Genomic DNA, 229521 nt, shown 5'->3' with positions numbered 1-229521 from the left:
GCCTACTTGTCGCTTTAGCGGGCGCGCACAGTAACGTCGGGTTGTGGCCAAACCTGCGACGCAGCGTCCCAAGCTGCCCAGCGTAGGCCGGCTCGGGCTGGTCGAATCCTCCGCGACCGCGGACCTGGACCGGCTGGGCTGGAACAGCGACGCACACGTCGAGCTGTTGTGGTCGCTGTCACGCGCACCCGATGCCGATAACGCGCTGCGCGCGATGGTCCGGCTCGCCGATGCCGTAGGAGCAGACTGGGCCGAACTCAACCAGGCGCTTGTCAAGGACAAGGCGCTGCGGGGCCGGCTGTTCGGTGTGCTCGGTTCGTCGCTGGCGCTCGGCGATCACCTGATCGCCCATCCCGACTCGTGGCGGCTGTTGGCGGGCGCCGTCACGCTGCCGTCCGCCGCCCAACTGCGGACCATGTTCGCCGCGGAGGCCGAAAAGGCAAGCGACACAACGGCTGCACTGCAGCCATTGCGGGCGCTACACCGCGACCGGCTGCTGGTGTTGGCCGGGCTGGACCTCGCGCCAACGGTCGAGAACGAACCGGTGCTGCCGTTCACCACCGTCGGTGAGCACCTCTCCGATATCGCTGATGCCGCCCTTGGCGCCGCGCTGATCGTCGCGACCCGATCGGTGGCGGGCGGCGACGAGTCGCCGCGGCTCGCGGTGATCGCGATGGGCAAGTGCGGCGCGCGCGAGCTGAACTACGTCAGCGACGTCGACGTCATCTTCGTCGGCCAGACCGCAGATGCCCTCGAAACCAGGGTGGCCGGCGAGATGATGCGGTTCGCCGGCGACGCCTTCTTCGAGGTGGACGCGGCGCTGCGTCCGGAGGGCAAGCACGGCCAGCTGGTGCGCACGCTGGACAGCCATATCGCCTATTACCAGCGGTGGGCCAAGACGTGGGAGTTTCAGGCGCTGCTGAAGGCTCGGCCATCGGCGGGCGATGCCGACTTGGGCAGGCAATACATCGAGGCGCTGATGCCGATGGTGTGGACCGCCAGCGAGCGCGAGGACTTCGTGGCCGAAGTGCAGGCGATGCGTCGGCGGGTCGAGGAACTGGTGCCCGCCGGGGTGCGGGCCCGCGAGATCAAACTCGGCACCGGCGGGCTGCGTGACGTGGAATTCGCCGTCCAACTGCTGCAGATGGTGCACGGCCGCAATGACGAGGCGCTGCATGTCGCGTCGACGGTCGATGCGCTGGCCGCCCTGGGCTCCGGCGGCTACATCGGCCGCGATGACGCTGCGAATCTGACCGCGTCCTACGAATTCCTGCGGCTGCTCGAACATCGGCTGCAGCTGCAGAGGCTGAAGCGCACGCACATGCTGCCGGACGAGGACGACGACGAGGCGCTGCGCTGGCTGGCGCGGGCAGCGCACGTTCGCCCCGACGGGCGGCACGACGCGCAGGGAGTGCTGCGCGAGGAACTCAAGCGGCAGAACATGCGGGTGTCGCGGCTACACGCCAAGCTGTTCTATCAGCCGTTGCTGGAATCTGTTGGCACAGTTGGCATTTCTGGAATTTCCGGGGGCATGAGCCCCCAGGCCGCCGAACGTCAGCTCGCTGCGCTCGGGTATGAGGGCCCACAGAGCGCGCTGACCCACCTCGGCGCCCTCACTGGCCACTCCGGCAGGCGTGGCCGCGTGCAGCAGATCCTGCTGCCAACGCTGCTGGATTGGCTCTCCGACACGCCGGACCCGGATGCCGGCCTGCTCGCGTACCGGCGGATCAGCGAAGGGCTGGCCGACCACCGGTGGTACCTATCGACGCTGCGCGACGAAGGTGCGGTGGCCAAGCGGTTGATGCAGGTGCTCGGCACGTCTGCCTACGTCCCCGATCTCCTGATGCGGGCACCCGAGGTAATCCAGCAGTATGCCGACGGGCCCACCGGCCCGAAGCTGCTCGAAGTCGACCCTGACGGCGTCGCACGCGCGCTGATCGCCTCTGCGGACAGGCATCCCGAACCGGTGCGGGCGATCGCTGCGGCACGCACGCTGCGGCGCCGAGAGCTCGCCCGCATCGCCTCTGCCGACCTGCTCGGCATGCTCGAGGTGACCGATGTGTGCAACGCGCTGACATCGGTGTGGGTGGCCGTGCTGCAGGCGGCATTGGAAGCCGTCATCCGCGCCAACACCCCGAAGGACGGCGTGCCCGCGCGCATCGCGGTGATCGGAATGGGCCGACTCGGCGGCGGCGAACTCGGCTACGGGTCGGACGCGGACGTGATGTTCGTCTGCGACCCGTCTCCGGGTGTCGACGACTCCGTCGCGGTGCGTTGGTCGGTGACGATCGCCGAGCAGGTGCGCACGCTGCTGGGCACACCGAGCGCCGACCCGCCGCTCGAGGTCGACGCCAACCTGCGGCCGGAGGGTCGCAATGGACCGCTGGTGCGCACGCTTGCGTCGTATGAGGCGTATTACGCGAAGTACGCGCAGGCGTGGGAGGTTCAGGCGCTGCTGCGGGCGCACCGCGTCGCCGGCGATCTGGATCTGGGGGAGCGCTTCCTGTTGATGATCGACAAGACCCGCTATCCGCCGGGCGGCGTATCGGCAGAAGCCGTGCAGGAGATCAGACGCATCAAGGCGCGCGTCGACGCCGAACGGCTGCCGCGCGGCGCAGATCCCAACACGCACACGAAGCTGGGCCGCGGAGGGCTGGCCGACATCGAGTGGACGGTCCAGCTGCTTCAACTACGCCATGCGCACAAAGTGCCTGCGCTGCATAACACTTCGACGCTGGCCACTCTCGACGCCATCGGGGGGGCCGAGCTGATCGCCGAGGGGGACGTCGACCTGTTGCGGCAGGCGTGGCTCACCGCGACGCGGGCGCGCAACGCGCTGGTGTTGGTGCGCGGCAAGCCGACAGATCAGCTTCCGGGTCCCGGACGACAGCTCAATGCCGTTGCCCTTGCTGCGGGTTGGGGCAGCGACGACGGCGGCGAGTTCCTCGACAACTATCTGCGGGTGACGCGGCGGGCGAAGGCGGTTGTACGAAAGGTGTTCGGCGAATGAGGCGCAGCGCATGAGTATGGACTTCGGGTTCGATGTGATCAGTGCGGAGGAGTACGACCGTCAACGCGTGCTCTACGAGCCGCTGACCGCGGCGATCCGCCGGCTCATCGATGCGGGCATCCACACCGATGTCGACGAAGCAACCGCTCGCGAGGCGCAGGCCGCGATCGAGACGGTCACGGCGACACTCGAACACAAGAAGCGCACCGCGGCGAACACGCTGCGCCATGAGGACACCGGGCGTCCATTGGCGTGGGCCAATCCCGCTGTCGGAGTGCGCAATGCGATCGCCCCGCCGATGATCATTCACCACGAGGCAGACGGCGGGGCCTGGAGCGAGTTCACGCTCAGCGGAGCCTACGAGGGTCCGCCCGGATGGGTGCACGGCGGCATCTGCGCGCTGGTGCTCGACCACATCCTGGGCGAGGCGGCCAGCGAGGGGCTGACCCAGCCTAAATTCACCGGCACCATCACACTGCGCTACCTGCGCGGCACGCCGCTGGGTCCACTGCGCGCCGAGGCGTACATCGACCGGACCGAAGGCGTGAAAACCTTCGCGCGTGGCTATCTCAGCGACGCTGAAGGCATCACCGTCGAGGCCGATGGCGTGTTCATCAGGCCGGCGTGGGCCAGGGACGCCGGATGAAGTTTTACGTCAGCACGGCGTTTCTGGACACCAGCGAGGTCATCGAAATCGCCAAGGCCGCCGACGATCTCGGCTACGACGGGATGGGCATCCCCGACCACGTCATCAACCTCGAGACGCTGAAAACCCCATACCCCTACACGAAGGACGGTAAGCGTCGCTGGGAGGCGTTCACCGACTGGCCCGATCCCTGGGTGATGATCGGCGCGATCGCACTCGTCACTTCGCGGCTGCACTTCGTGACGACGGTGTACCTGCCCGCTATGCGCGATCCGTACTCGGCAGCGAAATCGATTGGTACGGCGGCCTGTCTGGCCGGTGGCCGACTGGAGCTCGGCATCGGTGTCGGCTGGTGTGAGGAAGAGTTCACCTTGATGGGTCAGCGCTTCGACCGCCGCGGCAAGCGTACCGACGAGATGCTCGAGTTGATGAAGGCGTTGTGGCAGCCGGGCTGGACCGAATTCGACGGCGAGTTCTATTCGGCACCACGACTCGAAATGGAGCCGACGCCGCCGCACATCCCGATCTACGTCGGCGGCCTGAGTGACATTGCGTTAAAGCGTGCAGCGCGCCACGACGGATGGATCGGCGACCTGATCACCACCGACCGGGCCATCGAACGGGTCAACCGGCTGCGCGAACTGCGCGCCGAAAATGGTTTGACTATGCACGATTTCGCGATCTTGACGCCACTGACGGACGCTTTCACGCCGGAGCACTACGAGCGTGCGGAGGCGAACGGTATCACTGGGATCATCACGATGCCGTGGATGTTCTACAGCGGTCCAACGGCATCGCTCGCGGAGAAGATCGATGGCATGCGCAAGTTCCGCAAGGACCTCGGCCTAGGAGGCTAGGGCGACGGTTTTGGTGACCACTCCGCCATGACCGTCGTCGGCGGTGATGGCGAAGCGGTCAACGAATCCACCAACCGCCAGGGCGTTGGGCGTGTACTGGAACAGCCCGTTGCCGATTTCGATCACCTTCCCACAGAACGGTTGTGTCGCTGTGAAGGTGACGGTGTCATCGTCGGGATCGACCGCGCTCACCTGAATCAGGTGATAACCCGCATGGGTGACGGTCACCTGCGGCGGACTATTGGCCGCATCGGTGTCGATCACAGAGGTGTCGCGCGCGCTGATCTGCACCAACGACGAATGCCAGGTATCCGTGACATAGATGCGATCGCCGCTGACAGCCAACGCATTTGGCATCCCATGGATCGGTACGGCGGTGATTCGGCCGGTGGGCAGATCGACGATCGACAGCTTGCTGGTGAAAGTGGCGTCGAAGCCCGGGCTCGCCAGGTACACCTGGTCGCCGTTGTCACTGACCGCGACTGCGCAGCCGCCAACGGGCAGGGTGTCATTGACCTCGCCGGTGGTGGCGTCGATGACGGTCGTGCTGCCCGGGTGCGAGCTGTCGTAGGCCCCTTCGTTGTTGGCCACGTAAATTGGCCTGTCATCCGGCGACACCGCGACAGCGGTGGGGTAGTAGCCGGCGGGAGCGACGGTGATCAGATTGCCGCGCGCGGCGATCACCGACACGCTGTGCGTCGACTCGCCGCCGTAGAAGCCGTAATCGGTCACAAAGGCTTGGCCTAGGGTCCCGGCCACGGCGTAGGGATGACCGCCGACCTCGATGGTGCGGACCACGACGCCTTCGATGGTGTCGATCACGCTCACGGTGCCGTCCTGGTTGTTGGCCACGTAGAGGTCGGCGCCGACGACGGCCATGTGGAACGGGCGATCACCCACCGCGATGTACTCGGTCGTCTTCTCGATCGGATCTATCACCGCAACACTGCGTCCGGCCGGATCCGCCACGTAGAGCCGCTGACCGTTGGGCCCGATGACCACGCCCTCGGGCCGGAAGGTCAGAGGAATCCGTGACAGAGAGTTGTCCGCAGTACGGACCACTGTGATCGCCGCTTCGTCGACGAAGCTCGTCACGTAGACCTGGTCGCCGCGAGAACTGACGGCTAGATCCGCGGGCACTACGCCCAGTGGGATCTCCGCCGTCACCGCGTAGGACGACACCGTCTTCATCGACACCAGCGGAACCGAAACGGGCACAGTGAGTTTGTCCCGCTTGCCCTTCGAACGTGTGATAGTGAAGTTGTCGCGCCGCTCGTTCATCGAGGCGCCGTCCGCGACCGCCCGGTGCCGTGCCGCGGCGGCCGGCCGATAGGCCCACAGGCCCGTTGTCGCGTTGATCATCACTGTGCCCTTGGCGGGAGCGCTGGCGCCGTACGTGTAGCCCTCGACGGCGCCGCCACAGTTGCCGGTGATCACGCCGGTCTGCGGATCCGGCCTTTGCATCGCCGAGTCGGCATCCTGTGGAATATCGGTGTGGCGCGGGCAGATTGGCACCGTCACCGTGATGTACGCGCTCGCACCGCGCGGGTCGACGGCGCGGAAGCCAAACGTTTCCTCGCTTGCCGCGGTGTCGTCGCGCTCCGACGGGTACGGAACGTAAGTGAAGGTGCCGTCCCAGTCGATAGTCACCGAGCCGCGCCGCGGGAAAGGGGCGTCGAGTGTATATGTCAGCCAATCACCGTCCGGGTCAACGATATTCGGCGACACGGTGACCGCGCCCGTGGTCGGATCGGGCGGCCATAACCGCGGCGGAGCGACCGCGACAGGAACCTGATTGTCGTTGATCCAAGTCACGAGGGAGTCGAGCGACCCGCCCAGGCCGTCGGTGGCGCTCACTATGAAGCTGTCGGAGTCGGCGTTCACCCGGGCGTGCGGTGTATAGCGGAACATGCCGTATCCGAGGTCGGCGACCTCCCCGTCCCGCGGCCGGGTGAATGACAACGCGAAGGGAGCGTCGTCCGCACCGACGGTCGCCTGGTAGGTGACCGCACCGGTGACGCGATCGCATTGCCCAACCTGATGCACCATCAGCACCGGACCCGCGTCGGCCATCGACCCAGTGGACATTGATCAATCATCGACCACTGGTTGCTGAAGGGGAATAGGGTGTTTCCCTAGATTTAGCTGCTACATGATCTGATCAGCTAATTAACGCTGCTGTTGGTTAGCTATGCGTATCTATACACGTTCGCTATTCATTGACGCCGGCGACGGGTTCGCATCGAATCGAGCGCGTAGGCGCCGGGCCCGGTGAACACCAGCAGGAAGAAGGCGAAGCAGAACAGAATCGCCGCCAGCCCGCCGTTTCCGCCCATCTGCGGCGGCACTATCGGCCACAAGCCCTTCGGCTGGTGTTGCCAGAAATAGGTGACGGCCATGTGACCCGAGGCGATGAACGCGGCGATCCGGGTGAACAGCCCGACCAGAATCAGCAGCCCGGTGACCAGTTCGATGACACCGGCGTACCAGACCGGCCAGCTGCCCGTCGGGATTCTGAACGCGATCGGCCAATCGAAGACATGCGATGTGCCGAACAGGGTGAACATCAATGCGAACACGATGCGGAACAGACTCAAGACAGCGGGAGAGTACGAATTGAGGCGTGCATCCACTTTCGTCGTCATGCAGATGACCCTACGGTCCTGAGGTTGCGCAGGGAATCACACGCCGGACGTCGCGCGGCCGGTGGGCATGGGAGCACCGACCGCACGACGCGGCTCCCCCCATATACAGACGCTAGGGCCGGACCGGTCGAGAGGAATCGGGCGTTTCCCTAGCCTTGCCCGAAAGCGTGAAGGAAATGTTTTGGCTGTTGCAAGTAATTGGGCTGCGTCCGGATGGGCACCGTGAGTCCGTCGCGGTTCACAGCAAGTTGACAGGCCATTCGAGCGCCGCCGAGCTTGTTTTCGGGCCCAGAATTACTCCCTACGGCTGTTCAGGATTCGTCGCTGCGGATCCGGTCGATACAGGGGGAAGCAATGTCTGAGTTTATGTTCATGATTCCGATCGTGCCCGGCAAGGAAGAACTCGATCGCCAGGCGCTCGACGAAATGGTCGGCGCTCGACGCGATGAGTTTGAAGCAGCCTTACGCGAAGCCGGGCTGACGCGGCAGATGGTCTGGCATCAGCAGACCCCTGATGGCGCAGTCGCGGTCGTCTATCTGGAAGGCGACGATGCGTTAGCAGGGATGCAGAAGTTCTCATCATCTGATGCGCCGTTCAACACATGGTTCCGCGATCAAATGAAAGAGGTCCACGGCGTCGACATCTCGGCTGGCGGTCCGCAGGTGGACAAGGTTCAAGACTTCAGCGTGTAGCGGCACCCCGGCCGCAACGCAGACGCGGGGCGGAGGAAATCCTCCGCCCCGCGTCTGTCAGACGATTTAGACGTCGCGTCGGCGAGCCGACTTAAACGTCGTAGTAGAGCGCGATCTCGTACGGGTGAGGCCGGATCTGCACCGGAAGGATCTCGTTCTCGCGCTTGTAGGAGATCCAGGTCTCGATCAGGTCCTCGGTGAACACGCCGCCCTCGGTGAGGTAGTCGTGATCCTCCTCGAGGCGATCGATCACGGCCGACAGTGAAGTCGGCGCCTGCGGGATGCTGGCGGCCTCGTCCGGCGGCAACTCGTAGAGATCCTTGTCGACCGGGGACTGCGGCTCCATCTTCTTCTTGATGCCGTCCAGGCCGGCCATCATCATGGCCGCGAACGCCAGGTACGGGTTGCCCGAGCTGTCCGGGCAACGGAACTCGAGGCGCTTGGCCTTCGGGTTGTTGCCCGTGATCGGGATACGCACGCAGGCCGACCGGTTGCGCTGGCTGTACACCAGGTTGATCGGGGCCTCGTAGCCCGGCACCAGGCGCTTGTAGGAGTTCACGGTCGGGTTGGTGAACGCCAGCAGCGACGGCGCGTGGTGCAGGATGCCGCCGATGTAGTGGCGTGCCGTGTCCGACAGGCCGGCGTAACCCGACTCGTCGTGGAACAGCGGGCTGCCGTCCTTCCACAGCGACTGGTGGCAATGCATGCCGGAACCGTTGTCGCCGAACAGCGGCTTGGGCATGAAGGTGACGGTCTTGCCGGCCTGCCACGCGGTGTTCTTGATGATGTACTTGAACAGCACCAAGTCGTCGGCCGCGTGCAAAAGGGTGTTGAACTTGTAGTTGATTTCGGCCTGCCCTGCGGTGCCCACCTCGTGGTGGCCGCGCTCGAGAACGAAGCCGGAATTCTGCAGGTTCGTGCACATCTCGTCGCGCAGGTCGACGAAGTGGTCGTAGGGGGCGACGGGGAAGTAGCCACCCTTCGGACGGACCTTGTAGCCACGGTTGGCGCTGCCGTCGGACTCGACCGCCTCACCGGTGTTCCACCAGCCGGCCTCGGAGTCGATTTCGTAGAACGTGCCGTTCATCTGCGAGTCGAACGCGACCGAGTCGAAGATGTAGAACTCCGCCTCAGCACCGAAGTACGCGGTGTCGGCGATGCCGGTGCTGGCCAGGTAGTTCTCGGCCTTGCGGGCCACGTTGCGCGGGTCGCGGGAGTACGCCTCACGGGTAAACGGATCGTGCACGAAGAAGTTGAGGTTCAGCGTCTTGGCGGCGCGGAACGGATCGATCCGAGCGGTGTCGGGGTCCGGCAGCAGCATCATGTCGGACTCGTGGATCGACTGGAAGCCGCGCACCGACGAACCGTCGAATGCCAGCCCGTCCTCAAACACGCTCTCGTCGAATACCGAAGCCGGGACCGAGAAGTGCTGGACAACACCGGGGAGATCGCAGAACCGGATGTCGACGTAGGCAACGTCTTCGTCCTTGATCTGCTTGATGATGTCGTCGGCGGTCTTTTCTGCCACTGAGTTGTCTCCTTATTTCTGGTAAACCCGCGGGTTGACGCTATGGACACGATGTTGCATGGTCGTCAACCGCATGTTGCGCTGAAGTTACGCAATTTGCCTGCAGCGGCGGCCGATGGGCCTTCAGAAGGCCCCGCTTATCCTGACAGTATGGCCCGCGAGATTGGGTCCTGGCTGTCGGGTCCGTCTTCGGAGTCAGGCGGACAGGGCCAAGAACCCAACGAGTACCCGGGCCAGCGGCTGGGTTTGCCGCAATCCGGACCCAGATCGCTTGCCCGGATGGGCAGGCGCATCGCGGCGCTGTTCCTTGACTGGTTGATCGCCTACGGGCTGGCTGCCCTGGCGATGTCGTTGGGTTTGGTGTCGATGCCGTGGATGCAATGGGCGATCCTGGGCATCTGGCTGGTGCTGGGTGCAGTATCGGTTCGGCTGTTCGGCTTCACGCCGGGCCAGTACGCGTTGGGCCTGATCGTCGTCCCGGTCGATGGCCGCCAGCACGTCGGTTTCGGCCGAGCCGTGGTGCGCGGAGTGCTGATCGCGGTGGTGATTCCGCCGCTGATCACCGACGCCGACATGCGGGGCCTGCAGGACAAGGTGACGAATACCGCCGTCGTAAAGAGATGATGAAAGTCAGCTCTGCTTGATGCTCTTCGCGCAAGCGCTCATCGACGGCGGACGGTGCGCTGCACGTTGCGCATCTTGGCCTGCCCCGGCAGCGGGCCCTTCGGCATCGCGGCCGGTCCGGCCTTGGTGCCAAGCGCCGCCAGCCGCGATTCGAGCGAGTCCATCTGCTTGACCGTGATGTTCGCGGGCAGTTTGTTCAGGTGGCGTTCCAGCTTGGACAGCGGTACCTCGCCCTCGCCGTTGCCGACCATGATGTCGTAGATCGGGGTGTCGCCGATCAGTCGTGCCGTGCGCTTCTTCTCCTGGGCCAGTAGGGGTTTGACACGGGTCGCCGAGCCTTCGCCGACGAAGATCACGCCGGGGCGGCCGATCACGCGGTGCACCGCGTCGAAATGGCCGGTGGCCGCAACTCCTGGGGTGACACGCCACTTGCCGCGCAGATTGTCCAGCGCCCACGCCGCGGCGCCGGTCTGCCCGTCGGCCTTGCGGTATACGGATTTCTGCGCGCGACGGCCGAAGATGATGAAGGCCACCAGCGCACCGAGCACGACGCCCAGCGGAATCATCATGTAGCCGGTGAACCCGCCGGAGAGAATCCCGAACGCCACGGAGGCGCCAACGATCAGCACGAACGCACCGATCATGTAGGGCAGCAGGCGCTTGTCCTCTTTGCGCTGAATCTGGAACGCCTGCCACAATTGGCTGCGCCGTTCCTTGGAGGCCGCCTTGCGGGTCGCCTTGGCCTCGGCCTTGGCAGCCTTCGCCGCAGCGGGGTCACGGGGTTTTGCCATTAGTTCAGGATACGGAGTCGGATGTCGCCGCCGCTGCGGCTCCCGAAGGCCGAGCCGCCACGGCTTGCCCGTACAGCCTGCCGGCCCGATACGACGATCGGACCAGGGGACCGGCCAGCACTCCGGCGAAGCCGAGGCCGTTGGCGAACTGCTCGTGCTCGACGAACTCGTCGGGGTGGACCCAGCGCTCCACCGGGTGGTGGCGCACCGACGGGCGTAGGTACTGCGTGATCGTGACGATGTCGCAGCCGGCGTCGTAAAGATCAACAAGCGCGGTGCGCACCTCCTCGGGAGTCTCGCCCATGCCGAGGATCAAATTCGACTTGGTGACAAGGCCGAATTCGCGGGCCGCGGTGAGCACGCTCAGGCTGCGCTCGTAGCGAAACGCCGGGCGGATCCGCTTGAAGATCCGCGGCACCGTTTCGACGTTGTGCGCCAACACTTCTGGACGGGCCTCGAAGACCTCCTCCAACAGCGCGGGCTCGCCGTTGAAGTCCGGGATCAGCAACTCGACGCCGGTGTTGGGGTTGAGCTTCTTGATCGTGCGCACGGTTTCGGCGTACAGCCAGGCGCCGCCGTCGGGCAGATCGTCGCGGGCCACCCCGGTGACGGTGGAGTAGCGCAGCCCCATCGCAGCCACGCTCTCGGCAACCCGGCGCGGCTCGTCGCGGTCGAGGTCGGCGGGCTTTCCGGTGTCGATCTGGCAGAAGTCGCAGCGCCGCGTGCACTGCTCGCCACCGATCAGGAACGTGGCCTCACGGTCTTCCCAGCATTCGAAGATGTTCGGACAGCCGGCTTCCTCGCACACCGTGTGCAGACCCTCGCGCTTTACCAGCGCCTTGAGCTCCTTGTACTCCGGGCCCATCTTCGCCCGGGTCTTGATCCATGGCGGCTTGCGCTCGATCGGCGTCTCGGCATTGCGGACCTCGAGGCGCAGTAGTTTTCTGCCTTCCGGAGCCGGAGGGCCGGCGACATTGGATTCAGGAGCGACTGTCACTACGTCAACGCTACTACCAGGCGGCCATCGAGCGCGTCACACACGGCGTCGGCCATCAGGGAGAGGACGTCGTCGACGGTGACCTGGCGGCCCAGCTCAGCGGTCAGCGAGGTGACACCGGCGTCGGAGATGCCGCACGGCACGATCGCGCCGAACGCGTCGAGGTCGCAGTCACAGTTGAGGGCGAAGCCGTGCAGGGTGGTCGCACGCGACACCCGGATACCGATGGCGCCGATCTTGCGTGCCGGTCGCTTGCCGTCCGACGGCACCCACACCCCCGAGCGGCCCTCGACCCGGCCGGTTTCCAATCCCAGCTGCGCGCACACCTTGATCATCGATTCCTCAAGGCGCCGAACGAAATTCACCACATCGAGCGGTTCGGCGAGCCCGATGATCGGATAGCCGACCAGCTGGCCGGGGCCGTGCCAGGTGATCTTGCCGCCGCGGTCGGTGTCGACGACGGGAGTGTCGTCAACTGGGCGTTCCTCGGGCAGCGTGCGGCGTCCAGCGGTGTACACCGGCGGGTGCTGCAGCAGCAGCAGGGTGTCTGGGCCGCCTGCGACCCTGGCGTCGGCGAGTTCTCGCTGCAGCTGCCAGGCGGCCTGATAGTCGAGGGTGCCGAGCCGCCGCACGTCGACCGGCGTTGTCGCCGATCGAATGGATGCCGCCATGGCATAGACGCTACTCGTCACGTGTTGTTCGGAGCCGTCGCGAACGCCAGCGCTTCGCCGATCGTGTTGTGGTGGAAGTGAAAGCCCGCGCGTTCCAGCGCCGCCGGGATTGCCCGCTGCCCCCCGAGCAGACCCTCGTCGGCGAATTCGCCGATCAGCGTGCGCAGTGCGAACCCGGGGGCGATCAATGGGGTCGGCCGGTTCACGGTGCGACCGAGTGCGGCGGTGAACTCGGCGTTGGTCACGGGGGCAGGCCCGGTCAAGTTGACGGGACCCGATACCTCGTCGTGCTTGATCGCGAACAACAGCGCCCGGACCTCATCCTCGAGGCTGATCCACGGCATGTACTGGCGCCCGTTACCCAGTCGGGCGCCGAGCCCTAATGAGAACAGCGGCTTGACCCGGCTCAGCAGTCCGCCCGCCGGCGCCAGCACCAGGCCGGAGCGTGCCAGCACCACCCTGGTGCCGTCATGCTCGGCGAACGACGTCGCGGCTTCCCAGTCCGCACAGAGCTGGGCCATGAAACCCTCACCGGCAGGGGCGGTTTCGTCGACGGTGCGACCGCCGGTGTCGCCGTAGTAGCCGACCGCACTGGCGTTGATGAGCGTTGGAACCCCTGCCTCGACCGCAGCGGACGAGAGCACTTCGGTCGGGCCGATGCGGCTGTCGCGCAGGCTCTGTTTGAACGCACCCGACCATCGCTTCTCGCCGATGTTGATGCCGCACAGGTTGACGATCGCATCAACACCGTCCAGTGCGCTCGAGTCGAACTCGCCGGTGTCGGGGTTCCAGAACACCTCGTCGGCATTCGACGGAGCCCGCCGCACGATCCGCAGCACCCGGCGGTCGGTGGCGCGCAGCGCGTAAACCAGCGCCGAGCCGATCAGGCCAGAAGACCCCGCAATCGCGATGACGGCGTTGGTCACGACGCCCTATAGCCCGAGATCGGCCTCGAAGGCACCCTCTTCGAGGCGGCGCTTGATGGTCGTCAGGAAGCGTCCGGCATCGGCGCCGTCGATCAGCCGGTGGTCGTAGGTCAGCGGCAGGTAGCACACCGACCGCACGCCGATCGACTCGTTGCCGTACGCGTCGGAGATCACCCGCGGCCGCTTGACGATCGCGCCGGTGCCCAGCATCGCCGCCTGCGGCGGGACCAGGATCGGGGTGTCGAACAGCGCGCCCTGGCTGCCGATGTTGGTGATCGTGAACGTCCCGCCGGACAGCTCATCGGGCTTGAGGTTTCCCGACCGCGCACGCTCGGCGATGTCGGCGATCGCCCGTGCCAGGCCGCCCAGTGAGAGATCGCCGGCGTTGTGGATCACCGGAGACAGCAGGCCTTGCTCGGTGTCGACCGCGAAGCCGAGATGCTCGGCGTCGTAGTAGGTGATCTCCTTGGATTCCTCGTTGTAGCTGGCGTTGACGTTCGGGTGGATCTTGAGCGCGTCGATCACCGCGCGGGCGATGAACGGCAGATACGTCAGTTTGACGCCTTCGCGTTCGGCGAAGGCATTCTTCGCCTTGGCTCGCAGCGCCACGATCTTGGTCATGTCGACCTCGTGGGTCTGCGTCAATTGCGCTGTGGTCTGCAGGGATTCGCGGGTCTTCTTCGCGGTGATCTGACGAATCCGGTTGGCCTTCTGCGTGGTTCCGCGCAGGTGGGCCAGCGCAGGTGCCGGCGTCGCTGCGGCGGCGGCCGGTTTGGCAGGGGCCGCAGCAGGGGCGGCTTCGGGTGCCGGGGCGGCAGGAGCCTTCGTGGCTTCGGCCGCGGCGAGCACGTCCTGCTTGCGGATCCGTCCGCCGACGCCGGTGCCCTTGACCGACGCCAGGTCAATGTTGTTCTCGGCAGCCAGCTTTCGCACCAGCGGGGTGACGTACGGGCCGCCGTCGACCGACGGCGCCTCCGCCGCGGGTGCGGCCTTGGGCTCGGGTTTGGGTTCGGGCTTGGGCTCGGGTTTGGGTTCCGGCTTGGCTTCGGCGGCCGGCTCCGGCTTGGGCTCGGGCTTCGGTTCGGGCTTTGGTTCGGGTTTGGGTTCCGGTTTCGGCTCGGGGGCCTCGGCCGCCGCGGCGCTGGCGTCGCCGATCTTGGCCAACTCGCCGCCGACCGAGACCGTGTCGTCCTCTTCGGCGGTGATCGACAGCAGCGTGCCCGCCACCGGTGACGGGATCTCGGTGTCGACCTTGTCGGTGGACACCTCGACCAGCGGCTCGTCGACCTCGACGGAGTCGCCGACCTTCTTCAGCCAGCGCGTCACCGTGCCCTCTGTGACAGACTCGCCAAGTTCGGGCATCTTCACCGACGTGGCCTCACCGCCGCCGGACGAGGCCGCCGCGGGTTTGGCCGGTTCGGGCTCCGGCTCTTCCTCGGCTGCAGGCTCCTCCTGCTCCTCGGCCGCCGGTTCGGGCTGCGCCGCAGGCTCCTCCGCAGGCTTCTCCTCTTCGGCGGCCGGGGCCTTGGCTTCGCCGTCGGATTCACTTGCATCGCCGATCACCGCGAGCTCACCGCCGACCTCCACGGTGTCGTCTTCCTGAGCGACGATCTTCGTCAGCACACCGGCGGCCGGTGACGGGATCTCCGTGTCGACCTTGTCGGTGGACACCTCGAGTAACGGCTCATCCTGTTCGACCGTGTCGCCCTCTTGCTTGAGCCAGCGGGTGACAGTGCCCTCGGTCACGCTCTCACCGAGCGCGGGCATCTGAACGGAGATGGCCATATGTATCGACTCCCTCGCTCTCTCGAACGGTTCAGTTGGTACGGGTCGAATGTCGGCTCCCATCCTGTCACGTCTGCCGACGCAGTTCGCCGCAGACCTGGGGTCTGAAAGCTCTGGCACTATCGATAGAGGGTGAAAGAGAAGGAGCCGAGCCCAGGTGGGACTGTTCGACAGGTTTCGGGGTGGTCGCCAAGCGCGGGGCGCAGCCGGCACGGACCCCGCGGCCGACCTGCTGTACATGCAGAAGTGGGTGGCCGACCACGTCGGCGTTGAGGCCTTCGTCGAACCAAGAACCACCGTCACCGATGTCACGGTCGTCCTGGTGGCCGCCGACGGGGAGTGGACCCGCCGCAGGGCCGGAGGGGACGCGGGTGCGCGGCGGCTGAGCGAACGGCTCCGGATTCCTGTCTACGACGTCCAGAAGATGGGCTATCCACAGCGGATGCGGGATTACGACGCGCGCAGGCGGATCGAGCGCGACCGCGCCCTTCGTGAGGAGCTCGAGGGCTGATACGGTACCAGCGGTCCCACTAACTGTGCGGAGGTGCCATGGCCGAGATCACCGAGAGGTTCGTCGACAGCACTGACGGGGTGCAAATCGCGGTCTACGAGGAAGGCAATCCCGATGGGCCGACACTGGTGCTGGTGCACGGCTGGCCGGATTCGCACTTCCTGTGGAACGGCGTCGTGCCGCTGCTGGCCGACCGCTTCCGTATCGTGCGCTACGACAACCGGGGCGTGGGGAAATCTTCTGTGCCCAAGGCTGTTTCGTCGTACACGACGTCAAGTTACGCCGACGATTTCGCCGCTGTGATCGATAGGGTGGCACCGGGACAGCCGGTGCATGTGCTGGCGCACGACTGGGGTTCGGCTGGCATGTGGGAGTACCTATCCCGTTCCGGTGCAAGCGATCACGTCGCCTCGTTCACATCGATATCCGGCCCGAGCGCCGATCATTTGAACCGATTCATCATCAGCAGCCTGCTGCGTCCGTACCGTCCACGCCGTTTTCTGCAGGCGCTCAGCCAGCTGCTGCGGCTGTCCTACATGGGCTTTTTCTCGGTACCCGTGATGGCGCCACTGGTGGTGCGGCTGTTTCTGGCCGACGGTCTGCGGCGCGCATTGACACTGCGCGACGGCATTCCTGCCGAGCAATTGCACCATTCGCCGACATACAAGTCCGACGCTGTCAACAGCATGAAGGTGTACGGCGCCAACTACTTTCGCGCGATACGATCGGCGCGCAACGACCACTACGTCAATGTGCCGGTCCAGGTCATCGTCAACACCAAAGACCCGTTCGTGCGACCGCACAGCTATGACGCGCTGAAGAAGTGGGTGCCGCGACTGTGGCGGCGCGACATCAAATCCGGCCACTGGGCGCCGATGTCGCATGCGCCGATGATCGCGAGGTCGGTGCACGAGCTCGTCGACCATCTCGAGGGAAAGCCGTCGTCGCGCGCTCTGTTGCGCGCACAGGTCGGCTGTCCACGCGAATACTTCGGCCACACACTGGTTTCCGTGACCGGCGCGGGCAGCGGTATCGGCCGCGCGACGGCGCTGGCGTTCGCCCGCGAGGGCGCCGAATTGGTGATCAGCGATATCGACGAAGCCTCCGTCAAGGAGACGGCCGCACAGATCACCGCGCGCGGCGGCGTGGCGCACGCCTACACCCTTGATGTCTCCGACGCCGACGCTGTCGAAGAGTTCGCCCAGGAGGTGAGCACCGAACACGGTGTGCCTGATGTCGTGGTCAACAACGCAGGGGTTGGCCACGCGGGACTGTTCCTCGACACGCCCGCCGAGGAATTCGATAGGGTGCTCGACATCAACTTCGGCGGAGTCGTCAACTGCTGCAGGTCCTTTGGCCGCCGACTCGTCGACAGGGGCACCGGCGGGCACATCGTCAACATCTCGTCGATGGCCGCGTATTCGCCGCAACAGTCGATGAATGCCTACTCCACCAGCAAGGCCGCGGTGTTCATGTTCGGCGACTGCTTGCGCGCCGAACTGGATCAGGCCGGGGTCGGGCTGACGACGGTCTGCCCGGGTGTGATCAACACGAACATCGTGCACACCACGAGATTCGACGTGCCCGCTGGGAAGCAGGCAAAGGTGGAGGCGCGTCGCGCGCAGCTCGAGAAGGCCTTCGCCGCACGCAGATACGGTCCCGACAAGGTCGCCAAGGCGATCGTGTCGGCGGTCAAGAAGAACAAGCCGATCCGGCCCGTGGCGCCGGAAGCGTACTTCGTCTACGGCGTTGCACACCTACTGCCGCAGGCGATGCGGAGTTCCGCCCGCGCAAACGTGATGTAGCGAGCCGTCGGCCGGCTGCCGCCGGGTCAGCCGTTTTCGGCGATGTCTTCGAGCACCGCGAACATCGTGCGCGTCGGCACACCGGTGCCGCCCTTGCCGGTGTAGCCCCACGGTCCACCGGTGTTATAGGCCGGGGCCGCAACGTCGATGTGTGCCCATTGCACCCCGTCGGCGACGAACTCGCGCAGATATGTGCCAGCGACGAGCATGCCCGCATAGCGAGACCCGCTGACGTTCGCCAGGTCGGCCACCGTCGACTTCAGGTCATCCTTCAACTCTTCCGGCAGCGGCATCGGCCAGCCGTTCTCGCCCACCTCCTGCGATCGCTGGGCAACCCGGTCGCGGAACTCGTCGCTGCCCATCACACCCGGCGTGCGGGCGCCGAGCGCCACGGTCTGCGCGCCGGTCAGCGTCGACGTCTCGATCAGGTAATCGGGGTTGTCCTCGCAGGCCCGCACAATCGCGTCGGCCAGGATCAACCTGCCCTCGGCGTCGGTGTTGAGCACCTCGACGGTGATGCCGCCGTATTGGGTGAGCACGTCGCCGGGCCGCTGAGCGGTCGCCGATGGCATGTTCTCGGCCATCGGCACGGTGGCGATCACGTCAATGGGCAGTTGCTGCTTGGCGGCCAGCACCACGGTGGCGATGACCGCGGCGGCGCCGCCCATGTCGGAGGTCATGTGGTGCATGTTGGCGGCGGGCTTGATCGAGATGCCACCGGTGTCGAATGTGATGCCCTTGCCGACGAGCGCGACGGTCTTGCCGCCACGCTTCGTGCCGCGGTGCGCAAGCCGGACCAGCCGGGGTGGTCGCGACGAGCCCTTGCCGACGCCGATCACCCCGCCGTAGCCCTCCTTGGCAAGGGCCTTGTCGTCGAGCACCTCGACCTCCAGGCCCGCCGCTTGACCCAAAGCCTTTGCGCGCTCGGCGAATTCAGCGGGAAACAGGTGACTTGGCGGGGTGTTGACGAAATCTCGGGCGGTGGCCACCGCCGTCGCTATCGCAGTCGCGCGTTCGGCGGCGGCCTTCGTTTTGGCCTTGGTATCGGCTGTCAGCGCCGTGATCTCACGCAGGCCTGCGTCCTTGGGCGCGGTCTTGGCGCTTCGAAAGTCCGTGAACCGGTAGGCGCCGAGGATCAGGCCCTCGATGGTCGCGCCAAGGTCGATGTCCGACAGCGTGGTGATCACCGTCTCGGTGCCGTTGAGCGAGCGCGCTGCCGCTCCCGCGGCGCGGCGGATCACGTCGGGCGGCCACTGGTCGCGGTCCTTGCCCAGTCCGACAGCGAGGACGCTGCCCACCGGCAGCGAGGGTACGACCACGCGGGTGACCTGGTCGGAGCCGCCCTTCGCGCCGAGCGCCCGCAGCGCGACGGCTATCTCGCCGACGGCCTCGGCGTCGAGGAACGGATTGCCGACGACGGTTGCGGTTGCGTTATCATCCTGGCCGCTCACCACCGCCACGATCAGCACCGCCGAGTCGTCCTTGCGTTTGGGCAGTGTCGAGGCGACGGCGACTGCGGGGGCCTGATAACCGGAATTTGCAGAGCTCACGAGTGCTAACCCTAGCTGTCAGCGGGCAAGGTGCAGGTCGTAGGCCATCACGGGCTCCTCGAAACCCTTGAGTGTCAAGGGATCCAACGGGATGGCAGGCCAGTCTGGTAGCTCGTCGCGGACGTCAGCCGATGCCAGGATCTCGCCCGGCGCCGCTGCCGCGACCAGGCGGGCCGCCAGATTGACCGGGGTGCCGAAGTAGTCGCCGCCTAGCGCCAGCACCGAGCCGTAGCCCAGTCCGGCGCGGACCTGCAGTCCGGCCTCACGCGCACGCGGGTACTCGACAAGGTCGATCGCTACCTTCGCGAGCAGCTCGGGAGTCGACGTCACCCACATCACCTCGTCGCCGATGAACTTCACTACCCGTCCGCCGTCGGCGTGTACGAGGTCGCTGACGGCGCCACCGAACTCGAGAAGCAGATCAGACAACTCGTTAGGTGAAAGTCGCTGCGTCAAAGCGGTGAACCCGGACAGATCTGCGAACCCGACGCCGCATGTCACGCTTGCCGACGCGTCGCTGATGATCCGCTCGAAATACGTTCGGGCACTGGTGATCTGATGGCGCCACACGGAATCGATCAGCGCGGAGAGACCAGGAACCAGCTCCGCAACGGCACGGTACGCGCGCGCCGTGGTGAGCTCGTCCTGACTGTGTGTCATGAGCAGGTCGGGTTCTGCGATCCGAACCATGGTCCCGCTGGCCTCGGCAAGCCGGGCCATCGATGCACCGACCACCCGCAGAAAGTTGAGCGCCGCGTCGTCGCCGGCGATCTTCCTGAGGTTGACCCACGTTGCCAGCCCGTCGACGTCTGCCTGGCTCATCAGCGGGGTCTGCGGATCGGTGACTGACAGTCCCAGTACGTCCCATGCCTGCGCGACATCCTCGACCGGGACTCCGAGGGCTTGCGCGGCCGCGTCCAGGCTGTACACCGGGGGACCCGACCACTGCAGAACGTCGCCGGCCAGGCCGAACAAGCGGCCGCGGCGCTCGGCGGCGATCATCTCCTCGGCCGTGAACCCGAGACGGTCGAGGTAGTCGATGAGTCCTGCGCGGTCACGTGCGTTGGCGATCCCCGCGGCTTCCAGCGCGTCGAAGTCGACCACCTGCAAAGTGTGTCAGGGGACCTCCACCTTAGGGTGGTTTCCCGTGAGCGAACTCCTACACGGCCCCCTCGAGGAACGCCATCGTCAACTCGGCGCGAGTTTCGCGGAATTCTCCGGCTGGTTGATGCCCGTTTCGTATGCAGGCACGGTCAGCGAACACACTGCGACGCGCACCACGGTCGGCCTGTTCGACGTGAGCCATCTGGGCAAGGCGCTGGTGCGGGGGCCCGGGGCCGCCGAGTACATCAACTCCGCGCTCACCAACGACCTTCGCCGCATCGGCCCCGGTAAGGCGCAATACACGTTGTGTTGCAGCGACTCCGGTGGCGTGATCGACGACCTGATCGCCTATTACGTCAGCGATTACGAGATCTTCCTGGTACCCAACGCCGCCAACACTCCCGCCGTCGTTGCGGCACTGCAGGAACGCGCGCCCGCGGGCCTGACCATCACGGACGAACACCGCTCTTATGCGGTGCTCGCGGTGCAGGGCCCCGAATCGACCAAAGTAGTGGGCGGGTTGGGCTTACCCACTGACATGGACTACATGGGTTATGCCGACGCCGAATTCGCCGGGGCCCCAGTTCGCGTGTGCCGCACCGGCTACACCGGCGAACACGGTTACGAATTGCTGCCGACGTGGGATCAGGCCGGCGTGGTCTTCGACGCACTCGTCGATGCCGTCGGTAGTGCAGGTGGCGAGCTGGCAGGGCTCGGCGCCCGCGACACGCTGCGCACCGAAATGGGTTATCCGCTGCACGGCCACGAACTGTCGTTGGAGATCTCGCCACTGCAGGCGGGGTGCGGCTGGGCGATCGGATGGCAAAAGGATGCGTTCTGGGGACGCGACGCGCTGCTCGCCGAAAAGGAGGCCGGCCCGAAGCGGGTGCTGCGCGGACTGCGCGCCGTTGGCCGCGGAGTGCTGCGCCCAGACCTCGCGGTCCTCGACGGCGACACTCAGATTGGCGTGACGACCTCGGGAACCTTCTCCCCGGGACTGAAAATCGGCATCGCGCTTGCGCTGATCGACACCGACAAAGAGATCGCCGACGGGCAACACGTCTCGGTGGACGTGCGTGGCCGGGCCGTCGAATGTGAAGTCGTCAAGCCGCCGTTCGTCGAGGCAAAAACCCGCTAGCTAGCGGATATACAATCGCTGCATGACTGACGGCCCCCTCGAATTCACCGTTGAGCGCAATGCGACGCCGGTGAGCGACGAGGTACGGGCCTCGATTCTGAATGATCCGCCGTTCGGTCAGTTCCACACCGATCACATGGTCTCGATCGACTACGTCGACGGCAAGGGCTGGCACAACGCGCGGGTGATCCCGTACGGGCCGATCGAACTGGATCCCTCTGCGATCGTGCTGCACTACGCGCAGGAGATCTTCGAAGGGCTCAAAGCCTACCGCTGGGCCGACGGCTCGATTGTGTCGTTCCGACCGGAGGCCAATGCCCGGCGGCTGCGCTCGTCGGCGCGCCGGCTGGCGATCCCCGAGCTGCCCGAAGAGGTCTTCATCGAGTCGTTGCGACAGCTGATTGCGGTCGACGAGCCGTGGGTGCCGCGTGCAGGCGGCGAGGAGTCGCTGTATCTGCGGCCCTTCACCTTCGCCACCGAGCCAGGCCTTGGGGTGCGGCCGGCCAACGAATACCGCTACATGGTCATCGCCTCGCCCGCTGGCGCGTATTTCAAGGGCGGCATCAAGCCGGTCAGCGTGTGGCTGTCGACGGAGTATGTGCGCGCCTGCCCCGGCGGCACCGGTGCGGCGAAATTCGGTGGCAATTACGCTGCGTCGCTGCTGGCGCAGGCCCAAGCCATCGAAAACGATTGCGATCAGGTGGTGTGGCTGGACGCCGCCGAACGCCGCTTCGTCGAAGAGATGGGCGGGATGAACCTGTTCTTCGTGTTCGGCAGCGGTGGCACGGCCAGGCTGGTGACGCCAGAGCTGAGCGGTTCGATCCTGCCAGGCGTCACGCGAGATGCCTTGCTGCAGTTGGCAACTGACGCCGGGTTCGCGGTCGAGGAACGCAAGATCGATGTCGACGAGTGGCAGAAGAAGGTCGCGGCAGGTGAGATCACCGAGGTGTTCGCGTGCGGCACCGCCGCGGTGATCACCCCTGTCGCCAGGGTCAAGTACGGCGACGGCGAATTCACCATCGCCGACGGCGGGCCCGGCGAGATCACCATGGCCCTGCGTGACACGTTGACCGGCATACAGCGCGGCACGTTCGCCGACACGCACGGCTGGATGGCGCGCCTCTCCTAGCCGATCTTGCGGCCCGCTGGCGGGTGCCACCGGCCGTCGACGACTTCACGCTTGGGCGCGTAGAGCCGCGTCGTCACGCCCAATGGTCCCAACGGCGCGGGCAGCCAGTTCGATTCACGGTCGGGACCGGGGCTGCCGTGTTGCAGGTACAAATCCAGCGACCCGTCAGCGTTGTAGGTCAACGCGTTTCGATCGCCGATGGCGAACCGGTTCAGCTCGTTGGCCACCTGGTAGCCCTCTGCGTCGTACATCGTCACCGACCAGAACGCGTGGGCGGGTGGCAGTTCGTCAGCCTCGAAGTGGATGACGTAGTTGTGCTCTCCGGCCAACGGTTGGCCGTCGGCGTCCGCGGTCAGAAGCGGGTAAACCGCGTCCTCGGGTTGGTTGGCGCCGAGGCCGACCAGAGCCACGACCGCGCGCCGCAGGTACGCATTCCCGTACACCCCGACGGTGTCCGTCAACGTCATCCAGCCGTTGACACTGGGCGCGAGGGTAGGAGCTGCGGCCAGCAGCGCGGCGAGGGCGTCATCCTTGCCTGCCTGGATCTCCGTCCGCTGCGCTGCGTCGAAACGGTTGGCGTCAAAAGGTTTACCCGCGTCGATCCCGAGGTGGCGCAGGCGCGCCAGCATGGAGAAGTCGGTCGAGTGCGGCGGGTTGACCGTCATCAGGTCTGCCGCACGAGCCAGGTAGTCGCGCGTGCATGCCGTTGACCACCCGCAATGGCTCGGTGGTGACGTCAACGCTGGAATCGATGGACTGCGCCGGGCTTTCGCGAAGCGGGGTGATCGAAAATCCGTCCTGCACCTTGTTCACGGCGGCGTAGTCGTCGGGACCGTTGGTCTGCGTGCGGCCGATGATCCACACGTATGGGGTGGGCGCGTTGAGCACCGGTATCCCTGCGGGCAGTTCGCCGGGCTCGCCGGGTCCGACGACGACGAACTGCTGCTCACCGGTGCCCGTGGTGCGTTTACCCGGGCTGGCGAAGACGTCGGTCCACATGTCGAGCATCGGCAGCAGGTAGTACCGATCGTCGGTGTCGGGTGCGCTCAGCACCACCGGCCCCGAGGTCAGGTCCAGGAACGCCGACGAGTACAACGTGTCGAAATTCGGCCCGCACCACGGCGCGAAAATCGGCGTCCGGATATTCACGGATGTGGTGGAACGTGTTGGCAGGCCCGAAGCCCGGCTTTGTGCCCTCCGGGGTGTTGACGAATTGCTTCCGGGTGACGTCCATGGTCACCAACGGATAGAAGTAGATGAATGCTTCGTAACTCAGCGTGCGCAGATCTACCGACAACGTGCTCACAGTAGTCCCTTCGTGGCCCGATGCCACGAATTCGGTGGCACCGCAACACTACCCGAGCTATCCGGCGCTGACGGCCAGTCCGACAGCGGCCACCGTCGTCGTCACCTCGATCGCAGCGCCCAACACGTCGCCCGTGATGCCCCCGAATCGGTGCACGCAGTGCGCGACCAGCGCCACACCGCAGGCGACCGCGACGAGTACCGCCACCGGCCCCTGCCAGCGGCGCGGATCGGCAAGCGCCGCCAGCGCTGCGGTCGCGATGACCCAGAGCAGTGCCACCGCGACCGGTTGCGTGCCCGCTGCGTACGCGCCAAGCGAACTGCCCTGCGCCGCAGGCACCGAGCGCCTGCAGGCCGTGACGGCGGCAACCCGGCCCGCGGTGACAGCGACGACCACCGCGAGCACACCCAGATGCGTAAATGCCAGCGTCTGCAGCAGGATCGCGATCACCACGGCGGCCACGCCGAACGGCCCGGCCGAACCGTCGCGCATCACCTGCAGTGCGCGTTCCGGCGGTCCATAACAACCCAGTGCGTCGACGGTGTCGGACAGCCCGTCGATGTGCAGGCCGCGCGTGGCGAGCAGCAGGACGGCGACCGCGAGCGCCCCGCCAAGCGCGTTGCCGGCGCCGAATCCCAACGCCGATACCCAGACGACACCGCCTGCCAGCGCCCCGAGCGCGACGCCGACGACCGGCAACGCAGTGATGACGCCGCGGCTGACGCCGGCCGAGCTGCGTATCGGCAGGACGGTCGCAAACGCGAATGCGCCTGTGACCGAACGGATCACGTGCTGACGCCCGCCTCGTCGAAGGTGGCCATCGACGCCAGCGCGGCGACGGCTGCGCGCAAGATCGGCAGCGCGACCGCGGCTCCCGTGCCTTCGCCCAGCCGCATCCCCATGTCGATGATTGGCTCGAGGTCGAGGTGCTGCAGCGCGAGCGTGTGCGCCGGTTCGGTGGACCGGTGCCCGGCCTGCCACCACCGCCGCGCACCGGGCGCCAACCGGTCGGCCACCAACGCGGCAGCGGTCACCACCACGCCGTCGAGCAACACCGGTGTGCGGCGCACCGCGGCCTGAGCGCAGAACCCTGCCATCGCGGCGAAGTCTGCGCCACCGCAAACCCGCAGCAGCCCAACAGGATCCGACGCAAGTCCGCGGGCCCGGTACAGCGCGTCGCGGATTGCGGCGGTCTTACGTGCCCAGCCCGCATCGTCGATACCGGTGCCTCTTCCGACGACGGCGACGGGCTCGGAGCTTGTCAGTGCAGCGATCAAAGTGGTTGCTGCCGTGGTGTTTCCGATTCCCATATCGCCCGCGATCAACAGGTCGGCCCCGGAATCGACTTCCTCATCGGCGATGGTCCGGCCGGCCTCGATAGCGGCTGCCGCTTCCTCGGCGGACAGCGCATCCTCGACCGCGATGTTGCCGCTGCCACGGCGCACCTTGTGCGCACCGATCGAGGGCGACAGCGGCTCGGCCGCATCCACCGAGATGTCGACCACCCGCACGCTCGCCCCGGCCGTCTCGGCGAGCACGTTGATCGCGGCGCCGCCCGCGTCGAAGTTGGCCACCATTTGCGCGGTGACTTCTGCCGGATAGGCGGAAACGCCCGAGGAGGTGACGCCGTGGTCGCCGGCGAACACGACGACCCGCGGGCGTTGGAACTGCCGCGGGGGACACACTCCCTGACACGACGCCACCCACACCGACAGGTCCTCGAGCCTGCCGAGCGAACCGGGCGGCTTGGTCAGCCGGTCCTGGCGGGTGCGCGCCGCGGCGGCCACCTCAGCATCGGGCGGGGTGATGGTGAACTCGGTCACGAGGCAGCCTTCACGGTCAGGGGTTGCCCGGCGACGACGAGCACCACCTGGTCGCACAGGGTTGCCAACTGTTGATTGAGGCTGCCCAGCTCGTCGGCGAACCGACGGCCCGACGCCGTGGGCGGGACAACCGTCAGCCCGACTTCGGGGCTGACAAGTGCCAGTGGTGCGCCGAATGCGTCGACCGCGTCGATCAGGTCAGCCACGTCGGCCGTCACCGAGCCCACAGTCCATGCGTCGCGGCGGTCCATCGCCGCTGTCAGCCAACCACCCATGTCATCGACGAGCGTCGGCGTCGCGGCCTGCGCACGCAATTGCCTTGCCACGTCGGGTGTTTCGACCGTCGACCAATGCGATGGGCGGCGGGCCCGATGGGCCGCGATGCGCGCCGACCAGTCGGCGTCATCATCGGGCGCGGCGCCGGTGGCCAGGTAACACACCTGCTGCCCGGCGCCGGCCGAATCGGCGATAGCCGTTTCCGCCCACCGCGATTTACCCGACCTGATACCCCCGAGCACCAGTGTGCGCACGGGGCGGTCAGGCGGCATCAAGAGACACTGTCGCCGCGATTGACCTGCGGCCGCGGCGCGCGCATCCGGCGCAATTGCGAGGCCCGGCTGGCGGCGTAAAAGCCGAGCTTCCAACCACTTTCGGTGTTATCGGGGAACTTTGTGTCGACGAGCTTGTTCACCTTGCGGCCAAGGAACAAGGCGTCGATCAGCATGATGACGATGAGTACCGGCATGGCGAACGAGAGCGGTAGCTGCACCGCGGGCGACGGGACCGACAGCATGATGAAGATCAAGCCCAGTGCCGCGGGCATGAACAGCCCGAGCAGATTTCGGCGCGAGTCCACCACGTCACGAACGAAGCGGCGCACCGGGCCCTTGTCGCGCGGCAGCAGGTAGGCGTCCTCGCCCGCCATCATTTTTTCGCGGCGTTCGGCCATGTCGGCACGGCGTGCGGTGCTGGCTGCCTTTTTCTCCTCGCGAGTGAGCTTCGCGCCCGTCTCCTTGCGGCGCTTGCGCGCTTCCGCGGCGGTCATCGGGGCGGGCGCGATCGGGCCACGCTTACCTTGGTCGCGTTTCGGGGTCGGCCTGCCCTTGGGAGCCGTACCGGCGCGCTGCGGGGTCGCGTCGACCGCGGAGTCGGCCTCGTCGGCGGCCTTGTCCAAGTCCGAGTTGTCTTTCTTGCGGCCCAGCAGCTTCACGGGTGCCAGATTAGTCTGCCGTGGTGCATGTGTTGATCGCGCCCGACTGCTACGGCGACAGCCTCACAGCGGTCGAGGCCGCCGAGGCGATTGCACACGGTTGGCGGCGCGGCCGCCCCGACGATGCGCTGACGCTGGCCCCCCAGTCCGACGGCGGCCCTGGCTTCGTCGGCGTGCTGGCGGGCCGGGTCGGCGAGGTGCACACCCTGCGCGTCAGAGGACCACTGACCGACGAGGTGTCCGCGGAGTGGGTGCTCGACCCGGACCCGCCGCGGACGGCCTACATCGAATGCGCACAGACCTGCGGGCTGGGCCTGCTGGGCGGCCCGCCGACCGTGCAGACCGCGCTGGCCGCGCACAGTCGCGGCGTCGGTCAGCTGATCGCGGCGGCAGTGGCAGCCGGCGCAGGGCGCATCGTCGTCGGGCTGGGCGGCAGCAGCTGCACCGACGGCGGGCGGGGCCTGATCGAGGAGCTTGGCGGGCTCGCGAAGGGTCGCGAGCTGCTGGCGGACGTCGAACTCATTGCCGCCACCGACGTCGAGCACCCGCTGCTCGGGCCGATGGGCGCCGCGGCGGTATTCGGACCGCAGAAGGGCGCCGACCCCGACACCGTGCGCGTCCTCGAGCAGCGACTCAGTGACTGGGCGGTGCAACTCAACGCGGCGGCGGGTCGCCCCGTCAGCGAGGAACGGGGTGCGGGGGCAGCGGGAGGCATCGGCGCCGGGTTGCTCGCGCTGGGCGGCCGACGCGAATCCGGCGCCGCGATCATCGCCGAACACACCCGGCTGGCCGACGACATCGCCGCCGCCGAGCTGGTGATCACGGGCGAAGGCCGATTCGACGACCAATCGTTGCACGGCAAGGTGGTCAGCGCGCTGGCCGCGGGCGCGCGGTCGCATCAGATCCCGGTGCTGGTGCTCGCAGGCCAGGTCACCCTCGACGAGGCGGCGCTGGCCGACGCCGGCATCGCGGCCGCCTACTCCATCACCGACCACGCGGGGTCTGTGAAACTGGCCATCTCCGATGCGGCTAACCAACTCGAAGAGTTGGCCCAGGTGACCGCGACGACCTGGGGATAAATCGGGAATAGGGCCGAAACAAGGTACCGTTGAAGGAGTGGACCCAACGGTCTACCCACGAACATGCACAGGGGAGATGTAATGACTGTTCAGGACGAGACGGCCACCAGCACCCACGGCGCAATCCTCACCGACGCCGCCGCCGCCAAGGCCAAGGCGCTGCTGGATCAGGAAGGTCGTGACGACCTGGCGCTGCGCATTGCCGTCCAACCGGGCGGGTGCGCCGGCCTGCGCTACAACCTCTTCTTCGATGACCGCTCCCTAGACGGTGACCTGATTTCGGAGTTCGGCGGCGTCAAGCTCACTGTTGACCGGATGAGCGCCCCTTACATCCAGGGCGCCACGATCGACTTCGTCGACACCATCGAGAAGCAGGGCTTCACCATCGACAACCCGAACGCCACCGGCTCCTGCGCCTGCGGCGACTCGTTCAACTGATTCAGTACTGACCGGCCGTCCGCGGCAGGTACGAACACACCAGGGTCTCGTTGTCCTGAGCCAGCACCTGAGCGACGGCCTGTTGTTCCTCGTCTTTTGGCGCTTGGGTGCGGGTCGACCCGCTCGCGGGAGCCACTTTCATGGTGAACAGCACCTGCGCCTGATTGGGCGACAACAGCACCATCTTGTCGATCGACGTCACCTCGGCTTGGCTGTACTGCTTCCGGAACGCGTCGCTGCTGAGGCTGGCCAGCGCGAGATCTGAGCGGTGCTCCTTGACCGCGTCGTACAGCCCGCACAACGTGTGGCGCGCGACGGTTTGATCGTCGCCCTTCGACAGCGCATTCAGATACTCCTGGATCGCGGCCTTGACCGACGCGTCGGTCAACGCCGTGTGGCCGGAGGCGTTGTCATTGCGCGACGCGAAAACAATTGCGCCGATTAATGCTGCGACCACAACAACCGCCGCCACCACCGCGACGATCGGCCACCAGCGCCGTTTCGGATATCGCAACGGCGGTGGCAGCATCGCAGGATAGGGCGACGGCACATTTTCGGGATAAGGCTGCGGGGGATACCTTTGCGGGCCGACCGGTCCAGCGCCGTATTCGGGCGGGTACTGGCCAGTCATATATTTGCTCCCCCGAGATGTGTTGAGGAATTTGCCTGTCTACAGTGACCGGGCGGGCACTTGTAGGCAGGTTAGCGCACTGCCTGCGAGCATCCCCTGGGTAAGATTATCTAGACGGTTTAATAAATGAAGGGTGACGTTTCGTGACCATTGCGGTGACCGGATCGATTGCGACCGACCATCTCATGCGTTTTCCGGGCCGGTTCAGCGAGCAGCTCCTGCCCGATCACCTGCAGAAGGTGTCGTTGAGCTTCCTCGTCGATGATCTGGTCATCCACCGCGGCGGCGTGGCGGGCAACATGGCGTTCGCGATCGGCGTGCTCGGCGGAGACGTCGCACTGGTCGGCGCCGCTGGCAAGGACTTCGAGGACTACCGGCAGTGGCTGACGGCGCACGGCGTGGACTGCGACAGCGTGCTGATCTCCGACTCGGCGTACACCGCGCGATTCGTCTGCACCACCGATGAGGTGATGGCGCAGCTGGCCTCCTTTTACCCGGGGGCGATGTCGGAGGCCCGCAACATCAAGCTGGCAGACGTCGTATCACGAACGGGCGCAACCGATCTGGTGATCATCGGCGCCAACGACCCTGACGCCATGTTCCTGCACACCGAGGAGTGCCGCAAGCTGGGTCTTGCGTTCGCCGCCGATCCCAGCCAGCAACTCGCCCGGCTGTCTGCCGAGCAGATCCGCCAGCTGATCGACGGGGCGACCTACCTGTTCACCAACGACTACGAATGGGACCTGCTGCTGCAGAAGTCCGAGTGGTCGGAGGCAGAGGTGATGCGCCAGATCGAAATGCGCATCACGACGTTGGGGGAGAAGGGTGTCGACATCGTCGGCCGCGACGGCACCTTCGTCCACGTCGACGTTGTGCCCGAGACCCACAAGGACGATCCGACCGGTATCGGCGACGCGTTCCGTGCCGGCTTCCTCACCGGCCGCAGCGCCGGGCTGAGCCTCGAGCGGTCCGCGCAGCTCGCATCGATGGTCGCCACGCTGGTGCTGGAGGCACCAGGTCCGCAGGAGTGGACGTGGGACAAGGAAGCTGCCGTGAAGCGGTTGTCCGACGCCTACGGTCCCGAGGCAGGCGCGGAGATCGGCGCAGCCCTTTAGAGCTGGACGGGGTAGGTCGGCTCGCTGATCTGTGGCGTCACACTGTGCTCGACGAAGATGGCGTGCCACAACATGAAGATCAGCACCGTCCACAGCCTTCGGCTGTGATCGCTTGCGCCGGTCCGGTGTTCATCAAGCATGGCCCGCACCGCCGCAAGGTCGACATGCTCGCCTGCCTGTGACGCGGCGATGATGGCATACGCCCAGTCCATCAATTCGCCGGCGCGCAGCCAGTGTCGGATCGGGACGGGGAAGCCCAGCTTGGGCCGGTTCAGCACATGGGCGGGAACTATGGGCTCCAGCGCCTTGCGCAGTGCGAATTTCGTTGTGGCCCTTGTGATTTTCTGATCAGCCGGCAGCCGGGATGCGACCGCGAACACCTCGGGATCCAGGAAGGGCACCCGCAGTTCGAGTGAATTGGCCATCGTCATCTTGTCGGCCTTGACCAGGATGTCGCCGCGCAGCCAGGTGAACAGGTCGATGTGCTGCATGCGCGCCACCGGGTCCCACCCGTCGGAGGTGGCGTAGACCGGCGCGGTGATGTCGGTGTGCGTCCATTCTTCGCGGAAGCCCGGCAGCACCGCGCGCAATTGGGCGTCGGAGAAGCTGCGCGCGTTGCCGTAGTAGCGCTCTTCGAGGGTCAGCGAGCCGCGGTGCAGCAGGCTCTTGCCGCGCATGCCCTCCGGCAATGGCTTGGACGCCTTGCCAAGCGACCGGCGAACCGGCCGCGGCAGGAGGTCGAAAGGCTTCAGCGACAACGGTTCCCGGTAAATGGTGTAGCCGCCGAACAGCTCGTCGGCGCCTTCACCGGACAGCACCACCTTGACGTGTTTGCGCGCCTCGCGGGCAATGAAATACAGCGGTACCAGAGCCGGGTCGGCGACGGGTTCGTCCAGATACCAGACGATTTTGGGCAGGGCGGCGACGAACTCGGCCTGGTTGACCACCTTCGTCACATGTCGTGCGCCGATTGCCTCGGCCGAGGCCACCGCGACGTCGACCTCGGAGAAGCCCTCCCGCTCGAAACCGGTGGTGAAGGTGATCAGCCTCGGGTTGTGCCGCATCGCCAGCGCCGCGATCGCGGTGGAGTCGATGCCACCCGATAAGAACGCGCCGACCGTCACGTCGGCCCGCATGTGCTTGGCGACCGAATCCTCCAGCACCGAGGTGATCTCGTCGTAGCGGCCCTGCTGACTTCCGTTCACGAACGGCACAGCAGCGAACCGCGGGGTGAAGTAACGGGTCACTTCCGGTGGCTTGCCCTGCCGCACACGGGCATAGCTCCCGGATTCCAGCCGCCTGATGCCGCGGTGCAGCGTCTCGGGTTCGGGCACGTACTGCAGCACCGTGTAGTGCTGCACGGCCCTGGGATCGAGGGCGTCGTCGATTCCTATCGCCGCCGCCAGGTCCAGTAGGCACTTCTTCTCGCTGCCCACCACCGTGCCGCCGGAACCCGTCGCCATGAACAGCGGCTTGATCCCGAAAGGATCACGCGCGCAGAGCATTTCCTGCTCGAAGGTGTCCCACAGTGCGAACGCGAACATACCGCGAAGCCGGGTCAGCGCGTCGGTGCCCCAGTAGTGGTAGGCCGCGACGATGGCCTCGCCGTCACCGTCGGTGTGAAACACGGCGCCGAAATCGGAGCGCAATACTTCGCGTAATTCCAGGTAGTTGTAGATCTCGCCGTTGAAGACGAGCACATAGCGGTCCGGAGACTCCTCGGGGCCCCAGCGCAACGGTTGATGACTGTGCGCGATGTCGATGATCGACAGCCGGTTGAAGCCCAACACGACGTGGTCATCGGACCAGGTGCCCGGTTCGTCCGGACCGCGGTGGCGCATGAGGTGCGAGGCGCCGGAGACGGCGTCGACCAGCGCGTCCGTGACGTCAGCGGACGGGTCGGTCAGCAGGGCCAGCAGTCCGCACACCGGGCCAGTATGCCGAATGCTGAGGTGTAGTGAGACCGGCACCTGGCGGTGGTCTACGCTGCGTAGTATTCGCCTGGTCCACCGACTTCGTAGGAGGCTCCGACGTGGCACCTCGCCGCCTGAAGGTGTTGGCGTTGTCAGTCGTCCTGGGTGGCACGGCTGTGCTGCTCAGCGGGTGCAGCTGGTCTGAGGTGGCCGGCCTGGGGTGGCCCGAAGGCATCACGCCCGAAGCGCATGTGAACCGGGAGCTCTGGATCGGCTCACTGATCGCGGCGCTCGTCGTCGGTGTGATCGTCTGGGGCCTGATCTTCTGGAGTTCGGCGTTTCACCGCCACAAGAAGGGCGACACGGAGCTGCCGCGCCAGTTCGGCTACAACATGCCGCTGGAGCTGGTGCTCACCGTCACGCCGTTCCTGATCATCTCTGTGCTCTTCTACTTCACCGTGGTGGTGCAGGAGAAGATGTTGCACAAGGACCCCAATCCCGAGGTCGTGATCGACGTCACCGCATTCCAGTGGAACTGGAAGTTCGGCTACCAGAAGATCAACTTCGGCGACGGCACCTTCACCTACGACGGCGCCGACCCCGAGCGTAAGAAGGCGATGCTGTCGAAGCCCGAGGGTGTCGACAAGCACGGCGAGGAAATCGTCGGCGCCGTGCGCGGGCTCAACCCCGAGGACCGTCAGTACCTGAACTTCGACAAGGTCGAGACACTGGGCAGCTCCACCGAGATTCCAATCCTGGTGCTGCCCACCGGCAAGCGCATCGAGTTCCAGATCGCCTCGGCCGACGTGATTCACGCGTTCTGGGTGCCGGAGTTCCTGTTCAAGCGCGACGTGATGCCCGATCCGAAGGCGAATCACTCCGACAACGTCTTCCAGGTCAGCGAGATCAACAAGACCGGTGCGTTCGTCGGCCGGTGCGCGGAGATGTGCGGCACCTACCACTCGATGATGAATTTCGAGGTGCGCGTGGTGGAGCCCAACGACTTCAAGGCCTATCTGCAGCAGCGCATGGCCGGCAAGACCAACGCCGAGGCGCTGCAGGCCATCAATCAGTCGCCGACCGCGATCACCACGCATCCGTTCGATACTCGCCGGGGTGAACAGGCCGGCGTGCCAGCGCAAGCCAGCAAGTAGGGACATCAGATGCACATCGAAGCCAGATTGTTCGAGTTCCTGACAGCGTTCTTCATCCTCGCGGCGGTGGTGTATGCGGTGCTGACCGCGATGTTCCAGTACGGCGGCGTGGAGTGGGCGGGCACCACCGCGCTGGTGTTGACGTCCGGCCTGACCTTGATCACCGGGACGTTCTTCCGGTTCGTGGCCCGCAGGCTCGACACCCGGCCCGAGGACTACGAGGACGCGGAGATCAGTGACGGCGCCGGCGAGCTGGGCTTCTACAGCCCGCACAGCTGGTGGCCGGTGGCCATTGCGCTGTCCGCGTCGGTCACCGCCGTCGGCGTCGCACTGTGGCTGCCCTGGCTGATCGCGGCGGGCGTCTGCTTCGTGCTTTCGACGGCCGCGGGCCTGGTCTTCGAGTACTACACCGGCCCTGAAAAGCACTGACCCCAAAAGGTCACAATCGGGACAACAGTTCGCCCGCTAACCGCGCTGTGAGATTCGTTCACGCGGTCGCTTTGGGTAGTGTTGCCGGGGCACGGTCAACCGCGCCGCAGATGTAGTCGAGAAGGATAGGCGTAATGAGCGGGCCCCCAGGATCGGACGAAGGGGCGGAATTCGCCCCAGGTCAGGAGCCGGGCGACAAGTCCATCCCGGACCAGTCGGCGGCACCCGAGACCGGTGAAACGGAGTTCTACTCGCAGGCCTATTCCGCGCCGGAGTCCGAACAGTTCACCAGCGGCCCCTACGTGCCCGCGGACTCGTCGCTCTACGACTACGACAGCTATAACCCAGCCCCCGAACTGGTCGACCCGGAGCGCCCCCCGCGCTGGCCGTGGGTGGTCGGCGTGGCAGCCATTGTCGCCGCAATCGCGCTCGTCGCCTCCGTGTCGGTGCTGGTGACCCGGACCGACACCAACAACCTCGCGACCCCCGCGACGACCACGAGCCCACCGCCGCCAGTGCAGGACGAGATCACCACGACGACCCCGCCGCCTCCACCGCCGCCACCGCCGACGACGCAGGCGCCACCGCCGCCCCCGCCGGAGACCGTCACGGTGACGCAGGAGCCGTCGCCGCCGCCCCCTCCGCCGGCGGCCGAGGCGCCGCCTCCGCCTCCACCTGCGACCACGGCTGCGCCACCACCCCCGCCGACGTCGACCACCCCGGCGGGGCCGCGACAGGTCACCTATTCGGTCACTGGCACGAAGGCGCCCGGTGACATCATCACCGTCACCTACATCGACGCCTCGGGCCGCAGTCGCACCCAGCGCAATGTGTACATTCCGTGGTCGCTGACGGTGACGCCGATCTCGCAGTCCGAAGTCGGCTCGGTGCAGGCGTCGAGCCTGTTCCTGGTGAGCCGGCTCAATTGCTCGATCACGACGAGTGACGGCACGGTGCTCTCGTCGAATACCAACAATGCCGCGCAGACAAGCTGCTGATGCCTGAAGACCCCACCACCGCGGGCCGTTCGCGGTTGCGTACCGGCCTGGATACCGCCGAATTCGACCGCACCGACCGCATTTTGCTTGGTGCCTGCGCCGCCGTCTGGCTGATCGCCCTTGGCGCGGGAGTCGCGGCGACGGTGGCGCTCGTCGACCTGGGAAACGGGCATGCGCAGTCCACGGGGGAGTCCGACACCCCTTGGCTGCTGTATGTCGTGATCGCGATCTCCGCCGTGGTGATCATCGGCGCGGTGCCGCTGCTGCTGCGGGCGCGCCGCGCTGCGCTCGAAGAGCCGCCGCCGCGTGCGCGAGCCCCGATGCGGGCCGCCCCGGCCGCTCCGGCGCGTGGTGCTGAGGCCCCGACGGAGAAGATCCGAATCGGCGCGACGACTTCCGCCGGCCTCAGCTATCCCACGCGTGAGGCCATTCGTCCGCAGCCAAATCCGCTGGCGGCTGCGGTGGACCAGCTTTGGCTGCGGTGCGCCGTGGTCATTGCGATCGCGATGGGTGTCGCGATGGTCGCCATCGGCATCGCGACTTATCTGATGGCCGTTGACCACAACGCGGTCGCGTGGGCGCTCTACATCCTCGCCGGCATCGTCACGTTGGGGATGCCCGCGATCCCGTGGTTCTATTTGCGCGAGCTGCGCGCGTTGTTGGCGCAATAACCCACGAACACCAACCTAGGCCTCTAGTGGTGGCCGTTCGTCTGGCCGTTACCGGAGCCGTTGCGCTCCTGGTGCTCACGCAATGCGGTGAGCGCCTTGCGTTCTGACGCATGCGCGGCTTCCGTCAACGCCTCGTTCTCGGAGAGCGGGTCGGCGGTCAGGAAGCTGCCGCTACCCGGCGCGCCGGCCGAGCCCAGCTTGTTCATCCGCTTGGGCACCGCTGCGCCCTGGTACTCCAACGGAATCGGATGGCCATGCTCATCGACCGGTCCGAGCGGCTGGTGCAGCTCGATGTAGGCGCCATGCGGTAGGCGCTTGATGATGCCGGTCTCGATGCCGTGCTCGAGCACCGCACGGTCGCTGCGTTGCAGGCCGACACACCACCGGTAGGCGATGTAGTAGACGATCGCCGGCAGCACCACCATGCCGATGCGTGCGATCCACGTCGTCGCATTGAGGGAGATGTGGAACTTCCACGCGATGACATCGTTCATCGCCGCCAGAGTCAGCACCATATAGAACGCGATCGCCATCGCACCGATCGCGGTGCGCACCGGCACATCTCGCGGTCGTTGCAACAGATTGTGGTGAGCCCTGTCGCCGGTCACCTTCTGCTCGATGAACGGGTAGGCGATCAGCAGGGTGAACACCAGGCCCATGCCCACCGCCACGCCGACGACGGCGGGGATGGTGTGGCCGAACGGATAGAACTCCCACGGCGGCCAGATACGGGCCAGGCCCTCGGTCCACATCATGTAGAAGTCGGGCTGGCTTCCTGCCGACACCTGGGATGGCTTGTAGGGGCCTAACTGCCAGATCGGGTTGATCTGCAGCAGGCCGCCCATCAGGCCGAGGATGCCGGTGGTCATCGCGAAGAACGCGCCGGACTTGACGGCGAAGACCGGCATCACCCGGACGCCGACGACGTTGCGCTCGGTGCGGCCGGGGCCGGGGAACTGGGTGTGCTTCTGGAACCACACCAGAGCAAGGTGAACACCGATGAGCGCCAGGATGATTCCGGGGATCAACAGGATGTGCAGCGCGTACATCCGGGGCAACAGCACACCGTCCGCGGAGCACTGGTATCCCACCCCGCCGCACGGGAAGTCGCCACCGAACAGCGCCCAGTGCATCCAGGTGCCGACCACCGGAATGCCCATCGTGATCGAGGACAGCGCGGCGCGCAGGCCGATGCCGGACAGCAGGTCGTCGGGCAGCGAGTAGCCGAAGTACCCCTCGAACATCGACAGGATCAACAGCAACGAGCCGATCACCCAGTTGGCTTCACGCGGCCGCCGGAAGGCGCCGGTGAAGAAGATGCGGGCAAGGTGCACCATGATCGCCGCGGAGAACATCAGCGCCGCCCAGTGGTGAACCTGCCGGACGAACAGACCGCCGCGCACCTCGAAACTGATGTCGAGGGTGGAGGCGAAGGCCTTGGACATCTCGACACCGCGCAGCGGCTGATACACGCCGTTGTAGGTGACCTCGGCCATCGACGCGTCGAAAAACAGCGTCAGGTACACGCCGGTGATCAACAGCACGATGAACGAATACAGTGCGATCTCACCCAGCAGGAAGGACCAATGGGTGGGAAATACCTTGTTCAGCTGGCGACGCACCGCCGCCGAGGGGTGATACCGCGAATCGATCGCATCGCCTTGTGCGGCAGCGATTTCAGCCAGATTCGGCTTCGGCAATGTCGGACTCATGACTTGCGCTCCCAGAATGCCGGTCCGACGGGTTCGATGAAGTCACCGTTGGCAACCAGGTACCCGTCTTGATCAATGGTGATGGGCAGCTGCGCCAAAGCGCGCGCAGCCGGACCGAATATGGGCCTCGCGAAGTGCAACGCGTCGAACTGCGACTGGTGGCACGGGCAGAGGATTCGATAGGTCTGTTGCTCGTAAAGCGAAGAGGGGCAACCCAAGTGCGAGCACACCTTGGTGAACGCGAACAGCTCGCCGAAGTTGAAGCTTTCCTGGCCCTTGCGCTTGACCACTCTGGGCATGTCGACCGGCTTGATGCGGATCAGCATCACCGGGTTGCGCACACCCATCGCGATCTCCGAAAGCCGTTCGTGTGACTCGACAGTGGTGCCGTCGCCGTCGGACTCGCGCCACGGGAACACCGTCTCCATGCCACCGGCGTCGATGTCTTCAGGGCGCATCTTCACGAATGGCGATTCGCCGGGCCTGCCGGTCGCGCGGGCCATGTAGATGGTTTCGCCCTTGAATCGCGGGGTCCAACCCGACGTCCACAGCACGGCCTTCTTGCCGTCCGCCGTCTGCACCACCGGCTTCCACGGGTTCTTGATCAGCCCACCCATGAATGCGACTAGCGTGCCGAGGCCGAAGGCACCAAGGCCGACGCCAAGCGAAAGGCCAATCAGCTTGCGCCGCTTGATGGTTGACAACTCCAACGCATCAGTCAGGTTGGCCGCGACGGTTTTGCGGTGGATCTCGGGAGATGCGCCGTCGTGGCGTTCCTGGATCGAGATCTCCTCGGGGATGAACTTCTTCTGGAACAACACCGCACCGATGCCGATCGCCAGAATCGACAGCCCGAAGGTCAAGCCGTAAAGCGGGGTGGCCAGGTCGTACCACCAGTGTCCCGGATCGCCGCCGCCCTTGTACTCCCACGGCCAGAACAAGAAGATCAGCAACAGTGCCAGACCCGAAAGTCCGCCCAGCAGAAGCCAATACGCAACCGAACGCTCGGCGCGCTTCTCGGCCTTGGTACCGGCGACCGGCCAGCGGTCTTCCTTGAAGACGGTGTCGACGCCGTCGAGCTTGCCGCCCAGGTCGACGAGCTGCTCACGGGACATCGAAGCAAGTTCAGCGTCGGTCGGCTGCCCGGGCGCGCCCTGCTGGCCCGCGGTGTCGGTGCCCTTGATGTCTGACGTTTCGCTCATGCCCGCGCTCCGATCCACAGCGCCGCGCCGATGACGGCCACGATGCCGATAATCCACATCGCCATGCCCTCCGACGACGGTCCGAAGCCGCCAAGGCCGTAGCCGCCCGGGTCAGGCGCCTCGGTCGCCATCCGGACATAGGCCACGATGTCCTTCTTCTGTTCAGGGGAGAGCTGCCGGTCGGAGAACTTCGGCATGTTCTGCGGACCGGTCAACATCGCGGTGTAGATCTGCGCGGGCTCGGCCTCCGAGAGGTCGGGTGCGTACTTGCCCGATGACAGCGCGCCGCCCTTGCCGGTGAAGTTGTGGCACGACGCGCAGTTGAGCCGGAACAGGTCGCCGCCGCGGGCCACATCGGAGCCGAGCAGGGAATGCTGGGCGATGGCCCCGTTGTTATCGCGGGGAACCGTTGGGCCACCGCCGTTGGCCTGCACGTAGGCGCCAAGCGCGTCGATCTGCGACTCGTCGAAGATCGGTGGCTTGCGGGCCGCCTGAGCCTCACCGCGCATCGCGGGCATCCGGCCGGTCGACACCTGGAAGTAGACGGCCGCCTCACCGACGCCGATCAAGCTGGGCCCGCGGTCCGGCACGCCTTGCAGGTTGACGCCGTGGCAGCTGACACACGAGGTGTCGAACAGCTGCTTGCCGGTGCGCAGCAACGCCGACGACGACTCGTCGGCGACCGCGACCTGGGGTGTGGGGGTGAGGGTGGCCGCCAGGCCACCGGCGACTGCCAGTCCGACCAGCAGCAGCAGTGCTGCCGATAGACGCCGGCGCAGCCGACGGCGGTTCAATGTCGCCGGCCGTCCGGCTCCGCGGGACTTGTCGGTCATCGAACTCCTTCTAAACGGACGCATCGGCGAGACCCGATTAGCGGACACATCAGCGAGCTGATCATCGGACACATCAGCGAGCTGATCATCGGACGAAGTAGATGGTGGCGAACAGCGCAATCCACACGATGTCGACGAAATGCCAGTAGTACGAGACGACGATCGCCGCGGTGGCCTGCGCCGGGGTGAACTTACTCATCGTGGTGCGCGCGAGCAGGAAGATGAACGCGATCAGACCGCCGATGACGTGCAGGCCGTGGAACCCGGTCGCCAGGTAGAACACCGAGCCGTAGGCGCTGCCCGGAATGGTCGTTCCGTGGGAGACCAGGTGGTAGTACTCGTAGGCCTGGCCGCCGACGAAGAACGCGCCCATCAAGAACGTGATGAAGTACCAGCGCCGCAGCCCGAACACGTCGCCGCGCTCGGCGGCGAACACACCCATCTGGCACGTGAACGACGAGGCGATCAGCACCAGCGTCACCGGCACGGCCTGATACAGGTTCAGCTCGGTGGGGTGCGGAGGCCAGTCACCTGCGGCCTGGGCACGTGCCGTGAAATACATCGCGAACAGCCCAGCAAAGAACATCAGCTCGCTGGACAGCCAGACAATGGTGCCGACACTGACCATATTGGGCCGGTTCAGCGAATGTACTCGCGACGTGATGGCGGTTCCCGAGGTCCCTACAGCGCTCGTCACAGGAGCAAGTATGACGCTTTGTAGTTGTTGAACTCCACCCGGGTCAGGCAATTAGTGATAATCGGCGGGTGACTTCTTCCGACGCTCCGACGTGGCCCCAGGTTCTCGGCCGCTTGACCACAGGTCAGGCGCTGCTCGGTGGACAGGCCGCCTGGGCGATGGACCAGATCATGACCGGCGCGGCGACTCCCGCGCAGATCGCGGGCTTCGGCGTGGCGATGAAAATGAAGCGGCCGACGTCGGGTGAGGTGACCGAGCTGGCCGACACGATGCTCAAGCACGCACGGCGAGTGCCGACCGATCTACCGGGGGCGATGATCGGCAACGACACCGTTGACGTGGTCGGCACCGGCGGCGACGGGGCAAACACCGTCAACCTCTCGACGATGGCGGCGATCGTGGTGGCCGCGGCCGGAGTTCCGGTGATCAAACACGGCAACCGGGCGGCATCGTCGCTGTCCGGCGGCGCCGACACGCTCGAGGCGCTCGGCGTGCGCATCGACCTGGGGCCCGACGATGTCGCCCGCAGCGTGGCCGAAGTCGGCATCGGCTTCGCGTTCGCCCCGCAGTTCCATCCGTCGTACCGGCACGCGGGGGTGGTGCGCCGCGAGATCGGGGTGCCGACGGTCTTCAATCTGCTTGGGCCGCTGACCAATCCGGCCTCACCACGAGCAGGCCTGATCGGCTGCGCATGGGGCGAACTTGCCGAGGTGATGGCCGGGGTGTTCGCCACCCGCCGGTCCAGCGTGCTGGTGGTGCACGGAGACGACGGGTTGGACGAACTCACCACCACGACGACGAGCACCATCTGGCGGGTGCAGGCCGGCACCGTCGAGCGGCTGACTTTCGATCCGGCGGCCTTCGGGTTCGCGCGTGCCCACATCTCCGAGTTGGTCGGCGGCGACGCGGAATCCAATGCCGCGGAAGTCCGTTCGGTGTTCAGCGGGGCGAAGGGTCCGGTCCGCGATGCGGTCGTACTCAACGCGGCTGGCGCGATGGTGGCTCACGCGGGTCTAGCCAGCGACGCCAAATGGGTGCCCGCCTGGGAGTCGGGACTGGCCCGCGCCGCCGAGGCGATCGACTCCGGGGCGGCCGAAAAGCTGCTCGCGCGTTGGGTGGGGTTCACTCAAAAGGTCTGAACCCAGCTTCTGTTCGGCCGCCGCGCGGGCGGATCTGGCCGTTGCCGCCCACTGCGCCAAGCGTCCCGCCGCCGCGACCGGTGATGCCCATCCTGGTTCGGCGCGCACGATGCGCACGCCGGGCTGGGCAAGCCAGCGCGTAATCAGCGCGGTCTCCTCGACAAGCGCACCGCCAAGCGGGGCCGTCGTCGGCAGAACCGCTTGTGCGCCAACGCAAATGGCGTTGATAACCGGCATGGGTGGCACACCGCGACTGGCGTTGCCGGCCGCGGCCAGCTGGCCGTACCGGATCACGGCGAGGTGCCAGCCGCCGTCGCCGTCCGGGCGGGCGGCGACCAATTCGTCGACTGCGGCCAGCGCCCGCAGCCGTTGGCCGCGCCACAGCACGTCGATGGCCGCGGCGGCGTGGTCGCGCATGCGGGCGGCAGTTTCATAGCGGTTGCGCTCGGCCAGGTCGGCGATGTGCGCGAGTACCGCATCCAGCGCACGGCTGTCGCCGCCTTCGATCAGCTCGACGGCACGGGCGGGCGCGGCGGCGTATTCGGTTCCGGTGATGCCCTGCGGCGCGGGGCATGGCGAGAGCTCACGCTCGGGACACGCATGCAGCGAAAAGCGGCCAAGGCGGGTGGTGCAGGTGCGTACGCCGGTGAACCGGGCCAGCAGCGCGGCGGTCTCAACGGCGTCGGCGCGTGCCCGAAATGGCCCAATTGCGGTGTTGCGCTTCGGTGTTCGCACTGTGGAAAACCGCGGGAACGCCTCGTCTGTCAGTGCCACCCACCACCAGCGGCGGGGAAACTTCGAGCGGCGGTTGTACGGCGGTGCATGCGCGGCGAGCAGTCGCAGTTCGCGCACTCCGGCCTCGAGGTCGTGTGCGCACTCGACGTGATCGACGGCCGTCGCCAGAGACGCCATCTCCTTGATGCGGGTGCGCGGATCGGCGCCGTTGAAATACTGGCCGACCCGCCTTCGCAGATCCACGGCCGTCCCGACATACAGTACCTCGGCCGACGGTCCGCGGAACAGATAGACGCCTGGGCAATGCGGCAGCGCCTTCGCCAGATGCCGCTTGCTGCGCTGGGCCGGTGTCACATCGGGCAGGTAGGACCGCAGGTCGGTGTAGGTGTGCACACCCTGGTTGCCGACCCGCTCGATCAGGCCGTGCAGCACGTCGACGGTCGCGCGGGCGTCGTCGAGCGCGCGGTGTGTCGGGGTGGTGGTCGCATTGAACAGCCGGGCCAGGGCGGACAGCCGCACGCTTGGGGCCTCGTCGCGGGTGAGCACCCGGCGCGCCAGCTTCACCGTGCACAACACAGCGGGCTTGGGCCAGGTGATGTGGAGGCGTTCGGCGGCCGCGCGCAGGAAGCCGATGTCGAAGCCGGCGTTGTGCGCGACGAGAACCGCGCCGCGGGAGAACTCCAGGAACGATGGCAACACCGAATCGATGGTCGGGGCGTTGCAGACCATGGCCGTGGTGATGCCCGTGAGGGCAACGATCTGTGGGGGGATGCTGCGGCCAGGGTCGACGAGCGTGGCCAGCTCGCCGAGCACCTCACCGCCCCGCACTTTCACCGCCCCGATCTCGGTGATCGCGTCGTGGCCCTCGCCCGACGGCCTGCCGCCGGTGGTTTCCAGATCCACGACGACGAAGGTGGTCTCCCGCAGCGAGACATCAGCAAGCGGATCGACATCCGCGAAGCTCAGCTGCCCCATGCGCTGAAGGTAGGCACTGACTCCGACAGCCACGGGTTGCCACGCGGAGGGTCAATTACTCGGCGTTGCCTGTCGGTGCCTGGCGATACCGTGCGGACAACACCGATCGAGAGGACAGCCAAATGGGCACGGTGAAGATCGACTGCGACGACTGCGCGGTGCGCGGTCCCGGATGCCAGGACTGTGTCGTCAGCGTGTTGCTCGGCGTGCCCGAGACGTTGCTCGACGACGAGCGCAAGGCGCTCGAAGTGCTCGCCGACGTCGGCCTTGCGCCGCGGCTGAGGCTGGTGCCGATTCGCCGGGTCAGCGATTCTGGCGTGGCGTAACCACATTCGTTTACGGGGTCGTTGATAACGATCTCTGAGGCAGCTGTTAAATTTGCGTCTTCTGTTGGACAAGGCCGATGCCGTTTCGTAACCTGTCTGAGACCTAAGAGCAGTTCGACGCGGTTTCGTCACGGCATCTGAAGGACGCAAATCTTGAGGCTCGCCCGCACGCACCGGTTCACCCGTCGTTTTAAGCGACCCCTAATTGGTGCGATAGCAGGGTTAACGGTGTTCGGCGGCATTGTCGCTGGCAATGTGCAGGCCGACCCCGCTGATGACGCGTTGGCAAAACTCAATGAGTTGTCTCGGCAAGCCGAACAAACAACGGAAGCGATGCATTCGGCACAGCTGGATTTGAATAACAAGCTGGCAGCGCAGCAGGCCGCCGAAGCAAAACACGCGGCCGACGTAGCAGCGGTCGACTCCGCGAAATCGCAATTGGCAACGTTCCAGATGTCGGTCGACAAGTTAGCTGCCGCGCAATACATGGGCGGCAGGACCGACGGCCTCGACGCGATGCTCACCGCCAGCTCGCCGCAGGGTCTGATCGATCAGCTCGCGGTCCAGCGTGTGATGGCGTCCGAAATGTCGGCGCAGATGAAGAGCTACCGCGACATCGGCCAGCAGGCCGCGCTCGCCGAGCAGGCATCCGCCAAGTCCGCCGCCGACGCCAAGACCGCCGCCGAGCAGGCTGCCGCGGTGCGGGCCGACCTGCAATCCAAGCAAAGCAAGCTGCAGGTGCAGATCGCGATCGTCAAATCCCAGTACGAGGTACTGACCCCCGCCCAGCGTGACGCGCTCGCGGCCCTGCCGCCCATTCCGGCGCCACCGCCACCGGACGCGGCGCCGCCGGCTGATCCCAACATCTTGGCTGCCCCGCCAGAGGGCATTCCGCCTGGTGACGTGGCACCGCCGGGTGCCGAACCCGGGGGCGGATCGCCCGAGGCGGCCACCGTCATCCAGGCCGCGCTGAGCCGGATCGGCTCTCCTTACGTCTGGGGCGGCTCGGGCCCGGGCCAATTCGACTGCTCCGGACTGGTGATGTGGTCCTTCCAGCAGGCAGGCATCTCGTTGCCGCACTCCAGCCAGGCGCTCGCTCAGGGCGGGCAGCCGGTGTCGATGGATCAGATGCAGCCGGGCGACCTGGTGACGTACTACTCCGACGCGTCGCACGTAGGCATCTATATCGGCGACGGCATGATGGTGCACGCCTCGACCTTCGGCGTGCCGGTGCGGGTCGCCCCCGTCGACAATGCGCCGATCCACAACGTCCGCCGCTACTGACCGTCGCCGGCTCGCGGCGATTCTGATCACCGAGCTGGTCTGTGGGCTGTTGCTGGTTGGCAGGCCGCCGTCGGAACCGGCGCACCCTGTTATCGCCGCACCGGCGTCGCTCACCACACCCACTTCTGCGTCGAGCGCCGAGACCCTCGACGATGGGCGCACTGTTCACCTGGTGGGCCTTGGAGCGCGCACGGCGCCACTGCTGGCCCGTATCGCACCGGAGATGAACGGCGCCGCGCGGGCTGTCACGGAGTTCTGGGGTGCCGACTGGCCGCGTGACGTCGTCATCGTCGCGGCCGGCACGGACGCCGAGTTCGGCACGCTGGCAGGCGGTGGCCCCGACGTCGCGGCCACCACCACTGCCGAACGCATCATGTTCGCCCCTGGCGCGACGGCCATGAGCGATGCGTCATTGCGAATAGTGTTGCGCCACGAGCTTTTTCACTTCGCATCGCGCGCGGTGACTGCTGCCGACGCGCCGCGCTGGCTAACGGAAGGCGTCGCCGATTTCGTCGGCCGCCCGGCAATGCCACGACCGCAGAATGCCGCGCAGTTGGCGCAATTGCCCACCGACGCCGAATTGAGCGACCCGGGCCCCGCAGGGTCGCAGGCCTACGACCGGGCGTGGTGGTTCACTCGGTTCGTCGCCGACGCGTACGGCACCGAGGCGCTGCGGGCGCTGTACGTGCGGGCCTGCGCGCCGGGACATCCGGACCCCGCCACCGCCGTGCGTGACACCCTCGGCGCCGACCTGCCGACGGTGCTCGCGCAGTGGCGGCACTGGATGTCCGGTTAGCCTGTCTGGCAATGAGCCGGGTTCTGCTGGTTACCAATGACTTTCCGCCACGCCGCGGCGGCATCCAGTCGTACCTACAAGAACTGGTCGACCACGTGGTTGCGGCGGGGACGCACACGCTGACGGTCTATGCGCCCAAGTGGAAGGGTGCCGACGAGTTCGATCGTGACGCCGCCTACGAGATCACCCGCCACCCCGGCACGCTGATGCTGCCCGCGCCATCGGTGGCCGGCCGGATGCGCGAGCTGATCAAGCGGCACGACGCCGAGACCGTGTGGTTCGGTGCCGCCGCGCCGCTGGCGCTGATGGCGCCGTTGGCCCGCGACGCGGGTGCAGGCCGCGTCATCGCCAGCACCCACGGCCACGAGGTCGGCTGGTCGATGCTGCCGGTGGCCCGAACTGCGTTGCGGCGCATCGGAACTGGAACCGACGTGGTCACCTACGTCAGCCAGTACACCCGCGGCCGGTTTGCGTCGGCATTCGGTGCGAAGGCCGCGCTCGAGCACCTTCCGCCGGGCGTGGACACCGACCGGTTCGCGCCTGACGAGGTAGCTCGAGCGGAGCTGCGCGCCCGCTATCGACTGGGGGAGCGGCCGGTGGTGGTGTGTCTGTCACGACTGGTGCCTCGCAAGGGCCAGGACATGTTGATCCGGGCGATGCCCGCGATCCGCCAGCGCGTGCCGGGCGCCGCGCTCGTGATCGTCGGCGGCGGCCCGTACCTGACCTCGCTGCGGCGGCTGGCACACAGCTTCGGCGTGGCCGAGCACGTCGTGTTCACCGAGGGGGTGCCCGGCGACGAACTGCCTGCGCACCACGCGCTTGCCGACGTCTTTGCGATGCCATGCCGCACCCGCGGTGCTGGCCTGGACGTCGAGGGCCTCGGCATCGTCTTTCTGGAAGCATCGTCGACGGGTGTGCCGGTTGTCGCAGGCCGATCCGGCGGTGCACCCGAGACAGTCGTCGACGGCGAAACGGGAGTGGTGGTCGACGGCTGGGACGTCGGAGCGATCGCAGCGTCGGTCAGCGATCTGCTCGCCGACCCCGACCGCGCCGCGCGGATGGGCGAAGCGGGCCGGCGCTGGGTCGTCGACAACTGGCAGTGGAGTGGCAAGGCGCAGCGCCTTGCCGAGTTGCTTTAGCTGTACAACGCGTCGATGTCGCTGGCGAACTTCTCGGCGACCACATTGCGCTTGACCTTCAGCGTCGGCGTCAGCTCACCGGTGTCCTCGGTGAAATCGACTGGCAGGATGCGGAACTTGCGGATCGCCTCCGCCTTGGACACCGCCTGGTTGGCCTCCTTGATGGCCAGCTCGATTTCGGCCATCAGATCGGGATCGGTAGCCAGATCGCCGACTGTGGCTCCTGCGTCCTTGCCGTGGCGCTGCTTCCAGCCGGGGAAGGCCTCGGGGTCGATGGTGATCAGCGCGGCGATGAACGGTTGCGCATCGCCGACGCACATCGCCTGACTGATCAGCGGGTGCGCGCGCAGCCTATCCTCCAACAGCGCGGGCGCGACGTTCTTGCCACCCGCGGTGACGATGATCTCCTTCTTGCGACCGACGATGGTCAGGAAGCCGTCGTCGTCGATCGCGCCGAGATCGCCGGTGTGGAACCAGCCGTCGGAGAAGACGGCCTCGGTCTCTTCCTCGTTGTGCCAGTAGCCGCTGAACACCACGCCGCCCTTGACGAGTAGTTCATCGTCGTCGGCTAGCCGCATGCTGTTGCCGGGCACCAGCTTTCCGACCGAGCCGACCTTCACGTCGTCGATCCGGTTCACGGTGATCGCCGCGCTGGTCTCGGTGAGCCCGTAGCCCTCGTAGATGGTCAGGCCGACGCCGCGGTAGAAGTGGCCGAGCCGTGCGCCCAGCGGAGCCCCGCCCGAGATCGCGCCGCGGCAGTTGCCGCCGAGCGCGGCACGCAGCTTGCCGTACACCAACCGGTCGAACAGCGCATGTTTGGCGCGCAACAGCAGACCGGCACCGCCCGAGTCCTGAGCCTGGCTGTACTCGATGGCGGTGTTGACCGCGCGCTCGAAGATCGCACCCTTGCCGTCGTTGCGCGCGTTCTGCTCGGCGGTGTTGTAGACCTTCTCGAACACCCGCGGCACCGAAACCACCAGCGTCGGTTTGAACACCCCGAACGTCGGCACCAAATTCTTGATGTCACTGGTGAACCCGAGCGTCACCTTATTGGCGAAGCACGCCAACGTGATCGCACGCGCCAGCACGTGCGCCAGCGGCAGGAACACCAGCATCCGCTCGCCCTTGTCCAGCAGGGCGGGGAAGCAGTCCTTGGCGCCGCGGATTTCGTACATCAGATTGGAATGGGTGAGCTGGCAGCCCTTGGGCCTGCCGGTGGTGCCCGAGGTGTAGATCAGCGTCGCAGGCGCGGCCGACGAGATGCCCGCCAGCCGGTCGTCCAGTTCTTTCGGGTCGACGGACTTGCCGGCCTCGGTCAGCGCCTCCAGCGCAGGCGTGCCCGAACCGTCGATCCGGTACACCTTGCGCAGGCTGGGCAGCTCTTTCTCGAGGTGCTCGATCTTGTCGGCGTGCGCATCGGTCTCGGCGAAGATCAGCACAGCGGCGGAATCCTGGAGTACGAATCGCACCTGTTCGGCCGAGCTGGTCTCGTAGATCGGCACCGTGAGAGCGCCAACGGCCAAAATCGCGAGGTCCAGGATCGGCCACTCGTAGCGGGTCGCGGAAAATACCGCCACCCGGTCGCCGGCCCTTACGCCCTCAGCGATCAAACCCAGTGCGGCCGAACGGATCTGGTTGGCCGCCTCCTTGCACGTGACGTCGGTCCATGCACCATCGACCAGGCGCTGGAAGATCACGTGGTCCGGATCGTCGCGTTCGTGGCTGAACACGGAGCTGACGATGCTGTCGTGCTCACCGACGGTGAACGTGGCGGGCACACTGAATTCGCGCACGATCTAGACCTCTCGGGGGATTACTAGCGACTTTGCCGTCCACAGCCTAGTCGGCCACCCTCGGCGGTGGTCGATGCGTATGTGAAGCTTGTATGCCATGAACAGCATCCAGATCGCGGACGAGACGTTCGTTGCGGCCGATCCCGCCGAGGTGGGCCGGGCCATCGGCGACCCCGCGAGCTGGCGCCGGTGGTGGCCCGACCTGCTGCTGACAGTCGTCGAGGACCGCGGAGCGGCGGGGCACCGCTGGACGGTGGCCGGCGCGCTGACCGGGACCATGGAGATCTGGCTGGAGCCCGTTCTGGACGGGGTGGTGCTGCACTATTTCCTGCACGCTGAACCCGCGGGGGTGGCGGCGTGGCAGCTGGCCAAGATGAACCTGGCGAGGATGAATCATCGCCGCCGGGTGGCGGGTAAGAACATGGCGTTCGAGGTGAAGCGGACACTCGAGGCGACACGCCCGGTGGGCGTCTCGCGCCTGGCCTGATACTTCGGCCGAACCACGCAGGGGGAGGTAAGTTTTTATCGTGGCGGACAAGACGGCGCAGACCATCTACATCGATGCCGATCCTTCAACGGTGATGGACGTCATCGCCGACATCGGCTCCTACCCGGACTGGGTCGCCGAGTACAAGGAGACCGAGGTACTCGAGGCCGACGCCGAGGGTTATCCCAAGACCGCTCGCCTGGTGTTGGACGCCACCGTCCTCAAGGACACCATGGTGCTGGCCTACGACTGGCCCGCCGACCGCGGATCAGTGAAGTGGAGCCTGGTGTCCAGCTCGTTGCTGAAGTCGTTGGACGGCGCATATCGGCTGTCGCCCAAGGGTTCTGGCACCGATGTCACCTACGAACTCTCGGTCGATCTGATCATCCCGATGATCGGGCTACTCAAGCGCAAGGCCGAGCGCAGGCTGACGGATACCGCATTGAAGGACCTCAAGAAACGAGTAGAGGCTGAGTGATCTCCCACCACCCCGACCCGATGTGAGTTCGCGTGCCCCGACTAACGCCCGGATCAGTCTCTTCGTCGGCAAGGGCGGGGTAGGTAAGTCAACATTGGCCACCGCCACCGCGGTGCGCGACGCGCGCGCCGGGCAGCGGGTGCTGATCGTTTCGACCGATCAGGCGCATTCGATCGGCGACGTGCTCGGCACCACCGTCACTCCGACCGGTCTTCGTGAGCCCACCCGGGTGCTGGCCGACGACGCCGACGTCGGTGGCGGCTTCCTCGATGCGCTTGCCCTGGACACGCTCGCGCTGCTGGAGACGCGGTGGCGCCAGATCGCAGGCCTGCTGTCCGGCCGTTTTCCCGAGTCGGATGTGGGAGACATTGCCCCAGAAGAACTTTCGGCGTTGCCGGGCATCCAGGAGGTGCTCGGCCTTCACGAGGTCGGCGAACTCGCCGCGTCGGGAGACTGGGACCACGTGGTGGTCGACTGTGCGTCCACCGCTGATGCGCTACGGATGCTGACGTTGCCCGCGACCTTCGGGCTGTACCTGGAGCGCGCCTGGCCGCGGCACAGACGACTGTCCACCGGTGCCGACGATGCCCGCGCCGCGGCGATCATCGAACTCGTCGAGCGCATCCATGCCGGCACCGAGCAGCTTGGGTCATTGCTCACCGACGGCGAACGCGTCAGCGCATACCTGGTGATGACGGCTGAGCGGGTGGTCGCGGCGGAAGCAGTCCGCACGCTGGGCTCGCTTGCCCTGATGGGCGTGCGGGTCGACGAGCTGATCGTCAATCAGATTCTGATTCAAGATGATTCGTTCGAGTACCGGAATTTGCCCGAGCATCCTGCCTTCGATTGGTACTCGGAGCGCATCTCCGAGCAACGGGTGGTGCTCGACGAGCTGGACACCACCATCGGTGATGTGAAGCTCGTGCTCGTTCCCCACCTCGCGGGGGAGCCGATCGGCCCCAAGGCGCTCGGCGAATTGCTCGACAGCGCGCGGCGGCGCGACGGATCGCCACCGCCGGGTCCGCTGCGGCCGATCGTCGACCGGGAATCCGGAACTGGACTCGAATCGGTGTACCGGTTGCGGCTAGAGTTGCCGCAGGTCGATTCCGCCGCATTGACGTTGGGACGGGTCGACGACGACTTGATCATCGGCGCAGGCGGTATGCGGCGCCGGGTTCGGCTGGCATCTGTCCTGCGGCGGTGCGTGGTGATGGATGCGCAGCTAAAGGGCAGTGAACTGACCGTGCGATTTCGACCGAATCCGGAGGTGTGGCCAGCATGACCGATGGCCACGCCGACGCCGCAGGCGCGGGGCGGCGACATTCTGATCTGGCTCCCGAACTACGGCAGCTGGCCCAGGCCATCCTCGACAAGCTCGACCCTGCGGTGCGACTGGCGGCCGCGCGCGCGGCAGGCACCGGCGATGGTCCCGGCAAGTGCCAGCAGGTGTGGTGCCCGGTGTGTGCGCTCGCGGCTCTGGTGGCCGGTGAGCAGCATCCGCTGCTGGACGTCATCGCCGAGCACAGCGTCGCGCTGCTGACGGTCGTCCGCGCACTCCTGGAAAACGGAGCGACCGGGGCGCCGGGCGCGACCGGGCCTGGTGAACCACCGCCGGACAGCCCGCCCCCACCGGGCGGTCCGAGTGGTGGTGAACCCTCGCCGAGCGGCCCGGGACGCTATCAGCACATCCCTGTCACGGTGGAAGAGTAAGCGCTCCGCGTGTGGTCGCATCCACACCGCGTAGGTAAAGTTGTCGCAAAGCACCGTCCGGTGCTCCGTTATGGGGAGGGCCCATGTGGTACTGGCTTTTCAAGTACATCTTCATGGGCCCTTTGCTGTCGCTGCTCGGACGTCCGAAAGTCGAAGGGCTGGAGCATGTTCCGCACTCCGGTCCGATGATCTTGGCCAGTAATCACCTGGCCGTCGCCGACAGCTTTTATCTGCCTCTCGTGGTGACCCGGCGAATCACCTTCCTTGCCAAGGCCGAATACTTCACGGGCACCGGCGTCAAGGGCTGGTTCCAGCGGTGGTTCTACACCGTCGCCGGGCAGGTGCCGATCGACCGCACCGACGCCGACAGCGCGCAGAGCGCACTGGACACTGCCCAGCGGATCCTGAGCGAAGGCAAGTTGCTTGGCATGTACCCCGAGGGCACCCGTTCGCCCGACGGGCGGCTGTACAAGGGCAAGACCGGCCTCGCGCGGCTGGCGCTGGAGTCCGGTGTTCCGGTGATTCCCGTCGCGATGATCGGAACCAACGTCGTCAACCCGCCGGGCAGCAAGATGTGGCGCTTCGGTCGCGTGGAGGTCAAGTTCGGCAAGCCGATGGACTTCAGCCGCTTCGAGGGGCTGGCAGGCAATCGGTTCATCGAGCGCGCGGTGATCGACGAGGTGATGTACGAGCTGATGCGGCTGTCGGGCCAGGAGTACGTCGACCTCTACGCCGCCGACGTCAAAGAGGGAAAAGGTGAGGCGGCTATCAAGCCGCCGGCGCGGATGCCGGAAGCAGCTGCGGGCTGACGGACCGATCGGCTGAGCGCGCGGACACCGTGCCTGCCACCGCGATCACCGCGATCGCCCACCACAAGTAGGAACCACCGGCCAGCTGGCGCAACAGCGACGCCGAGGTTTCGTGGTGCTTGGGCATCAGCGGAATCGGCGTCCACACCATCAGCGCGACGCCCGCCAGTGTGATCAGTCCCAGCGCCAGGTGCCGACGCCGATAGGCGACGACCGTCGAGACAACCACCGTCGGCAGCACCCACACCCAGTGGTGCGACCACGACACCGGCGACACCACCAGCCCGAACATCGCGACACAGACGAGGGCCAGCACGGGTTCGCCTGCGCGCAGCACCCGTCGCGCAGCCCACACCGTCAGGCCCAGCACCGCAAAGCAGGCCAGCGTCCACACGACGAATCGCTCGCCCTCTCCGAGGCCCATTCGGGCCAGCGCGCCTGCGATGTTCTGGTTGGTGTTCAGCGTCACCGTGCCGATGCGATCGGTGTTGCGCACGGTTTCGGTCCAGTACTGCCAGGAGTCGCGCCATGCCAGCGTGAACCCGGCGAGGGTGGCCACCACCGCTGACGCCGCGGTCACCAGCAGCGCGCGGGTGTCGCGGCGCAGCAGGAAGTAGAGCAGGAACACCGCGGGGGTGAGCTTGAGCGCGATCGCGATGCCCAGCAGCATTCCGCGCGGCCACGGTGTCTTGCGCGGCACGCAGTCGGCGATGACGAGGGTCATCAGCACGACGTTGATCTGGCCGAAGTCGAAGTTCGACCGGATGGGTTCCAGGTAGATCATCGCGGGCGCCACGATCGCGCCCGCCAGCCAACAGCGCCGCAGCCAGGCAGGCTCCGAGGTGATCGAGGTCTGCGGCCAAACCTGCAGCCCGGTCAGCACGATCACCATCGATGCGATCAGCAGCACCAGCGTGGTCACAGTGATCGCGACGCTGGCGACGTTGAGCGACAGCCACGCGAACGGTGCGAACGCGACGGCGGCCAGCGGCGGGTAGGTGAAGGGCAGGTCAAGGCCGATGAGGGTGTGAAACATCGCACCGTCGGCATACAGCGGCCGGTGGTCGAGCCAGGCCCGTCCGCCCATCCGGTAGACCTCGATGTCGATGCGGTACGGGATGTGGCCAAGCACCCGCCAGCCCGCCCACACCAACGCCGCCACGGTAAGCAGCTGGAACAGCCGCCAGGCGAGTGTTGGCCACAAACCAGCCCCGCCGGGCGACCGCCAAGTACTCATGTCGCAGACCAGCGTATCGGTGCCCACCGGCGAGTCGGGCGGTATCCCGACCCTGACACGCGCACGTCGGCGTAAGTTTTCTGCGTGCACGCGACGTTCGACCTCAATCTCTCGATCCCGCACGGGCGGCTGCCGCTGGTGTTCTGCCTCGTCGCGTTCATCCTCACGTTCTTCGTGACCCGCACGATCGTGCGGTACATCCGAAGCCACGCGGGCAGCGATGCGCCCCGTAAATGGTGGCAGCCGCGCAACATTTCCGCGGGCGGCGGCATACACATCCACCACGTGGTGATCGGCGTGGTCTTGGTCATGGTCTCCGGCATCTCGATGGTGACATTGGCGGTCGACGGGGGAGTACCCGAATTCACGGTCGCCGCAACCTTTTTCGGCATCGGGGCAGCTCTGGTGCTCGATGAGTTCGCGTTGATCTTGCATCTGCAGGACGTCTACTGGGCTGAGGACGGCCGCACGTCGGTGGACGCGGTGTTCGCCGCGGTCGCAGTGGCCGGCCTGCTGATACTGGGGTTCAATCCACTGTCGTTCTTCGACGTCACGATTTGGCGCGAGGACCAGTCTCTGCAGGCCAGGGCGTTGGTGATCGCGGTGGCTGTGCTGACGCTGCTGTTCGCGGTGGTGGTGCTGCTCAAGGGAAAGGTGTGGACCGGTCTGGTCGGGATGTTCATCACGCCGCTGTTGTTTCTCGGGGCCGTTCGGCTCTCGCGGCCACACGCGCCGTGGGCGCGCTGGCGCTACGGCGACAAGCCCCGCAAGATGCACAGGGCGTTGGAGCGAGAGCGCCGGTTACGCCGGCCGGTCGTGCAGGCCAAGCTGTGGCTGCAGCACGTGATCGCCGGCGAACCGCACTTTCCTGACGACCGTGAGGTCGATCAGCAGCTCGACCGCGAAATCCACGCCGCCGCAGCGCCACGGCCGACGACCAACCGCGAAACGGCTCAGGTGTTGTAGGCGTGAGGTATTTCTACGACACGGAGTTCATCGACAACGGCCGCACCATCGAGTTGATCTCGATCGGCGTGGCCGCCGAGGACGGCCGCGAATATTACGCCATCTCAACGGAATTCGATCCGGAGCCCGCAGGCAGCTGGGTGCGCAAGCACGTGCTGCCCAAGCTGCCGTCGCCGGCGTCGCCGCTGTGGCGCTCACGCAGGCAGATTCGGACCGAACTCGAGGACTTCTTCGGCGTCGACGGCGACGAGCCGATCGAGCTGTGGGCGTGGGTGGGTGCCTACGACCATGTGGTGCTGTGTCAGTTGTGGGGGCCCATGACCGACCTGCCGCCTGCGATCCCACGCTTCACGCGGGAGCTGCGGCAGTTCTGGGAGGACCGAGGATCACCGCGGATGCCGCCGAGGCCGCGTGACGCGCACGACGCATTGGTGGACGCCAAGCACAATCTGGTCCGATTTCGCTTGATGACCGGTGGCGAAGTGCCAGCCCAGCGGTAATAAGCAGGTATCGGCGCCCGTTACCATGAATGGGTGAACTGGACCGTCGACGTACCCATCGATCAGCTGCCGCCGCTGCCGCCGCTGCCGGATGAACTGCGGCATCGGCTGGACGCCGCGCTGGCCAAGCCCGCGGCACAGCAGCCCAGCTGGGACGGCGAATCGGCAAAGGTGATGCGGACAGTTCTGGAGAGCGTTCCGCCCGTGACGGTGGCCGCGGAGATCGAGCGGCTGAAGGCTCTGCTGGCCGATGTGGCCCGCGGTGAGGCGTTCCTGCTGCAGGGCGGCGACTGCGCAGAGACGTTCGTCGACAACACCGAACCGCATATCCGGGCCAACATCCGCACTCTGCTGCAGATGGCCGTGGTGCTTACCTACGGCGCGAGCATGCCGGTGGTCAAGGTGGCGCGCATCGCGGGCCAGTACGCCAAACCGCGGTCCTCAGACATCGATGCGCTCGGCCTGAAGTCCTACCGCGGCGACATGATCAACGGTTTCGCTCCCGATCCAGCCGCACGCGATCACGACGCATCACGTCTGGTGCGGGCCTACGCGAACGCCAGCGCGGCGATGAACCTGGTGCGCGCGCTGACCGCGTCGGGCCTCGCGTCGCTGCATCAGGTGCACGACTGGAACCGAGAGTTCGTCCGGACCTCGCCCGCCGGTGCGCGCTACGAGGCACTCGCCAGCGAGATTGACCGCGGGCTGACGTTCATGAGCGCCTGCGGCGTTGCCGACCACAATCTGCAGACCGCCGAAATCTACGCCAGCCATGAGGCTTTGGTGCTCGACTACGAGCGCGCGATGCTGCGGCTGTCCACCGACTTCCCCGTCGAGGAGCCCGAGCCGCGGCTGTACGACCTGTCCGCGCACTACGTGTGGATAGGGGAGCGCACCCGTCAGCTGGACGGCGCGCACGTGGCCTTCGCAGAGGTGATCGCCAATCCGATCGGCGTGAAGCTCGGCCCGACTATGTCGCCGGAGCTGGCAGTCGAATACGTGGAACGGCTCGACCCGCACAACATCCCGGGACGGCTGACCCTGGTGACGCGGATGGGCAACAACAAGGTGCGCGACGTGCTGCCGCCGATCATCGAGAAGGTGCAGGCCACCGGTCATCAGGTGATCTGGCAGTGCGACCCGATGCACGGCAACACCCACGAAAGCTCGACGGGCTACAAGACCCGCCATTTCGACCGCATCGTCGACGAGGTGCAGGGCTTCTTCGAGGTGCACCGGGCGCTGGGCACGCATCCCGGCGGCATCCACGTCGAGATCACCGGCGAGAACGTCACCGAATGCCTCGGCGGAGCGCAGGACATTTCCGACTCCGACCTGGCGGGTCGCTACGAGACGGCGTGCGACCCGCGGCTCAACACTCAGCAATCATTGGAGCTGGCGTTTCTGGTCGCGGAGATGCTCCGGGACTAGTAAGGCGCCGAGCCAAGTCAGCGCTGAGCCGGTCGATGTCGACGGGGCGGCCGCGGTAGCCGATGTAGGAGTCGGGGCGCACGACGAATGCGCTCGGTGCTGTGATCCCGTACTGACGGTGTGCCGTTCGTGTCGGATCACCAAGTGCCGCAGGATGATCCGCGAATCGTTCGGCGCTGATCACGCGGGCTTTCACCAACCCCGGATACGCCTGCTCGAGTTGTTCGGCGATCCGGCACAGCTCGACGGCCGGCCGCGCATCGTCGTCGAGTCCGGTGAACAACAGCACGGTGTGATGCGTGCCGCGGAACACCTGGTAAAGACGGCCCTGTTTGCCGTCGATGGTCACGTCGGCTTCGCGGGCCCGGTCGCCGGGCGCAGGCGCGTTACGCCATCCGGAACCGTCCTCCGCATTGAGTGCGCTGTCCGGATAATGGAGGCGCAATTGGGCGAGCAGGCCGATGAACCGCCTGCGTACCCAGGATCGGGTCAGCAAGTGGCTGGCCAATATGGGGGCAACCCGGCCGCGGGCCAGGCGGGCCAATGGATTCTGCCCGCCGAAGACGGAGAAGAGTCGATCGGTGGTGTTGAGCAACTGAACGCCGATCGGGTGGCGCTCCGCCTCGTAGCTGTCCAGCAGAGACTCGTCGGCAACTCCGCGCTCGACGTGTGCGAGCTTCCAGCCGAGGTTGTATGCGTCTTGAATACCGGTGTTCATGCCCTGTGCACCGGCGGGGCTGTGCACGTGCGCGGCGTCGCCGACAAGAAACACCCGCCCCTCGCGGTAGCGCGGCACAGTGCGACTGTGCACCCGGTACCGGGTCACCCAGTGCTCCTTGACGACGGTTGCCGGGAAGGGGACCCGTTCGTCGACCATCGCTTGGAATTCTTCGTGACTCGGTTCGCTGTACTCGGCGCTCGGGCCCTCTGGTCCGGGAGGGAAGTTGCCGAAGATCCGGTAACGGTTCTCGCCAGGCATTGAGAATGCCGCAAAAATTCCTGCGGGACTAGGGAATCCGTATAGCCCGCCGTGTGGCAGCTTCCAGTCGAGTTCGGCGTCGGCCATGATGAACTCGTCGCGGTACGTTGACCCTGAGAACGGGATGCCCGCCGCCTTGCGGACTGCGCTGTGCGCGCCGTCGCATCCGATCACCCACCGGCATCGCAGGGTTTCGATCGAGCCTTCCTCGCTGCGCAGCGATACGGTCACGGTGTCGCCATCCTGTGTCAGGTCGGTCAGCGCGTGTCCGCGGTCGATTTCGACGCCTTGCCGGCTCAGTCGTTCGGTGAGGATGCGCTCGGTGTCCTGCTGGGACAGCGTCCGCGGTTCGGGATAGGCGGTGTAGTTCTGTGGCCCGGTCAACTGGTCTGCGAAGTCCAGCTCAACGGTCTTCTCGGCGAACGTGATAGTCAGGCTCGACGCCGAGGTGCCTGCCGCGAATGCCTGGTCGACCACGCCCATGTCGTCGAGGATCTCCAATGTCCTGGGCTGCACAACCAGCGCACGGGAGGTCGTCGCAGGCGCGGGCCCGCGATCGATGATCCGCGGCAGCACGCGATGGCGCGCGAGCTCGTTCGCCATCGTCAAGCCGGTCGGCCCCGCGCCCACGACCAGCACTGGAACCACAGATTCTGTCATCACCATTCACCTCGTTGAGATCTCATCGGTCGTTGAATTCGTATCACTACGACTGTAGTACTAGCGGCGACGCGAATCAACCCGTCGAAGCAGTTCTGGGTTATCCGAACGAGTCAGGGATGGCGACGCTGACCGGCGTGCCTTTCGTAACTGCGCGCTAGATCAACGTCGCGATGTTGCTGCCGAGCGTCCAGGCTGCGGCCGCGATCAGTCCGGTGAGTGTCAGCACGGCGACCACCCAAAACACCAACGCCCTCTTGGAGCGTTGGCGGGCCCAGTAGAACTCGTCGAGGTCGATCCCGGCGAATTGGCCTGAGACGGCCTGATATTCGGGCTCTAGCGGTTGCCAATCGTCACGGGTGAGTTCGCGTGTGTGTTGTCGGGGCGCGGGCACCTGCGGCGCCTGCGGCCGTGCCGTTTTGGTGGTCGTGGCTTCCTGCTGGGTCTGTATATGACTGTGCTGCAACGCGGCCGACAGGTGCTGCGCCGAATTACGCGGGGCGGGTACCCGAAACGGCGGCAACCCCAATTGGTCGACGATCGAGTCGAGTTCGGCGGCCATGTCCTGGGCGTCGGCGTACCGGTCGGCGGGCTCCCGTGCGGTGGCGTGGGCGACCAGGTCATCGAATTGCGCTGGCACACCGGCGATCACCCGGCTCGGGGGCGAGACGTCGTTGTCCATCCGTTGGTACGCGATCGCGAGTGCCGAGTCGCCGGTGAACGGCGTGACTCCGGTCAGCAGCTCGTAAGCCAGGATCCCCACGGAGTACACATCGCTGCGGGGGTCGGCATCGCCGGTGCTGACCTGCTCGGGGGACAAGTATGCGGCGGTGCCCAAAATCACGCTGGCGGAGGTGATCTTGGCCTCGGCGACTGCTCGCACCAAACCGAAGTCGGCGATCTTGACATCGCCGTCGTCGGAGATGAGCACGTTCTCGGGCTTGATGTCGCGGTGCACCAGCCCAGCGCGATGCGCCACCGCGAGCCCGCCCAGCACCGGACGCAGCACCGCGGCGACAGCGTGTGGTGGCATCGGGCCGCGCTCCCGCAGCAGCTCCCGCAGTGTGCCGCCCTCGATCAGCTCCATCACCAGAAACGGATGCTGACCATCGATGCCCTGGTCGTAAACCGCCACAAGGCCCGGATCCTTCAACCGCGCCACGGCCCGCGCCTCACGCTGAAACCGCGTCAGGAACTGGTGATCGCCGGCGTATCGGGACTCCATGATCTTCAGCGCGACCGGCCGGTCCAGCCGCAGATCGAGCCCGCGGTAGACGGCGGACATGCCGCCCGTCGCGATCATCGCCTCGACGCGGTACCGGCCATCCAGCACGGCCCCCACAAGCGGGTCGAATTGCTGGTAGGCCTCCACCGAACACATGTTACGAGTCGCCCCTTACGTCCTAGACTCAGTGCGGTGAGCAGCATTCCGGCCGCCGACGATGTTCTAGACCCCGGCGAGGACGTGTACGACTTGCCAGCCGTTGCCGATCTGCTCGGGGTACCCGTGACGAAAGTGCACCAGCAGCTGCGCGAAGGACACCTGGTCGCGGTGCGGCGCGCGGGTTCAGTGGTGGTCCCGAAGGTCTTCTTCGACGACACCGGCCACGTGGTCAAGCCCCTGCAGGGGCTGCTCGTGGTGCTCCATGACGGGGGCTACCACGACACCGAGATCGTGCGCTGGCTGTTCACCCCTGATCCGTCGCTGACGATTAGGCACGACGGCAGCACCGAACGGCAGGCTAATGCGCGTCCGGTGGACGCTCTGCATTCTCATCAGGCCCGGGAAGTGGTGCGCCGGGCTCAGGCGATGGCGTACTGACGGCTCGCCGTGGCGGCGCACTAGTCTCAGGCGCGTAAAACAACGAATACCACGCCACCGCAGCGCATGCCGTTGCGAGCAGCACGTGAATCCATGAGTACATGCCGTGCGCTCCGTCCGGCTTCCATATCACGGTGATCCACGTCGAAAGGCCCGCAATCACGGCGATCGCCTGCCGCGACTGCGTCAGCGCGGCCGCCACGGCGAGCGGCCAGGTGTAATACCACGGCAACGCGGCAGGAACGAACAGCACTACGACGACCATCACCGATGCGACGCCGATCAGCGCCTCGCGGTCGGTGTGTCGAAATCTCCACCACAGCAACGGAAGTGAGATCGCGATGATCGCGATTCCGATGATCCGGTTGACATCGAGCACCGCGTAGAAGTTCACCGGGAACAGCAGGCTGCCGAACACGTTGACCAGATTCGCCGCGGCAGTGGGCACGGTCAGCCAGTTGATGATCTTGACCGAGCCGGCCAGTGCGGTCAGCCAGCCGAGCCCGACGCCGGCCAGCCATGACAACACGGCGAACACCGCGACGAATATTACTCCCGACGCCGCCGTCGCCACCGCGAACGCCCTCACCGGCTGGTATCCGCGCGCGTCGCGCAGGTGTCTCATCCAGACCCACACCATGAATGGAAGTGCCAGTCCCGCCGTGGCTTTCACCGCTACAGCCACCGCGATCAGTCCCACGCCCCAGATATGTCGGCCAGAAAACGTCAATGCGATGCCTGCCATCATCAGGCCGACCATCAGCATTTCGTTGTGCACGCCGCCCATCAGGTGGATGATCACCAACGGATTCAGCACGCAGATCCACAGTGCGGCAGCGCCGTCGGCGCCGACATGACGGGCTACCCGCGGTGCCGCCCATATCAACAGCGCAAGGCCAGGCAGCATGCACAGCCGCAACACCATGGTCCCCGCCACCACGTCGTTGCCCACCAACATGGTGACGAACTTGGCGACCAGAATGAATGCGGGCCCGTACGGGGCGGTCGTGGTGGTCCAGATCGGACTCACGTTGTCCAGCAACGAGTTCGGATTGTCGATCGGGCCGACGACGTAGGGGTCGAAGCCGTCGCGCAACAGTGCGCCCTGCGCCAGATACGAATAGGTGTCGCGACTGAACACCGGAACACTCAGCAGCAGCGGCGCCAGCCAGAACCCGGTCGTCGCCACCATCGTGTATTCGGTTGCAGTGCGGTCGATTACCCGTCGGCCCAGCCACAGCCAGGCGATCAGCATCAACGTCACGCCGATCCACAGCAGCACCGACGACAGCACCAGGCCGTGCCCGAACCGAAGCCAGGACACGTGCAGCGACTCCAGAAGTGGATCGTGTAGACGGGTGCTGCCTGCGCCGAGGCCGCCCGCGGTGATCAACACCGCGCCGATCGCACCCAGTAGCGCCGGCCGCGCCTGGGGTGACGCCGCGAAGGAGCTCAGCTGCCAAAGGTGGTGCGCCGGGCCGGCTTTCGGGGCCCGCGTCGATGTCGGGGTTGTCATGCGCCTAGGCGGACCGGTTCGCGGCCAATCGTGCGAGCTCGGCAAGACCGACCTTGGCCCGAGCGTCGATTTGTGCGGCGGTGAGAATTTCCAGCGATCGACGGGTAAGTGAGTCGATCCGGCCCTCGACCGCTGCCAGTGCCCCGACCGATTCGATGACAAGACACAGCTCGCGCACCTGGGCGTCTGTCAGCTCGGTTCCGATCGAGGTACGCAATAGCTTGGCCGCGACGGGGTCGACCTTATCGGCTCGCTCGACCGCCTCGGCCAACAACACCGTGCGCTTACCGGAGCGCAGGTCGTCGCCGGACGGCTTGCCCGTCACCGCAGGATCGCCGAAAACGCCGAGGACGTCGTCGCGCAATTGGAACGCCACGCCGAGGCTGGTTCCCAGCTCGTGGAACGCGGCGAGCACGTCGGGCCGGTCGGCCGCGGCTGCGGCGCCGAATTGCAACGGCCGGGAGATCGTGTAGGACGCGGTCTTGTAGACGTTGACCGTCATCGCCGACGCCACCGACTCGGCTCCGCTGGATTCGGCGACGATGTCGAGGTACTGCCCGCCGAGCACTTCGGTCCGGATCGCCGACCAGACGCGCCGCACCCGTGCCTGCGCGTCGGGGGCCAGGTCGGCGGTGGCGACGATGTCGTCGGCCCACACCAGCGCGAGGTCGCCAAGCAGAATCGCCGCGGAAATCCCGAACTGCTCGCATGATCCGTGCCATTGGCTGCTGCGGTGCTTTTCGGAGAACAGCCGATGCACGGTCGGCAGCCCGCGACGAGTGGCCGACGCGTCGATCACATCGTCGTGCACCAGCGCGCACGCGTGCAGCAGTTCTAGGGCCGAGAACAGGCGCAGCATCGACGGATCGGCTGGATTCGTGTCATCGTCCGCAACTGCCCGCCAGCCCCAGTAGGCGAACGCCGGGCGCAGCCGTTTGCCGCCGCGCAACACGAATTCTTCGAGGGCGGCGGTCAACTCGGCGTAGTCGGGGCCGATGTACGCGGCGTCACTGCGACGATCGCGGAGATAGTCCCGCAATTGATCGGTGACGGCGCCGGCCAGCTCGACGGCTGACGGTGCCGCTGCATCCACGCTCAGCGGGCGCCCCTTTCTGCAAAGTCAGTCTGTAGTACTCGCCCCCGAGTGCATTCCACAGTAGAGCGTGCGACGGGTTTTGTACCAAGCCAGGCCCCCGACTCACCAGCGCCCTTCGCTGACAATGCGACGTTTCAGGAAGGACGCGGCGAGCGGTCGCGGCTGTAATACGCCACCCCGCCGATGATCCCGGCCACCAAGAACGACGCGATACCGAGCCAGATCGCCGCACCGGTGAACGAGCGGGCGCTGGGATCGGTGTACCGGGCCTGCGCGTTCATAGTGCTGACTACCCCGGGCCGCAGCTTCCACTCGACGACATCCGACGACACCTGGGAGCCGTTGGTCGACGTCACCTCGCCCGGGAACGCGACGGACAGCGACACGTCGGCCTCGGGGTCATTGAGCGAGGTGAGGTCGGCACGGCCCTCCAGGATCACGAGATCGCCTGCGCGCCGCAGCGAGATGTCGACGCCTGCGGCGTCCCGGTTCATGTTCGCCAGCTGGGGCAATTCGGCGAAGGTCAAATCGGAGAAGACCGCCTGCGAGCCAACGTAATCGTCTCGGTCGTAGTCAGAAATCGCTACTTTCTGGGCGAACGGCAGGTTGTTGAGCAGTTGCGGACCCTTGTCGTCAGCGTTACGCGGTTTGGCGGACGCGACGATCTGCCCCGACACCCGGTCGTCCGGCGACACCGTGATCGATGCGCGGACGCGCACGCATCCGACGGCCATCGGCACGACGAGCAGCAGCAGCAACATGACGGCGAGCTTGCGGAACCGGCGTGAGCGGGCGGGCACCTGGTCATCGTGCCAGACCCGGCCCGCTCACAGTGGTAGTGCCCGGCCCAGGATCGCGAAGGCGCGCGGATCGCCGGCGAAGTGATAGCCGCGGATGATGTCGGTGAACCCGAGCCGCCGATACAGCCGCCACGCCCGGTTGGATTCGCCGTTGATCTCCGGCGTCGACAGCAGCACGTGCGCCTCGCCTCGGCCGGCGAGCAGTCGCCGCGCCAGCGCCTCGCCAAGGCCACGACCCTGCGCGTGCGGCGCGATGTGTAGCTCGGTCAGCTCGAAGTAGCTGGTCATCAGCTCCGCGATCCGCATTCTGTCCGCGCCGACTCGGTGCAGGCCTGCCACCACCTGCTGCTGCCACCACTGGTCCGGTGCGCCGCAGTACCCGTACGCGACGCCCAGCAAGGGAGCAGCGGCCAACGCCGATGCAGAGCGGTCGGGGGCATCCGCGAAGTCGCCGTGATCTGGCACCTCGACTGCGGCGACGCCCTTCCAGCCATGCCTGCGGGTGTGCTCGACCCACATCGAAGCGCGCTGATCCTCGGTGCCGCGTGGGTAGCGCATGGCATCGACATACACCGAGAGCGCGTCACCGAGCCGCCGTTGCATATCGCCCGGCGACAGATCAATGAGAAATGTCGCCAACTTCTGATTGCCCTCTCTCGGTGTCAAGCGTTTCGTCCACACCATTATTGGATGGGAGAGGTACTGGCTCACAGTCACCACGCTCGTCATAGAATCGTCCGTCAACTAGGTGGTACGGCTCAGATTGACCTCGTATCATGACTGTTAGGTGCCCGTAAGCGCGAGCACGCACGAGTTTGAACGTTTTTAGACGGCAGGGCCGGCAAGGAGGGACGAATGCCACTCTCCGATCATGAGCAGCGCATGCTCGATCAGATCGAGAGCGCGCTCTATGCCGAGGACCCCAAATTCGCCTCGAGCGTTCGTGGTGGGACTCTGCGCGCACCTTCTGCGCGGCGTCGTCTGCAGGGCGCCGCGCTCTTTGTGATCGGGCTGGCCATGCTGGTGTGTGGTGTCGCGTTCAAGGCCACCATGATTGGCAGCTTCCCGATCCTGTCCGTAATCGGCTTCTTGGTCATGTTCGGCGGCGTGATCTTCGCCATCACCGGGCCGCGCGTTGCCGGTGGCCGTGGTGGTTCGGCAGCTGAACAGGGTGTCCGCCAGAAGCGAGCCAAGGGCTCAGGCGGATCGTTCACCAGTCGGATGGAAGACCGCTTCCGCCGCCGTTTCGACGAATAGGCCAGCCAGAGTGAAGGGGTAGCCCACAGGGGCTGCCCCTTTTTCGTGCCTGGATACACGACGGGACACGCCGCAGCGACACGACGCTTCACGATCTGACACGCCCTTCCACAGAGAACGGCCCCACCTGCGTGGGTCAGCGCCCCACCACGCCCCACCAGCGCTTCCGACCCTTCGACCTGCGCGTTCGGTTCCACACCCACCCTTTAGTCCGCGACGGTTGCGGGTCGAGACGCTCCCCTGATGGGACAGTGTGGGGACATGTACGAATCTCCGATCCGCAACGGGAGCAAAGTGGGGGATTGTGGGGTAAAGTGGCGGACAACGGAGCGACCGGGGTTCCGTGGTGGTAGGAGGTGGCGAGATGTTTCTCGGCACCTACACGCCGAAGCTCGACGACAAGGGGCGGCTCACGCTGCCCGCCAAGTTCCGCGACGCGCTGGCAGGAGGGTTGATGGTCACCAAGAGCCAAGATCACAGTCTCGCCGTCTACCCGCGCGCCGAGTTCGAAAAGCTGGCTCGACGGGCGTCGCAGGCCTCACGGAGTAATCCCGAGGCCCGGGCGTTCCTACGAAACCTGGCCGCCGCCACCGACGAGCAACATCCCGACGCACAAGGCCGGATCACGTTGTCGGCCGATCATCGCCGCTATGCAAACCTTTCGAAGGACTGCGTGGTGATCGGATCGGTTGACTACCTGGAGATCTGGGACTCGGCGGCATGGCAGTCATACCAGGAGACCCACGAAGAAAACTTCTCCGCGGCCACCGATGAAGCTCTACACGACATCATCTAACCGGACCGTTGATGCGGCCCATGCCCGTGCAACGTGGCCTCTGCCCGAACCGGCCCTGGCGTACTTCCCCAACGCCAGGTCCGTGCTCTCGGACAGGGACCTCGGTGCAGGGGCCTTCATCAAAGAGGTTGCGATGGGCTCGAATTCAGGCGAGCACGGACACCTACCGGTCCTCCTCGACCGCTGCGTCGAGCTACTGACTCCCGCGCTCACCCGCCAGCACGGCGACGGCGAAGGCGCCGTCCTGATCGACGCCACCCTCGGGGCAGGCGGACACGCCGAGCGCTTTCTCACCGAGCTGCCGGGCCTGCGACTCATCGGGCTCGACCGCGATCCCGACGCGCTGTGGATCGCAGGCGAGCGGCTTGCACAGTTCGGCGACCGAGTCATGTTGGTGCGCACCCGCTACGACGGCATCGAGGGTGTGCTGACCGAAACCGGTTACTGGACAAGCCAAGTCAACGGCATCCTGTTCGACCTCGGGGTGTCATCGATGCAACTGGACCGCACCGCGCGCGGGTTTTCGTACTCGGCCGACGCGCCGCTGGACATGCGGATGGATCCGGATGCGGAACTGACCGCAGCTGAGATTCTGAACACCTACGACGAGAAAACGCTTGCCCGAGTGCTGCGCGAGTTCGGCGAGGAGCGGTTCGCCGGTCGCATCGCCGCGCACATCGTCCGTCGCCGCGCGAAGCGGCCGTTCGCGCGCACCGGCGAGCTGGTTGAGTTGCTGTATCAGGCGATCCCCGCGCCTGCTCGCCGCACCGGCGGGCATCCCGCCAAGCGCACCTTCCAGGCGCTGCGCATCGTCGTCAACGGCGAGCTGGACTCGCTTCGGGAAGCCATCCCCGCGGCGCTTTCAGCATTGGCGCCCGGCGGCCGGATCGTCGTGATGGCATACCAATCGCTGGAAGACCGCATCGTCAAAAACCAATTCGCCGCCGCCACCGCATCTCGCACCCCGCCCGGGCTTCCCGTCGAATTGCCCGGCCACGGACCGGAATTCGTCGCACTGACCCGCGGCGCCGAACGTGCCGGGCCCGAGGAGATCGAACGCAATCCGCGTAGCGCACCTGTGCGGCTACGGGCACTGGAAAAGGTGGGGGGTTGACCATGAGGGCACGCAAGCCTGCATCGGTACGCGGTGGCGACGAAAAGCGTCGAAGCCGCAACACCAGCGGCCGCCAGGCGGACGCGCCGCCGCGCCGGCGCAAGCCGACGCGGGAACAGCGCCCGCAGCGGTCGGCGCCGGCGACCAATCCGATCCCGCGGCCCACCGACGCTCCGGCCCGGCCCAAGAACGCCAGTCAGGCCAAGGCGCGCGCGAAGGCGCGAAAGGCCAAGGCGCCCAAGGTTGTCCGGCCGCCATTGCGTGAACGGATCATCGTCAGGCTGTCCTCCATCGAACTCAGCCCGCGCGCTCTTGTGGCGAGGGTGCCGTTCGTCGTGTTGGTGATCGGGTCGCTCGGCGCCGGCCTCGGGGTCACGCTGTGGCTGTCCACCGACGCCGCGGAGCGCTCATATGAGTTGAGCCATGCCCGTGACACGAATCAGGCGCTGCTGCAACAGAAGGAAGCCCTTGAGCGTCAGGTGCTGGAGGCGCAGGCCGCGCCTGCGCTGGCCGAAGCGGCTCGCAACCTAGGGATGATCCCGTCGCGGGACACCGCGCATCTGGTGCAGGACGCGTCTGGGAACTGGGTCGTGGTTGGCACGCCCAAACCCGCACAGGGTGTCGCCCCTGCACCGCTGAACACGCCGCTGCCCGAAGAGGGCCCGCCCGCGCCGCCGGCCCCGCCAGCGCCCCGCGTGGTTGAGCCCCGCGAGCTCACCGTCCACATGCCGCCGCGGGTGCCTGCGCCAGCCGCTGCGCTGCCGGGCACCGATCGGTCGGTGCCGGCCACGTCGGCCGCGCCGCTGGCAGCCCCGCCGGGTGTCGAGGTGCCGCACGCCGTGACGGGGCAGACGCCGGCGCTCGGCCCTGCGGTTGCGCCGGCAGCGCCGGCCGACGTACCCGCGGCGCCCGCCGCCCCAGCAGCGCCGGTTCTGGGCGCTCCTCCTGTGCCGCTTGACGCGGGTTCGCCGCCAGCGGCCCCGGCCCTGACCGCGCCCGTTCCCGGCGCACCTGCATGAGCCGCGCCAACGATCGGGGCCGTGGCCAGGGCAGGCCGAAGGCACGCAAGACACAACCTAACCAGGAACGTTCGGCCAAGGCCCGCCGCACCCGGGAACCGGCGACCGAAAACGGTTTGCGCAGTGCGTCGTTCGTGTTCCGGCATCGGACTGGCAACGCCGTGATCTTCCTGGTGCTGCTGATCGCGGCCGCGCAGTTGTTCACGCTGCAGGTGCCAAAGGCAGCGGGCCTGCGCGCCGAGGCGGCGGGGCAGCTCAAGGTCACCGACGTGGAGAAGGCCGTGCGCGGCGCGATCGTCGACCGCAACAACGACAAGCTGGCATTCACCATCGAGGCCCGCGCGCTGACGTTCCAGCCGGTCAAGATCCGCAAGCAGCTGGAAGAAGCCAAGGCGAAGACGCCCGAGGCACCGGACCCGCAACGCCGGTTGCGCGACATCGCCGCCGAAATTGCGTTGCGGCTCAACAACAAACCCGATGTCCCGACCGTTTTGAAGAAGCTCACCAGCAACGATTCGTTTGTCTATCTTGCGCGGGCAGTTGACCCGGCCATCGCCGACGCGATCATCACCAAGTTTCCCGAAGTCGGTTCCGAGCGTCAGGATTTGCGCCAGTATCCCGGCGGCTCTCTGGCGGCCAACATCGTCGGCGGTATCGACTGGGACGGTCACGGCCTGCTGGGGCTTGAGGATTCACTCGACGCCGAACTGGCGGGCACCGACGGTTCGGTCACCTACGACCGCGGGTCCGACGGCGTGGTGATCCCCGGCAGTTACCGCAACCGGCACGACGCGGTCGACGGCTCGACGGTGATGTTGACACTGGACGACGACATCCAGTTCTACGTCCAGCAGCAGGTGCAGCAGGCCAAGGAAATGTCCGGCGCCAAGAACGTGTCGGCTGTCGTGCTGGACGCGAAAACCGGTGAGGTGCTTGCGATGGCGAACGACAACACGTTCGACCCGAGCCAGGACATCGGCCGTCAAGAGGACCGCGACCTTGGCAACCCGTCGGTGTCCTCGCCGTACGAACCGGGCTCGGTGAACAAGATCGTCACCGCGGCCTCGGTCATCGAGTACGGGCTGTCCAACCCCGACGAGGTGCTGCAGGTGCCGGGCGACATCGAAATGGGCGGTGTCACAGTGCATGACGCGTGGGAGCACGGCGTCACGCCGTACACGACCACGGGAATCTTCGGCAAGTCCTCCAACGTCGGCACACTGATGCTCGCGCAGCGGATCGGGCCGCAGCGCTACTCGGAGATGCTCGACAAGTTCGGGCTCGGCCAGCGGACCGGTGTCGGGCTGCCGGGCGAGAGCGCGGGCCTGGTGCCGCCGATCGATCAGTGGTCCGGCAGCACTTTCGCGAACTTGCCTATCGGCCAAGGTCTTTCGATGACGTTGTTGCAGATGACCGGGATGTATCAGGCGATCGCCAACGACGGTGTGCGCATCCCGCCGCGCATCATCAAGAGCACCATCGCCGCCGACGGTACCCACAAGGACGAGCCGCGGCCGGACGGCATTCGGGTGGTGTCGCCGCAAACGGCTCAGACGGTTCGGCAGATGCTGCGCGCGACACTGCAGCGCGATCCGACTGGCGTCCAGCAGGGCACCGGTTCACTCGGTGCAGTCGACGGATATCAGATCTCCGGCAAGACGGGAACGGCTCAGCAGATCAATCCGGGCTGCGGGTGCTACTACGACAACGTCTACTGGATCACGTTTGCGGGCATGGTGCCGACCGACGACCCGCGCTACGTGATCGGCGTGATGGCCGACAACCCGCAACGCACGGCCGACGGCCAACACGGCACCACGATGGCGCCGCTGTTCCACAACCTCGCGGCGTGGCTGCTGCAGAGGGAGAACGTCCCGCTATCGCCCGATCCGGGTCCGCCCCTGACGCTTCAAGCCACCTGAGCGAGGGGACACGAGCGGCCAGGCCGGTACTGTGTCTACGCCATGAACCCGCGTCCCAACCATCCCGTCGGCCAAGTGCTGGGACGGCTGGCTGAGCAGGTACTGGCCGTACCTGCCGGCGGGGTCGCGGTGCCAGACGTGCGGGTCACCGGTGTCACACTGAGAGGCCAGAATGCGCAGCTCGGCGACCTGTTCGCGGCCCTGCCCGGGGCGTCCTCGCACGGTGGGCGCTATGCCGCCGACGCGGTGGCTCGGGGCGCTGTCGCGGTGCTCACGGACCCGGCGGGCGTCGAAGCGATGGGCGATATCGCGGTGCCCGTGCTGGTTCATCCCCACCCGCGATCGGTGTTGGGCGACCTCGCGGCGACGGTGTACGGGCATCCGTCGGAACGGCTGCGCGTCATCGGCGTCACTGGGACGTCAGGCAAGACCACGACGACGTATCTGGCCGAGGCCGGGCTGCGGTCAGCCGAGCGGGTGGCGGGGCTGATCGGCACCGTCGGTGTCCGCATCGACGGACGCGACCAGCCCAGCGTGCTGACCACGCCGGAGGCGCCGGATCTGCAGGCGCTGCTGGCGGTGATGGTCGAGCAGGGCGTCGACACCGTGGTGATGGAGGTGTCCAGCCACGCGCTGACGCTTGGCCGCGTGGACGGTGTGCAGTTCGCGGTCGGTGGATTCACCAACCTGTCGCGGGACCACCTGGATTTCCACCCAACGATGCAGGACTACTTCGCCGCCAAAGCCCGCCTGTTCGACCCCGAATCACGTTCGCACGCAAGTCTTTCCGTGATCTGCGTGGACGATGACGCGGGACGGGAGATGGCGCGTATCGCCCATCATCCAGTCTCGGTCAGCGCAACCGGACGCGACGCCGACTGGCGAGTGGAGAACATCGAGTCCGTCGAGCTCGGCGCCCAGGAGTTTCTGGCGGTCGACCCGGCGGGCGTGCATCACGGGCTGCGGATCGGGCTGCCCGGTCACTACAACGTCGCCAACTGCCTGCTGGCGGTCGCGTTGCTGGATGCTGTCGGGGTATCACCGGAACAAGCGGCGCCGGGGCTGCGCAGCGCTACGGTGCCCGGCCGGCTCGAGCCGATCGACCGCGGCCAGGACTTTCTCGCGTTGGTCGACTATGCGCACAAGCCCGGGGCGCTGCGTGCGGTGCTCGAGACGCTGCGCGCCCAGAGTGGCGGCAGGCTCGCGGTGGTGTTCGGCGCGGGCGGCAACCGGGATCCAGGGAAACGGGAGCCGATGGGCCGCGTCGCCGCCGAATTGGCCGACCTGGTGGTCATCACCGACGACAACCCCCGCGACGAGGAACCCGCCGCCATCAGGGCCGCGATCATGGCCGGCGCACGGGGTGGACAGGCGCAGGTCGTCGAGATCGGTGACCGCCGCGAGGCCATCGACTACGCCGTGGTGTGGGCAAAATCGGGTGACGTGGTGCTGATCGCGGGCAAGGGTCACGAGGCGGGCCAGACCAGCCATGGCCAGACCCGGCCCTTCGACGACCGCGAAGAGCTTGCTCGGTCTCTTGAAGCGCACGGGCGCTGCACGTGATCGAACTGACCGTCGCCCAGATCGCCGACATCGTCGGCGGTCAGCTCGTCGACATCTCGCCGGAGCAGGCGGCGGCGACGCGCGTCACCGGGACCGTCGAATTCGATTCGCGCGCAGTCACTCCCGGCGGGCTGTTCCTCGCGCTACCGGGGGGCCGTTCCGACGGACACGACTTCGCAGTGGCCGCAGTGGGTGCCGGCGCCGTTGCGGTACTGGCAGCACGGCCGGTGGGGGTGCCCGCGATCGTCGTCGAACCCGCGGCCGCCCGGGACACAAGTGCCAGCGTGCTCGAGTTCGATACCGATGGCTCTGGGGCCGCGGTGCTCGCGGCGCTGGCGCGGCTCGCGGCCGCGGTCGCCGCGGAACTCGTCGACGGTGGGCTGACGATCGTCGGGGTCACCGGCTCGTCCGGCAAGACCTCGACGAAGGATCTGCTCGCCGCGGTGCTCGGCCCGCTCGGCGAGGTCGTCGCACCGCCTGGCTCCTTCAACAACGAGCTCGGCCACCCGTGGACGGTGCTGCGCGCGACCGAGTCCACCGATTACCTCGTGCTCGAGATGTCGGCGCGCCATCCCGGCAACATCGCCGCGCTGGCCGAGATCGCACCACCGTCCATCGCGGTCGTGCTGAACGTCGGCACCGCGCACCTCGGTGAGTTCGGTTCGAGAGAGGCCATCGCGGCTACGAAAGCAGAACTGCCGCAAGCTGTTCCGGCGTCCGGCGTGGTGATCCTCAACGCCGACGACGCCGCAGTGGCCGCGATGGCGGACAAGACGGCCGCGCGGGTGGTTCGGGTCGGCCGCACCGCCACCGCCGACGTATGGGCCGATGCGGTCACCCTCGATGCGTTGGCCCGGCCGCGGTTCACGCTGCACACCGCCAGCGGAAAGATAGACGTCGCACTGGCCGTGCACGGCGATCATCAGGTGTCGAATGCGCTGTGCGCCGCGGCCGTCGCCCTGGAATGTGGCGCCAGCCTCAACCAGGTGGCCGACGCGCTCGCGGCCGCGGGCCCGGTGTCCAAACACCGCATGGCCGTCGCCACCCGCGGTGACGGTGTCACGGTCATCAATGACGCCTACAACGCCAACCCGGACTCCATGGCGGCCGGGCTGAAGGCGCTGGCCGCCATCGCCAACGAAGGCGGACAAAAACGGCGCAGCTGGGCCGTGCTCGGGGAGATGGCCGAACTCGGTGACGACGCAATATCCGAGCATGACCGCATCGGCCGGTTGGCGGTGCGATTAGATGTGTCTCGACTCATCGTCGTGGGAACCGGGAGGTCTATGAGCGCCATGCACCACGGGGCGGTGATGGAGGGATCGTGGGGAGCTGAATCGACCATGGTCGCCGATGCCGACGCCGCGCTGGCATTGCTGCGGGCCGAACTGCGGGCAACAGATGTGGTGCTGGTGAAAGCCTCGAACGCGGCAGGGCTCGGCGCCCTTGCCGAAGCACTGGTCACCGAAGTCGTTCGCGGATGAGGCAGATCCTCATCGCCGTCGGCATCGCGCTGACGGTCTCCATCCTCCTCACGCCGGTGCTGATCCGGCTGTTCACCCGGCAGGGCTTTGGCCACGAGATCCGCGAGGACGGGCCGCCGAGCCACCACAAGAAGCGCGGCACGCCGTCGATGGGCGGCGTCGCGATCGTCGCAGCTATCTGGGCCGGCTACCTGGGCACGCAGTTGATCGGCATCGTGATGGACGGCAGGGGGCCGTCGGCCTCGGGCTGGCTCGTGCTGGGCCTCGCCACGGCGCTCGGCACCGTCGGCTTCGTCGACGACCTGATCAAGATCCGGCGCGCGCGCAACCTCGGTCTGAACAAGACCGCCAAGACCATCGGAATCCTTGCCGCGGCCGTGCTGTTCGGGATCCTGGCGCTGCAGTTCCGCAACGCGGACGGCCTGACGCCGGGCAGCGCCGAGCTGTCGTACGTGCGCGAGATCGCCACGGTGACGCTCGCGCCCGCGATCTTCGTGCTGTTCTGCATCGTCATCGTCAGCGCCTGGTCGAACGCGGTGAACTTCACCGACGGCCTCGACGGGCTGGCAGCCGGGGCGATGGCGATGGTGTGCGCGGCCTACGTGCTGATCACGTTCTGGCAGTTCCGCAATGCCTGCGCGACCAGCCCCGGCCTGGGCTGCTACAACGTGCGCGATCCGCTGGACCTTGCGATCATCGCGGCCGCCACCGCGGGCGCATGCATCGGCTTCCTGTGGTGGAACGCCGCGCCGGCCAAGATCTTCATGGGCGACACAGGCTCGCTGGCGCTGGGCGGCATCATCGCCGGGCTGTCGGTGGCCAGCCGCACCGAAATGCTGGCGGTCGTGCTGGGCGCGCTGTTCGTCGCCGAGGTGACCTCGGTCGTCGTGCAGATCATGACGTTTCGGACGACCGGGCGCAGGGTGTTCCGAATGGCGCCGTTCCACCACCACTTCGAACTCGTCGGCTGGGCGGAAACCACGGTCATCATCCGGTTTTGGCTTCTCACGGCGATCGCCTGTGGTCTCGGTGTCGCGCTCTTCTACAGCGAGTGGCTGACCACCGTCGGAGCCTGACATGGACCTGTCGGGAGCCGAGGTTCTGGTGGCCGGTGCCCGCGTCACCGGACGCGCGATCCTTGCGGCGCTGACGCCCCTTGGTGTGCGTGCGACGCTGACCGACGACAGCCCGTCGATGCTGACGGAGTTCGCGCAAAACGGCGTCGAGGTGATCGACGCGCCAAACGCCGCCGAGCGGATCGCCGACTACGACCTCGTCGTCACCAGCCCCGGCCTGCCGCCGGAGGCGCCGGTGCTTGCCGCTGCCGCCGCCGCGGGCGTGCCGATCTGGGGCGACGTCGAATTGGCTTGGCGGCTGGACACTTCCGGCCACTACGGGCCGCCGCGGCGCTGGCTCGTGGTGACCGGCACCAACGGCAAGACGACCACAACGTCGATGCTGCACGCGATGCTGGTCGCGGGCGGTCGCGAAGCGCTGCTGTGCGGCAACATCGGCGACCCGGTGCTCGACGTGCTCGATCAGCCTGCGGAGTTGATGGCCGTGGAGTTGTCGAGCTTCCAGCTGCACTGGGCGCCGTCGCTGCGGCCGGAAGCCGGCGTGGTGCTCAATGTGGCCGAGGACCACCTTGACTGGCACGGGTCGATGGACGCCTATGCCCGCGACAAGGCACGGGTGCTGGACGGCCGCGTCGCCGTCGCCGGGCTCGACGACCCGGTCGCGGCCGGTCTGCTGTCGAGTGCCGCCGCGCAGGTACGAGTCGGCTTCCGGCTCGGTGAACCCGGGCCGGGGGAGCTGGGGGTGCGCGACGGTGTGCTCGTCGACAACGCGTTCGGCGAACAGTTGCGGTTGGCAGACGCGGCAACGATTCCGGTAGCCGGCCCGGTGGGCGTCCTCGACGCGCTTGCCGCGGCGGCGCTGGCGCGGGCCGTCGATGTGCCGCCGGGGGCCATCGCCGATGCGCTGGCCAACTTTTCGGTCGGCCGGCACCGCGCCGAGGTAGTCGGAGTCGTCGACGGCGTCACGTACGTCGACGACTCCAAGGCCACCAACCCGCACGCCGCGCAGGCATCGATCGCCGCGTATCCGCGGGTGGTCTGGATCGCCGGCGGGTTGCTCAAGGGCGCATCGGTTGACGAACTCGTCGCCGGCGCGGCGAATCGGCTGGTCGGAGCGGTGCTGATTGGCAGGGACCGCGACCTGATCCGGGATGCGTTATCGCGACACGCCCCGGATGTCCCCGTCGTCGAGCCTGTGACGGGGGAGGATTCTGGGGTGCATGGGACAAATGTGACTCGGCTGATGACCGCGGTGGTCGACGCGGCCCGAGGGTTGGCGAGCGCAGGCGACACCGTGTTACTGGCTCCGGCCGGTGCGTCCTTCGACCAGTTCAGCGGCTACGGCCAGCGCGGCGACGCGTTCGCTGCGGCCGTGTCCCAGCTGTCTCAGCCGTCCCGGTAGCCCGCCGTGAGCAACATCCTGACCCGGTTGCGGCACCGGCGGACCAAGCCGAACACAGAACCCGCCGCAGAAGCCGAGGCCCGCAGCCCGCGCACCCGGTTCGGCGCATGGCTGGGCAGGCCGATGACGTCGTTTCACCTCATCATCGCCGTCACCGCGCTGCTGATCACGCTGGGCCTGACCATGGTCCTGTCGGCGTCGGGGGTGCACAGCTACGACCAGGACGGCTCGCCGTGGGCGATCTTCGGCAGGCAGGTGCTGTGGACCGTAGTCGGGCTGTTCGCGTTCTACGTCGCGATGCGGATGCCCGTGCAATTGATGCGCAGCATGGCGTTCAGCGCGTTCGCGCTCACGATCGTGATGCTGGTCTTGGTGCTGGTCCCGGGAATCGGCCACGAAGCCAACGGTTCTCGCGGTTGGTTCGTGATCGCCGGCTTCTCGATGCAGCCCTCCGAACTGGCGAAGATCGCATTCGCGATCTGGGGCGCCCACCTGCTGGCGGCCCGGCGCCTGGAACACGCATCGCTGCGCGAGATGCTGATCCCGCTGGTGCCCGCCGCAGTCGTCGCGCTGGCGTTGATCGTCGCTCAGCCGGACCTCGGGCAGACCGTGTCGCTTGGCATCATCCTGCTCGGATTGCTGTGGTACGCCGGCCTGCCACTGCGGGTGTTCCTGTCCTCACTGGTGGCGGTCATGGCCTCGGCGGCCGTGCTCGCAGTGTCCGAGGGCTACCGATCCGATCGGGTGCAGTCCTGGCTGAACCCCGGTGCCGATACTCAGGGCTCGGGCTATCAGGCCCGTCAGGCGAAGTTTGCACTGGCCAACGGCGGTGTCTTCGGCGACGGGCTTGGACAGGGCACCGCCAAGTGGAACTATCTGCCCAACGCCCACAACGACTTCATCTTCGCGATCATCGGCGAGGAACTCGGCTTCGTCGGCGCGGTCGGGCTGCTGTGCCTGTTCGGGCTGTTCGCCTACACCGGAATGCGGATCGCGCGGCGCTCGGCCGATCCGTTCCTGCGGCTGCTCACCGCGACCACGACGCTGTGGGTGCTGGGCCAGGTGTTCATCAACGTGGGTTACGTCGTCGGCCTGCTACCAGTGACGGGCCTTCAGCTGCCACTGATCTCTGCAGGTGGAACATCCACGGCCACAACACTTTTGATCATCGGCATCATGGCAAACGCGGCTCGTCACGAACCAGAGGCGGTAGCCGCGCTGCGGGCAGGGCGCGACGACAGGGTCAACAGGCTGCTGAGGCTGCCGCTGCCGGAGCCGTATGTGCCGTCGCGCACCGAGGCGCTGCGGGACCGACTGCGCACCCGTCCCGGCGCCAAGGGGGCCAAGCCGCGCAGGCAGGACCCCCCGCGCAAGTCCAAGCCCATTGCGGACAAGAAGCGCAAACCCCATCCGGCCGACCGTCAGGTGCGGCGCTCAGGGCATCATGGAGGCGCCCAGCGACAGCGCCGGGCCAGAACATTGGAAGGTCAGCATTACGGGTGAGCATTTCGGTCCCTCGTGGGCAGGAGCGTAGCGGCCGGGGGATATCCGTGGTCCTTGCCGGCGGCGGCACGGCGGGGCATGTCGAACCCGCGATGGCCGTGGCCGACGCCCTGACCGCTCTTGACCCGGACGTGCGGATCACGGCGCTTGGCACCCACCGGGGGCTGGAAACGCGGCTGGTGCCCGAGCGCGGATATCACCTCGAGCTGATCACGCCGGCACCGCTGCCGCGCAAGCCGTCGGGTGATTTGGTCCGGCTTCCTCTGCGGGTGCGGCGCGCGGTCAGACAGACCCGCGCGGTGCTCGACACCGTCGACGCCGACGTCGTGATCGGGTTCGGCGGCTACGTCGCGCTGCCTGCGTACCTGGCGGCGCGCGGCGGCCCCCTCCGACGTCGTCGTGTTCCCGTCATCGTGCACGAGGCCAACGCGAGCGCGGGCTGGGCCAACCGCGTCGGAGCGCGATCGGCGCAACGAGTGTTGTCGGCGGTGCCAGATCCCGGTCTGCGCCGCGTCGAGGTCGTCGGCGTGCCGGTGCGGGCCGCGATCACCTCGCTGGACCGGATGGCATTGCGCGCGGAAGCGCGGGCTCACTTCGGCTTCGCCGACGACGCAAAGGTGTTGCTGGTGTTCGGCGGTTCGCAGGGCGCACAGCGGATCAACCAGGCCGTCGCCGGTGCCGCCAAAGACCTTGCCGTGGCCGGCATTTCGGTGCTACACGCGCACGGGCCAAAGAACACCCTTGACCTTCGCGAGCCGACCGACGGTGACCCGCCTTACGTCGCGGTGCCGTATCTGGACCGGATGGACCTGGCGTATGCGGCTGCCGATCTGGCCGTCTGCCGGTCGGGCGCGATGACGGTCGCCGAAGTGACGGACGTCGGCCTGCCCGCCGTTTACGTACCGCTCCCGATCGGCAACGGCGAACAGCGGCTCAACGCGCTGCCCGTCGTCAACGCCGGCGGCGGCGTCATCGTCGAGGACGCCGACCTGACTCCGTCGTTCGTCGCCGATACCGTGCCACGGCTGCTCAACGAGCCCGGCAAGCTGCAGGCGATGACGGCTGCCGCAGCGCTCGCGGGCCATCGAGACGCCGCGCAGCGAGTGGCAGAGGTCGCGCTCGACGTCGCGCGCCGTGCCCGCGAGCGAAAGCGGTTGCGGTGAACGCGAATTCGCTGCCCGACGAACTGCAGCGGGTGCACATGGTCGGAATCGGGGGAGCGGGCATGTCGGGCGTCGCCCGAATCCTGCTGGACCGCGGCGGCCAGGTGTCGGGTTCTGACGCCAAGGAGTCGCGCGGCGTCGTGGCATTGCGGGCGCGTGGTGCAGCCATCCGCATCGGGCACGACGAGTCCTCACTGGATCTCTTGCCGGGCGGGCCGACCGCGGTGGTGACCACGCACGCCGCGATTCCCAAGACCAACCCCGAACTCGTCGAGGCCCGTCGCCGCGGCATCCCGGTGATCCTGCGGCCTGTCGTACTGGCCAAGTTGATGGCCGGGCACAAGACGCTGATGGTCACCGGCACCCACGGCAAGACCACGACGACGTCGATGCTCATTGTGGCGTTGCAGCACAGCGGTTTTGATCCGTCATTCGCGGTGGGCGGCGATCTCGGCGAGGCCGGCACCAACGCACACCACGGCAGCGGGGACTGTTTCGTGGCCGAGGCCGACGAGAGTGACGGGTCGCTGCTGGAGTACACCCCCGATGTCGCGGTGGTCACCAACATCGAGGCCGACCATCTCGACTTCTTCGGCAGTGCCGAGGCCTATTGCGCGGTGTTCGACGGATTCGTCGAGCGGTTGAAACCCGGTGGCGCGCTGGTGGTTTGCACCGATGACCGCGGCGCGGCAGGTCTTGCCGAGCGCACTGCAGCGCTCGGAATCCGGGTGCTGCGTTACGGCAGCGACGCCTCTCAGCCGCTGGCTGGCACCCTTCTGGAGTGGGAACAGCAGGGCACCGGAGCGGTCGCGCACATTCAGCTGCACGGCGAACCGCACCCGCGGGTGATGCGACTGGCGGTGCCGGGCAGACATATGGCGCTCAATGCGCTGGGCGCGCTGCTGGCGGCCATCGACATCGGCGCACCGACCGACGCCGTCCTCGACGGTCTCGCCGGTTTCGAGGGGGTGCGGCGGCGCTTCGAGCTCGTCGGTACCACCAACGGTGTGCGGGTCTTCGACGACTACGCCCACCACCCGACCGAGGTGCATGCCACGCTGACGGCCGTGCGTGCGGTGGCCCAGCAGGGCGACCCCGGGTTTTCCGGCCGATCCATCGTGGTGTTCCAACCGCACTTGTATTCGCGGACAGCGACTTTCGCACGTGAATTCGGCCAAGCTCTGAGCGAAGCCGACGAGGTTTTCGTGCTCGACGTCTACGCGGCACGCGAGCAGCCGATGGCGGGCGTGAGCGGGGCGATGATCGCCGACCACGTCACGGTGCCGGTCACCTATGTGCCCAACTTCTCGGCGGTGGCCGAACGGGTGGCTGAGGCCGCCGACCCCGGCGACGTCGTGGTGACCATGGGAGCGGGCGACGTCACGATGCTCGGCAAGGAAATCCTTGCCGCACTTCGGGTTAAGGCCAATCGCAGCGCGCCGGGCGGGTCGGGGAAGGCGTTCCGATGACCGGGCCGACCGAACCGACGGAACAGGCTGACGGCGAAGACGCGGCGGAAGTTCCGCAAGAGGCCCCGCAAGAGACTGTGGCGCCCGCGGCCGCCGCCGATTACGAGGGCCCGCGGCGGCGTGCGCGCCGCGAACGCGAAGAGCGCCGCGCCGCCCAGGCCAGGGCCACCGCGATCGAGAACGCCCGCCGCGAGGCCAAGCGGAAAACCATGGGCGGACCGCCGGAAGAGGCGAAAAGGCTTGGCCGCCGGACGGTTCGGGGCCTGAAGGTGCTGATGTGGTCCGCGCTGGTCAGTGTCGTGCTGGTCGGCCTTGGTCTGCTGCTGTACTTCACGCCGATCATGGCCGCGCGCAACATCGTCGTGGTCGGGCTCGGAGCGGTGACGCAGGAGGAGGTCACGGCGGCGGCCGCCGTTGCGCCGGGTACGCCGCTGCTGCAGGTCGACACCGACGCCGTCGCCGAACGCGTCGCAGCGATCAGGCGCGTGGCAAGCGCACGGGTGCAACGCCAGTACCCGTCGACGCTGCGCGTCACGGTCATCGAACGGCTACCGGTGGTGGTGAAGGACTATCCGGACGGCCCGCACCTGTTCGACAAGGACGGCGTCGATTTCGCGACTGCACCGCCCCCTGCAGGCGTGCCCTATCTCGACGCCGACAACCCCGGGCCCAGCGACGCGCCGACCAAGGCTGCGCTGCAGGTGATGACGGCGCTGCGACCCGAGGTCGCGGGACAGGTTGGCCGCATTGCGGCGCCGTCCGTCGCCGCCATCACGCTGACGCTGACCGATGGCCGCACTGTGGTGTGGGGGACCACTGACCGCACGGAAGAAAAGGCGCTCAAGCTGGCCGCGCTGCTCACCCAGCCGGGTCAGACCTATGACGTCTCGAGCCCGGACCTGCCGACGGTCAAATAGCTACTGCTTGGCGGGCGGTGGGAGCCTGGGCTCAGTGTCGGGGAGTCGGTGCGTGCGCGAATGCGGTGGAAGGTTGCGCGGAATTTCTCAACACGCCGTTCGGCGCGCCTGCGCCGATACCCCGCGACCTCGCCCTACCGTTCTGGTTGCACGAAACAACTTGACATAACTATAACCCTCTGGTTGAGGTTGAGAGTTTGCCAAAGGGTTTCGCGCACAGAATGGCAACCAGGGAGGAACACGATCATGACCCCCCCGCACAACTACCTAGCCGTGATCAAGGTGGTCGGCATCGGCGGTGGCGGCGTCAACGCCGTCAACCGGATGATCGAGCAGGGCCTCAAGGGCGTCGAGTTCATCGCGATCAACACCGACGCTCAGGCGCTGTTGATGAGCGACGCCGACGTCAAGCTCGACGTCGGTCGCGACTCCACTCGTGGTCTGGGCGCGGGCGCCGACCCCGAGGTCGGACGCAAGGCGGCAGAGGACGCCAAGGACGACATCGAGGAGCTGTTGCGCGGTGCGGACATGGTGTTCGTCACCGCGGGCGAGGGCGGCGGCACCGGCACCGGCGGCGCGCCGGTGGTCGCGACCATCGCGCGCAAGCTCGGTGCGCTGACGGTCGGCGTGGTGACTCGGCCGTTCTCGTTCGAGGGCAAGCGCAGAAGCAATCAAGCCGAGGCGGGCATCACCGCGCTGCGCGAAAGCTGCGACACCCTGATCGTCATTCCCAACGACCGGCTGCTGCAGATGGGCGACGCTGCCGTGTCATTGATGGACGCATTCCGCAGTGCAGACGAGGTGCTGCTCAACGGCGTGCAGGGCATCACGGACCTGATCACCACGCCAGGCCTGATCAACGTCGACTTCGCCGATGTCAAGGGCATCATGAGCGGCGCCGGCACGGCGTTGATGGGCATCGGTTCGGCGCGAGGGGATGGCCGCGCGCTCAAGGCGGCCGAGATCGCAATCAACTCGCCGCTGCTGGAGGCGTCCATGGAGGGCGCCCAGGGCGTGCTGATGTCGATCGCCGGCGGCAGCGACCTTGGCCTGTTCGAGATCAACGAGGCCGCCTCGTTGGTGCAGGAGGCCGCGCACGCCGAGGCCAACATCATCTTCGGCACGGTCATCGATGACTCGTTGGGCGATGAAGTCCGGGTGACAGTGATAGCCGCCGGCTTCGAGGCCAGCAGCGCTGGCCGCAGACCCGTGGTGGGTGTCGACGCCGCCGCGGTCGCGCCCGCCAAGGCCGGAAAAGTGCGCACGCCGCTGTTCGAACCTGCCGACGCGGCCAGCGTGCCGGTGCACACCAACGGCTCGACGGTCAGCATCGGTGGCGACGACGACGACGATGTCGACGTGCCGCCTTTCATGCGTCACTGACGCGCGTACGGATACTGGGCCAGTGAGCGTTCGTATCCGTCGCGTGACCACCACCCGCGCCGGTGGCGTCTCGGCGCCGCCGTTCGACACCTTCAACCTCGGCGACCATGTTGGCGACGATCCGGCGGCGGTGGCCGCCAACCGCAAGCGACTCGCGGCTGCGCTCAAGTTGGACGACGACCGCGTGGTCTGGATGAACCAAGTGCACGGCGATCACGTGGTAGTGGTGGACGGCCCAGTGGAGGCGGCCGTCGACAATACCGATGCATTGGTCACTACCACGCCACGATTGGCTTTGGCGGTGGTTACCGCAGATTGTGTTCCAGTTTTAATGGGCGACGCGCGTGCTGGGGTGGTGGCGGCCGTTCACGCGGGCCGCGTCGGCGCACAAAACGGCGTCGTCGCCAGGACGGTTGAGGCCATGCTGGAAGCTGGAGCACGGGCCGGCGACATCTCGGCGCTGTTGGGTCCGGCGGTCAGCGGAGCCAACTACGAAGTGCCGGAGGAAATGGCCGCCGAGGTCGAGGCCGCGCTGCCCGGCAGCCGCACGACGACCTCGCGGGGCACGCCGGGACTCGATCTGCGAGCCGGAATCGCCAGGCAACTAACGACTTTGGGCATCACGGCCATCGACGTCGACCCCCGCTGCACCGTCGCGGACCGCAACCTGTTCAGTCATCGCCGCGATGCTCCGACCGGACGGCTGGCCTCATTGGTGTGGATGCAATGACCGCGATGGCTAGTGGGCGTGAAATCGAACTGGCTGATGCGCTTGCCGCGTTGCGCGCCCGCCTCGCGCGCGCTGCGAAGGCTGCCGATCGCAATGCAAATGAAATTGAAATGCTGCCTATTACGAAATTCTTTCCGGCTAGCGATGTTCTTATATTGCACAAGTTAGGGTGCCTCGAATTTGGTGAATCGCGCGAACAGGAAGCGTCGAATAAAAGCGCGGAAGTCGGTGCCGTGTTGGGCGCGCAGCCCATTCGCTGGCACATGGTCGGACGGATTCAGCGCAACAAAGCGCGCTCGATCGCGGGCTGGGCCTATGCGGCGCACTCGGTCGACAGCGCCAAGCTGATCGCCGCTCTGGATCGCGCCGCCGTCGAGGCGCTGGAACACGGCAGTCGGCCCGAGCCGCTACGCGTTTACCTCCAGCTGAGTCTCGACGGCGACGAGTCGAGGGGCGGCGTCGACATCGGTCGGCCCGATTCCGTGGATGAACTCTGCGCGGCCATCGCGGCCGCGGACGGGTTGGAGTTCGTCGGGCTGATGGCGATCCCGCCCTTGGACGCCGATCCCGACGACGCGTTCGCGCGCCTGCACGAAGAAAAGGAACGGGTGCAAAAGTCCTATGACCAGCGGCTCGGACTGTCGGCGGGCATGTCCAGCGACCTCGAGAGCGCGGTCAAACACGGTTCCACGTGTGTGCGTGTCGGTACCGCGCTAATGGGGCAACGACCGCTAACGTCACCCTGAGTAGTCACTCTAGTCACATCATCATCACAGACACCACACGTTTCGCGAAGCAGAAGGGTCCCACCGATGAGCACACTGCACAAGGTCAAGGCCTACTTCGGTATGGCGCCGATGGATGACTACGACGACGAGTACTACGAAGACGACGACCGCGGTGCCGCGCGTGGCTACGCCCGCCGTGGCCGCGAGGACCGGTTCGACGACGAGGGCTACCTGGATCGGGCTGGCCGCGGCTACGACGACCGGCTGGCCGCACGTGACTACGACGAGCCCACGGGCTACCGCGGCGGGTACCGCGACGAGGACCGGTTCGAGGCACGGCTGCGCGGCCCGCGGGACTTCGACCGGCCGACGCCCAGGTTCAGTGCCCTGCGCGGCTCGACCCGCGGCGCGCTCGCGATGGACCCGCGGCGGATGGCTGAGCTCTTCGAAGCGGGCAGCCCGCTGTCGAAGATCACCACGCTGCGCCCGAAGGACTACAGCGAGGCCCGCACGATCGGCGAACGCTTCCGCGACGGCACCCCGGTGATCATGGACCTGGTGTCCATGGACAACGCGGACGCCAAGCGGCTGGTGGACTTCGCGGCAGGCCTGGCATTCGCGCTGCGGGGTTCATTCGACAAGGTGGCGACGAAGGTCTTCCTGCTCTCCCCGGCCGATATCGACGTCAGCGCCGAGGAGCGCAGGCGCATCGCGGAGGCCGGCTTCTACGCATATCAGTAGGGGTCACGAACGACAGGTAGGCTGGCGTCGCGCTTCGCAATGTGACCAGCTGCGAGCGCTGTATCGAATGTCACACATCTGCCCGTAGTGAGGTCGGCTTCAGTTGGCGCTCTTCTTCGAGATCCTTGGTTTCGCGCTGTTCGTGTTCTGGCTGCTGCTCATCGCGCGGGTCGTCGTCGAGTTCATTCGGTCGTTCTCCCGCGATTGGCAACCCAAGGGCCTGACCGTGGTCGTCCTCGAGGTGATCATGACGCTCACCGATCCGCCTGTGAAACTGCTTCGACGGCTCATCCCGCAGCTCACGATAGGCGCCGTCCGGTTCGATCTGTCGATCATGGTGCTACTGCTGGTGGCGTTCATCGGCATGCAGTTGGCGTTCGGCGCCGCGGCCTGAGAACCGGCCTGCCGTCGCATCTTTGGTGATCGCGGCGGTAGCCACCGCACGTTTGCCGAGGCTCATTTTCGTCGGCGCAAGTCTGTCGAATGATTGAAATTCGTTCTTAAAATTCATCCTCTCCTGCAACCGCCGGGTCTGGTGTGACAGGATGGACGCCAGTTACGTTCCAGTAAGGCTCTACACTTTGAGATCGGTTGACGGTCCAGAACTCCAAGGGGGCAGACAATGCCGCTCACACCAGCCGACGTCCACAACGTCGCGTTCAGCAAGCCACCGATCGGCAAGCGCGGCTATAACGAGGACGAGGTCGACGCCTTTCTCGATCTGGTAGAGAACGAGCTGACTCGGCTCATCGAAGAGAACGCCGATCTTCGTCAGCGCGTCGCAGAACTGGATCAGGAGCTGGGCACCGCCCGGTCCGGTGGCGGCGGACAGCCGACCACGGCCATCCCGCTGTATGAGCCCGAGCCGGAGCCGGCACCCACGCCCGCGCCGCAGCCGGTCTACGACGCACCGCCGCCGCAGCCCGCGGCCCCGGTCAGCGAGGACAGCCACATCAAGGCCGCCAAGGTGCTGAGCCTGGCCCAGGACACCGCGGACCGGCTGACTGGCACCGCGAAGGCCGAGTCGGACAAGATGCTCGCCGACGCCCGCGCCCAGGCCGATGCGATGGTCAGCGAGGCCAGGCAGACCGCCGAGACCACGGTGGCCGAGGCCCGTCAGCGCGCCGACGCCATGCTGGCCGACGCCCAGACCCGCTCGGAGGCGCAGCTGCGCCAGGCGCAGGAGAAGGCCGACGCCCTGCAGGCCGACGCCGAGCGGAAGCATTCCGAGATCATGGGCACCATCAACCAGCAGCGCACGGTGCTGGAAGGCCGGCTGGAGCAGCTGCGCACCTTCGAGCGCGAATACCGCACTCGACTCAAGACCTATCTGGAATCGCAGCTCGAAGAGCTGGGCCAGCGCGGTTCGGCCGCACCGGTCGATTCCAGCGCCAATAACGACGGCGGCGGCTTCAATCAATTCAACCGGGGCAACAACTAGCCCTCCGGTTCCTCGAAAACGTCGCGACTACCACCTAGGGTTGGTCAATGCTGATCGTTGCGCTTGTGCTCGCCGTCATCGGCCTCGCGGCCTTGGTCACCGCCGTGGTCACCAGCAATGAGCTGATCGCCTGGGTCTGCATCGCGGCCAGCGTGGTCGGCGTGGTGTTGCTGATCATCGACGCGCTGCGGGAACGGTCCAAAGGCGACGTGCCCGAGTCAGCTGCCGAAGAACCGGACGCCGAAGAACCCGCCGAGGACTACCCCGAAGAGGCGCCCGTCGCGGAGGACGACGAGACCGAGGCACAGACCACCGCCGTCGAGCAACGCGATGAGGACAGCAACAGCCGTTAAACCGTTGGCGCAGCGAGCAATTCGCGCACTTCGTCGTCGGTGACCTGATGGAAGTCTTCAAAAACCTGGCCGACGGCTTCAAATCCCGGTGGCATCGTCGCGCACACCACGTCATCGGCCTCCTCAGCCAGCTGCTGGCACGCTGACGCCGGGCCCACCGGCACCGCGACCACGACTTGGGCCGGGTCAGCGGCGCGCACGGCGCGCACGGCGGCGAGCATGCTGGCACCGGTGGCGATGCCGTCGTCGACGAGGATCACGGTGTTGCCGGCGATGTCGACCGGTCCACGGTCGCCGCGGTAAACACTCTCACGGCGATGAAGTTCCTCGGTCTCCCGGTCGATCGCGGCCTGGAGTTGCTCAGTGCTGATGCCGAGATTGCGCACCAGGTTGTCATTCACCACCACGCCGCCACCTGTCGCGATGGCGCCCATCGCGAGTTCCTCCCATTGCGGCACACCGAGCTTGCGCACCAGGAAAACGTCCAGCGGCGCGTGCAGGAACGACGCGACCTCCCAGCCGACGGGCACGCCGCCACGCGCTAGGCCCAGCACTACGAGGTTGTCCCTGCCGCGATAGGACGCCAACTCCTCAGCCAGGACATGGCCGGCATCTCGGCGGTCCCGGAAGGTGCGGTTTGCATGTCGGCGGGCGAGCCCGCTCCATCCGCTCATCGCGATCTTTCGACATCGGGGACAATTTCAGGGTACTCAGATATATGGGCATCGAATACGAAAGCGTCGTTGAGGATCCGATCGCAGACGTCTTCGCGTGGCACAGCCGCCCCGGTGCGATGCCTCGGTTGGTGCCGCCCTGGCAGCCGATGAGGGTGGTGGCGGAGACGACGTCGCTGGCCGACGGGCGCGCGGTGCTCGGCCTGCCGGGCGGACTTCGGTGGGTAGCGCAGCATGATCCGTCGGCCTTCGATCCGCCGCACCGGTTCGTCGACGAATTGTCTTCGCAGGGCCCGTCATCGTGGCCCGCGCGGGTCATCGGGTGGTGGCGGCATACGCACGAGTTCAGCGAGGCGACCGGTGGCACACGGGTCTACGACCACGTCGACACCTCGGTGCCCGCTGCGGCACTGCGTTCGACGTTTGTCTATCGGCACCGGCAGCTGGCGCAGGATTTGGCCGCGCATCGCGCTGCCGGATTGGGCCCAACAGTCGTTGCGATCACAGGCGCGTCCGGTCTTGTCGGCTCCGCATTGTCGGCATTTCTGAGCACCGGTGGGCATCGCGTCATCCGGCTCGTGCGTCGTCCCGCACGCAATGAGCTTGAGCGACAATGGAACCCGGATAGTCCCGCACCGGATCTCTTATCAGGTGTCGATGCGGTCCTACACCTGGCGGGCGCGTCGATCGCCGGGCGGTTCACCGATCGTCACATGGCCGCGATTCGTGACAGTCGCATCGAGCCGACGCGTAGGCTCGCCGACGCCGCGGGTTTGACCGGCGACGGCCCGGCCACGTTCATCAGCGCATCGGCGATCGGCTACTACGGGTTCGACCGCGGGGATGCGCTGCTGAGTGAGGAAAGCGTGCGCGGCGACGGTTTTCTGGCCGACGTGGTAGCCGACTGGGAGGCGGCGACGACGCCCGCCGCGGAGTCAGGACTGCGCGTGGTCAACGTGCGCACGGGGATCGTACAGTCGGCGCGCGGTGGCACATTGAAGCTGATGCGCCCGCTGTTCGCGGCGGGGTTGGGCGGTCGGCTTGGCAGCGGGGAGCAGTGGTTGTCGTGGATCGGGCTCGACGACCTGCTCGACGTCTACCACCGGGCGCTGTACGACGCTCGGTTGAGCGGGCCCGTCAACGCCGTCGCACCCGAACCCGTGCGCAACGCCGACTACACCAGGGCGCTCGCAGGGGTGCTGCACCGCCCGGCGAGACTGCCGGTGCCGTCGCTGGGTCCACGACTGTTGTTGGGGGAGCAGGGCGCCCGCGAGTTGGCCGCGGCTAATCAGCGGGTGGTGCCGACCAAACTGACTACGCTGGGCCACCGGTTTCGGCGATCAAAGCTCACCCACGCGCTGGCTCACGAACTCGGACAGGGCTGACGCGCCACGTGCGTGAGGAATCCGCGCACCAAGCCGCGAATTCTGTTGCCTGCGTCACCGGCGAGTTCGGTTGTGCGCTCACGTAATTCGTCGTGACTGAGGCCGGCCCCGACAACGTCGCCATCGCGGTCGTCGGCCAGCCACACGTCCAGCAGCTCGGCGTCGATCTCAGGGTGAAACTGCAGCGCGAGTGCACGACCGAGCACGAACGCCTGCGACGAGTTCGCCGTCCTCGCGATCTCGGTGGCACCCGGCGGCAGTGTCCATCGGTCGAAATGCCATTGAAACCACGGCCCGCCGGGCACCAGTTCGGGGTTGTCGGTTTCGACGTTATACCAGCCGATCTCCGGAACGGCCGACCGCGCGACCGATCCGCCGAACGCCTGGGCGAGCAGCTGGCCGCCGAAGCACACGCCAAGCAGTGCCACGCCGGCGTCGGCGGCGTCGCGCACAAGTTGTGTCTCGGCGCCCACCCAGGTGCGTTGCAGCGCCTCGTCGTAGACGGGCCAGCGCGCGCCGAGCGGAACGATCACGTCATAGCCGGTCGGGTCGGGGAAGGTCACGTCGGCCGCGGGGCTGTCGATGCGTTCGGCGGGCACGACTTCGAAGGTCTCGACGTCGAAGCCGGATTCGGTGAACGCGTCGCCCAGCAGGGCTTCGGTTGCGAGGTGTTCGTTTACGAGGAATAGGACTTTGGGCGCCACGGGAAGACATTATTTCTTCGGTGGCAGGGGTGGCGCATCGTCAGGGGCGAGTTCGGCGGCGATCTTGCGGAACAGCGGATCGGCGGCGTTGTCGTAGTCGCCCTGGTCGTCGAAAGCTTCAGGGGCAAAGGTGACTGCGGCGGCGATTGCGATCTTCTGTGAAGGTAAATAGGCCTCGATGGCGCCGTAGCCACCGAACATCGGGTTCTGCACCAGCCAGTTGCCGGTGATGACAATGCCGAGACCGTAGGTGTAGGCGTCGGTCATCTCGTCACAGGTGGTGCAGCCCGGCTGTTTATGGGTCTTGCCGCGAAGGCCGGTGGACACCATCTTCTGGTAGGAATCGGGGGTGAGCAGTCGGCCGGACCCGATGCCTACCGCGGTTGCCTCCATGTCATAGATGTTGGTGGTTTGGATCGCGCCGTGGGTGATCGTCCAGGACGGGTCCCAGAACGTCGACTCCTCGTAGAACGGTGTGCCGGTGGGGATCTTGAGGAAGGCCCGGCGTTCGGAGCTGAATGCGTGAAGGACGGGCGACGGAATCTCTGGGGTCAGGCTGTTGGTCGTGTTTGTCAGGCCGAGTGGACGAAGAACCTTGTCCGACAACAGCTTCGACATCTCCTGGCCGGTGGCTTTCTCCAGCGCCAGTCCGAGCAGCACATAGTTGGTGTGGGCGTAGTTCCAATTGGTACCGGGCGCATAGAGCAGCGGCTGGTCGATGGCATACCCGAGAATGTCGTGGACGGTCCAGCGCCGGAACGGGTTTGCGTAAAGGGCGTCGTTCATTGCGGTGTTGCCAATGACGTAGTCGACGTAACCCGACGTCATCTGGGCCAGCTGGCCGAGCGTGACTTTGTCGGCATGGGGTATCTCGGGAAGCCACTTCGACAGCTTGTCGTCGAGGCTGACCTTCTTCTCGTCGACGAGTTTGAGCAATAGCGTGGAGACATACGAGATCGCGACGGCGCCGTTGCGGAAGTGCATGGCGGTGCTCGCGGGCACTCCTGTCATGGATTCGCCGACAGCATGGGTGACGATTTCCTTGCCGTCGATGGTCACACGCACGATGACGGCCTTGAGGTGCCTTTCTTCCATGGTGTCGCGGACGATCCGCATCACGGCGTCGGCCTTGGCGGTGTCGGTGGTCGAGGTCGGCGTCGCGGTTGGCAGTGCGCCGGGCGCGCAGCCGGTCAGCATGGCGAAGGCGCATGCGATCGCGAGGAGACGCCTTACGGCGGGCATGTCCGGAGTTTTGCAGAGCCGTCGCGCGGGATTGCGACTTTCTGGGTATCCAACAGCGTGTCCAAGCTGACCAACTGGCTTCTGACGGAGTCGCAGCGGGGTAATCCCGATTCGGACCTGCCTGCATGGTCCGAGGGCAGTCGGGCAGCGGCGCTGATCGATGGGGCGGCTTACTTCGACCGTCTTGTCACCGAAGTCGAGGCGCTTGGCCCTGGCGATCATCTGTTTTTCGCCGACTGGCGTGGCGACGCCGACCAGAAGCTGCGCGAGCGCGGACCGACTGTCGGAGAACTGTTCCGTGCGGCGGCGGAGCGGGGAGTGATCGTCAAGGGACTCATGTGGCGCTCGCACCCCAACAAGTTCCAGTTCAACGAGGAGCAGAATCGGCACCTAGGTGAGGCTATCGAGCGGGCCGGCGGCGAGGTGCTGCTGGATCAACGGGTCCGCATCGGCGGGTCGCATCATCAGCGACTGGTCGTCATCAGACACCTTGGCGAACCGGCGCTCGATGTGGCGTTCACCGGTGGCATCGACCTTTGCCACTCCCGGCGCGACGATCCGTCGCACCTCGGCGATCCGCAGGCGGTGCGGATGTCGAGTCGCTACGGGGACACTCCGCCGTGGCATGACGTGCAACTCGAGCTCCGCGGCCCGGTGGTCGGCGCGCTAGACACCTCTTTCCGCGAACGATGGACCGCGAAGGCTCCGTTGAATCTGCTCGATCCGATCGGGTGGATACGGGACAAGGCGCAGGGTGCGGACGTGACACCGGGCGCGTTGCCGGAGAAGCCACCGGATCCGCCGCCGTGCGGACCCCACACAGTGCAAGTGTTGCGGACATACGGCGACGCGTTGTTCCACTACGAGTTCGCAACGAGCGGCGAGCGCAGCATCGCGCGGGGATACACGAAGGCGGTTCAGCGCGCGAAGCGGCTGATTTACCTGGAGGATCAATATCTTTGGTCCGAAGAGGTCGCGCAGCTCTTCGTCGACGCGCTGACCGCCAATCCGCAGCTGCATTTGGTTGCGGTCGTGCCGCGGTACTTCGACTTGGAGGGCGGACTGGGCGGGCCGCCGACTCTGGTGGGCCGGCATCTCGCGATCGATGAATGCCGACGTGCCGGGCCGGGGCGTGTGCACATATTCGATGTCGAAAACCATTGTGGCACACCGGTATACGTGCATTCCAAGGTGTGTGTTCTTGACGACGAGTGGGCCTGCATCGGCAGTGACAACTTCAACAGACGGTCGTGGACGCACGATAGCGAGTTGTCGTGTGCGGTGGTGGATGACACCGGTGAGTTCGCGCGTGACCTCCGATTGCGGCTGATGCGAGAACATTTGGATCGCGCCGCCGATGGCAGCGAGGACGGTGGTTTGGTCGATCCGGCGAGCGCGGTCGACGAGATCGTCGCGTCCGCGCAGGAGTTGGACAGGTGGCACGAGTCGGGAGGCTTGGGACCTCGTCCGCCGGGCCGGTTGCGGGTGCACAAGGCCGAACGGCTCCATCCGATCAATCGCATGTGGGCCGAGCCTGTGTACCGGTTGCTCTATGACCCCGACGGCCGGTCGTATCTCGACCGGGTCCGGCGGCGGTTGTGAATGCGGCCGGTTAACATCCACGTCAATTGGGCAATCCTTCGAGGTGTCGGATCGGAACGATTGGTTTCTCACGGATGCCGAACGCGGCAATCCAGCGTCGAAGCTGCCGGCGTGGTGCGAGGGCAACCGGGTTGAGCCGCTGATTCACGGCGCGACGTACTTCGATCGGCTGGCAGCCGAAGTAGAGGTGTTGCGCGCCGGCGACCACCTGTTCTTCACCGACTGGCGCGGCGACCCGGATGAGAAGATGCGCGACGACGGGCCGACCATCCGTGAGTTGTTCAGCGCGGCGGCCAAACGAGGAGTCGTGGTGAAGGGCCTGGTTTGGCGCTCACACCTGGATAAGTTCGCCTACAGCGAGGAGGAGAACCAGCACCTCGGCGAGGCGATCGAAGAGGCCGGGGGCGAGGTGCTGCTCGATCAGCGGGTCCGGTTCGGGGGCTCGCATCATCAGAAGCTGGTGCTGCTGCGGCATCCAGGGGAGCCGTCGCGGGATGTAGCGTTCGCGGGCGGGATCGACCTGTGCCACTCGCGCCGGGATGACGCGGCGCATCGGGGTGACCGGCAGGCGGTGCAGATGTCGCCACGTTATGGCGAGCATCCGCCGTGGCACGACGTGCAACTGCAGCTGCGAGGGCCGGTGGTCGGCGCTCTGGACCTGACCTTTCGGGAGCGGTGGAATGATCCCGCCCCGCTGGACATGTTGTCGCCGATCGCATGGATCGAGGACAAGCTGCGTGGCGCAGACCTGAAGCCGGGCAGGCTGCCGGAGCAGCCACCGGATCCGCCGGAGTGTGGCCCGCACGCCGTGCAGGTGTTGCGCACTTATCCCGATGCGCATTTCGAATACGACTTTGCACCGCGTGGAGAGCGCAGCGTTGCGCGGGGCTACAGCAAGGCGATGCGGCGGGCTCGGCGGTTGATCTATCTGGAGGATCAGTATCTGTGGTCGAAGCGGGTGGCGCAGTTGTTTGCCCGCGCGCTGAGGGATAACCCCGAGTTGCATCTTGTCGCGGTGGTGCCGCGGTTCCCGGATGTCGACGGGCGACTGTCATTGCCGCCCAACATGATTGGCCGGCGACAGGCGATCGAGGCGTGTAAGGAAGCCAGTCCGGAGCGCGTGCATGTGTTCGATGTGGAGAATCACGAGGGCACGCCGGTGTACGTGCACGCAAAGGTCTGCGTGGTCGATGACGTGTGGGCGTGCGTCGGAAGTGACAACTTCAACCGGCGATCGTGGACGCATGACAGCGAATTGTCTTGTGCGGTACTGGATGACACCGGCGAGTTCGCACGCGACCTTCGGGTGCGGCTGATGCGTGAGCATTTGGATCTTGATGACGCCGACCGGCTGGATGATCCGGGCGCGGCGGTGGAGGCGATGGCGGCTGCCGCCGAAGCGCTGGATAGGTGGTACGCGTCCGGGTGCAGTGGACAGCGGCCGCCGGGTCGGTTGCGAACGCACCATCCCGAACGCCTCGGCATGCTCACGCGGCTGTGGGCCGGGCCTGCGTATCGGATGATCTACGACCCGGACGGTCGGTCGTATCGCGATCGACTCACGGGCAGGCTGTAAGGCAGTTCGCGCGGCTGATGACGATGTCGGCGAGGCGCCGGCTTGCAGTCGGGCACCCATTTCCGCACTGGATGCGAAGTGATGATCCAGGGTCGAACCAATTTCGCGCTGGCCCAGACGTTCTCGGGCCGTGATATCCGTGCACGTAAGCAGAATTGGGACGACCTTGGGGTTGTCTCCCATCGTGGTAGTCAGTTGTTCAATCGCATCAGGCAGCACGCTGACGGTGTTGGTATAGATCAAGCGGCAGTAGCCCAGTGCTCGATAGTTCTCCCACATCGCCGCAAGATTGCGTTCGGCGAGATTGTGCTCCCATGGTGGGGGATATGCCATGTCAGACGAATGCTCGATCGGTGAATGCACGCTTGTTCACCCGCGCAGAGAGCGCTCAAAACCACTGCCAGATAGGGAACCTCGGGCTGTCCTTGCGAGTCATCTTCGGCTGGCTCGACGCCCATACTGGCACTACGGGATGAACGCTGGACGATCGGCGGTCGACTGGCGTAACCACCACCGTATCTAACTAATACTGCAGCAAAATCCCACCGGCCGACACGGAGGCCAGCTACTACACTCAACACCCGAGACCAGCCGCCGGCTGAGTTTCTCACACCACGAAGTCTCCGGACTCGCCGGGGCGGCTCACGGAAACTCCTTGACCGACTGGAGATTCGAGACACGGCTTGGGTTGTCCTTGGGGTAGGCAACTTTTCCGAAAGGCCGATCCTTGTCGTCTGCGAACGCACGTCCGAACGTCTGGGTCCATATGACTTTCTTTCCGAGCTTGACCGACTCTGCCCAGAGCGTGGCGTCTTTCGTTAGAGGAATGCGGATACCTGGCGTCTCCAATTCGACTTCGAACAACCGCGTGTATCCGGGATGAGCGGTGACGGCTGCCATAGGCGAGCACGTCTTCGGCGGATGGCTTCACGTTCGACGCCTCAAGGGCTGCTGCGAGTCCGGGGTTGATGTTCGGACTACCGTCCGGGTGAAGGAACGGGCACGTTCCGCCTCCGCGGTTGTTGAAGTGATGGAAGTTAGGTATCCACGCGCGAAACAGGAGTCCGGGATCAAGCGCGGATCAGCGATAAGGAGTTGGCGATCAAATGCTCGGAAACCCACGGTGACAATGGGTTCCACGGGCGTGTCAGAGAGGCTGGCCATTGTCGGGAGCCGCGAGCCGTGATCGTGTCCAGGGAGATTCTTGAACTGTTGATTGATCGCGCCGGTGCTGTCCTTCATGACTGCACGTCGCTCCTCCAGACCGGGCGCGCTCAATAGCTGTGTCCACCGCCGCTTGAGCGTCGATTCCGATGGTGAGTAGACCCACGTCCGAGTCGGAAAAACTTCGGGCGAGAACCATGGCATCATTTGATCCGTCGTCCGTCATTCATCCCACGCCGTTTCAGCTGCGGCAGTGAACGGTGCCGTCCACGCCGTCCTGACTGGACGCCACACCTCGGAGTCAAGTCGAGGCGCTTGCAAGGCAGAGAACTTGTCGGCTCGCCGGCCGTGCAGGGATACGTGGTGGAGATTCGCGGGAGTCTCTGATGATGTGCTAGGACCCCGGACGAAGATGCCTATCGCGAGTGGTTGGCGGACGCCAGGCAAGATCCGAGTTGGGATGTCGGGAGTCTGTCCTTCCGGCGACAGGTCGATTATCCAACCGTCACTGGCTTTCTCACGCATGTACCGGCGCATGCCTGTGAAGGCCGGCCGCCTAGTGAAGGACGTGAAGAGAGGTCTGCCGGCGGGCGTGACCTTCGGCGGAAATAAGTGAGGCCCGAACTAGCAGCCGTCCACATGCCTCCGGTTGCCGAATCGCGCTCCGAGGTCATCTACGCCAGACGAACTTCCCTGAGCGGGCATCACTGCGGGGTTATTAGGTGGTGCCGTTTGGTTTTCGGACGGGGGACAAGGCTGTCTTTAACGTGTTCGGCGGTCAGCTCGTGGCGGGAGGCGATACCGAGCTTGCTGAAGATCTTTCCGAAGTGGTACTCGACGGTGCGCGCACTGATGAACAGCTGGCCGGCGATTTCAGTGTTGGATCGGCCCTCGTATGCGAGGCGGGCGATCTGGCGTTCCTGAGCTGTGAGTTGTGGGGTGCTTTGGCCCGTGCGCTTCTGGATCCGTTCGCCGGTAGCGAGGAGCTCTCGGTCGGCGCGGGCTGCGAATGCTTCGGCGCCCATCGACTTGAACATGTTTTCCGCCATGCGTAGGGAAGTGCGGGCATCGACCCGTCTGCGCTGCCGACGCAGCCATTCGCCGTAGATGAGGTGGGCGCGTGCATGGTGGACGACCATCCTGCTCTTGCCGAGCAACTCGATGGCGGCGACGTAGTGTCGCTCGGCGCCGGGCCCTTCGGTGATCAGCGCTTGCGAGCGTGCCCGGATGCCGCGCGCCCAGGCCGAGGTGCTGAGCATGGTTCGCTCGTCCAGCTGCGCAAACGCTGTTCGGGCGGCATCGGAATCTCCGCTGCGAACTGCGGCTTCAATGAGTTCGGGCAGAACCCAGGACCCGTATCCAAGGACGTCGCGGGCTGCCGCCTGTCGGGCGGCGTTCAGCGCTTCGGCGTACCGGCCCAGGCCGTTGTGCAGCACCGCATCGGCGAACTCACGGTTGACGCTGAGCGTGTCCTGCGAATCGCTGTCTGGATCGTGCGATACGGGCACTTGCGGAGCGTGGCCGCGCCAGGCCGCCAGCAGGACGGAGAAGTCCTCCACCGGGGCATTCCCGGTGATCGCCGCAATGGTGTCTGCCTCTTCGATGACCGCTTGAGCGTCGTCGAACTCGCCGGCGAACATGTGATGGCCGGCGAGGTAGTTCAGGGCCAGCGGTAGCACGCGAAGCGAGCCCGCATCGCGGGAAATCCGCACCTGCCGGCGAGCGAGTGATCGACATGATTCGTCGTCCCACAGCCCCATGGCGGTGTTACATGCCAGCCACAGCCACTGGGTGTCGTCCTCGGAGATGTCCTGGGACAGAAAGGCATCGAGGGCACGTTCGAGCACTGGCACCGACGCGGCGTACCCGTGGACGGTCTGGATTGCCAAGCCGTCAAGCAGCAGATCGACCGCACGCGGGGGTTGGGGGGCGTGCGCGGCCCCTAACGCAGCGGCGGCAGCGGCAGCGAGCAGACCTTTACCGCTCCCGTCGTGGATTCGCATCGCCGCCCACAGGGCTTCGAGGTATGTCTCGCGAGCGAGGGCGCTGTCGAGCGGCTCAAGCTTCTTCGCGGCAGCCAAGAGGTCCGAGACGGAGTGGTCAGCTCGCAGTCGACTGAAGGTGATTCGCGCACCAAGCCGTTCGAGTAGAGCCCGTTGAAGCGCGGACAATGGAGCGGACGCGGCGTTGGCCAGTAACGCCATCGCCTTCTCGGGTGCGCCGGCGTCAAACTTGAGCTGCGCGGCCGACAGCGCCCGCGATCCCCGGGTGACGGGATCAGGCGTGAGCATCGATGCGCTTTCAAGAAACGCCGCGGCCGCCGCCAGGCCACCGCGGGCCTTTGCCCGCGCCGCGGATTGTTCGAGTTCTGCGGCGATGTCCTCGTCGGGCCCGCTGGCCGATTGGGCGCGATGCCACGCGCGGCGATCAGGGTCTTGCGCAGCATCGGTCGCGCCGGCCAGGGCGCGGTGAACGTTCTGGCGATCAGCAACCGGTGCTGTCCGGTAGATCGCGGAGCGGACCAGCGGATGCCGGAAGGCGACACGAGCGCCGATCGACACCAGCCCCTCCCGTTCGGCTGGGGCGGCAGCGTCGAAACCGATGCCCAGATCACTGGCCGCCCGCCACAGCAGCGCGGGATCGCCGTGCGGGTCGGCGGCAGCCACCAACAGCAGCATCCGCGTCGGTGCCGGCAGAGTCGCGATGCGGCGGCGGAAGCTGGCCTCGACCCGATCCCGCACCGGCACGCCCTGAGGTAAACCGAAGCCGCCGGCCAGCCCCTCTGCCGACCAGTCGTGTGGCAACTCCAGCAGGGCGAGCGGGTTGCCCGCAGATTCGGCGACGATGCGCTCGCTCACCTGCCCGTCGAGCTTGCCCGGAATTGCCGACATCAGCAGTGTGCGAGCGTCCACATCAGCCAGCCCGGTCAGGTTCACTTCCGGCAGCCCGGCGAAGGGATCGGTCTCGTCCCCGTCGCGGATCCCGACGAGGAATGCGACCGACTCGCCGTAAAGACGGCGGGCCACGAATGCCAGCGTTTGGGCCGAAGCCTGGTCGAGCCACTGCGCGTCATCAATCAGGCAGAGAAGCGGCTGGCTCTCGGCCTGATCGGACAGCAGACTCAACACGGCAAGGCTGACCAGGAATCGGTCCGGCGGTGGTCCGGCGCGCAGACCGAAGGCGATGCGCAGCGCGGCCGCCTGTGGCTCTGGAAGGCGGTCGAGGTGATCGAGCATCGGTCTGCACAGTTGATGGACCGCGGCGTAGGGCAGTTCCATTTCCGACTCGACCCCGTCGGCGCGGGCCACGTGAAAGTCCGGGCCTGTTTCGGCGGCGTACTGCATGAGGGCTGATTTACCGATCCCGGGTTCACCGCGCAGCACCATCACCCGGCTGCGGCCAGACCGGGCCTCGGCGATCAGGGCGTCGATCAGCCGGCACTGCTCGTTACGGCCGCGCAGCATCATGGCAGGCCTCCTTCTAAGCCCTCAGCCGCCCATTGTCCGCGCCTACGGTCCGCCACGCGTCGGCACGGATGAACGAGCGCATCTCCACTGGGCACTTACTGGGGTCACACCGATGCGACCAGGCCCCGTCTTGCCGGACGCTGCTCGCAGAGGCATCGGCCTCACCACCGCGTCACACCGCTGACTAGTTCCGGAGGAGCAGCACATGCCGTTCGTCAACGTCAAACTCGTTGAAGGCGTCTTTACCGAAAAGCAGAAGCACGACATGGCCGCGAGACTCACCGACGTCATGGTCGAGTTCGAAGGATCTGAGGCATTCCGCGAGGTCGTCTGGGTCCTGATCGAGGAGCTGCACCCCGACGGCTGGCACATCGGCGGCGAGCCCTTCTTCGGCCCCGCCACGCTGATGAGTGTGCTGGGACGTTCCAAAGCCGCCTACGACGCTATCGACGGCACCCCGACCACCCATGACGAATTCGTCGCCGAGTCACCGGTCATCCCCCGCTAGCCCCGCCCTCTCAACAGCCACCCGAATCGCGGCGAACTCAAGGGAAACACCCATGTCCTACATCTGTCTCAAGGGAAACACCACCGACACCGTCGAGGGCGGCGACCATCTGCTGCTGTTCGGACTGTTCACCAAGCTCAGCAAGGCCGCAAGGGTTCATCCGCCGCCGGGCGGAGCGGCCGTGACGACGTCGGTAGGTATGAGCGCGCGACAGGTGGCCAGCATGCGAGACGCTGAGAACCTGGCCAGCGCCTGGAATGCGGCCCTGCACGTCGCGGTGGACGGCCGCCCGTACCTCGAGCTCGAGACAGCCCAGGGCCCGGAGCGCGTCGACCTGGTACTCGCGGCTAGGTTCGGCCACCCGCGCGGCCCTGAGACGTCCTGAGAGCTGCCCACCGCTGGTGTCCGCCCACCACACCTTCGGCACCCACTCCCGCTTCTCCCAACGAGCCCGACCACCCATCGTCGACCAGATCGCCGCTTGCTCAGTCCACTGAGCAGCGCCAACCTCCGAACCCGCAGTCAAGCCACCCGAAAGGACACCCAATGACCATTCTCACCGAAAGCCCCGACGTTTCCCGGATCGAGGCCCTCGTCACCCAGGGAATGCACCGAATCGGCGACCACGAGGGTCCCTTCTCCCTGCACGTACTGGGCTTGGGAAAGACAGCCGCCAACGTCATCGAGAGCATGGTCGCGTCGGCTGGTTATACCGGTGTCGATGTCGTCGCTGTCGCGCTCGCGCGGAGGAACTGATGACGGATCATTTGCGAGCGGGAATCATCGGCACCGGATTCATCGGGACTGTGCACGCCCACGCAGTTCGAGCGAGCGGGGCAACGGTGGCCACGGTGGCGGCGTCGACGCCACGTAGTGCAATCGAAGCCGCCGAGCGGCTCGGGGCCGCGGCGGCGGAGACAGCCGAGGCGCTCATCGACGCCGACGACGTTGACATCGTGCACATCTGCACGCCGAACGACCAGCACCTACCGCTGGCCCGCCGGGCCCTCGCCGCAGGGAAGCACGTCATCTGTGAAAAGCCGCTTGCCACAAGGCTCGAAGACGCCCGCATGCTGACGGCCCACGCTGCCGAGCGCACCTCTGTGGCAACCGTCCCGTTTGTGTACCGCTACTACCCCTCAGTGCGTGAAGCCCGCGCCAGAATCACCGCCGGCAACGCTGGCGCACTGCGGCTGCTCCACGGTTCGTACCTCCAGGACTGGCTTGCGGATCCGGCAGCCACGAACTGGCGCGTCGACCCGGCCGTCGGCGGCACCTCCCGCGCGTTCGCCGACATCGGCGTGCACTGGTGCGACCTGATGGAATTTGTCACCGGGCATCGGATTACCAGGCTGGCCGCCCGCATGATCCGCTCTGCGGGCCGTACAACCGAAGACGGCGCCACCGTGTTGTTCGACACCGATCGCGGCGCATCCGGCAGCCTGGTGGTCAGCCAAATCTCACCGGGCCGGAAGAACCGGCTGTGGTTCTCCCTGGACGGCGAGCACGCGTCCTACTCCTTCGACCAGGAAGCCCCCGAGCACCTCTGGATCGGTACCGCTACGCAGAACCTGATACTGCACCGCGGCGCCGACGCCCAATCCGAACAGGCGCAGCGATATTCGGTGCTCCCGCCCGGCCATCCTCAGGGCTACCAGGACTGCTTTAACGCCTTCGTCGCCGACACCTACGCCGCGGTGCGCGGTGACCGGCCCGACGGTCTGCCCACCTTCGTCGACGGCCTGCGGGCCGCTGCCATCTCCGACGCCGTAATCCGGTCCGCCGCGACAGAAAACTGGGAGGAGGTAGCGGCATGAAACTCGGCTTCCTCACCGCCTGCCTGCCCGACCGTAGTCTCGACGACATCGCCGCTTGGGCGTCGAAGACCGGTTTCGAAGCGCTCGAAGTGGCCTCCTGGCCCGCGCGGGGCAACCGCCCGTTCACCGCTAGCCACTTGTTGATCGAAGACTTCGAGCAAAGTGGAGCCGACCGGGTGGCCGATCTGTTCGATCGGCACAGTCTGACCCTTTCCTCGCTGGCCTACTACGACAACAACCTGCACCCTGATCCGGTCGAGCGGGACGCCGTCAATCGGCACGTCGCTGCGTGCATCGACGCCGCGGCGATGCTCAGCTGCCCCACCGTCGGCACGTTCGTCGGACGTGACCCGACCAAGACGGTCGCCGAGAATCTCCGCGACGCGGAGCGTGTCTTCAAACCCCTCGTCGACCATGCCGGCGAGCGGGGCGTGAAGATCCTCATCGAGAACTGCGTGATGGAGGGCTGGCACCCGGACGGCTACCCCGGCAACCTGGCCTACTCGCCCGAGCTGTGGGAGTGGATGTTCTCCCTCGGCCTCTACCTCAACTACGACCCGTCGCACTTGATGTGGATGGGCATCGACCCGATCGAGGCCGTCCGCCCTTACCTGGACCGAATCCCGCACGCACAAGCCAAGGACATCGAGACATTTCCCCACCTGCGCAACCGATTCGGCTATCCAGGCAAAGCGGTCGACCGGCCGGACCCGTGGGACGTCGGCTGGTGGCGCTACCGAGTACCAGGCCTCGGCGCGGTCGACTGGCGTCGCTTGGTCGACGCGCTCTACGAGGGCGGCTTCGACGGCGTGCTGTCGGTCGAGCACGAGGACCCGATCTGGGGCGGCACCGAGGACCGTATCGAACTCGGCTTGCAGATCGCCCACCGAACCCTGCGCCCGCTGATCGTGGCGTGACCGAATGGCTGATGAATGAGATCAAATGAGAAACCTCAACGACAGGTGGCGGTCTCCACGGGAGGCGCTCTTGGGCTTATGCGAACCCTTGCCCGCGAGCTGGCGCCCCGAATCATCGGAGTCAACACGACCAATCCGACCGACGCGGATAGCCCGATGTCCAACAACGGGTTCGGCGGCACGCGGCTGGAGGAGAACCGGGAGCTGGGTGATGCCATACGCGGCAACCTCATGCCGGTCGAGCCGATGCCGATACCGATGCAAGACATTCCCCATGTTGTTGCCTGGTTGGTCTCAGACGAGGCCAAGCGGGTGACGAGCAAGGCGTTGCCCGTCCATGCCGGGTTTGAACTCAAGAAACGAGAGGTTCTCATATGACAACCACCATGAATGCTGTTCTGCTTCCCGGTGATCGGCAGGTAGAGATCAATGAGCGGCCGATCCCGGTGCCGGGGCCAGGCGAGGTACTCGTCCAAACCCGGGCCTCCGCTATCTGCAGAAGCGACATGGGTCTCTACACCGGTCAATCCCACATCGTCGGCGGCGCGTCCGCGGGGAAGGGCCTGGTGGTACCCGGCCACGAACCCGCGGGAACTGTGGTCGAGGTGGGACCCGCAGTGGCGGGTGTCGAAGCGGGCGACCGCGTCGCCGGCTACCTGCCGGTCGGCTGCGGACACTGCGAATATTGCAACAGCGGCTACATGATGCTTTGCGCGCAATGGCGGTGTCTCGGCTTCGACATCGACGGCGGCGATGCCGACTTCTTCGTCGTGCCCTCACGCAACTGCCTGCCACTTCCCGACGAGGTGTCCTTCGTAGCGGGCGCACTGATGACAGACATGGTGGGTAGCCAGTACCACACCCAGAAAGTGCTCGAAGTGCGCGGCGGCCAGACCGTGGCAGTGGTCGGCCTGGGCCCGATGGGGGCGGCGGCAGTGGTCGTCGCGAAGGCGCTGGGCGCCCGGGTGATCGCCGTCGACCTGATGCAGACGAGGTTGGAGCTTGCCGGCGCACTCGGCGCCGACAGCACAATTAACAGCTCGGAGAGCGACGCGCTCGCGCAGATACTAGAACTGACCGGCGGGCGGGGAGTGCATAGCGCCATCGACTGCTCAGGCTCGCCGATTGGCCAAAACCTCTGTCTGAATGCGGCGGCCAAACTGGGCGCGGTGGCCTTCGTCGGAGAGTCGCGAGCCACCGAAATCAACCCCAGCGACCAAATCATCCGCAAGCTGCTCACCGTGGTCGGCGGCTGGTACTTCCCGCTCGGCGAATGGGCCGAGATCGTCCGTCTGGTCACCGAGCAGAACCTGCCCGTAGAGCAACTCGTGACGCACCGGTTCCCACTCAGCGAAGCAGCAGAGGCCTTCCGCGCATTCGACCAACGCGAAACGGAAAAGGCCGTCTTCACCTGGGGTGGTTAACCACCGACCAGGTACATGATCCGGCACCAGTGCCCCGCACCTCGACACATCAAAGGAGTCACCATGTTCCGCTACACCGCAGAGATCCTGCCCTACCACGATTACCCACTGGAGGACTCGATCCGGGAATTGGCCGAGATCGGCTTCACCGAAGTCAACCTCTGGTCATCGGCGAGTCCGCTGGCCTCCCACGTCAATCCGGGAGACGACCCGGGGAAGATCCTGTCGATCCTCGCGCGCTACAACGTCAAACCTTGCGGGCTAACGATGTACGGCAAGAACCAGGAGCAGATGCTGGAGCGCATCGAATTCGCGCGCGAACTCGGGATCGACACCGTGATCTTCGACTGCGAAGCGAACTACAGCGATTTCGTCTCCAGCTTTCTGCCGCCCCTGGTACAGGCCGCCGAACGCAATGACGTCCGAATCGCCGTCGAAAACCACCTTACGGTTCCGTTCAGCGCCGACTTCGAGGCCGGGGGCAACGAGGACAAGCGTTGGGACGAAGGGGTGGACAGCCTCGACCAGATCAAACGGCTCATCGCCGACATCGATCACCCCAATCTCGGGGTCTGCGTCGCCCCACCGCACCTGTGGGTAATGGGCGAGACGATCAGCGACGCGATCACCTTCCTCGCCGAGCGCAAACGCCTCTTCTACTACTACATCTGGGACATCGATCTGGCCTACCGGCACGGTGTCGACGGCCTAAATTTCGGCCCAGGCGAAAATCAGCTACCGCGTCCAAACGGCCGCCTCGACCATACCGTCCCGCTCGCGGCGCTGAAGCAAGTGGGGTTCGAAGGCCCGGCCAGCCTGAAATGTCATGGCACGCACGGCTGGTCGATGAAGAAGGTCACCAACGAGCTGGCGGCGGCCGATGCCTACGTGCGGTCCTGCTTAGCGCGCATCTAACAAGCGAGGCAACGATGAATGCTCACATAATCAGCCGCAGGCGATTCCTCAATTACGCCGGTGTGGCCGGTGCTGTGGCCGGTACTGCCGCCCTTTCCGGATGTACGCTCGGACTTCCGGGCGATACCCACCTCAGCGAGTCGGGGCGTCCCTCAGGTCTGCGCGCGTTGTATGCCACCGTTGAAGCCAACGCAGCAGCAGTCCAGAGCCTGCTTCCGGCCTTTCGCGAGGCCTTCGGTTTTGATCTAACGCTGGATACCCAACCCTACAACGCGCTCCAACAGAAGGTCTTCTCCGAACTCGCCACGCACAGTTCGTATTACGACATCATCATCGTCGACACACCCTGGGCCCCGACGCTCACACACGTCCTCGAACCGATGAGCAAGTATCTGCGCGATCCGAAGCTCAACCAGCTGGCTGATCCCGCTATCGACGACTTCGTGCCGAAGGTGTTCTACGACTCGGCCGTATTCAAGGTGGACGATCCCGCAGTGCACTACCCGGACTCCGAAGCCACACCCAACATCGACGCGATCACCTCCAAGGGTTTCGAGGTGCTGGGCCTGCCCATCCAAGCAAATGTGCTGACGATGGGCTACCGCAAGGACATATTCGACGACGCCAACGAGCAGGTGGCGTTCCGGCAACAGCACGGCCGCCCACTGACCGTGCCGGAAACGCTCGATGACCTCATCACGGTCGGTCGGTTCTTCACCCGCCCGACGCAGCGCCTCTACGGGACGACCCTGATGGGCGGCGTCGGGGACTGGGCCGCATGCGAGTTCAAGAGTTACCTTGCCGCCTTCGGCGGTGACGGCCACATGCTCACCGACGACCTACAGATGGCGTTCGATTCGCCTGCCGGAGTGCAAGCACTGCAATTCATGCGCGATCTCGTAGACAAGTACAACATCGTTCCACCCGGCAGCGAATCGGCATCGTGGGACGACACCGCCTCCATGTTCGACGGCGGGCTGACCGTCATGAGCAGCAACTACCACACCTTCGAACTAAGTGACACCGCGAAGGGGGGCGAGATCGCGTACGCCGTCGTACCTAAAGGATTGGCGAGAGGGCCCCATTTCGGCTCGTATGTGCTGAGCATCAACAAGTACTCACGGTTCAAAGAGTGGGCCTACCAGGCGATCACATGGATCACCGCCGCTAATCAACAGATGACGATGGTCGAACAAGAGCTCCACCCGACGCGGACATCCGTGTACAACAAAGCCGCCAACGACGCCCACCTCACAAACAAGTACGGCAACTTCTACGACGCGCTGGGCAAGTCACTCAACGTCGGTGTCGGACGACCCCGTCTCACCAACTACACCGAAGTCAGCCACGACATCGCGGTGCAGGTGAACAACGCGGTCGCAGGACGCGTCAGTCCGCAATCCGCGCTAAAGGCGGCGGTGGCCGACGTGAGCGACAGCCTCCGAAAAGCCGACTACACCGTTCCATCGAACTGAGAGGCGGGTGGTCTCATGACTTCCCAAACACGTACCGAACCGCCCAGCACTAACCATCCACTCGTGGGTGACGACCGCCCCGAATCATCACGGCGCAAAGGCACACTCGCACGACGCGGACGATCGATCGGTTGGGCACTTTTGTCACCGGCGATGATTCTATTGCTGGCGATGACGGTAGGTCCGGCCATCTTCCTGATCTATTCCAGCCTGCACAACATCCAGTTGTTCGGTGGCGAGAGCCGCTTTGTCGGCTTGCGCAACTTCCAGGAATTGCTGACCGACGCTGGGTTCCACCACAGCTTGCTGGTGACGTTGGCCTTCGTTGCGATCGCCGTCGCTATCGAATTGGTCATCGGAGTGGCGCTCGCAATGGCACTGGCGCCGAAGACCCGAGCCAACGGCGTGGCCGCCACGCTACTGTTGCTGCCGTTCGCCGTGACGCCGGTCGTGTCGGCAATGGTGTTCAAACAATTGATCGATCCGAACTACGGATGGGTCAACTATTACCTGTCCAAAGTTGGGCTGCTTCCTCAAAATTTTGACTGGCTGGCCAATCCGAGCACCGCCTGGATCGCATTGGTCGCCCTGGACGTCTGGCAATGGACGCCGTTCGTGGCACTCATCATCCTGGCCGGCCGGCAAACTCTGCCACAGGAGTGCTACGAAGCTGCATCCGTAGACGGATCCGGGCCCTGGCAGACATTCCGGTACATCACGCTTCCCATGCTGACGCCGTTCCTCGCGATCGCCGTTGTACTGCGGTCGATCCAGGCGTTCAAAACCTTCGACTCTTTCCAGGTGCTCACCGGCGGCGGCCCAGGCGATTCGACCGAGATCATCAACCTAGGCATCTACCGCACGGCACTACAGAGCTTCCAGATCGGCGCGGCCTCGGCGGTCGGACTTGTATTCCTCCTCATCTTGTCAGCACTCGTACCCCTGTTGCTTCGCGTCGTCGGACGCAACGCCGAACCGGAAAAGGGATGACCCATGACCACGCACAGTAACTTCAGTCGCCTCCCCCGCTACGCCGGACGGTCCCTGCTCTGGCTGGCGCTGCTAGTCGCCATGGTGCCGATCGTGTTCCTGGTCATCACTTCCCTCAAGCCGGAAGGCGTGACGAGAACCATCCCACCGACATGGCTGTTCGATCCCACTATCGAGAACTACAGCTCGGTTCTGTCCATCGGCGCAGGCAGTTCGGTGACGTTCGGGCGGCTGCTGTTCAACAGCGCAGCGGTGAGCATCGGCGCGGTCATTCTGACGATTGCAGTCGCCGTACCCGCAGCATATGCGCTGACACTCAAGGAGTTTCGACGCAGCAAGGGCGTGTCATCATGGATCCTGTCCACCTACATGTTCCCACCGATTGTCGCCGTCATCCCGCTGTTCATCATCGCCGGCAACATTGGGGCGATCGACACATATCCGGTGCTGATCATTCCCTATGCCGCGTTTAACCTGCCCATCGCCATATGGATCCTGCGCAGCTCATTGGAAAGCATCCCGATCGAGGTACAGGAAGCAGCCCTGGTCGACGGCGCCAACCGCCGCCAAATCGTCTGGCGCATCCTGACTCCGCTGTTGATGCCCGCCGTGGCGACAGCCGGCATCATTTCGTTGATCCTGTCGTGGAACGAGTTCCTGCTGGCACTGTCGCTGACTCGGGCCGCCGCCAAGACGAGCCCAGTCGGCGTGCAGGAATTCACCGGTCTGTACGGAACGCAGTGGGGCAACTTGACCGCGGCCTCATGCATGATCGCCGCCCCGATCGTCGTCTGCGTGCTAGTTCTGCGACGCCGGGTGGTCTCCGGCCTGGCGTTCGGCGCCGTCAAATAGCCGCCGACACGCGAACTCCGCGTACACCGCTTGCTCAGTCAAACCCCCACGAAAGGACATGCTATGGCCGCTGTACAGTACGTCAACGCTTCACGGATCTTCGAGGGAAACCCGATCCCGGCCGTGAACGAATTGGACCTCGATATTGCCGACGGCGAGTTCATGGTGCTGGTCGGCCCCTCCGGATCCGGAAAGTCGACCGCGCTGCGGATGATAGCCGGGCTCGAAGACGTCGATGAAGGCGAAATTCGCATCGGCGGACAAGACGTCTCCCAGAAACCGCCCAAGGACCGCGATATCGCGATGGTGTTCCAGAACTATGCGCTGTACCCACACATGACCGTCGCCGAGAACATGGGCTTCGCGCTCAAACTTCAACGCGTGTCCAAAGATGAACGCAATGCCAAAGTTCGTAGAGCGGCCGAACTGCTCGATCTGGAGGCCTACTTGGACCGTAAGCCCAAGGCACTCTCCGGCGGTCAACGCCAACGTGTCGCAATGGGACGAGCGATCGTCCGCGAACCGAGTGTTTTCCTGATGGACGAGCCGCTATCCAACCTCGACGCCAAACTGCGCGTGGAGACGCGCGCCAATATCGCGGCACTGCAGGCACGGCTGGGCACCACCACCGTCTATGTGACCCACGATCAGGTCGAGGCCATGACCATGGGCGACCGCGTCGCTGTACTGAAGGGCGGAGTGCTGCAGCAGGTCGACGCGCCACGCAACCTCTACGCCCGCCCCGTCAACGCATTCGTCGCAGGGTTCATCGGGTCGCCGGCGATGAACCTGCGCTCGGCCGCCCTAACTGAATCAGGCGCACGGCTGGGCAACACGGTTATTCCTCTATCACGCACGATCATTGACGCGGCACGCACGGCCAACCTCAGCAGCATCACACTCGGCATACGCCCAGAAGCGTTCTCGCTGACTTCAGATGAGGAGGGAGTTCGACTCATAGTCGACCTGATCGAGGAGCTCGGTGCCGACGAATACATCTACGGCAGGCTCGCCAGCGACGATCCCGTTGCCGAGAAGAAATTCGTTATCCGCGCCGACGGGGACGTGTTGCCTCGTATCGGCGATACCATCAGCGTCGCTGTACGCCCCGAGCAGACACACGCATTTCACCCTGATACCGGACTGCGGCTCGACTAACAATACAACCGACATCCCTGCGGGCGAATACCGGCTCGTCAGATGAGCCACAACCCGGCGGGCAAGCTCTTGCTGGGCAGCGTCTCGCAGCAGCTTTTATTGGAGTGCCCCAAGCCGGTGTTGGCGGTCAAACCCGACGAGCTGTAAGAACAGCGCATGGAGACCGACGCCGCGCCGGCCGAACGTCGATCGTTCCTGCTGACCGGCGAGGGCTGGCCGTACCTGCTCGTCCCGTTCATCCCGGTCGCGGTCGTCTTCGAGTTGATGCACGCCAACGCGGTGCTGGTGTTCTTCGCCTCAGCCCTGGGCGTGATCCCGACGGCGGCGTTGATGGGACGCGCCACCGAGGAGCTGGCGGCGCGGTCGGGGCCCGGCATCGGCGGCCTGCTGAACGTCACGTTCGGCAACGCCCCCGAGCTGATCATCGCGTTGTTCGCGCTTGGCGCCGGGCTGCAGGAGGTGGTCAAGGCATCGCTCGTCGGATCGATTCTGGGCAACGTCCTGCTGGTCCTTGGGATGTCGATGCTGGCGGGCGGCCTGAAACGGGAGCGGCAACGCTTCGAGTTGCGCGCTGCCACCGCCCAGTCGCTGATGCTGCTCCTCGCGACGGTCGCGTTGGTGATGCCCGCGATATTTCAGCTGGTCGCAGGCGGCGGCCTGCCCAAACCGACGGCCACGGCCGTGGCGTTTCCCGGCGATCTTGAGGCGTTGTCGGTCGGGGTCGCCGTCGTGCTGCTGTTGTCATACGCCGCAGGGCTGGTGTTCTCGCTGAAAACCCACGCTCACCTGTTCAATCCCTCCCACGACGAAGACGACCATGGCGGCGAACCGTGGTCGGTGCGCAAAAGCGTGCTCATGCTCGCCATCGCCGGGTCCGCCGTCGGATGGATGTCCGAGATCCTGGTGCACTCGATCACCGAGGCGTCGGACGCCATCGGGCTCTCGCCGTTCTTCGTCGGCGTGATCGTCGTGGCGATCGTCGGCAACGCCGCCGAACATTGGGTCGCGGTGTATTTCGCCACCCGCGACAAGATGGACATCTCCATCAACATCGCCGTCGGTTCGGCCGCCCAGATCGCCCTGTTCGTGGCTCCGGTGTTGGTGCTGGCGTCATTCTTCCTCGGGCCGTTCCCAATGGCGTTGGTGTTTAACGGGTTTGAGGTCGGAGCGATCTTCCTGGCGATCATCATCGCCAACGAGGTCACCCAACGCGGCGAGTCGACGTGGTACGAAGGCCTGCAGCTGCTGGCCATCTATGCCGTCCTCGGGCTCACGTTCTATTTCGTGTGATCCCCGTCACCAGCTCACCGTGCCGATTGTCTCGCGGTGAGCACCAGTTTTCACTGCGATAACGTCGCGGCAAAAGAGCACGAAACATTGCTCGACCACCATTGTTTCGTGGCGGTGACAAGGACTGCGTGCTCGTACTGCGGCGTCGGCTGCGGTATCGAGGTGCAAACCGCCGAAAAGGACGGCAAGACCGTCATTGCCCGCGTCTCCGGTGACAAGTTGCATCCAACGAACTTCGGCCGGCTATGCACCAAGGGCGCCACGCATGCCGAGATGATGGCGGCCGACGACGGCCGGTTGAAGTCCGCACTGTTGCGCCCGACCCGCGCCGACGAACCCGTGCCGACGCCCGTCGACGACGCTGTTGCCGAGGCCGGTCGACGGCTGCGCGCGATCATCGACGAGCACGGCCCGGACGCCGTCGCACTCTACGTATCCGGTCAGATGTCGATCGAGGCCCAGTACCTGGCCGCCAAGCTGGCCAAGGGATTCATCCAAACCGTGCACATCGAATCCAACTCGCGGTTGTGCATGGCCAGCGCCGGCGCCGGATTCAAGCAGTCGCTCGGCGCAGACGGCCCACCGGGGTCGTACACCGACTTCGATTGCACTGACTTGTTTTTCGTCATCGGCTCCAACATGGCCGACTGCCATCCCATCCTCTACTTGCGGATGGCCGACCGCCTCAAGGCCGGCGCCAGGCTGATCGTCGTCGATCCCCGTCGCACCACCACCGCCGAGCATGCTGATTTGTTCCTACAGATCAAGGCAGGCACCGACCTGGCGCTGCTGAACGGAATACTGCACCTGCTGGTCGAAAACGGTGATATCGACACCGAATTCATCGCCGAGCACACCGAGGGCTGGGACGCCATGCCTGCGTTCCTTGCCGACTACCCGCCGGACCGGGTCGCCGAGATCACCGGCCTCGCCGAATCCGACATCCGCACCGCCGCGCGCATGATCGCCGATGCCGGGGAGTGGATGAGCTGTTGGACGATGGGGCTCAACCAGAGCACGCACGGCACCTGGAATACGAACGCGATCTGCAACCTGCATCTGGCCACCGGTGCGATCTGCAGGCCCGGCAGCGGGCCGATGTCGCTGACCGGCCAGCCCAACGCCATGGGTGGCCGCGAAATGGGTTACATGGGGCCCGGTTTGCCGGGGCAGCGGTCAGTGCTCTCGGCGGACGACCGTGCCTTCGTCGAGACGCAGTGGGGTCTGGAGCCGGGCACCATCCGCAGTGACGTCGGCCCCGGCACCATCGACATGTTCGAGCAACTCGCTGACGGCACGATCAAGGCATGCTGGATCATCTGCACCAATCCCGTTGCCACCGTTGCCAATCGGAAGACGGTGATCACCGGGCTTGAGAACGCGCACCTTGTGATCACCCAGGACGCGTACGCGACCACCGCAACCAACAACTACGCAGACATCGTGCTGCCCGCCACGCTGTGGGCCGAATCCGATGCTGTGATGGTCAATTCCGAGCGCAACCTGACGCTTTTGCAGCAGTCGATCCCGCCTGCCGGGCAGTCGCGGCCCGACTGGCAGCTGATCTGTCAGGTGGCCGCGCACATGGGCTTTGGCGAACATTTCGACTATCAATCGAGCGAGCAGATCTTCGACGAGATCCGCCGGTTCGCCAATCCGAAGACCGGCTACGACCTGCGTGGCGCCAGCTACGAGCGGCTGCGGCAGACACCGCTGCAATGGCCGTGTCCGCCGGATGACGCGGACCGTCATCCGATCCGCTACCTGAACGACGGTGTCAGCCAAGACCTGTTCGTCGACGAGAACGACGACACCCCGCGGCTGGCATTCCCGACGCCGTCTCGGCGCGCGGTGTTTCATGCCCGTCCGCACATGGATGCGCGGGAGCTGCCCGATGAGGATTTCCCGCTGGTGCTCAACACTGGTCGGCTGCAACACCAATGGCACACGATGACCAAGACCGGCAAGGTCGACAAGCTCAACAAGCTGGACAGCGGGCCGTTCGTCGAGATTCACCCCGTTGACGCCGCCGCGCTCGACATCGTCGCCGGCCAACCCGTCGAGCTGACGTCGCGCCGGGGCAGGGCGGTGCTACCTGCCGTCGTCACCGACCGGGTGCGGCCCGGCAACTGCTTTGTCCCGTTCCACTGGAACGACGAACACGGCGAGTACCTGACCATCAACGCGCTGACCAACGACGCCGTCGACCCTGATTCGCTGCAACCCGAGTTCAAGGTGTGCGCGGTGGGCCTGCGGCCGGTGAAAACGATGGACCCCGTCGTTGACGAACTGGACTTGAGCCAGCGCAAGCCGACGCTCACCGAGGGCGAAAAGATTTACCTCGCAGCCTTTTTCAGTGGGCTTGCAGAGGGCGTCAGCGGAGTGCCCGTGCTCCCGGCATCGGCGCCCGTCGCGACCGGCGTCCGGTTGTGGATCGACGGTCTGCTGGCAGGCCGTTACTCACGCCTGACAACGACCCCCGAGCTGCAGCCCACCAAGGCCGGGCCGCTGGTGTTGTGGGCGTCGCAGACCGGCAACGCCGAGGATTTCGCCGCGCGGTTGGCCGAGCGGCTCGGCGACTCCCAGCTGGTCAACATGGACGACATGCAGCTGGCTGAGCTGGCCGCGGCGCGCGATGTGCTGGTGATCACCAGCACCTTCGGCGACGGCGGGCCGCCGGACAACGGTGCCGGGTTCTGGGATCGCCTGCATGCGGCCGACGCACCGGCGTTGGACGGGGTGCGATACGCGGTCTTGGGCATCGGCGACCGCTCGTATGCCAACTTCTGCGGCCACGCCAAGGCGATCGACGGCAGGCTCTCGGCGCTGGGTGCGACGCGGATGCTGGACCGCACCGAGTGCGAGGTCTACGACAACGAGCCAATGGACCGCTGGGCCGAAAGGATCACCGCGCTGGTAGCCGAGACCGTCGCCAAGCCTCCGAATGGTCACAACGGCGGCGTGCCGACCGTCACGAAGCCGAAGCGCGCGGAGCCGTTCACCCGCGCCAAGCCGCTGCTCGCGCCTCTGTCCCGCAACACCGTGCTGACCGCGCCGACGTCACGAAAAGAAGTGCGCCAGTTCGGCTTTGACATCTCAGAATACGACGTCAGTTATGCGGTCGGCGATTCACTGGGCGTCTACGCGACGAACGACCCCGCGACGGTCGACGCTTGGTTGACCGCGACCGGGCTCAGTGGAGATACCTCGGTTGAGGTCGACGGCAACGAGCAGAGCCTGCGTGATGCGCTGATTGTGTCCTACGACATCTGTCGGGTGACGCCCAACCTGCTGCGGTTCGTCGCCGAATCCTGTCGTGACAAGGCGGCCGCCAAGGCGCTGATGGCACCGAAGGACAAGCTCGACAAGTGGTTGGTGGACCGCAACGGCCTCGACATCGTCCAGGAGTTCGCCGTTCGCGCCGAGCCCGAGGAGTGGCAAGAGGTCCTGGTCCGGCTGACGCCGCGGAACTACTCGATCTCATCGAGCCCGCTGATCAGCTCGAACGAGGTCCAGGTGACGGTGTCTGTGGTGCGCTACCGCGGCGCCGACGGCGGCCAGCGCGGCGGAGTGTGCTCGACGTTCCTTGCCGACCGGGCGGCCGCAGCGCCGGTATTCCTGCAACGCTCACCGCACTTCCGGCCTCCTGAGGACGGCGGCACGCCGATGATCATGGTCGGACCCGGCACCGGCGTCGCGCCGTTCCGCGGCTTCCTGCAGGAACGGCGGGCACTCGGCCACGGTGGCCGCAACTGGCTGTTCTTCGGCGACCGCTATCGCAGCGAAAACTTCTACTACCGTGACGATTTCGAGGACATGGTCCGCGACGGCTTCCTCAACCGGCTGGACCTGGCGTTCTCGCGGGATCAGGCCAAGCGGGTCTACGTCCAGCACAAGATGCTCGACTACGGCGCGGACGTGTGGCGGTGGCTCGACGACGGCGCGCACTTCTATGTCTGCGGTGACGCGAACCGGATGGCCAGGGATGTCGATGCGGCGCTGACGTCGATCATCAAAACGCACGGCTCGATGTCGGACGAAGACGCCCACGACTACAAGCGCGAACTCGTCGCATCGAAACGCTACGTGCGCGACGTGTACTGACCAATACGCTGTCCCGATGCGGTTCACGGGACAGGTCGCCATCGTCACCGGTGGCGCGCAAGGCATTGGCGGCGGCATCAGCACGCGACTGGCAGCGGCAGGCGCGCACGTGGTGCTCAGCGACATCAACGCCGATGCGGCAACGGCGACTCGTGACGTGATTGTCGCAGCGGGTGGCACTTGCACGATCGTCGTCGGCGACATCCGCGACCGTGATGTGGTGGCTGATGTCACCGAAACTGCACTGGCCGTTCGTGATTCGCGTATCGACATTCTGGTGAACAACGTCGGCGACTTCCGGCCCGCCGCCAGAGACTTCCTGCACAGCACCGAGGAGCAGTGGCAGACGCTCTACGAACTGAATCTGCTCCATGTGCTTCGCATGTGCCACGCCGTGTTACCCGCGATGGTCAAGCGCGCAAACGGCGCGATCATCAACAACGCCACCGTCGAGGCGTTTCGCGGCATTCCCTACGCCGCCCCGTACGCGGCGTTCAATGCGGGCGTCGTGGCGTTCACCCGTAGCCTGGCCGTCGACGTCGCGCAGCACGGGATCCGGGTCAATGCGATCGCTCCGGACCTCGCCGACACGCTGCAGACGCCTGCCGAACTGATGCTGCGGGGCCGCGACCCAGACTTGATCAGGACGTGGATCCCGGCGGGCCGCTTCGGCAGGCCCGACGACTATGCGGCCGTCGTGGAATTCCTGGCTTCCGACGATGCGCGGTTCATCACCGGACAGACGATCCCGGTGGACGGCGGCACGCTCGCGGCTTCCGGGTGGTATGCCCGCGCCGACCGCAAGGGCTGGACCAACATGCCGAACGAGGCGTGAAACTCTGGTGTGATCGCGGCTTCGCCGCTCAATCGCTTGTGTGATCCTCGCGGGTTCTTCGAACCCGCTCGTCAACACACTCCCGCGCCTCGGAAAAGCGAGCGAGCTCGCTTTTCGCTCGGCTTGGTCGTGTGTCCGAGGGGGACTTGAACCCCCACAGAGCTACCAGGTCCGAGGGATGAAAGCGCGGTCAACAGCAAAAAGACCCGCGCGCGGGACGACAATCTCCATCCCCTGGGCTGGCGCTGCATTATGACGCTCAAGTGCTCGATCTGCCGCGGCCAAACCCGGCATGCGATCCTGCGCGACGATGCTGTATGGCGTATATGTGTTCCGCTTGGGCATACGCGCACTGTTCGAGGCTTAGTACGATCCGCGGCTTAGATGCAAATGAAGCCGGTGCCCCATCCCACTGGACCGCTGACGCAGCCGTAAAGCCCAGGGTTCCAGCCTGGGGCGCCCCAGTTGCCTCCGCCTCCCCAGTTCCCTTGGTCTCCCCAGTTTCCGCCCCCGCATCCATCTTCTCCACAGCCCCAATGCCCATGGCCGTGGCCTTCATCTTGTGCCCACGGTGTCCCTGATGCGAAGGGGGACGGAGGATTGGCGTTCGCGACGCCCGCGCCCAGTCCGAAGGCGGTGAAGCCAAGCGCGCCAGCGATGACCGCTTCGGCCAAGATTTTCATGAGCCTCATCGTGCAACCCCCTTTTACGATCCGCGTGTTGCAACACAGCCAGCCTCGATTTTCGTCCTCTCCGCAGGCCGCCGCAACGTGCGGCATTGGTGTTGGTAGTCGGAAGCAAAGGACGTGCCTGCAACCGCGCGTGGTGCGTCATGCCATTACGGGGGGTGGCGGGCCGACCCTCCCGAGCACCCAAGGCCGCCGACTTGGTAGAGCAAAGATCGGATTAAATCCAAAGATTTTTGGGGCAGTGCGGCTCGGCGGTCTAGCGTGGCTGGTGTGGCTCCTGGTGTTGGCGAGTTGGTGCGCTCCACTACCGCCACTCAACACGCATTGCACATGCCTCGATGGGCCGGCTTCATTGTTGATGCCCGCGTTGAGGCCCGATCTGGACATAGTCACCGAGAAAGACCAAGTGCCAGTTACGGGTTGGCAGAAGCCGGTCCAGGCAGCCGCCGTTTGGCGTTGGCTTACGGCCGCCGCGCCCCTCGTCGCGGGTACGGAGGGATCGTTTATCGATCGTGCGCTGCCGTTGTGGGTACGCGAACGCCGATTCAAGGGACTGACTGATGGCGACGATTAAGCGCTATTCGACCGGCGCGGGGGAGCGATGGGAGGTCCGGTATCGACAGCCGAACGGAATCACAAGCCGCAAACGAGGATCGCCACTAAGCGCGACGCGTCGGACGTGGGCATCGAAGGTCGAGACATCCAAGGACAGCCTGGACGTGAAGGCATGGGCCGCGTCGATCACTCGCGCCGGATCAGTGCCACGGTGGTCAATCGTGCGGTGGGCATCCTGGCGGGAATCCTCGATGCTGCGGACTTGGTGCTGACCCTGGCATTCACCGGTTTGCGGTGGGGTGAGGCGATCGCGTTGACCGTCGCCGACGTCGAGTTCCTAAAGCGTCGGATCTCGGTGCACCGTAACGCTGTACAGGTCGGGCAGATTTTTGAGGTCGGGCAGACGAAGGGCAAGGAGAATCGGTTAGTGCCGGCGGCGGCTTCGGTGCTCTCTCGGCTGGCGGCGCGGTGCGAGGGCCGCTCGGCGGACGATCTGCTGTTCCCGGCGCGCAGTGGCGGCTACCTCAAGCGTCCGAGCTATGACTCAACAGGATGGTTCAATCGGGCGGTCGAACGCGCACAGGTTCAAACGATCACAGCGCACGATCTTCGGCACACGTGCGCGAGCCTGGCCGTTAGTTCAGGCGCGAATGTTCTTCCGTTGTCCCGGATGCTCGGCCTCAAGGACCCGAGTGTCACGTTGCGGATCTATGCCGACCTGTTCGACAGTGACCTTGATGCGGTAGCCGTCAATCTGGACGCGAAGATTGCAGAGAGTGTCCAAAGCGTGTCCAAAGCGCCTGCCGACCGTCGCCGCCCGCGCCGCATAACTGCTGTCTAGCTGCGGTGATGCGCCTAATGAAAGTGTGTCCGAGGGGGGACTTGAACCCCCACGCCCGTTAATAGGGCACTAGCACCTCAAGCTAGCGCGTCTGCCATTCCGCCACTCGGACCAGTTGGGCAGCTAAGGCTATCGGATGGGACAGCCCGCGCCCAAACCGAACGGCCCTCTCAATGGTACGAATGGTGACTGTGACGCCTCCCCCCAACGCCGAAGCTGAGGTGGTTGACCTCGTCAGCGCGCTGATCCGCTTCGACACCTCCAACACCGGCGAGCCCGAAACCACCAAGGGCGAGGCCGAATGCGCCCGCTGGGTGGCCGAACAGCTCGAAGAGGTCGGCTACACGACCGAATACGTCGAGGCAGGCGGTCCTGGCCGCGGCAACGTGTTCGCCACGCTCAAAGGCGCCAATCCCGACCGCGGCGCCCTGCTGCTGCACGGGCACCTCGACGTGGTGCCCGCCGAGGCATCGGACTGGAGCGTGCACCCGTTCTCCGGTGCCGTCGAGGACGGCTACGTGTGGGGCCGCGGCGCGGTCGACATGAAGGACATGTGCGGCATGTTGATCGCGATCGCCCGGCACTTCAAACGTGCGGGCACCGTGCCGCCGCGCGATCTGGTCTTCGCGTTCCTCTCCGACGAGGAAGCCGGCGGCAAGTACGGGTCGCAGTGGCTGGTCGACAACCGGCCCGACCTTTTCGAGGGCGTCACCGAAGCGGTCGGTGAAGTCGGCGGGTTCTCGCTGACCGTGCCGCGCAAAAACGGCGGCGAACGGCGGCTGTACCTGGTCGAGACCGCCGAGAAGGCGATGATGTGGATGAAGCTGTCCGTCCGCAGCCATGCCGGTCACGGATCGATGATCCACGAGCACAACGCGGTCACCGCCGTCGCCGAGGCCACCGCGAAACTCGGTCGCCACGAGTTCCCGTTGGTGATGACCGACGCCGTAGGCCAGTTCCTGCAGGCGATCACGGAGGAGACGGGCTACGAGTTCGACCGGAATTCCCCCGACCTCCCCGGCGCTATCGCCAAGCTCGGCCCGATCGCCCGCGTCGTCGGCGCCACCCTGCGCGACACCGCCAACCCGACCATGCTCAAGGCCGGCTACAAGGCCAACGTCATCCCCGCCACCGCCGAGTCGGTGGTCGACTGCCGCATCCTGCCTGGCCGTCAGGCGGCTTTCGAGCGCGAGGTCGACGAGCTGATCGGCCCCGATGTGACGCGGGAGTGGATCACCGAGCTGCCGTCCTATGAGACGGCGTTCGACGGCGACCTGGTGGACGCCATGAACGGTGCGATCCTCTCCGTCGATCCGGATGCCCGCATCGTGCCGTACATGTTGTCCGGCGGCACCGATGCAAAAGCGTTCGCCCGCTTGGGGATTCGATGCTTTGGGTTCGCGCCGCTGCAACTGCCGCCGGACCTCGACTTCACCGCACTGTTCCATGGCGTCGACGAACGGGTACCCGTCGATGCATTGAAGTTCGGCACCCAGGTTCTCGGGCATTTCCTGATGCACAGCTGACCACTAGAAAGGGAGCACCATGGCATTTGACTACAACCCCTACGAGTTTCTTCCGAAGCTGCCGTCGTTCACGCTGACGTCGGAGTCGGTCACGGACGGGCAGGCGCTGTCCAACGAGCAAGTGAGCGGCATCATGGGCGCGGGCGGCGATGACGTCTCGCCGCAGCTGGCCTGGTCCGGATTCCCCGAGGAGACACAGAGTTTCGCCGTCACGGTTTATGACCCCGACGCGCCGACCGCATCCGGCTTCTGGCACTGGGCCGTCGCCAACTTGCCAGCGACCGTCACCGAGTTGCCCGCAGGTGCAGGCGACGGCAGCGGATTGCCCGGGGACGCACTGACTTTGGCCAACGACGCCGGACTCAAGCGCTACATCGGTGCCGCGCCGCCGCAGGGGCACGGTGTGCACCGGTATTTCATCGCGGTGCATGCCGTCAAGGTGCCCAAGCTCGAACTCGACGGCGACGCCAGCCCGGCCTACTTGGGCTTCAACCTGTTCATGAACGCGATCGCCCGCGCCGTCATCCACGGCACGTATGAGCAGAAGTAGCGCGAGCAGACGCAAAAGGCGCCGACACGCCGACGAAATGGGGACTTTTACGTCTGCTCGCGCGTAATGGCTGAGCCCACGGCGTCCGTCAGCGATGCAAATCCGCCTTCGTGCAGGCGACGCGCGATGCCGTCGTGAATGTGCTTGGCCCACAATCCGCCTCCGTAGATGAAGCCGGTGTAACCCTGCAGCAGAGATGCACCCGAAGTGATGCGGTCCCACGCGTCATCCGCGGTCTCGATGCCCCCGACACTGATCAACACCAACGTGTCGCCGACGCGCTTGTACAGCCGCCGCAGCACCTCCACGGACCGCTGCGCGACGGGCGGACCGGAAATACCACCCGCACCCAACGCATCGACGCCGGGTGTGGTGAGCCCATCACGCGACACCGTGGTGTTCGTCGCGACGATGCCCGCCAAGCCCAATTCGACTGCAAGATCGGCAATCTCGTCGACGTCGTCATCGGAGAGGTCAGGTGCGATTTTGACAAGCACCGGCTTCGACGTCTCCGCCTTCACTGCCGCAAGAATCGGCCGCAGCGATGAGACCGCCTGCAGGTCGCGCAGCCCAGGGGTGTTCGGCGAGCTGACGTTGACCACCACGAAGGCGGCCAACGGGCCTAGGAGCCGGGCACTTTCGGCGTAATCCTCGACGGCGCCCTCCGGCGGCGTGACCTTGGTCTTGCCGATGTTGACTCCGATTGGCACCTCGGGCGTTCGCCGGGTCAGCCGCAGCGCGAGCTCACCAGCACCGTGGTTGTTGAACCCCATCCGATTGAGCAGCGCGCGGTCGTCGGCCAGGCGGAACATCCGCGGCTGCGGGTTGCCGGGCTGCGCCTGCGCGGTGACCGTGCCGACCTCCGCATAGCCGAAACCCAGCGCGCCCCAGGTGTGCAGCCCCCTGCCGTCCTTGTCGAACCCGGCCGCCAGACCAACCGGGCCGGCGAACCGAACGCCGAAAACGGTGCTGGCGAGCACGGGGTCGTGCGGAGCCAGCCATCGCTGCAGCAGGCGCCGTGCTGGAAGGACGGCGGTCACCGCACGCAGCAATGCGAAAACCCAGGTGTGGATCCGTTCGGGGGCCACCAGAAACAACGCCCGCCGCAGCGCGCGGTACATCACAGTGCGGGCTGGTCCGGAATCCGGTCGACGGCGGTCTTCTTGCGGCGCAGCAGCACCCGCCTGCTGCCGTCGGTATACAACCGGACCCGGGTGAGCTCCCAGCCGCGGTATTCGGCCTCGATCGACAATCGAGTGGAGGCATTGATTCTGGTCAGATCCGGCGGCAGCCGGAGCGGGATCCACTCGTACTCGTCGGACAAATCGTTGTCCCAGCCAGGTGGCATCCGCCCATGCTGCATCATCGTCATTTGAGCTCCGCGGCGTCAGAGATCACCTGCACACCCGCTCCAGAGCCGGACACCACATACAGGGTGCCAGACGCTTCGTCGAAGGCCAGGGTGTTGGGCTGCTGCACGGTTCGATAACGCACCTTTTCCACGGGGATACCGGTAGCCAAATCGTAGCCAACCACCGTGTTGATCGCCGTCTGCGACACCCAGGCCAGCTTTTTCGAGCCGGCCAGCCCGTACGGGGCGTCGTGCACGGGGTAGCGCTGGCGCAGCATCAGCGGGTCGGTGCCGAACACCAGCAGTTCGTCGCCGCGGGTGTCGGCGACAAGCACCCGCCCCGCCGAATCGACGGCCATCGTCGTCGCCCCCTCCCCGGCCCGCAGCGCGTGCTGGGCCTCCTTGCCGCTGGCCGAGACCGTAGTCACCGACGTCTGGCCGCGGTCCAATACCACGGCCGTATTACCTTGTGCGACAAGGGAATCGACCTTCACGAAGATCTTCAGCGACGCCCCGACCGCCGAATCGGAGCTCAGTGTGTAGACCGCACCGTCGGCGCTGCCGAGCACCAACTTGCCGTCGGCACGCCGCGCGATCGCGGTGAAGTCGGTGCTCCGTTGGCCATCGACATCCACCCTATTGGCCGTGGCGGCGCGAAGGTCGATTCGGAAATAGCCGCCGCGTGTCGATGCGTACACCTTGCCGTCGTTGTCGCCGGTGAGCGCCGTCGCGGGTGCTGGCAGCGTCACCGGTCGCGGTTGGCCGCCCGCCGGCACGACCGTCACCACGGACTGGCTCTCCAAAAGCGGGCTGAGCACGGCCAACGATGAGGTCGCCGAGTCGAACACCGCGGCCTGCGCGAGCCCGGGCAGCGGTCGCACCACTCCCGCGGGCGCGCCTGTGACGGCAGGCGACTGCGCGGCCGTGGCGGGCACGATGGTCGGCGGCGGCGCGTCGGTACGGTTCGCCGAGCAACCGACCAATCCGGCTGTTGCCAGCACAACTGCACTGCCGCGAATTAGCTGAGCGAAGGTGTTTAGACGACGCAACAAAGGGTAGCTCTCAGGAGTGCGAATTCGATCTTGTTTGACGAGCAAGTGTAGGCAGGCGAGCTATCCACAAATGGTCCCGTCCGCCACGCCCGGCGGCATAAGCGGAGGTATGGTGCGATCATGACCCTCGCCGCAGACCGGGATTTGGGTGCTCAACAGTTTGCTATCGAGGACATCACCACAGGTCTACACGCGAGCGGGTTTGGCCAAGTCGGCGACGGACGCACTTTCTCCTTCCACGTTGAAAAGCAGATGCTCGTCGTGGAGATCTACCGGCCGCGCATCGTCGGTCCAGTCCCGCAGACCGAGGACGTGGTCGCCACCGCCAGCCGCAAGCTCACCGACATCGATCTCACCGACGAGCGCAGCCTGGCCGCGGCCGTACGCGACGCGGTGGCCGACGCGCACCCGGTGCCTCGCATAGCGCGTTAACAGCTGGCCCACGGTACGGTCGTCGGCGTGATCGAGGCGCCTGCGATGTCCTGGCTGCAAGTTGTCGTTCTGTCGGTGTTGCAGGGGCTCACCGAATTCCTGCCCGTCTCTTCATCAGGCCACCTGGCAATCGCGTCGCGAATCTTCTTCGACGATGACGCGGGCGCCTCATTCACAGCGGTCACCCAGCTGGGCACCGAACTGGCTGTGCTGTTGTACTTCGCCCGCGACATCGGTCGCATCCTGAAGGCCTGGTTCAACGGCCTTTTCGTCGCGGCACATCGCAGCCTCGACTACTGGATGGGCTGGTACGTCATCATCGGCACCATCCCGATCGGTGTCCTCGGTCTGCTGTTCAAAGACGAAATCCGAACTGGCGCACGCAATCTGTGGCTGATCGCCAGCGCGTTGATCGTGTTCTCGGCCGTCATCGCGTTCGCCGAATACGTCGGCAAGCAGACCCGCCATGCCGAACAGCTGACGTGGAAGGACAGCGTCATCGTGGGCCTGGCGCAGTGTTTGGCGTTGGTGCCCGGCGTGTCTCGCTCGGGCGCGACCATCAGCGCCGGCTTGTTCCTCGGGCTCGACCGGGAATTGTCGGCCCGGTTCGGCTTTCTGCTCGCCATTCCCGCCGTATTCGCGTCGGGGTTGTTCTCTCTGCCCGACGCGTTTCATCCCGTCGGTGAGGGGATGAGCGCCAGCGGCCCACAACTGCTTGTCGCCACGGGGATCGCGTTCGTCATCGGGTTTCTTGCCGTGGCGTGGTTCTTGCGGTTTTTGGTGCGCCACAGCATGTACTGGTTCGTCGGCTACCGCGTGATACTCGGCGCCGTGGTCATCGCGTTGCTCGCGACCGGGGTAGTCTCCGCGACATGACGGTCATCCTGCTGCGGCACGGCAGGTCGACCTCAAACACCGCACACACCTTGGCCGGTCGCAGCGACGGCGTCGACCTCGACGACAAAGGCCTCGAGCAGGCGCAGTCGATCGTCGAGCGGCTGGCCGGGCTGCCGATCCGCGCGATCGTGCGTTCGCCGCTGTTGCGGTGCCGTCGCACCGTCGAGCCGTTGGCCGCCGCGCTCGGACTGGATCCGGTGGTCGACGAACGCATCTCGGAGGTCGACTACGGCAGCTGGACCGGCCGCAAGATCGGCGATCTGGTCAAAGAACCGCTGTGGGCGGTGGTACAACAGCAGCCGAGCGCGGCCGTCTTCCCCGGTGGCGAGGGACTGGCGCATGTGCAGGCTCGCGCCGTGGCAGCGGTCCGTGAACACGACCGCAAGCTGGCCGAGCTGCACGAGAGCGACGCGTTGTGGGTGGCCTGTACGCACGGCGACGTGATCAAGTCCGTGGTGGCCGACGCGCTCGGCACCCACCTCGATAGCTTCCAGCGCATCACCGCCGACCCGGCATCGATGAGTGTGATCCGTTACACGGCGTTGCGTCCGTTCGTCATCCACGTCAACCACACTGGGGCTGCGCTCACCGCCGGATTGCTGGCCCAGCCGCCGAAGGCCGACGGGGAAGCCGACAGGGAGGACGGGGAGGTGCCGCCGCAAGACGCTGTGGTCGGCGGTTCGACCGATTGACGACCGACGGCCGGGCGCGCAATTACGGCCCGATCAGGTGATGCCGGTATTTTGGAGGGTGCCATGGCCCGCGCAATTCACGTCTTCCGCACACCCGACCGCTTTGTCGCCGGGACCGTCGGGCAGCCGGGCAATCGGACCTTCTACCTGCAGGCCGTTCACGACAAGCGCGTGATTTCGGTGGTCCTGGAGAAGCAGCAGGTTGCTGTGCTGGCCGAGCGGATCGCCGCGCTGCTGCTGGAGATCAACCGCCGCTTTGGCACCCCAATCCCGCCCGAAACCGGCGACATCGAGGATCTGAGCCCGCTGATCACCCCGGTTGACGCAGAATTCCGCGTCGGCACGATGGGGCTTGGCTGGGATTCGGAGGCGCAGACGGTCGTCGTCGAATTGCTCGCGGTGTCCGAGACCGAGTTCGACGCGTCGGTCGTGCTCGACGACGCCGAGGAGGGGCCCGACGCCGTCCGGGTGTTCCTGACGCCCGAATCGGCGCGCCAGTTCGCGGCGCGCTCCAATCGCGTCATATCGGCCGGCCGCCCGCCGTGCCCGTTATGCGATGAGCCGCTCGATCCGGAGGGGCACATCTGTGTGCGCACCAACGGCTATCGGCGCGGCGCCCTTGCCGGGTCCGATGATGACGCCGATTCATAACGGCGGCCCAGACGGTGAGGTGTTGCGGCGCGGCGAGTTGACCGTCATCGGGCGAATCCGCTCAGCCAGCAACGCCACCTTCCTCTGCGAAGCGCATCTCGGTGAGCGCCAAGCTCATTGCGTGTACAAGCCGATCAAGGGCGAAGCCCCGCTGTGGGACTTTCCGGACGGCACCCTGGCAGGCCGCGAACGCAGCGCCTACCTCATCTCTGATGCGCTGGGCTGGAACATCGTGCCCTACACCATCATTCGCGACGGGCCCGCTGGCGTCGGCATGCTGCAGTTGTGGGTGGACCAGCCCGGTGATGAAGTCGGCGACGAACCCGCAGTCGGGCCCGACCTCGTCGACCTGCTGCCTGCGGGCCATCTCCCGCCCGGCTTTCTGCCCGTGCTGCAGGCCTACGACTATGCCGGCGACGAAGTGACGTTGGTGCACGCCGACGACATTCGGCTGCGCCGGATGGCCGTCTTCGACGTCCTGATCAACAACGCCGACCGCAAGGGCGGCCACATTCTGCGCGGTGTCGACTGCCACGTGTACGGCGTCGATCACGGCGTGAGCCTGCACGTCGAGGACAAGCTGCGCACTGTGCTGTGGGGGTGGTCGGGAAAACCTGTCGACGACGAGACGCTGGAGGCGGTGGCGCGGCTGCGCGATCAACTGCGCGGAGACCTCGGCGACCAGTTGCGCGAATACATCACCCGTCGTGAGGTGGCTGCGCTGCACGCCAGAACCGTTGCGCTGCTGGATAATCCGGTGATGCCGACACCGGACCGGCGCCGGCCCATCCCGTGGCCGGCGTTCTGATGAGCCTGACCGATGCGGAGCTGGCCGCCGACGTGGCCGCCGACGCCGGAAAGCTCTTGCTCGCTGTCCGCGAGGAGGTCGGGTTCGACGACCCGTATGACCTCGGCGACGCGGGGGACATGCGGGCCAACACGCTGATCCTCGACAGGCTCAAACGCGACCGGCCCGACGACGCGGTGCTGTCCGAGGAGGCCGCCGACGACGTGTCTCGCGTGCACGCCGACCGGGTCTGGATCGTCGACCCGGTGGACGGCACGCGAGAGTTCTCTTGGCCGGGACGCACCGACTGGGCCGTGCACGTCGCGCTGTGGCAACGCAACGGCGGACCCCATGGCGGCGGCATCACCGACGCCGCGGTGGCGCTCCCGGCGCGCGGCGAGGTGTACCGAACCGATACCGTCACCGCTCCGCCGCCGCGACGCGAGGGCCCCATCCGCATCACGGCCAGCGCCAGTCGGCCGCCTGCGGTGCTGTGGCGGCTGCGGGACCGGATGGACATCCAGATGGTGCGGATCGGCTCGGCGGGCGCCAAGGCGATGGCCGTGGTCCGTGGCGACGTCGACGCCTACGTGCATGCGGGCGGCCAGTGGGAGTGGGACTCGGCGGCGCCCGCGGGAGTGGTGCAGGCGGCGGGGTTGCATGCGTCGCGGTTGGACGGCTCTCCGATGATCTACAACCGGCGCGATCCCTACCTACCGGACTTCCTGATGTGCCGTGCCGAGCTGGCAGACGTGCTGCTCGACGGCATCCGGTCGGCCTATCGGGATCGTTGAACGGGAATGAATCAGCCGCTCGCGGCGTCACTCACCGGGATGCCTAAAGTCGACGCTATGAATTCCTGGCCGGCTCCGGACGTCCCGGCGCTGCCGGGCCGCGGTCCGCAGCTGCGGCTCTACGACAGCGCCGACCGGCAGATCCGGCCCGTTTCTCCGGGCGAGACAGCCACGATGTACGTGTGCGGCATCACCCCGTACGACGCCACCCACCTCGGCCACGCCGCGACCTATCTGGCATTCGACTTGGTGCACCGGGTGTGGCTGGATGCGGGCCACACTGTGCATTACGTGCAGAACGTCACCGACGTGGACGACCCGCTGTTCGAGCGCGCCGACCGGGACGGCGTTGACTGGCGTGCGCTGGCCACCCGTGAGACCAAGTTGTTCCGCGAAGACATGGCGGCGTTGCGGGTGCTGCCCCCACATGACTATGTCGCGGCCACTGACGCGATCGGTGAGGTCGTCGAGCTGGTGGAGAAGATGCTCGCCTCCGGCGCTGCGTATGTCGTCGACGATCCCCAATATCCCGACGTGTACTTCCGCGCCGATGCCACACAGCAGTTCGGCTACGAGTCCGGCTATCACCGCGACACCATGCTGCGGTTGTTCACCGAACGCGGCGGTGACCCCGACCGGGCGGGCAAGAGCGACGAACTCGACGCGTTGATGTGGCGCGCGGAACGCGACGGCGAACCCAGTTGGCCGTCGCCGTTCGGGCCGGGACGACCCGGATGGCATGTCGAATGCACCGCGATCGCGCTGTCGCGTATCGGCACCGGCCTTGACATCCAGGGCGGCGGCAGCGATCTGATCTTCCCGCACCACGAGTTCTCCGCCGCGCACGCCGAATCTGTAACGGGGGAACGGAGATTCGCGCGTCATTATGTGCACGCCGGGATGATCGGCTGGGACGGGCACAAGATGAGCAAGAGTCGCGGCAACCTCGTGTTGGTCTCACGGCTGCGTGCCGAGGGCGTCGACCCGGCGGCCATCCGGCTCGGCCTGTTCGCAGGGCACTATCGCGCCGACCGCTATTGGAGCCCGCAGGTGCTCGACGAGGCCAACGCCCGGCTGCACCGCTGGCGGGCCGCCACGTCGCTCCCTGCGGGTCCCGACGCGGCCGATGTGATCGCACGGGTACGCCAATATCTTGGAGACGATCTGGATACCCCGAAAGCGCTTGCCGCACTGGACGGCTGGGTCACGGATACGCTGGAGTACGGTGGCCACGACTCCCAGGCCCCACAGGCGGTCGCCACTGCGGTCGATGCGCTACTGGGTGTTCAGTTGTCGCGATGATGCTCGCACTCACCGTATTTCAGGGTCGCGCCGGCGACCACAACGATCGCGGATTCGGCGGTGCCGCGGCAGTGGGCGCGGAATGGCAACACCGGCTTGGCCTGTCCGCCACGACCGTCGGCACGCCGGAGCCCCCGCTCAGCACGGACTGGCGAACCGAACTCACAGCGGCCGCACCGACTCTCGAGGCGATGTCGCAGCGATACGAGGACATCTACACCGCGGGCCAGACACCGGTCACCGCATTGACGCGCTGCGCCGTGGCATTGGCCACGCTGCCGGTGATGGCGCGTTTCCACCAGGATGCGCTCGTGGTGTGGTTCGACGCGCATGGCGACATCAACACGCCCGAGTCGAGCAGCACGGCGTTTCTCGGCGGACTGGCGCTGTCAGGTCCGATGGGTTTGTGGGACTCGGGGCTGGGGTCGGGCATCGCACTCGCCAACGTGGTGTTGGGCGGGGCGCGCGACCTCGACCCGTTTGAGCGCCACCTGATCGACGAGGGCGTCGTGCGACATGTTCCGGTCGGCCCTGGCTTATTGGACGACCTCGACGCGGCGGTGGGGGATCGCCCGGTGTACTTCCACCTCGACTGCGATGTGCTCGAGCCGGGTCTGGTGCCAACGGACTACCGCGTCCCGAACGGGCTGAGCCTTGGTGAATTACGCGGTGTAGCAAGCCGTTTGGCGGAAAACGCCGTCGTCGGCGTCGAGGTCGCCGAGTTCGAGGGAACTTGGGCCAAGAGTGGAGATCCGGGTGACGCGGGGCCACTTCTTGATGCCCTTGCGCCGCTAGTTGAAGGCTGACTGTCAATCGGCCAAGGCCGTACAGGCGGTGGAGTACGTTGACGGCCATGAGTTCTGTGAACGGAAAAGTCGCCCTGATCACCGGAGGCGCGAACGGTGTCGGCGCCGAGGTGGCTGCGCGCCTGCATGCCAAGGGCGCCAAACTGGTGCTGACCGATATCGATGAGACGCTGCTCAACGAGGTCGCGGCTCGCCTCGGCGAGGAGCGGGTCCTCACGGTCGTCGCTGACGTCCGTGAGCTGTCGGCCATGCAGTTCGCCGTCGACAAGGGCATCGAGCGCTTCGGCGGCATCGACATCGTGATGGCCAATGCCGGAATCGGCACATACGGATCGGTGCTTCAGGTCGATCCTCAGGCATTTCGGACGCTGGTCGACGTCAACGTCGTCGGCGTCTTCCACACCGTTCGGGCAGCGTTGCAGTCGGTTATCGATCAGCGTGGCTACGTCTTGATCGTGTCGTCGCTGGCGGCCTTCGCCGCGGCACCCGGTATGGCGCCCTACGACGCGGCCAAGGCCGGCGTCGAGCACTTCGCCAACTCGCTTCGCCTCGAGGTCGCACATCTTGGTGTCGACGTCGGTTCTGCGCATATGTCGTGGATCGACACGCCGCTGGTCCGCCACTCCAAGGCCGATATGCCCGCGTTCCGCGAGATGCTGAGCTCGCTGCCGGGCCCGTTGGGCAAGACAACGTCGGTGCAGAAGTGCGGCGAGGCGTTCGTCGCAGGCATCGAGGCCCGCAAGGCCCGCATCTACTGTCCCGGCTGGGTCGGGGTGTTCCGATGGCTCAAACCGGTGCTGTCGAGCCGTATCGGCGAGGCGCCGATACGCAAGACCGCACCGACATTGATGCCGAAGATGGATGCCGAAGTGGCCGCGCTGGGTCGGTCCATGGGCGCCCGCACTGAGCAGCTGGAAAAGCATTGATTCGCCGCATCGGGGTCGTCATCGCAGTATTAGCTCTGATCGCGGGGTGCAGCACGAAAGGATCGGAGGAGCAACCGAAGTCGCCGCCGTCGTCACCGACTCCGGCCGCGGTGACTCCCGAGCAGGCCCGCGCGATCGCGAAAGACGCCTACATCTACGGCTATCCGATGGTGGACAACTATCGGGTGATGTACTCCTACTTCGTCAACAAGGACGACCCTGAATACAAGGGCGGCTGGAACGAAATCCACAGCGCCGCAAGGGTGTACACCCCGAAAGACACGGCGGTCCAGACGCCCAACTCGGACACCCCGTACTCTGCTCTCGGCGCGGACCTGCGTGCTGAGCCGCTGGTGCTGACGGTGCCGCCGATCGAGCAGGACCGCTACTACTCCTTGCAGTTCATCGACCTCTACACCTACAACATGGCCTACGTCGGCAGCCGCACCACGGGCAACAGCGGCGGCAAATACCTTCTGGCAGGCCCGAATTGGAAGGGCGTAAAGCCCGACGGCATCAACGGGGTCATCCAGTCCGACACCGAGTTGGCCCTGGTGATCTACCGCACGCAGCTGTTCGGCCCGTCGGACATCGACCAGGTGAAGAAGATCCAGGCCGGTTACCAGGTGCAACCGTTGTCGGCCTACCTGAACCAACCCGCACCACCGCCCCCGCCGCCGATAGACTTCGCGCCGCCGCTGACCCGCGACCAGGAGAAGACCTCGCCGCAGTTCTTCGAGATCCTTGACTTCGCGCTGCGGTTCGCGCCGACGTTGCCGTCGGAGAAGGACTTGCGTGCTCGCTTCGAAACGATCGGCATCGGTCCCGAGGGCAACTTCAACGCCGACAAACTGACTCCGGAGATGCGGTCGGCGATCGAGGGCGGGATGGCTGATGCCTGGGCGGAACTCGACAACCTCAAGAAGACCAAGATCGACACCGGTGAAGTGGGGTCGGCGCAATTCTTCGGTACCGCAGAGGATTTGAAGGGCAACTACCTCTACCGGATGGCCGGCGCAATTTTCGGCATTTACGGCAACACCGCAGCCGAGGCGCTGTACCCGGGCCTTGTCCACGACTCCACCGGTGCGCCGTTGACGGGTGACAACAACTACACGGTGAAGTTCGCACCGGGCCAACTGCCGCCAGTGAACGCGTTCTGGTCGCTGACGATGTACGAGCTGCCGCAGAGTCTGCTGGTCGACAATCCGATGAACCGGTACCTGATCAACTCCCCGATGCTGCCGAGCCTGCTACGCGATCCCGATGGTGGCTACACGTTCTACATCCAGAATCAGTCGCCGGGCATCGATAAGGAGGCCAACTGGCTCCCCGCGCCCACGGGTCCGTTCCAGATGGTGCTGCGGCTGTACTGGCCGAAGCCGGACGCGCTGAACGGCACGTGGAAGGCGCCACAGGCGGTGAAGGCCTGACTGCGCACCAGCCATCTATCGCGGCGCCTCGGTGATGAGCAGCTGATCGAAATGCAGCGTTGCCTCCAGACCATTGTGCCTGTGCAGTATCCCCACCGAACAGGCGTCGGGCTCGACAGTCGTCGTATCACCGTTGATACGTGCCACCACCTTGCTTCCCGATCTGAGGATGGCGGTCGTCTGGCGTGTCCCGATCCGCACTAACTCGAGTTCCTGCCTGACAAGGACGTTCTCGCTTAGCAGGCCTTCGACGACATCGATTCTCTGCCTGAAGAATCCGTCCGTGCCGCGGATGACGACGCCAGCCACGAACCTGTCGCCCGCATCGGTCGGCACCTTGCGGATACACGCCGCCGCCACGATGTCCTCGCACGCCAGGAACGCCAAAGGGTAGATCTCCCGGTCTGCGTCCATCTTGAGTTCCGCGACCCGGATGTCCGCGGCAAGGCGCCATGACATCGGGCGCGCAGACGTGCGTGCGTGCAATGGGAATCGAAGCCCGGCGCGGAGCAGGTCTCGCGGTTCGCTCTTGAGATCCTGGCAGAGTAGACCCCATCGTCCGTTGAGTGCGGCCGCTGCATCCCGCCGAGACACGTTTGGCGCCGTCACGTGCCGCTGCCAACCAGGCGGCGGAAAGGCCTCGTCCTCGAAATCAGCCGCATTGTGGACGGCGTGTTCATTCGACGTGAGCTCGGGTAACCCGAGTTCCTTGTACGCCGATTCATGACCGCGCGAACACAGTACCTTCAGCCGTGCCTTCTTGAATGTCGGGGCGACATCTTTGATGATGACGCCGTACTGCAAGTCGTGGAGCGACTCGCCCTTCAAGTTCGATTTCTGGTACCCCTCAACGGCGACTCCCTCGCTGTTGAAGGCGTGTTGGTCGCCTTTGTTGCTGACAATGGTGTTGCGGTCGTCGAAGTCCACGTGCAGGGTTCGCGGCGCCACCCCTGTGCCAGTGGAGCCTTGCAGCTCCACTTCGATGCCTTGCACGTCGCCTTCTTGGCGGTTGGTGACATCGAAACGCAGGCGCACCGCCCGCTTTTGGCCATTGTGCTGGTAGAAGTTGCAGCGGTCTGCGCGAAGGTTGGTGAAGTTCGCGCTGTCGGCGTACGGCAGATAGTGCAAAGGGTGTCGGCTGTTCGGTTGCGTCGCCCTCGATTTGCGGAATTCAACATGCAAATGCGGATAGGTAGCGTCTTCTTGACCGACCCTTCCGATCACATCTCCCTGATCGATCTCGGCGCCAGCGACGATTCCCTCCGCGATGCTATCGAGATGCAGATAGACGAGATACAGGTTTTTCATGTTGTCGTTCGGATCCGTGACTCGCAGTACAACGTGCGTGGACCCGTACCCGCGGGCGCCGGTCTTGTCCGCAGGTCCGGCGCGGTAGACAATGCCTGAGGCCATCGCATGGACAGGGGTGCCAACCGCGGCGGGCAAGTCGATTCCGTCATGGAAGTCCCATCGGTCTGCATCGATGCGCGGTCCGAATGACGTGTTCATCTCATCGGGTACTTTCGTGTGGCCCAACGGCCAGATGAAGCTCGAAGTGGTCCTGTCGCGAACGGCTTCGGCCTCGAGGATGGCTTCGGGGTTCTGTATTGTCATCGGCTTCTCCTTCGAAAAACGGTCGTGCTATGCGGGTGCGATCGCGGTCACGGTGCCGTTCGACCCGCGATACATCAGCGCCCCGGCCTCGACGTAGAGAATTCCGGCGCCGGGGACATTCGAGGTCGGGGCTAGGGAGCTATTCGCGATCACGATGGCGCCATGTCCCTCACCGAACTTCTTGAACTGTTTGGCTTCTCGGAACCCGAAGCCGGCGTTGCCACCAGCTGCGGGACGCTGGAACACCAGCATCGTGTCGAATCCCTTGAGGTTCGGGTCAACTGTTTTCCGGCGGCCATTGATCTGAAGCAGGTCGTCTTGGACGGCTATCTCGAACTTTCCGGCGGAAGGATCGGGGTTGGCCGTATCGGTCTCGACGAACTCGATGTCCGGGTTGGGGTCGTCGATCCTGATCGACGCCGCTCCGCCCCGTGTGCCGGCCTGGTGCACGCGCAACGCGGGTTGGTTGTACCTCGGGTTGGTCGCGCTGACCTCGAGAGCAGCCGACGGATGGCTGAGTTTGCCGTCGTTGGTTGTTATCGACACTGTCGCCATGTGTCTCTCCTGTAGGCGGTCGATCTACTCGGGAACTGTCTCGATAAGCTTCATGACGCCACTGAGCCCTTTGAAGTAGTCGGGTCCGGTCGCGTAGCCGCCCGCAGCCACCTCGCGGGCGAAGGCGTACGGATCGTCCTTGTGTGCGAATGCCTTCGCATATCGCTTGTGCTGAAGTACCTTCGCGTGATCGCTGAATGCCTCTGTCGCCGACGCGTATGAACGGAACCAATCCCGCACGACATAGGTGTATTGCCCGTCCGGCCGCGGCGTCACGGAGATCACCTCGGGGTAGTGGCGGACATCGGGGGACTTGTGAACTTCCTTGGTCTGGCACAACTTGCGTTTCGACTCGGGCATCGTGGTCTTCGCCTTGATCCCGAAAAGGTTGTTCGGAGCGCACATGCTTCTGCCCCAACCGGATTCGAGGGCCGCCTGGCCCAATATGACAAGCCACGGAATCCCGCTTTGAACTTCACTTGCCTTTGCCTCGGCGCGATACTTCTCTACGAATGCGGTTACATGAGCCGGCAGCTTGCGCGCATGCGGTTTCGAGCAGCCCGTACACTCATGCGGCTTGTCGGGCTGTGGGGGCATCGGTGACATAGATCCGACGCCGGGAACCGGCCCCGCGAAGAGCGGACTGGGCGTGAGGGCGCCTTCCCAAGAGAGGTCGACGTGGATGTGGTCCGTGTGCGGATTACTGCCGCCGTACGGCTGCCAACCCTTCGCGCGGTTCTTCCAGCTCCATTGCCTCCGATTCCAGATGAGGTATGCCACCTGCAGCTCAACGGCATTGGTCACCAGCCACGCGATGTAGGCCTCGGCCTGAACACGCTGCGCCGAATCGTTGACGTTCGCGTACAGATCGATCGATCGACCCTCGCCGTGCAGCGATGGGGTGCCGAACGTGGTCTGGCGGCAGTTGTAGATTCCGGCCTTTCGACCGGTAAGCCGCTTCCATTGTTCGGCCATCGCGCTGGCGCCGGGTTGCGCCTTGCCGGTGCACTTGCTGAACGTTCCCCGGCGTACCACTCCCGCTGAACGATCTGTCGTTTTCGTTGGTGTTGGTGTGGGTGGGGTGGTGCGGTTGGCTCGGTATTGGTTGATTTCGTTGAGGGTGGTGGTGTTTTGGTGGCCGGTGAAGTAGGTCCAGGTGTCGGGTCGGCCGCGGACGTCGATGTGGGCGAAGGTTTTCGCGATTCCGATACCGATGTTGTTGCCGTAGGCGTCGATGGCGAGTTTGGCGATCTGCATGCCGTTGAGTCCGGCGATGGTGATGTCGGCTGCTTGGCCGCTGCAGTGTCGGCTTAGGGTGGGTTTCTTGCCGCGGGCGCGGTAGAGGGCCACGTTGTTGGCCCAGGATCGGTAGCCGGAGCCGATTTTGACGGGTCGGCCGGCTCGGTCGCGGATGGCTTGCAGGCATGCCACCAGTGCGGGGGAGATGCGGGCGCGGTCGGCGGGGCGTCCGCCGCTGGTGACGAGTTCGGCCACGGTGAAGTTGGCGGAAAGTTTTTGTTTCCGTACGTTCGGGCCGGTGTCATACAGGGGCAGGCCGGTGTTGTTGGGGTCCCAGTGTTCTTCGCCTTGGCTGGTGGGGCCGGGTCGGGCGGTGAGTACCAGACCGGAGGGGAAGGCTTCGTGATCGAGGCCGGCTTCATCGAGGGTGTCGAATTCGGCGGCTTCTACGTCGCCGGCTTCTTCGAATTGGTCTGTTTCGGAGGCTGGTTCGTGTTCGTAGAATTCGTCGGCTGTTTCGGTGTGGTCGTGCTGGTAGTACTCGTCGTTGGCGTCTTCGCCGACGTAGTCGGCCCATTCGGGCTCGATCGTCTCGCCGGGCCAATAGGTTTCGTCGAGCTCGGGTTCTGGGGTGTCCTCGTCGGTGAGCAACGGGTATTCGTCGGCCTCGTCGAAGGTTTCGGCGAAAACATCCTCCCGGATCGGCCAGCCCGCAGCATCCATCTCGGCGTTCTGCGGTGCCGCGAAAACCGGCGACTCAGCAACAACACTCATCACACACTCCCAACGATGATCGGGCCAACGGTCTACTGGTCATGACGAATCCGCGCGTAGCCGGCGTAGCGGGAAAGAATCGACTTGGGGTCCATCTGCAGCCGTCCAATCGTCGCGTTGAACGTGCGCATCAGCGTGCCCGTACTGCTGTCGCCGACAAGCTGGGACTCGAAGTTGAATATGTTGCGACCGATGTTGTCGTCCAACAGTTCCAACTGAGTGGCCATCTCGCCGTCGTCGCGGGCCGCCGCGGCCAGCGTCTGAATCTGCGGCCGCACGTGCACAGTGGTAGACCTGACCATCAGGTCGAACTGTGCGGGCGACATCGACGGCCAACCGGCGCTGCCGGGGAACATCCTGAGCGCGTCATACGAGAAGTAGCCATCGGCAGTTCGGGAGTCACGGAGCTTGGCGAGCATGCACGTCAGGCGACGTTGAGGGCCGGGCCTCGTGATGCGCGGTAAGGCACGTTGCGCTTGATCCAACGCTTGATCGAACGATGTAGGCGTAGGCGGCACCGGGATGCTCTGCAGAATGATGTGAATCCGACGATTCTGGCGGCGCTCATCCTCGTTCTGCGGTCTCGCCACGGTCGGACGCCTTGAACCGAACGCTGCGACCTGGATGGAGAACCGGCGCAACGCCTCGTCACCGAGACCGTTGGCCGGCGCGAGTCGGTGGACTTCCTCAACGATGAAGTTGCGCGCACTGATAGCCCGGTCGATGCTGACCTGTTGTTCAAAGTCCCGGCCCTTGGCGTCGAAGTCGGCGAACCCCTCGACCAGCGCACTCACCTGTTGATTTGCGCGCAATGCAAACACAATCTCGTTGCACAGCGCGCGCATATCTGCCACCTGGTCTGGGCGTAGATCGCCGACACCGGTGGCATATCGCGGATAGTCGGAAATCTGTACAGTCTTCGCCGAACCGACGGCTTGGAACACGTCGGCGTCGAATTCTGCACTGTAATAGCCAGTTTCATCCTCGCCGAACCCCATTTGATCTTCCGACTCATCGGGAAGGTCTTCCGTGTCCAGCTCGCCCCAATACTCGCCGTCACCTTCTTGCAGCACCCACGATTCATCGTCGGCTTCGGATTCGATCTCGGATGAGGATGCCGCGCCCGGAAGGTCTGCTGAGGGATCAGCCAGCAGTCGCCAACCGAAGCGACGTGGAATCTGGTTGTGCTCCACGGTCGTTTGTTCCACCCGGAATCTCGGCGAGCCGATAGCCGCAATCGCGCGTGCGACTTGTTCATTGTTTCGCGCGTTCACCCACGGGGCGGACCTCGCGGCGGACTTGGGATATGGCCGGTACAACGCACGAAGCGCTGCCGAACTCGACGCCATGCGTCGACTGGCCCATTTGATGAGGTTGGTCGGATCGCTGTACAACCCATCGAACACGTGCACCTCATCGGGGTCGGTGTGAGCCAGGATCGCCATCAACGCTGCTCCGCCGCCGGAGTGTGCGGTGAGAATGAGTCGGCCCTGCCTGACCGTCACCCCTGTCGTTTGGGCGAACACCGCAAGGGATTCGTCGATCAGCTGTTGCAGTGCACCAGGTTTCACGAGCGCCGGGAAGGTATAGCGCGCTTCGTTGTATCCGTAGCTGCTCGCGGGCTGATGATGCCCGCGGGGCAAGACGAACAGCGTGGGTGAGGTGCGGCCGATGACATCGGGATGGTCAGGGTCGGCGAAGTTCAGCCCGCTGATTGGTTTCTTGTGAGTTTGGATGTTCATTGCCTTGCCCTGGCCTGCGTATCCGTGCAGGTGCACGACCACGTCAACGACCGATGGGTGCGACATGTTGTTCCACTCGAGCAACAGGTCCGGCGGAGTGCCCACGTGAGTGCGCAGCAGCGCCAGGTTCTCAACGACTTTGCGGTCCGCGCTGACGGACCCAATCGGTGTTGGTGTGGGTGTTGGTGTTGGTGTTGGTGTGGGTGGGGTGGTGCGGTTGGCTCGGTATTGGTTGATTTCGTTGAGGGTGGTGGTGTTTTGGTGGCCGGTGAAGTAGGTCCAGGTGTCGGGTCGGCCGCGGACGTCGATGTGGGCGAAGGTTTTCGCGATTCCGATACCGATGTTGTTGCCGTAGGCGTCGATGGCGAGTTTGGCGATCTGCATGCCGTTGAGTCCGGCGATGGTGATGTCGGCTGCTTGGCCGCTGCAGTGTCGGCTTAGGGTTGGTTTCTTGCCGCGGGCGCGGTAGAGGGCCACGTTGTTGGCCCAGGATCGGTAGCCGGAGCCGATTTTGACGGGTCGGCCGGCTCGGTCGCGGATGGCTTGCAGGCATGCCACCAGTGCGGGGGAGATGCGGGCGCGGTCGGCGGGGCGTCCGCCGCTGGTGACGAGTTCGGCCACGGTGAAGTTGGCGGAAAGTTTTTGTTTCCGTACGTTCGGGCCGGTGTCATACAGGGGCAGGCCGGTGTTGTTGGGGTCCCAGTGTTCTTCGCCTTGGCTGGTGGGGCCGGGTCGGGCGGTGAGTACCAGACCGGAGGGGAAGGCTTCGTGATCGAGGCCGGCTTCATCGAGGGTGTCGAATTCGGCGGCTTCTACGTCGCCGGCTTCTTCGAATTGGTCTGTTTCGGAGGCTGGTTCGTGTTCGTAGAATTCGTCGGCTGTTTCGGTGTGGTCGTGCTGGTAGTACTCGTCGTTGGCGTCTTCGCCGACGTAGTCGGCCCATTCGGGCTCGATCGTCTCGCCGGGCCAATAGGTTTCGTCGAGCTCGGGTTCTGGGGTGTCCTCGTCGGTGAGCAACGGGTATTCGTCGGCCTCGTCGAAGGTTTCGGCGAAAACATCCTCCCGGATCGGCCAGCCCGCAGCATCCATCTCGGCGTTCTGCGGTGCCGCGAAAACCGGCGACTCAGCAACAACACTCATCACACACTCCCAACCAAAATTGCCTCACGCGCCTCACGCGACGTGGACGGCGCTGCACACGATCCGCACGTACCCTCGGGGTCCACGATGAGGTCCCACATGAGTCGGTCTTTCGTGCTCACATTGGGATTTGCCCGTGCGATGGCAGCCAGCAGGGGCGCATATGCCTCGGGTATCGAGAAGGCGGTCTTCGACCGTACGAATTTGTCGATACCAATTCGATGGTTTTCGATCGGCAAGCCGAACTCAGCCGGCCGCTCCCAGAACTTGGCCGCGGCGTTGAAGTCCGCAACATCGGCCGGTGTCAACGGGGTTCGAACGGACTCGGTGTTCAACCGCCGGAGCCAGATCCGGGCCCGCAGATCGCGAACTAACGACGAGCGGGCGTCATAGACGCCGATGTCGAGTTCACTGTCATGGCTGTATCCGCGCCGGTTGCAGTTCGCCGATCCGATGATGGCCAGCTCGTCGTCGAATATCCACGACTTGGAGTGCACGTAGAAGGGTGACTTATCGGGTGGTTGGATTCCGGATCCGAGTGCGGCGTTCGACTTGTATTGACAGATGACCACTTTGTCACCGCCTGCTGCCGCGAGTTGGCCGATGAAACGCCGCCGGTGCGCCGCCGCAAGCCCCTTCATCTCCTCATCGATCTCTTCAATCCGTGTGCAAAGGATGATGAGCTTCTGGAAATCGGGTGCGCGTACCCGGGTTTCGAGTAGGGAAAGCATCGATGCGAGGCCGCCCATGGGCTCGTCGGCAACGAGATACTGGTCCTCCATGTAAATCCGCTGGGGGCGTTGCTCGAGGGCCGCCCTGATCTGGTGATAGATACCCGTGTGGCCGTTCGGCGCGAAGGAGTAGTCAGGCCTTTGCCGTCCCGCCATGTCGATCAAGGGTTTCGCCGCTGGGTCACGCGGCTTGAAGAAGTCGTTCGCGACAACGATTGTCGGGCTCCATACAATGCCGATCGGCGTCGGTACGGGCAGGGGTGGAATCACGACCCGATGTGGCGCATTCACTACCTGCTTGGTTGGTCCCACAATGTTGATGGCGTTGGGCCGCCTCGGATCTCCATAGGTTGTCGAGACCTGGACATCCGTAGCCCCGCTCGGCGCGACAGAGAGTTCACTGGGACGTGGGATCCATGACCGCTCGGGCGGCTGGCCTGCGAGCGTTGCGGTGTGTTCAATCCAACGGTCGTAAAACACCCGGTACAGCTCGCGAGCGGCTTCGCCACGCACCTTGCATTGCACCTCACACCACCGGTCCGTGATGCGTTGAGGTTGGATGTCCGCGGTGCCGATATATGCGACGAGTCCGGCCGGACTCTGTACCACCACGAGTTTCTGGTGGTGCGTACCGTTGATGAGTAGATAGCGGAAGTCGTTGATTGCCATGGCTTTCGGCAAGGCATTCAGCTTCTTGACCGTGGAGAAGTTCTTGTCAACGTAGATGTTGGCTGGCGTTGGTGCCGGGTGGAGGTTTAGCAGCGCACGCACTGACACGCCCTGATTGGCGGCGGAGGCGAGGACGTCCAGCCATGCCCGATCGTCGGGTTGCCGCTGCCGTCGGGCGAATGGGCGCAGGCCCGAAGGAGCGGGCCCCTGCGGCATGGGAGTGTCGCCGCTGACTTCGAACCCGATCCAGCAGACGAGACCGCCCCGCCGTTGTTCGGCCGCCGTCATTACTTCGGCACGCAGATCTGCGTAATAGTCCTCGGCGTCGACCAGGAACGATACTTGCGAGTCCGTCATCACCCGACTGAGTCCGGTGGCCCGATCTCCGGTAAACCAGTTGCGTCGAGGCTTAGGCGGAGGTTGTGGCTTCACGTCGCGCGGCGCCAAGGCGTCATCGAGGGCAGTAATCGTGAGCGGTCCCACGACGGGATCGTTCGGCCGGATGCCGCGCGAGTTCTTGAATCTGACGACCGCGGCGCCGGTGTCCCTGCCGAACTTGCCGTCGTCGCCACCCCGCGCGAGATAGCCGAGATCAATCAGCGCAGTCTGCACCTTGGCTATGGCGACGCCACGGCTCAGTACGGGCGCGGGGTGCGGTGCGGTGCCATTCGCGCCAAGGCGTAGGCGGCCGTTGGCAACAGCGGCGAGATCTGCGTCCCGCGCGAATCGCATGCTGCGCAGGACTTTCTCGTCAGGTGCCTCCGCAATCGGGTTTTCGTCCCAAGACATCGACACAGTCCGATCTGGCTACAGCTGCGGGACAGGCCGCCGGCTGCCGTTCGTGGAAGCCCCCGGTGCCGCTGAAACCGGCTTTGATGGCGCCGAAACCAACTGTCCCGAAGGCAGCTTCGTGGGCTGCGCCGGCCGCGCTGGAACGGGCTGGCGTCGCGTTGTCACGGCCAGATCCTTGACCCGGTCACCGGTCGCGGATTGCCACAGGTCGATGATCCGGTTCATGGTCTGAGCGACGGTTGGCGGAGTTGTCGATGGCAGATTATGAATCTTGAAGAGCATTTCCGCCGGCCCAGGATCATTGAACAACCCCAGTTCGATGGCCCACATCAGTGGCGACACCAAGTCGGCGAGCTCGAACAGTTCTCGCGCTTGGCGCGAAGGAGCCATTCCGACGCGCGCACCGATCGCAGCGAGCCGGTCGGCCGGATTGCCGTCGGTTCCGGCTTCTGCACCCAGGTCGGTGACCACCGATGTGTCGTACTCGACAGTCAGGTGGAACCAGCTCAACATCGTTGTGTACGCGAACTCCTCGCGGGCGAGCATGCCACCGCGGCGCCGTAACTGAAGCATCTCGCTCAGCGATTGGCAGAGGTATCCGATGTAGGAGCTGTCGGTCGGGTTCGTGCCCGAAGAGTTTCGGTCGTTCTCGATCCCCAGCCACACTTGGCGTAGCAGCTCACTCCACAGTTCGAGGAATCGCGTATTCGGCGTGGTGCCGATGTCGCGCTTCCAAGGCTGACCGTCGATCCCCGCGCCAGGCGGGTGTGGCAGGTCAAGTCCGAACATGCGCCAATACACGTTGCGCCGGTTTACCCGTGCATCGGGTCGCAACTGGCTCGTCAGCAGTCCACCCACTGAGAAGAGCGGATTGTCCCGGAAGTACAGCTCCTCGGTGGACCGCACCCAGCCCAGCGTTGTCACCCGTGGCGTCGGCAGCGTTTCGCCGATGACATACCTGCGCACTACCTCGCCGAGGATGTCGATTATCCCGGTGGATTCCACCAGATACGCATACAAGAGGTGCTCCCACATGAGTGGCTGAGTCGCTCCCAAGCCAATACCGATGGCTTGCGGCGGAGCCTTCACGAAGTCCTGGATCGGGGTAGCACCGCCAAGCGTTGCCGGCAGGGTCGGACGCAGACCGGAAAGCAATGTGTTGAGCAGGTTTCGCGGCAGCTGTGTCCTCGACACCGCGTCTGGATCGCCCAGCAGAACTGTCTTGCCGGGTGAAAGTATCGGTGCCCACAGGAAACTGGAGAATCCGCCCTCGGCCCAGACTTCCTCGAGCCAGCGGCTGATCTGCAACGGGTGAACCGCAAGTACGGCGTTGGCCTTGTCCTGCTTCAGGGGGTCTTTGGCCGGCGGTATCGCGACGGGTGGCGTCAGTTCGACGAGAGTACGAAACATTTGGACTAATCTCCTCCGCGATCGTCTTGGTCTGGATATTGCTGCGCTTCGCCATTGCCCTCGGCGCCGGAGCCGGGCGGCAATATCTCACCAATCACGGTGGTGGTGTGGGGCTCTGGCTCTGCCCTTTTGGGACCGAACGGGACGCCGAACGATAGCGGTGTGCCGTAGGCGTCGACGGCCTCGACCGACGTGACATCCGTATCGGTGATCGCGACGTCCCACTTGTAATCGTCGACGTCACCGACGTCGAATGTGGTCGGCCTCTTGCCGCCAGAGAGGCGCAAGACAATGGATCGGGTTTCACGCGGCAGACCGGGTTCGAAAAAGGTCAACAGCTTGGCGCCCTTATCGATGTGCGGCGGAGTCATGAAGACGTTGAACTGCGCTTCACCGTGCCTGCCAAAATTGCCAAGGCTGTTGCGGATCGCACGGAACTGCAGGACGAGTCGGGTCTGCGCGTCCGTGAGCGAGGGTTGGCTGGGAGCCGCCATGCGCTCCAGGATGTTTGCGAGCTGTGTAACCGCATCTTGCTCGTTTGAGCTTTTAAACGCTGAAGTGGTCATGGTTCCTTCCTTCTGGCCGAAGACCCGATCCGCACCGTGCTCGCCTCGTAAACCGCGGCATTCGGCAACTGTGCGTCAAAGAGGTGTGCGTCGGCGTCAACGCTTCGTGTTTTGCCATGTCACGCCGCAATCGACCGATCACCACCGACGCGCCGCAGCCACGTCTCCATTTCGATGGGCGCCGTCTTCGAGTCCAGTCCGCGCAATACCGTGAGCGCCAGGATTCGCATTGGTTCTTGTCGCTGTAGGTAACTCGATGTATACAGGGACGCGCCTGCGCGCTCGGCAAGTCGATTCAGCTCCGTCGGGGCGACGCGGCGTGGGTCGGCAAGCGTCGAGAGCGACGCACCATGGAACGCGTTCATCGGAGCCCGCGTGCAGATGTCGACAAGCGCAGGGAGCAACGGCATGCTTTCCCGAATCACTTGGGCGACATCCGAAGGTGCCTGAGCTACTGGATATCTCGCCAGCCAGCGCGCGCCGAGCGCGTCCCACGGCCCAGGCCCGAACCAGGACCGGCACAGCGCCACGTTGAACTGCACACGCAGCATTGACACCGGATGTGGGTCGCCGATTGGCATTCGGAACACCGCGCGTGCAGGGCCGTCCACCACGGTGGCCAACGCCGGCACCGGCGCATAGCCGAGGAGCGAGAATGCGTACACGTCGGCGGCCACTTCGCTCGCCCAGCTGTGCCACGCGTCGGCAGCGATGGGACTGTGCGAGGCGAGCGTCTCCTGCAAGGCCGCTGCCAACTCCGTCGCCCAACTTGTCAAATGCGCTACCTGGTGGCCCGTTTCATGCACCAAAGATGTTGGCTGCCAAAGGTTATGGCGCGTGATCTTGATCGCCGCCGCCGGCGACAGCGACGCATCCCACAACCGTGCGCCTGCCCGCAGAATCGACGCACCCATGCCCTTGTCCAGATACGTGAGTACGGGTGGTGACTCGATACCCAGTGGGCGAAGAACGACGTCCATGCTGTATACGGCGAGTGTGTCGAGCCCTCGAAGCACTGCCGCGATTCGTGGGCTGGTTCGCGTATTGACTGCCTCGCAGTAGAAATCGACCATCGCCTCTGCGCGCGTGTAGCGCCGCCGCAGTGTCAGAAGTTCCGAGCGAGCGGCTACCAGATCAGCCGGAGTCTGCGCCGCATCGAGTGCGAACAACACGCGGTCTGCCTGTGCCGTGAGACGTTTGGCCTGTGCGGTAAGGCTCTTGCGGACGCTCTCGCCCAGGTATGACTCGAGTTCCTTCCATGCTGTGGCCGACGCGCCGACCTCGAGATCGCCAAGGGCCGCACAGGCGCGTCGCCAGTGCCGGGCCTCAGTGCCGAGAGCCGCTGCCTCGGTGGAGAAATCAGCGGTCATCGCACCATCCCGGGTGCAACGGCAACCACAGCTGCGGGCACCTGCGATGGGCTGGATCCGACGCCATCGAAGGTCACTGTGACGGTCACGCCTTCGGCGGGATCGGCGACTGCCGAGGCGAACTGCGCTCCACTCTTCACCAGGAACGTCGCCAGAGCCGTGGAGGTGGCTGCCGCCATCGCCCCCGCGAGCTGTGCGGCGGCCAGCTGATCCTTGACGGTCGACGAGTTGATCAGCCGCCGAGCGATCCGATACTGCAGGCGCGGCAAGGCAATCTGTCGCAGGGCCAACAAGACGCCGGGTAGGTCGCGCTGACCCGAAGGTGCCGCCCTTTGCAGACGGGCCTGCAGGGCGCGCGCACGTCGCTCCGAGAGTCGAACCGAGATTCGCATCCGGGTGGCCTTCGGATCCCAGTGCACGCTCACGAGCCTGCGGGGACGATGACTACGTCGTGCCGGCAGCCGTCCCACCCGTACCCGGTAATAGCGCTGCCGCGGCACCGGTCGATACGAGCCTGCGCGCACGCCGGTCCTGCGACCGCGCCCGAGTGCAGGCTCGCCGAGCAGCACACCCGCGGTTCGTGGCGTCAGCGGTTGGTACTCATCGTCGGATGGCCGCTCGTCGGCGGGCAGCGTTTCGTCTCTGGTGAAGTGACCGGGAAGGGTGCCGGGCATCGTTTCGTAGAGATCGATCTCGGCTTGGACCGGCCATTGGTTGACACCACGGTCGAGCAGATAGGTCTCAAGGGTGCCGCCGTCGGACCAGCGCACCGCGCGTGCCACCTGGCGGGGAATCGGAACCGCGAAAACCCTTGAGTACTTGCGGAATCGGTATCGCGGTCGGCTCGACCGCGGCATCATTACCCAGAATCCGCCCTCTTCGGCGGTCTCGCGCTCAGGTAGGTCGGCACGCAACAGTCGATCGGGCAGATACGCGGCGGCGGATTCGGCGAATGCCTGCTGAACCGCCGCGCTGACTTGCAGCGGATCGGATGCCGGCGTCTCATCGAGTTCGTCGGCGACCTGCAGGATGGTGTTCTCGATCGTCGACGCCAGTGCCTCGCCCGCGACGGATTCGTCCTGTCCGGGTGGGCTTTCAAGGCCGAGCGCAGTGAACCCGACGTTGACCGCGGCCCTGGCGATCATGCGCGACGGCTCTTGACCCGCAGCGCGTGCGATGGTGTTCGACGCCTCGGCACCGATCATGTCCTTGATCAGCTTGGCCAGGGGAGTGGCGATCAGGTTGATCAACTTCTCGCGTGCCCCGGTGACGGTCAGGCCGAGCTTGAGAAGCGGCCGGATCGCAAGGACCGCAGGAATGAACTGTTCAATCTCGGCGACAGGTGGCTCCGAGCCAGTGTGCTCACTCAGTTGCGTTGCCAATCGAGCCCGCGCATCGTCTAGCTCGGCCACCGGATCCGGACCCTGCTCGTGGTCATATGACTCGTCGAATTCGTGATCGCCTGCGCTTTCGGAATCGGCGGCGAGGTACAACCCGAGCAGTTGATTGTCGAATTCATGCGCCATCTCACCGGCGACACCCATCTCGTCGGATGTGGCTTCGTCGCTTTCATCGTCGGCGGCCTCGCCGATGCCAAGCCTCTTCATCACGATCGGCAGAAGGGGACGAACTGCCGCGGGAAGGATCCGGGACAGGGGCGCCATTAACTTCGCGACCACACCCTTGAGTAGCTTGAGTCCCACGTTCTTCAGCTTCTCCAGCAGTGGTCCAACCAAATGCTTGCCGATAGCCTGCACACCGCTCTTGATCGTTTGAAGCCCACTCTTGGCCGCGTCGACCACCCCCTTGATGGGGTTCTTCGCGAAGTTGACGGCCTGCCGGACCTTCTGCTTGATGAAGCTCTTGGCCTTGCGCATGAGCTTGCCGAGGAAGTTGTCGAACGCCTCAGAATCGAGACCCGACGGTGACTCTAAAGACTCGAGCAGCTCGTCGAGTTCCTGCTCCGCGATACCATGCAGGTCTGCGCTCTCCAGTCCTGCGCCGAGACCGTCGATGGCCCGTTCCCATTCGGACACCAGCGGTGCGATCCACTGCTCGACCGCTTCGCGGGCTTCGGTTTCCGACGGTGGCGCAGCCCACTGTTGTGCATCGCCCAGCACATGCGCCGCACCCTCGTTGAGGAGTTGCTCGAGCGCTTCATCGAAGTCCTCGTCGTGAATGGCCTCCAGGAAGTCGGCGGCCTCATCGGCCTCGGCGTCGGACTCGGTGAAAACGTCCTCCCCGAAAGGAGACTCAGTCGGGTAGAAGCCGTCGAACGGCGACTCGCCGACATCGACGGGTGCTTCCTGTGGTTCGACGACGGGAGACTCCGTGTAGGACAGCCCCGCGAATGGCGACGTGTTGGTCTCCGTGTCGGTCGGCGACCCGGCATACGACTCGATTGTCACTATCTCCACCTCCGCAACTAGCAGCTGCTGTCGTCACTGTCCTGGGCTGCGGTGTGCAGAGGCGTCAATGGTTTGTATCAACGCCGCACTCGATCCGGGGGCGGCCTCCAGTTCGCGCAGAACTTCGGCCACCTGTCTGCAGGCCGCATCGATATCGGCAAACACCCACTCGTCCGCTGGCTTGGAGTGGCCGGTGCCTGTGAGGACCCGCACGATGATTCGATGCGAATCGAGCCAGGCCCGCACGACGACCACTCGGCTGGTGTCGGCTGTCACACGGGCACAGTGACAGCACGCCGTACAGCGGGCGTCAACGATTTGTGGCGTTGACGCATCGTTGACGCCTCGGCACTGCCTATCGCCGAAGCTGGTCACATTCCGCGCTGCGGATCACGCGAAAATGGGTGCGTCGGAAGGGCTTCGGATGTCCGCTACGGGATTGCAGACGGCCTCTGCGAGCGTCGAAGCACAACCGCTCGTATCACTGCTCGGCGGTTTCAGTGTGCGCGTCGGCGGTTGCAGCGTCGCGTTGCCGAAGCACTCGCGGCGGGTGTTGGCCTACCTTTGCCTCGACAAGGCTGCCGAACAAGATTGCGACCGCGGCATTCTTGCGGAGCGCCTGTGGCCGGACTCGTCGGCCGAGCGATCGCGCGCCAGCCTGCGCACCGCGCTGTGGCGCATTCGCCGTGAGTGCCCGAACCTCGTCTTCAGTGAGAACGACCGGGTGATGCTTGCCGATGAGGTGACCGTCGATGTTCATCAATATCGACGGCACGCGGAGCGGCTGCTGGCTGATAAGAGCGACTGTGCTCGCGAGCGCGTACACCTGATGGCGCGCAACTGCGAGCTACTGCCGGGTTGGGATGAAACCTGGTTGCTGTTGGCTCGAGAACAGTTGCGGCAGTTGCGCCTTCACGCGCTAGAGACGTCGGGCAGGCGGCTGGCCGACGAGGGTAGGTATCCGGACGCAATTGACGTGATGCTGATGGTGGTCGCCGAGGAACCGCTGCGGGAGACGGCCCAGAGCGCACTGATCGAGGCGCACCTGTGCGAGGGCAACGTCATTGAGGCGCGCCGACAGTTCGAACTGTTCGCCCGCATGTTGTGGACAGAGCTGGGTATGCGGCCATCACCTGAGCTATGCGGACGTGTGGGTGCGCATGCAGCGACACGACCATCTGCACCGGCTCAACCCGTAAGCGGTCGCCGCGCCATCGCAGCAGATGGGTCCGTCCTGGCGCGAGGTCGAAACCCGTCGTTGCAGCGATGACCCGGCCCCGCTCGGTGGCGATCACCACCGCATAGTGCCGGCACAAGCCGTTGCCGTTGTTGTGCACGCGGATTCGAATCGAACGCTCGCCGCAACGCACCGGCTCGACAACCAGCCGCGGGATCGGTCCGTCGCCAAAGCCATAGACGAACCGGTGAAAGACGTCAACCAGCGAGACCTCGCCAGTCGCGGCGATCAAATGGGACTCGAGCATCGGCGTGGAGATCGACGTTCCGCGCCGAGTCCGATACAGGTCACGCATCGCCGCTTGCAGCCCATCGCGGCCGACGAGCGCTGCGATGCCGCGGAAGACTCGGCTGCCTGCCCCATACGAACGAGGGGACGTAACCCGCTGAAACGGTCTGCGAGTGCACAGCTCGACCGGTGGTGCGTCGAAATCCAATGGCGTTGGGCGACTGCCGGTTTCCAGATAACGCGTAAACGCCTCATCCCACCAACCGTCGGCCTGCGACGCGGGAGTGAGTCCGCGCGCAAACCACGAGTGGATCACCTCATGCCGCAGCGCTGATTCGGACGTCGTGGTTGCGTTACCGTACTCCATCCCGCCCGAGGCGCCGTGAAAGAAGCACACGTAGGAGCTCCCGCTGTATTCGCCGAAGCGGCGTTCCTGCTCTGCCAATAAGTACGCGATTCGGGGGAGGCTGGCCGCCAAGTTCTCTTCGCCATCGACGAACTTGGTGGCGCTGATCGTGATTGGCCGCTTGGAGATTGGAAGGTGTGCCGTCATCGATGCGGTCTCAACGGTGTCGGCCGCGTGGAGTTCGATGAGTGGCGACATCGTGGTGAACCACAGTGGGAAGCGGACAAACCACCGGTTTGTGCCCCGCATGGCGACCTGCCCGTTGGTCACCAATGTGTGCGGGATTTCGGTTCGCTCGAGCACGAGTTCGAGTGTGAACGGGAAATGGTCGAACGGAAGGTTTGATGGAAACCACGCTTCGAGATATCGGCCCGCATACAAGTCTGCCATGCCGAACGACCAACGCACGCGGGGGCCCGGATGCCATGACAGCACAGGCGGATAGGCGCCGCCGAGGTCCGACATCGGTGGCCCGAGTCGGTACCGAACGCGTACCGAATGCACCGACCCGGCATATTGCCGTTGCCGGATCACCCGGACTGAACTGTGTGCACCCCGTTCGCCGACGTCGTGCGCGGCGATCACCGCCGGGCTGACTTCCACTCCGTCGATCCAGCACCTGTCGACTTCTTGGCGCAGATCAAAGAACGGGCGGCCGTCGGTTGGTCCCATTATGTACGTCATGGTCGCGTCGGCGAGCGCGCGTGACGCGCCGATCGTGACGGTGGCGCGCAAGTCCGCGATGTGCACGGGAACGAGATTGACGGCATTCATTCTTCTGCCGACGTTGATGCTCGCACGTAGCCGATGCCGTCAACGGCACGGCTATCAGCGAGCGGTTACGTTGTCGCCCTCTCGCTTTGTGGCGAGACCAACCGAGACAAATCGGCCGACGGCCGCAGCCCGAGTTCGTTCCACAAGTTCGCCCTGAAGCGGTGGTACTGCCTGCACGCGTCCGCGAGGTTGCCCGCAGCTAGATGCGCCTTGATCAAGATTGCTTGCGCGGATTCCCGCAGTGGTTCCTCGTCGACAACAAACAGAATCACGTCGATCGCTTGCGGGTACAGGCCGCTCTCGCTCATCCTGCGCGCAGTGTGCTCCAGCGCGTGCAGACGCAAGAGGCGCAACTGCTCGCGCGTCAGCAGGAGCCAGTCCTCATCCCAGCCGGGCAGCAGATCCGCAGGACTTCGCAGATGCGGAACCAGTCTCGGCGGCTCGCACGCTGAGACGTCCGAAAGCATTCGTTCAGCGTTGTGTCGGAAGTCGTGGACGTCGACGCGGACCGAATCCGCCAGCGCGACCCGGTCAGAATCTCCGAGGATTAGGTCATCGGCGGCGGAGCGGATGCGCCAGATCGCGGTGCGCAAGCTCGCGCGTGACCGACGCGGTGATGAATCCGTCCAGAGTCGCTCGGCGAGGACCTGACGATCGCAGTCCTTCTCCATCATCTTGTGCAGAGAAAGGTAGGCCAGCACACGTCGCGCATGCATCGGCAGTGAGATTTTCTGGCCGCCGACCCTCAACGCGAATCCTCCGAAAAGCGACAGCTCGGCCGGTCTGCCGCCTCGCACGTCCGATTGGATCGTCATGGTCGCCGATGCCACCAAAGGATGCAGAAGTATTGCCGCTCGACTCTGTTTTCCACCATGGATCCTCCCCCCGGAAGCCACTCCAAAATGGTTCAGGATTAACTTTTACTCCTACGTCACCGCAATTACTTAAGTACTCGACTACTCGACTTGCGCGGTTGCTCTTCGCTCGACCGCCTAACCGATTGACAGTGCCGGTGAGGATGGTGTCTACTGCAAATCACCGAGACCGCAACGGGTTTCGGGCAAATAGTCTCTGACGTCACACGCGTTTTCTGTCGGTTCAGAGTTGCGCATTTCTTCGGCTAGGGAGGCTTTGGACATATGCGTAAATATGTTGCGAGATCACGGCTAGCGCACAAATAGCAAATTGGCTTTGCTAATGTCTTGCGGTCATCCCCGGAAGCCGGGACCCCGCCGCCGCAGGTAGCGCTCGAACTCGGCGGCGAGCGCGTCGCCGTCGATCTTGCCGAGCGCCTCGTTCATGTCGACCTCGGCGTCCCCGCGCTCCTCCAGTGACTGGACGTATTCGGCGATCTCGTCGTCCTCCGACGTCATCTCGGTGACGGCCTGTTCCCATTCCTCCGCCTGCGAGGGCAGATCGGCCAGCGGCACCTCTATATCGAGCACATCCTCGACGCGACGCAACAGCGCGACCGTCGCCTTCGGGTTCGGCGGCTGGGAAACGTAGTGCGGAACGGCCGCCCAGAACGTCACTGCCGGGATGCCGGCCTGCACGCAGGCGTCCTGGAACACCCCCGCGATGCCAGTGGGGCCTTCGTAGCGCGTCTCCTCGAGACCGAAGGCCTTCGCCGAGTCGGGGGAGTAGGCCGCTCCCGAAACCGGCACCGGGCGGGTGTGCGGTGTGTCGGCCAGCAGCGCGCCCAGAATCACCACGGTCTGCACGTTGAGCTTGTCGGCGATCGCCAGCAGTTCGGCGCAGAACGTGCGCCAGCGCATGTTCGGCTCAACGCCGTGCATGAGGACGATGTCCCGGTCGGAACCCGGCGGGCGGCAGTGCGAGATCCGCATCGATGGCCACACCAGCTCGCGGGTGACGCCGTCGACCTGCCTGATCACCGGTCGGTTCACCTGATAGTCGTAGTAGGCCTCGTCATCGATCTCGACTATCGGCTCGGCCTCCCATATCGCGTCGAGGTGCTCCAGCGCGTCGCTGGCGGCGTCACCTGCGTCGTTCCAGCCTTCGAAGGCGGCGACGATCACGGTGTCGTTGAGTTTGGGCAGGCCCGGGCGGTTTTCAGATGAGCCGCTTGCGCGAAGACCATCTGGCATGCCGCTCGCATCCGACGGGGTCACTCCCTCAGCGTAAAGCCTGCATGGCACCCACGAGGGGCATCGCCACACCAGCCGATTTACGACCGTGGGCGCTCGCGCAACCAAGTGATTTGCATAGGACTACTACCCTGTATGTGTGGCTGATGTGACAAGCACGCCCGGGGCACCGATTCGCTCGACACGCTGTCGAAGCGGCTCGTGGTGGGCGACGGGGCGATGAGCCGTCAGCTGCAGGCGGCGTATCTCTCGCGCGACGCCGTCGAGACGAAATACGTTCGGCTGCAATCTGGTTGAGCTTGGTGACCAGGACATCGCCGACGAGATCCGCGAGCTGTGGCTCGGGGGCACTGCGATCGCCAAGCGAGCGGGGTCGATCGCGACCATGAGTTGGGCGTCCACACGTCGGTTGGGTGACGACGTAGACTTTTCACGTCGAGAGGCGTTGCAACGGAACCGGGTCCTGCCGGTATCCGCCACGCTCGGCAGAGTCAAGGACGCCTTCCGCTACGGAAGGAACGTATGTGAGCTCTGAGTCGAACAACTTCGTGCCGAACATCCGTCCCGACTGCACCGGCGAACTGACGGCTGCTTTGCGCCAGCGGATCATGGTGATCGACGGTGCCATGGGCACGGCAATCCAGCGGGACCGGCCGGACGAGGCCGGTTATCGCGGCGAGCGGTTCAAGGACTGGCCGAGCGATCTTGTGGGCAACAACGACCTGCTCACCCTGACGCAGCCCCACATCATCGAGGGCATCCACCGCGAGTACCTCGAGGCCGGCGCCGACATCCTGGAGACCAACACGTTCAACGCGAACGCGGTCTCGCTGTCCGACTACGGCATGGCCGAGCTGGGCTATGAGCTGAACTACGCCGGCGCGGTCCTTGCCCGCAAGGCCTGCGACGAGTTCAGCACCCCGTCCAAGCCGCGCTACGTCGCCGGCGCCCTCGGGCCGACGACGCGGACCGCGTCGATCTCGCCGGACGTCAACGATCCCGGCGCCCGCAACGTCTCCTACGACCAGCTCGTCTCCGCGTACCTCGACGCCGCCAGAGGCCTGGTCGACGGTGGCGCCGACCTCCTGATCGTCGAGACCATCTTCGACACACTGAACGCCAAAGCCGCGGTGTTCGCCATCGAGACGCTGTTCGAGGACCGCGGACGCCGCTGGCCGGTGATCATCTCGGGCACCATCACCGATGCGTCCGGGCGGACCCTATCCGGTCAGGTGACCGAAGCGTTCTGGAATTCGATCAGGCATGCCAAGCCGCTCGCGGTGGGTCTCAACTGTGCGCTTGGCGCGCCGGAGATGAGACCCTACCTCGCCGAGATGTCGCGGATCGCAGACACTTTCGTGTCCTGCTACCCGAACGCCGGCCTGCCCAACGCCTTCGGCGAATACGACGAGTCCCCGAAGCGTCAGGCCGGCTACGTCGCCGATTTTGCCGAGGCCGCCCTGGTCAACCTGGTCGGTGGTTGCTGCGGAACGACACCGGCGCACATCGCCGAGATCGCCAAGGTCGTCGACGGCAAGCCGCCACGTGAGGTGCCGAAGATCGAGGTGGCCACCCGGCTCGCGGGCCTGGAGCCGCTCAACATCACCGACGACTCCCTGTTCGTGAACATCGGTGAGCGCACCAACATCACCGGCTCCGCCCGGTTCCGCAACCTGATCAAAGCCGAGGACTACGACACCGCGCTGTCGGTGGCCCTGCAGCAGGTCGAGGTCGGTGCACAGGTCATCGACATCAACATGGACGAGGGCATGATCGACGGCGTCGCCGCGATGGACCGCTTCACCAAGCTGATCGCATCCGAGCCGGACATCAGCCGCGTCCCGGTGATGATCGACTCCTCCAAGTGGGAGGTCATCGAAGCGGGCCTGAAGAACGTGCAGGGCAAGCCGATCGTCAACTCGATCTCCATGAAGGAGGGCGAGGAGAAGTTCATCCGTGAGGCACGGCTGTGCCGCAAGTACGGCGCCGCCGTTGTCGTGATGGCCTTCGACGAACAGGGTCAGGCCGACAATCTGGAGCGCCGCATCCAGATCTGTGGACGCGCCTACCGGATCCTGACCGAAGAGGTCGGCTTTCCGCCCGAGGACATCATCTTCGACCCGAACTGCTTTGCGCTCGCGACGGGTATCGAGGAGCACGCGACGTACGGGATCGACTTCATCGAGGCCTGCTCCTGGATCAAGGAGAACCTACCGGGGGTGCACATCTCCGGCGGTATCTCGAACGTGTCGTTCTCGTTCCGCGGCAACAACCCCGTCCGCGAGGCGATCCATTCGGTGTTCCTGTTCCACGCCATCAAGGCCGGCCTGGACATGGGCATTGTCAACGCGGGTGCCCTGGTGCCCTACGACTCGATCGACCCCGAGCTGCGGGACCGCATCGAGGACGTCGTTCTGAATCGTCGCGAGGATGCGGCCGAAAGGCTCCTGGAGATCGCCGAACGGTTCAACAGCTCGGAGAAGGGCGAGGACCCGGCCGCAGCCGAGTGGCGCGGTCTGCCGGTCCGCGAGCGGATCACGCACGCCCTGGTCAAGGGCATCGACGCCCACGTCGACGCCGACACTGAGGAATTGCGGGCCGAGATCGCGGCTGCGGGTGGTCGGCCGATCGAGGTGATCGAGGGCCCGCTGATGGACGGCATGAATGTCGTCGGCGACCTTTTCGGCTCGGGCAAGATGTTCCTGCCCCAGGTCGTGAAGTCGGCCAGGGTGATGAAGAAGGCCGTGGCGTATCTGCTGCCGTTCATCGAGGCGGAGAAAGTGGAGTCGGGCGCTGCTGCGGGTAAAGACACCAACGGCACGATCATCATGGCGACGGTGAAGGGCGACGTCCATGACATTGGCAAAAACATCGTCGGGGTTGTCTTGCAGTGCAACAACTTCGAAGTGATCGACCTCGGTGTGATGGTGCCCGCCCAGAAGATCCTGGACGCGGCCGCGGAGCACGGCGCCGACATCATCGGGCTGTCCGGGCTGATCACCCCGTCCCTGGACGAGATGGTCAACTTCGCCGCCGAGATGGAACGCCAGGGCCTGGAGATCCCGCTGCTGATCGGCGGCGCAACCACCTCGCGCGCTCACACGGCCGTGAAAGTGGCGCCGCGTCGTAGCGGTCCGGTGGTCTGGGTCAAGGACGCTTCCCGCTCGGTCCCGGTCGCTGCAGCGCTGCTCGACGACAAGCAGCGGCCTGCCCTGCTGGAGGCGACCGAGAAGGACTACGCGTCGCTTCGCGAACGGCACGCCCATAAGAACGAGCGGCCGATGCTGACGCTCCAGATGGCCCGCGCCAACCGGACGCCGATCGAGTGGGACGGCTACCAGCCGCCGGCGCCTGCCCAGGGCCTCGGCGTGCGGGATTTTCATGACTATGACCTATCGGAGCTGCGCGAGTACATCGACTGGCAGCCGTTCTTCAACGCCTGGGAGATGAAGGGCAGATTCCCGGACATCCTGAACAACCCGGCCTCGGGCGAGGCTGCTCGCAAGCTGTATGACGACGCGCAGGAGATGCTCGACACCCTGATCAAGGAGAAGTGGCTGACCGCCAACGGGGTCATCGGGTTCTTCCCGGCCAACGCGGTCGGCGACGACATCGAGGTGTACACCGACGAGAGCCGTACCGAGGTGTTGACCACGTTGCACAATCTGCGCCAGCAGGGCGAGCACCGCGAGGGCATCCCGAACCGGTCGCTGGGCGACTTCGTCGCGCCCAAGGACACCGGTCTGGCGGACTACGTCGGCGCCTTCGCGGTCACCTCCGGGCTCGGCAGCCGGGAGAAGATCGCGGAGTTCAAGGCGGCCCTCGACGACTACAGCGCGATCCTGCTGGAATCGATCGCCGACCGGCTGGCGGAGGCGTTCGCCGAACGGATGCACGAACGCGTCCGCAAGGAGTTCTGGGGATACCAGCCTGACGAGCAGCTGGACAACGAGGCGCTCATCGGTGAGAAGTACGTGGGAATCCGCCCGGCCCCCGGCTACCCCGCCTGCCCGGAGCACACCGAGAAGGTGACGCTCTGGAAGCTGATGGACGTCCGCGAGCGCACGGGCATCGAGCTGACCGAGTCGATGGCGATGTGGCCCGGTGCTGCCGTCAGCGGCTGGTACTTCTCGCACCCGCAGTCGCAGTACTTCGTGGTCGGCCGGTTGGCCCAGGATCAGGTCGCCGACTACGCGAGGCGCAAGGGCTGGACCCTGGTCGAAGCGGAACGCTGGCTCGCCCCCAACCTCGGCTACAACCCGGAGGACTGAGTCAGCGGAACTGCTCGGCCGGGTTCTTCGTCAATTCACGGATGTCGTTGGCGCCCAGGTCGATCAGGTGATCGACGGTGCATCGGCCGATGTTTCCTGTGGCGCCGGTCACGAGAATCGTCATGATTTCACCCTAGGCAAGAGCTCTGACACAATCGGGGACATGCAAGCGGTGCTGTTCGACATGGATGGCACGCTCGTCGACTCCGAAAAGCTCTGGGATATCTCGCTGGCGGCGCTGTACGAACATCTCGGTGGCCGGCTGACCCACGAAGTGCGTACGTCGATGGTCGGCGGTTCGGCCGAAGACACCATGCAGACGGTGTATGCCGACCTCGGCCTGCAGCCGGATCCAGTTGCGATGGCGGAGTCCATTCGTTGGCTGCACGACTACACGGCGGACCTGTTCGACCGTGGACTGCCGTGGTGTGACGGTGCGCAGGAGTTGTTGAAATCGCTTGCCGCCGAAGGAATTCCGATGGCGCTGGTTACCAACACTGCGCGCGCACTCACCGACAGGGCGTTGAACAGCATTGGCCGCCACTACTTTTCGGCGACTGTCTGCGCCGACGAGGTGCCGCAGGGCAAACCCGCGCCCGATCTTTACCTACGGGCAGCAGAATTGCTGGACCTGCCACCGGTTCTCTGCCTGGCCATTGAGGACTCGGTTACGGGTACAGCGGCAGCCGAAGGCGCAGGTTGTCCGGTGTTGGTGGTGCCCAACGACGTAGCTGTGCCCACCGGCCCGCGTCGCCGCCATGTTCGCTCACTGGTCGGCATCGGCGCGGCCGATCTGCGGCGCGTGCATGCAGAACTCGTACAGTTCGGCGAACGCACCGCCTGACGCGGGAGTGAGTGATTGAATGTGATTCTCGTCACGCAGTGCTGCGGAAGGGCGTCACATGACTCACGGACCCGTTGGTGATTCTGCATCCGGCTTGGACTACGAGGAATCCGAACACAGCGGCCGGGTGGTCCTGATCGCTTCCGTCGCCGCTCTGGGCGGCTTTCTCTTCGGCTACGACAGCGCGGTGATCAACGGCGCTGTCTCGTCGATTCAAGAGGACTTCGGCATCGGCAACACCACCCTCGGCTTCGCGGTCGCCTCGGCTCTGCTGGGCGCCGCACTCGGCGCCGTGACGGCTGGCCGGCTCGCCGACCGGATAGGCCGACTGTCCGTCATGAAGATCGCCGCCGTCCTGTTCCTGATCAGTGCGATCGGCACGGGTCTTGCGCCCAACGTGTGGTTGGTGGTGATCTTCCGCGTCGTCGGCGGCATCGGGGTGGGAGTGGCGTCCGTCATCGCACCCGCCTACATTGCCGAGACCTCACCGCCACGCATCCGTGGTCGGCTCGGCTCGCTGCAGCAATTGGCGATCGTGACCGGAATCTTCCTATCGCTGGCGGTGGACTATCTGCTGGCCCACCTCGCCGGAGGATCGCGTGAGGAGTTGTGGCTGGGGTTGGCAGCGTGGCGCTGGATGTTCCTCGTGATGGTGGTGCCTGCCGTTCTGTACGGCGGCCTGGCCTTCACGATCCCCGAGTCGCCGCGTTATCTCGTTGCAAAATTCCGGATTCCGGAAGCCCGCCGAGTTCTCACGATGTTGCTGGGCGAGAAGAACCTGGAGCTCACGATCACTCGCATCCAGGAGTCGTTGAAGTCCGAGAAGCCGCCGTCGTGGCGCGATCTGCGCAAGCCGACCGGCGGCCTTTACGGAATCGTGTGGGTCGGTGTCGGACTCTCGGTCTTCCAGCAGTTCGTCGGCATCAACGTGATCTTCTACTACTCCAACGTGCTGTGGGAGGCGGTCGGTTTCAAGGAGAGCTCCTCGTTCACGATCACTGTGATCACGTCGATTACAAACATCTTGACGACGCTGATTGCGATCGCGCTGATCGATAAGGTCGGGCGCAAGCCGCTGCTCCTGGTCGGCTCCAGCGGCATGGCGGTCATGTTGGCGACGATGGCGGTCGTCTTTCAAACAGCCGAAATCATCGACGGAAAGCCTCACCTCGGCCCCGTTGCCGGCCCGATCGCCCTCGTTGCCGCCAACTTGTTCGTGGTGGCCTTCGGGATGTCGTGGGGCCCCGTGGTGTGGGTGCTGCTGGGTGAAATGTTCCCGAACCGCATCCGGGGTGCTGCCCTCGGGCTGGCCGCGGCCGGCCAATGGGCGGCCAACTGGGTGATCACGGTGACCTTCCCAGGGCTGCGCAACGTGCTCGGATTGGCGTACGGGTTCTACGCGTTGTGCGCGGTGCTGTCGTTCATCTTCGTTTGGCGATGGGTCGCAGAAACCAAGGGCAAACACCTCGAAGACATGCAACGCGACGCGGTGCATCACGAAGCGCACCCAGCGAAGACCTGACGCTTCTCGGTTAACCCGCGTGACCGCGGGGAACAGCACGTGAAACAATCGCGTCCCGTGAAAACCTTCGACGCCCTCTTCGCCGAGTTGACGGAGCGGGCGCGCACCCGGCCGGCGGGTAGCGGCACCGTCGCCGCGCTCGACGGCGGCGTGCACGGGCTGGGCAAGAAGATCCTCGAAGAGGCCGGCGAGGTGTGGCTGGCCGCCGAACACGAAGGTGACGAAGCGCTGGCCGACGAAATCAGCCAGCTGCTGTACTGGACGCAGGTGCTGATGATCTCGCGCGGCCTGACCCTCGACGACGTCTACGCCAAGCTCTGATGTCTGCACTTCGCCCGAGCGGCTCATCGTCGAACGGAAACGGAAACCTTCGCGTCGCCGTGCCCAACAAGGGCACGCTGTCCGAATCGGCGGCCGAAATCCTGTCGGAGGCCGGTTACCGGCGGCGCACCGATCCGAAGGACCTGACCGTCATCGACCCGGTCAACAGCGTCGAGTTCTTCTTTCTGCGGCCCAAGGACATTGCGATCTATGTCGGCTCGGGCCAGCTTGACCTCGGCATCACGGGCCGCGACCTCGCGCAGGAATCCGGCGCGCCGGTTCGCGAGCGGCTGGCGCTCGGCTTCGGGTCGTCGACCTTCCGCTACGCCGCGCCCGCCGGGCGCCCGTGGCGCGTCGAGGACCTCGCGGGCAAGCGGATTGCGACTGCTTTTCCCAATCTGGTGCGAAAAGACTTGGCGCAGAGGGGGATTGACGCCACCGTGATCCGACTCGATGGCGCAGTGGAGATTTCGGTGCAGCTCGGCGTCGCCGACGCGATCGCCGACGTGGTCGGTTCCGGTCGCACGCTGTCACTGCACGATCTGGTGGCGTTCGGTGAGCCGCTGTGTGATTCGGAGGCGGTCCTCATCGAACGTGAGGACGCCAGCGACGAGCACGCCGCCGGACGCGACCAATTAGCAGGCCGGGTGCAGGGTGTGGTGTTCGGCCAGCAGTACCTGATGCTGGACTATGACTGCCCGCGTAGCGTGCTCGACGAGGCCAGCGCTGTGACACCGGGACTCGAATCCCCGACGATCGCCCCACTCGCCGATCCGGCCTGGGTGGCCGTGCGCGCACTGGTTCCGCGTCGAGATGTCAACGCGATCATGGACGAACTCGCATCGATCGGCGCCAAGGCGATTCTGGCTTCCGATATTCGGTTCTGCCGCTTCTGATTCACCGGGCTGCGTTACCTGGTGCGTGTTAGCGTCCGGGTGTCCTTTTCGCGCTCCGGAGGTTGCCATGACGCAGGTCGTCGTTATCGTGCTCGCGGTGCTGATCGGTGTCATCGCCGGTCTACGCGCGCTGACCGCACCGGCGGTGGTCTCCTGGGGCGCATTTCTCGGCTGGATCGACGTCGACGGCAAATGGTCGGAGTGGGTGGCTCATCCGATCACCGTGACCGTGCTGACCATCTTCCTGCTCGTCGAGTTGGTCACCGACCAGCTGCCCAAGACGCCGAGCCGCAAGACGCCGGCGCAGTTCACCACCCGCCTGCTCACTGGTGCGTTCGCCGGCGCGGTCATTGGCAGCGTGTCGCACCACACCTTCATCGGGATGGGCGCCGGCATCATCGGCGCGGTTCTCGGGACACTGGGCGGAGCCGAAGCCCGCAGCCGGCTGGTGGCCTCCAACGGCGGCAATGACCGCCCCGTCGCGATCGGCGAAGACGTCGTGGCCGTCGGCGGTGGCTTCCTGATCGCCTTCCTCGTCAGCTTTGCTCCACTCGTCTAGTCGTCCATGACCGAGAAATTCGACGCGATCATCATCGGTGCGGGTCAGGCGGGCCCACCGCTGGCGGCCAGGCTGACCGAAGCGGGGCAGACCGTTGCGGTGATCGAACGCAAGCTGGTCGGGGGGACGTGCGTCAACACCGGCTGCATTCCGACCAAGACGCTGGTGGCCAGCGCGCACGCCGCGCACCTATCCCGCCGCGGCGCCGAATACGGTGTCGGCACAGGCGAAATCACGGTCGACATGGCCAAGGTCAAGGCGCGCAAGGACAAGATCATGCTCGACGACCGGAGCGGCGTCGAATCGTGGCTCGAGGGCATGAAGGGATGCACTCTGATTCGCGGGCACGCCCGCTTCGAGGGACCCCACACCATCAGCGTCGATGGGCGCGTGTTGGAGGCCGACAAGATCTTTCTCAACGTCGGCGGCCGGGCGGTGGCGCCGGACATGCCGGGGCTGGCCGAGATCGACTACATGACGAATGTCGGCATCCTCGAACTCGACACCGTCCCAGAGCATCTGGTGGTCATCGGCGGCAGTTACATCGCGCTGGAGTTCGCGCAGATGTACCGCCGGTTCGGCGCGCGCGTCACCGTGATCGAGAAGGGTCCAAGGCTGACGTCACGAGAAGACGAAGACGTCTCGGCGACGGTGAAGGAGATTTTGGAAGCCGAAGGCATCGACGTGGTCGTGAATGCCAGCGCGATCCGATTCACCAAGCAGGACAGCGGTTTTCAGGTGACTCCGGCCGACGATGCCCAGCCGGTCACCGGCACCCACTTGCTGATGGCCGTCGGACGCCGACCAAACACCGACGACCTCGGGCTGGAGAAGGCGGGTGTCGAGACTGACGCCCGGGGCAACATCGTCGTCGACGACCAGTTACGGACCAACGTCGACCACATCTGGGCGATGGGCGACTGCAACGGTCGTGGCGCCTTCACCCATACGTCGTACAACGACTACGAGATCGTCGCGGCCAACCTGCTCGACGATGACCCGCGACGGGTGAGCGACCGCGTTCCCACCTACGCGCTGTACATCGATCCGCCGCTCGGGCGGGCAGGCATGACCGTCGACGAAGTCCGCAGGTCCGGCCGAAAAGCGTTGGTGGGCAAGCGGCCGATGACACGCGTCGGGCGCGCTGTCGAAAAGGGGGAGACCCAGGGCTTCATGAAGGTGGTCGTCGACGCCGAGACCGAAGAGATCCTCGGCGCCGCCATCCTGGGTGTCGGTGGTGATGAGGTCATCCACGCGATCCTTGACATCATGACTGCCAAGAAGCCCTACACCGCGATCTCGCGGACCATGCACATCCACCCGACGGTCAGTGAATTGGTGCCGACGATGCTGCAGGAGTTGAAACCGCTGCAGTAGTGGAGCGGCCGACCTTCAGCTGCCGCGTCACCACGGCGACCCGCCAGCCGAGATGGCGGCAGGTCTGTACATCCGAAGGGTGCACCTGGTCGGCATTCGCGTCCACGTCCGTCTGCGCACCCGCGCCGAGCCAGAAACCGAGGCGGTTGAGGTCGTTCTCGCTGCCCGCGGCGCTGTTCCAGCCTGCGCCCAAACCCAGGCTTACCCAGTGCATATGGTGTTGAGCCGCGAAGATCGCCAGCGATACAAGAGTGTTGACTTTGTCGCCGCTCTTGGCGCCGGAGTTCGTGAAGCCGCCCGCGATCTTGTCGCGCCAGCTGCCGTTGAGGCAGCGCCTGCCGGTCTGTTCGGCGAAAGTCTGAAATCCGGCCGACACATTGCCCATGTACGTCGCGCTGCCGAATACGATGCCGTCCGCGGCATCGAGGATGTCCCATTCCTCTTCTGTGATGCGGTCGACCGCGATCACGCTGACGGCTGCGCCGGCTTCTCGCGCACCGCCGGCGACGGCTTCGGCGAGCGCGGCGGTGTGACCGAAGCCCGAGTAGTAGGCGATGGCCATGGACGGGGCGGCGATATCAAAACCGTTGTGCGACATATCAGTTCGCTTCCAATCGTTGGTTGATTTCCAGGCGACGGCTGGTCCAGTCCGGCAACTCGTCGCCGGACAGGTAGGCCTCCAGCCGATCCAGGTAGGCGTGGGTGCCGCCGAAGAATCCGGATGCGTTGCGGGCGCCGAGCCCCCGATGGGTGAACCGCAGCACCGTGGCGTCGCCATCGGCGGTGAGTTCGTAGCGCACCACACCGTCCTCGACAATCGGCTGCTTCCACTCGTGTTCGAGCACGTGCGGCGGATCCCACACCAGGATGCGACCGGTCATTCGCTTGCGCTCCGGCGGCAGCGGCGGACCGGTCGCGACCATGTCGATGGTGCCGCCCTCGCGCGGCTCGATCGTGGTTGCGCCGAACCATTGCTCGCGTTCGTGTGGGTCGGTGATCGCCGACCACACCGCTTCGATCGGAAAGGGCAGGCGGCGTTCGAAATCCAACATCGCGCGGTCGCCGTCGACGATCAATCGTCCGTCGCGCTCGCTCATCGTGACTCCTTGTGTTTGCGTTCCAGATGCCGCTCCAGGGCGTCGAGGTGATCCGTCCAGTAGCGGCGGTAGCGGTTGATCCAGTCGTCGATGGCGACCAGCCCGTCGGCCCGCAGTGCGTAGATCCGGCGCTGCGCATCCGGTCGGACCTCGACGAGGCCCACTTCGCGCAGCACGCGCAGGTGTCGTGACACCGTGGGCTGTGTCAGGCCGGGCAGCGTCGCGACGAGCTCACCCGCGGTGCGCTCACCATCGATGAGCGCGTCGAGCAGCGCGCGCCGGCTTGGCTCGGCGACTGCTTCGAAGACGTCCATGACCCGAGTATTGCACTGCGTCTATATAGATGCAAGCACATATACAGATCAGAGGCGGCGTTGCACTAGCAGCGTCTGCGCCACGGTGCCGATAAACCCGTGGCGGTCAAAGAGGTCCGCGGTGGTGACGCCGACGCCATCCGGGCCGATCGATCCGCGTGCGCGCAGCCCGAAGTCGTTGCCTTCGGGCAACCGGTGCAGGTGGACGACGGTGTCGGTGTTCATGAACACGAACTTGTCCGGATCCAGCGCCGCCCCGACGCCGTTCACCGAATCGGCCACCATCGCGAGCCGCTGCAGATCCGTCACCGGCTCCGAATCGACGACGGGAACCAGCGGGCTCAACCACGCCACCGGTGTGTTGTCTTCGGGGACATACTGTTTGCGCCAGCACACCGTCTCGAGGTATCCCTTGGCATCCTCCCAACTGTGCGGCACGGGGACCGAATCCCCTTCCACCAGTGGGGGATAGCGATCCGTCACCGCATCGGCGGTGTCGCTGGTGGCGAGCAACCATCCGGTCACTCTGGCGACCGGCCGCTCACTGCCGTCAGGCTTGGGTGCCAACATCTCGGCGACCATGATCGAAATGCGGGAGCCGGGACGCTCCACCCAGGCATGCGCCCGTACCGTCGTCACTGGGATGGCACCGAGGATGTCCAGGGTCAGCCGCCCGACGCGCAGCCCGGATCCAGCGGCGAGCTCCTCGATCAGCTTCGTCATCAGCGCGAGAGGCGGTGAGCCGTGCTGGATTTCGGGATCCCAGTTACTGCGCGTTCCGTCGGTGGACTCGAACATTTGAAATCCACCGTCGTCAGGCAGCCGCCGGTAGAGACAATCGATCACGCAGCGGGCTCCGAGGCATGCAACACGGTGTCATCATCGCCCTCGTCGGGAACCTCCGGCCAACCGGGGTACGGCGGGGGAGTGCCACCAAAAACCGGACAGCGCGAATGATGCGCACACCAGTCACACAGCCGCGACGGATTTGGCCTGAAATCGCCTGTGACACCGGCAGATTGGATCGCCCGCCAGATCGCCATCAGCGTCTTCTCGAACCGCAGCAGCTCGTCGAGATCCGGCGTGTAGTCGAGCACCTGACCGTCGGACAAATACAGCAGCCGCAGCCGCGCCGGCAGCACACCCCGCGATCGCAGAAGCGCAACCGCATAGAACTTCATCTGGAACATCGCCTTGAACTCGGCCAGCGCCCGCGCCTCGGGTGGTGCCTTGCCGGTCTTGTAGTCGACGACCCGTAGTTCGCCAGTGGGCGCGACGTCGATGCGGTCGACGAACCCGCGCAGGAGCGTGCCGTCCTCCAGCTCGACCTCGACGCGCTGTTCGCAGCTTTGCGGGTCGAACCGCGTCGGGTCCTCGAGGCGGTAATAGCCCGACAACAGTGCGCGCGCCTCGTCGAGCAGCTCGGCTTTCAGCGCCGGTTCGATCTCGGCCGACAGCTCCGGTTGTGCGGCCACCACCCTGTCCCACGCCGGGCCTACGAGCGTCATCGCGGTATCGCGACCGCGCTGTTGTGCCGGTAGGCCGTACAGCTGCTCGAGGGCCGCGTGCACGACCGAACCGCGGACCTGCGCGGTGGATGCCGGCTCGGGCAGCCGGTCGATGGCCCGGAACCGGTACAACAGTGGGCACTGCTTGAAGTCACTGGCCCGCGACGGTGACAGCGCAGGCCGACGGACGGGCGGTACCGTCTCGTCACTCATGTAAGCAGCGTATGACCGTGCCCCGACAAACTTGCGCAACCCCGCGCACCCGTCTCGGCGCGTCTACTGGCAGGCTGGTCAGCTGTGCCAAGGACCGGTCCGTTCGAAGTCGGCGACCGCGTACAGCTGACTGACGCGAAGGGCCGCCACTACACGATGGTGTTGACGCCTGGCGGCGAGTTCCACACCCATCGCGGCATCATCGCGCTCGACACCGTCATCGGGCTGCCGGAAGGCAGCGTAGTGAAGTCGACCAGCGGCGACCAGTTCCTGGTCCTGCGCCCACTGCTTGTCGACTACGTGATGTCGATGCCACGCGGCGCGCAGGTCGTCTACCCCAAGGACGCCGCTCAGATTGTGCACGAGGGCGACATCTTTCCCGGAGCGCGCGTGCTCGAGGCTGGCGCCGGATCGGGCGCGCTGACGTGCTCGCTGCTGCGCGCCGTGGGACCCGAGGGCCGCGTGACGTCCTACGAGGTGCGCGACGACCACGCCGAGCACGCGGTGCGCAACGTCGAAACGTTCTTCGGTGAGCGCCCGGCCAACTGGGACCTCGTCGCTGCCGATCTGGCCGACTACGCCGGAGCAGAGGTGGACCGCGTCGTACTCGACATGCTGGCGCCGTGGGAGGTCCTCGAGGCCGTCGGCAACGCCCTTGTGGCGGGTGGGGTGCTGATGATCTACGTGGCGACCGTCACGCAGTTGTCGCGCACCGTCGAGGCGCTGCGCGAGCAGCAGTGCTGGACGGAGCCGCGCGCGTGGGAAAGCATGCAACGCGGATGGCATGTGGTCGGCCTCGCGGTGCGCCCACAGCACACGATGCGCGGGCATACGGCGTTTCTGATCAGCGTGCGCAAATTGGCGCCGGGGGCCGTCGCGCCGATGCCGCTGCGACGCAAGCGTCAGCTGGGCGGCGGCATTTAGTCGTCGGTGTTGCGACGCAGACCGCGGCGGGTCGAGAGCAAGTCCATCTCCGGTCGTGACGCGACCAGACGCTCGGCGGCGTCAAGCACGTCGACGACATGATGTCGATCGGCAGACACCACGGCGATGCCGATGCTCGCGCGACGGTGCAAGTCCTGGGCGCCGGTCTCGGCCGCGGACACCGCGAATCTGCGTTGCAATTCGGCAATCACCGGACGGATGACCGAGCGCTTCTGTTTCAGGGAATGCACATCACCGAGCAGCAGGTCGAATTCCAGCCAGCCGATCCACACGCCTGCGCGCTCACCGGGTGGGGGTCGGCGTGGCGGCGGCCGGTGGCTGCTGACCCATCTGGAGCAGCAAGTCCGCCGTCTGCCGGGTCAGCTGCCAGTTGTCCTGCTGCGGGGCGAACTCCATCGGGAACTTCATGTCCTTGCCGGTTGCCTGCGGTCCGCCCGGCTTCATGGTGATGTTGGCAATGACGTTGCCGGGTTGGTCCTGTGCCCACGTCATGTCGGTGGCGTCGAAGGTCAACGGCGCATAGCCGCTGTCGTGGAGCGCCTTGGCGAATCTGTCCAGCGCCGCTGCGTCGGCAGGCGTGCCGTATTGGACCAGACCGATCTTGTCGGTGCCGGGGACGTTCGGGTCTGACAATCGACCCATCACGTCGGTCAGCGTGGCCGCCGGCGGCAACGGCGCACCAGTCTCGGTGGCCGGCGGCGGAACCGTCGGGGGCCGGCTGAGCGGGAAGGGCGTCGGGCTGGGTACTGAACTGGAGTCGTCGCTACACCCGCTAAGCCCGAGCGCCGCCACTAACGTGACGGCGCCCAGGATTGCGGCACTCCTGCGTTGCACTAACCGCCTAAGAGACAGCCGACATCAACGCCATGAGCGACTGCTTGGACATCTGCCAGCCCGTGGGGCTGGGACCAGGCACGAACTCGATGTTCTGGGTGGCGACTCCGCCAGTGGCCGCTGTGGCGGTCACGTCGGCGGTGACTATGTCACCGTTCTGGTCGATGTTCGCCAGGGTGAACGACAGGGGGAACTTGCCGTCGGCCTGCGCCTGGCGCAACTTCGTATCAGCGACCCGGCCTTCGATCCTGCCGATGCCGCCCTGGATGTAGGGCGCCTTGCTCGCAGACAAGCCAGGCGCACCGAGCGCCTGCAGCGTCAGCAGCAGTGGTTTCTGCAAGTCCGGCGCCGGCGCCTGCGGCATCGGGATGTCCCACACGACCGGTTGCACGGCTGGCGCCTGCGATCCAGCGGGGGATGCAATGGAAGTCACACCTGCCGCCGCACCGCCCACCAGAGCGGCTGCCGCCACGCCGGTAACGAGGGATTTCAGGGTCACGATTGTCCTTTCGATCGGCCCAACTCATCAGAGAGGTTAACAAGTGTTGCTGGTGTGTCGAATTCCTACACCGCACACTATGGCTGAATCGCCGGTAGCGTTGAAGTTGTTACTGCACCAACTTTCGGTGCGGGAAGGGGCGCAACATGAATGAGTCAGAGCGTTCTGAAGCGTTCGGCACACCGATGTCCAGCGATGATGCCGCCGAGTTAGAGGAACTGCGACGCGAAGCCGCGCTTCTGCGCGAGCAACTGGAGAACGCCGTAGGTCCGCAAAGTGGACTACGCAGCGCCCGCGATGTGCACCAGCTCGAGGCCAGGATCGACTCGCTTGCCGCCCGCAACGCGAAACTAATGGAAACTCTTAAAGAGGCCCGTCAGCAGTTGCTGGCGTTGCGCGAGGAGGTCGACCGGCTGGGTCAGCCGCCGAGCGGTTACGGCGTGCTCCTTGGCGTGCAGGACGACGACACCGTCGACGTGTTCACCTCCGGCCGCAAGATGCGGCTGACGTGCTCCCCGAACATCGACACCAAGACGCTCAAGCAGGGCCAGACCGTTCGGTTGAACGAGGCGCTGACGGTTGTCGAGGCCGGCAACTACGAGGCGGTCGGCGAGATCAGCACGCTGCGCGAAATCCTGTCCGACGGGCACCGCGCGCTCGTGGTTGGCCACGCCGACGAGGAGCGCATCGTCTGGCTGGCCGAACCGTTGGTGGCTGCCGAGTTCCTGCCTGAACTCGAGGTGATCGACGACGACGACGACCACCGGCCGCGCAAGCTGCGCCCCGGCGACTCGCTGCTCGTCGATACCAAGGCCGGGTACGCGTTCGAGCGCATCCCCAAGGCCGAGGTCGAGGATCTGGTGCTCGAAGAGGTGCCCGACGTCAGCTACAACGACATCGGCGGCCTCGGCAGGCAGATCGAGCAGATCCGCGACGCTGTCGAGTTGCCTTTCCTGCACAAGGAGCTCTACCGCGAGTACTCGCTGCGGCCGCCCAAGGGTGTGCTGCTCTACGGCCCTCCCGGCTGTGGTAAGACGCTGATCGCCAAGGCAGTGGCGAACTCGCTGGCCAAGAAGATGGCCGAGGTGCGTGGTGACGACGCTCGCGAGGCGAAGTCCTACTTCCTCAACATCAAGGGCCCGGAGCTGCTGAACAAGTTCGTCGGTGAGACCGAGCGTCACATCCGGCTGATCTTCCAGCGGGCCCGTGAAAAGGCCTCCGAAGGCACCCCGGTGATCGTGTTCTTCGACGAGATGGACTCGATCTTCCGCACCCGCGGCACGGGTGTTTCGTCGGATGTGGAGACGACCGTTGTCCCGCAGCTGCTTTCGGAGATCGACGGTGTCGAGGGCCTGGAGAACGTCATCGTGATCGGCGCCTCCAACCGCGAAGACATGATCGACCCGGCGATCCTGCGGCCCGGCCGCCTCGACGTCAAGATCAAGATCGAGCGCCCGGATGCCGAAGCGGCACAAGACATCTTCAGCAAGTACCTGACCGAGGAACTGCCGGTGCACGCCGATGATCTCGCCGAGTTCGGCGGCGACCGGGCGGCCTGCCTGAAGGCGATGATCGAAAAGGTCGTCGACCGGATGTACGCCGAGATCGACGACAACCGGTTCCTGGAGGTCACCTACGCCAACGGTGACAAGGAAGTCATGTACTTCAAGGACTTCAACTCCGGCGCGATGATCCAGAACGTCGTCGATCGGGCGAAGAAGAACGCGATCAAGTCGGTGCTGGAGACCGGTCAGCCCGGTCTGCGCATCCAGCACCTGCTCGACTCGATCGTCGACGAGTTCGCCGAGAACGAGGATCTGCCCAACACCACCAATCCCGATGACTGGGCACGGATTTCGGGTAAGAAGGGCGAGCGGATCGTCTACATCCGCACGCTGGTCACCGGCAAGTCCTCGAGCGCCAGCCGCGCCATCGACACCGAGAGCAACCTGGGTCAGTACCTCTAGGTCTGCAGCGAGTAGGAGTTCGCCAAGTCGTCCTGGGTCACGCAGGCGTCGGTGTTCGTCGTGTCGACGCGCAGCGGCGTCGACGGAATCCTCGGCTCGTAACGCCAGCCATCCGGCAATGAAAGTCGGTTCTCGAGGCCGCGCAGGTCCGCGAGCGTGAGACCGCGGTCGACGGTCTGGCTGTACGTCTGCATCACCCAGCGCCTGGCGTCGGGATCGATGAGTTCGTAGATTTCACGGCCAGCATCGAACACGAAAACCGCTTTGCGATCGACTCGATTCACTTGGTACGGCGCTGGATTCATCGATGCCAGCTGCACTGTCGCCTGTCGGATCATCTCGAGCCCGCCAAAGCTCTTGTGCTCCTGCGGTTCTCGGCTTTGCTTTCCGATGCTGCTCATCAGCCAGTAGCGCGGACCGTTGAGGAATGCGGCCGCGGCCCCATTCTCGGTCGCGATCGCTTGCGCATCGAGCGCATCCCACAACTCTGCCGGGCAGTCATTGAGCGGGAACGTGTTGTAGACGGTTGCTTCGGGGCCGGACTCGGTGATGCTGACGAGCAACACCTCGCCGTAACGCTTGCCGAAGACGCCGGCGACCGTGTTGACGTCATCGTCAGTCATGGGTGGAACGTAGCGCTCGACGGCCGCGAGCGTGCACGAAATGTACGCAATTAGCGGCGTGTTGACGGGCAGACACGCACGCTGGCGGTAGTTAATAGCTTTACGACTCAGGGCGCAGCCACCGCGGCGCGATACCGATCGCGCGCCCGCAACGTCAGCTGCACATCATCAATGAGCGGATCGAAGAACCGGGTGCGGTATTCGGCATCGCTGACCGTGCGCGCGCTGATGTACATAAACGTCAGCGCGCCAAGGAAAAACGTGATTTGTATCAACGAATCCGGCACGGGGATCGTCATGCCTAGCACGGATCCGTCGCTGCGACCGTTGCGTGTCCATACCGCAAGCAGTTCCGGGGACAGCAGGATGAGGCCGAGGATCAGGAATATCAGTGAGGTCATCGACGCGATGATCAGGATCTGGCTGAGTTGCGATGCGGCGACGACAAACATGACATTGATCCGCTCCACCCGGCCCAACGGCCGGGCCGTGGGGGGATCGGCCATTGTCTCGAATGGCGTGCCCGCCAACAGTTCTGAGTCACCGCGTGCCGGCTCATCCGACTCCATCATCGGCATCACCTGGTCGCGTGTCACGGAGACCACGAACACCGCCGCGATGAGTGCGAGGAACAACAGCGCCAGCCATAGCCGTTGGCGCGAGATGGTGGCGGCCATCAGCCAGACCGGAGAGTTGAAGAACACCAGAATCGTCAACAACAGCAGGGGCAGCGCGCGGGTCACCATCGATCCCGCCGCGGCGAGGTTCGACGTCGTCATCTGCACTGCCCAGCCCAGAATTGAGCCTGCGCCGGACGCGGTCAGCGCCAGTATCGCGGCGATCACGATGGCCTCGAAAACCAAATCGATGAACACCCGCGGGCTTGGTCCGCCAAGGACGCCGCCTGCGATGGCGGACGACACCGCGACCGTCGCCGCCACCGTCCGACCGCGCACGGTCGCGATACGCGAGACCAACCAACCCACCACCACCGCAATAGGCAGCACAAGAACCACCAGCGCCAGCACGAACCATTCCGTGCGCGTCGGATGACCATCGATGTCGATGGTGTGTTTACCGGTGATCCCGACGACGAGCGCGGAGTTCACCATGAAGACCGCGAAGCCCGCCAGTACCGGCGCCGATCGCGGCCACAGCCGTCGAACCAGGGCGCCCGGCCGCAATACCGCGGGCAGACCGCGATCAAGGAACCACGCGTCGGCGGCCCGTCGCTGCGTCACGTCAATCATGGAAGGCCCGCCTGTTCGGTGACGACGTCAGCTGGATCGCTGCCCGCCACAGCAGCAGCCCGGTCTGCACGCCAACGGCGATCGACATCATCGAAATCAGCGTCGCGGTGAAGACCGCGGTGCTGTGCGTGCCGAGCAGTTGCGTGACGCCCATGAAGCCCAATGAGCCCGGGACCAGCAGCCAGAATCCCGGCACGACCAGTGACATGGTCGGTGGGGTGTAGGGGCGGTGGGATATGGCCAGCGCAAACAGGATCAGCGTCAGGCCACCGCCGAACCCGCTGGCGTAGCTGCCGAGCACGGCATTCCCGACCCACTGGCCGCCATAGGCGATGTACAGCATCAGCACCATCCACGGCAGGAACTTCGTCGGGGGAGCGAAGTTCAGCCATATCCCGAAGCCGTACACCAGCACCCCGAGGAACGGCGCCCACGGGCCGAGCCGGTTGAACTGGGTCGTGACGAGGTCGGTGTCGGCGATGCCCGCGACCTGAGCCGCGATCAGGATGCCGAAGGCCAGCTGAGCGATCTGCATGAATCCGGCGACGAGCCGGCTGGCGCCGGACACCACATGGTGGGTGGCCAGCTCGATGACCGCGAGCGTGATCGCCGCGCCAGGAAGAAAGGCCGCAAGGGGTGCCGCGAGCGCGCGCAGGCTATCGGTCCCGACGTGCCATCTGTTTTCGAACGTGAACACGATGTATGCGACAAGGAACGCGCACACGGTCGGCAGCATGTAGCCGATGGCCTCGTTGCGGCGACCGATCACGCTCAGCCCGCCGACGAGCAGACCAAGGATCGCGGCACCGAATAGACTCCACGGCGTCGGCTGCAAAATCAGCGCCAGCCCGATGCTCTGCACCGCATAGCCGAGAATTGTGATCCAGACCGGAAAACGCTTGTCCAGGTGACGAATTCGCTGGAGCTCGGCCATGCCGTCGGCGGGGGTGACAGTCCCCGACGGCGCTCGTGCCACCAACGTCGCCAGCGGGAAGGACTGGTCGTAGCGCACAGTGAAATCGGGGTTGGCGATATAGATGCCCTCACCGGTGGCGCTGCCCACCTGCACGTAGTTGGGCAACGCGAGAAACTCGTGGTCGAGGCCGTACGCGCGCGCGGTCTCTTCCATTACCGCGCGCACCATCGTGACCGGATAGTTCGCCGCTGCCATGGCGGCGCCGAGCGCGGCCACAAACTGGGGCGCGGCCACATCGTGTCGCTCTGATGGCACCGTCGCAGGCTACTGCCCGGCGTCCCCTACGCTGGGGCACATGCAAAGGATTATCGGGACCGAGGTCGAGTACGGCATTTCATCGCCGTCCGACCCGACCGCGAATCCGATCCTGACATCGACGCAGGCGGTGCTGGCGTATGCGGCCGCCGCGGGCATTCAGCGCGCCAAGCGCACGCGGTGGGACTACGAAGTGGAGTCGCCGCTGCGCGACGCCCGTGGATTCGACCTGAGCCGGTCAGCAGGCCCGCCACCGGTGGTGGACGCCGACGAGGTCGGTGCGGCCAACATGATCCTGACCAACGGCGCCCGGCTGTACGTCGACCACGCCCATCCCGAGTACTCCGCACCCGAGTGCACGGATCCGCTGGACGCGGTGATCTGGGACAAGGCGGGCGAGCGGGTGATGGAGGCCGCCGCACGGCACGTCGCGAGCGTGCCAGGGGCCGCCAAGCTGCAGCTTTACAAGAACAACGTGGACGGCAAGGGTGCGTCCTACGGCTCGCACGAGAACTACCTGATGTCGCGTCAGACGCCGTTCTCGGCCGTCATCGCGGGATTGACGCCCCACCTGGTGTCCCGCCAGGTGATCACCGGTTCCGGCCGGGTCGGGATCGGGCCGTCGGGCGACGAGCCGGGTTTCCAGCTGTCGCAGCGCTCGGACTACATCGAGGTCGAGGTCGGCCTCGAGACCACGCTCAAGCGCGGCATCATCAACACCCGCGACGAACCGCACGCCGACGCCGACAAGTACCGCAGGCTGCACGTCATCATCGGTGACGCGAACCTGGCCGAGACGTCGACCTATCTCAAGCTCGGCGCCACCGCGCTGGTGCTCGACCTGATCGAAGAGGGCATGGACCTTTCCGATTTGGCGCTGGCGCGGCCGGTGCACGCCGTGCACGTGATCAGCCGCGACCCGTCGTTGCGCGCCACCGTCGCGCTCGCCGACGGCAGGGAGCTGACGGCCCTTGCGCTGCAACGGATTTACCTCGACCGAGTGGCCAAGCTCGTCGACAGCCGCGATCCCGATCCGCGTGCCGCCGACGTCGTCGAAACGTGGGCCAACATCCTCGATCTGCTCGAGCGTGACCCGATGGAATGCGCCGAGCTCCTCGACTGGCCTGCGAAGCTGCGGCTGCTGGAGGGCTTCCGGCAGCGCGAGAACCTCAACTGGTCCGCGCCCCGACTGCACCTGGTCGATCTGCAGTACTCCGATGTCCGGCTGGACAAGGGCCTGTACAACCGGCTGGTGGCGCGCGGCTCGATGAAGCGACTGGTCACCGAGCAGCAGGTGATCGACGCCGTCGACAACCCGCCGACCGACACCCGCGCGTACTTCCGTGGCGAGTGCCTGCGCCGGTTCGGTGCTGATATCGCCGCGGCCAGCTGGGACTCGGTGATCTTCGATCTCGGCGGCGATTCGCTCGTCCGGATTCCAACTCTGGAGCCGCTGCGGGGCAGCAAGGCGCATGTCGGAGCGTTGCTGGACTCCGTTGACACCGCCATCGAACTGGTGGAGCAGCTCACCACCTGACAGCCGCTGTCCAGGCGTTGTTCAGCAAACTCTGATGAACTGGGAGATCCGGTTTAGGGAATCACCCGAATTCTTTCTGTCCTACTCACCCATTCATTTTGGGGTGTCCGGGTAATTCGGCAGGATCAGAAGGAAGGGGCGCAGCAAACGCAGTGGCCCATATGAGAGCAGCTGGCCGAGCGTGGTCGAGCAAGAACACGGTGCGGTGTTGGGCACGGCGGCAGGGATTGATGGTAGGGCTTCCCCTCGCCATCGACGGTCCCACCGTCAAGCCCCGCCGAAGTGATCACCGCAGGTGAAACTGGATTCGGTCGAAACACCGAGTTCGCAGAGCCCAACACAATGTTCGAGCTGGGCTAGTGTGGAGTAACCGGCGGGCGGCTGTGAGCCCGCCGATGACTATCAGGAGGCAGCGATGGCTCAGGAGCAGACCAAGCGTGGCGGTGGTGGCGGCGAGGATGATGACCTCACCGGCAGCACAGCCGCCGGGCAAGAGCGTCGCGAGAAGCTGGCCGAGGAGACCGACGACCTGCTGGACGAGATCGACGACGTTCTCGAGGAGAACGCCGAGGACTTCGTGCGCGCGTACGTCCAGAAGGGTGGACAGTGACCTGGCCGCACCACGAACAGCTGGCCATCCCGTCACCCGTATCAGGAGCGTCTTCCGTCCGCATGGACTTGTCGTCCTTTTCTGACTTGCTGCGCCGTCAGGCGCCCGAACTTCTGCCCATCAACCGCGCCGTCTCCGTGAGCCCAGGGGACGCGCTGCCGCACGGCACCACGATCGTCGCGCTGAAATTCCCCGGCGGGGTGGTGATGGCAGGCGACCGCCGCTCGACTCAAGGCAACATGATCGCCGGCCGTGACGTGCAGAAGGTGTACATCACCGACGACTACACGGCGACGGGCATCGCAGGTACGGCGGCCATCGCCGTCGAGTTCGCTCGCCTCTACGCCGTCGAACTCGAGCACTACGAGAAGACCGAAGGTGTGCCGCTGACGTTCCGCGGCAAGGTGAATCGGCTCGCCACCATGGTGCGCGGCAACCTTGGTGCGGCGCTGCAGGGTTTCGTCGCGCTACCACTGCTGGCGGCCTACGACCTCGACGACCCGAACCCGGATGCGGCAGGCCGCATCGTCTCGTTCGACGCGGCAGGCGGCTGGAACATCGAGGAAGAGGGCTACCAATCGGTGGGCTCCGGTTCGATCTTCGCGAAATCCTCGATCAAGAAGCTGTATTCGCGTGTGGTGGACGCGGATTCGGCGCTGCGGGTGGCCGTGGAGGCGCTGTACGACGCGGCCGACGACGACTCGGCGACGGGCGGACCAGATCTGGTGCGTGGCATCTATCCGACCGCCGTGATTCTTGGTGCTGAGGGCGCCGACGATGTCGCGGAGGAGCGCATCGCGGCGCTGGCCCGCGAGGTGATCGAAAGTCGGTCCCGTCAAGATACATTCGGTCCCGACAGTGCTGCTCAGTCACATGACGCGCGAGGAGACTCGTGAGCTTTCCGTATTTCATCTCGCCCGAGCAGGCGATGCGCGAGCGTTCGGAGCTCGCACGCAAGGGTATTGCCCGCGGCCGCAGCGTGGTGGCGCTGGCGTACTCCGGTGGTGTGCTGTTCGTCGCGGAGAATCCGTCGCGATCGCTACAGAAGGTCAGCGAGCTCTATGACCGAGTCGGGTTTGCGGCGGTCGGGCGGTTCAACGAGTTCGACAACCTGCGGCGCGGCGGCATTCAGTTCGCCGATACCCGCGGCTACGCCTATGACCGTCGCGATGTGACGGGCCGCCAGCTGGCCAACGTGTACGCCCAAACCCTCGGCACGATCTTCACCGAGCAGGCCAAGCCGTACGAAGTCGAGCTGTGCGTGGCGGAGGTCGCTCACTTCGGTGAGACCAAACCGCCTGAGCTGTACCGGATTACCTACGACGGGTCGATCGCCGACGAGCCACACTTCGTGGTGATGGGCGGCACCACCGAACCGATCGCCACGGCGCTGAACGAGTCCTACTCGGAGAACCTCGGTCTGTCCGACGCGGTAAAGGTCGCAGTCGCCGCGCTGAAGGCCGGAAGCAACGGCGGCAGCGAGCCGCGCACGCTCGGGCCGTCGACGCTGGAGGTCGCGATCCTCGACGCGAACCGTCCGCGCAGGGCGTTCCGGCGAATCACCGGCTCGGCGTTGGAAGCTGTTCTGCCTGACGAGGATTCAGAAGCGCCGAAGCCGGACGACGGCTAGCGCTTCGCTATGGCCGAATTGGTGACGCCAGAAGCGCCGATTCTGCCCTGGCCGAGAATGTTTCGGCAGCGCTGGTGCAACGTGTCCTTCCTGCATTGGGCGGTCGAGCCGGCCAGCATCGCGCATCTCTATCCGCTGGGCACCGAGCCCGACACCTACGAGGGAAGCAGCTTCGTCGGCGTCGTGCCGTTTCAGATGTCGTTGTACGGCAGGTTTTTGGAGACCAACGTCCGGCTGTATTCGATGGACGCAGCGGGCCGCCGCGGGGTGTTCTTTCTGAGCCTGGACACCAACCGGCTCGCCATGGTTGCAGCCGGTCGCTTCATCTTCGGCCCTCCCTACCGGTGGGCCCGAATGACCTACCGGTCCAACGGCGACCGCCGCGTCTACACCTCAACGCTGCGCTGGCCGGGCGTCACCGCGTCGAGCTCAATTGAGGTACGGGTCGCCGATTCGCTGACATGCGGACCGCTCGAGCATTACCTGACCGCGCGGTGGGGTGCGCACACCGACCGTATCGGCCGGACGTGGTATGTGCCCAACGAGCACCCGGTCTGGGCCTTGCGTCGGGCCCAGCTGATCGACTTCTCCGACGCCGGCCTACTCGCGTCCGTCGGACTCGACGATCTGAGCAAGCGCGCTCCGGATCACGTCGCGTTCAGCGATGGTGTGCCGGCACGATTCGGGATTCCGGTGCGATCGACGACCCCGCGTGTCGGGCGTTAAAGGACTGCGCGGACAGCCTGTTCGAATCCGATGACGTGTTCGGACGCCAGCTTCGCCGCCAAATCCTCATCACCGTCGACGATCGCGCGCAGCAGCCCGACGTGCTCGGTGACGTGCTCGGCGACGTGCGAGAGCCGGTCGAGGAACAGGCACCAGATGCGGGTGGCGTGCGCGTCCTGGCAGACCAGCACGTCCTCTAGGTACGGGTTGCCCGACGCCTTGTAGATCGCGGTGTGCACCCGCACGTCCAACCGCAGCAGCGTGCGCGGATCGTCGGTGGGATCGAGTCGGGAGATCTCGTCGGCGAGTGCCGATAGCTGCACCCGGGTTTCCAGCGGCGCGGTGCGCGCGGCACGCGCTGCGACGACCGGTTCGAGTTGGCGTCGGATCTCCTGGATGTGCGCGAGGTCGGTGATGTCCACGGTCGTGGCGAATGTGCCGCGGCGGGGATAGGCGATGACGAGCCGGTCGCGCTCGAGTCGCTTGAGCGCCTCGCGCACCGGGGTGCGGCCGAACCCGAGCTGACGGGCCAGGCTCTCGTCGTTGATCGGCTCGCTGGGGCGAATGTCGAGCATGATGAGCCGCTCGCGAATGATCTGATACGCAAGGTCGGCGTTGGACGGGGTCGGCCCGTCGCCGGTCTCAGCCAGCTCCACGCTCATCGTCATCTCCCGTCCGAATTGCCTCTTGACCGCGCGTATCAACGTACCATACTGTGCTCGACAACTGATATATCAGTTAGACAACGACTGTTCGATGGAGAGCCGTGTGAGTCCACAGGCGCCAGGCGCGCACCTGCCCGATCATCCCGACTTCCTCTGGCGCAATCCCGAGCCGAAGCGGTCCTACGACGTCGTCATCATCGGCGGCGGCGGCCACGGCCTGGCGACCGCGCACTACTTGGTCAAGAACCACGGCATCAACAACGTCGCGGTGCTCGAGAAGGGCTGGCTGGCCGGCGGCAACATGGCCCGCAATACGACGCTGATCCGGTCGAACTACCTGTGGGACGAGAGCGCGCAGATCTACGAGCACTCGCTGAAGCTGTGGGAGGGCCTCGAAGACGACCTCGGCTACCCGATCCTGTTCAGCCAGCGCGGGGTGCTCAACCTCGCGCACAGCCTGCAGGATGTCCGCGACAGCGTGCGCCGGGTAGAAGCCAACGTGCTCAACGGTGTTGACGCCGAGTGGCTCGAACCCGACGAGGTCAAGAAGGTCTGCCCGATCGTCAACATCTCCTCCGACGTGCGCTACCCGGTGCTCGGCGCGACGTATCAGCCGCGCGCCGGAATCGCCAAACATGATTTCGTCGCTTGGGGTTTCGCGCGTCGTGCCGATGCGGCCGGCGTGGACCTACTGCAGGGTTGCGAGGTGACGGGGTTCGTCACCGACGGCGATCGAATCACGGGTGTGCGCACCACGCTCGGCGATATCTCGGCGGGACGGGTCGCGATGTGCGCGGCGGGGCACACGTCGGTGCTCACCGACATGCTCGGCTTCCGTGTGCCCCTGCAGAGCCATCCGTTGCAGGCGTTGGTCTCCGAACTCCTCGAGCCCGTGCACCCGACGATCGTGATGTCCAACGCCGTGCACGTCTACGTGTCGCAAGCCCACAAGGGAGAGCTGGTGATGGGCGCGGGCATCGACTCCTACAACGGCTACGGGCAGCGCGGCGCCTTCCACATCATCGAGCGGCAGATGGCGGCGGCCGTCGAACTCTTCCCGATCTTCGCTCGTGCGCATCTGCTGCGAAGCTGGGGCGGCATCGTCGACACCACGCCGGACGCCTCACCGATCATCGGCCGCACGCCGTACCGCAACCTGTACCTCAACTGTGGCTGGGGGACAGGCGGTTTCAAGGCCACCCCGGGCATCGGCTGGTGTTTGGCCGACACCATCGCCAACGACGAGCCGCACCCTTACGTGTCTCCGTTCAGCCTGGACCGATTCGTCACCGGCGCGCTGGTCGATGAACACGGCGCCGCTGCAGTCGCGCACTGATCTTCGAAAGGCTTGGGAAACAATGCAACTCATCCAATGCCCGTACTGCGGGCCGCGGGAAGAGACCGAATTCCACTACGGCGGCCAGGCACACGTCGCTTATCCCGAGGATCCGTACGCGCTGACCGATGAGCAATGGGCGCACTACGTGTTCTTTCGTGCCAACACCAAGGGCAACTTCGCCGAGCGGTGGGTGCACAGCGCCGGGTGCCGGCGCTGGTTCAATGCGGTGCGCGACACCGCGACCTATCGGTTCCATGGCGTCTACCGCATGGCCGAGCAGAAGCCGGTGACCTCATGACCGCGCCCTACCGCACCGAAACCGGTGGCCGGATCGACCGAAGCAGCCGCTACGAATTCACATTCGACGGGCGTACCTACACCGGCCACCGCGGCGACACACTGGCCTCGGCGTTATTGGCGCACGGCGTGCGCAAGATCGCGTCGAGCGTCAAACTCGGCCGTCCGCGCGGTATTTCGGCCGCATGGGCCGAGGATACCGGCGGGCTGGTGCAGATCGAGGCGCCGTTCCCTGAGCCGATGCTGCTGGCGTCGACGGTCGAGTTGCACGACGGTCTCGCCGCCCGCGGTCTTCCGGGCCAGGGCCGGCTGGCCGATATCGCCGACTCGGCGCGCTATGACGCGATGCATGCGCACGCGGACGTGCTTGTCGTTGGCGCCGGCCCCGCGGGCCTGACCGCCGCCCTGGCCGCTGCGCGTTCCGGCGCGCGGGTGGTATTGGTGGACGAGCAGTCCGAGGCAGGCGGTTCGCTGCTGGGCGGCAACGAGCGCATCGATGACGCGGCGGCGACCGAATGGGTGCGCACCGCCGTCGATGAGCTCGCCACGTACCCCGAGGTGCGACACCTGCAGCGCACCACCGCATTCGGCCACTACGACGACGGCTTCGTGCTCGCACTCGAGCGCCGCACCGACCACCTCGGCGCGGCGGCTCCCGCGGGGGTGTCGCGTCAGCGGGTATGGCGGATCCGCGCCCGCCACGTGCTGATCGCGACCGGTGCCCACGAGCGGCCCATCGTCTTCGCCGACAATGACCTGCCCGGAATCATGTTGGCGCACAGTGCAAGGACATTCCTGCACCGCTACGGCGTGCTGGTCGGACGGACGTCGGTGGTCTTCACCACCAACGACAGCGCCTACGCGGCGGCCTTCGACCTCGCCGATGCGGGGGTGCATATCGAGGCGATCGTCGATGCTCGCACCGCGGTGTCCGAGCGCCTGCGGCAGGAGTGCGAACAACGTGACATCCCATTGCGCGCCGGCGCGGTGGTGACCGGAACGCGCGGTGCCGACTGCATCGTCGAGGCTCTGGTCGCCGACTTTGACGGCGTGAATGTCGATGCTGTCGAGCCGGTTTCGTGCGACACACTGTTGGTCAGCGGTGGCTGGAACCCGGCAGTGCACCTCTTCAGCCAGGTGCGCGGAGTGCTGCGCTATGACGCGGCGCTCGGCGCCTTCGTTCCTCACGAGCAGCTCGCCGGGGTGAGCGTCGCGGGTTCGGCGAACGGCGTGATGGATCTGGAGGGCTGCCTGCGCGAAGGCCGCGACTCGGCTGCGTCAGCGCTCGGTCTGGCACCGCAGGATCCGCTGCCCGAGGTTCTCGACGTCCCGGCTAGCCCTGGTTTGGTGTTGTGGCGGGTACCAGGCCGCGATCAGGACCAGTTCGTCGATGTGCAGCGTGACGCCACGGTCGCGGACGTAGCGCGTGCCGTCGGTGCCGGCATGCGGTCGGTCGAACACATCAAGCGATACACCACCATCGGGACGGCGCACGACCAAGGCAAGACGTCCGGGGTGATCGCTTCCGGCATCACTGCCGAACTGCTCGGCCTGCCCATCGAAGCATTGGGCACCACCACATTCCGGCCGCCCTACACACCGGTCGCGTTCGCCGCGCTGGCTGGACGCGACCGTGGCGCACTGTTCGATCCGGTCCGCACGACCGCACTGCACGACTGGCATATCGCGCAGGGCGCAGTGTTCGAGGACGTCGGGCAGTGGAAGCGCCCGCGGCATTACCCGCATCCCGGTGAGGATATGGATGCTGCGGTGCTTCGCGAATGTGCTTCGGCGCGCAGCGGTGTCGGCATCCTGGACGGCTCGACGCTCGGCAAGATCGACGTCCAGGGGCGCGATGCCGCAGAGCTTTTGGACCGCATTTACACGAACTTGATGAGCAGCCTGAAGGTCGGCTCGATCAGGTACGGCGTGATGTGTGGTGTCGACGGAATGGTGATCGATGACGGCACCGTGCTGCGCGTCGCCGAGGATCGTTTCCTGGTGTACACCACCACCGGCGGTGCGGCGAAGATCCTTGACTGGATGGAGGAGTGGCTGCAGACCGAGTGGCCGCAACTGCAGGTCGCACTCACCTCAGTGACCGACCACTTGGCGACGTTCCCGGTCGTCGGTCCACGGTCCCGCGACGTCATCGGAGCGGTGTTCGGCGATCTCGATGTGTCGAACGACGCGTTCCCGTTCATGACGTGGCGCGACACCAGCCTGGACGACGTACCCATTCGGGTTGCGCGCGTCAGCTTCTCCGGTGAACTCGCATACGAGGTCAACGTGAATGCGTGGCACGCGCCCGCGGTGTGGGAGCGGTTGCTCGAGGCGGGCCGCCGCCACGGCATCACCCCGTACGGCACGGAGACCATGCACGTGCTGCGCGCGGAAAAGGGCTACCCGATCATCGGGCAGGACACCGACGGCACGGTTTCCCCGCACGATCTCGGTATGGCCTGGGCGGTGTCCAAGAAGAAGCCCGACTTCATCGGCAAGCGCTCGTTCAGCCGGGTCGAGAACCAGAACCCGTTGCGCAAGCAGCTCGTCGGCCTGTTGCCCGTCGACCGGGTCACGCGGCTGCCGGAAGGCTCGCAGATCGTCGAGTTCTGCGATGACGACGCATTGCCGCCGCCACCGGTGCCCATGCTGGGCCACGTCACGTCGAGCTACCGCAGCGCCGAGCTCGGCCGAACCTTCGCGCTGGCGCTGGTCAAGGCGGGTCAGTCGCGCATCGGCGAAACCCTGCATGTGCCCGTCGAGGGAACTTTGGTGCCGGTGGAGGTCACCGGTTCGGTGCTGGTGGACCCGGAAGGAGCGCGCCGCGATGGCTGACACGTTGGACCGCACGAGCCCGCTGCAGCCGTGGGCCGCACGCTTTGCAGCGCTGACGAATTCGGTTGCGATCGTTGAGGAACCGTTCGTCACGATGGTCGACCTGCGAGTCGACCCTGCTGGGCCGGGTGCGCAGGCAGCGACGGAGGTCCTCGGTATCGAGCTGCCGACGACCGCGTCGACCTACGCGAAAAACGCTGATACCACGGTGATCTGGCAGGGTCCCGATGAGTGGTTGGTGACCGGCACCGCGCTGGCGGGCCCCGAGTTGGAGGCGCGGCTGCGCGAGGCGGTTGCAGCGCACGGCGGCGCCGCAGTCGACGTGTCGGGGCAGCGCACCACGCTGAGGCTGATTGGCCCGCACACCCGCGACGTGTTGGCCAAGGGGTGCGCACTCGATCTGCATCCGCGGGCCTTCAGTGAGGGCACCGCCGCGGAGACGATCCTCGGTCAGGCCGGCGTCATCCTGATGGCCGTCAACGGATCCGGTGACGACTATCGGATTCTGGTGCGCTCGTCTTTTGCCCGCTATCTGGCCGACTGGCTGCTCGACGCAGCCGAGGAGTACTCGCTATGACCCGCCAGCTCATCGACCCGTTGATGCAGCCCTTCGAGCTGAAGCAGCTCACCCTGCGCAACCGGGTGGTCAGCACGTCGCACGAGCCGTCCTACACCGAGGACGGGATGCCCAAGGAGCGCTACCGCCTTTACCACGAGGAAAAGGCGAAGGGCGGCATCGGCCTGACGATGATCGGCGGGTCCGCGATCGTTGCGCCCGACAGTCCGGCTGCGTTCGGCAATATGCATGTCTACAAGGACGAGGTCGTGCCGTGGCTACGGGAACTCGCCTACGGCGTGCACGAGCACGGCACGGCGGTGATGTGTCAGATCACCCATCTGGGGCGGCGGACCAGCAACTACGACGGCGACTGGCTGCCGGTGGTCTATCCCTCGCCGTTGCGCGAACCCGCGCACCGAGCCTTCCCGAAGGTGGCCGAGGAATGGGATATGGACCGCATCGTGCGGGCCTACGCCGACGCCACCGCGCGCTGCCGCGAGGCGGGTCTTGACGGCGTCGAGATCGAGGGTTACACCCATCTGCTCGATGCGTTCTGGTCCCCGCTGACCAATCATCGCGACGACGAGTTCGGCGGCAGCCTCGCGAACCGGATGCGCTTCCCGCTCCGGGTTATTCGCGCGGTGCGCGAGGCCGCAGGACCCGACTTCGCCGTAGGCATCCGGATGTCCTTCGACGAGGAGATGCCGGGCGGCCTCGGCCGAGAGGAGGCGCTCGCGATCGCTCATCAGGTCGTCGCAGAGGGCGTCGACTTCTTCAGCATCATCCGGGGATACATGGGCAGTGACGAGGCGTTGTCCAGGGTCATCCCGCCGATGGGCACACCCGTTGCGCCGCATCTGGAGTTCGCGGGCGAAATCAAACGCCAAGTCGGCGTGCCGGTGATGCACGCCTCCCGGATCAACGATGTGGCCACCGCCAGGCATGCCATCCGCGACGGCCTACTCGACCTGGTCGGGATGACCCGCGCGCACATCGCCGATCCGCACATCGTTGCGAAAATCCAAGCGGGAGAAGAGGACCGGATCCGGCCCTGCGTAGGCGCCAGTCTGTGCCTCGATGAGATCTACCAGGCCCGCGACGCCAAGTGCATCCACAATCCCGCGACGGGTCGGGAAGACCGGTTGCCGCACCACGTACCCGCGGCGACAGGCACACCGCGGAAGGCCGTCGTCGTCGGCGCCGGGCCTGCAGGCCTGGAGGCGGCGCGGGTGCTCGGTCTGCGTGGACACCGGGTGGTGGTGCTGGAGGCCAGCGATGCGGCGGGCGGCCAGATCCGCCTCGCGTCGTCGTCGCCGCGACGGCGCGACCTGATCGGGATCATCGACTGGCGACTGGCCGAGTGCAAACACCTCGACGTCGACATTCGGTACAACACCTATGCCGAGGCCGACGAGGTGCTGGCCGAAGATTCGGATCTCGTCGTGATCGCCACCGGTGGTGTCCCGAACACCGAATTCCTCACCGAGGGAGCACAACTGGTCTCCGATGGCTGGGACGTGCTGAGCGGCGCCGTCAGGGTCAAGGGTGACGTGCTGCTGTTCGACGACAACGGCCAGCATCCCGGTCTCGACGCCGCAGAGGTCCTGGCCCGCGCGGGCGCGAAGATCGAATTCGTCACGCCGGAGCGGGTGTTGGCTCCCGATGTCGGCGGGGTCAACTACCCCGGCTACTTCAAGGTGTTCGCCGAACACGATGTGCGCGTCACACTCAATGAGCGGCTGACCGCGGTGCGCCGCAAGGACGGCCGACTGGAAGCCGACCTGTACAACGAATACGCACACGTCACTCGGCAACGCATCGTCGATCAGGTCGTCGTGGAGCACGGCACGCTACCGTCGGACGAGCTGTACTTCTCGCTGGTGGCTGCCTCGTCGAACCTCGGCGAGGTGGACCAGCAGGCGCTGCTCGACCTGAGTCCGCAATCGGTGCGGCGCAATCCGGACGGTCGCTACCAGCTGTTCCGCATCGGCGACGCGGTCGCCAGCCGCAACATTCACGCCGCGGTGTTCGACGCGTACCGGTTGTGCCTGGCGCTCTAAGCAACGACTTTCAGTCCACGTTCATCTACTACCCAGAGAGGTCTTTGTCATGCCACAGCAGGTTCAGGGTGTCATCGCTCGCAGCAAGGGGGCTCCCGTCGAGCTCGTCGACATCGTCATCCCCGATCCAGGCCCGAACGATGTCGTCGTGCGCATTCAGGCATGCGGCGTATGCCACACCGATCTGACATACCGTGACGGTGGAATCAACGACGAGTTTCCCTTCCTGCTCGGCCACGAGGCAGCAGGCATCGTCGAGTCGGCGGGCAACGCGGTCACCCACGTTGAGGTTGGCGACTTCGTCGTGCTGAACTGGCGGGCGGTGTGTGGCAACTGCCGGGCGTGTCGTCGCGGCCGGCCCTGGTACTGCTTCGACACCTTCAATGCCAGCCAGCCGATGACGCTGACCGACGGCACCGAGCTGACCCCTGCGCTGGGCATCGGCGCGTTTGCGGACAAAACCCTTGTGCACGAAGGGCAATGTACGAAGGTCGACCCGAACGCCGACCCCGCAGTGGTCGGCCTGCTCGGCTGCGGTGTGATGGCCGGTCTCGGCGCGGCGGTGAACACCGGCAATGTGTCGCGTGGCGATTCGGTGGCAGTGATCGGCTGCGGCGGAGTGGGCGACGCCGCGATCGCCGGGGCCCGACTCGCTGGCGCGTCGCCGATCATCGCCATTGACCGTGATCCCAAGAAGCTGCAGATGGCAACGGAATTGGGCGCTACCCACACGATCGATGCGTCGAAAGTGGACGCGGTGGAGGCGGTGCAGGAATTGACCGGCGGCTTCGGAGCCGACGTCGTCATCGATGCGGTAGGCAGGCCGGAAACCTGGAAGCAGGCCTTCTATGCGCGCGACCTCGCAGGCACCGTCGTCCTGGTCGGTGTGCCCACCCCCGACATGAAACTCGAGATGCCGCTCATCGACTTCTTCTCGCGCGGCGGCGCGTTGAAGTCGTCATGGTACGGCGACTGCCTGCCCGAGCGTGACTTTCCTGCGCTCGTCGACCTCTACCGGCAGGGCCGCCTGCCGCTGGACAAGTTCGTCAGCGAGCGCATCAAGCTCGACCAGGTCGAGGAGGCGTTCGACACCATGCATCGTGGCGAGGTGCTGCGTTCGGTCGTCGTGCTGTGAGCGGGACGCTACGCATCGAACGCGTCGTCACCAAGGGCACTTTCGCGCTGGACGGGGGAACCTGGGAGGTCGACAACAACATCTGGCTCGTCGGTGACGACAGCGACGTCGTGATCATCGACGCCGCGCACCAGGCTCAGCCGATCATCGACGCCGTCGCAGGCCGCAACGTTACCGCGGTCATCTGCACGCACGGTCACAACGACCACGTGACCGTCGCCCCCGAACTCGGGGAGCGGTTGCACTGCCCGGTTTTGCTGCACCCCGGCGACGATGTGCTGTGGAAGATGACCCACCCAGAGGAGCCGTACTGGAGTCTCGACGACCGACAGCGAATCGGCGTGGCGGGCACCGAGATCGAGGTCATCCGTTCTCCCGGGCATTCGCCTGGTTCGTGCTGCCTGTACGCGCCTGAGGCCGGAGTGTTGTTCTCCGGCGACACGTTGTTCAGCGGCGGGCCTGGCGCCACCGGACGGTCGTTCTCGGACTTCCCCACGATCGTGGACTCCATCCGCGAGCGGTTGTTCACATTGCCCGAGGAGACGCGGGTGCACACCGGGCACGGCGACGGCACCACCATCGGCACCGAGGCACCCCATCTAACCGAATGGATCGCCAGAGGGCATTGAGATTAAGACCGAATCCGCTTCATCTCGGGGTCGACGAGCGGTTCGGCCGCGACGGTGGCGGCGATCCGGCGGTCGAAGTATTGAATCTCGATCGGGGTGCCTTCGGTGGCCGAGGCAGGCAGCCAGGCATAGGCCACCGGCGCGCCGACTGTGTGACCGTATGCGGCGCTGGTGACATAGCCCACCGGCTTTCCGTCGAAAAAGACGGGCTCTTTGCCCATCACTACCGACACGCCGTCGTCGATCACCACGGTCGCAAGCCGGCGTTCGATCGTCGCATCTGAAACACCCTGCAGCGCTGCGTGGCCGACGAAGTCTGTCTTCTTGGCGGACACGGCGAAGCCAAGGCCGGCCTCATAGGGGTTGTGCTCGGTCGTCATGTCGATACCCCACGCGCGGTAGCCCTTTTCGATACGCAGGCTGTTGAACGCTGCCCGGCCTGCCGCGACCACATCGTGCTGTTGGCCCTCGGCCCACAAGGCGTCCCAGAGGCGCAGCCCGTACTCGGCGCTCGTGTAGAGCTCCCACCCGAGTTCGCCGACATAGGACAGGCGCATGGCGGTGACCGGAATACCTGCGATACGAACCGGTTTCGTGCGGAAGTACTTGAAGTTCTCGCCCGTGAAATCGTCGCGGCTGAGCGCCTGAACCACGTCGCGGGCGCGCGGACCCCACAAACCGATGCAGCATGTCCCTCCGGTGATGTCGCGGACCTGAACGCTGTCGTCCGCAGGCGCCTGTCGACGGAAGTAGTCGAGATCGATGTTGCCGTTCGCCCCGACCTGGAAACGGTTGTCGGCCAACCGGGCAACCGTGAGGTCGCTGCGGATTCCGCCGGCCTCGTCGAGCAGCAGCGTGTACGTAACCGATCCCACGGACTTGTCCATCTTGCCGGTGGTCAGTCGCTGCAACAGCGGCAGTGCGCCCGGCCCGGTGATTTCGAGCCGTTTGAGCGGCGTCATGTCGTACATCGCGACCGAGGTCCGGGTGCGCCAGGCCTCGGCCGCCGCGATGGGCGAGTGAAACTGTGCCGACCACGCATCGCGCTCAGGCGGCGTCCACTGTAGCGGGAGGTGTTGGAGCAGGCCGGCATTGGCCTCATACCAATGAGGCCGCTCCCAGCCGCCGCTCTCCAGGAACACCGCGCCCAGTTCCTTCTGCCGGGCGTGAAAGGGGCTGACCCGCAAGTCACGGGGCGACAGTCGGGGCTGCAGCGGATGCAGAATGTCGTAGACCTCGACGAAGTTTTGTTGCGATGTTTCGTTGACGTAGTCGGGTGCGAGCTGAATTTCTTCGAAGCGGTGCACATCGCAGTCGTGGACGTCAGTTTCGCTGCGTCCGTCGACCAATAGCTGCGCGACGGCGCGCGCGACGCCGGCCGAATGCGTCACCCAGACGGCCTCGGCAATCCAGAAGCCTGCGACGTCGGAGGACTCGCCGATCAGTGGGCCGCCGTCCGGGGTGAACGAAAAGATCCCGTTGAAGCCGCTGTCGACCTTGGCCCGCTCGAGACAGGGGAGTAGCAGCTTGCACTGTTCCCACGGTGCTGCGAAGTCGTCGTCGGTGAAGGGCAGCATCGACGGCATGCTGGATTCGGAAACACCATCGGAGCCCGCGAGGTCGCGCAGGTCTACCGGCATCGGGCGATGGGCATAGGAACCGATGCCGAGACGATCGACGACTTCGCGGAAGTACAAATCCTGGTCTTGGTGACGCAGGATCGGCAGGCCGGCCTCGGCGGCTTCGGTATTGCGGCCGACGAGCTGTGGAATCTGGTCGGTCTTGACGTACTGGTGCGCGAGCGGCAACAGCGGGATGTCCATGCCGACCATCCCGCCGATCTCGGGGCCCCAGAATCCCGCGCATGACACCACGATGTCGGCGGGAATCGTCCCGTCAGATGTCGTGACGCCGGTGACGCGGCCACCGCTGTGTTCAATGCCGGTCACCGTGGTGGATTCGCGGAATACGGCGCCGCGCGCGCTGGCGCGGCGTACGAGTGCGACGACCACACGCGTTGCTTTAGCGAGACCGTCGGTCGGGACATACAGTCCGCCAAGGATTGTCGCCTGGTCGACCAGCGGATGAAGCCGCACACATTCCGCAGGTTCAAGCACGCTGCCTTCGATGCCCCACGATGTCGCCCAGCCCTGGCGGCGATGCAACTCGGCGAGCCGCTCGGGTGTCGTCGCGACCTCCAGGCCGCCGACTTGGTTGAAGCACCACTGGCCGTCGAGATCCAGACCGAGGAACTTCTCGACCGTGTACCGGGCGAGATCCGCCATGGTTTTCGACGCGTTGGTTTGGAAGACCAGGCCGGGGGCGTGCGATGTCGAGCCGCCGCTCAACAGCAACGGGCCCTGCTCCACGACTGTGATCTGATCCCAGCCGCGGGCGGTGAGCTCATCGGCCAGATTCGCGCCGACAATGCCGGCGCCGATGATCACGACACGCGGAGTGCTCATGAAATCAGCTGCGGCTGACTGGTTCTGAACCGCTGGGCTGCTGCTTGGGTTGATGCCGGTAGAACGGCACCGTCGCGGGCGCCAGCGGCGTGTTGCCGAGAATCAGGTCGGCCGCCTTTTCCGCCACCATCATCACCGGCGCGTAGATGTTACCGTTCGTCACATACGGCATCACCGACGCGTCAACGACTTTCAGCCCTTCGACGCCGTGCACACCCATCGTCTCGGGATCGGTGACAGACATCGCATCGGTACCCATCTTGGCGGTGCATGACGGGTGCAGTGCGGTCTCGGCGTCACGCGCGACCCAGTCGAGGATCTGCTCGTCGGTCTCCACGGTGGGTCCCGGAGAAACCTCGCCACCGTTGAACGGCTCCATGGCCGGCTGGTTGAGGATGCGACGGGCGACCCGAATGGACTCCACCCACTCGCGGCGGTCCTGTTCGGTGGACAGGTAGTTAAACCGCAGTGCCGGATGCACTTTCGGGTCGCGGCTGACGATCTTGCACGTGCCGCGCGCATCTGAGTACATCGGGCCAACGTGCACCTGATAACCCTCGCCGCCCTCCGGCTGGGAGCCGTCGTAGCGCACGGCGATCGGCAGGAAATGGAACATCAGATTCGGGTACGCGACGTCGTCATTGCTGCGGACGAAGCCACCGCCCTCGAAATGGTTGGTGGCGCCGGGACCGCGGCGCAGGAACAACCAGTTGGCGCCGATCCACGGCCGGTAACGCCACTTCATGTACTTCTGCATGGTGACCGGCTGCTTGCACGCGTACTGGATGTAGACCTCGAGATGGTCCTGCAGGTTCTCGCCGACGCCTGGCAGGTCATGCACGACGTCGATGCCCAGCGCCTGCAGATCGGTGGCGTTGCCGACACCTGAGAGCTGCAGCAGCTGCGGGCTGTTGATGGCGCCGCCGCACAGGATCACCTCACCGGCGCGGACCCGCTTGCTGCCGCCGAACCCGTGCCGATAGTCGACACCCACGGCGCGCTTGCCCTCGAACACGACGCGTTCGACGAACGCCCTGGTGAGTACGTCGAGATTTGGCCTGTTCATCACCGGATGCAGATAGGCGCGCGCGGCCGATAGCCGCCGGCCGTTGCGGATGTTGCGGTCGAACTTCGCGAAACCCTCTTGGCGGTAACCATTTACGTCATCGGTACGCGGGTAACCGGCCTGCTCGCCCGCGGTGAAGAACGCCTCGAACAACGGGTTCGTTGCGGGCCCCCGCTCCAGGGCCAGCGGGCCGTCGTGGCCGCGATACGGATCGTCCGGCGCGGCCGCCAGGCAGTTTTCCATCCGGTTGAAGTACGGCAGGCAGTGGGCGAAGTCCCAGTTTTCCATGCCGGGATCGGCGCCCCAGCGTTCGTAGTCCAACGGATTGCCGCGCTGGAAGATCATCCCGTTGATGCTGCTCGAGCCGCCGAGCACCTTGCCGCGGGCGTGGTAGATGCGACGGCCGTGCATGTGCGGCTCGGGTTCGGACTCGTATTTCCAGTCGTAGAAACGACTTCCGATGGGGAACGGAAGCGCGGCAGGCATGTGCACGAACACGTCCCACAACGAATCGTTGCGGCCCGCCTCCAGCACCAGAACCTTGTTGGATCGATTTGCCGAAAGGCGGTTGGCGAGCGCGCAGCCCGCCGATCCGCCGCCGACGATGACGAAGTCGTACCGTGTGGAATCTTTCTGGGCCATCGCTGTCCTCCTGCAGACGTGTTCAAAGGCTATTGCCGTGAAGCGTGATACGCATCAAGTTTCGCTATATGCAACGAAGTCTCGTATAGTTGCGCTATGAGCAACGAGCGGGGTGAGAGCACCGGCGGCGTGCAGTCTGTCGATCGCGCCATCAGCGTGCTGGAAATCCTGGCCCAACGTGGCGAAGCCGGTGTCAGCGAGGTCGCCGCGGACATCGGCGTGCACAAGTCGACGGCGTTCCGACTGCTCGCGGCGCTCGAGGAACGCGAACTGGTCGAGCAGACCCAGGAACGCGGAAAGTACCGGCTGGGCTTCGGCATCCTTCGGCTGGCCAGCGCGGTGCCCGGTCAACTGGACGTCACGCATCAGTCCCGTGCGGTGTGCGAACAGCTCGCATCTGCGCTCGGCGAAACGGTCAATATCGCGGTGCGGCGCTCGCACTTCGTCGTCAACATCGACCAGGCGCGCGGGCCGAGTGCAGTTGCCACGCACAACTGGGTCGGTGAGCTGACGCCGCTGCACGCCACGTCGAGCGGCAAGATTCTGCTCGCCTACATGGCACCCGACGACCGTCGAAAGATGTTGGCAGCGGCGGGACTTACCCGACTCACCCCGCACACGATCACGTCGCAACGGGAGCTCGAGGCGCAGATCGAGGCCGCTGCGCGCGACGGCTACGCACAGTCGATCGAGGAACTCGAGGAGGGCCTGAACGCCGTCGCCGCCCCGATCCGCGACCACACCGGTGGCGTGATCGCGGCGCTGTCCGTATCCGGTCCGGTCTACCGATTCACCGCAGAGCGGATGCGCGAGGTGACCCCCGATGTGGTCGCCGCCGCGGCGGATGTCAGCCAGCGGATGGGCCACCTCGACTGACGCGGTCATCGGGTCAGCTTCGCCTGCAGCCAGTTGTGGAACTCGCCGATGTGATGCTCGCTGGGTACCAGCACCCCGCCGTCGCGGTAGGTGCGTGAGCTCATCGCCGGCTGGCAACGCTCACACGCAGCGAAATCCTGCTCGTTGACGCGGTGGAACAACTCCACCGAACGGCTGACGTCCTTGCCTGACTCGACCACGTGCGGCAGGTACAGCCAGTCGCATTCGACGACGGTGCGATCGGCGGCCATCGGGAACATGCGGTGCACGATGACGTGGTCGGGCACCAGGTTGACGAACACCTGCGGCTTGATCGTGATGGCGTAGTAGCGCCGGTCCTGCTCTGCGGTGACGCCGGGAATCTGGTCCAGCCCCTGTGAGCCGTCGATGGTGAATCCCCGGACGTCGTCGGCGAATTCGGCGCCGTGGCCGACGTGGTACTGCACCGCCAGCCCATCGGCGAACTCGGGGAGCACCTCGGTCAACTCGGGGTGAATGGTGGCGCAGTGGTAGCACTCCATGAAGTTCTCGATGATGAGCTTCCAGTTCGCCTTCACGTCATAGCGGATCCGGCGCCCGACGCTCAGATGCTCGGCGTCGTAGTGGTCGATCAACGCTACTTCACCGAGGCGGTCGCTGACGTCCTTGCGAACCGTGTCGTCGAATGAGGGTGGGTCCTCGGCGAGGCACACCCAGACGTATCCGAGCCACTCCTTTATTGCGATGCGGCGCAGCCCGTACTCGACTCGGTCGATATCGGGCATCTTGGTCAGGTTCGGCGCGGCGATCAGCTTGCCGTCGAGGTCGTAAGTCCAAGCGTGGTAAGGGCATTGGAAGGCGCGCTTGGTTTCGCCGCTCTCCTCGGTGCACAGCTGCGCACCGCGATGCCTGCAAACGTTGAAGAACGCGCGCACCTGGCCTGTGCGGGACCGGGTGATCAACACACTCTCGTTGCCGACCTGAACTGTCTTGAACGCACCCGCCTTGTCGAGATCGGCGGACCGCACCGCGCAGAACCACATCGACTCGAAGATCTGTGTTTGTTCCATCGCAAAGATGGTGGGGTCGGTGTAGTAGCTACCGGGCAGCGTCGAGATCAAGCTGTGCGGCAGGCCGACGGTGGTCATCGAGATCTCCTCTGCGGAAATAGAAGTCATGCGGGGACGGGAACGACAGTCAGCTGGCGACGCCAGCGGGTGAACAGCTTCGGCTGGTCCATGCCCAGTACGGCGACCGGTTCGCCACCACGCCGATAAACGGCGAGGAAGCTGGCATCGCGTACGCTGCCCACCTCGAAGGTGATCTCATCGCCGGTATGGGCGATGCCCGCGAACTGGATGCGTCGGCCGTACTGATCGGACCAGAAGTACGGGGGCTTGGCGGACTTGCCGTCGTGCTGTCCGCCCGCGAGCAGGGTGGCAACCGCAATGCCCGGCCGCTCCAGCGCACCGGTCCAGTGCTCGACACGGTGCGGCCAACCGACGGCGGGCTCATGCCATGCCGCGCAATCGCCCACCGCGACCACATTCGGAATCGAGGTCGCCCCACCGGCATCGCAGACAACGCCGTTGGCCAGTTCGATGGGGCTGTTGCGCAACCACTCGATGTTGGGTACGGCGCCGATGCCGACAAGAACAATGTCGGCGGCGAGCCGACGTCCGTCGGCCAATTCGATTCCGGTGACGCGGTCCTCGCCGATGAGGCCTGCGACAGGAGCTCCGCACAACAGGCGCGTGCCATGCTCGGTGTGCAGGCGTGCCACGGCGGCGCCCAGTTGCACGCCGAGCGGACCGGCCAGCGGTGCCAGCGCGGCTTCGACGACCGTGACGTCTAGGCCCAATTTCGCTGCAGTAGAGGCAACTTCGGCTCCGATGAAGCCTGCGCCGATGACTACCAGTCGCGCGCCCGGACGTAGTTCCTCGCGCAACGCCATGGCGTCATCGACAGTCCGCAACACGTGCACGCCGGCGAGGCCTTCTGAGCCTGGCCACGCCCGTGCCCGCGCTCCCGTCGCGACGACGATGCCGTCGGCATGGATCGCGGTGCCATTGTCGAGTTGTACCGCGGCCGCGCTGGTGTCGAGGTGTGTCGCCTTCACGCCGAGCACCCATTCGGCGTTCAGATCATCGTCGTCGGCCTCGAGGGCCAACGCGTCCTGTCCAATGTCGCCGGCGAGGAACTCCTTCGACAGCGGGGGACGGTCGTAAGGGCGCCGCTCCTCGTCGCCGACGATCGTCAGGTCGCCGTCGAATCCCTGTGCGCGCAATGCGCGGGCCGCCGACAGCCCTGCCAGCGAAGCCCCAATCACGGCAACGCTTTTCACTGCGCCGCCTCGCCGCCCGTACGCGTCGTGAGGCCGGGGGGGAGATTGGGTGGGGCATCGTTGAGCACCACGTTGATCACGTCGTCGACGATGACCACCTCGTGGGTGCGCACCGGAAGCTTCGCGGGCGGCGCGTCCACCGCGCCCGTGCGCAGGTTGAAACGTGAGGCGTGCAGCGGACATTCGATGTCGCAGCCCTCGAGCCACCCGTCGGCCAGCGACGCGTCCTGATGCGTGCAGGTGTCGTCGATCGCGAATACCTCGCCGTCATCGGTGTGGAACACCGCGATCGGTGGATCCGCTTCGACCCTGCGCGCCTCACCGCGAGGCAGGGCCGCCAGAGGACAGATTTCGAGCACGAGCGCGACCTCCCCGGTGTGACCTAGTCGTATCGGATTATGAAACGTGATTCGTATTATGCAACAGCTTGATGGAAATCCGCTGCCCTTGTCAAGTGCTGCGAAACGCGAGTTCTACCGTCGCTACCTCGCGTTTTGAGCCGACCTAGGCGGCCTTGTCCGCCCCGGTACCAGCCAGCCACTTGGCGACGAGGTCAGGGTGTGCATCGATGAACTTCTTAGCGGCTTCGTCGTCGCTCAAGCCGTCTACGGCGATCGAGCGGGCGACGGAGTTTTGGTCCTGGATGGTCCACTGAAAGTTCTTCACCAAGGTGTAGGCCGGACTGCCAGACTGTGCGAATTTGGTCGCAACGATCTTGTCCAGGTCGTAATCCGGATAGTCGCAGGCGATCTTGGCCGGGTCGGCGTCGCATCCATCCGTGTACGGCGGCAGCTTGATCTTGACCATCGGCACCTCGCTCAACAACCACTGCGGCGAGTAGAAGTAGGCGAGCAGCGGCTTTCGCTGTTCCTGGGCCTGGCGGATGCTGGAGATCAGGGCGGTTTCGCTACCGCCCTGGACCACCTTGTAATCCAGCCCGAGGTTGGACACGAGCGCATCGTCGTTGGTGACGTAGGCCGGATCCCCGTCGAGAAGTTGGCCCTTGTCGCCGGACTCCGAGGTCTTGAACAGATGTGCGTACTTGTTGAGATTGCGCCAATCCGTGATGTCGGGATACTGCTCGGCCATCCACGGCGGCACGTACCAGCCGATTTGTCCCTTGATGCCGGTGGAGCCTGCGCTCTGGGCGACGCCCATGTTGTCGATGTACTGCTTACGCAGGTCGTCATGCCCCCAGTTCTCGAGGATCGCGTCCACCTGTCCGGTTGACATGCCCTGCCAGGACACCTGCTCGGCGATGTGCCGCTGCTTCACAATGCAGCCCAACACGTTCTCGGCGAGATATGTGATGACCGCGGCGTTGGCTTCGTATCCGACCCACGAGTTGACGGCCAAATTGAAGGTGCCGCACGGCTTACTGCCTGGCTTCAGTTCGCCACGGCTCTGCAGATCCGAGACCTTGGTCGCGTTGCAGCCCGAGATCAGCAGCGCAAGTGCTACCGCTGCGATGGCGATTCGCTTCATTCGTTCGTCCGTCCTATCCGTTTCGACGCGGCAGCAGTCGTGCGGTCGAGGATCGTGCCGAGCAGCACGATCGCCAGGCCCGCCGCCAGGCCCTTGCCGAACAGGCTGGTCTGTGCGAAGCCGGCCACGACCAGGTAGCCCAGCGCCCCGCCGCCGACCAGGCCTGCGACCACGACCATGGAGAGCACATAGATAAGGCCTTGATTGGTGGCCAATGTCAGCGAGCGAGCGGCCATCGGCAGTTGCACCTTGGTGATGACTTGCCAGGTGTTCGACCCCACTGAGCGCGCTGCTTCGACGGTCTCCGGGGAGACCCCGCGAATTCCGTCGGCCATGATCTTGATCGACACCGGTGCGGCGTAGACGATTGCGGCCACGATGCCGGTGAACCGCGATGCCGAGAACAGCGCCAGGAACGGCACCAGGTACACGAACGACGGCATGGTCTGCGCGGCGTCCAGGAACGGTCGCACGATCTTGTCCGCTGTCGGGCTGCGGCCCATCCACACGCCGATCACGACCCCGAGCGCTACGACGATGACGGTCGCGACCAGTACTGCGGCCAAGGTGTCCATGGTCGCCTGCCAGAGCTCGAGCGGCCACAGGATCAGCACGAGGCATACGGCAGTGATCAGCGCAGCGATCCGGCCTCCGATGATCGCCGCGATCGCGGTGATGGCCACGAACGCGAGCCACCACGGTGAGTTGTCCAGTAGTTTCTGCAGCGGGTCCAGCGCGACTGCGGTCACCACGTCCTTGAGTCCATTGGTCACGCCAGAGAAGCTGGTTTGCGCCCAGTTCGTTACGCCGTTGGCGACGTTGATGATTGGCGTGCCCACATCCAGTCCGAGGTGGATCGAGCCGAGTTGCAGCGATGACGGGAAGATCGCGACCAGCTGGTAGGTATAGGACAGCCAGATTGCGATCGCCGTGACGACGGCGCCGATCGCGATTCCCGGACGCCGATACTTGCTGGGCTCAGCGGATTTTCGCCGTTGGGTCTCCACGCGCTCGCTGGCGGCGGTGGTGGTCCGATCCAGGATGATCGCCATGATCACGATCGCCAGGCCGGCGTTGAATGCGGTGCCGACGTCCTGGGTCGACAATGCCTGAACCACCACCTGGCCGAGCCCGGGCGCGGCGATCAGCGCGGCGATGGTCACCATCGCCAGCGCCGCCATAATGGTCTGGTTGATGCCAAGCACGATGGTCCGCTTGGCCATTGGCAACAGGGCCCCGAACAACTCCTGAGATCGCGTGGCGCCCAGCGACTCGACCGCCTCACGTGACTCCGAGGGCACCGACCGAATGCCGTGGGCGGTAAGGCGAATGACGGGGGGAGCCGCGTAGATCACCGTCGCGATGATCGCCGCTGCCGGGCCGATCAGGAACGCCAGCGTCAGCGGTGCGAGGTAGACGAATGACGGCAGGATCTGCATGAAATCGAGTACGGGGGTGATGATGCGGTTGAACCCATCCGATATGCCCGCCCAGATCCCCAACGGAATTCCGATGAGTAGTGCTATCGCCACCGCCGCGATGGTCAGCGCCAACGTCTCCATGCTGTCCTGCCACAGGCCCTGTAGTCCCATGAACAAGAAGCCGCACAGCGTGAGCAGACCGACCTTCCAGTTGCCCAGCACCCAAGCCAGGGCCGTCAAAAGGACGACGACGCCCAGCCACCCGATGTAGGGCACAGGTCGTCCGTCAACCGGGTGCGCGATCAGGTCGGCGATCGCGGTGCCGAAAGCGTCGATCACCGACCGGATCGGATTGAAGAAATAGGTGAACAGCGGGTTGGTGTTTCGGCCTTCGCCGACGGAGGTCTGCAGATCGGACAGCCAGACGTGTAACCACTTCGTGTCGGCCGGCGCGAGCGGAAGGGTATTGCGGCCCGCCAAGAATTGGTACAGCACAACCCACGCGGCGAGCACTGCGCTGATGACGGCAATGAATTGCGCGGGCCCACGTTGGGACAGCCACGACGTCTGCCGCTGTGCTTCCGGCGCCGCTGGGGCGGGAGGTGGCTCTACCGTGACGGTGGCCATCATGCGCCGCCCTCGTCGACCTTGCCGATCACGGCGAGGATCTCGCTGCGGCCGACCATGCCGAGCAGCTTGCCGTCCTCGACCACCTTGATCGGCTTGTCGGCAGCCAGCACCGGGTCGACGGCGTCGCGAATCACGGTGGTGGGCGCCATCTCTGGGCCGTCGAGCGAATCGTCGGGGCGCTTCTCGCGCATGATCCACTTCAGAGTCAGCACCCGCGAGCGGGGCACGTCGCTGACGAATTCGCGGACGTAGTCGTTGGCCGGTGCGCCGACCAGCTCATCGCCGGTGCCGACCTGAACCATCGCGCCGTCGCGCATGATCAGGATTCGGTCGCCGAGTTTCAGCGCCTCGGACAGGTCGTGGGTGATGAACACCATCGTCTTGCCCATCTCGTGGTGCAGCCGGATCACCTCGTTCTGCATGTCCCGCCGGATCAGCGGATCCAGCGCCGAGAACGGCTCGTCGAATAGCAGCATGTCGGGATCGCTTGCCAGAGCGCGGGCCAGGCCGACGCGCTGCTTCATTCCGCCCGAGAGCTGATCCGGGTAGGAGTACTCGTAACCGGCGAGTCCGACCAATTCGGTCACCTCGCCGGCGCGCTTCAGCCGCTCCTTCTTCGGGGTGCCCTTGACCTCGAGTCCGTACGCGACGTTGTCGAGCACCCGCCGGTGCGGAAGCAGGCCGAAATGCTGGAAAACCATTGAGACCTTTTTGCGGCGTAGATCGCGCAGCTGGTTCTCGTCGGCGGACATGATGTCGGTGCCCTGAAACACCACCTGGCCCTTGGTCGGCTCGATCAGCCGCGTCAGACATCGCACGAGAGTGGACTTTCCGGACCCGGACAGACCCATCACGACGAACACCTCGCCGCACCCGACGTCGAAGCTGACATCGCGCACGGCGACTGCGCACCCTGTCTTCTTCTTGATGTCCTGGACGCTGAGCCGGCCCATGCTGTCGTCGTCCGCGACGTCAGAAGCCTTGGCACCGAAGACCTTCCACAGTCCGTTGACGCTCAACTCCGCGTCACTGCGGCGTGGGGTGGGCGGGGCGACCGCCGCTGTGGGCGCGCTCTCTGTATGGATGGCCACCGAAATCTCCTAACTTATTGGGCTGTCGGTCTTTTCGAGATGTGGTGGATCGCGGGGTCAACCCCGGAACCAGCGCTCGGGTCGCGGGTTGGTGTTCTGCCAGATGTGTTTGATCTCGCGGTACTCGTCGAGTCCTGTGCGGCCGAGTTCGCGGCCGTTCCCGGAGCGCTTCATGCCGCCCCATTCGGCCTGCGGCACATAGGGGTGGTAGTCGTTGATCCAGATGGTCCCGTGCCGCAGCCGGTGTGCGACGCGCTGAGCCTTGCCGGCGTCCTGGGTCCAGACCGCGCCTGCGAGCCCGTACTCGGTGTCGTTGGCGATCCGCACCGCGTCGTCTTCATCGGTGAAGGTCTCGACGGTGAGCACCGGGCCGAACGACTCCTCCTTGGTCACCGTCATGCCGGAGTCGCAGCGATCCAGAACCGTTGGGGGATAGTAGAAGCCGTCGTTCAGACGCGGGTCGTCGGGTCGGCGGCCGCCGCAGCGCAGCACTGCGCCTTCAGCGAGTCCGGCGGCCACGTAGGCCTCGACCTTTTCGCGGTGTGCGGCGGAGATCAGGGGACCGGTCTCGGCGTCGGGGTCGAATGGTCCGCCGAGCGTGATCCCTTCGGCGCGCCGGACGACTTCGTCGACGAACCGATCGTGCAGCGACTCCTCGACGATCAGTCGGGCCCCCGCCGAACAGACCTGTCCCGAATGCAGGAACACAGCCGTGAGCGCGAAGTCCACGGCGGTGTCGAAGTCGGCATCGGCGAAGACGACGTTGGGGTTCTTGCCGCCGAGTTCCAGCGCGACGCGTTTGACGGTCGCCGCGGCGGCGGCCATCACCCTGGTGCCGGACGGGACACCGCCGGTGAACGAAACCATGTCCACGTCAGGGTGTTCCGACAGTGGTGCGCCCGCGGCAGGCCCGGCGCCGAGGACGAGATTGCCGACGCCGGCCGGCATACCCGCTTCCTCCAATGCGCGCATCAGCAGGACCGAAGTCGACGGTGTCAACTCACTTGGCTTGAGGACGAAGGTGTTGCCCGCCAACAGCGCTGGCGCAACCTTCCAACTAGCTTGCAGCAGAGGGTAATTCCATGGCGTGATCAGTCCGCAGACGCCGACCGGTTCGTACACCAGACGGCTGATCGCATCCGCTTTACCGGTGTCCACCACGTGGCCGGCCTCGGTGCCGCCGATGCCGGCGTAGTAACGCAGGCACGCCGTGACGTCGTCCATGTCGTATTCGGCCTCGACGGTCCGCTTGCCGGTGTCGAGCGATTCGGCGCGGACGAAATCCTTTCGGTCGCGGTCGATCAGGTCGGCGGTGCGCCGCAACACCTCCGCGCGTTCGCGTTCTGGCATGTGCGGCCATGGGCCGGTGTCGAAGGCCTCGCGCGCCGCGGCGATCGCCGCATGGGTGTCCTCGGCGGAGGCTTCGGCGGCCTGCGCGACCAGCTGGCCATCGGCCGGGCATCGGATCTCTCGCCGTGCGCCGTCGAGCGCGGGGCGCCATTCGCCCGCAATGAACATATTCAGGTGTTCCGCCACCTAGTCCGGCCTCTCGCCCAGCATCCTATGTTGCGTATTGCGCAATAGAACCCTCTACATGCAACAGACTGAACCGTGTCCCACGTCACTGTCAAGAGGGGGCGCCAAACGAAACTCGCTGGTAACAAGGCGGCAATGCTGATCCTTGACCGTCAAAGCCGCACGCAGCTATGATGCCGATCACACTCTGATATATCAGTTTGCGACATTCTGGTATTCACTACTCAAGCCCCTACGAACGGAGCATCGACATGAGCGTCCTGGACGAACGCCTCGCCGATTTCGATCCCGAGATTGCGGAGTTGATCGGCAAGGAACTAGAACGCCAGCGCACCGGCCTGGAGATGATCGCCTCGGAGAACCATGCGCCGCTCGCGGTCATGGAGGCGCAGGGTTCGGTGCTCACTAACAAGTACGCCGAGGGTTACCCCGGGCGGCGCTACTACGGCGGCTGCGAGCACGTCGACGTCATCGAGCAGATGGCGATCGACCGAATCAAGTTCCTGTTCGGCGCCGAGTTCGCGAACGTGCAGCCGCACTCTGGTGCGCAGGCCAATGCGGCCGTCATGCATGCACTGCTCAAGCCGGGCGACACCATCCTCGGACTCTCGCTCGACTGCGGCGGTCACCTCACCCACGGAATGCGGCTGAACTTCTCGGGCAAGCTGTACAACGTTGCCGCCTACGGGGTCTCGCGCGACGACTACCTGATCGACATGGATCAGGTTGCCGAGGCGGCCCGCGAACACCGACCGCAGATGATCATCGCCGGCTGGTCGGCCTACCCGCGGCACCAGGATTTCGCCCGGTTCCGGGCGATCGCCGACGAGGTGGGCGCGTACCTGATGGTCGACATGGCTCACTTCGCAGGGCTGGTGGCGGCGGGCTTGCACCCGTCGCCGGTGCCGCACGCGCACGTGGTCACTTCGACCACGCACAAGACCCTTGGCGGACCGCGCGGCGGCATCATCCTGACGAAGGACGCGGACATCGCCAAGAAGATCAACTCGGCAGTGTTCCCCGGTCAGCAGGGTGGACCGCTGGAGCACGTGATCGCGGCCAAGGCGGTGGCCTTCAAGATGGCGGCGATGCCCGATTTCGTCGAGCGTCAGCAGCGCGTCATCGAGGGCGCAAAGATCATGGCCGAGCGGCTGTCGGCGCCCGACGTGCGCGATGCGGGAATCGCCGTGCTCACCGGTGGCACCGATGTCCATCTAGTACTCGTCGATCTGCGCAACGCCGACATCGACGGGCGGCAGGCCGAGGACCGGCTGGCGACGATCGGGATCACGGTGAACCGCAACGCTGTTCCATTCGATCCGCGGCCGCCGATGGTGACGTCCGGGCTGCGTATCGGCACGCCTGCGCTTGCAGCCCGCGGCTTTGATGCCGAGGACTTCGCCGCCGTCGCCGATCTCATTGCGCAGTGCCTGATCGCCACGCCGGACGCGGACACCGCGAAGTGGGCGCGGGCGGTCAGCGAGCTCGCCGAGCGTCATCCGCTCTACTCGCCGCTCTAGTCAGGGAAGGACTGTCAGTGACCATCAGTGTCTTTGAACTCTTCAAGGTCGGCATCGGGCCATCGAGTTCGCATACCGTCGGACCGATGCGGGCGGCGGCGAACTTCGTCGCCGACCTGGACGCCTCTGGGGTTCTCGCGCGGGTGGCCGATGTGCGGGTCGAGCTGTACGGGTCACTGGCGGCGACGGGCCGGGGCCACGGCACGCTATCCGCGGTTCTGCTCGGGCTCGAGGGGCACCGCCCGGAGACGATCGAGTCCGAAGAGGTGGAAGCCGGGCGGGAGCGGCTGCGCAACAGCGGCAAGATCATGCTCGGCGGACGAGTGCCAATTGCGTTGTCCGAGGACGACATCGCGCTGTACACGCGGACGGTACTCGACTTCCACCCGAACGGGATGACGCTCACGGCGCGCGGCGCCGACGACAGCACGCTGCACCGGCGGACGTACTACTCCATCGGGGGCGGATTCGTCGTTACCGAGGGCGAGGACGCCAGTGATCATGCCGCTGAGGATGACGAAACGTCGTTCTCGTCGGCCGCAGAACTGCTCGCTTTGGCTTCGGGTACGGGCAGGTCGATCAGCGAGGTGATGCTCGCGCATGAGTGTGGCATGCGCAGCGCCGAGGACGTCCGCGCCGAGCTACTGCATCTGCGCGACGTGATGGTGGAGTGCGAGCAGCGCGGCATCAGCCGAACCGGTCTGCTGCCGGGCGCGCTTCAAGTGCGCCGGCGGGCCGGGCAATGGCATCACCGTCTCAGTCAGGAAGACCCCAACCGCGATCCGCGGTTCGCCGAGGATTGGGTGAACCTGGTGGCGCTCGCCGTCAACGAGGAGAACGCCTCGGGTGGGCGAATCGTGACTGCGCCGACCAACGGCGCGGCAGGGATCATTCCCGCGGTGCTGCACTACGCGGTGTACTACACAGAGGCGGGGACAGCGAACCCGGACGACACGGCGGTTCGTTTTCTATTGACCGCTGGGGCGGTCGGCTCGCTCTATAAGGAGCGGGCGTCGATCTCCGGTGCCGAGGTTGGCTGCCAAGGAGAGGTCGGGTCCGCATCATCGATGGCGGCTGCTGGTCTGGCCGAAATCCTCGGCGGCACACCGGAACAGGTCGAGAATGCAGCCGAGATCGCGATGGAGCACAGCCTGGGGTTGACGTGCGATCCGATCGCGGGGCTGGTGCAGATCCCGTGCATCGAACGCAACGCGATATCGGCAGGGAAGGCTATCAACGCGGCGCGCATGGCGTTGCGCGGCGACGGTGAACATCGCGTGAGCCTCGACGAGGTGATCGAAACCATGCGCGCCACCGGACGCGATATGAGTTCGAAGTACAAGGAGACATCGACGGGCGGGCTCGCCGTGAACGTTTCGGTGAACTACGTCGGCTGCTGAACGAGGATGAGTTCGGCGAACTGCTCCGGGCACTCTAGTGGCGTGAAATGCCCGGCGTCGGAGGCGATGTGGAGCCGCGCGTCGGTGAAGTAGTCGTCGAGGCGGTCTGCCCAGTCGCTGGGGAACAGTGGATCGTGCTGCGGCCAGAGCACATCGGTGGACACGTGAATCTTGATGGCGCCGTGGGGTGGCATCTCGATGAGTGACTGGGCGACGGTGCCTGCCCCCGCGCGGTACCACGCAATCGATGCTGTAAACGCGCCTGGAAGCGCGTAGTCGGATACGAGCCGGTCCAGATATTCCTCGGCGAGTGTGAACTTCGGGCCAGACCAGTGAGTCCAGAAGTGCCGCAAGTATTCTCGGACGACGTCGGGATTGCCATCGATCAACTGCGTGGCCAGTGGAAGCTGGTGGAAAGCCTGATACCAGAACTCGCCTTGTGCGTGCGCGGTGAGCACGCGATCGCCGGCACCGGGGAGCGGGGGAGAGAGCACAAGACCCCGCACCAGCTCGGGGTGCATCCGCGCGACACTCTGCGCGACGCGGCTCCCGACGTCGTAGCCTGCGATGATGACGTCGGATAGGTCCAGTTCCTTGATCAGACCGGTGATGCTGCTGGCTTGCGCGGTGGCGCTGTAGAAGTGCTGGACCGCCACCTCATGTTTGTCGGAGCCGCCGAAACCGCGCAGATCCGGAACGATGACGTCGGCAATGTCGCCAAGAATCGGGACGACCCGTCTGAAGTCATGCCGGTTGCCGGGCCAGCCGTGCAGCAGCACGACGGCCGGTGCACCCCTGGTTCCGAAGCGGTCGAAGGCAAGCCGGAACCCGTCGACGGGCGAGCTGCGCGACCACATCGGCCCATTCTGGCTGTCCCACGGCCGAATTTGGCTCGTTTTGTCGGGACACCTGTGTAGTAGCTGCGGCGACCTGCAACACTCCCGGCGCCAATGCACTCGAGGCGGCACGGCTGGCCGCTTCGCGAGCGTCGCCGACTTGGCTCACATCAGAGTGCACCTCGGCCCGATCGTCATGCGCTGCGGTGGCGCGCAAGCTTGGTGCGCCTTGGCTGTCGGCCTCGAATTTCACGATGCACGAGCTGCACGTATCGCGCATGAATTCCCTTATGCCTCACCCTGTTTGAGCCCGAGCTAGTTGGTGTTTGTTGGTGGTGGTTGGGGTTGGAAGGGTTCGTACCACCACCAGTCGGCGCGCTCACCCAGGGGCCCGGGACAGGGTGGCACATCGGGTGGGGGTTTGGTCGGTGGCCGGGCGAGCGAGGCCGCGCTGAGTCCGTCGCTGTCGGTGACGATCAAACGGTCGGCGGGTCCGGTGATGGTGATGGCGCCGCGGTGATGGAGCCGGTGGTGGTACGGGCACAGCAGCACCAGGTTGTCCAGTTCGGTGGGGCCGCCGTCTTCCCAGTAGGCGTCGACGGCGGGCGTAGTGTCCGGGCTTGTCGCCCGGGCTATTTCCCACCGCCGCGCCCCCGAACCGGACGTGCGACTTTCACCGCATCCGGCTCTCCATAGGTCATGCTGGGGCGGCGATGGGTGTTTCCCAGGGTGTCGGAATCTGCGAGCCCCTGTAGCGGTAGCGCTGGATGTGCATCGTGGAGGGGTCGTAGAGCCGGACGCCGTTGTACTCCGGCCAGCCACGCACGTGGTGTCGGTCCCACATGGTCCGTTTTCCGGTGCCGGGATGTTTATGCAGCAGCCAGTTCCATACCCGCCACCACAAGTAGTTGCGGATGTTTGAATAGGCCTGGCTGGCTGAGCTGTGCCGGAAGTACTGGGCCCAACCGCGGACCATCCGACTCAGTTGCCGGAACAGCTGGTCAGCGGATTGATGGGTAATCCGTTTGGTCACCGTCTTGAGGTTGCGTCGCATCGTCTGCAGCGATGTGCGCGACGGGTAGCTGTAGACGTATGCCCGGTTGCTTCCCCACTGGGTATGCCGTTGGAGGCGGAACCCCAGAAAGTCGAAGCCCTCGTCGATATGCACGACCTGCGTCTTGTCCGGGGCCAACCGCAACCCCATCGGTGCCAGCAGATCGCTCATGTGCTCCCACAGTTGTTCGGCGTGCTCGCGTTCACCGTAGACCAGAACCACGAAGTCATCGGCGTAGCGCACCAGGCGATACGTCGCGCCTCCGTGCTGGCGGTGGCTCCGGCGAGCCGACCCGTTACGGTGGGCCGCCCATTGGGTGTCGAAGTGATCATCGATGACCGACAGGGCGATGTTGGCCAGCAGCGGCGAGAGAATGCCGCCCTGGGGAGTTCCGGTAAAGGTGTCGTAGGTATCGCCGTCGGTGTCCAGCACTCCGGCCTTCAGGAATGCCTTGACCAACCCCAGAATGCGTTTATCGCCGATTCGGCCCCGCACCTGCTGCAGCAGGGCACTGTGGTCGATTTCGTCGAAACACGCCGCGATGTCGGCTTCAAATACCCACTCATAACCACGATGAGCGAACATCCGAATATCCTCGATCGCGTCCTGGGCACGTCGCCTCGGTCGAAACCCATAACTCGAATCGGAGAAATCCGTTTCGAATACCGGCTCCAGCACCAGCTTCAGCGACGCCTGCACCACCCGATCGGCCACGGTCGGGATACCGAGCTTACGGACCTTGCCGCTCGCTTTGGGTATCTCGACTCGACGCACCGGTACGGGCCGAAAAGTGCCGGAGCGTAATGCTTCCCGCAACTGTTCGAGGAACCCGGCCACACCGTCGGCGCTAGCCTCGATGCCCCGCGCGGTGCGTTTGTCGATCCCCGCACTGCGGGCACCAGTGTTCTCCCGGACTCGTGTCCACGCCACGGCGAGGAAACACGGATCCGCCACGAGGTTGAACAGATCATCGAACCGACGACCACGATCGGCCGCCGCCCAGCAGTGCAGTTTGGTCTGCATCCTCAGTACCCGCTGAGCCGCCACGAACGGCAACTCCAGCGCGGCACCGATATTCATCGGCGCATCTTCTGACATTGCAATCCCCTGTTCTGCGTGTCCTACTGCCGCCCTTCCCGATGTGACCGGCTTTCCCGGCCTCGCAGTACTACAGCGGCTCCGCCCCACCCCGGTGCCCTCGGTGGGCATCGACACCTACCCGCCGCACCCCTGGCCGGGATGCGGGAAGGGAAGCACCCGAATGGTTCCCGTGTTCACGTAATTCCGATTGGTGAGGCCGGCACCCAGCTTTACCCCGATGGCCCCGGTAGGTACGCCACAGACCATTCCCCACCGGCTGCTGCCCGCCCTGGCTGAGGCAAGCAGCGGACGCGTCCGCCTACATCGCTTCCACGTGCGCCACAACACCGATCCGATGTCCGCCAGGTTTACAGACCGGCTCCACATAACGAGGCTTCCGACACTGGTTCCTCACGTATGCCCTCTCACCTTGCTCACCACGCGCCGCATCATCTGGCAGTGCTGACACGCCGTGGCTTTGTCAGGGCCGCTTGCCACTGAATCCCTCTCGATCCCTGCAGGATTCAGCTGCCCTCAGCTCTATCCGGCCGCTGTGACGGCCGAACATCGGAGGTCTCTCACCTCCGATCGGAATACACGCGCCTCACGGCGCACGTGTTGGATGTGGTGGGCGTGCAGACCGCGGGTGGCCCCACAGCCGGGCACCGCGCACATGCGGTGACGATGCTCCAACGCCCGGCGCAGCCGCCGGCTTATCGTGCGCGTCGGTGTGGATGTCATGTTGTGCCAAGTGGTACTGCCGGATTGGCCGCGGCCGTCGACATTGACAACGATGACCCTCGAGCAACTGTTGCACCGTCCTCGAAATCGCTTCTCCGGATCCCCGGCTCACCCTGCGAGCTGGATCCGGTCGCGGTCACCGGTAATGACCGCCAGAATGTTGCGCCACGCGTCAGACGGCCAGTTGAGCACATCGCTGTGGGCCTGTGGGCCTGCCATGATCCGCCTGTCATCGTAATGCCCTGTGGCTAAATGGATTACGCCGGGCATCTCATCGGGATCGGCACCATGCGGTCCGCCGGGTATGCCTTGCACCGCCTGGATGAAGTCCCCCGGTGCCGTCATCGAAAATCGCAGCACATCCGGATTGCGGTTGTGCCACTCGCCTGGATCGTCGACGCCGACACCTGCGCCGGCCGCAGCGACGTACAACATGCGGTCGGCTGACAGGCCGAGTGCTTCGGCGGTGCCCACGATCGACCCGCCGTACGAATGGCCGATGTAGGTGACGGGGACGTCGACGGTGCGGTCGACGTCTTCGCTGAAAGCGACAAGCCGCGGCGCCATGTCGAGCGCATACCGCGGGTCGGCCGCGTCGACGACACCGGTGACACGGTTGCCGCGCGGGAAGGGGCCGCCCAGATACGTGATGGTCGCGACGTCACCGCGGGTGGCTGACACGAAGCGGCGGGCGGTCCGGGTATTGGCTGCCGAACCTTCGATCGTGGTGTTCAGCCCCGGCACCAGCACCGCCACACTCTTTGCCGTCGCGAGGTTGCCGTTGAGTTCGACCAGCGATGCATGTTCTGGGTCGAAGGCGAGAATCTGCCGATCGATGCGTTGGCCGCTGCGGGTTGGATCGTCGATCTCGCCGAGCAGGCCGCGGTAAAAGGCCGTTCGTTCCTGGGCCGCCGGATCATTGAGGCCATCGACGATCGCCTGGGCGATGTTGACGCGGTTCGCGGCGGCACGCATGCCCCAGGGAATGCCATCGGTGTTGCCGACTTGCTGAGGAAAGTCGGCGACGAGGCGCTGCCTTTGTGCGGGCGTCATCGCGGCGATCTGCTCACTGATTCGGTCTTGGCTCATAGCGGGCCAGCCCGCCACCACGTCGGATGCCTGCACTGGCCACGCGCCGGCCGGAAACGTCGCAGCGGCCTTCGGGGTTGGCCCCGACGCGAAAGCCTCCCCAATGTCGAGGGCTGTGTCGGCGTCGGCGGCACCGAGTCGATCCAGCGCGCCGGTGATCTGCGTGGTCAACTCGCCAGCTCGCACCGTCATCATGTCGTGCGCGACGGCAGCGTCGCCGCCAGACAGGGCGATGAGCAGCGGTGATGCGTTGGCGTGAATCGTCACGGTTCCGTCGTCAGCCACGTCGAATCCGCCGTCGCGGGCCTCGGCGACCTTCTCCAGCACCGAAGATTGAGCGACGGCGATCTGGTCAGCGCCGTCTCGTGCGGCCACCGAGGCGGTGACGAGGTGGCGGGCTGCGTCGTCACTCCCGGTCGCGATGCCATGTGCATTTCCCCGGGCGGCGTCGGCAGCGGCACCGGTCCAGGATTGGTTGCTACCGTCAATTTCGCGCAGGGCGGTGTCGACTTCCGCCGTCAAGCGGCGTGCGGCGTCATCCCAGCCGTCGGCGAGGCGGCGCAGCGAATCGGGCCGCCAGGCTTCGGCCTGCGAGACGGTCGGCCGGGTCACCGACCCAAGCGCTCCTGATTGCGACGGTCGGCGCGTTCGAAGGCGTCGGCCGACATGTGGGCGGCCAGCGCCCACCCCCGCATGTTGGCGACCACGTCGGTCAGCCGAGCAGCCACCATGACTGGCGCCGCGACGTTGCCGACTGCTGAACCCTGCATGTCATCGGGATCCAGTGTTGGCCAACGCATTTCAGCGAGGTTGTCTGCCGCTTGCATGACGTGGTCGGCGACAGTGCGCAACTGACCCAGATCGACTTCCGTTCGTCCCCCCATGCCTCATGCTGACAGATTCTGTGGCGCCGCCGCTGATGTTATCCACAGGGGAGGCGACTGCTCGCCGTAGAACCTCAGCAATGCAGCGTGGTCGCCGGCGGACCGTGACGGAAACCCCAACCACTGTCAACAGCGCGGCTTGCCCGCCGTGGCCGGGCAGCAGCAAGTAGTCTCGATTACGTGCAGCGACGAATCATGGGCATCGAGACAGAGTTCGGTGTCACCTGCACGTTCCATGGCCATCGCCGGCTGAGCCCCGACGAGGTCGCCCGCTACCTATTCCGGCGGGTGGTGTCGTGGGGCCGCAGTTCGAACGTGTTCTTACGCAACGGTGCGCGGTTGTATCTCGACGTGGGCAGCCACCCCGAGTACGCAACCGCCGAGTGCGACAACCTGACCCAGTTGGTCACCCACGACCGCGCCGGTGAGCGGGTGCTCGAAGACCTACTGATCGACGCGGAGCAGCGGCTGGCCGACGAGGGCATCGGCGGAGATATCTACCTGTTCAAGAACAACACCGACTCGGCGGGCAACTCCTACGGCTGCCACGAGAACTATCTGATTGTGCGAGCGGGCGAGTTCTCGCGGATCTCCGATGTACTGCTGCCGTTTTTGGTGACGCGCCAGCTGATCTGCGGTGCGGGCAAGGTGTTGCAGACCCCGAAAGCGGCGACCTTCTGCTTGTCGCAGCGCGCCGAGCACATCTGGGAAGGCGTCTCGTCGGCGACGACGCGATCGCGGCCGATCATCAACACGCGCGATGAGCCGCACGCCGACGCCGAGAAGTACCGGCGGCTCCACGTCATCGTCGGCGACTCCAACATGTGCGAGTCCACGACGATGCTCAAGGTGGGCAGCGCGTCGCTGGTGCTGGAGATGATCGAGGCCGGAGTGCCGTTCCGCGACTTTTCACTGGACAACCCGATCCGGGCGATCCGTGAAGTCAGTCATGACCTGACAGGTCGACGGCCGGTGCGGCTGGCCGGCGGACGTCAGGCCAGTGCTTTGGACATTCAGCGGGAGTACTACCAGCGCGCGGTCGAGTACCTGCAGACACGGGAGCCGAACTCGCAGATCGAGCAGGTTGTCGATCTGTGGGGGCGGCAGCTGGACGCGGTGGAGAGCCAGGACTTCGCGAAGGTCGACACCGAGATCGACTGGGTGATCAAGCGCAAGCTGTTCCAGCGCTACCAGGACCGCTACAACATGGAGCTGTCCGACCCGAAGATCAGCCAGCTCGACCTTGCGTATCACGACATCAAGCGCGGGCGTGGGGTGTTCGACCTGCTGCAGCGCAAGGGGCTGGCGTCGCGGGTGACGACCGACGAGGAAATCGAAGCCGCGGTGAATACCCCGCCGCAGACCACGCGGGCGAAGCTGCGCGGTGAGTTCATTAGTGCGGCGCAGGAAGCCGGCCGTGACTTCACCGTCGACTGGGTGCACCTGAAGCTCAACGATCAGGCGCAACGCACCGTGCTGTGCAAGGACCCGTTCCGGTCGGTCGACGAACGCGTCAAGCGGCTCATCGCCTCGATGTAGGCATCCCCAGAACGCGAAATTGGCGCGGTCGGCGTACTCGCGGCTCGGGTAGCATTTTGCTGCACGACTGCTGGAGGGAATGCCGAATGCGCGCGCCGGAATTGCAACCGTCGCCAATTGGTGCTGTTCGGGTGTTTCTGAAGGTGGTTGAGTGACTTTCACGAGCCTGCGCGACGCCGGTGCGAAGCGCCTGACAAATGCTGGAGCGCGGTTGCTGGGCGCTGTCGTAGCGACTCCTCGCTGTGAGCCGTTGTCGCGTGTTGGCAGTGCAGGTCGACTGCTATGCGTTGCGGACGCGCGTCCATCAGCTACCAAGGGTGAATTGGCAGGGGTGTCATCGCATGGTTGATCAGAACCTCAGGTTAAATGAACCGGCGCTCACCTGGGATCCCGCTCAGGTCACCGTCCCACCAGCGCCTGTCGTACCGCCCGGCGGCGACCCGATGAGCGTGATGCTTTCGGCGATTGCGCCACAGGTCGCGGCGGCGATTACCCAAGGTGTCGCGGAGGCGCTTGCTCGTGAGGAACAGTTCGCGGCGAATGTGCATGCAGCGAGGACTGAGTATCAAAACACCGATGGCGCCGCAGGACGGCAGATTCAGGGCGCGGGTGAATTGGGTGAGCCCGCCAGTGCGGCAGCCGGAGTCGGGTCAGCGCAATCGGCCGGAAGTGGTGCGGGTGATACGGGTCAGCTCGGCCAGATGATGGGCATGCCGATGCAAATGGCGCAGCAAGCCGCCCAGATACCAATGCAATTGGCGGGCATGGCGGCATCGATTCCGCAGGGGATCATGCAAGGTGTGCAGAGCGCGATGCAGAGCGTCGGCCAAATGGGCGGCACCGTAGGCGATAAGGCCGGTTCGGGCTCGGACCAAGCGGGCGATGCACCGCGAGACGAACTGCGGCACGTGGAGGCCGCGAACGAGAAGCCCGAGGAGAGGGCACCTTCTGCTGAAGGGCCGAGTAACGCGGAGCGGGCACCTGCTTATGAGCCGCAGCCGACGCCTGCGCCGGAGGCGCCCCAGCAGCCGCACAAGCCTGCGCCGACACGGCCTGCGACATCCGGACCGGAAAGCGTTCTCTGACATGAGTATTCGCGACATCAAGGCGTGCCGATGAGTGTGCCTCCGCCTCCACCGCCGATGGGCGGTCAGCCTGTTGGCGGTGCACCGTGGGGACCGCCGCCGACGGGTGGTGCACCGCAGTGGGGCCCGCAGCAGCCGTGGGGGCCTCCGCCTGCTGCACCGCCGCCGCGAGGAGGCAAGGGCAAGTGGATCTTTGGCGGCATCGCTCTGCTCGCGGTGATCGCGGTGACGGTCGCCATCACGGTGATGGTGGTCGGGAAAGATTCAGGAAATTCGCCGACCCCAACTTCGAGCGCGCCACCGTATGGCATCGCGAGCGCGAACGACAAAGGGCCGGTAGCGGTTATCACGGAAGATCCGACCTGCGCGGCGACGAGGCCGATCCTCCAAACACTGGCAGACGTCGGGGCCAACGGTTGGAACAAGCGCGATGCGACGGTGCCGTCCTCGGCGTGGACTCCCGAAATGCGCTCCCAGTACGAGGCCATGGGGAATGCAATGCGAAACGCCGCTGACCAAATGGTTGCATTGGCGAAGCTGACACCACACCGGGGGATGCGCGAACTCTACGAACAATACATCGCTTATTCGCGTGCCTACGTCAACGGAATTCCTACATACAAACCCGTTGACGACAAGCTGGCACTCGTCTCGGTGGCGATAGGGCGAACTATTGGAAACGTCTGTGCCGCCATCAGCTACGGCTCGGCACCTGCACGGTGGCCGCTGACTCCGTCCCCTGCGTCGCCGTCCGAGGTCGCGCCAGTGGGAGATCCCGCGGCACCCGAGCGATTTCTTCCCGGTTCTAACCCGGTTTGCGGAGACTGGTCGACAGCGCTAGACGATTTCGATCACGAGACCGCCGATTGGCTCGCGACACCGTCTGACATCCCGGCAAGCCAACTGAGTCCGCAACAACGCGCCGTGTATGACGCGGTAGCGCCAACGATGAATGCGTTCGCAGACAAGTTGCAGGGTCTGGGCGAGGATAGTGGCAATCTCACGCTTCGCGACTTCGCTGAACTGTCCGCGCAATACCGCCGCGCGTATGTTCAATCGCTGCCCACATACGTGCCCGCCGACAACTTTCTTTCCGAGACGGCAATCTCATTCAGCAGCGTTGTGAAGGCGGCCTGCGGAGCAACCAAATCGTAGGCGGGACAAGGCTCTTATGTTGGTCGAGGCGGTGATGTGCAGTGGCGATTATGCCCGACGACAGTGAGTACGGCGGCAAGACGGTGAAGGGCGCCGGATGGGTGCATGTAAACGAAGACATGCTGGCGAGCGCGGCTACGTCGTTCGAGTCGCTCAAGTCCCACCTGCGCGACGTGGTAATTCCGGCCGCGCGCACTCAGATGATGAAGCTCTCAGATTCATGGGACGGTTCGGGCTCGCAGGCCGCGCTTGATGAAGCGAGCGCGATAATTGACAAGCACGAGGCCAACGCCAAAGCAGCGGAGGATGCAGCACGCAGGCTTCGAAATATGGAAGCCTCGGTGGTTAAGACCAAGACAGCCGTGAACAAGAACGCCGAGGACGTTCAGCGTGACTGCGAAAACTTGAACAGCGCAAACCTTAGAGGGGAGGTGCGTGCCGCCCGGATTACGGATCGGGTAGCGTCCGGCGTTGCCGAGAATGCCGGTGTCGTCTCCGCCAATACTGTTGAGCTTTCGGGCAATCTGAATGTTCCCCTCGGAACGCCTGGAGCGGACGGCGTCATGCCGTCAGCTCCACCGCCATCCGACGTTCCCGGCGCGCCTGACGACAACAACGGAAACGGCGCCGAGCAACCGCCCCCGCCGCCACCGGGTTCTCCTGCAGTACCTGGCGGCAAGAACACAACTGGATATTTACTCTCGGGCTATACACCGGATCCACAACCATCACGAACCCCGGCGGGAGTCGGCAGCAAGAACAGCGGCCAAGTTGTAACCGCAGGCTATGTGCCGCCCCCCGATGGTCGACCAGCGACCGCGGCTCCACCGCCTGCTGCCGCCGCTTCCAGCGGTCCTGGCCCTGCCGCGCCGCCCGCACCCAGACTCGGCGGCGGGTCTGCGCCGGGTGCGCCAGCCTCTCCCGGCATGAGCAGTCCCGGTCCTACCTCACCGCTATCGCAGACTTCGGGCCCGAGCGCGGGCCCGCCCACCAATACTGCGGTCAACCCTGCATCGTCCGGCCAAGGCGCGTCCACGACAGACGGCGCGCAGGCTGGCGCCAGTGGGCAGTCCACGGGGGTGCCACCACAGACAATGCCGTTGACGCCGCAGATGGCCAATACTCCGATGGCCGCTGCCCAGCCGGTGGCTCCGCCAGTGCCACCACCGGGCCCCGCCCCGATTCCCGACGCGCCTCCGCCGACACCGAGCGCACCCGCGCCTACCGGCGCTCCCGCCGGGCACGTCGCCCCGCCACCCGCACCGTCCGTCGGTGCGGCTCCCGCTCCCGGCGCACCGCCCGCACCCTCAATGCCCCTCGGTCCGCCGCCCACACCGCCACCCGCTGCGCCCTTGGCGCCTCCAAGCTCAGCGGCGCCTGCGCCCACATCGATGGGCGCCGGCGTCGCGCCCGCCTCCGCGGCTGGCGCCACCAGTCCTGTGGGAGCGCCTGCGCCCGTACCGGTTTCGGCCGCGCGCGCCGAGCGCGACGCCATCGCCGCCGCCGCGACCGCCGGCGCTTTGCGCCGCCAATCCGCAGGCGGCAGCGACCCACTGCAACTGGCCCGCCGCATCGGCGCCGCCCTCAACGCCGAACCCAACATCGACTTCGGCTTCTTCTGGGTGACCGCACTGACCCAGGATGGCCAAATCGTCGTCGCCAACAGCTACGGGCTCGGCTACATCCCCGACGGCGTCAACCTTCCCGATCAGGTCCGTATGGCCAGCGCCGACGAATCCATCCCGCTCGGCGAGCGGGCCAAGTGGACGACCTATCCGATTCTCGCCGTCCAGGGCTGGGCACAGCACCACAACTTGCGCCTGCGTGCGGTAGTGGCCACCGAAGACCAATTCAAGAACTTCGATCCCGGCACCCCTAAAGTCACACTTCGATCCGACGACATTCCCGACAGCGGAAAGATGCAGGGCCGCAACCGGTTAGCAGTCATCGCCCCAGAAGCCGCCGCCAGGCTTGCAAGCGTCAGCGCCAGCGGTCTGTCCGAGCTGCTGCCGCCCGCGTCGTCGGACACGAACCCGCCCGTCGACGAGACCAGCAATCTGTGGTTCGAGGTGATGAAGCCGATGATGAGCACCAACCCCGAACGCGGCATCGCGCATCTTGAAGCATTCGTCAAATACGCCGACCACGCGCAGGAACAGGCCCTCTATCGCGCGCACACCGCCCCCGACGCCGCCGCCCAACGTGGGGCGATCGCCGACTGGGTCTACTGGCAGCACCTGAGCGTGCTGACCTCCGACGCGCTGGCGGGCTCCGCGGCGAAGTGACACGGCCATGAAGGCTTAAGGTGTTGCGAGTGGGCGTTTCCAAAGTCGAGCGACTGATGAACCTTGTCATCGCGCTGCTGTCCACGCGCACCTTCATCACCGCCGAGCGCATCCGCGAAACCGTCTACGGCTACGCCGACAGCGCCAGCGACGAAGCGTTCTCCCGCATGTTCGAGCGCGACAAGAACGAACTGCGCGACCTCGGCATTCCGCTGGAGACCGGCCGCGTATCGCAGTTCGACCCGACCGAGGGCTACCGCATCAACCGCGAGGCTTACGCGCTGCCCGCTGTGGAGCTGACAGCCGACGAGGCCGCTGCCGTCGCCGTCGCCACCCAACTGTGGGAGTCACCAGAACTCATCACCGCCACGCAGGGCGCACTCCTCAAACTGCGTGCCGCCGGCGTCGACGTCGACGCGGCCGACTCCGGCATCGCGATCACCTCGACCGCCGTCCTACCCGGCCTGCGTGGCTCCGAAGATGTGTTGGGAATCCTGTTGTCCGCCATAGACTCTGGCCAGGCCGTGCAGTTCCCGCATCGACCCTCCCGCAGCGACCCGTACACGACCCGAACCGTCGAACCCTGGGGCGTCGTCACCGACCGCGGCCGCTGGTATCTGGTCGGCCACGACCGCGACCGCAACGCCCCCCGCACCTTCCGGTTGTCCCGCATCGGCGACGGCGTCACTCCGATCGGCCCGCCCGGCGCGGTCACGCGGCCGGAGAACGTCAATCTGCGCGAGATCGTCGACCGCGTCGTCAGCGACCCCGCGGGCGGAACCCGCGCCAGCGTGTGGGTCGCAACCGGGCGTGCGACGGCGCTGCGACGTCGCGGCACCGTCGTCGGCCCCCGCGCACTTGGCGACCGTGTCGGCGACGAACTCACCGTGGAATACGGCATGCCCGACCCACTGGCGCGCGAAATCGCGAGCTACGGTCCGGATGCCGTCGCGCTCGAGCCCCAGTCTCTGCGCGACGATGTGCTGGCCCGGCTCCGCGCGCAGGCCGGCCAGACCGACGAGGTCACCGCGTGACCACCGTCTCGACCCGCCTGGTCCGGCTGCTCAACATGGTGCCGTACTTCCAGGCCAACCCGCGGATCACCTACGCCGAAGCCGCATCCGACCTCGGCGTCACCGTCAAACAGCTGCGCGACGACCTCAACCAGCTGTGGATGTGTGGCCTGCCCGGCTACGGTCCCGGTGACCTCATCGACTTCGAATTCTCCGGCGACACAATCGAAGTCACGTTCACCGCAGGCATCGACCACCCGCTGCGACTGACCTCACCCGAAGCCACCGGCATCCTCGTCGCCCTGCGCACACTGCTTGACGTGCCCGGCATGGTCGACCCCGAGGCCGCCCGCAGCGCGATCGCCAAGATCGAATCCGCCGCAGGCACCCTGAGTCAGGGCGCAGAAGCCGCCGTCGACGAGCCCGCCCCCGTGGAAAGCGAGGCCGCCGCGGCCGTCCGCGCCGCGGTGCGCAATGGTCGCGCGCTCACGATCGAGTACTACTCGGCCTCCCACGACATGCTCTCCAGCCGGACCGTGGATCCTATCCGCGTCGTGCTCGTCGCCGACCACAGCTACCTCGAGGCCTGGTGCCGGTCGGCCGAGGGCGTGCGCCTCTTCCGTTTTGACCGCATCGTCGACGCTCAGGTACTCGACGAGCCGTCAGCCCCGCCGAAGCCCGCCGTGCAGGCCGAACCCGACACTTCACTGTTCGACGGCGACCCGTCGCTGCCGTCAGCGAGGTTGTTGATCGATCGGTCCGCGTCGTGGATGTTCGACTACTACCCGCTGCGCGTCATCCGCGAGCTGCCCGACGGAGCCTGTGAGGCCGCGATGACCTACGCGTCCGACGAGTGGATGGCGCGATTTGTGCTCGGCTTCGGGTCGGCGGTGCGTGTGCTCGAACCCGAGGCGCTGGCGCAGCGGGTGCGGGAGTCGGCCACCGCCGCGCTGCAGGCCTACGAGGTCGGAGCGGACAGCAGCGGCAGGTAGACTCGGTCCAGACGTCTGGAGGTGACCAAATTGGGTGGTCTACAACCCTGGCACTGGTTAATCGTTATCGCTGTGTTCGTGCTGCTCTTCGGTGCCAAGAAGCTCCCCGACGCGGCGCGCTCGCTGGGTAAGTCGATGCGGATCTTCAAGTCCGAGATCAAAGAGATGCAGTCGGACTCCAAGCCGGAGGCCGCGGCGCCCCCTGCCACGCCGATCGCCTCGGAACGCGTCGACACGCCACCGCCGGCTCCGCAGGCTGAGCAGCCGTCGGACCATCGCCCGGCCTGACCCAACGCGAATTCACTGGCCGCAGCATGATGCGGCGTAGATAGCCCGTGCAGACTCCAGGAATCTTCAAGAAACTCGATCCTCGTCGACGTCGGTCGCGGGTCAATCCCGACGGCACCATGTCGCTGGTCGAGCATCTGACCGAACTGCGTACCCGTCTGCTGATCGCGGTGGCCGCCGTCGTGGTGACGACGACCGTCGGGTTCTTCTGGTACAGCCACACCTTCTTCGGCTTTCACAGCCTCGGCGAATGGTTGCGCGGGCCGTACTGCTCGCTGCCGTCGTCCGCCCGCGCCACCATCGCGCCCGACGGGGAATGCCGGTTGTTGGCGACGGCGCCGTTCGATCAGTTCATGCTTCGGCTCAAGGTGGCGCTGACGGCCGGAATCATCCTCGCCTGTCCAGTGTGGCTCTATCAGCTGTGGGCGTTCATCACGCCCGGCCTGTACAAAAAGGAACGGCGGTTCGCGAGCGCGTTCGTCGCAGTCGGCGCGGTGCTTTTCGTCACCGGTGCCGTGCTGGCTTACATCGTGCTCGCCAAGGCGCTGCACTTCCTGCTGACCGTCGGCAGCGACGTGCAGGTCACCGCCCTTTCGGGTGAGCAGTACTTCGGCTTCCTGATCAACCTGCTGCTGGTGTTCGGGATCAGCTTCGAATTCCCGCTGCTGATCATCATGCTCAACCTCGTCGGTGTGTTGACGTACGCGCGGTTGAAGTCGTGGCGTCGCGGACTGATCTTCGGGCTGTTCGTCTTCGCCGCGTTCGCGACACCCGGGTCGGATCCGTTCTCGATGCTGGCGTTGGGGCTGGCATTGACACTGCTGCTGGAGGTTTCGATCCAGGTCGCCCGTGTCCACGACAGGCGAAAGGCGAGACGTGAGGCGGCCGAGGACGTACCCGACGACCTCGCGGCACCGATCGGCAGCGCCGATCCGATCGAACCGCCGAGCGCTGTGCCTGCGCCGTCCCGGGTCGTAGTCGATGACGACGCCACCTAGCACCCAGCTCGCCAGCTTCGCCGCGCAGCTGTCCTTCGCGCTGGACGACTTTCAGCAGCGCGCCTGCCAGGCATTGGAGAGCGGGCACGGCGTGCTGGTGTGCGCGCCGACCGGCGCAGGCAAGACGGTCGTCGGCGAATTCGCCGTGCACCTCGCGTTGGCCGCTGGCCGAAAGTGCTTCTACACCACACCCATCAAGGCGCTGAGTAATCAGAAGCACAACGATCTGGTGGCACGGTACGGCCCTGAGCGCATCGGCCTGCTCACCGGCGACCAGTCCATCAACGGCGACGCCGATGTCGTGGTGATGACGACCGAGGTGCTTCGCAACATGCTCTACGCGAATTCTCCTGCTCTGTACGGGCTTTCGCACGTTGTGATGGATGAGGTGCACTTTCTGGCCGACCGGATGCGCGGTGCGGTGTGGGAGGAAGTGATCCTGCATCTGCCCGACGAAGTGCGGTTGGTGAGTCTGTCGGCGACGGTGAGCAACGCCGAGGAATTCGGCGGCTGGATCCAGACGGTGCGCGGTGACACCACCGTCGTCGTCGACGAACACCGCCCAGTCCCGTTGTGGCAGCACGTGATGGTGGGCAAGCGGCTGTTCGACCTGTTTGACTACCGCGCATCGAAGGCGGCGAAGTCCGGTCGCGAACTACTCGTCGACCCCGAACTGCTGCGCCACATTGCAAATCGCCGCGAGGCGGACCGGCTGGCAGACTGGCAGCCGCGCGGCCGCGGTAGGGGGCGTCCGAGCATCTACCGGCCACCAGGTCGGCCCGACGTGATCAGCACGCTGGACCGCGAAGGCCTTTTGCCCGCAATCACATTCGTGTTCTCCCGGGTCGGCTGCGATGCGGCGGTCAAGCAGTGTCTGCGGTCGTCGCTGCGGCTCACCTCCGACGAGGAGCGGGTCCGTATCGCCGAAATCATCGACCGTCGCACCTCCGAGCTCAACGAGGCCGACCTGGTTGTGCTCGACTATCACGAGTGGCGGGAGGGGCTGCTGCGTGGCCTAGCCGCACATCACGCCGGGATGCTGCCGATTTTCCGTCACACTGTCGAGGAGTTGTTCACTGCCGGGTTGGTGAAGGCTGTATTCGCCACGGAGACACTGGCTTTGGGCATCAACATGCCGGCACGGACAGTGTTGCTCGAGCGGTTGGTCAAGTTCAACGGTGAACAGCACATGCCGTTGACGCCGGGGGAGTACACGCAACTGACGGGCCGGGCTGGGCGGCGTGGCATCGACATCGAGGGCCATGCGGTGGTGCTGTGGCATCCCGACATCGACCCGGCCGAGGTCGCGGGTTTGGCGTCGACACGCACGTTCCCGCTGCGCAGTTCGTTCGCCCCGACCTACAACATGACCATCAATCTGGTGAACCAGATGGGTCCGACGCAGGCGCACAAACTGCTGGAGAGTTCGTTCGCGCAGTATCAGGCCGACCGATCGGTGGTCGGATTGGTGCGCGCCGTCGAGCGCGGCGAACGGATACTCGACGAGATCGCAGGCGAACTCGGGGGACGTGACGCGCCAATCCTCGACTACGTGCGGCTTCGGCTGCAGATCTCCGAACGCGAACGCGCCCAGTCTCGGGCATCGCGTCTGCAGCGGCGCAGAGCCGCCAACGATGCCCTGGCCGCGTTGCGCCGCGGAGACATCATCACGATCACCCACGGCCGCCGTGGCGGCCTGGCCGTCGTGCTCGAGGCCGACCGCGACAGCGACGACCCGCGACCTCTGGTGCTGACCGAACACCGTTGGGCTGGGCGGATTTCGTCGGCGGACTATTCGGGTGCGTCCGAGCCGCTGGGCTCGATGCAGCTGCCGAAGCGTGTTGAGCACCGCAATCCGCGGATGCGGCGTGACCTCGCGTCGGCGCTGCGTTCTGCGTCCGAAGGTCTCGATGTGCCGTCGGCGCAGCGCAAGCGCAGCGGCCCGCCGAAGGAGCGCGATGTCGATCCTGAACTGGCCGGCCTGCGTGTGCAAGTGCGTCGACATCCGGCACACGATCTGCCCGAGCGCGAAGCCAAGGCCCGGCTGGCCGAGCGCTATATGCGCGTCGAACGCGACAACGAACAGATCCGGCAGAAGATCGCGGCCGCCACCAACTCGCTCGCGCGCACCTTCGACCGAATTGTCGTGCTGCTGACCGAGCGCGGCTTCATCGACGGCAACGATGGCGACCCCAAGGTGACCGATGACGGCCGGCTGCTGGCCAGGATCTACAGCGAGAGCGACCTATTGGTCGCCGAGTGCCTGCGCAGTGGCGCCTGGGAGGGGCTGGAGGCGGCCGAACTCGCCGCAGTCGTGTCGTCGGTGCTCTACGAATCCCGCGGCGACGCGCCTGGCTCGCCGGACGGAACCGAGGTGCCGACGGGCAAACTGCGCCGCGCGCTGAACACCACGCGCCGGCTGTGGACCGAGTTGCGGGCCGACGAGCAGCGGCACCGCATCACGCAGAGCCGCGAGCCCGAGGTGGGGTTCGTGCCCGCGATTTACCGCTGGGCCAGCACCGGCGATCTGACTGCAGCGCTGGCGGCATCAGACGCAGCGGGCACAGGAACGCCGTTGTCGGCGGGCGATTTCGTGCGGTGGTGCCGTCAGGTTCTCGACCTGCTCGACCAGGTCCGCAACGCCGCGCCGACGCCGGTGCTGCGCGCGACCGCGAAACGCGCTATCAACGACATTCGACGCGGCGTCGTGGCAGTTGATGCCGGGTAGTGTGTTCGCCAGCAGTGCGACCCATGAGCTAGGAGAGAAATGAGCGGACCGCAAGGATCTGATCCGACGCAGCCGTGGCCCGGTCAACAGCCGGAGTCTGGCCAGGATCAGCCGTCAAGCGACCCGTCGGCCAATCAGCCGTGGCAGCCGCCGACCTCCGGGTCCGAGCAGCAACCGACCCAGGGGGCGCCTTCGTGGCAGCCTCCGCCGGCCTATGACCCGCAGCAACAGCAGCAGTATCCGCAATACCAGCAGCCGTCGGCCCCTGGGTATCAGCCGCCGCAGCAGTACCCCCCGAGCGAGCAGTTCGGTCAGCAGCCCGCCGACTACAGCGCCCAGCCGTATGCGGGTCAGTACGGTCAGCCGGGTCAGCAGTACGGCCAGCCCGGTCAGCAATACTCTCAACCCGGCCAGCCGTACGGACAGCAACCGGGTCAGTACGGGCAGCAGCCGGATCAATATGGCCAGCAGCCGGGTCAGTATGGGCAGTTCCCGCAGTATGGTCAGCCGCCTGCCGAGCAGGGGTCGAAGCGCTCACTGGCCGTCATCGGCGGTGTGATCGGTGTGTTGGCTGCGATCATCGTCGCTGTGGTTTTGGTGATGGGTTTCTGGAAGCCAGGCTTTTTCGTCACCACGAAGCTGGATATCAACGCCGCACAGACCGGCGTGCAGCAGATCCTCACCGACGAGGCCAACGGCTACGGCGCCAAGAACGTCAAGGACGTCAAGTGCAACAACGGGGCGAGCCCGACGGTCAAGAAGGGCGACACGTTCAACTGCGAGGTCAGCATCGACGGGACCAAGCGCCAGGTGACCGTGACGTTCCAGGACGACAAGGGCACCTACGAGGTGGGCAGGCCGAAGTAGCCGCCCCGGCGTCGGCCCAAGCAGTCGCCCCGGAGTCGGCCCGAAGTAGCCGCCACGCAGTCGAATCACCCGGGCAACGCGTCGAGCGCCTTCTGCAACCTGCCGATCGATGACGTAACCCCGTACTGCTCAGCGAGTTTCACCACTTTGCGTGGGTGTTCGGCTGCCAGCGGCAGGGTGTCGGATGGCGTCGAGAAGTTGACGTCGGCATCGGTGGCCACCCGCACCACCGGTCCCGCGGCGTCGATGTAGTCGGTGGCCGCCAGCAGCTTTGTCCGATACGCCTTGGACATCTTCGATTTGGGGTCGTGCGCGGCAGCCAGGATTGCCTCGAGTGACCCATGTTGGGCCAACAGCGTTGCCGCCGTCTTCTCGCCGACACCGGGGACTCCGGGTAGCCCGTCGGACGGATCGCCGCGCAGCAACGCCAACTCGGCATATGCGGGTCCGGCGCGGTCGACGGGCACACCATAGGTTTCGGCGACTTCCACAGGCCCCCATTTTGTCGCTTTCGCCAGCCCGCGACCGAGGTAGAGCACCCGCACCTGGACTGGCTCGTCGCACACCAGTTGCAGCAGATCGCGGTCGCCGCTGACCACGACAACTGGGTCGCGACGCTCCCGGCAGGCCAGCGTGCCGAGCACATCGTCGGCCTCGCATGCCGGCGCTCCTGCCGTTGGAATGCCGAAGGCGTCGAGCATCTCCATGATCATGTCCACCTGCGGCGTCAGCTCGTCGGGCACCTCTTCGATGTCCGGCTGGCCATCGGGGTTTTCCTCGAGCACGCGGTGCGCCTTGTATGACGGGATCAGCTCGACGCGCCACTGTGGACGCCAGTCGTCGTCGCGGCACACCACCAGGCGGGTTGGCCGCTCGCGCGTGATCACCGTCGCGACCGCGTCCAGAAAGCCGCGCAGCGCGTTGACGGGTCGCCCGTCAGGCGCCTTGATCGATGAGGGCACACCGAAATACGAGCGAAACCACATGCTGGCGCCGTCGAGCAGCACTAATGACATGCGGGCCATCCTGCCAGGGGTTGTGAAAGGGATCTGCGGGTATCCGTTGGCATGACTCAGGTGCAGGTGTTCGCCGACGTCCACCGCAGTGCAGATTCGATGTGGCGCGAGCTCGGTTCGTTTCAGAGCATCGCGCGCTGGCATCCGATGCTCACCGGGGCCGAGGGCGAGGGCGAGGAGCCGGGTGCGACGCGGACGTTGGTGACCCGCGACGGGTTGCGATGGGTGGAGCGGTTGACCGAACGCGACGCCGCGCAACGGCTCTACCGGTATGACGCAGAGTCCACTGAGTTGCCGATCACCGACTTTCGCGGCGAGCTGCGGATTCGCGAGGGCCGACCCCACCGCTGCACCGTGATTTGGACGGCGCAGTTCACGGTCACCAACGGTGACGAGAAGAGCGTCAGCGACAACGTGCGTGAATTCTTCCGCGCAGGAGCGCGTGCGATCGAAAAGGAATACGCGGCAAGACCTGTCACGGTGTTGCGCCGCCGCGCGAGAACTCTGACCCGACGACGGTAGGACCCATGGGTAGATGGAGGCGACGGTCTTCACCGAACCCGAGCGTGCCGCGCTGGAACCAGCCGAGCAGGGCACCGCATCGCCGACGGTGGCAGCGTCACCGATGAAGCGTGGGCCGGCGACTATCAGCCAGGGCAGTTCGGACAGCGACGCGCATTGAGACGCCAGGGACAGTCGTCAGTATAGCTGACGACACTAGTAAGACACCTTGACTATGCCAAGGGGTCACTTTGGATGGAGCGAGCGGGATCGAAGAGAGTGGATAACTCGCGTTGGGCAGCTGCGACGAGCTCGTCCCGGTCGCGAATTCCTGCAAACGGGTCGGTGATTTCCCGTAGCTGCTCCAGCAGCTCAAGCAGCACCTTGAAGTTGCGGGTGCCCAGGTATTGCCGCCACTCGGCGACGATCGAGTCGTGAGCGACTTGACCGACCTCAATCGCACGCCGTCCACGGTCTTGAATCTGGATCAGCCTGGCACGCTTATCCGTTGGGTCCGGGACGCGGCGGACATATCCCAAGCGCTCCAACTCATCGACCAACACACCCGCACTCTGCTTCGTCATCTGGGATTGCGCCGCAAGAGTGGTGAGCCGCGACCCCTCTGGAGCGATGCGCTGAAATACCTTTGCCTGGGCCAGCGTCCAATCGTTGAAACCCGCCTCCTGAATGGCATTGAAGATCCGCTCCTCCATGTGTCGGTACGGAATCAGCAACAGCACGCCAAGGTTGATGCGAGCATCAACGTTTTCGGCAGGACTCATGCGAAAACCTTACTATATCGTCAATTGACATTACAGATTTGCGATGTGTTCACGCGGATGCCGGCCGCAGTACCTTGAGGCATGGCCTTTGTTGTTGATCGGATTGACCATGTCGTGCTCAACTGCAGCGACGTCGACACCACTACCGACTGGTACGTGCGCGTGCTCGGAATGCGACGAGAAGTCTTTGGCGACAACCGGATAGCCCTGGTCTTCGGAAACCAGAAGATCAATGTGCGCCCCACCGGTGCGGCGAACTGGGAGACCGGAGCCGTCGACACGCCCGGATCGCTGGACCTGTGCTTTATCGCCGACCGCACCCCGGATGAGATCGGCGAGCACCTGCGCGGGTGCGGCGTCACGATCACCGCGGGCCCGGTTCCGAAGACCGGCGCACTCGGCCCGATGATCTCGCACTACTGCCGCGACCCCGACGGGAATCTCGTCGAGGTCGCCAGCTATTCGGCCCGCGATTAGCCTTCATGGCATGAGCGCCAGTCGATTCAGCACTGATGTCTACGCCCAACGGCTTAGTGCCGCTGCGTCGGCCGCCGCCGATGCGGGTCTGGCCGGTCTGGTCATCACGCCCGGTTACGACCTGCGCTACTTGGTCGGCGCGCGGGCCCAGACCTTCGAGCGGCTGACCGCGCTGGTGTTGCCGGCCAGTGGTGACCCGATGGTCGTCGTGCCGCGGCTGGAACTGGCGTCGCTCAAAGAATCCGCGGTCACCGAACTCGGTCTGGCCGTGTGCGATTGGGTGGACGGCGACGCCCCATACCGACTGGTGGCCGAGGCGTTAGGCGGTGCGCCCGCCGCGACCGCCGTCACCGATTCCATGCCCGCGCTGCATCTTCTGCCGTTGGCCGACGTGCTTGGTGTGGTCCCGGTGCTGGCGACCGACGTGTTGCGCCGACTTAGGATGATCAAGGATGACGCCGAGATCGACGCGCTGCGCAAGGCCGGTGCCGCGATCGACCGGGTGCACGCCCGGGTGCCGGAGTTTCTGGTGCCAGGCAGAACCGAGGCCGACGTCGCCGCTGATATCGCCAAAGCCATTGTTTCTGAAGGACATTCGGAGGCGGCGTTCATCATCGTCGGCTCTGGCCCGCATGGCGCCGACCCGCACCACGAGTGCTCGGACCGCGAACTGCGGGTCGGCGACGTCGTTGTCGTGGACATCGGCGGTCCGTATGAGCCGGGCTACAACTCCGACTCCACGCGCACCTACAGCATCGGCGAGCCCGACCCAGAGGTCGCCCGCCGTTACGCCGTCCTGCAGCGCGCGCAGCAGGCGGCCGTCGATGCCGTGCGGCCAGGGGTGACCGCGGAACAGGTGGATGCCGTCGCCCGCGACGTGCTCGCAGCCGAGGGCTTGGCGGAAGCGTTCGTCCACCGCACCGGCCACGGTATCGGGCTGTCGGTGCACGAGGAGCCCTACATCGTCGCGGGCAACGACCTGCCGCTCGAGCCGGGCATGGCGTTCTCCGTGGAGCCCGGCATCTACTTTCCTGGCCAATGGGGGGCCCGCATCGAGGACATCGTCGTAGTCACCGCCGACGGGGCGCTATCGATGAACAACCGCCCGCACGAGTTGGTCGTGGTGCCCGCGGACTAATCCTCGGCGCGGTCCAGCAGATCCGACGACCCGAGCACCCGCTCGATGCGGACCTCGATCACCACACGCTTGGGGTTGACCCGCGGCGTGCGATATCGCTGCGCGTAGCGCAGTTCAGCGTCGCGCACCGCCTCGGCCTCGGTGTTGACGGTCGACTTGCCTTCCAGTGACAGCCACCGCGCGCCGTCGACCTGGCTCAGCACCGCGACGCCGCGCTCCTGGGCATTCACCGCCTTCTGGGAGCCGCCCGTGGTGATGACCCTGGCGATGTGGGTCTTGGGATCGAAGGTGAAACCTACCGCGACGACATGCGGTGAATTGTCCGAACGCAGCGTCGTCAACATGGCCAAATGCCGTTCGGTGAGAAACGCCAGCGCGTCGTTGGTGAGCCGGGTGGTTGCCTTCGCCATCAAGGCTCACGGTAGCGCAGGACATAATCAGGGCCGTGAAGGACACGGACGCCGGCCTGGTCGTGATTTTCGGTGGCCGCAGCGAGATCGGGCTCGAGCTGGCCCTGCGGCTGGCACCTGGCGCGACCGTGTTGCTGGCGGCCCGTCGCGCCGACAAGCTCGACGACGAGGTCGCGGCCGTGCGGGCCGCCGGCGCCGCTGCGGTGCACGTGCGGGAATTCGATGCCGATGACCTTGCGTCACACGCGCCGTTGGTTGAAGCCATCGTCGCTGAGTTCGGGCCGTTCGGCACCGCGGTGCTGGCGTTCGGCATCCTCGGCGACCAGGCGCGCGCGGAGAAGGATTCCGCGCACGCGGCCGCGATCGTGCACACCGACTACCTCGCCCAGGTCAGCCTGCTGACCGTGCTTGCGAACACGATGCAGGCTCAGGGATCGGGCCGCATCGTCGCGTTCTCATCGATCGCGGGTTCGCGCGTGCGCCGCGCCAACTATGTCTACGGCTCGGCGAAGCTCGGCCTCGACGGCTTCTGCAGCGGCCTTGCCGACGCCCTGCACGGCACGGGCGTTCATCTACTGGTCGTGCGGCCCGGGTTTGTGATTGGACGGATGACCGAGGGCATGACTCCCGCGCCGTTCTCCCGCACACCCGCCCAAGTCGCGACCGCGGCGGCACACGCGTTGCGCAAGGGCCGGTCCACGGTGTGGGTGCCCGCGCCTCTGGGGCTGCTCGCGTTCGCGTTCCGGATGACGCCGCGATTCATCTGGCGGAGGATGCCCCGGTGATCGTGGTCGTTGGAATCGGCGCGGACGGCATGGCGGGCCTTTCGCCGACATCAGCCGCTGAATTGCGCAGGGCGACAATCGTTTACGGCTCTCATCGCCAACTCGACCTGCTCGACGACACCGTCGCAGCGGAGCGCAGACAGTGGTCATCGCCGATGCTCGGCATGGTGGAGACGCTCGGCAGCATCGAGGGCGATGTACATGTTGTCGCCAGCGGAGACCCGATGCTGCACGGAGTCGGCCGCCTGCTGATCCGGCTCCTCGGCGCGGACAAGGTGACGGTGCTGCCGCACGTGTCATCGGTGTCATTGGCATGTGCGCGGCTCGGCTGGGCGGTCCAGGAAACCGAGGTGATCAGCCTGATGACAGCCGATCTGCCCGCGGCAGTACGGCCCAGCGGGCACGCGATCGTCCTCTGCCGCGACGGCGATGGCCCGGGCTTGTTGGCCCGGTTGCTCACCGACGGCGGGCGCGCTGACTCTCAACTGACGGTTTTCGAGCAACTCGGCGGACCGACCGAGCGCCGCCGCGACGCGACCGCCGGACAGTGGGCCGCAAGTCCACCCGACGATGTCGATGACCTCAACGTGGTTGCCGTGCGCTACCTGCCCGATGACACTCGGCTGTCGGTGCTGCCCGACGATGCGTATGCGCACGACGGCCAGATCACCAAACAATCGATGCGGGCGGTCACCCTCGCCGCGCTGGCACCGCAGAAGGGCGAGCGGCTGTGGGACGTCGGCGCGGGGTCGGGCAGCATCGCGATCGAATGGTGTCGCAGCGGGAGCGGTTGTCGAGCAGTCGCATTCGAACGCGACGAGCATCGCCGGCAGCGCATCACCGAGAATTGCTTGAGGCACGGAGTCGTTGTCGACGTACGCGGTGAGGCGCCTGCGGCATTTGACGAAGCCGTGTTGAGCGACCGTGGTGTCGACGAATTGCCGCGGCCGTCGGCGATCTTCATCGGCGGTGGTGTGACCCAACCGGGGCTGCTCGACGCCTGCTACGACCGACTACCGGCGGGCGGACGGCTGGTCGCCAACGCCGTCACCGCAGAATCCGAAGCCATTCTCGCCCAATGGTATTCCCGCTTGGGCGGCGTGCTTCGGCGGTTCCAGCACTACCGCGGCGAGCCGGTCGGCGGCTTCACCGGCTGGCGGCCCGCGTTGCCCGTAACACAGTGGTCGGTGACCAAGCCATGACCGTCTACTTCATCGGGGCCGGGCCCGGCGCAGCCGATCTGATCACCGTGCGCGGTCAGCGGTTGCTGAGTCGCTGCCCGGTCTGCCTCTACGCGGGCTCGATCATGCCCGACGATCTGCTGGCGATGTGTCCGCCGGACGCACGTGTGATCGACACCGGCCCGCTGACGCTCGACCAGATCATCACCGAACTGGCCGATGCGCACGCCGCGGGCCGCGACGTCGCGCGGCTGCATTCGGGCGATCCGTCGATTTACAGCGCGCTCGCCGAGCAATGCCGTCGGCTCGACGCGCTCGGCGTCGATTACGAAATCGTCCCTGGCGTACCGGCGTTTGCCGCCGCCGCTGCGGTGTTAGGCCGCGAACTCACGGTGCCCGGCGTCGCGCAGACGGTGACGCTGACGCGGGTGGCGACGCTGTCGACGGCGATGCCGCCGGGAGAGGACCTGCGAACGCTCTCGGCGTCAGGCTCCACGCTGGTGCTGCATCTGGCCGCCGCTCAGATCGACGCGATCGTTCCGGAACTGCTCGCGGGCGGGTATCGGCCAAAAACCCCGTGCGCTGTAGTGGCATTCGCCTCCTGGCCGCAGGAGACGGTTTTGCGGTGCACGCTCGCCGACCTCGCCGACGAGACGAAGGCGGCAGGCGTCACCCGCACCGCGGTCATCGTGGTTGGGGATGTGCTTGCTGCCGACGGCTTTTCGGATAGCTACCTCTACTCGTCGAGTCGGGTGCGGCGAGGGCGACACTGATGCGGGTGCTGCTGCTCGGCGGCACGTCCGAGGCTCGCGCGCTTGCCGCGCGCCTGCATCCCGACGTCGACCTGATCAGCTCGCTGGCAGGCCGGGTCCCGGATCCCGCACTGCCGGTGGGTGAGGTGCGCATCGGTGGCTTCGGTGGTGTCGAGGGACTGCGGCAGTGGTTGTCCGAGACCGGTGTCGACGTTGTGGTCGACGCCACGCATCCGTATGCCGCCACCATCACTGCCAACGCCGCGGCCGCCTGCGACGCGGTGGGCCTGCCGCATCTCGTGCTGGCCCGGCCCCCCTGGGATCCCGGTGATGCGATCGTCGTACACTCCGATGCAGATGCGGCAAAAACTGTTGCCACCGAGCACTTTTCGCGGGTGTTTCTGACCACGGGGCGGTCCGGCACGGCGGCCTTCGTCGATGTCGACGCGTGGTTCCTGATCCGTGCGGTCACCGCCCCGGATGCCGATGCCTTGCCCCGTCGTCACCAACTCGTGTTGTCACGTGGTCCGTATCGCTATGACGACGAGCTCGCCCTGCTGCGTGAGCACCGCGTTGATGCGTTGGTGACCAAGAACAGCGGGGGAGCAATGACCCGACCGAAACTGGATGCGGCCTCGGCGCTCGGTGTCGCGGTGGTGATGGTGGACCGTCCGCCGTTGCCTGCGGGGGTGACGACGGTGAGCACCGTCGACGACGCCGTCGACTGGGTCAGTAGCTGTTGATCAGCTCCAACGTCTCCAGCTCGCGGATCGCCCGGCAGCCACGGTGGAACATCGTCAGCATCATCTCGTCGCCGCGTTCGGTGGACGCCGCGAACGCAAAGCCGAGCGCGCTGATCAACGGCGCCTGCACCACGCCGAGACGGTAGTCGCGCCAACATGTCTCGGCGTCGTAACCCGTCACGCCGTACCCCGACAGCGCGTCGTGATACCGGCTAACCAAGTCCCGCTCGATCTCCGCTCGCATCTCGGGTGCGAGGCTGGTCGCGGTGAAGTACGCCAGGTCCCGCGTCGGCAGGCCGACCCCCATGGTCTGCCAGTCGACCACCGTGATGCGCGTGCGATCCGGGTCGAACAGCAGATTGTCGAGCCGGTAGTCACCGTGCATCAGCGAGAACCGGTCCGGCTCGGCCAACAGCCACGGCGTCACCAATCCCATCGCAGCGCGCAGGGTTTCGCAATCCTCGGTGCTCATGCGCGGACCGAGCTTCTCGATGGTGATGTCGGCGGCCATCACCGATACATCGCCGAGGCCTTTCGCTGCTGCTTCGTCGCCCGGTTTCGGCATCGAGATCGACGCCAGCCCAAGCCAAGTCGGATCGCACCAACTCGGGCCGTGCAACCCGGCGATGGCGTCCACCGCCAGTTGTGCTTCCTCCGGTGTGCAGCCAGCGATCTGATCGCCCTGTACGGCAGGCGCCATATCGGCGAGCACCAGCACGAAATCGGCTCCGCTGTCGCTGATGTCGCTGAAGTAGCACCCCGGCACCGGGACGCTCATGTGCTCGGCGACGTCGGTGTAGAACTCGACCTCGGAGCGGTAGCCGAGTGCGACGCGCTCGCGGACCGTATCGTCGGTGGCAGGCAGCTTGACCGCGAATGTGTCCGGCAGGTCAACGTCGGCCGCATATGTCGCGGACACCCGATACGTCGCGCCGGTCTGGCCGGTGCCGATGGGCGTGACGCCGACATAGCGGACCTCGGCGCCAAGGACCGATCCGAGCCAAGCCGGCGTTACATTTTCCGGTGTGCGTGGAATGCCAGGAGTCACGTGGCGGACGTTAGCACTGCGCCAGTTTCGGCGATATCAGAACTCGGGGTAGCGGCGCGGCGTGAAGACCCTGTCCCCGGCTTCGTCTGAGTACCACTGCGTCTGCGACGACCCGATGATCAGCAGGCAGCGCATGTCGACATCGGCGGGGTCGAGATCGGCGAGCCTGACCACCCTGACCTCTTCGCGCGGTCCCGACACGTCGCGGCCGATCACCACCGGAGTGCTGCAATCGCGATGGGCCAACAGCAGATCACGCATCGCCCCGACCTGCCACGTGCGGGTCTTGGACGCGGGGTTGTAGATCGCCAGCACCAGGTCGGCCTGCGCGGCCGCGGTCAGCCGCTGCTCGATGACCTCCCACGGCTTGAGCCGATCGGACAGCGAGATGACCGCATAGTCGTGGCCCAGCGGGGCGCCGACCCGGCTCGCGACGGCCTGTGCGGCCGTCATCGCGGGAATCACCCGCACGGCCACCCCGGGCCATTGCTTGGCTTCCTCCAGCACCGCCGTCGCCATCGCGAACACGCCGGGATCGCCGGAGGACACCACCGCGACCGCGTGGCCTTGCTGCGCAAGTGTGCAGGCCAGCCGGGCGCGCGCGGGCTCGTCGGTGTTGTCGCTGGGGTGCCGGTGTTGCCCGTCGCGGGTGCCGACCCGGTCGAGGTAGGGGCCATAACCGATCAGGTCGGTGGCTGCGGCCAATTCGCGGCGACTCTGCGGCGTCATCCAGGCGGTGTCGCCCGGGCCGAGGCCCACCACGGCGACGCTGCCCGTGGGTGCATCCGCCGCCGCGGCGCCGGGCAGCATCGCCAAGGAGAAGTACGGCACCGTGTCGTCGTCAACCTCACCGGCCGCCAGCACGCGCTGCTCCGGCGTGCTGGCCCGTTCCACGTAGAACGCCTTGTCCAGTCGTCCGGCTGACGAAAGTGCTTCTCGCACAGCGGGATACGATCGGCCCAACTTGAGTACGACGGCGGCGTCGGTGTCGGCGAGCCTGCGCTTGAGTTCATCGACCGGCAGCGTGCCGGGCAGGATCGTCAGCACCTCGTCACCCTGGACCAGCGGCCTGCCCGTCGCCGCCGAAGCCGCGCTGACCGACGTCACGCCAGGAACGATCACGGCGTCGAACCGCTCCGTCAGCCGGGTGTGCATGTGCATGTACGAGCTGTAGAACAGCGGATCGCCCTCGGCGAGCAGGGCCACATTGCGGCCGGCCTCCAGATGGGCGGCGATCCGGTCGGCGGATTCGCGGTAGAAGTCCTCCATCGCGCCGGCGTAGCCCCCGGGGTGGTCGGTGGTCTCGGTGGTGACGGGGTAGACGAGGTGTTCCTCGATCTGCCCGGGCTGAAGGTACGGTTCGGCGATACCGCGGGCGATGCTGCGGCCGTGCCGGGCGCTGTGGTAGGCGACGACGTCGGCCTCGCTGATCACCCTGGCCGCCTTGACGGTCACGAGCTCGGGGTCACCGGGCCCAAGGCCCACTCCCCAGAGCGTGCCCCGGCTCATTCCTCGACTCCCGGTCGCTCCGGTCCTCGCTCGTTCCTCGCTGCGATCCGGTCGTCTTCGGGTGCTCATTCGCGCTCACTCGCCATCGCGTTGACGGCGGCGGCGGCCATCGCGCTGCCACCTCGGCGGCCCTGGACCACCAGATACGCCATGCCGCGGGGGCGATCGATCAACTCCTGCTTCGATTGCGCTGAGCCGACGAACCCGACGGGTCCGCCCAACACCGCGGCGGGCGTGGGCGCGCCGTCGTCGACGAGTTCGAGCAGGCGGAACAGCGCGGTCGGCGCGTTGCCGATGGCCACTACCGCGCCGCCGAGCCGGTCGGCCCATAGGTCGACGGCTGCCGCCGACCGCGTGGTGCCGGTGCGGCCGGCCAGCTCGGGCGCTCGGGCGTCGGCCACCAGCGACACCACCTCGTTGTCGGCTGGCAGCCGTGATTTCGTGATGCCCGCGGCCACCATCGACGAATCGCACAAGATCGGTGCGCCCGCGGCCAGCGCGGCATGGGTCTTGGAGACGACGTCATCGCTGAACGCGACGTGTTCGGCGACGTCGACCTGCCCGCAGGTGTGGATCAGCCGCACCACCACGCGCGCAACGTCGTCGGGAAACCGCGACAGGTCCGCCTCGGCGCGGATCGTCGCGAACGACTGCCGATAGATTTCGGCGGCGTCGCGGATGTAGTCGAGCACCCGCTCACACTAGCGGCGGACCGTTCCGGCGTAGCTCGCGACCAGCACCAGCACGCAGCCTGCCAGCTGCAGAAGTGTGGGCCGCTCCCCGAGCACCAGCGCACCGAGGACGATGGCTCCGATCGGCATCAGCATCAGCAGCGCCGAGCTGACCTCGCTGCGCAGCTTCGGCGTGTAGAGGGCCACCAACAGCCAGCCGAGCAATTGGCCGGTGATGGTGACCAGTGTCAGCCAGCCCGCGGTGGACCACCCGGGAGTGACGTCGAGGTCGTGGCCTACGAGCCCCACCGAAATCGCGACCGCTGCCGCCGACGCCAGCACGACGGCATAGGTCTGCATCGGCTGGCCGCCCTGACCGCCGCGACGCAGCAGGAACAGGAAGCCAGAGTAGCAGAGCGCGGCGGCAATCGCATGTACTGTGCCCGCGGTCGGATTGGTGCCCATCACGCCGTGTTCGAAGACGCCGCCTGCCAGCAGCACGCCGATCAGAATGACCGGCAGCGCCCAGAGGAATCGCACCCCGACGCGTTCGCCATCGATCAGCCACGCCAGAAGTGGCACCAGCGCGACCTGAATATTCACCAACACGGTCGAAAGGCCGGCGCCGACCTCGGGGATCGACTGAGTCCACCACAGCATGTCGGCCGCAAAGAGCATGCCGCACAACCCAGCCCAGACGCAGGCGCGCCTACTGAGCGCACCATGCCGTCCTCTTTCGGTGGTGGCCAGCGCGGCCACCACCGGTAGGGCGAACAGGCAGCGGGCTGCAGATGCAGTAGCCGGGGTGGTGGCCGCGAGCCCGAGAAGCACCGCAGATGCCGACAAGCTCATAGCACCGGCCACCAGCCCCAGCGATGCGGTATGGGTTCGATCGATTGTCGTCATTGCCAATCGCGTTCCCATGATGTCTAACAGATAAACATCGTTTGTACTGTTAGAATTGAAAGCATGACCACCGCCGATCGGCTCGATTTGCGCGGGGGACACCCGGCGATTGACCTCGTCAACACGGTCGCGTGGCGAGGCGACGACGCACGCCGCATCGACAATCTCGTCGACTACTCCGATGTGGTGGCCTGGTGTCGGCATGCCGGAGTGGTTTCCGCTACGGAGGCGAGTGACGTCATGCGTGCCGCGCGCTCGGACAAGGACTCGGCCGAGCGTGCAGTCGCACGTGCCAAGCGGCTACGAGAGGCGCTGCATGCGCTGTGGACCGACGGTGGTTCGGCAGCGTTGGCGACAATCGGTGTAGAGTACCGAACTGCTGTGCAGCACAGGGAACTTCGTCCCGTCGACGGCCGCGTTGCATGGATGGACCGGACGAGGTCGGTGTTCACCCCGGTCGACCGACTGGCCGTCGCGGCCGTCGACCTTATCACCGAGATCCGGTGCGACCGCGTCAAGGCATGCGACGACGCCGCCTGTGGCTGGCTGTTTCTGGACAGCAGCCACCGGCAGAACCGGCGATGGTGCAGCGCCGCCGACTGCGGTAACCGCGACCGCGCTCGTCGGCACTACGACCGCGTGCGGGGCTGATATCCGTCACCGGTGGCGACCAGTATCTGACCGACTGGCGGGCTTCCGCAGGCGCGATCA

The 229521-nt window shown here is 65.6% G+C and carries 211 protein-coding genes, 1 tRNA gene and 6 pseudogenes (2 of these 218 cut by a window edge); 127 read left to right on the top strand and 91 right to left on the bottom strand.

All coding sequences use genetic code 11. The features are described from left to right. The 4 genes in view from glnA (MYCSM_RS18925) to MYCSM_RS18910 are tightly spaced (at most 25 nt apart) and all read left to right on the top strand, a layout consistent with a single transcriptional unit that may run on beyond the window. Positions 1-18, top strand: the end of a protein-coding gene (gene glnA, locus MYCSM_RS18925) for a type I glutamate--ammonia ligase (RefSeq protein WP_015307770.1). Its footprint begins 1323 nt before the window's first position; the window shows 18 of its 1341 coding nt (coding positions 1324-1341); its start codon lies off the left edge, out of view; its stop codon occupies positions 16-18. A 25-nt stretch (positions 19-43) separates the two neighbouring features. Further along, positions 44-3010 (top strand): bifunctional [glutamine synthetase] adenylyltransferase/[glutamine synthetase]-adenylyl-L-tyrosine phosphorylase, encoded by a 2967-nt coding sequence (locus tag MYCSM_RS18920; protein ID WP_015307769.1) that lies wholly within the window; start codon positions 44-46, stop codon positions 3008-3010. Positions 3011-3020: 10 nt separating this feature from the next. Continuing rightward, positions 3021-3656, top strand: coding sequence for a PaaI family thioesterase (locus tag MYCSM_RS18915; protein WP_015307768.1), 636 nt, complete (start codon positions 3021-3023; stop codon positions 3654-3656). After that, positions 3653-4513, top strand: coding sequence for a TIGR03619 family F420-dependent LLM class oxidoreductase (locus MYCSM_RS18910; RefSeq protein ID WP_015307767.1), 861 nt, complete (start codon positions 3653-3655; stop codon positions 4511-4513). Before MYCSM_RS18915 ends, MYCSM_RS18910 begins: the two co-directional genes overlap by 4 nt. Here MYCSM_RS18910 and MYCSM_RS35290 read toward each other — a convergent pair. Both MYCSM_RS35290 and MYCSM_RS18900 read right to left on the bottom strand, forming a co-directional pair. Further along, positions 4502-6601, bottom strand: a complete 2100-nt coding sequence (locus tag MYCSM_RS35290; RefSeq protein ID WP_083906311.1) for an Ig-like domain-containing protein — start codon at positions 6599-6601, stop codon at positions 4502-4504. The two genes, MYCSM_RS18910 and MYCSM_RS35290, sit on opposite strands and share 12 nt — an antisense overlap. Positions 6602-6729: 128 nt before the next feature. Continuing rightward, positions 6730-7158, bottom strand: coding sequence for a DoxX family protein (locus MYCSM_RS18900; protein ID WP_015307765.1), 429 nt, complete (start codon positions 7156-7158; stop codon positions 6730-6732). Between the two features lie 354 nt (positions 7159-7512). Here MYCSM_RS18900 and MYCSM_RS18895 point away from each other — a divergent pair, with 354 nt between their 5' ends. Further along, on the top strand, positions 7513-7851 hold the full coding sequence (locus MYCSM_RS18895) for a hypothetical protein (RefSeq protein ID WP_157681355.1): 339 nt from the start codon (positions 7513-7515) through the stop codon (positions 7849-7851). 91 nt (positions 7852-7942) lie between these two features. Here MYCSM_RS18895 and glnA (MYCSM_RS18890) read toward each other — a convergent pair whose 3' ends face one another. Continuing rightward, positions 7943-9379 carry a type I glutamate--ammonia ligase gene (gene glnA / locus MYCSM_RS18890; protein WP_015307764.1) on the bottom strand — a complete coding sequence of 479 codons (1437 nt, stop codon included), beginning with the start codon at positions 9377-9379 and terminating at the stop codon, positions 7943-7945. A gap of 150 nt (positions 9380-9529) precedes the next feature. Here glnA (MYCSM_RS18890) and MYCSM_RS18885 point away from each other — a divergent pair, with 150 nt between their 5' ends. Next, positions 9530-10003, top strand: coding sequence for an RDD family protein (locus MYCSM_RS18885; protein ID WP_015307763.1), 474 nt, complete (start codon positions 9530-9532; stop codon positions 10001-10003). A gap of 38 nt (positions 10004-10041) precedes the next feature. On the opposite strand, the gene MYCSM_RS18880 is transcribed toward MYCSM_RS18885, so the two are convergent. Genes MYCSM_RS18880 through sucB form a run of 5 tightly spaced genes read right to left on the bottom strand, consistent with a single transcriptional unit; the run spans position 10042 to position 15173 of the window. Beyond that, a complete protein-coding gene (locus MYCSM_RS18880) occupies positions 10042-10794 on the bottom strand; it encodes a DUF4191 domain-containing protein (RefSeq protein WP_015307762.1) in 753 nt (250 codons plus the stop codon). A 4-nt stretch (positions 10795-10798) separates the two neighbouring features. Continuing rightward, the gene (gene lipA, locus MYCSM_RS18875) at positions 10799-11791 is read right to left on the bottom strand and encodes a lipoyl synthase (RefSeq protein WP_015307761.1); all 993 of its coding nucleotides are present in this window, start codon (positions 11789-11791) and stop codon (positions 10799-10801) included. After that, entirely contained in the window at positions 11791-12462 is a 672-nt protein-coding gene (gene lipB, locus MYCSM_RS18870) for a lipoyl(octanoyl) transferase LipB (protein ID WP_015307760.1), read from the bottom strand. The genes lipA and lipB overlap by 1 nt, the downstream gene beginning before the upstream one ends. 17 nt (positions 12463-12479) lie before the next feature. Beyond that, entirely contained in the window at positions 12480-13388 is a 909-nt protein-coding gene (locus MYCSM_RS18865) for a TIGR01777 family oxidoreductase (protein ID WP_015307759.1), read from the bottom strand. Positions 13389-13394: 6 nt separating this feature from the next. Next, positions 13395-15173, bottom strand: a complete 1779-nt coding sequence (sucB, locus tag MYCSM_RS18860; RefSeq protein WP_015307758.1) for a 2-oxoglutarate dehydrogenase, E2 component, dihydrolipoamide succinyltransferase — start codon at positions 15171-15173, stop codon at positions 13395-13397. A gap of 157 nt (positions 15174-15330) precedes the next feature. Between sucB and MYCSM_RS18855 the strand changes: the two genes are divergently transcribed. Both MYCSM_RS18855 and MYCSM_RS18850 read left to right on the top strand, forming a co-directional pair. After that, complete coding sequence (locus MYCSM_RS18855) at positions 15331-15684, top strand: hypothetical protein (RefSeq protein WP_015307757.1); 354 nt, start codon at positions 15331-15333, stop codon at positions 15682-15684. A gap of 38 nt (positions 15685-15722) precedes the next feature. Then, positions 15723-17489 (top strand): SDR family oxidoreductase, encoded by a 1767-nt coding sequence (locus MYCSM_RS18850; protein WP_015307756.1) that lies wholly within the window; start codon positions 15723-15725, stop codon positions 17487-17489. 26 nt (positions 17490-17515) lie between these two features. Here MYCSM_RS18850 and MYCSM_RS18845 read toward each other — a convergent pair whose 3' ends face one another. Next, the gene (locus MYCSM_RS18845; protein ID WP_015307755.1) at positions 17516-19039 is read right to left on the bottom strand and encodes a leucyl aminopeptidase; all 1524 of its coding nucleotides are present in this window, start codon (positions 19037-19039) and stop codon (positions 17516-17518) included. A gap of 18 nt (positions 19040-19057) precedes the next feature. Beyond that, positions 19058-20143 carry an adenylate/guanylate cyclase domain-containing protein gene (locus MYCSM_RS18840; protein WP_015307754.1) on the bottom strand — a complete coding sequence of 362 codons (1086 nt, stop codon included), beginning with the start codon at positions 20141-20143 and terminating at the stop codon, positions 19058-19060. Between the two features lie 43 nt (positions 20144-20186). On the opposite strand from MYCSM_RS18840, the gene gcvT reads away from it, so the two are divergent. Both gcvT and MYCSM_RS18830 read left to right on the top strand, forming a co-directional pair. Further along, the gene (gene gcvT / locus MYCSM_RS18835; protein WP_015307753.1) at positions 20187-21281 is read left to right on the top strand and encodes a glycine cleavage system aminomethyltransferase GcvT; all 1095 of its coding nucleotides are present in this window, start codon (positions 20187-20189) and stop codon (positions 21279-21281) included. 22 nt (positions 21282-21303) lie between these two features. Continuing rightward, the gene (locus MYCSM_RS18830) at positions 21304-22410 is read left to right on the top strand and encodes a branched-chain amino acid aminotransferase (RefSeq protein WP_015307752.1); all 1107 of its coding nucleotides are present in this window, start codon (positions 21304-21306) and stop codon (positions 22408-22410) included. Here MYCSM_RS18830 and MYCSM_RS38305 read toward each other — a convergent pair. The 6 genes from MYCSM_RS38305 to MYCSM_RS18805 all read right to left on the bottom strand — a co-directional run bounded on the left by MYCSM_RS38305 (position 22407) and on the right by MYCSM_RS18805 (position 26749). After that, a complete protein-coding gene (locus tag MYCSM_RS38305; protein WP_232425622.1) occupies positions 22407-23075 on the bottom strand; it encodes a DUF1214 domain-containing protein in 669 nt (222 codons plus the stop codon). The genes MYCSM_RS18830 and MYCSM_RS38305 overlap by 4 nt on opposite strands. Next, on the bottom strand, positions 22999-23559 hold the full coding sequence (locus MYCSM_RS38300) for a DUF1254 domain-containing protein (RefSeq protein ID WP_232425621.1): 561 nt from the start codon (positions 23557-23559) through the stop codon (positions 22999-23001). The genes MYCSM_RS38305 and MYCSM_RS38300 overlap by 77 nt, the downstream gene beginning before the upstream one ends. Before the next feature lie 214 nt (positions 23560-23773). Beyond that, positions 23774-24505 (bottom strand): adenosylcobinamide-GDP ribazoletransferase, encoded by a 732-nt coding sequence (locus tag MYCSM_RS18820; protein ID WP_015307751.1) that lies wholly within the window; start codon positions 24503-24505, stop codon positions 23774-23776. Beyond that, positions 24502-25539: a nicotinate-nucleotide--dimethylbenzimidazole phosphoribosyltransferase gene (gene cobT, locus MYCSM_RS18815; protein ID WP_015307750.1), complete on the bottom strand. Its 1038-nt coding sequence runs from the start codon at positions 25537-25539 to the stop codon at positions 24502-24504. The genes MYCSM_RS18820 and cobT overlap by 4 nt, the downstream gene beginning before the upstream one ends. After that, entirely contained in the window at positions 25536-26069 is a 534-nt protein-coding gene (locus MYCSM_RS18810; RefSeq protein ID WP_041314397.1) for a bifunctional adenosylcobinamide kinase/adenosylcobinamide-phosphate guanylyltransferase, read from the bottom strand. The genes cobT and MYCSM_RS18810 overlap by 4 nt, the downstream gene beginning before the upstream one ends. A gap of 17 nt (positions 26070-26086) precedes the next feature. Further along, the gene (locus tag MYCSM_RS18805; protein ID WP_015307748.1) at positions 26087-26749 is read right to left on the bottom strand and encodes a DUF3043 domain-containing protein; all 663 of its coding nucleotides are present in this window, start codon (positions 26747-26749) and stop codon (positions 26087-26089) included. A 23-nt stretch (positions 26750-26772) separates the two neighbouring features. Between MYCSM_RS18805 and MYCSM_RS18800 the strand changes: the two genes are divergently transcribed. Both MYCSM_RS18800 and MYCSM_RS18795 read left to right on the top strand, forming a co-directional pair. Next, complete coding sequence (locus tag MYCSM_RS18800; protein ID WP_041314393.1) at positions 26773-27828, top strand: glycerate kinase family protein; 1056 nt, start codon at positions 26773-26775, stop codon at positions 27826-27828. An 81-nt stretch (positions 27829-27909) separates the two neighbouring features. After that, positions 27910-28266 (top strand): HesB/IscA family protein, encoded by a 357-nt coding sequence (locus MYCSM_RS18795; protein WP_015307746.1) that lies wholly within the window; start codon positions 27910-27912, stop codon positions 28264-28266. A 1-nt stretch (position 28267) separates the two neighbouring features. Here the strand turns inward: MYCSM_RS18795 and MYCSM_RS18790 are convergent, their stop codons facing one another. Beyond that, positions 28268-28897, bottom strand: a complete 630-nt coding sequence (locus MYCSM_RS18790; protein WP_015307745.1) for an Rv0361 family membrane protein — start codon at positions 28895-28897, stop codon at positions 28268-28270. Between the two features lie 143 nt (positions 28898-29040). Between MYCSM_RS18790 and MYCSM_RS18785 the strand changes: the two genes are divergently transcribed. Further along, complete coding sequence (locus MYCSM_RS18785; RefSeq protein WP_015307744.1) at positions 29041-30012, top strand: carbohydrate kinase family protein; 972 nt, start codon at positions 29041-29043, stop codon at positions 30010-30012. Here MYCSM_RS18785 and asnB read toward each other — a convergent pair. Beyond that, positions 30009-31940 carry an asparagine synthase (glutamine-hydrolyzing) gene (asnB, locus tag MYCSM_RS18780; protein ID WP_015307743.1) on the bottom strand — a complete coding sequence of 644 codons (1932 nt, stop codon included), beginning with the start codon at positions 31938-31940 and terminating at the stop codon, positions 30009-30011. The genes MYCSM_RS18785 and asnB overlap by 4 nt on opposite strands. Positions 31941-32044: 104 nt before the next feature. Here asnB and ctaC point away from each other — a divergent pair, with 104 nt between their 5' ends. The 4 genes from ctaC to MYCSM_RS18760 all read left to right on the top strand — a co-directional run bounded on the left by ctaC (position 32045) and on the right by MYCSM_RS18760 (position 35177). After that, complete coding sequence (ctaC, locus tag MYCSM_RS18775; RefSeq protein WP_015307742.1) at positions 32045-33079, top strand: aa3-type cytochrome oxidase subunit II; 1035 nt, start codon at positions 32045-32047, stop codon at positions 33077-33079. Between the two features lie 9 nt (positions 33080-33088). Then, positions 33089-33508, top strand: a complete 420-nt coding sequence (locus MYCSM_RS18770) for a cytochrome c oxidase subunit 4 (protein WP_015307741.1) — start codon at positions 33089-33091, stop codon at positions 33506-33508. A gap of 134 nt (positions 33509-33642) precedes the next feature. After that, a complete protein-coding gene (locus tag MYCSM_RS18765; RefSeq protein ID WP_015307740.1) occupies positions 33643-34506 on the top strand; it encodes an MmpS family transport accessory protein in 864 nt (287 codons plus the stop codon). Then, complete coding sequence (locus tag MYCSM_RS18760) at positions 34506-35177, top strand: DUF2561 family protein (RefSeq protein WP_015307739.1); 672 nt, start codon at positions 34506-34508, stop codon at positions 35175-35177. The genes MYCSM_RS18765 and MYCSM_RS18760 overlap by 1 nt, the downstream gene beginning before the upstream one ends. 23 nt (positions 35178-35200) lie before the next feature. Here MYCSM_RS18760 and qcrB read toward each other — a convergent pair whose 3' ends face one another. The 4 genes from qcrB to ctaE form a co-directional block, all read right to left on the bottom strand. Continuing rightward, complete coding sequence (gene qcrB, locus MYCSM_RS18755) at positions 35201-36889, bottom strand: cytochrome bc1 complex cytochrome b subunit (RefSeq protein ID WP_015307738.1); 1689 nt, start codon at positions 36887-36889, stop codon at positions 35201-35203. Then, complete coding sequence (qcrA, locus tag MYCSM_RS18750) at positions 36886-38091, bottom strand: cytochrome bc1 complex Rieske iron-sulfur subunit (protein WP_015307737.1); 1206 nt, start codon at positions 38089-38091, stop codon at positions 36886-36888. The genes qcrB and qcrA overlap by 4 nt, the downstream gene beginning before the upstream one ends. Beyond that, the gene (qcrC, locus tag MYCSM_RS18745) at positions 38088-38924 is read right to left on the bottom strand and encodes a cytochrome bc1 complex diheme cytochrome c subunit (RefSeq protein WP_015307736.1); all 837 of its coding nucleotides are present in this window, start codon (positions 38922-38924) and stop codon (positions 38088-38090) included. Before qcrC ends, qcrA begins: the two co-directional genes overlap by 4 nt. A gap of 85 nt (positions 38925-39009) precedes the next feature. Next, positions 39010-39621, bottom strand: coding sequence for an aa3-type cytochrome oxidase subunit III (gene ctaE, locus MYCSM_RS18740; protein WP_041312383.1), 612 nt, complete (start codon positions 39619-39621; stop codon positions 39010-39012). A 50-nt stretch (positions 39622-39671) separates the two neighbouring features. On the opposite strand from ctaE, the gene trpD reads away from it, so the two are divergent. After that, on the top strand, positions 39672-40760 hold the full coding sequence (gene trpD, locus MYCSM_RS36085; protein WP_232425815.1) for an anthranilate phosphoribosyltransferase: 1089 nt from the start codon (positions 39672-39674) through the stop codon (positions 40758-40760). Here the strand turns inward: trpD and MYCSM_RS18725 are convergent. Then, positions 40698-42470 (bottom strand): annotated as a pseudogene (locus MYCSM_RS18725) (DEDD exonuclease domain-containing protein); the annotation flags it as partial. The gene trpD and the pseudogene MYCSM_RS18725 overlap by 63 nt on opposite strands. Before the next feature lie 122 nt (positions 42471-42592). Here MYCSM_RS18725 and MYCSM_RS18720 point away from each other — a divergent pair. The 4 genes from MYCSM_RS18720 to MYCSM_RS18705 all read left to right on the top strand — a co-directional run bounded on the left by MYCSM_RS18720 (position 42593) and on the right by MYCSM_RS18705 (position 46015). Then, entirely contained in the window at positions 42593-42796 is a 204-nt protein-coding gene (locus MYCSM_RS18720) for a hypothetical protein (RefSeq protein WP_015307732.1), read from the top strand. A 153-nt stretch (positions 42797-42949) separates the two neighbouring features. Further along, positions 42950-44080, top strand: coding sequence for a peptidoglycan hydrolase RipC (gene ripC, locus MYCSM_RS18715; RefSeq protein WP_041312382.1), 1131 nt, complete (start codon positions 42950-42952; stop codon positions 44078-44080). Continuing rightward, on the top strand, positions 44049-44876 hold the full coding sequence (locus MYCSM_RS18710) for a hypothetical protein (protein WP_015307730.1): 828 nt from the start codon (positions 44049-44051) through the stop codon (positions 44874-44876). The genes ripC and MYCSM_RS18710 overlap by 32 nt, the downstream gene beginning before the upstream one ends. Before the next feature lie 11 nt (positions 44877-44887). After that, the gene (locus tag MYCSM_RS18705; RefSeq protein ID WP_015307729.1) at positions 44888-46015 is read left to right on the top strand and encodes a glycosyltransferase family 4 protein; all 1128 of its coding nucleotides are present in this window, start codon (positions 44888-44890) and stop codon (positions 46013-46015) included. Here MYCSM_RS18705 and MYCSM_RS18700 read toward each other — a convergent pair. After that, positions 46012-47808, bottom strand: coding sequence for an AMP-dependent synthetase/ligase (locus tag MYCSM_RS18700; RefSeq protein ID WP_015307728.1), 1797 nt, complete (start codon positions 47806-47808; stop codon positions 46012-46014). The genes MYCSM_RS18705 and MYCSM_RS18700 overlap by 4 nt on opposite strands. A gap of 97 nt (positions 47809-47905) precedes the next feature. On the opposite strand from MYCSM_RS18700, the gene MYCSM_RS18695 reads away from it, so the two are divergent. From MYCSM_RS18695 to MYCSM_RS18675, 5 genes are all read left to right on the top strand, one after another. Then, positions 47906-48295, top strand: a complete 390-nt coding sequence (locus tag MYCSM_RS18695; protein ID WP_015307727.1) for a polyketide cyclase / dehydrase and lipid transport — start codon at positions 47906-47908, stop codon at positions 48293-48295. A 40-nt stretch (positions 48296-48335) separates the two neighbouring features. Next, positions 48336-48773: an SRPBCC family protein gene (locus MYCSM_RS18690; RefSeq protein WP_015307726.1), complete on the top strand. Its 438-nt coding sequence runs from the start codon at positions 48336-48338 to the stop codon at positions 48771-48773. Between the two features lie 22 nt (positions 48774-48795). Then, a complete protein-coding gene (locus tag MYCSM_RS18685; RefSeq protein ID WP_015307725.1) occupies positions 48796-50055 on the top strand; it encodes an ArsA family ATPase in 1260 nt (419 codons plus the stop codon). After that, positions 50052-50483: a hypothetical protein gene (locus tag MYCSM_RS18680; RefSeq protein ID WP_015307724.1), complete on the top strand. Its 432-nt coding sequence runs from the start codon at positions 50052-50054 to the stop codon at positions 50481-50483. The genes MYCSM_RS18685 and MYCSM_RS18680 overlap by 4 nt, the downstream gene beginning before the upstream one ends. Positions 50484-50566: 83 nt before the next feature. Next, positions 50567-51292: a lysophospholipid acyltransferase family protein gene (locus tag MYCSM_RS18675; protein WP_015307723.1), complete on the top strand. Its 726-nt coding sequence runs from the start codon at positions 50567-50569 to the stop codon at positions 51290-51292. Here the strand turns inward: MYCSM_RS18675 and MYCSM_RS18670 are convergent. Then, positions 51252-52529 (bottom strand): glycosyltransferase 87 family protein, encoded by a 1278-nt coding sequence (locus MYCSM_RS18670; protein WP_041314378.1) that lies wholly within the window; start codon positions 52527-52529, stop codon positions 51252-51254. The genes MYCSM_RS18675 and MYCSM_RS18670 overlap by 41 nt on opposite strands. A gap of 84 nt (positions 52530-52613) precedes the next feature. Between MYCSM_RS18670 and MYCSM_RS18665 the strand changes: the two genes are divergently transcribed. The 3 genes from MYCSM_RS18665 to MYCSM_RS18655 are packed head-to-tail and all read left to right on the top strand — an operon-like array spanning position 52614 to position 55426. Beyond that, on the top strand, positions 52614-53495 hold the full coding sequence (locus MYCSM_RS18665; RefSeq protein WP_015307721.1) for a hypothetical protein: 882 nt from the start codon (positions 52614-52616) through the stop codon (positions 53493-53495). A 2-nt stretch (positions 53496-53497) separates the two neighbouring features. Next, a complete protein-coding gene (locus MYCSM_RS18660) occupies positions 53498-53995 on the top strand; it encodes a polyadenylate-specific 3'-exoribonuclease AS (protein WP_015307720.1) in 498 nt (165 codons plus the stop codon). A 33-nt stretch (positions 53996-54028) separates the two neighbouring features. Beyond that, positions 54029-55426, top strand: coding sequence for a class II 3-deoxy-7-phosphoheptulonate synthase (locus MYCSM_RS18655; RefSeq protein ID WP_015307719.1), 1398 nt, complete (start codon positions 54029-54031; stop codon positions 55424-55426). On the opposite strand, the gene MYCSM_RS18650 is transcribed toward MYCSM_RS18655, so the two are convergent. Then, complete coding sequence (locus MYCSM_RS18650) at positions 55368-57065, bottom strand: FAD-dependent monooxygenase (RefSeq protein ID WP_015307718.1); 1698 nt, start codon at positions 57063-57065, stop codon at positions 55368-55370. The two genes, MYCSM_RS18655 and MYCSM_RS18650, sit on opposite strands and share 59 nt — an antisense overlap. A 157-nt stretch (positions 57066-57222) precedes the next feature. Continuing rightward, positions 57223-58446, bottom strand: coding sequence for a protein kinase domain-containing protein (locus MYCSM_RS18645; protein WP_015307717.1), 1224 nt, complete (start codon positions 58444-58446; stop codon positions 57223-57225). Positions 58447-58482: 36 nt separating this feature from the next. On the opposite strand from MYCSM_RS18645, the gene MYCSM_RS18640 reads away from it, so the two are divergent. Further along, on the top strand, positions 58483-58887 hold the full coding sequence (locus MYCSM_RS18640; RefSeq protein WP_015307716.1) for an Rv2175c family DNA-binding protein: 405 nt from the start codon (positions 58483-58485) through the stop codon (positions 58885-58887). Here MYCSM_RS18640 and MYCSM_RS18635 read toward each other — a convergent pair. The 4 genes from MYCSM_RS18635 to MYCSM_RS18620 all read right to left on the bottom strand — a co-directional run bounded on the left by MYCSM_RS18635 (position 58808) and on the right by MYCSM_RS18620 (position 62938). Beyond that, a complete protein-coding gene (locus MYCSM_RS18635; RefSeq protein ID WP_015307715.1) occupies positions 58808-60403 on the bottom strand; it encodes an alpha-(1->6)-mannopyranosyltransferase A in 1596 nt (531 codons plus the stop codon). The two genes, MYCSM_RS18640 and MYCSM_RS18635, sit on opposite strands and share 80 nt — an antisense overlap. Before the next feature lie 4 nt (positions 60404-60407). Beyond that, positions 60408-61496: a bifunctional (2E,6E)-farnesyl/geranyl diphosphate synthase gene (gene idsA2 / locus MYCSM_RS18630; RefSeq protein WP_015307714.1), complete on the bottom strand. Its 1089-nt coding sequence runs from the start codon at positions 61494-61496 to the stop codon at positions 60408-60410. 137 nt (positions 61497-61633) lie between these two features. Continuing rightward, positions 61634-62260 (bottom strand): LppM family (lipo)protein, encoded by a 627-nt coding sequence (locus MYCSM_RS18625; protein WP_051073918.1) that lies wholly within the window; start codon positions 62258-62260, stop codon positions 61634-61636. A 66-nt stretch (positions 62261-62326) separates the two neighbouring features. Beyond that, positions 62327-62938: a GNAT family N-acetyltransferase gene (locus tag MYCSM_RS18620; protein ID WP_041314372.1), complete on the bottom strand. Its 612-nt coding sequence runs from the start codon at positions 62936-62938 to the stop codon at positions 62327-62329. 216 nt (positions 62939-63154) lie between these two features. Between MYCSM_RS18620 and MYCSM_RS18615 the strand changes: the two genes are divergently transcribed. From MYCSM_RS18615 to MYCSM_RS18520, 20 genes are all read left to right on the top strand, one after another. Beyond that, positions 63155-63556: a DUF3040 domain-containing protein gene (locus tag MYCSM_RS18615; protein WP_015307711.1), complete on the top strand. Its 402-nt coding sequence runs from the start codon at positions 63155-63157 to the stop codon at positions 63554-63556. 364 nt (positions 63557-63920) lie between these two features. Continuing rightward, a complete protein-coding gene (gene mraZ / locus MYCSM_RS18610) occupies positions 63921-64352 on the top strand; it encodes a division/cell wall cluster transcriptional repressor MraZ (RefSeq protein ID WP_015307710.1) in 432 nt (143 codons plus the stop codon). Continuing rightward, complete coding sequence (gene rsmH, locus MYCSM_RS18605) at positions 64327-65466, top strand: 16S rRNA (cytosine(1402)-N(4))-methyltransferase RsmH (protein ID WP_015307709.1); 1140 nt, start codon at positions 64327-64329, stop codon at positions 65464-65466. Before mraZ ends, rsmH begins: the two co-directional genes overlap by 26 nt. Before the next feature lie 2 nt (positions 65467-65468). Further along, on the top strand, positions 65469-66485 hold the full coding sequence (locus tag MYCSM_RS18600) for a hypothetical protein (RefSeq protein WP_015307708.1): 1017 nt from the start codon (positions 65469-65471) through the stop codon (positions 66483-66485). Further along, positions 66482-68407 carry a peptidoglycan D,D-transpeptidase FtsI family protein gene (locus MYCSM_RS18595; protein WP_015307707.1) on the top strand — a complete coding sequence of 642 codons (1926 nt, stop codon included), beginning with the start codon at positions 66482-66484 and terminating at the stop codon, positions 68405-68407. Before MYCSM_RS18600 ends, MYCSM_RS18595 begins: the two co-directional genes overlap by 4 nt. 42 nt (positions 68408-68449) lie before the next feature. Next, positions 68450-69970 carry a UDP-N-acetylmuramoyl-L-alanyl-D-glutamate--2,6-diaminopimelate ligase gene (locus MYCSM_RS18590; protein WP_015307706.1) on the top strand — a complete coding sequence of 507 codons (1521 nt, stop codon included), beginning with the start codon at positions 68450-68452 and terminating at the stop codon, positions 69968-69970. Beyond that, entirely contained in the window at positions 69967-71454 is a 1488-nt protein-coding gene (locus tag MYCSM_RS18585; RefSeq protein ID WP_015307705.1) for a UDP-N-acetylmuramoyl-tripeptide--D-alanyl-D-alanine ligase, read from the top strand. Before MYCSM_RS18590 ends, MYCSM_RS18585 begins: the two co-directional genes overlap by 4 nt. Further along, the gene (gene mraY / locus MYCSM_RS18580; protein WP_015307704.1) at positions 71451-72530 is read left to right on the top strand and encodes a phospho-N-acetylmuramoyl-pentapeptide-transferase; all 1080 of its coding nucleotides are present in this window, start codon (positions 71451-71453) and stop codon (positions 72528-72530) included. The genes MYCSM_RS18585 and mraY overlap by 4 nt, the downstream gene beginning before the upstream one ends. Before the next feature lies 1 nt (position 72531). Further along, the gene (gene murD, locus MYCSM_RS18575; RefSeq protein WP_015307703.1) at positions 72532-73932 is read left to right on the top strand and encodes a UDP-N-acetylmuramoyl-L-alanine--D-glutamate ligase; all 1401 of its coding nucleotides are present in this window, start codon (positions 72532-72534) and stop codon (positions 73930-73932) included. A gap of 6 nt (positions 73933-73938) precedes the next feature. Next, entirely contained in the window at positions 73939-75435 is a 1497-nt protein-coding gene (gene ftsW, locus MYCSM_RS18570) for a putative lipid II flippase FtsW (protein ID WP_015307702.1), read from the top strand. Beyond that, positions 75432-76598 carry an undecaprenyldiphospho-muramoylpentapeptide beta-N-acetylglucosaminyltransferase gene (murG, locus tag MYCSM_RS18565; protein WP_015307701.1) on the top strand — a complete coding sequence of 389 codons (1167 nt, stop codon included), beginning with the start codon at positions 75432-75434 and terminating at the stop codon, positions 76596-76598. Before ftsW ends, murG begins: the two co-directional genes overlap by 4 nt. A gap of 38 nt (positions 76599-76636) precedes the next feature. Then, entirely contained in the window at positions 76637-78067 is a 1431-nt protein-coding gene (murC, locus tag MYCSM_RS18560) for a UDP-N-acetylmuramate--L-alanine ligase (protein ID WP_442928536.1), read from the top strand. Continuing rightward, positions 78064-78984 carry a cell division protein FtsQ/DivIB gene (locus MYCSM_RS18555; RefSeq protein WP_015307699.1) on the top strand — a complete coding sequence of 307 codons (921 nt, stop codon included), beginning with the start codon at positions 78064-78066 and terminating at the stop codon, positions 78982-78984. The genes murC and MYCSM_RS18555 overlap by 4 nt, the downstream gene beginning before the upstream one ends. Positions 78985-79230: 246 nt before the next feature. Then, positions 79231-80367: a cell division protein FtsZ gene (gene ftsZ / locus MYCSM_RS18550; protein ID WP_015307698.1), complete on the top strand. Its 1137-nt coding sequence runs from the start codon at positions 79231-79233 to the stop codon at positions 80365-80367. A gap of 22 nt (positions 80368-80389) precedes the next feature. Beyond that, positions 80390-81097, top strand: a complete 708-nt coding sequence (pgeF, locus tag MYCSM_RS18545) for a peptidoglycan editing factor PgeF (RefSeq protein ID WP_015307697.1) — start codon at positions 80390-80392, stop codon at positions 81095-81097. A gap of 5 nt (positions 81098-81102) precedes the next feature. After that, positions 81103-81843 carry a YggS family pyridoxal phosphate-dependent enzyme gene (locus MYCSM_RS18540; protein ID WP_051073917.1) on the top strand — a complete coding sequence of 247 codons (741 nt, stop codon included), beginning with the start codon at positions 81103-81105 and terminating at the stop codon, positions 81841-81843. A 66-nt stretch (positions 81844-81909) separates the two neighbouring features. Beyond that, a complete protein-coding gene (locus MYCSM_RS18535) occupies positions 81910-82566 on the top strand; it encodes a cell division protein SepF (protein ID WP_015307695.1) in 657 nt (218 codons plus the stop codon). A gap of 103 nt (positions 82567-82669) precedes the next feature. Beyond that, the gene (locus MYCSM_RS18530; RefSeq protein ID WP_015307694.1) at positions 82670-82960 is read left to right on the top strand and encodes a YggT family protein; all 291 of its coding nucleotides are present in this window, start codon (positions 82670-82672) and stop codon (positions 82958-82960) included. Positions 82961-83188: 228 nt separating this feature from the next. After that, complete coding sequence (gene wag31 / locus MYCSM_RS18525; protein WP_015307692.1) at positions 83189-84007, top strand: DivIVA-like cell division protein Wag31; 819 nt, start codon at positions 83189-83191, stop codon at positions 84005-84007. 47 nt (positions 84008-84054) lie between these two features. Further along, entirely contained in the window at positions 84055-84360 is a 306-nt protein-coding gene (locus MYCSM_RS18520; RefSeq protein WP_015307691.1) for a hypothetical protein, read from the top strand. Here MYCSM_RS18520 and MYCSM_RS18515 read toward each other — a convergent pair. Further along, entirely contained in the window at positions 84357-85034 is a 678-nt protein-coding gene (locus MYCSM_RS18515; RefSeq protein WP_015307690.1) for a phosphoribosyltransferase, read from the bottom strand. The genes MYCSM_RS18520 and MYCSM_RS18515 overlap by 4 nt on opposite strands. Positions 85035-85078: 44 nt before the next feature. Here MYCSM_RS18515 and MYCSM_RS18510 point away from each other — a divergent pair, with 44 nt between their 5' ends. Next, positions 85079-86419 carry a TIGR01777 family oxidoreductase gene (locus MYCSM_RS18510; RefSeq protein WP_015307689.1) on the top strand — a complete coding sequence of 447 codons (1341 nt, stop codon included), beginning with the start codon at positions 85079-85081 and terminating at the stop codon, positions 86417-86419. Here the strand turns inward: MYCSM_RS18510 and MYCSM_RS18505 are convergent. Together MYCSM_RS18505 and MYCSM_RS18500 are read right to left on the bottom strand one after the other, a co-directional pair. Next, a complete protein-coding gene (locus tag MYCSM_RS18505; RefSeq protein ID WP_015307688.1) occupies positions 86398-87123 on the bottom strand; it encodes a type 1 glutamine amidotransferase in 726 nt (241 codons plus the stop codon). The two genes, MYCSM_RS18510 and MYCSM_RS18505, sit on opposite strands and share 22 nt — an antisense overlap. Before the next feature lie 9 nt (positions 87124-87132). Continuing rightward, positions 87133-88365 (bottom strand): serine hydrolase domain-containing protein, encoded by a 1233-nt coding sequence (locus MYCSM_RS18500; RefSeq protein WP_015307687.1) that lies wholly within the window; start codon positions 88363-88365, stop codon positions 87133-87135. Positions 88366-88422: 57 nt separating this feature from the next. On the opposite strand from MYCSM_RS18500, the gene MYCSM_RS18495 reads away from it, so the two are divergent. Together MYCSM_RS18495 and MYCSM_RS18490 are read left to right on the top strand one after the other, a co-directional pair. Beyond that, on the top strand, positions 88423-89967 hold the full coding sequence (locus tag MYCSM_RS18495; RefSeq protein ID WP_015307686.1) for a phospholipase D family protein: 1545 nt from the start codon (positions 88423-88425) through the stop codon (positions 89965-89967). Positions 89968-90010: 43 nt separating this feature from the next. Further along, on the top strand, positions 90011-91543 hold the full coding sequence (locus MYCSM_RS18490; RefSeq protein ID WP_041312378.1) for a phospholipase D family protein: 1533 nt from the start codon (positions 90011-90013) through the stop codon (positions 91541-91543). Positions 91544-92185: 642 nt separating this feature from the next. Here MYCSM_RS18490 and MYCSM_RS18485 read toward each other — a convergent pair. The 3 genes from MYCSM_RS18485 to MYCSM_RS18480 form a co-directional block, all read right to left on the bottom strand. After that, entirely contained in the window at positions 92186-92443 is a 258-nt protein-coding gene (locus tag MYCSM_RS18485) for a type ISP restriction/modification enzyme (protein WP_041312377.1), read from the bottom strand. A gap of 27 nt (positions 92444-92470) precedes the next feature. Then, entirely contained in the window at positions 92471-92911 is a 441-nt protein-coding gene (locus MYCSM_RS39100) for a type ISP restriction/modification enzyme (protein ID WP_198344955.1), read from the bottom strand. A 500-nt stretch (positions 92912-93411) separates the two neighbouring features. Continuing rightward, positions 93412-96174, bottom strand: a complete 2763-nt coding sequence (locus tag MYCSM_RS18480; RefSeq protein ID WP_015307684.1) for a helix-turn-helix transcriptional regulator — start codon at positions 96172-96174, stop codon at positions 93412-93414. Between the two features lie 205 nt (positions 96175-96379). Between MYCSM_RS18480 and MYCSM_RS18475 the strand changes: the two genes are divergently transcribed. The 17 genes and pseudogenes from MYCSM_RS18475 (at position 96380) to MYCSM_RS18395 (ending at position 114544) form a co-directional block, all read left to right on the top strand. Continuing rightward, complete coding sequence (locus MYCSM_RS18475; RefSeq protein WP_015307683.1) at positions 96380-96682, top strand: tautomerase family protein; 303 nt, start codon at positions 96380-96382, stop codon at positions 96680-96682. Positions 96683-96734: 52 nt separating this feature from the next. Then, on the top strand, positions 96735-97067 hold the full coding sequence (locus MYCSM_RS18470) for a hypothetical protein (RefSeq protein ID WP_015307682.1): 333 nt from the start codon (positions 96735-96737) through the stop codon (positions 97065-97067). Positions 97068-97228: 161 nt separating this feature from the next. Further along, positions 97229-97438, top strand: a complete 210-nt coding sequence (locus MYCSM_RS18465; RefSeq protein WP_015307681.1) for a hypothetical protein — start codon at positions 97229-97231, stop codon at positions 97436-97438. Next, positions 97438-98499 (top strand): Gfo/Idh/MocA family protein, encoded by a 1062-nt coding sequence (locus tag MYCSM_RS18460; protein ID WP_015307680.1) that lies wholly within the window; start codon positions 97438-97440, stop codon positions 98497-98499. Before MYCSM_RS18465 ends, MYCSM_RS18460 begins: the two co-directional genes overlap by 1 nt. Then, positions 98496-99416: a sugar phosphate isomerase/epimerase family protein gene (locus tag MYCSM_RS18455; protein WP_015307679.1), complete on the top strand. Its 921-nt coding sequence runs from the start codon at positions 98496-98498 to the stop codon at positions 99414-99416. The genes MYCSM_RS18460 and MYCSM_RS18455 overlap by 4 nt, the downstream gene beginning before the upstream one ends. A gap of 15 nt (positions 99417-99431) precedes the next feature. Next, complete coding sequence (locus MYCSM_RS18450) at positions 99432-99794, top strand: SDR family oxidoreductase (protein ID WP_083906308.1); 363 nt, start codon at positions 99432-99434, stop codon at positions 99792-99794. Continuing rightward, positions 99791-100840 (top strand): zinc-binding dehydrogenase, encoded by a 1050-nt coding sequence (locus MYCSM_RS18445; protein WP_015307678.1) that lies wholly within the window; start codon positions 99791-99793, stop codon positions 100838-100840. Before MYCSM_RS18450 ends, MYCSM_RS18445 begins: the two co-directional genes overlap by 4 nt. Positions 100841-100969: 129 nt before the next feature. Next, on the top strand, positions 100970-101755 hold the full coding sequence (locus MYCSM_RS18440) for a sugar phosphate isomerase/epimerase family protein (RefSeq protein WP_198344954.1): 786 nt from the start codon (positions 100970-100972) through the stop codon (positions 101753-101755). 14 nt (positions 101756-101769) lie between these two features. Further along, positions 101770-103230, top strand: a complete 1461-nt coding sequence (locus tag MYCSM_RS18435) for an extracellular solute-binding protein (RefSeq protein WP_015307676.1) — start codon at positions 101770-101772, stop codon at positions 103228-103230. A 171-nt stretch (positions 103231-103401) separates the two neighbouring features. Further along, positions 103402-104220, top strand: a complete 819-nt coding sequence (locus tag MYCSM_RS18430; protein ID WP_157681354.1) for a carbohydrate ABC transporter permease — start codon at positions 103402-103404, stop codon at positions 104218-104220. A gap of 3 nt (positions 104221-104223) precedes the next feature. Then, positions 104224-105072, top strand: coding sequence for a carbohydrate ABC transporter permease (locus MYCSM_RS18425; protein ID WP_015307674.1), 849 nt, complete (start codon positions 104224-104226; stop codon positions 105070-105072). A 63-nt stretch (positions 105073-105135) separates the two neighbouring features. Next, positions 105136-106230 carry an ABC transporter ATP-binding protein gene (locus tag MYCSM_RS18420; RefSeq protein ID WP_015307673.1) on the top strand — a complete coding sequence of 365 codons (1095 nt, stop codon included), beginning with the start codon at positions 105136-105138 and terminating at the stop codon, positions 106228-106230. A 51-nt stretch (positions 106231-106281) separates the two neighbouring features. Next, a pseudogene (locus tag MYCSM_RS36080) lies at positions 106282-106377 on the top strand (universal stress protein); the annotation flags it as partial. Positions 106378-106386: 9 nt separating this feature from the next. Next, positions 106387-107520 (top strand): calcium/proton exchanger, encoded by a 1134-nt coding sequence (gene cax / locus MYCSM_RS18415; RefSeq protein ID WP_015307672.1) that lies wholly within the window; start codon positions 106387-106389, stop codon positions 107518-107520. 114 nt (positions 107521-107634) lie between these two features. Further along, positions 107635-111624, top strand: coding sequence for a bifunctional nitrate reductase/sulfite reductase flavoprotein subunit alpha (locus tag MYCSM_RS18410; protein ID WP_041314353.1), 3990 nt, complete (start codon positions 107635-107637; stop codon positions 111622-111624). 16 nt (positions 111625-111640) lie between these two features. Beyond that, complete coding sequence (locus MYCSM_RS18405; protein WP_015307670.1) at positions 111641-112459, top strand: SDR family NAD(P)-dependent oxidoreductase; 819 nt, start codon at positions 111641-111643, stop codon at positions 112457-112459. 1416 nt (positions 112460-113875) lie between these two features. Further along, positions 113876-114544, top strand: coding sequence for a tyrosine-type recombinase/integrase (locus tag MYCSM_RS18395; RefSeq protein ID WP_232425620.1), 669 nt, complete (start codon positions 113876-113878; stop codon positions 114542-114544). A gap of 26 nt (positions 114545-114570) precedes the next feature. Here the strand turns inward: MYCSM_RS18395 and MYCSM_RS18390 are convergent. Next, positions 114571-114656, bottom strand: a tRNA-Leu gene (locus MYCSM_RS18390). A gap of 70 nt (positions 114657-114726) precedes the next feature. On the opposite strand from MYCSM_RS18390, the gene MYCSM_RS18385 reads away from it, so the two are divergent. Together MYCSM_RS18385 and MYCSM_RS18380 are read left to right on the top strand one after the other, a co-directional pair. Further along, positions 114727-116070: a M20/M25/M40 family metallo-hydrolase gene (locus MYCSM_RS18385; RefSeq protein WP_041312376.1), complete on the top strand. Its 1344-nt coding sequence runs from the start codon at positions 114727-114729 to the stop codon at positions 116068-116070. Positions 116071-116089: 19 nt separating this feature from the next. Continuing rightward, the gene (locus tag MYCSM_RS18380) at positions 116090-116620 is read left to right on the top strand and encodes a YbhB/YbcL family Raf kinase inhibitor-like protein (protein WP_015307666.1); all 531 of its coding nucleotides are present in this window, start codon (positions 116090-116092) and stop codon (positions 116618-116620) included. Positions 116621-116667: 47 nt separating this feature from the next. On the opposite strand, the gene MYCSM_RS18375 is transcribed toward MYCSM_RS18380, so the two are convergent. The 3 genes from MYCSM_RS18375 to MYCSM_RS18365 are packed head-to-tail and all read right to left on the bottom strand — an operon-like array spanning position 116668 to position 118972. Continuing rightward, entirely contained in the window at positions 116668-117741 is a 1074-nt protein-coding gene (locus MYCSM_RS18375; RefSeq protein ID WP_015307665.1) for a quinone-dependent dihydroorotate dehydrogenase, read from the bottom strand. Beyond that, entirely contained in the window at positions 117741-117992 is a 252-nt protein-coding gene (locus MYCSM_RS18370; protein WP_015307664.1) for a DUF5703 family protein, read from the bottom strand. The genes MYCSM_RS18375 and MYCSM_RS18370 overlap by 1 nt, the downstream gene beginning before the upstream one ends. Further along, entirely contained in the window at positions 117989-118972 is a 984-nt protein-coding gene (locus MYCSM_RS18365) for a YncE family protein (protein ID WP_015307663.1), read from the bottom strand. Before MYCSM_RS18365 ends, MYCSM_RS18370 begins: the two co-directional genes overlap by 4 nt. Positions 118973-119143: 171 nt before the next feature. On the opposite strand from MYCSM_RS18365, the gene MYCSM_RS18360 reads away from it, so the two are divergent. The 10 genes from MYCSM_RS18360 (at position 119144) to MYCSM_RS18315 (ending at position 127743) form a co-directional block, all read left to right on the top strand. Beyond that, positions 119144-119455 carry a hypothetical protein gene (locus MYCSM_RS18360; protein ID WP_015307662.1) on the top strand — a complete coding sequence of 104 codons (312 nt, stop codon included), beginning with the start codon at positions 119144-119146 and terminating at the stop codon, positions 119453-119455. A 45-nt stretch (positions 119456-119500) separates the two neighbouring features. Next, positions 119501-120331: an undecaprenyl-diphosphate phosphatase gene (locus MYCSM_RS18355; protein ID WP_015307661.1), complete on the top strand. Its 831-nt coding sequence runs from the start codon at positions 119501-119503 to the stop codon at positions 120329-120331. Then, complete coding sequence (locus MYCSM_RS18350; RefSeq protein WP_015307660.1) at positions 120328-121044, top strand: histidine phosphatase family protein; 717 nt, start codon at positions 120328-120330, stop codon at positions 121042-121044. Before MYCSM_RS18355 ends, MYCSM_RS18350 begins: the two co-directional genes overlap by 4 nt. Before the next feature lie 63 nt (positions 121045-121107). Then, positions 121108-121695, top strand: a complete 588-nt coding sequence (locus tag MYCSM_RS18345) for a DUF3090 domain-containing protein (protein ID WP_015307659.1) — start codon at positions 121108-121110, stop codon at positions 121693-121695. Further along, the gene (locus MYCSM_RS18340) at positions 121679-122503 is read left to right on the top strand and encodes an SCO1664 family protein (RefSeq protein ID WP_051073771.1); all 825 of its coding nucleotides are present in this window, start codon (positions 121679-121681) and stop codon (positions 122501-122503) included. Before MYCSM_RS18345 ends, MYCSM_RS18340 begins: the two co-directional genes overlap by 17 nt. After that, the gene (locus MYCSM_RS18335; RefSeq protein ID WP_015307657.1) at positions 122503-123276 is read left to right on the top strand and encodes a 3'(2'),5'-bisphosphate nucleotidase CysQ; all 774 of its coding nucleotides are present in this window, start codon (positions 122503-122505) and stop codon (positions 123274-123276) included. Before MYCSM_RS18340 ends, MYCSM_RS18335 begins: the two co-directional genes overlap by 1 nt. A 57-nt stretch (positions 123277-123333) precedes the next feature. Then, positions 123334-124578: a cysteine--1-D-myo-inosityl 2-amino-2-deoxy-alpha-D-glucopyranoside ligase gene (gene mshC, locus MYCSM_RS18330; RefSeq protein ID WP_041312374.1), complete on the top strand. Its 1245-nt coding sequence runs from the start codon at positions 123334-123336 to the stop codon at positions 124576-124578. Next, complete coding sequence (locus tag MYCSM_RS18325) at positions 124575-125384, top strand: arginase family protein (RefSeq protein ID WP_015307655.1); 810 nt, start codon at positions 124575-124577, stop codon at positions 125382-125384. Before mshC ends, MYCSM_RS18325 begins: the two co-directional genes overlap by 4 nt. Before the next feature lie 47 nt (positions 125385-125431). Continuing rightward, on the top strand, positions 125432-126310 hold the full coding sequence (locus MYCSM_RS18320) for an SDR family oxidoreductase (RefSeq protein ID WP_015307654.1): 879 nt from the start codon (positions 125432-125434) through the stop codon (positions 126308-126310). Beyond that, positions 126307-127743, top strand: a complete 1437-nt coding sequence (locus MYCSM_RS18315; RefSeq protein WP_015307653.1) for a DUF1254 domain-containing protein — start codon at positions 126307-126309, stop codon at positions 127741-127743. Before MYCSM_RS18320 ends, MYCSM_RS18315 begins: the two co-directional genes overlap by 4 nt. Before the next feature lie 15 nt (positions 127744-127758). Here MYCSM_RS18315 and MYCSM_RS18310 read toward each other — a convergent pair whose 3' ends face one another. The 11 genes from MYCSM_RS18310 to MYCSM_RS38295 all read right to left on the bottom strand — a co-directional run bounded on the left by MYCSM_RS18310 (position 127759) and on the right by MYCSM_RS38295 (position 143528). Then, on the bottom strand, positions 127759-129357 hold the full coding sequence (locus MYCSM_RS18310; RefSeq protein ID WP_015307652.1) for a M23 family metallopeptidase: 1599 nt from the start codon (positions 129355-129357) through the stop codon (positions 127759-127761). Positions 129358-129384: 27 nt separating this feature from the next. Then, a complete protein-coding gene (locus MYCSM_RS18305) occupies positions 129385-129912 on the bottom strand; it encodes a hypothetical protein (RefSeq protein WP_015307651.1) in 528 nt (175 codons plus the stop codon). A gap of 24 nt (positions 129913-129936) precedes the next feature. Next, positions 129937-131925, bottom strand: a complete 1989-nt coding sequence (locus MYCSM_RS35285) for a glucosaminidase domain-containing protein (RefSeq protein WP_015307650.1) — start codon at positions 131923-131925, stop codon at positions 129937-129939. 32 nt (positions 131926-131957) lie between these two features. Continuing rightward, a complete protein-coding gene (locus tag MYCSM_RS36075) occupies positions 131958-134807 on the bottom strand; it encodes a D-Ala-D-Ala carboxypeptidase family metallohydrolase (protein WP_015307649.1) in 2850 nt (949 codons plus the stop codon). After that, positions 134807-136996 (bottom strand): peptidoglycan-binding protein, encoded by a 2190-nt coding sequence (locus MYCSM_RS18290; RefSeq protein WP_015307648.1) that lies wholly within the window; start codon positions 136994-136996, stop codon positions 134807-134809. The genes MYCSM_RS36075 and MYCSM_RS18290 overlap by 1 nt, the downstream gene beginning before the upstream one ends. Before the next feature lie 18 nt (positions 136997-137014). Next, positions 137015-138409 carry a hypothetical protein gene (locus tag MYCSM_RS18285; protein ID WP_015307647.1) on the bottom strand — a complete coding sequence of 465 codons (1395 nt, stop codon included), beginning with the start codon at positions 138407-138409 and terminating at the stop codon, positions 137015-137017. A 5-nt stretch (positions 138410-138414) separates the two neighbouring features. Then, positions 138415-138903, bottom strand: coding sequence for a hypothetical protein (locus tag MYCSM_RS18280; RefSeq protein ID WP_041312369.1), 489 nt, complete (start codon positions 138901-138903; stop codon positions 138415-138417). A 191-nt stretch (positions 138904-139094) separates the two neighbouring features. Beyond that, positions 139095-140345 carry a hypothetical protein gene (locus MYCSM_RS18275; RefSeq protein ID WP_015307645.1) on the bottom strand — a complete coding sequence of 417 codons (1251 nt, stop codon included), beginning with the start codon at positions 140343-140345 and terminating at the stop codon, positions 139095-139097. Next, positions 140342-142753: a hypothetical protein gene (locus MYCSM_RS18270; protein WP_015307644.1), complete on the bottom strand. Its 2412-nt coding sequence runs from the start codon at positions 142751-142753 to the stop codon at positions 140342-140344. Before MYCSM_RS18270 ends, MYCSM_RS18275 begins: the two co-directional genes overlap by 4 nt. 33 nt (positions 142754-142786) lie before the next feature. Next, a complete protein-coding gene (locus MYCSM_RS18265) occupies positions 142787-143029 on the bottom strand; it encodes a hypothetical protein (protein ID WP_041312365.1) in 243 nt (80 codons plus the stop codon). 205 nt (positions 143030-143234) lie between these two features. Then, complete coding sequence (locus MYCSM_RS38295; protein ID WP_232425870.1) at positions 143235-143528, bottom strand: hypothetical protein; 294 nt, start codon at positions 143526-143528, stop codon at positions 143235-143237. Here MYCSM_RS38295 and MYCSM_RS38290 point away from each other — a divergent pair. Further along, positions 143481-144023 carry an AfsR/SARP family transcriptional regulator gene (locus tag MYCSM_RS38290; RefSeq protein WP_335337516.1) on the top strand — a complete coding sequence of 181 codons (543 nt, stop codon included), beginning with the start codon at positions 143481-143483 and terminating at the stop codon, positions 144021-144023. The two genes, MYCSM_RS38295 and MYCSM_RS38290, sit on opposite strands and share 48 nt — an antisense overlap. A gap of 1440 nt (positions 144024-145463) precedes the next feature. Here the strand turns inward: MYCSM_RS38290 and MYCSM_RS18250 are convergent. After that, positions 145464-146213, bottom strand: coding sequence for an AfsR/SARP family transcriptional regulator (locus tag MYCSM_RS18250; RefSeq protein ID WP_015307640.1), 750 nt, complete (start codon positions 146211-146213; stop codon positions 145464-145466). A gap of 393 nt (positions 146214-146606) precedes the next feature. After that, positions 146607-147506 carry a PAC2 family protein gene (locus MYCSM_RS18245; protein WP_015307639.1) on the bottom strand — a complete coding sequence of 300 codons (900 nt, stop codon included), beginning with the start codon at positions 147504-147506 and terminating at the stop codon, positions 146607-146609. Positions 147507-148030: 524 nt separating this feature from the next. Here MYCSM_RS18245 and metH point away from each other — a divergent pair. Next, positions 148031-151777, top strand: a complete 3747-nt coding sequence (gene metH, locus MYCSM_RS18240; protein ID WP_015307638.1) for a methionine synthase — start codon at positions 148031-148033, stop codon at positions 151775-151777. A gap of 19 nt (positions 151778-151796) precedes the next feature. Here metH and MYCSM_RS38285 read toward each other — a convergent pair. Continuing rightward, a pseudogene (locus MYCSM_RS38285) lies at positions 151797-151901 on the bottom strand (hydroxylase); the annotation flags it as partial. Between the two features lie 39 nt (positions 151902-151940). Here MYCSM_RS38285 and MYCSM_RS18230 point away from each other — a divergent pair. The 6 genes from MYCSM_RS18230 (at position 151941) to MYCSM_RS18205 (ending at position 157296) form a co-directional block, all read left to right on the top strand. After that, on the top strand, positions 151941-152621 hold the full coding sequence (locus MYCSM_RS18230; RefSeq protein ID WP_015307637.1) for an HAD family hydrolase: 681 nt from the start codon (positions 151941-151943) through the stop codon (positions 152619-152621). A gap of 58 nt (positions 152622-152679) precedes the next feature. Beyond that, positions 152680-154143 (top strand): sugar porter family MFS transporter, encoded by a 1464-nt coding sequence (locus MYCSM_RS18225; RefSeq protein WP_015307636.1) that lies wholly within the window; start codon positions 152680-152682, stop codon positions 154141-154143. Positions 154144-154182: 39 nt separating this feature from the next. After that, complete coding sequence (locus tag MYCSM_RS18220) at positions 154183-154464, top strand: phosphoribosyl-ATP diphosphatase (RefSeq protein ID WP_015307635.1); 282 nt, start codon at positions 154183-154185, stop codon at positions 154462-154464. Next, positions 154464-155360 (top strand): ATP phosphoribosyltransferase, encoded by an 897-nt coding sequence (hisG, locus tag MYCSM_RS18215; RefSeq protein WP_015307634.1) that lies wholly within the window; start codon positions 154464-154466, stop codon positions 155358-155360. Before MYCSM_RS18220 ends, hisG begins: the two co-directional genes overlap by 1 nt. Positions 155361-155427: 67 nt before the next feature. Next, positions 155428-155919, top strand: coding sequence for a DUF4126 family protein (locus MYCSM_RS18210; RefSeq protein WP_015307633.1), 492 nt, complete (start codon positions 155428-155430; stop codon positions 155917-155919). A 6-nt stretch (positions 155920-155925) separates the two neighbouring features. After that, the gene (locus MYCSM_RS18205) at positions 155926-157296 is read left to right on the top strand and encodes an FAD-containing oxidoreductase (protein ID WP_015307632.1); all 1371 of its coding nucleotides are present in this window, start codon (positions 155926-155928) and stop codon (positions 157294-157296) included. Here MYCSM_RS18205 and MYCSM_RS18200 read toward each other — a convergent pair. The 5 genes from MYCSM_RS18200 to MYCSM_RS18180 are packed head-to-tail and all read right to left on the bottom strand — an operon-like array spanning position 157247 to position 160428. Next, the gene (locus MYCSM_RS18200; protein ID WP_015307631.1) at positions 157247-157894 is read right to left on the bottom strand and encodes a flavodoxin family protein; all 648 of its coding nucleotides are present in this window, start codon (positions 157892-157894) and stop codon (positions 157247-157249) included. The genes MYCSM_RS18205 and MYCSM_RS18200 overlap by 50 nt on opposite strands. Before the next feature lies 1 nt (position 157895). Continuing rightward, positions 157896-158393: an SRPBCC family protein gene (locus MYCSM_RS18195; protein ID WP_015307630.1), complete on the bottom strand. Its 498-nt coding sequence runs from the start codon at positions 158391-158393 to the stop codon at positions 157896-157898. Beyond that, positions 158390-158707 carry an ArsR/SmtB family transcription factor gene (locus MYCSM_RS18190; RefSeq protein ID WP_015307629.1) on the bottom strand — a complete coding sequence of 106 codons (318 nt, stop codon included), beginning with the start codon at positions 158705-158707 and terminating at the stop codon, positions 158390-158392. Before MYCSM_RS18190 ends, MYCSM_RS18195 begins: the two co-directional genes overlap by 4 nt. 48 nt (positions 158708-158755) lie before the next feature. Next, a complete protein-coding gene (locus tag MYCSM_RS18185; RefSeq protein ID WP_015307628.1) occupies positions 158756-159553 on the bottom strand; it encodes a thioesterase family protein in 798 nt (265 codons plus the stop codon). Next, the gene (locus tag MYCSM_RS18180; RefSeq protein WP_015307627.1) at positions 159550-160428 is read right to left on the bottom strand and encodes a RecB family exonuclease; all 879 of its coding nucleotides are present in this window, start codon (positions 160426-160428) and stop codon (positions 159550-159552) included. Before MYCSM_RS18180 ends, MYCSM_RS18185 begins: the two co-directional genes overlap by 4 nt. 84 nt (positions 160429-160512) lie before the next feature. Between MYCSM_RS18180 and MYCSM_RS18175 the strand changes: the two genes are divergently transcribed. After that, positions 160513-161352 (top strand): tRNA (adenine-N1)-methyltransferase, encoded by an 840-nt coding sequence (locus MYCSM_RS18175; RefSeq protein ID WP_015307626.1) that lies wholly within the window; start codon positions 160513-160515, stop codon positions 161350-161352. On the opposite strand, the gene MYCSM_RS18170 is transcribed toward MYCSM_RS18175, so the two are convergent. From MYCSM_RS18170 to MYCSM_RS18160, 3 genes are read right to left on the bottom strand one after another with little or no spacing between them, the layout of a single operon-like run. Further along, positions 161349-161645 carry a DUF503 domain-containing protein gene (locus MYCSM_RS18170; protein ID WP_015307625.1) on the bottom strand — a complete coding sequence of 99 codons (297 nt, stop codon included), beginning with the start codon at positions 161643-161645 and terminating at the stop codon, positions 161349-161351. The two genes, MYCSM_RS18175 and MYCSM_RS18170, sit on opposite strands and share 4 nt — an antisense overlap. A gap of 10 nt (positions 161646-161655) precedes the next feature. Then, positions 161656-162207 carry a hypothetical protein gene (locus tag MYCSM_RS18165; protein WP_015307624.1) on the bottom strand — a complete coding sequence of 184 codons (552 nt, stop codon included), beginning with the start codon at positions 162205-162207 and terminating at the stop codon, positions 161656-161658. A 7-nt stretch (positions 162208-162214) separates the two neighbouring features. Next, a complete protein-coding gene (locus tag MYCSM_RS18160) occupies positions 162215-162706 on the bottom strand; it encodes a hypothetical protein (protein ID WP_015307623.1) in 492 nt (163 codons plus the stop codon). Between the two features lie 146 nt (positions 162707-162852). Between MYCSM_RS18160 and arc the strand changes: the two genes are divergently transcribed. Continuing rightward, entirely contained in the window at positions 162853-164673 is a 1821-nt protein-coding gene (gene arc / locus MYCSM_RS18155) for a proteasome ATPase (RefSeq protein ID WP_015307622.1), read from the top strand. Here arc and MYCSM_RS18150 read toward each other — a convergent pair. The 3 genes from MYCSM_RS18150 to MYCSM_RS18140 all read right to left on the bottom strand — a co-directional run bounded on the left by MYCSM_RS18150 (position 164670) and on the right by MYCSM_RS18140 (position 167777). After that, positions 164670-165296, bottom strand: a complete 627-nt coding sequence (locus MYCSM_RS18150; RefSeq protein ID WP_015307621.1) for a hypothetical protein — start codon at positions 165294-165296, stop codon at positions 164670-164672. The two genes, arc and MYCSM_RS18150, sit on opposite strands and share 4 nt — an antisense overlap. 107 nt (positions 165297-165403) lie before the next feature. Continuing rightward, positions 165404-166546: a hypothetical protein gene (locus MYCSM_RS18145; RefSeq protein WP_015307620.1), complete on the bottom strand. Its 1143-nt coding sequence runs from the start codon at positions 166544-166546 to the stop codon at positions 165404-165406. After that, the gene (locus tag MYCSM_RS18140; protein ID WP_232425619.1) at positions 166539-167777 is read right to left on the bottom strand and encodes a threonine/serine ThrE exporter family protein; all 1239 of its coding nucleotides are present in this window, start codon (positions 167775-167777) and stop codon (positions 166539-166541) included. The genes MYCSM_RS18145 and MYCSM_RS18140 overlap by 8 nt, the downstream gene beginning before the upstream one ends. Before the next feature lie 40 nt (positions 167778-167817). On the opposite strand from MYCSM_RS18140, the gene dop reads away from it, so the two are divergent. The 5 genes from dop (at position 167818) to MYCSM_RS18115 (ending at position 172280) form a co-directional block, all read left to right on the top strand. Then, positions 167818-169314 (top strand): pup deamidase/depupylase, encoded by a 1497-nt coding sequence (gene dop / locus MYCSM_RS18135; RefSeq protein WP_015307618.1) that lies wholly within the window; start codon positions 167818-167820, stop codon positions 169312-169314. Between the two features lie 415 nt (positions 169315-169729). Further along, the gene (locus tag MYCSM_RS18130; RefSeq protein ID WP_003887572.1) at positions 169730-169924 is read left to right on the top strand and encodes a ubiquitin-like protein Pup; all 195 of its coding nucleotides are present in this window, start codon (positions 169730-169732) and stop codon (positions 169922-169924) included. Beyond that, entirely contained in the window at positions 169921-170820 is a 900-nt protein-coding gene (gene prcB / locus MYCSM_RS18125; protein WP_015307617.1) for a proteasome subunit beta, read from the top strand. Before MYCSM_RS18130 ends, prcB begins: the two co-directional genes overlap by 4 nt. Next, complete coding sequence (gene prcA / locus MYCSM_RS18120) at positions 170817-171554, top strand: proteasome subunit alpha (protein WP_015307616.1); 738 nt, start codon at positions 170817-170819, stop codon at positions 171552-171554. The genes prcB and prcA overlap by 4 nt, the downstream gene beginning before the upstream one ends. 9 nt (positions 171555-171563) lie before the next feature. Further along, positions 171564-172280: a YqjF family protein gene (locus MYCSM_RS18115; RefSeq protein ID WP_015307615.1), complete on the top strand. Its 717-nt coding sequence runs from the start codon at positions 171564-171566 to the stop codon at positions 172278-172280. Here MYCSM_RS18115 and MYCSM_RS18110 read toward each other — a convergent pair. After that, the gene (locus MYCSM_RS18110) at positions 172277-172942 is read right to left on the bottom strand and encodes a GntR family transcriptional regulator (protein WP_015307614.1); all 666 of its coding nucleotides are present in this window, start codon (positions 172940-172942) and stop codon (positions 172277-172279) included. The two genes, MYCSM_RS18115 and MYCSM_RS18110, sit on opposite strands and share 4 nt — an antisense overlap. A gap of 106 nt (positions 172943-173048) precedes the next feature. Between MYCSM_RS18110 and MYCSM_RS18105 the strand changes: the two genes are divergently transcribed. Genes MYCSM_RS18105 through MYCSM_RS18075 form a run of 7 tightly spaced genes read left to right on the top strand, consistent with a single transcriptional unit; the run spans position 173049 to position 181802 of the window. Beyond that, a complete protein-coding gene (locus MYCSM_RS18105; protein WP_015307613.1) occupies positions 173049-174281 on the top strand; it encodes a sarcosine oxidase subunit beta family protein in 1233 nt (410 codons plus the stop codon). A 22-nt stretch (positions 174282-174303) separates the two neighbouring features. Next, positions 174304-174582: a sarcosine oxidase subunit delta gene (locus MYCSM_RS18100; RefSeq protein WP_015307612.1), complete on the top strand. Its 279-nt coding sequence runs from the start codon at positions 174304-174306 to the stop codon at positions 174580-174582. Further along, positions 174579-177419, top strand: coding sequence for a 2Fe-2S iron-sulfur cluster-binding protein (locus tag MYCSM_RS18095; protein WP_015307611.1), 2841 nt, complete (start codon positions 174579-174581; stop codon positions 177417-177419). The genes MYCSM_RS18100 and MYCSM_RS18095 overlap by 4 nt, the downstream gene beginning before the upstream one ends. Continuing rightward, entirely contained in the window at positions 177412-177996 is a 585-nt protein-coding gene (locus MYCSM_RS18090; RefSeq protein ID WP_015307610.1) for a sarcosine oxidase subunit gamma, read from the top strand. Before MYCSM_RS18095 ends, MYCSM_RS18090 begins: the two co-directional genes overlap by 8 nt. Then, positions 177993-180038: an NADH:flavin oxidoreductase gene (locus tag MYCSM_RS18085; RefSeq protein ID WP_015307609.1), complete on the top strand. Its 2046-nt coding sequence runs from the start codon at positions 177993-177995 to the stop codon at positions 180036-180038. Before MYCSM_RS18090 ends, MYCSM_RS18085 begins: the two co-directional genes overlap by 4 nt. Before the next feature lie 49 nt (positions 180039-180087). Next, positions 180088-181173, top strand: coding sequence for an S-(hydroxymethyl)mycothiol dehydrogenase (locus MYCSM_RS18080; protein WP_015307608.1), 1086 nt, complete (start codon positions 180088-180090; stop codon positions 181171-181173). After that, a complete protein-coding gene (locus MYCSM_RS18075) occupies positions 181170-181802 on the top strand; it encodes an MBL fold metallo-hydrolase (RefSeq protein WP_015307607.1) in 633 nt (210 codons plus the stop codon). The genes MYCSM_RS18080 and MYCSM_RS18075 overlap by 4 nt, the downstream gene beginning before the upstream one ends. A 2-nt stretch (positions 181803-181804) precedes the next feature. Here MYCSM_RS18075 and MYCSM_RS18070 read toward each other — a convergent pair whose 3' ends face one another. Together MYCSM_RS18070 and betA are read right to left on the bottom strand one after the other, a co-directional pair. After that, positions 181805-184267 carry a GcvT family protein gene (locus tag MYCSM_RS18070; protein ID WP_015307606.1) on the bottom strand — a complete coding sequence of 821 codons (2463 nt, stop codon included), beginning with the start codon at positions 184265-184267 and terminating at the stop codon, positions 181805-181807. Positions 184268-184271: 4 nt separating this feature from the next. Further along, positions 184272-185975 (bottom strand): choline dehydrogenase, encoded by a 1704-nt coding sequence (betA, locus tag MYCSM_RS18065; RefSeq protein WP_015307605.1) that lies wholly within the window; start codon positions 185973-185975, stop codon positions 184272-184274. Positions 185976-186071: 96 nt separating this feature from the next. Between betA and MYCSM_RS18060 the strand changes: the two genes are divergently transcribed. Further along, positions 186072-186851 (top strand): IclR family transcriptional regulator, encoded by a 780-nt coding sequence (locus MYCSM_RS18060; protein WP_015307604.1) that lies wholly within the window; start codon positions 186072-186074, stop codon positions 186849-186851. 5 nt (positions 186852-186856) lie between these two features. Here the strand turns inward: MYCSM_RS18060 and MYCSM_RS18055 are convergent, their stop codons facing one another. From MYCSM_RS18055 to MYCSM_RS18025, 7 genes are all read right to left on the bottom strand, one after another. Next, the gene (locus MYCSM_RS18055; RefSeq protein ID WP_198344952.1) at positions 186857-188008 is read right to left on the bottom strand and encodes an aromatic ring-hydroxylating oxygenase subunit alpha; all 1152 of its coding nucleotides are present in this window, start codon (positions 188006-188008) and stop codon (positions 186857-186859) included. Then, a complete protein-coding gene (locus MYCSM_RS18050) occupies positions 188005-189174 on the bottom strand; it encodes an NAD(P)/FAD-dependent oxidoreductase (protein ID WP_015307602.1) in 1170 nt (389 codons plus the stop codon). Before MYCSM_RS18050 ends, MYCSM_RS18055 begins: the two co-directional genes overlap by 4 nt. Next, positions 189171-189533: a bifunctional 3-phenylpropionate/cinnamic acid dioxygenase ferredoxin subunit gene (locus MYCSM_RS18045; protein WP_015307601.1), complete on the bottom strand. Its 363-nt coding sequence runs from the start codon at positions 189531-189533 to the stop codon at positions 189171-189173. Before MYCSM_RS18045 ends, MYCSM_RS18050 begins: the two co-directional genes overlap by 4 nt. A 145-nt stretch (positions 189534-189678) precedes the next feature. Beyond that, complete coding sequence (locus tag MYCSM_RS18040) at positions 189679-190659, bottom strand: ABC transporter substrate-binding protein (RefSeq protein ID WP_015307600.1); 981 nt, start codon at positions 190657-190659, stop codon at positions 189679-189681. Continuing rightward, complete coding sequence (locus MYCSM_RS18035) at positions 190656-192710, bottom strand: ABC transporter permease (protein WP_015307599.1); 2055 nt, start codon at positions 192708-192710, stop codon at positions 190656-190658. The genes MYCSM_RS18040 and MYCSM_RS18035 overlap by 4 nt, the downstream gene beginning before the upstream one ends. After that, a complete protein-coding gene (locus MYCSM_RS18030; protein ID WP_015307598.1) occupies positions 192707-193801 on the bottom strand; it encodes a quaternary amine ABC transporter ATP-binding protein in 1095 nt (364 codons plus the stop codon). The genes MYCSM_RS18035 and MYCSM_RS18030 overlap by 4 nt, the downstream gene beginning before the upstream one ends. 57 nt (positions 193802-193858) lie before the next feature. Next, positions 193859-195319, bottom strand: a complete 1461-nt coding sequence (locus MYCSM_RS18025; RefSeq protein WP_041312329.1) for an aldehyde dehydrogenase family protein — start codon at positions 195317-195319, stop codon at positions 193859-193861. Between the two features lie 269 nt (positions 195320-195588). On the opposite strand from MYCSM_RS18025, the gene glyA reads away from it, so the two are divergent. Then, the gene (gene glyA / locus MYCSM_RS18020) at positions 195589-196857 is read left to right on the top strand and encodes a serine hydroxymethyltransferase (RefSeq protein WP_015307596.1); all 1269 of its coding nucleotides are present in this window, start codon (positions 195589-195591) and stop codon (positions 196855-196857) included. A gap of 17 nt (positions 196858-196874) precedes the next feature. Further along, a complete protein-coding gene (locus MYCSM_RS18015; RefSeq protein WP_015307595.1) occupies positions 196875-198257 on the top strand; it encodes an L-serine ammonia-lyase in 1383 nt (460 codons plus the stop codon). Here MYCSM_RS18015 and MYCSM_RS18010 read toward each other — a convergent pair. The 6 genes and pseudogenes from MYCSM_RS18010 to MYCSM_RS17990 form a co-directional block, all read right to left on the bottom strand. Further along, positions 198242-199114 carry an alpha/beta fold hydrolase gene (locus tag MYCSM_RS18010; protein ID WP_015307594.1) on the bottom strand — a complete coding sequence of 291 codons (873 nt, stop codon included), beginning with the start codon at positions 199112-199114 and terminating at the stop codon, positions 198242-198244. The genes MYCSM_RS18015 and MYCSM_RS18010 overlap by 16 nt on opposite strands. 294 nt (positions 199115-199408) lie before the next feature. Next, positions 199409-199684: pseudogene (locus tag MYCSM_RS37855) on the bottom strand (HNH endonuclease signature motif containing protein); the annotation flags it as partial. A gap of 106 nt (positions 199685-199790) precedes the next feature. Continuing rightward, positions 199791-201227, bottom strand: coding sequence for a group II intron reverse transcriptase/maturase (gene ltrA, locus MYCSM_RS18000; RefSeq protein ID WP_015307593.1), 1437 nt, complete (start codon positions 201225-201227; stop codon positions 199791-199793). 615 nt (positions 201228-201842) lie between these two features. Further along, a pseudogene (locus tag MYCSM_RS39095) lies at positions 201843-201953 on the bottom strand (hypothetical protein); the annotation flags it as partial. A 123-nt stretch (positions 201954-202076) separates the two neighbouring features. After that, the gene (locus MYCSM_RS17995; protein WP_015307591.1) at positions 202077-203669 is read right to left on the bottom strand and encodes an alpha/beta hydrolase; all 1593 of its coding nucleotides are present in this window, start codon (positions 203667-203669) and stop codon (positions 202077-202079) included. Beyond that, entirely contained in the window at positions 203666-203941 is a 276-nt protein-coding gene (locus MYCSM_RS17990; RefSeq protein WP_015307590.1) for a DUF7162 family protein, read from the bottom strand. The genes MYCSM_RS17995 and MYCSM_RS17990 overlap by 4 nt, the downstream gene beginning before the upstream one ends. 180 nt (positions 203942-204121) lie before the next feature. Here MYCSM_RS17990 and pafA point away from each other — a divergent pair, with 180 nt between their 5' ends. The 3 genes from pafA (at position 204122) to MYCSM_RS17975 (ending at position 207720) form a co-directional block, all read left to right on the top strand. Further along, positions 204122-205480 carry a Pup--protein ligase gene (gene pafA, locus MYCSM_RS17985; protein WP_085976571.1) on the top strand — a complete coding sequence of 453 codons (1359 nt, stop codon included), beginning with the start codon at positions 204122-204124 and terminating at the stop codon, positions 205478-205480. Positions 205481-205821: 341 nt separating this feature from the next. Next, complete coding sequence (locus MYCSM_RS35275) at positions 205822-206565, top strand: PE domain-containing protein (protein ID WP_015307588.1); 744 nt, start codon at positions 205822-205824, stop codon at positions 206563-206565. 225 nt (positions 206566-206790) lie between these two features. Further along, positions 206791-207720, top strand: coding sequence for a hypothetical protein (locus tag MYCSM_RS17975; protein ID WP_198344951.1), 930 nt, complete (start codon positions 206791-206793; stop codon positions 207718-207720). Positions 207721-208504: 784 nt separating this feature from the next. Here MYCSM_RS17975 and MYCSM_RS37260 read toward each other — a convergent pair. Continuing rightward, the gene (locus MYCSM_RS37260; RefSeq protein ID WP_157681353.1) at positions 208505-209152 is read right to left on the bottom strand and encodes a hypothetical protein; all 648 of its coding nucleotides are present in this window, start codon (positions 209150-209152) and stop codon (positions 208505-208507) included. 7 nt (positions 209153-209159) lie between these two features. Between MYCSM_RS37260 and MYCSM_RS35270 the strand changes: the two genes are divergently transcribed. Genes MYCSM_RS35270 through MYCSM_RS17940 form a run of 7 tightly spaced genes read left to right on the top strand, consistent with a single transcriptional unit; the run spans position 209160 to position 216891 of the window. Next, the gene (locus MYCSM_RS35270; protein ID WP_232425618.1) at positions 209160-210005 is read left to right on the top strand and encodes a secretion protein EccK; all 846 of its coding nucleotides are present in this window, start codon (positions 209160-209162) and stop codon (positions 210003-210005) included. A gap of 29 nt (positions 210006-210034) precedes the next feature. Continuing rightward, positions 210035-211039 (top strand): helix-turn-helix transcriptional regulator, encoded by a 1005-nt coding sequence (locus MYCSM_RS17965; RefSeq protein WP_015307585.1) that lies wholly within the window; start codon positions 210035-210037, stop codon positions 211037-211039. Further along, positions 211036-212010 (top strand): helix-turn-helix transcriptional regulator, encoded by a 975-nt coding sequence (locus MYCSM_RS17960; RefSeq protein ID WP_015307584.1) that lies wholly within the window; start codon positions 211036-211038, stop codon positions 212008-212010. The genes MYCSM_RS17965 and MYCSM_RS17960 overlap by 4 nt, the downstream gene beginning before the upstream one ends. A 30-nt stretch (positions 212011-212040) precedes the next feature. Continuing rightward, complete coding sequence (tatA, locus tag MYCSM_RS17955; RefSeq protein ID WP_015307583.1) at positions 212041-212298, top strand: Sec-independent protein translocase subunit TatA; 258 nt, start codon at positions 212041-212043, stop codon at positions 212296-212298. A gap of 47 nt (positions 212299-212345) precedes the next feature. Continuing rightward, complete coding sequence (gene tatC / locus MYCSM_RS17950; protein WP_015307582.1) at positions 212346-213296, top strand: twin-arginine translocase subunit TatC; 951 nt, start codon at positions 212346-212348, stop codon at positions 213294-213296. Further along, positions 213280-216024: a DEAD/DEAH box helicase gene (locus MYCSM_RS17945; RefSeq protein WP_015307581.1), complete on the top strand. Its 2745-nt coding sequence runs from the start codon at positions 213280-213282 to the stop codon at positions 216022-216024. The genes tatC and MYCSM_RS17945 overlap by 17 nt, the downstream gene beginning before the upstream one ends. A gap of 39 nt (positions 216025-216063) precedes the next feature. Further along, positions 216064-216891 carry a DUF4333 domain-containing protein gene (locus MYCSM_RS17940; RefSeq protein WP_015307580.1) on the top strand — a complete coding sequence of 276 codons (828 nt, stop codon included), beginning with the start codon at positions 216064-216066 and terminating at the stop codon, positions 216889-216891. 65 nt (positions 216892-216956) lie between these two features. Here MYCSM_RS17940 and MYCSM_RS17935 read toward each other — a convergent pair whose 3' ends face one another. Beyond that, positions 216957-217916 (bottom strand): 5'-3' exonuclease, encoded by a 960-nt coding sequence (locus tag MYCSM_RS17935; protein ID WP_051073914.1) that lies wholly within the window; start codon positions 217914-217916, stop codon positions 216957-216959. A gap of 42 nt (positions 217917-217958) precedes the next feature. Here MYCSM_RS17935 and MYCSM_RS17930 point away from each other — a divergent pair, with 42 nt between their 5' ends. After that, the gene (locus tag MYCSM_RS17930; RefSeq protein ID WP_015307578.1) at positions 217959-218429 is read left to right on the top strand and encodes an SRPBCC family protein; all 471 of its coding nucleotides are present in this window, start codon (positions 217959-217961) and stop codon (positions 218427-218429) included. A 13-nt stretch (positions 218430-218442) separates the two neighbouring features. Next, the gene (locus MYCSM_RS37255) at positions 218443-218589 is read left to right on the top strand and encodes a hypothetical protein (protein WP_015307577.1); all 147 of its coding nucleotides are present in this window, start codon (positions 218443-218445) and stop codon (positions 218587-218589) included. 151 nt (positions 218590-218740) lie between these two features. Here MYCSM_RS37255 and MYCSM_RS17925 read toward each other — a convergent pair. Then, positions 218741-219190 (bottom strand): annotated as a pseudogene (locus MYCSM_RS17925) (MarR family winged helix-turn-helix transcriptional regulator); the annotation flags it as partial. A gap of 81 nt (positions 219191-219271) precedes the next feature. On the opposite strand from MYCSM_RS17925, the gene MYCSM_RS17920 reads away from it, so the two are divergent. After that, the gene (locus MYCSM_RS17920) at positions 219272-219667 is read left to right on the top strand and encodes a VOC family protein (protein ID WP_015307575.1); all 396 of its coding nucleotides are present in this window, start codon (positions 219272-219274) and stop codon (positions 219665-219667) included. 10 nt (positions 219668-219677) lie between these two features. Further along, positions 219678-220805, top strand: coding sequence for a M24 family metallopeptidase (locus MYCSM_RS17915; protein ID WP_015307574.1), 1128 nt, complete (start codon positions 219678-219680; stop codon positions 220803-220805). Here the strand turns inward: MYCSM_RS17915 and MYCSM_RS17910 are convergent. Continuing rightward, a complete protein-coding gene (locus MYCSM_RS17910; RefSeq protein ID WP_015307573.1) occupies positions 220802-221215 on the bottom strand; it encodes a F420-dependent biliverdin reductase in 414 nt (137 codons plus the stop codon). The genes MYCSM_RS17915 and MYCSM_RS17910 overlap by 4 nt on opposite strands. Before the next feature lie 35 nt (positions 221216-221250). Between MYCSM_RS17910 and MYCSM_RS17905 the strand changes: the two genes are divergently transcribed. The 4 genes from MYCSM_RS17905 to MYCSM_RS17890 are packed head-to-tail and all read left to right on the top strand — an operon-like array spanning position 221251 to position 224676. Further along, positions 221251-222000 (top strand): SDR family NAD(P)-dependent oxidoreductase, encoded by a 750-nt coding sequence (locus MYCSM_RS17905; RefSeq protein WP_015307572.1) that lies wholly within the window; start codon positions 221251-221253, stop codon positions 221998-222000. Then, positions 221997-223202 carry a bifunctional cobalt-precorrin-7 (C(5))-methyltransferase/cobalt-precorrin-6B (C(15))-methyltransferase gene (locus tag MYCSM_RS17900; RefSeq protein ID WP_015307571.1) on the top strand — a complete coding sequence of 402 codons (1206 nt, stop codon included), beginning with the start codon at positions 221997-221999 and terminating at the stop codon, positions 223200-223202. Before MYCSM_RS17905 ends, MYCSM_RS17900 begins: the two co-directional genes overlap by 4 nt. Then, a complete protein-coding gene (cobM, locus tag MYCSM_RS17895) occupies positions 223199-223954 on the top strand; it encodes a precorrin-4 C(11)-methyltransferase (protein ID WP_015307570.1) in 756 nt (251 codons plus the stop codon). Before MYCSM_RS17900 ends, cobM begins: the two co-directional genes overlap by 4 nt. After that, on the top strand, positions 223954-224676 hold the full coding sequence (locus tag MYCSM_RS17890; RefSeq protein ID WP_015307569.1) for a cobalt-precorrin-6A reductase: 723 nt from the start codon (positions 223954-223956) through the stop codon (positions 224674-224676). Before cobM ends, MYCSM_RS17890 begins: the two co-directional genes overlap by 1 nt. Here MYCSM_RS17890 and MYCSM_RS17885 read toward each other — a convergent pair. The 4 genes from MYCSM_RS17885 to MYCSM_RS17870 form a co-directional block, all read right to left on the bottom strand. Continuing rightward, positions 224663-225724, bottom strand: coding sequence for a phosphotransferase family protein (locus MYCSM_RS17885; RefSeq protein ID WP_015307568.1), 1062 nt, complete (start codon positions 225722-225724; stop codon positions 224663-224665). The genes MYCSM_RS17890 and MYCSM_RS17885 overlap by 14 nt on opposite strands. Before the next feature lie 36 nt (positions 225725-225760). After that, positions 225761-227233, bottom strand: coding sequence for a precorrin-2 C(20)-methyltransferase (locus MYCSM_RS17880; RefSeq protein ID WP_015307567.1), 1473 nt, complete (start codon positions 227231-227233; stop codon positions 225761-225763). 65 nt (positions 227234-227298) lie between these two features. Next, positions 227299-227925, bottom strand: a complete 627-nt coding sequence (locus MYCSM_RS17875; RefSeq protein ID WP_015307566.1) for a precorrin-8X methylmutase — start codon at positions 227923-227925, stop codon at positions 227299-227301. A gap of 9 nt (positions 227926-227934) precedes the next feature. Next, positions 227935-228810, bottom strand: a complete 876-nt coding sequence (locus MYCSM_RS17870) for a DMT family transporter (protein ID WP_015307565.1) — start codon at positions 228808-228810, stop codon at positions 227935-227937. A 63-nt stretch (positions 228811-228873) separates the two neighbouring features. Between MYCSM_RS17870 and MYCSM_RS17865 the strand changes: the two genes are divergently transcribed. Further along, complete coding sequence (locus MYCSM_RS17865) at positions 228874-229461, top strand: CGNR zinc finger domain-containing protein (protein ID WP_015307564.1); 588 nt, start codon at positions 228874-228876, stop codon at positions 229459-229461. Here the strand turns inward: MYCSM_RS17865 and cobG are convergent. Further along, a protein-coding gene (gene cobG / locus MYCSM_RS17860; protein WP_015307563.1) for a precorrin-3B synthase crosses the window boundary here: on the bottom strand, positions 229440-229521 show its 3' end. The gene runs 1034 nt beyond the window's last position; 82 of the gene's 1116 nt are visible here — the last part of the coding sequence; its start codon lies off the right edge, out of view; it ends in the stop codon at positions 229440-229442. The genes MYCSM_RS17865 and cobG overlap by 22 nt on opposite strands.

Origin of the sequence: Mycobacterium sp. JS623 (assembly GCF_000328565.1) — a bacterium.
Classification (GTDB): domain Bacteria; phylum Actinomycetota; class Actinomycetes; order Mycobacteriales; family Mycobacteriaceae; genus Mycobacterium.
Note: the sequence above shows the minus strand (reverse complement) of the source record. Positions and strands in the feature narration are given on the sequence as shown.

What these genes read in the sequence shown, in the direction of transcription:
- MYCSM_RS18670 (WP_041314378.1), bottom strand. Translation starts at nt 52,529, where the DNA reads ATGAGTACTTGGCGGTCGCCCGGCGGGGCTGGTTTGTGGCCAACACTC.
- MYCSM_RS17910 (WP_015307573.1), bottom strand. Translation starts at nt 221,215, where the DNA reads ATGGCGAAGGCAACCACCCGGCTCACCAACGACGCGCTGGCGTTTCTC.
- MYCSM_RS18250 (WP_015307640.1), bottom strand. Translation starts at nt 146,213, where the DNA reads ATGACGATCCAATCGGACGTGCGAGGCGGCAGACCGGCCGAGCTGTCG.
- arc (WP_015307622.1), top strand. Translation starts at nt 162,853, where the DNA reads ATGAATGAGTCAGAGCGTTCTGAAGCGTTCGGCACACCGATGTCCAGC.
- MYCSM_RS18540 (WP_051073917.1), top strand. Translation starts at nt 81,103, where the DNA reads ATGGCTAGTGGGCGTGAAATCGAACTGGCTGATGCGCTTGCCGCGTTG.
- lipB (WP_015307760.1), bottom strand. Translation starts at nt 12,462, where the DNA reads ATGGCGGCATCCATTCGATCGGCGACAACGCCGGTCGACGTGCGGCGG.
- MYCSM_RS35290 (WP_083906311.1), bottom strand. Translation starts at nt 6,601, where the DNA reads ATGTCCACTGGGTCGATGGCCGACGCGGGTCCGGTGCTGATGGTGCAT.
- MYCSM_RS18375 (WP_015307665.1), bottom strand. Translation starts at nt 117,741, where the DNA reads ATGTACCGCGCGCTGCGGCGGGCGTTGTTTCTGGTGGCCCCCGAACGG.
- MYCSM_RS18765 (WP_015307740.1), top strand. Translation starts at nt 33,643, where the DNA reads ATGAGCGGGCCCCCAGGATCGGACGAAGGGGCGGAATTCGCCCCAGGT.
- MYCSM_RS18625 (WP_051073918.1), bottom strand. Translation starts at nt 62,260, where the DNA reads ATGTTGCTGCTGCTGCTCGTCGTGCCGATGGCCGTCGGATGCGTGCGC.
- MYCSM_RS18395 (WP_232425620.1), top strand. Translation starts at nt 113,876, where the DNA reads ATGGGCCGCGTCGATCACTCGCGCCGGATCAGTGCCACGGTGGTCAAT.
- MYCSM_RS38290 (WP_335337516.1), top strand. Translation starts at nt 143,481, where the DNA reads ATGCTTGCCGATGAGGTGACCGTCGATGTTCATCAATATCGACGGCAC.
- MYCSM_RS18535 (WP_015307695.1), top strand. Translation starts at nt 81,910, where the DNA reads ATGAGCACACTGCACAAGGTCAAGGCCTACTTCGGTATGGCGCCGATG.
- MYCSM_RS18635 (WP_015307715.1), bottom strand. Translation starts at nt 60,403, where the DNA reads ATGACAACCCCGACATCGACGCGGGCCCCGAAAGCCGGCCCGGCGCAC.
- MYCSM_RS18475 (WP_015307683.1), top strand. Translation starts at nt 96,380, where the DNA reads ATGCCGTTCGTCAACGTCAAACTCGTTGAAGGCGTCTTTACCGAAAAG.
- ftsZ (WP_015307698.1), top strand. Translation starts at nt 79,231, where the DNA reads ATGACCCCCCCGCACAACTACCTAGCCGTGATCAAGGTGGTCGGCATC.
- MYCSM_RS18500 (WP_015307687.1), bottom strand. Translation starts at nt 88,365, where the DNA reads ATGCCCGCCGTAAGGCGTCTCCTCGCGATCGCATGCGCCTTCGCCATG.
- MYCSM_RS18385 (WP_041312376.1), top strand. Translation starts at nt 114,727, where the DNA reads ATGGTGACTGTGACGCCTCCCCCCAACGCCGAAGCTGAGGTGGTTGAC.
- MYCSM_RS18290 (WP_015307648.1), bottom strand. Translation starts at nt 136,996, where the DNA reads ATGTCTTGGGACGAAAACCCGATTGCGGAGGCACCTGACGAGAAAGTC.
- MYCSM_RS37255 (WP_015307577.1), top strand. Translation starts at nt 218,443, where the DNA reads ATGGAGGCGACGGTCTTCACCGAACCCGAGCGTGCCGCGCTGGAACCA.
- MYCSM_RS18590 (WP_015307706.1), top strand. Translation starts at nt 68,450, where the DNA reads ATGAACCCGCGTCCCAACCATCCCGTCGGCCAAGTGCTGGGACGGCTG.
- MYCSM_RS18190 (WP_015307629.1), bottom strand. Translation starts at nt 158,707, where the DNA reads ATGGACGTCTTCGAAGCAGTCGCCGAGCCAAGCCGGCGCGCGCTGCTC.
- MYCSM_RS18885 (WP_015307763.1), top strand. Translation starts at nt 9,530, where the DNA reads ATGGCCCGCGAGATTGGGTCCTGGCTGTCGGGTCCGTCTTCGGAGTCA.
- MYCSM_RS35275 (WP_015307588.1), top strand. Translation starts at nt 205,822, where the DNA reads ATGGTTGATCAGAACCTCAGGTTAAATGAACCGGCGCTCACCTGGGAT.
- MYCSM_RS18895 (WP_157681355.1), top strand. Translation starts at nt 7,513, where the DNA reads ATGTCTGAGTTTATGTTCATGATTCCGATCGTGCCCGGCAAGGAAGAA.
- MYCSM_RS18445 (WP_015307678.1), top strand. Translation starts at nt 99,791, where the DNA reads ATGACAACCACCATGAATGCTGTTCTGCTTCCCGGTGATCGGCAGGTA.
- MYCSM_RS18340 (WP_051073771.1), top strand. Translation starts at nt 121,679, where the DNA reads ATGACGCCGATTCATAACGGCGGCCCAGACGGTGAGGTGTTGCGGCGC.
- MYCSM_RS18695 (WP_015307727.1), top strand. Translation starts at nt 47,906, where the DNA reads ATGAACAGCATCCAGATCGCGGACGAGACGTTCGTTGCGGCCGATCCC.
- MYCSM_RS18480 (WP_015307684.1), bottom strand. Translation starts at nt 96,174, where the DNA reads ATGATGCTGCGCGGCCGTAACGAGCAGTGCCGGCTGATCGACGCCCTG.
- MYCSM_RS18595 (WP_015307707.1), top strand. Translation starts at nt 66,482, where the DNA reads ATGAGCCGCGCCAACGATCGGGGCCGTGGCCAGGGCAGGCCGAAGGCA.
- MYCSM_RS18795 (WP_015307746.1), top strand. Translation starts at nt 27,910, where the DNA reads ATGACTGTTCAGGACGAGACGGCCACCAGCACCCACGGCGCAATCCTC.
- MYCSM_RS18310 (WP_015307652.1), bottom strand. Translation starts at nt 129,357, where the DNA reads ATGACAATACAGAACCCCGAAGCCATCCTCGAGGCCGAAGCCGTTCGC.
- mraZ (WP_015307710.1), top strand. Translation starts at nt 63,921, where the DNA reads ATGTTTCTCGGCACCTACACGCCGAAGCTCGACGACAAGGGGCGGCTC.
- MYCSM_RS18470 (WP_015307682.1), top strand. Translation starts at nt 96,735, where the DNA reads ATGTCCTACATCTGTCTCAAGGGAAACACCACCGACACCGTCGAGGGC.
- MYCSM_RS18420 (WP_015307673.1), top strand. Translation starts at nt 105,136, where the DNA reads ATGGCCGCTGTACAGTACGTCAACGCTTCACGGATCTTCGAGGGAAAC.
- glyA (WP_015307596.1), top strand. Translation starts at nt 195,589, where the DNA reads ATGAGCGTCCTGGACGAACGCCTCGCCGATTTCGATCCCGAGATTGCG.
- MYCSM_RS39100 (WP_198344955.1), bottom strand. Translation starts at nt 92,911, where the DNA reads ATGCCATGGTTCTCGCCCGAAGTTTTTCCGACTCGGACGTGGGTCTAC.
- MYCSM_RS18615 (WP_015307711.1), top strand. Translation starts at nt 63,155, where the DNA reads ATGCCACTCTCCGATCATGAGCAGCGCATGCTCGATCAGATCGAGAGC.
- MYCSM_RS18435 (WP_015307676.1), top strand. Translation starts at nt 101,770, where the DNA reads ATGAATGCTCACATAATCAGCCGCAGGCGATTCCTCAATTACGCCGGT.
- cax (WP_015307672.1), top strand. Translation starts at nt 106,387, where the DNA reads ATGGAGACCGACGCCGCGCCGGCCGAACGTCGATCGTTCCTGCTGACC.
- MYCSM_RS18070 (WP_015307606.1), bottom strand. Translation starts at nt 184,267, where the DNA reads ATGAGCACTCCGCGTGTCGTGATCATCGGCGCCGGCATTGTCGGCGCG.
- MYCSM_RS18520 (WP_015307691.1), top strand. Translation starts at nt 84,055, where the DNA reads ATGCTGATCGTTGCGCTTGTGCTCGCCGTCATCGGCCTCGCGGCCTTG.
- MYCSM_RS18225 (WP_015307636.1), top strand. Translation starts at nt 152,680, where the DNA reads ATGACTCACGGACCCGTTGGTGATTCTGCATCCGGCTTGGACTACGAG.
- MYCSM_RS18915 (WP_015307768.1), top strand. Translation starts at nt 3,021, where the DNA reads ATGAGTATGGACTTCGGGTTCGATGTGATCAGTGCGGAGGAGTACGAC.
- MYCSM_RS18850 (WP_015307756.1), top strand. Translation starts at nt 15,723, where the DNA reads ATGGCCGAGATCACCGAGAGGTTCGTCGACAGCACTGACGGGGTGCAA.
- MYCSM_RS18150 (WP_015307621.1), bottom strand. Translation starts at nt 165,296, where the DNA reads ATGACTGACGATGACGTCAACACGGTCGCCGGCGTCTTCGGCAAGCGT.
- MYCSM_RS18305 (WP_015307651.1), bottom strand. Translation starts at nt 129,912, where the DNA reads ATGGCGACAGTGTCGATAACAACCAACGACGGCAAACTCAGCCATCCG.
- MYCSM_RS18405 (WP_015307670.1), top strand. Translation starts at nt 111,641, where the DNA reads ATGCGGTTCACGGGACAGGTCGCCATCGTCACCGGTGGCGCGCAAGGC.
- murD (WP_015307703.1), top strand. Translation starts at nt 72,532, where the DNA reads ATGGACCTGTCGGGAGCCGAGGTTCTGGTGGCCGGTGCCCGCGTCACC.
- sucB (WP_015307758.1), bottom strand. Translation starts at nt 15,173, where the DNA reads ATGGCCATCTCCGTTCAGATGCCCGCGCTCGGTGAGAGCGTGACCGAG.
- MYCSM_RS18090 (WP_015307610.1), top strand. Translation starts at nt 177,412, where the DNA reads ATGGCTGACACGTTGGACCGCACGAGCCCGCTGCAGCCGTGGGCCGCA.
- MYCSM_RS18130 (WP_003887572.1), top strand. Translation starts at nt 169,730, where the DNA reads ATGGCTCAGGAGCAGACCAAGCGTGGCGGTGGTGGCGGCGAGGATGAT.
- MYCSM_RS18460 (WP_015307680.1), top strand. Translation starts at nt 97,438, where the DNA reads ATGACGGATCATTTGCGAGCGGGAATCATCGGCACCGGATTCATCGGG.
- MYCSM_RS17865 (WP_015307564.1), top strand. Translation starts at nt 228,874, where the DNA reads ATGACCACCGCCGATCGGCTCGATTTGCGCGGGGGACACCCGGCGATT.
- MYCSM_RS17915 (WP_015307574.1), top strand. Translation starts at nt 219,678, where the DNA reads ATGAGCGCCAGTCGATTCAGCACTGATGTCTACGCCCAACGGCTTAGT.
- MYCSM_RS17920 (WP_015307575.1), top strand. Translation starts at nt 219,272, where the DNA reads ATGGCCTTTGTTGTTGATCGGATTGACCATGTCGTGCTCAACTGCAGC.
- MYCSM_RS18450 (WP_083906308.1), top strand. Translation starts at nt 99,432, where the DNA reads ATGAGATCAAATGAGAAACCTCAACGACAGGTGGCGGTCTCCACGGGA.
- MYCSM_RS18720 (WP_015307732.1), top strand. Translation starts at nt 42,593, where the DNA reads ATGGGCACGGTGAAGATCGACTGCGACGACTGCGCGGTGCGCGGTCCC.
- cobM (WP_015307570.1), top strand. Translation starts at nt 223,199, where the DNA reads ATGACCGTCTACTTCATCGGGGCCGGGCCCGGCGCAGCCGATCTGATC.
- MYCSM_RS18910 (WP_015307767.1), top strand. Translation starts at nt 3,653, where the DNA reads ATGAAGTTTTACGTCAGCACGGCGTTTCTGGACACCAGCGAGGTCATC.
- MYCSM_RS18760 (WP_015307739.1), top strand. Translation starts at nt 34,506, where the DNA reads ATGCCTGAAGACCCCACCACCGCGGGCCGTTCGCGGTTGCGTACCGGC.
- MYCSM_RS18110 (WP_015307614.1), bottom strand. Translation starts at nt 172,942, where the DNA reads ATGAGCGTGGAGCTGGCTGAGACCGGCGACGGGCCGACCCCGTCCAAC.
- MYCSM_RS18080 (WP_015307608.1), top strand. Translation starts at nt 180,088, where the DNA reads ATGCCACAGCAGGTTCAGGGTGTCATCGCTCGCAGCAAGGGGGCTCCC.
- MYCSM_RS18145 (WP_015307620.1), bottom strand. Translation starts at nt 166,546, where the DNA reads ATGATTGACGTGACGCAGCGACGGGCCGCCGACGCGTGGTTCCTTGAT.
- MYCSM_RS18350 (WP_015307660.1), top strand. Translation starts at nt 120,328, where the DNA reads ATGACGGTCATCCTGCTGCGGCACGGCAGGTCGACCTCAAACACCGCA.
- MYCSM_RS18010 (WP_015307594.1), bottom strand. Translation starts at nt 199,114, where the DNA reads ATGTGGTCGCGCAGCTCGCCCGTCGACGGGTTCCGGCTTGCCTTCGAC.
- MYCSM_RS38305 (WP_232425622.1), bottom strand. Translation starts at nt 23,075, where the DNA reads ATGACGGTCAACCCGCCGCACTCGACCGACTTCTCCATGCTGGCGCGC.
- MYCSM_RS18055 (WP_198344952.1), bottom strand. Translation starts at nt 188,008, where the DNA reads ATGACTTCTATTTCCGCAGAGGAGATCTCGATGACCACCGTCGGCCTG.
- MYCSM_RS18600 (WP_015307708.1), top strand. Translation starts at nt 65,469, where the DNA reads ATGAGGGCACGCAAGCCTGCATCGGTACGCGGTGGCGACGAAAAGCGT.
- MYCSM_RS17880 (WP_015307567.1), bottom strand. Translation starts at nt 227,233, where the DNA reads ATGAGCCGGGGCACGCTCTGGGGAGTGGGCCTTGGGCCCGGTGACCCC.
- betA (WP_015307605.1), bottom strand. Translation starts at nt 185,975, where the DNA reads ATGGCCCAGAAAGATTCCACACGGTACGACTTCGTCATCGTCGGCGGC.
- murC (WP_442928536.1), top strand. Translation starts at nt 76,637, where the DNA reads ATGGTCGGAATCGGGGGAGCGGGCATGTCGGGCGTCGCCCGAATCCTG.
- MYCSM_RS17990 (WP_015307590.1), bottom strand. Translation starts at nt 203,941, where the DNA reads ATGGGGGGACGAACGGAAGTCGATCTGGGTCAGTTGCGCACTGTCGCC.
- qcrA (WP_015307737.1), bottom strand. Translation starts at nt 38,091, where the DNA reads ATGAGCGAAACGTCAGACATCAAGGGCACCGACACCGCGGGCCAGCAG.
- MYCSM_RS18230 (WP_015307637.1), top strand. Translation starts at nt 151,941, where the DNA reads ATGCAAGCGGTGCTGTTCGACATGGATGGCACGCTCGTCGACTCCGAA.
- MYCSM_RS18195 (WP_015307630.1), bottom strand. Translation starts at nt 158,393, where the DNA reads ATGAGCGAGCGCGACGGACGATTGATCGTCGACGGCGACCGCGCGATG.
- MYCSM_RS17890 (WP_015307569.1), top strand. Translation starts at nt 223,954, where the DNA reads ATGCGGGTGCTGCTGCTCGGCGGCACGTCCGAGGCTCGCGCGCTTGCC.
- MYCSM_RS17940 (WP_015307580.1), top strand. Translation starts at nt 216,064, where the DNA reads ATGAGCGGACCGCAAGGATCTGATCCGACGCAGCCGTGGCCCGGTCAA.
- MYCSM_RS18200 (WP_015307631.1), bottom strand. Translation starts at nt 157,894, where the DNA reads ATGTCGCACAACGGTTTTGATATCGCCGCCCCGTCCATGGCCATCGCC.
- rsmH (WP_015307709.1), top strand. Translation starts at nt 64,327, where the DNA reads ATGAAGCTCTACACGACATCATCTAACCGGACCGTTGATGCGGCCCAT.
- qcrB (WP_015307738.1), bottom strand. Translation starts at nt 36,889, where the DNA reads ATGAGTCCGACATTGCCGAAGCCGAATCTGGCTGAAATCGCTGCCGCA.
- MYCSM_RS18355 (WP_015307661.1), top strand. Translation starts at nt 119,501, where the DNA reads ATGTCCTGGCTGCAAGTTGTCGTTCTGTCGGTGTTGCAGGGGCTCACC.
- wag31 (WP_015307692.1), top strand. Translation starts at nt 83,189, where the DNA reads ATGCCGCTCACACCAGCCGACGTCCACAACGTCGCGTTCAGCAAGCCA.
- MYCSM_RS18645 (WP_015307717.1), bottom strand. Translation starts at nt 58,446, where the DNA reads ATGTGTTCGGTGGAGGCCTACCAGCAATTCGACCCGCTTGTGGGGGCC.
- MYCSM_RS18035 (WP_015307599.1), bottom strand. Translation starts at nt 192,710, where the DNA reads ATGATGGCCACCGTCACGGTAGAGCCACCTCCCGCCCCAGCGGCGCCG.
- MYCSM_RS18040 (WP_015307600.1), bottom strand. Translation starts at nt 190,659, where the DNA reads ATGAAGCGAATCGCCATCGCAGCGGTAGCACTTGCGCTGCTGATCTCG.
- MYCSM_RS18060 (WP_015307604.1), top strand. Translation starts at nt 186,072, where the DNA reads ATGAGCAACGAGCGGGGTGAGAGCACCGGCGGCGTGCAGTCTGTCGAT.
- MYCSM_RS18380 (WP_015307666.1), top strand. Translation starts at nt 116,090, where the DNA reads ATGGCATTTGACTACAACCCCTACGAGTTTCTTCCGAAGCTGCCGTCG.
- MYCSM_RS18710 (WP_015307730.1), top strand. Translation starts at nt 44,049, where the DNA reads ATGCGCCGATCCACAACGTCCGCCGCTACTGACCGTCGCCGGCTCGCG.
- mshC (WP_041312374.1), top strand. Translation starts at nt 123,334, where the DNA reads ATGAATTCCTGGCCGGCTCCGGACGTCCCGGCGCTGCCGGGCCGCGGT.
- MYCSM_RS18675 (WP_015307723.1), top strand. Translation starts at nt 50,567, where the DNA reads ATGTGGTACTGGCTTTTCAAGTACATCTTCATGGGCCCTTTGCTGTCG.
- MYCSM_RS18205 (WP_015307632.1), top strand. Translation starts at nt 155,926, where the DNA reads ATGACCGAGAAATTCGACGCGATCATCATCGGTGCGGGTCAGGCGGGC.
- MYCSM_RS18705 (WP_015307729.1), top strand. Translation starts at nt 44,888, where the DNA reads ATGAGCCGGGTTCTGCTGGTTACCAATGACTTTCCGCCACGCCGCGGC.
- MYCSM_RS18275 (WP_015307645.1), bottom strand. Translation starts at nt 140,345, where the DNA reads ATGACCGCTGATTTCTCCACCGAGGCAGCGGCTCTCGGCACTGAGGCC.
- MYCSM_RS18430 (WP_157681354.1), top strand. Translation starts at nt 103,402, where the DNA reads ATGACGGTAGGTCCGGCCATCTTCCTGATCTATTCCAGCCTGCACAAC.
- MYCSM_RS18680 (WP_015307724.1), top strand. Translation starts at nt 50,052, where the DNA reads ATGACCGATGGCCACGCCGACGCCGCAGGCGCGGGGCGGCGACATTCT.
- MYCSM_RS18335 (WP_015307657.1), top strand. Translation starts at nt 122,503, where the DNA reads ATGAGCCTGACCGATGCGGAGCTGGCCGCCGACGTGGCCGCCGACGCC.
- MYCSM_RS18280 (WP_041312369.1), bottom strand. Translation starts at nt 138,903, where the DNA reads ATGGCGGCTCCCAGCCAACCCTCGCTCACGGACGCGCAGACCCGACTC.
- MYCSM_RS18325 (WP_015307655.1), top strand. Translation starts at nt 124,575, where the DNA reads ATGATGCTCGCACTCACCGTATTTCAGGGTCGCGCCGGCGACCACAAC.
- MYCSM_RS18360 (WP_015307662.1), top strand. Translation starts at nt 119,144, where the DNA reads ATGACCCTCGCCGCAGACCGGGATTTGGGTGCTCAACAGTTTGCTATC.
- MYCSM_RS17935 (WP_051073914.1), bottom strand. Translation starts at nt 217,916, where the DNA reads ATGGCCCGCATGTCATTAGTGCTGCTCGACGGCGCCAGCATGTGGTTT.
- MYCSM_RS18025 (WP_041312329.1), bottom strand. Translation starts at nt 195,319, where the DNA reads ATGTTCATTGCGGGCGAATGGCGCCCCGCGCTCGACGGCGCACGGCGA.
- MYCSM_RS18485 (WP_041312377.1), bottom strand. Translation starts at nt 92,443, where the DNA reads ATGGCAGCCGTCACCGCTCATCCCGGATACACGCGGTTGTTCGAAGTC.
- MYCSM_RS18425 (WP_015307674.1), top strand. Translation starts at nt 104,224, where the DNA reads ATGACCACGCACAGTAACTTCAGTCGCCTCCCCCGCTACGCCGGACGG.
- dop (WP_015307618.1), top strand. Translation starts at nt 167,818, where the DNA reads ATGCAAAGGATTATCGGGACCGAGGTCGAGTACGGCATTTCATCGCCG.
- qcrC (WP_015307736.1), bottom strand. Translation starts at nt 38,924, where the DNA reads ATGACCGACAAGTCCCGCGGAGCCGGACGGCCGGCGACATTGAACCGC.
- MYCSM_RS18770 (WP_015307741.1), top strand. Translation starts at nt 33,089, where the DNA reads ATGCACATCGAAGCCAGATTGTTCGAGTTCCTGACAGCGTTCTTCATC.
- MYCSM_RS18555 (WP_015307699.1), top strand. Translation starts at nt 78,064, where the DNA reads ATGACCGGGCCGACCGAACCGACGGAACAGGCTGACGGCGAAGACGCG.
- MYCSM_RS36075 (WP_015307649.1), bottom strand. Translation starts at nt 134,807, where the DNA reads ATGAGTGTTGTTGCTGAGTCGCCGGTTTTCGCGGCACCGCAGAACGCC.
- MYCSM_RS18455 (WP_015307679.1), top strand. Translation starts at nt 98,496, where the DNA reads ATGAAACTCGGCTTCCTCACCGCCTGCCTGCCCGACCGTAGTCTCGAC.
- MYCSM_RS18285 (WP_015307647.1), bottom strand. Translation starts at nt 138,409, where the DNA reads ATGTTTCGTACTCTCGTCGAACTGACGCCACCCGTCGCGATACCGCCG.
- MYCSM_RS18345 (WP_015307659.1), top strand. Translation starts at nt 121,108, where the DNA reads ATGGCCCGCGCAATTCACGTCTTCCGCACACCCGACCGCTTTGTCGCC.
- MYCSM_RS18245 (WP_015307639.1), bottom strand. Translation starts at nt 147,506, where the DNA reads ATGCCAGATGGTCTTCGCGCAAGCGGCTCATCTGAAAACCGCCCGGGC.
- MYCSM_RS18650 (WP_015307718.1), bottom strand. Translation starts at nt 57,065, where the DNA reads ATGACAGAATCTGTGGTTCCAGTGCTGGTCGTGGGCGCGGGGCCGACC.
- MYCSM_RS18095 (WP_015307611.1), top strand. Translation starts at nt 174,579, where the DNA reads ATGACCGCGCCCTACCGCACCGAAACCGGTGGCCGGATCGACCGAAGC.
- MYCSM_RS35285 (WP_015307650.1), bottom strand. Translation starts at nt 131,925, where the DNA reads ATGAGTGTTGTTGCTGAGTCGCCGGTTTTCGCGGCACCGCAGAACGCC.
- MYCSM_RS18900 (WP_015307765.1), bottom strand. Translation starts at nt 7,158, where the DNA reads ATGACGACGAAAGTGGATGCACGCCTCAATTCGTACTCTCCCGCTGTC.
- ltrA (WP_015307593.1), bottom strand. Translation starts at nt 201,227, where the DNA reads ATGAATATCGGTGCCGCGCTGGAGTTGCCGTTCGTGGCGGCTCAGCGG.
- MYCSM_RS18790 (WP_015307745.1), bottom strand. Translation starts at nt 28,897, where the DNA reads ATGACTGGCCAGTACCCGCCCGAATACGGCGCTGGACCGGTCGGCCCG.
- MYCSM_RS18510 (WP_015307689.1), top strand. Translation starts at nt 85,079, where the DNA reads ATGGGCATCGAATACGAAAGCGTCGTTGAGGATCCGATCGCAGACGTC.
- MYCSM_RS18465 (WP_015307681.1), top strand. Translation starts at nt 97,229, where the DNA reads ATGACCATTCTCACCGAAAGCCCCGACGTTTCCCGGATCGAGGCCCTC.
- MYCSM_RS18085 (WP_015307609.1), top strand. Translation starts at nt 177,993, where the DNA reads ATGACCCGCCAGCTCATCGACCCGTTGATGCAGCCCTTCGAGCTGAAG.
- MYCSM_RS18320 (WP_015307654.1), top strand. Translation starts at nt 125,432, where the DNA reads ATGAGTTCTGTGAACGGAAAAGTCGCCCTGATCACCGGAGGCGCGAAC.
- hisG (WP_015307634.1), top strand. Translation starts at nt 154,464, where the DNA reads ATGTCTGCACTTCGCCCGAGCGGCTCATCGTCGAACGGAAACGGAAAC.
- MYCSM_RS18515 (WP_015307690.1), bottom strand. Translation starts at nt 85,034, where the DNA reads ATGAGCGGATGGAGCGGGCTCGCCCGCCGACATGCAAACCGCACCTTC.
- MYCSM_RS17870 (WP_015307565.1), bottom strand. Translation starts at nt 228,810, where the DNA reads ATGACGACAATCGATCGAACCCATACCGCATCGCTGGGGCTGGTGGCC.
- MYCSM_RS18115 (WP_015307615.1), top strand. Translation starts at nt 171,564, where the DNA reads ATGGCCGAATTGGTGACGCCAGAAGCGCCGATTCTGCCCTGGCCGAGA.
- MYCSM_RS18210 (WP_015307633.1), top strand. Translation starts at nt 155,428, where the DNA reads ATGACGCAGGTCGTCGTTATCGTGCTCGCGGTGCTGATCGGTGTCATC.
- MYCSM_RS18880 (WP_015307762.1), bottom strand. Translation starts at nt 10,794, where the DNA reads ATGGCAAAACCCCGTGACCCCGCTGCGGCGAAGGCTGCCAAGGCCGAG.
- MYCSM_RS18370 (WP_015307664.1), bottom strand. Translation starts at nt 117,992, where the DNA reads ATGACGATGATGCAGCATGGGCGGATGCCACCTGGCTGGGACAACGAT.
- MYCSM_RS18830 (WP_015307752.1), top strand. Translation starts at nt 21,304, where the DNA reads ATGACTGACGGCCCCCTCGAATTCACCGTTGAGCGCAATGCGACGCCG.
- MYCSM_RS17945 (WP_015307581.1), top strand. Translation starts at nt 213,280, where the DNA reads ATGACGACGCCACCTAGCACCCAGCTCGCCAGCTTCGCCGCGCAGCTG.
- MYCSM_RS18100 (WP_015307612.1), top strand. Translation starts at nt 174,304, where the DNA reads ATGCAACTCATCCAATGCCCGTACTGCGGGCCGCGGGAAGAGACCGAA.
- mraY (WP_015307704.1), top strand. Translation starts at nt 71,451, where the DNA reads ATGAGGCAGATCCTCATCGCCGTCGGCATCGCGCTGACGGTCTCCATC.
- MYCSM_RS17930 (WP_015307578.1), top strand. Translation starts at nt 217,959, where the DNA reads ATGACTCAGGTGCAGGTGTTCGCCGACGTCCACCGCAGTGCAGATTCG.
- MYCSM_RS18180 (WP_015307627.1), bottom strand. Translation starts at nt 160,428, where the DNA reads ATGAGTGACGAGACGGTACCGCCCGTCCGTCGGCCTGCGCTGTCACCG.